The 218,699-nt window shown below is 33.5% G+C and carries 283 protein-coding genes, 5 tRNA genes and 1 other RNA gene (1 of these 289 running past the window's edge); 138 read left to right on the forward strand and 151 right to left on the reverse strand.

Features of this window, described 5'->3' with window-relative positions:
* Positions 1-193, forward strand: a 193-nt coding sequence (locus ACW9XH_RS04685) for a hypothetical protein (protein ID WP_457759491.1), incomplete at its 5' end; no start/stop codon positions are given.
* Between the two features lie 321 nt (positions 194-514).
* Positions 515-679 (forward strand): hypothetical protein, encoded by a 165-nt coding sequence (locus ACW9XH_RS04690; protein ID WP_457759492.1) that lies wholly within the window; start codon positions 515-517, stop codon positions 677-679.
* A gap of 91 nt (positions 680-770) precedes the next feature.
* Here ACW9XH_RS04690 and ACW9XH_RS04695 read toward each other — a convergent pair whose 3' ends face one another.
* Positions 771-1,088: a DNA-binding protein gene (locus tag ACW9XH_RS04695; RefSeq protein WP_457759493.1), complete on the reverse strand. Its 318-nt coding sequence runs from the start codon at positions 1,086-1,088 to the stop codon at positions 771-773.
* 120 nt (positions 1,089-1,208) lie between these two features.
* Between ACW9XH_RS04695 and ACW9XH_RS04700 the strand changes: the two genes are divergently transcribed.
* The 3 genes from ACW9XH_RS04700 to ACW9XH_RS04710 all read left to right on the forward strand — a co-directional run bounded on the left by ACW9XH_RS04700 (position 1,209) and on the right by ACW9XH_RS04710 (position 2,910).
* A tRNA-Leu gene (locus ACW9XH_RS04700) sits at positions 1,209-1,309 on the forward strand.
* 353 nt (positions 1,310-1,662) lie between these two features.
* Entirely contained in the window at positions 1,663-2,283 is a 621-nt protein-coding gene (locus ACW9XH_RS04705) for a hypothetical protein (RefSeq protein WP_457759494.1), read from the forward strand.
* Positions 2,284-2,910: an HD domain-containing protein gene (locus ACW9XH_RS04710; RefSeq protein WP_457759495.1), complete on the forward strand. Its 627-nt coding sequence runs from the start codon at positions 2,284-2,286 to the stop codon at positions 2,908-2,910.
* Here ACW9XH_RS04710 and ACW9XH_RS04715 read toward each other — a convergent pair.
* The 4 genes from ACW9XH_RS04715 to ACW9XH_RS04730 are packed head-to-tail and all read right to left on the reverse strand — an operon-like array spanning position 2,901 to position 6,135.
* Entirely contained in the window at positions 2,901-3,212 is a 312-nt protein-coding gene (locus ACW9XH_RS04715) for a hypothetical protein (protein WP_457759496.1), read from the reverse strand. The two genes, ACW9XH_RS04710 and ACW9XH_RS04715, sit on opposite strands and share 10 nt — an antisense overlap.
* Positions 3,209-4,189 carry a porphobilinogen synthase gene (hemB, locus tag ACW9XH_RS04720; protein WP_457759497.1) on the reverse strand — a complete coding sequence of 327 codons (981 nt, stop codon included), beginning with the start codon at positions 4,187-4,189 and terminating at the stop codon, positions 3,209-3,211. Before hemB ends, ACW9XH_RS04715 begins: the two co-directional genes overlap by 4 nt.
* A gap of 30 nt (positions 4,190-4,219) precedes the next feature.
* Positions 4,220-5,485, reverse strand: coding sequence for a glutamyl-tRNA reductase (gene hemA / locus ACW9XH_RS04725; protein ID WP_457759498.1), 1,266 nt, complete (start codon positions 5,483-5,485; stop codon positions 4,220-4,222).
* Positions 5,482-6,135, reverse strand: coding sequence for a precorrin-2 dehydrogenase/sirohydrochlorin ferrochelatase family protein (locus ACW9XH_RS04730; RefSeq protein ID WP_457759499.1), 654 nt, complete (start codon positions 6,133-6,135; stop codon positions 5,482-5,484). The genes hemA and ACW9XH_RS04730 overlap by 4 nt, the downstream gene beginning before the upstream one ends.
* Before the next feature lie 103 nt (positions 6,136-6,238).
* On the opposite strand from ACW9XH_RS04730, the gene ahbA reads away from it, so the two are divergent.
* Positions 6,239-7,255, forward strand: a complete 1,017-nt coding sequence (ahbA, locus tag ACW9XH_RS04735) for a siroheme decarboxylase subunit alpha (protein WP_457760010.1) — start codon at positions 6,239-6,241, stop codon at positions 7,253-7,255.
* On the opposite strand, the gene ACW9XH_RS04740 is transcribed toward ahbA, so the two are convergent.
* The 11 genes from ACW9XH_RS04740 to ACW9XH_RS04790 all read right to left on the reverse strand — a co-directional run bounded on the left by ACW9XH_RS04740 (position 7,252) and on the right by ACW9XH_RS04790 (position 13,828).
* Positions 7,252-7,590 (reverse strand): hypothetical protein, encoded by a 339-nt coding sequence (locus tag ACW9XH_RS04740; protein WP_457759500.1) that lies wholly within the window; start codon positions 7,588-7,590, stop codon positions 7,252-7,254. The genes ahbA and ACW9XH_RS04740 overlap by 4 nt on opposite strands.
* Before the next feature lie 7 nt (positions 7,591-7,597).
* Positions 7,598-8,596, reverse strand: coding sequence for an aldo/keto reductase (locus ACW9XH_RS04745; protein ID WP_457759501.1), 999 nt, complete (start codon positions 8,594-8,596; stop codon positions 7,598-7,600).
* Between the two features lie 85 nt (positions 8,597-8,681).
* Positions 8,682-9,356 (reverse strand): chlorite dismutase family protein, encoded by a 675-nt coding sequence (locus ACW9XH_RS04750; protein WP_457759502.1) that lies wholly within the window; start codon positions 9,354-9,356, stop codon positions 8,682-8,684.
* Between the two features lie 45 nt (positions 9,357-9,401).
* A complete protein-coding gene (locus ACW9XH_RS04755) occupies positions 9,402-9,614 on the reverse strand; it encodes a DUF167 domain-containing protein (RefSeq protein WP_457759503.1) in 213 nt (70 codons plus the stop codon).
* A gap of 33 nt (positions 9,615-9,647) precedes the next feature.
* Positions 9,648-10,418: a Fe-S cluster assembly ATPase SufC gene (sufC, locus tag ACW9XH_RS04760; protein ID WP_457759504.1), complete on the reverse strand. Its 771-nt coding sequence runs from the start codon at positions 10,416-10,418 to the stop codon at positions 9,648-9,650.
* A 94-nt stretch (positions 10,419-10,512) separates the two neighbouring features.
* Positions 10,513-11,466 carry a transcription initiation factor IIB gene (locus ACW9XH_RS04765; protein WP_457759505.1) on the reverse strand — a complete coding sequence of 318 codons (954 nt, stop codon included), beginning with the start codon at positions 11,464-11,466 and terminating at the stop codon, positions 10,513-10,515.
* A complete protein-coding gene (locus ACW9XH_RS04770) occupies positions 11,466-11,732 on the reverse strand; it encodes an H/ACA ribonucleoprotein complex subunit GAR1 (protein ID WP_457759506.1) in 267 nt (88 codons plus the stop codon). The genes ACW9XH_RS04765 and ACW9XH_RS04770 overlap by 1 nt, the downstream gene beginning before the upstream one ends.
* 74 nt (positions 11,733-11,806) lie before the next feature.
* Positions 11,807-12,106 carry a signal recognition particle subunit SRP19/SEC65 family protein gene (locus ACW9XH_RS04775; protein WP_457759507.1) on the reverse strand — a complete coding sequence of 100 codons (300 nt, stop codon included), beginning with the start codon at positions 12,104-12,106 and terminating at the stop codon, positions 11,807-11,809.
* Between the two features lies 1 nt (position 12,107).
* Positions 12,108-12,491 carry a 30S ribosomal protein S8e gene (locus ACW9XH_RS04780; RefSeq protein WP_457759508.1) on the reverse strand — a complete coding sequence of 128 codons (384 nt, stop codon included), beginning with the start codon at positions 12,489-12,491 and terminating at the stop codon, positions 12,108-12,110.
* 67 nt (positions 12,492-12,558) lie between these two features.
* The gene (gene scpB, locus ACW9XH_RS04785; RefSeq protein WP_457759509.1) at positions 12,559-13,134 is read right to left on the reverse strand and encodes an SMC-Scp complex subunit ScpB; all 576 of its coding nucleotides are present in this window, start codon (positions 13,132-13,134) and stop codon (positions 12,559-12,561) included.
* A 16-nt stretch (positions 13,135-13,150) separates the two neighbouring features.
* Positions 13,151-13,828, reverse strand: coding sequence for a chromosome segregation protein ScpA (locus ACW9XH_RS04790; protein WP_457759510.1), 678 nt, complete (start codon positions 13,826-13,828; stop codon positions 13,151-13,153).
* Positions 13,829-13,922: 94 nt separating this feature from the next.
* Between ACW9XH_RS04790 and ACW9XH_RS04795 the strand changes: the two genes are divergently transcribed.
* Positions 13,923-14,975 carry an alcohol dehydrogenase gene (locus ACW9XH_RS04795; RefSeq protein ID WP_457759511.1) on the forward strand — a complete coding sequence of 351 codons (1,053 nt, stop codon included), beginning with the start codon at positions 13,923-13,925 and terminating at the stop codon, positions 14,973-14,975.
* Between the two features lie 50 nt (positions 14,976-15,025).
* Positions 15,026-15,775 (forward strand): response regulator, encoded by a 750-nt coding sequence (locus tag ACW9XH_RS04800; RefSeq protein ID WP_457759512.1) that lies wholly within the window; start codon positions 15,026-15,028, stop codon positions 15,773-15,775.
* Here ACW9XH_RS04800 and ACW9XH_RS04805 read toward each other — a convergent pair.
* Positions 15,767-16,267 carry an Lrp/AsnC family transcriptional regulator gene (locus ACW9XH_RS04805; protein WP_457759513.1) on the reverse strand — a complete coding sequence of 167 codons (501 nt, stop codon included), beginning with the start codon at positions 16,265-16,267 and terminating at the stop codon, positions 15,767-15,769. The two genes, ACW9XH_RS04800 and ACW9XH_RS04805, sit on opposite strands and share 9 nt — an antisense overlap.
* Before the next feature lie 69 nt (positions 16,268-16,336).
* On the reverse strand, positions 16,337-16,900 hold the full coding sequence (locus ACW9XH_RS04810; protein ID WP_457759514.1) for a YkgJ family cysteine cluster protein: 564 nt from the start codon (positions 16,898-16,900) through the stop codon (positions 16,337-16,339).
* A gap of 106 nt (positions 16,901-17,006) precedes the next feature.
* Between ACW9XH_RS04810 and ACW9XH_RS04815 the strand changes: the two genes are divergently transcribed.
* Positions 17,007-17,318 (forward strand): translation initiation factor eIF-1A, encoded by a 312-nt coding sequence (locus ACW9XH_RS04815; RefSeq protein ID WP_457759515.1) that lies wholly within the window; start codon positions 17,007-17,009, stop codon positions 17,316-17,318.
* A 68-nt stretch (positions 17,319-17,386) separates the two neighbouring features.
* Positions 17,387-17,581, forward strand: a complete 195-nt coding sequence (locus ACW9XH_RS04820; protein WP_457759516.1) for a cold-shock protein — start codon at positions 17,387-17,389, stop codon at positions 17,579-17,581.
* Positions 17,582-17,700: 119 nt separating this feature from the next.
* On the opposite strand, the gene ACW9XH_RS04825 is transcribed toward ACW9XH_RS04820, so the two are convergent.
* A tRNA-Tyr gene (locus ACW9XH_RS04825) sits at positions 17,701-17,827 on the reverse strand.
* A 109-nt stretch (positions 17,828-17,936) separates the two neighbouring features.
* On the opposite strand from ACW9XH_RS04825, the gene ACW9XH_RS04830 reads away from it, so the two are divergent.
* The 6 genes from ACW9XH_RS04830 (at position 17,937) to ACW9XH_RS04855 (ending at position 23,156) form a co-directional block, all read left to right on the forward strand.
* Positions 17,937-18,548 carry a hypothetical protein gene (locus ACW9XH_RS04830; RefSeq protein ID WP_457759517.1) on the forward strand — a complete coding sequence of 204 codons (612 nt, stop codon included), beginning with the start codon at positions 17,937-17,939 and terminating at the stop codon, positions 18,546-18,548.
* Between the two features lie 33 nt (positions 18,549-18,581).
* Positions 18,582-18,995 carry a translation initiation factor IF-5A gene (locus ACW9XH_RS04835; protein ID WP_457759518.1) on the forward strand — a complete coding sequence of 138 codons (414 nt, stop codon included), beginning with the start codon at positions 18,582-18,584 and terminating at the stop codon, positions 18,993-18,995.
* Positions 18,996-19,106: 111 nt separating this feature from the next.
* Entirely contained in the window at positions 19,107-19,799 is a 693-nt protein-coding gene (locus tag ACW9XH_RS04840; RefSeq protein ID WP_457759519.1) for a diphthine--ammonia ligase, read from the forward strand.
* The gene (locus tag ACW9XH_RS04845; RefSeq protein ID WP_457759520.1) at positions 19,792-21,117 is read left to right on the forward strand and encodes a signal recognition particle receptor subunit alpha; all 1,326 of its coding nucleotides are present in this window, start codon (positions 19,792-19,794) and stop codon (positions 21,115-21,117) included. Before ACW9XH_RS04840 ends, ACW9XH_RS04845 begins: the two co-directional genes overlap by 8 nt.
* Positions 21,118-21,138: 21 nt before the next feature.
* Positions 21,139-22,275: a tRNA pseudouridine(54/55) synthase Pus10 gene (locus ACW9XH_RS04850; RefSeq protein ID WP_457759521.1), complete on the forward strand. Its 1,137-nt coding sequence runs from the start codon at positions 21,139-21,141 to the stop codon at positions 22,273-22,275.
* A gap of 173 nt (positions 22,276-22,448) precedes the next feature.
* A complete protein-coding gene (locus ACW9XH_RS04855; protein ID WP_457760011.1) occupies positions 22,449-23,156 on the forward strand; it encodes a hypothetical protein in 708 nt (235 codons plus the stop codon).
* Positions 23,157-23,327: 171 nt separating this feature from the next.
* Here the strand turns inward: ACW9XH_RS04855 and ACW9XH_RS04860 are convergent, their stop codons facing one another.
* Together ACW9XH_RS04860 and ACW9XH_RS04865 are read right to left on the reverse strand one after the other, a co-directional pair.
* Positions 23,328-23,513, reverse strand: coding sequence for a 30S ribosomal protein S27ae (locus ACW9XH_RS04860; protein ID WP_457759522.1), 186 nt, complete (start codon positions 23,511-23,513; stop codon positions 23,328-23,330).
* The gene (locus tag ACW9XH_RS04865) at positions 23,513-23,917 is read right to left on the reverse strand and encodes a hypothetical protein (protein WP_457759523.1); all 405 of its coding nucleotides are present in this window, start codon (positions 23,915-23,917) and stop codon (positions 23,513-23,515) included. The genes ACW9XH_RS04860 and ACW9XH_RS04865 overlap by 1 nt, the downstream gene beginning before the upstream one ends.
* Positions 23,918-23,999: 82 nt before the next feature.
* Between ACW9XH_RS04865 and ACW9XH_RS04870 the strand changes: the two genes are divergently transcribed.
* Positions 24,000-24,560, forward strand: coding sequence for a DUF309 domain-containing protein (locus ACW9XH_RS04870; protein WP_457759524.1), 561 nt, complete (start codon positions 24,000-24,002; stop codon positions 24,558-24,560).
* On the opposite strand, the gene ACW9XH_RS04875 is transcribed toward ACW9XH_RS04870, so the two are convergent.
* Positions 24,544-25,830, reverse strand: a complete 1,287-nt coding sequence (locus ACW9XH_RS04875) for an alkaline phosphatase family protein (protein ID WP_457759525.1) — start codon at positions 25,828-25,830, stop codon at positions 24,544-24,546. The two genes, ACW9XH_RS04870 and ACW9XH_RS04875, sit on opposite strands and share 17 nt — an antisense overlap.
* 239 nt (positions 25,831-26,069) lie before the next feature.
* Here ACW9XH_RS04875 and ACW9XH_RS04880 point away from each other — a divergent pair, with 239 nt between their 5' ends.
* Positions 26,070-27,086, forward strand: a complete 1,017-nt coding sequence (locus tag ACW9XH_RS04880) for a galactose-1-phosphate uridylyltransferase (RefSeq protein ID WP_457759526.1) — start codon at positions 26,070-26,072, stop codon at positions 27,084-27,086.
* 42 nt (positions 27,087-27,128) lie between these two features.
* On the forward strand, positions 27,129-27,569 hold the full coding sequence (locus ACW9XH_RS04885; RefSeq protein ID WP_457759527.1) for a hypothetical protein: 441 nt from the start codon (positions 27,129-27,131) through the stop codon (positions 27,567-27,569).
* Here the strand turns inward: ACW9XH_RS04885 and ACW9XH_RS04890 are convergent.
* The 3 genes from ACW9XH_RS04890 to thiD are packed head-to-tail and all read right to left on the reverse strand — an operon-like array spanning position 27,566 to position 30,070.
* Positions 27,566-28,003: a GNAT family N-acetyltransferase gene (locus ACW9XH_RS04890; RefSeq protein WP_457759528.1), complete on the reverse strand. Its 438-nt coding sequence runs from the start codon at positions 28,001-28,003 to the stop codon at positions 27,566-27,568. The genes ACW9XH_RS04885 and ACW9XH_RS04890 overlap by 4 nt on opposite strands.
* Positions 28,004-28,011: 8 nt before the next feature.
* On the reverse strand, positions 28,012-28,713 hold the full coding sequence (locus tag ACW9XH_RS04895) for a nucleotidyltransferase family protein (RefSeq protein ID WP_457759529.1): 702 nt from the start codon (positions 28,711-28,713) through the stop codon (positions 28,012-28,014).
* A 58-nt stretch (positions 28,714-28,771) separates the two neighbouring features.
* Positions 28,772-30,070, reverse strand: a complete 1,299-nt coding sequence (gene thiD, locus ACW9XH_RS04900) for a bifunctional hydroxymethylpyrimidine kinase/phosphomethylpyrimidine kinase (RefSeq protein WP_457759530.1) — start codon at positions 30,068-30,070, stop codon at positions 28,772-28,774.
* 97 nt (positions 30,071-30,167) lie between these two features.
* Between thiD and ACW9XH_RS04905 the strand changes: the two genes are divergently transcribed.
* From ACW9XH_RS04905 to thiC, 3 genes are all read left to right on the forward strand, one after another.
* A complete protein-coding gene (locus ACW9XH_RS04905; RefSeq protein WP_457759531.1) occupies positions 30,168-30,359 on the forward strand; it encodes a hypothetical protein in 192 nt (63 codons plus the stop codon).
* Positions 30,359-30,583 (forward strand): hypothetical protein, encoded by a 225-nt coding sequence (locus ACW9XH_RS04910; protein ID WP_457759532.1) that lies wholly within the window; start codon positions 30,359-30,361, stop codon positions 30,581-30,583. Before ACW9XH_RS04905 ends, ACW9XH_RS04910 begins: the two co-directional genes overlap by 1 nt.
* A gap of 229 nt (positions 30,584-30,812) precedes the next feature.
* The gene (gene thiC, locus ACW9XH_RS04915) at positions 30,813-32,141 is read left to right on the forward strand and encodes a phosphomethylpyrimidine synthase ThiC (RefSeq protein WP_457759533.1); all 1,329 of its coding nucleotides are present in this window, start codon (positions 30,813-30,815) and stop codon (positions 32,139-32,141) included.
* Here thiC and ACW9XH_RS04920 read toward each other — a convergent pair.
* From ACW9XH_RS04920 to ACW9XH_RS04965, 10 genes are all read right to left on the reverse strand, one after another.
* The gene (locus ACW9XH_RS04920; protein ID WP_457759534.1) at positions 32,124-32,528 is read right to left on the reverse strand and encodes an NUDIX domain-containing protein; all 405 of its coding nucleotides are present in this window, start codon (positions 32,526-32,528) and stop codon (positions 32,124-32,126) included. The genes thiC and ACW9XH_RS04920 overlap by 18 nt on opposite strands.
* Positions 32,529-32,533: 5 nt before the next feature.
* Positions 32,534-33,385 (reverse strand): prephenate dehydrogenase/arogenate dehydrogenase family protein, encoded by an 852-nt coding sequence (locus ACW9XH_RS04925; RefSeq protein ID WP_457759535.1) that lies wholly within the window; start codon positions 33,383-33,385, stop codon positions 32,534-32,536.
* Positions 33,382-34,752 carry an aminotransferase class I/II-fold pyridoxal phosphate-dependent enzyme gene (locus tag ACW9XH_RS04930; protein WP_457760012.1) on the reverse strand — a complete coding sequence of 457 codons (1,371 nt, stop codon included), beginning with the start codon at positions 34,750-34,752 and terminating at the stop codon, positions 33,382-33,384. Before ACW9XH_RS04930 ends, ACW9XH_RS04925 begins: the two co-directional genes overlap by 4 nt.
* A gap of 4 nt (positions 34,753-34,756) precedes the next feature.
* The gene (gene aroC, locus ACW9XH_RS04935) at positions 34,757-35,854 is read right to left on the reverse strand and encodes a chorismate synthase (protein ID WP_457759536.1); all 1,098 of its coding nucleotides are present in this window, start codon (positions 35,852-35,854) and stop codon (positions 34,757-34,759) included.
* A gap of 328 nt (positions 35,855-36,182) precedes the next feature.
* A complete protein-coding gene (gene aroA, locus ACW9XH_RS04940; RefSeq protein WP_457759537.1) occupies positions 36,183-37,451 on the reverse strand; it encodes a 3-phosphoshikimate 1-carboxyvinyltransferase in 1,269 nt (422 codons plus the stop codon).
* Positions 37,441-38,295: a shikimate kinase gene (locus ACW9XH_RS04945; RefSeq protein ID WP_457759538.1), complete on the reverse strand. Its 855-nt coding sequence runs from the start codon at positions 38,293-38,295 to the stop codon at positions 37,441-37,443. The genes aroA and ACW9XH_RS04945 overlap by 11 nt, the downstream gene beginning before the upstream one ends.
* The gene (aroE, locus tag ACW9XH_RS04950) at positions 38,295-39,116 is read right to left on the reverse strand and encodes a shikimate dehydrogenase (RefSeq protein WP_457759539.1); all 822 of its coding nucleotides are present in this window, start codon (positions 39,114-39,116) and stop codon (positions 38,295-38,297) included. The genes ACW9XH_RS04945 and aroE overlap by 1 nt, the downstream gene beginning before the upstream one ends.
* 50 nt (positions 39,117-39,166) lie before the next feature.
* Complete coding sequence (aroD, locus tag ACW9XH_RS04955; RefSeq protein WP_457759540.1) at positions 39,167-39,838, reverse strand: type I 3-dehydroquinate dehydratase; 672 nt, start codon at positions 39,836-39,838, stop codon at positions 39,167-39,169.
* A complete protein-coding gene (locus ACW9XH_RS04960; RefSeq protein WP_457759541.1) occupies positions 39,835-40,893 on the reverse strand; it encodes a 3-dehydroquinate synthase II in 1,059 nt (352 codons plus the stop codon). The genes aroD and ACW9XH_RS04960 overlap by 4 nt, the downstream gene beginning before the upstream one ends.
* On the reverse strand, positions 40,886-41,668 hold the full coding sequence (locus tag ACW9XH_RS04965; RefSeq protein WP_457759542.1) for a 2-amino-3,7-dideoxy-D-threo-hept-6-ulosonate synthase: 783 nt from the start codon (positions 41,666-41,668) through the stop codon (positions 40,886-40,888). Before ACW9XH_RS04965 ends, ACW9XH_RS04960 begins: the two co-directional genes overlap by 8 nt.
* Positions 41,669-41,825: 157 nt before the next feature.
* Here ACW9XH_RS04965 and mqnC point away from each other — a divergent pair, with 157 nt between their 5' ends.
* Entirely contained in the window at positions 41,826-42,944 is a 1,119-nt protein-coding gene (gene mqnC / locus ACW9XH_RS04970) for a cyclic dehypoxanthinyl futalosine synthase (RefSeq protein ID WP_457759543.1), read from the forward strand.
* Here mqnC and ACW9XH_RS04975 read toward each other — a convergent pair.
* Positions 42,939-44,381, reverse strand: a complete 1,443-nt coding sequence (locus tag ACW9XH_RS04975; protein WP_457759544.1) for a menaquinone biosynthesis decarboxylase — start codon at positions 44,379-44,381, stop codon at positions 42,939-42,941. The two genes, mqnC and ACW9XH_RS04975, sit on opposite strands and share 6 nt — an antisense overlap.
* 40 nt (positions 44,382-44,421) lie before the next feature.
* Positions 44,422-44,796, reverse strand: coding sequence for a hypothetical protein (locus ACW9XH_RS04980; protein ID WP_014964742.1), 375 nt, complete (start codon positions 44,794-44,796; stop codon positions 44,422-44,424).
* 63 nt (positions 44,797-44,859) lie between these two features.
* On the opposite strand from ACW9XH_RS04980, the gene ACW9XH_RS04985 reads away from it, so the two are divergent.
* The 3 genes from ACW9XH_RS04985 (at position 44,860) to ACW9XH_RS04995 (ending at position 46,928) form a co-directional block, all read left to right on the forward strand.
* Positions 44,860-45,612, forward strand: a complete 753-nt coding sequence (locus tag ACW9XH_RS04985; RefSeq protein ID WP_457759545.1) for a trans-sialidase — start codon at positions 44,860-44,862, stop codon at positions 45,610-45,612.
* 68 nt (positions 45,613-45,680) lie between these two features.
* Positions 45,681-45,872 (forward strand): hypothetical protein, encoded by a 192-nt coding sequence (locus ACW9XH_RS04990; protein WP_457759546.1) that lies wholly within the window; start codon positions 45,681-45,683, stop codon positions 45,870-45,872.
* Positions 45,873-45,983: 111 nt separating this feature from the next.
* Complete coding sequence (locus tag ACW9XH_RS04995) at positions 45,984-46,928, forward strand: trans-sialidase (protein ID WP_457759547.1); 945 nt, start codon at positions 45,984-45,986, stop codon at positions 46,926-46,928.
* A gap of 29 nt (positions 46,929-46,957) precedes the next feature.
* On the opposite strand, the gene bcp is transcribed toward ACW9XH_RS04995, so the two are convergent.
* On the reverse strand, positions 46,958-47,422 hold the full coding sequence (gene bcp, locus ACW9XH_RS05000; protein ID WP_457759548.1) for a thioredoxin-dependent thiol peroxidase: 465 nt from the start codon (positions 47,420-47,422) through the stop codon (positions 46,958-46,960).
* 103 nt (positions 47,423-47,525) lie between these two features.
* On the opposite strand from bcp, the gene ACW9XH_RS05005 reads away from it, so the two are divergent.
* From ACW9XH_RS05005 to ACW9XH_RS05020, 4 genes are all read left to right on the forward strand, one after another.
* The gene (locus tag ACW9XH_RS05005) at positions 47,526-48,230 is read left to right on the forward strand and encodes an MIP/aquaporin family protein (protein WP_457759549.1); all 705 of its coding nucleotides are present in this window, start codon (positions 47,526-47,528) and stop codon (positions 48,228-48,230) included.
* A 39-nt stretch (positions 48,231-48,269) separates the two neighbouring features.
* Complete coding sequence (locus ACW9XH_RS05010) at positions 48,270-48,707, forward strand: hypothetical protein (protein WP_457759550.1); 438 nt, start codon at positions 48,270-48,272, stop codon at positions 48,705-48,707.
* Positions 48,700-49,521: a hypothetical protein gene (locus tag ACW9XH_RS05015; protein WP_457759551.1), complete on the forward strand. Its 822-nt coding sequence runs from the start codon at positions 48,700-48,702 to the stop codon at positions 49,519-49,521. The genes ACW9XH_RS05010 and ACW9XH_RS05015 overlap by 8 nt, the downstream gene beginning before the upstream one ends.
* 38 nt (positions 49,522-49,559) lie before the next feature.
* Positions 49,560-49,634, forward strand: a tRNA-Arg gene (locus ACW9XH_RS05020).
* Positions 49,635-49,653: 19 nt separating this feature from the next.
* Here ACW9XH_RS05020 and ACW9XH_RS05025 read toward each other — a convergent pair.
* Positions 49,654-50,049, reverse strand: a complete 396-nt coding sequence (locus ACW9XH_RS05025) for a DUF6659 family protein (RefSeq protein WP_457759552.1) — start codon at positions 50,047-50,049, stop codon at positions 49,654-49,656.
* Positions 50,050-50,125: 76 nt separating this feature from the next.
* Between ACW9XH_RS05025 and ACW9XH_RS05030 the strand changes: the two genes are divergently transcribed.
* The 5 genes from ACW9XH_RS05030 to ACW9XH_RS05050 all read left to right on the forward strand — a co-directional run bounded on the left by ACW9XH_RS05030 (position 50,126) and on the right by ACW9XH_RS05050 (position 53,071).
* Positions 50,126-50,488: a DUF6659 family protein gene (locus ACW9XH_RS05030; RefSeq protein WP_457759553.1), complete on the forward strand. Its 363-nt coding sequence runs from the start codon at positions 50,126-50,128 to the stop codon at positions 50,486-50,488.
* A gap of 52 nt (positions 50,489-50,540) precedes the next feature.
* A complete protein-coding gene (locus ACW9XH_RS05035; protein WP_457759554.1) occupies positions 50,541-51,068 on the forward strand; it encodes a hypothetical protein in 528 nt (175 codons plus the stop codon).
* A 58-nt stretch (positions 51,069-51,126) separates the two neighbouring features.
* Positions 51,127-51,492, forward strand: coding sequence for a DUF5654 family protein (locus tag ACW9XH_RS05040; protein ID WP_457759555.1), 366 nt, complete (start codon positions 51,127-51,129; stop codon positions 51,490-51,492).
* Positions 51,493-51,528: 36 nt separating this feature from the next.
* Entirely contained in the window at positions 51,529-52,611 is a 1,083-nt protein-coding gene (locus ACW9XH_RS05045) for a dienelactone hydrolase family protein (RefSeq protein WP_457759556.1), read from the forward strand.
* Between the two features lie 61 nt (positions 52,612-52,672).
* A complete protein-coding gene (locus ACW9XH_RS05050) occupies positions 52,673-53,071 on the forward strand; it encodes a CBS domain-containing protein (RefSeq protein ID WP_457759557.1) in 399 nt (132 codons plus the stop codon).
* Here ACW9XH_RS05050 and ACW9XH_RS05055 read toward each other — a convergent pair whose 3' ends face one another.
* Positions 53,072-53,497 carry a hypothetical protein gene (locus ACW9XH_RS05055; RefSeq protein ID WP_457759558.1) on the reverse strand — a complete coding sequence of 142 codons (426 nt, stop codon included), beginning with the start codon at positions 53,495-53,497 and terminating at the stop codon, positions 53,072-53,074.
* Between the two features lie 48 nt (positions 53,498-53,545).
* On the opposite strand from ACW9XH_RS05055, the gene ACW9XH_RS05060 reads away from it, so the two are divergent.
* Positions 53,546-54,100 (forward strand): DNA-3-methyladenine glycosylase I, encoded by a 555-nt coding sequence (locus ACW9XH_RS05060; protein ID WP_457759559.1) that lies wholly within the window; start codon positions 53,546-53,548, stop codon positions 54,098-54,100.
* An 8-nt stretch (positions 54,101-54,108) separates the two neighbouring features.
* Here ACW9XH_RS05060 and ACW9XH_RS05065 read toward each other — a convergent pair whose 3' ends face one another.
* The gene (locus ACW9XH_RS05065) at positions 54,109-54,417 is read right to left on the reverse strand and encodes a hypothetical protein (RefSeq protein WP_457759560.1); all 309 of its coding nucleotides are present in this window, start codon (positions 54,415-54,417) and stop codon (positions 54,109-54,111) included.
* A 101-nt stretch (positions 54,418-54,518) separates the two neighbouring features.
* Here ACW9XH_RS05065 and ACW9XH_RS05070 point away from each other — a divergent pair, with 101 nt between their 5' ends.
* From ACW9XH_RS05070 to ACW9XH_RS05085, 4 genes are read left to right on the forward strand one after another with little or no spacing between them, the layout of a single operon-like run.
* Entirely contained in the window at positions 54,519-55,787 is a 1,269-nt protein-coding gene (locus ACW9XH_RS05070; protein WP_457759561.1) for an NRAMP family divalent metal transporter, read from the forward strand.
* A gap of 35 nt (positions 55,788-55,822) precedes the next feature.
* On the forward strand, positions 55,823-56,512 hold the full coding sequence (locus ACW9XH_RS05075; RefSeq protein ID WP_457759562.1) for a hypothetical protein: 690 nt from the start codon (positions 55,823-55,825) through the stop codon (positions 56,510-56,512).
* Positions 56,513-56,565: 53 nt separating this feature from the next.
* Entirely contained in the window at positions 56,566-57,081 is a 516-nt protein-coding gene (locus ACW9XH_RS05080) for a ferritin (protein WP_457759563.1), read from the forward strand.
* Between the two features lie 42 nt (positions 57,082-57,123).
* On the forward strand, positions 57,124-57,456 hold the full coding sequence (locus ACW9XH_RS05085; protein WP_457759564.1) for a hypothetical protein: 333 nt from the start codon (positions 57,124-57,126) through the stop codon (positions 57,454-57,456).
* 32 nt (positions 57,457-57,488) lie between these two features.
* Here the strand turns inward: ACW9XH_RS05085 and ACW9XH_RS05090 are convergent, their stop codons facing one another.
* From ACW9XH_RS05090 to ACW9XH_RS05100, 3 genes are read right to left on the reverse strand one after another with little or no spacing between them, the layout of a single operon-like run.
* A complete protein-coding gene (locus ACW9XH_RS05090; protein ID WP_457759565.1) occupies positions 57,489-57,662 on the reverse strand; it encodes a hypothetical protein in 174 nt (57 codons plus the stop codon).
* 31 nt (positions 57,663-57,693) lie between these two features.
* Positions 57,694-57,996 (reverse strand): hypothetical protein, encoded by a 303-nt coding sequence (locus ACW9XH_RS05095; protein WP_457759566.1) that lies wholly within the window; start codon positions 57,994-57,996, stop codon positions 57,694-57,696.
* A gap of 27 nt (positions 57,997-58,023) precedes the next feature.
* Complete coding sequence (locus tag ACW9XH_RS05100; RefSeq protein ID WP_457759567.1) at positions 58,024-58,173, reverse strand: hypothetical protein; 150 nt, start codon at positions 58,171-58,173, stop codon at positions 58,024-58,026.
* 30 nt (positions 58,174-58,203) lie between these two features.
* Here ACW9XH_RS05100 and ACW9XH_RS05105 point away from each other — a divergent pair, with 30 nt between their 5' ends.
* Entirely contained in the window at positions 58,204-58,356 is a 153-nt protein-coding gene (locus tag ACW9XH_RS05105; protein ID WP_457759568.1) for a hypothetical protein, read from the forward strand.
* A 38-nt stretch (positions 58,357-58,394) separates the two neighbouring features.
* Entirely contained in the window at positions 58,395-58,835 is a 441-nt protein-coding gene (locus ACW9XH_RS05110) for a pyridoxamine 5'-phosphate oxidase family protein (RefSeq protein ID WP_457759569.1), read from the forward strand.
* On the opposite strand, the gene ACW9XH_RS05115 is transcribed toward ACW9XH_RS05110, so the two are convergent.
* From ACW9XH_RS05115 to ACW9XH_RS05155, 9 genes are all read right to left on the reverse strand, one after another.
* Positions 58,830-59,609 carry a DNA repair protein gene (locus ACW9XH_RS05115; protein ID WP_457759570.1) on the reverse strand — a complete coding sequence of 260 codons (780 nt, stop codon included), beginning with the start codon at positions 59,607-59,609 and terminating at the stop codon, positions 58,830-58,832. The genes ACW9XH_RS05110 and ACW9XH_RS05115 overlap by 6 nt on opposite strands.
* Before the next feature lie 37 nt (positions 59,610-59,646).
* Positions 59,647-59,847 carry a hypothetical protein gene (locus ACW9XH_RS05120; protein ID WP_457759571.1) on the reverse strand — a complete coding sequence of 67 codons (201 nt, stop codon included), beginning with the start codon at positions 59,845-59,847 and terminating at the stop codon, positions 59,647-59,649.
* Positions 59,848-59,849: 2 nt separating this feature from the next.
* The gene (gene lysS, locus ACW9XH_RS05125) at positions 59,850-61,439 is read right to left on the reverse strand and encodes a lysine--tRNA ligase (RefSeq protein WP_457759572.1); all 1,590 of its coding nucleotides are present in this window, start codon (positions 61,437-61,439) and stop codon (positions 59,850-59,852) included.
* Between the two features lie 9 nt (positions 61,440-61,448).
* Positions 61,449-63,035: an elongator complex protein 3 gene (locus ACW9XH_RS05130; protein ID WP_457759573.1), complete on the reverse strand. Its 1,587-nt coding sequence runs from the start codon at positions 63,033-63,035 to the stop codon at positions 61,449-61,451.
* Positions 63,036-63,091: 56 nt separating this feature from the next.
* Positions 63,092-63,295 carry a hypothetical protein gene (locus tag ACW9XH_RS05135; RefSeq protein ID WP_457759574.1) on the reverse strand — a complete coding sequence of 68 codons (204 nt, stop codon included), beginning with the start codon at positions 63,293-63,295 and terminating at the stop codon, positions 63,092-63,094.
* A 47-nt stretch (positions 63,296-63,342) separates the two neighbouring features.
* Positions 63,343-64,590 (reverse strand): cation:proton antiporter, encoded by a 1,248-nt coding sequence (locus ACW9XH_RS05140; protein WP_457759575.1) that lies wholly within the window; start codon positions 64,588-64,590, stop codon positions 63,343-63,345.
* 71 nt (positions 64,591-64,661) lie between these two features.
* Positions 64,662-65,684: a phosphoribosylformylglycinamidine cyclo-ligase gene (gene purM / locus ACW9XH_RS05145; RefSeq protein WP_457759576.1), complete on the reverse strand. Its 1,023-nt coding sequence runs from the start codon at positions 65,682-65,684 to the stop codon at positions 64,662-64,664.
* Positions 65,685-65,733: 49 nt separating this feature from the next.
* Complete coding sequence (locus ACW9XH_RS05150) at positions 65,734-66,459, reverse strand: proteasome assembly chaperone family protein (RefSeq protein WP_457760013.1); 726 nt, start codon at positions 66,457-66,459, stop codon at positions 65,734-65,736.
* 74 nt (positions 66,460-66,533) lie between these two features.
* The gene (locus ACW9XH_RS05155; protein WP_457760014.1) at positions 66,534-66,890 is read right to left on the reverse strand and encodes a hypothetical protein; all 357 of its coding nucleotides are present in this window, start codon (positions 66,888-66,890) and stop codon (positions 66,534-66,536) included.
* Between the two features lie 180 nt (positions 66,891-67,070).
* On the opposite strand from ACW9XH_RS05155, the gene ACW9XH_RS05160 reads away from it, so the two are divergent.
* Positions 67,071-68,006, forward strand: coding sequence for a calcium/sodium antiporter (locus tag ACW9XH_RS05160; protein ID WP_457759577.1), 936 nt, complete (start codon positions 67,071-67,073; stop codon positions 68,004-68,006).
* 19 nt (positions 68,007-68,025) lie between these two features.
* Here the strand turns inward: ACW9XH_RS05160 and ACW9XH_RS05165 are convergent, their stop codons facing one another.
* Genes ACW9XH_RS05165 through ACW9XH_RS05190 form a run of 6 tightly spaced genes read right to left on the reverse strand, consistent with a single transcriptional unit; the run spans position 68,026 to position 74,661 of the window.
* A complete protein-coding gene (locus ACW9XH_RS05165) occupies positions 68,026-69,384 on the reverse strand; it encodes a TldD/PmbA family protein (protein WP_457759578.1) in 1,359 nt (452 codons plus the stop codon).
* 1 nt (position 69,385) lies between these two features.
* A complete protein-coding gene (cofH, locus tag ACW9XH_RS05170; protein ID WP_457759579.1) occupies positions 69,386-70,642 on the reverse strand; it encodes a 5-amino-6-(D-ribitylamino)uracil--L-tyrosine 4-hydroxyphenyl transferase CofH in 1,257 nt (418 codons plus the stop codon).
* Positions 70,639-71,808, reverse strand: coding sequence for a 7,8-didemethyl-8-hydroxy-5-deazariboflavin synthase subunit CofG (gene cofG / locus ACW9XH_RS05175; protein WP_457759580.1), 1,170 nt, complete (start codon positions 71,806-71,808; stop codon positions 70,639-70,641). The genes cofH and cofG overlap by 4 nt, the downstream gene beginning before the upstream one ends.
* Positions 71,809-71,849: 41 nt before the next feature.
* Positions 71,850-72,992, reverse strand: coding sequence for a S1C family serine protease (locus tag ACW9XH_RS05180; protein WP_457759581.1), 1,143 nt, complete (start codon positions 72,990-72,992; stop codon positions 71,850-71,852).
* A 38-nt stretch (positions 72,993-73,030) separates the two neighbouring features.
* On the reverse strand, positions 73,031-74,239 hold the full coding sequence (locus ACW9XH_RS05185; RefSeq protein WP_457759582.1) for a glycosyltransferase: 1,209 nt from the start codon (positions 74,237-74,239) through the stop codon (positions 73,031-73,033).
* Positions 74,240-74,244: 5 nt separating this feature from the next.
* Positions 74,245-74,661 (reverse strand): type II toxin-antitoxin system RatA family toxin, encoded by a 417-nt coding sequence (locus tag ACW9XH_RS05190; protein WP_457759583.1) that lies wholly within the window; start codon positions 74,659-74,661, stop codon positions 74,245-74,247.
* Between the two features lie 173 nt (positions 74,662-74,834).
* Here ACW9XH_RS05190 and ACW9XH_RS05195 point away from each other — a divergent pair, with 173 nt between their 5' ends.
* Positions 74,835-75,032, forward strand: a complete 198-nt coding sequence (locus ACW9XH_RS05195) for a hypothetical protein (protein ID WP_457759584.1) — start codon at positions 74,835-74,837, stop codon at positions 75,030-75,032.
* Between the two features lie 40 nt (positions 75,033-75,072).
* Positions 75,073-75,402 carry a tRNA-binding protein gene (locus ACW9XH_RS05200; RefSeq protein WP_457759585.1) on the forward strand — a complete coding sequence of 110 codons (330 nt, stop codon included), beginning with the start codon at positions 75,073-75,075 and terminating at the stop codon, positions 75,400-75,402.
* Between the two features lie 68 nt (positions 75,403-75,470).
* On the opposite strand, the gene ACW9XH_RS05205 is transcribed toward ACW9XH_RS05200, so the two are convergent.
* Positions 75,471-76,031, reverse strand: a complete 561-nt coding sequence (locus tag ACW9XH_RS05205) for a TATA-box-binding protein (RefSeq protein WP_457759586.1) — start codon at positions 76,029-76,031, stop codon at positions 75,471-75,473.
* 143 nt (positions 76,032-76,174) lie between these two features.
* Here ACW9XH_RS05205 and ACW9XH_RS05210 point away from each other — a divergent pair, with 143 nt between their 5' ends.
* Positions 76,175-77,296 carry a DUF1512 domain-containing protein gene (locus tag ACW9XH_RS05210; protein ID WP_457760015.1) on the forward strand — a complete coding sequence of 374 codons (1,122 nt, stop codon included), beginning with the start codon at positions 76,175-76,177 and terminating at the stop codon, positions 77,294-77,296.
* On the forward strand, positions 77,293-77,472 hold the full coding sequence (locus ACW9XH_RS05215; RefSeq protein ID WP_457759587.1) for a hypothetical protein: 180 nt from the start codon (positions 77,293-77,295) through the stop codon (positions 77,470-77,472). Before ACW9XH_RS05210 ends, ACW9XH_RS05215 begins: the two co-directional genes overlap by 4 nt.
* Positions 77,473-77,614: 142 nt before the next feature.
* Here the strand turns inward: ACW9XH_RS05215 and map are convergent, their stop codons facing one another.
* Positions 77,615-78,511, reverse strand: coding sequence for a type II methionyl aminopeptidase (gene map / locus ACW9XH_RS05220; RefSeq protein ID WP_457759588.1), 897 nt, complete (start codon positions 78,509-78,511; stop codon positions 77,615-77,617).
* Positions 78,512-78,583: 72 nt separating this feature from the next.
* Here map and ACW9XH_RS05225 point away from each other — a divergent pair.
* The 4 genes from ACW9XH_RS05225 to ACW9XH_RS05240 all read left to right on the forward strand — a co-directional run bounded on the left by ACW9XH_RS05225 (position 78,584) and on the right by ACW9XH_RS05240 (position 82,995).
* Positions 78,584-78,660: transfer RNA gene (locus ACW9XH_RS05225), tRNA-Pro, on the forward strand.
* Positions 78,661-78,802: 142 nt separating this feature from the next.
* Entirely contained in the window at positions 78,803-79,048 is a 246-nt protein-coding gene (locus tag ACW9XH_RS05230) for a hypothetical protein (RefSeq protein WP_457759589.1), read from the forward strand.
* Between the two features lie 138 nt (positions 79,049-79,186).
* Positions 79,187-82,468: a lamin tail domain-containing protein gene (locus tag ACW9XH_RS05235; RefSeq protein ID WP_457759590.1), complete on the forward strand. Its 3,282-nt coding sequence runs from the start codon at positions 79,187-79,189 to the stop codon at positions 82,466-82,468.
* Positions 82,469-82,503: 35 nt separating this feature from the next.
* Entirely contained in the window at positions 82,504-82,995 is a 492-nt protein-coding gene (locus ACW9XH_RS05240) for a DUF367 family protein (RefSeq protein ID WP_457760016.1), read from the forward strand.
* Here ACW9XH_RS05240 and ACW9XH_RS05245 read toward each other — a convergent pair.
* The gene (locus ACW9XH_RS05245) at positions 82,992-85,445 is read right to left on the reverse strand and encodes an ABC transporter substrate-binding protein (protein ID WP_457759591.1); all 2,454 of its coding nucleotides are present in this window, start codon (positions 85,443-85,445) and stop codon (positions 82,992-82,994) included. The genes ACW9XH_RS05240 and ACW9XH_RS05245 overlap by 4 nt on opposite strands.
* 81 nt (positions 85,446-85,526) lie before the next feature.
* On the opposite strand from ACW9XH_RS05245, the gene ACW9XH_RS05250 reads away from it, so the two are divergent.
* Positions 85,527-86,180 (forward strand): hypothetical protein, encoded by a 654-nt coding sequence (locus ACW9XH_RS05250; RefSeq protein ID WP_457760017.1) that lies wholly within the window; start codon positions 85,527-85,529, stop codon positions 86,178-86,180.
* Here the strand turns inward: ACW9XH_RS05250 and ACW9XH_RS05255 are convergent.
* The 5 genes from ACW9XH_RS05255 to ACW9XH_RS05275 all read right to left on the reverse strand — a co-directional run bounded on the left by ACW9XH_RS05255 (position 86,164) and on the right by ACW9XH_RS05275 (position 89,650).
* Positions 86,164-87,912, reverse strand: coding sequence for a DUF2070 family protein (locus ACW9XH_RS05255; protein ID WP_457759592.1), 1,749 nt, complete (start codon positions 87,910-87,912; stop codon positions 86,164-86,166). The two genes, ACW9XH_RS05250 and ACW9XH_RS05255, sit on opposite strands and share 17 nt — an antisense overlap.
* A gap of 7 nt (positions 87,913-87,919) precedes the next feature.
* The gene (locus ACW9XH_RS05260; RefSeq protein ID WP_457759593.1) at positions 87,920-88,084 is read right to left on the reverse strand and encodes a preprotein translocase subunit Sec61beta; all 165 of its coding nucleotides are present in this window, start codon (positions 88,082-88,084) and stop codon (positions 87,920-87,922) included.
* Between the two features lie 164 nt (positions 88,085-88,248).
* The gene (locus ACW9XH_RS05265; RefSeq protein ID WP_457759594.1) at positions 88,249-88,524 is read right to left on the reverse strand and encodes a hypothetical protein; all 276 of its coding nucleotides are present in this window, start codon (positions 88,522-88,524) and stop codon (positions 88,249-88,251) included.
* A 116-nt stretch (positions 88,525-88,640) separates the two neighbouring features.
* The gene (locus ACW9XH_RS05270) at positions 88,641-88,769 is read right to left on the reverse strand and encodes a CxxC-x17-CxxC domain-containing protein (protein WP_457759595.1); all 129 of its coding nucleotides are present in this window, start codon (positions 88,767-88,769) and stop codon (positions 88,641-88,643) included.
* A 509-nt stretch (positions 88,770-89,278) separates the two neighbouring features.
* Positions 89,279-89,650 (reverse strand): Sjogren's syndrome/scleroderma autoantigen 1 family protein, encoded by a 372-nt coding sequence (locus tag ACW9XH_RS05275; protein WP_457759596.1) that lies wholly within the window; start codon positions 89,648-89,650, stop codon positions 89,279-89,281.
* Between the two features lie 103 nt (positions 89,651-89,753).
* On the opposite strand from ACW9XH_RS05275, the gene yciH reads away from it, so the two are divergent.
* Positions 89,754-90,062, forward strand: a complete 309-nt coding sequence (yciH, locus tag ACW9XH_RS05280) for a stress response translation initiation inhibitor YciH (protein WP_457759597.1) — start codon at positions 89,754-89,756, stop codon at positions 90,060-90,062.
* Between the two features lie 6 nt (positions 90,063-90,068).
* On the forward strand, positions 90,069-91,058 hold the full coding sequence (locus ACW9XH_RS05285; protein WP_457759598.1) for a CPBP family intramembrane glutamic endopeptidase: 990 nt from the start codon (positions 90,069-90,071) through the stop codon (positions 91,056-91,058).
* Here ACW9XH_RS05285 and ACW9XH_RS05290 read toward each other — a convergent pair.
* The 3 genes from ACW9XH_RS05290 to cofD all read right to left on the reverse strand — a co-directional run bounded on the left by ACW9XH_RS05290 (position 91,047) and on the right by cofD (position 93,626).
* Positions 91,047-91,955 (reverse strand): transcription initiation factor IIB, encoded by a 909-nt coding sequence (locus tag ACW9XH_RS05290; protein WP_457759599.1) that lies wholly within the window; start codon positions 91,953-91,955, stop codon positions 91,047-91,049. The genes ACW9XH_RS05285 and ACW9XH_RS05290 overlap by 12 nt on opposite strands.
* A gap of 110 nt (positions 91,956-92,065) precedes the next feature.
* Positions 92,066-92,704, reverse strand: coding sequence for a 2-phospho-L-lactate guanylyltransferase (gene cofC, locus ACW9XH_RS05295; RefSeq protein WP_457759600.1), 639 nt, complete (start codon positions 92,702-92,704; stop codon positions 92,066-92,068).
* Position 92,705: 1 nt separating this feature from the next.
* Complete coding sequence (cofD, locus tag ACW9XH_RS05300) at positions 92,706-93,626, reverse strand: 2-phospho-L-lactate transferase (RefSeq protein WP_457760018.1); 921 nt, start codon at positions 93,624-93,626, stop codon at positions 92,706-92,708.
* 115 nt (positions 93,627-93,741) lie between these two features.
* Between cofD and ACW9XH_RS05305 the strand changes: the two genes are divergently transcribed.
* Together ACW9XH_RS05305 and ACW9XH_RS05310 are read left to right on the forward strand one after the other, a co-directional pair.
* Entirely contained in the window at positions 93,742-95,103 is a 1,362-nt protein-coding gene (locus tag ACW9XH_RS05305; protein WP_457759601.1) for a hypothetical protein, read from the forward strand.
* 114 nt (positions 95,104-95,217) lie between these two features.
* A complete protein-coding gene (locus ACW9XH_RS05310) occupies positions 95,218-95,361 on the forward strand; it encodes a hypothetical protein (RefSeq protein ID WP_457759602.1) in 144 nt (47 codons plus the stop codon).
* Positions 95,362-95,532: 171 nt separating this feature from the next.
* Here ACW9XH_RS05310 and rnpB read toward each other — a convergent pair.
* Positions 95,533-95,812, reverse strand: an RNA gene (rnpB, locus tag ACW9XH_RS05315) — RNase P RNA component.
* 33 nt (positions 95,813-95,845) lie between these two features.
* Positions 95,846-96,475: a class I SAM-dependent methyltransferase gene (locus tag ACW9XH_RS05320; RefSeq protein ID WP_457759603.1), complete on the reverse strand. Its 630-nt coding sequence runs from the start codon at positions 96,473-96,475 to the stop codon at positions 95,846-95,848.
* Positions 96,476-96,876: 401 nt separating this feature from the next.
* Here ACW9XH_RS05320 and ACW9XH_RS05325 point away from each other — a divergent pair, with 401 nt between their 5' ends.
* A complete protein-coding gene (locus tag ACW9XH_RS05325; RefSeq protein WP_457759604.1) occupies positions 96,877-99,834 on the forward strand; it encodes a hypothetical protein in 2,958 nt (985 codons plus the stop codon).
* Here the strand turns inward: ACW9XH_RS05325 and ACW9XH_RS05330 are convergent, their stop codons facing one another.
* The 5 genes from ACW9XH_RS05330 to ACW9XH_RS05350 all read right to left on the reverse strand — a co-directional run bounded on the left by ACW9XH_RS05330 (position 99,835) and on the right by ACW9XH_RS05350 (position 103,658).
* Positions 99,835-101,049: an NAD(P)/FAD-dependent oxidoreductase gene (locus ACW9XH_RS05330; RefSeq protein WP_457759605.1), complete on the reverse strand. Its 1,215-nt coding sequence runs from the start codon at positions 101,047-101,049 to the stop codon at positions 99,835-99,837.
* A 50-nt stretch (positions 101,050-101,099) separates the two neighbouring features.
* Positions 101,100-101,309 carry a hypothetical protein gene (locus ACW9XH_RS05335; RefSeq protein WP_457759606.1) on the reverse strand — a complete coding sequence of 70 codons (210 nt, stop codon included), beginning with the start codon at positions 101,307-101,309 and terminating at the stop codon, positions 101,100-101,102.
* Positions 101,310-101,546: 237 nt separating this feature from the next.
* Positions 101,547-102,308, reverse strand: coding sequence for an SDR family NAD(P)-dependent oxidoreductase (locus tag ACW9XH_RS05340; RefSeq protein ID WP_457759607.1), 762 nt, complete (start codon positions 102,306-102,308; stop codon positions 101,547-101,549).
* A 66-nt stretch (positions 102,309-102,374) separates the two neighbouring features.
* The gene (locus ACW9XH_RS05345) at positions 102,375-103,247 is read right to left on the reverse strand and encodes an NAD(P)-dependent oxidoreductase (RefSeq protein ID WP_457759608.1); all 873 of its coding nucleotides are present in this window, start codon (positions 103,245-103,247) and stop codon (positions 102,375-102,377) included.
* A 24-nt stretch (positions 103,248-103,271) separates the two neighbouring features.
* Positions 103,272-103,658: a hypothetical protein gene (locus ACW9XH_RS05350; protein WP_457759609.1), complete on the reverse strand. Its 387-nt coding sequence runs from the start codon at positions 103,656-103,658 to the stop codon at positions 103,272-103,274.
* An 85-nt stretch (positions 103,659-103,743) separates the two neighbouring features.
* Here ACW9XH_RS05350 and ACW9XH_RS05355 point away from each other — a divergent pair, with 85 nt between their 5' ends.
* A complete protein-coding gene (locus ACW9XH_RS05355; protein WP_457759610.1) occupies positions 103,744-104,115 on the forward strand; it encodes a C2H2-type zinc finger protein in 372 nt (123 codons plus the stop codon).
* 2 nt (positions 104,116-104,117) lie between these two features.
* On the opposite strand, the gene ACW9XH_RS05360 is transcribed toward ACW9XH_RS05355, so the two are convergent.
* Positions 104,118-104,405, reverse strand: a complete 288-nt coding sequence (locus ACW9XH_RS05360; protein ID WP_457759611.1) for a hypothetical protein — start codon at positions 104,403-104,405, stop codon at positions 104,118-104,120.
* 279 nt (positions 104,406-104,684) lie between these two features.
* Between ACW9XH_RS05360 and ACW9XH_RS05365 the strand changes: the two genes are divergently transcribed.
* The 3 genes from ACW9XH_RS05365 (at position 104,685) to artG (ending at position 106,990) form a co-directional block, all read left to right on the forward strand.
* Complete coding sequence (locus tag ACW9XH_RS05365) at positions 104,685-105,347, forward strand: DsbA family protein (protein WP_457759612.1); 663 nt, start codon at positions 104,685-104,687, stop codon at positions 105,345-105,347.
* Positions 105,348-105,833 carry a hypothetical protein gene (locus tag ACW9XH_RS05370; RefSeq protein WP_457759613.1) on the forward strand — a complete coding sequence of 162 codons (486 nt, stop codon included), beginning with the start codon at positions 105,348-105,350 and terminating at the stop codon, positions 105,831-105,833.
* Between the two features lie 239 nt (positions 105,834-106,072).
* The gene (gene artG / locus ACW9XH_RS05375) at positions 106,073-106,990 is read left to right on the forward strand and encodes a thaumarchaeosortase (RefSeq protein ID WP_457760019.1); all 918 of its coding nucleotides are present in this window, start codon (positions 106,073-106,075) and stop codon (positions 106,988-106,990) included.
* A 6-nt stretch (positions 106,991-106,996) separates the two neighbouring features.
* Here the strand turns inward: artG and dinB are convergent, their stop codons facing one another.
* A complete protein-coding gene (gene dinB / locus ACW9XH_RS05380) occupies positions 106,997-108,091 on the reverse strand; it encodes a DNA polymerase IV (RefSeq protein ID WP_457759614.1) in 1,095 nt (364 codons plus the stop codon).
* Positions 108,092-108,163: 72 nt separating this feature from the next.
* On the opposite strand from dinB, the gene ACW9XH_RS05385 reads away from it, so the two are divergent.
* The 3 genes from ACW9XH_RS05385 to ACW9XH_RS05395 are packed head-to-tail and all read left to right on the forward strand — an operon-like array spanning position 108,164 to position 109,243.
* Positions 108,164-108,412 carry a hypothetical protein gene (locus ACW9XH_RS05385; RefSeq protein WP_457759615.1) on the forward strand — a complete coding sequence of 83 codons (249 nt, stop codon included), beginning with the start codon at positions 108,164-108,166 and terminating at the stop codon, positions 108,410-108,412.
* Positions 108,413-108,453: 41 nt separating this feature from the next.
* Positions 108,454-109,023: a DNA-binding protein gene (locus tag ACW9XH_RS05390; RefSeq protein WP_457759616.1), complete on the forward strand. Its 570-nt coding sequence runs from the start codon at positions 108,454-108,456 to the stop codon at positions 109,021-109,023.
* A gap of 46 nt (positions 109,024-109,069) precedes the next feature.
* Positions 109,070-109,243 carry a hypothetical protein gene (locus ACW9XH_RS05395; protein WP_457759617.1) on the forward strand — a complete coding sequence of 58 codons (174 nt, stop codon included), beginning with the start codon at positions 109,070-109,072 and terminating at the stop codon, positions 109,241-109,243.
* Here the strand turns inward: ACW9XH_RS05395 and ACW9XH_RS05400 are convergent.
* The 3 genes from ACW9XH_RS05400 to ACW9XH_RS05410 are packed head-to-tail and all read right to left on the reverse strand — an operon-like array spanning position 109,240 to position 111,603.
* The gene (locus ACW9XH_RS05400; protein ID WP_457759618.1) at positions 109,240-109,857 is read right to left on the reverse strand and encodes a LysE family transporter; all 618 of its coding nucleotides are present in this window, start codon (positions 109,855-109,857) and stop codon (positions 109,240-109,242) included. The genes ACW9XH_RS05395 and ACW9XH_RS05400 overlap by 4 nt on opposite strands.
* Before the next feature lie 48 nt (positions 109,858-109,905).
* The gene (locus ACW9XH_RS05405; RefSeq protein ID WP_457759619.1) at positions 109,906-110,619 is read right to left on the reverse strand and encodes a proteasome assembly chaperone family protein; all 714 of its coding nucleotides are present in this window, start codon (positions 110,617-110,619) and stop codon (positions 109,906-109,908) included.
* A gap of 33 nt (positions 110,620-110,652) precedes the next feature.
* The gene (locus ACW9XH_RS05410) at positions 110,653-111,603 is read right to left on the reverse strand and encodes a deoxyhypusine synthase (RefSeq protein WP_457759620.1); all 951 of its coding nucleotides are present in this window, start codon (positions 111,601-111,603) and stop codon (positions 110,653-110,655) included.
* A 105-nt stretch (positions 111,604-111,708) separates the two neighbouring features.
* Here ACW9XH_RS05410 and ACW9XH_RS05415 point away from each other — a divergent pair, with 105 nt between their 5' ends.
* A complete protein-coding gene (locus ACW9XH_RS05415) occupies positions 111,709-112,803 on the forward strand; it encodes an inositol-3-phosphate synthase (RefSeq protein WP_457759621.1) in 1,095 nt (364 codons plus the stop codon).
* On the opposite strand, the gene ACW9XH_RS05420 is transcribed toward ACW9XH_RS05415, so the two are convergent.
* Positions 112,804-113,541 (reverse strand): carbon-nitrogen hydrolase family protein, encoded by a 738-nt coding sequence (locus tag ACW9XH_RS05420; protein ID WP_457759622.1) that lies wholly within the window; start codon positions 113,539-113,541, stop codon positions 112,804-112,806.
* Between the two features lie 180 nt (positions 113,542-113,721).
* Here ACW9XH_RS05420 and ACW9XH_RS05425 point away from each other — a divergent pair, with 180 nt between their 5' ends.
* Entirely contained in the window at positions 113,722-117,246 is a 3,525-nt protein-coding gene (locus tag ACW9XH_RS05425; RefSeq protein ID WP_457759623.1) for an AAA family ATPase, read from the forward strand.
* On the opposite strand, the gene ACW9XH_RS05430 is transcribed toward ACW9XH_RS05425, so the two are convergent.
* On the reverse strand, positions 117,243-118,208 hold the full coding sequence (locus ACW9XH_RS05430) for an ABC transporter ATP-binding protein (RefSeq protein ID WP_457759624.1): 966 nt from the start codon (positions 118,206-118,208) through the stop codon (positions 117,243-117,245). The genes ACW9XH_RS05425 and ACW9XH_RS05430 overlap by 4 nt on opposite strands.
* 95 nt (positions 118,209-118,303) lie before the next feature.
* On the opposite strand from ACW9XH_RS05430, the gene egtD reads away from it, so the two are divergent.
* Positions 118,304-119,326: an L-histidine N(alpha)-methyltransferase gene (gene egtD / locus ACW9XH_RS05435; RefSeq protein WP_457759625.1), complete on the forward strand. Its 1,023-nt coding sequence runs from the start codon at positions 118,304-118,306 to the stop codon at positions 119,324-119,326.
* Here egtD and egtB read toward each other — a convergent pair.
* From egtB to ACW9XH_RS05450, 3 genes are all read right to left on the reverse strand, one after another.
* The gene (gene egtB, locus ACW9XH_RS05440) at positions 119,323-120,633 is read right to left on the reverse strand and encodes an ergothioneine biosynthesis protein EgtB (RefSeq protein ID WP_457759626.1); all 1,311 of its coding nucleotides are present in this window, start codon (positions 120,631-120,633) and stop codon (positions 119,323-119,325) included. The genes egtD and egtB overlap by 4 nt on opposite strands.
* Before the next feature lie 47 nt (positions 120,634-120,680).
* Positions 120,681-122,123: a proline--tRNA ligase gene (gene proS, locus ACW9XH_RS05445; RefSeq protein WP_457759627.1), complete on the reverse strand. Its 1,443-nt coding sequence runs from the start codon at positions 122,121-122,123 to the stop codon at positions 120,681-120,683.
* A 68-nt stretch (positions 122,124-122,191) separates the two neighbouring features.
* Positions 122,192-122,479, reverse strand: a complete 288-nt coding sequence (locus ACW9XH_RS05450) for a hypothetical protein (protein WP_457759628.1) — start codon at positions 122,477-122,479, stop codon at positions 122,192-122,194.
* A gap of 381 nt (positions 122,480-122,860) precedes the next feature.
* Between ACW9XH_RS05450 and ACW9XH_RS05455 the strand changes: the two genes are divergently transcribed.
* Positions 122,861-123,142, forward strand: coding sequence for a hypothetical protein (locus tag ACW9XH_RS05455; protein ID WP_457759629.1), 282 nt, complete (start codon positions 122,861-122,863; stop codon positions 123,140-123,142).
* A 269-nt stretch (positions 123,143-123,411) separates the two neighbouring features.
* Here ACW9XH_RS05455 and ACW9XH_RS05460 read toward each other — a convergent pair whose 3' ends face one another.
* Complete coding sequence (locus ACW9XH_RS05460; protein WP_457759630.1) at positions 123,412-123,555, reverse strand: hypothetical protein; 144 nt, start codon at positions 123,553-123,555, stop codon at positions 123,412-123,414.
* 374 nt (positions 123,556-123,929) lie between these two features.
* On the opposite strand from ACW9XH_RS05460, the gene serB reads away from it, so the two are divergent.
* A complete protein-coding gene (serB, locus tag ACW9XH_RS05465) occupies positions 123,930-124,580 on the forward strand; it encodes a phosphoserine phosphatase SerB (protein ID WP_457759631.1) in 651 nt (216 codons plus the stop codon).
* Positions 124,581-124,614: 34 nt separating this feature from the next.
* Complete coding sequence (gene cofE, locus ACW9XH_RS05470) at positions 124,615-125,340, forward strand: coenzyme F420-0:L-glutamate ligase (protein WP_457760020.1); 726 nt, start codon at positions 124,615-124,617, stop codon at positions 125,338-125,340.
* A gap of 61 nt (positions 125,341-125,401) precedes the next feature.
* On the opposite strand, the gene ACW9XH_RS05475 is transcribed toward cofE, so the two are convergent.
* The gene (locus ACW9XH_RS05475) at positions 125,402-125,818 is read right to left on the reverse strand and encodes a DUF6659 family protein (protein WP_457759632.1); all 417 of its coding nucleotides are present in this window, start codon (positions 125,816-125,818) and stop codon (positions 125,402-125,404) included.
* 88 nt (positions 125,819-125,906) lie between these two features.
* On the opposite strand from ACW9XH_RS05475, the gene ACW9XH_RS05480 reads away from it, so the two are divergent.
* Together ACW9XH_RS05480 and ACW9XH_RS05485 are read left to right on the forward strand one after the other, a co-directional pair.
* Positions 125,907-126,143, forward strand: coding sequence for a sulfurtransferase TusA family protein (locus ACW9XH_RS05480; protein WP_457759633.1), 237 nt, complete (start codon positions 125,907-125,909; stop codon positions 126,141-126,143).
* An 8-nt stretch (positions 126,144-126,151) separates the two neighbouring features.
* Positions 126,152-127,144 (forward strand): cysteine synthase family protein, encoded by a 993-nt coding sequence (locus tag ACW9XH_RS05485; RefSeq protein ID WP_457759634.1) that lies wholly within the window; start codon positions 126,152-126,154, stop codon positions 127,142-127,144.
* 3 nt (positions 127,145-127,147) lie between these two features.
* Here the strand turns inward: ACW9XH_RS05485 and ACW9XH_RS05490 are convergent, their stop codons facing one another.
* The 3 genes from ACW9XH_RS05490 to ACW9XH_RS05500 form a co-directional block, all read right to left on the reverse strand.
* The gene (locus ACW9XH_RS05490) at positions 127,148-127,621 is read right to left on the reverse strand and encodes a hypothetical protein (protein ID WP_457759635.1); all 474 of its coding nucleotides are present in this window, start codon (positions 127,619-127,621) and stop codon (positions 127,148-127,150) included.
* Between the two features lie 247 nt (positions 127,622-127,868).
* Complete coding sequence (trxB, locus tag ACW9XH_RS05495) at positions 127,869-128,870, reverse strand: thioredoxin-disulfide reductase (protein ID WP_457759636.1); 1,002 nt, start codon at positions 128,868-128,870, stop codon at positions 127,869-127,871.
* Positions 128,871-128,918: 48 nt separating this feature from the next.
* A complete protein-coding gene (locus ACW9XH_RS05500) occupies positions 128,919-129,356 on the reverse strand; it encodes a CBS domain-containing protein (protein ID WP_457759637.1) in 438 nt (145 codons plus the stop codon).
* Positions 129,357-129,467: 111 nt separating this feature from the next.
* Here ACW9XH_RS05500 and ACW9XH_RS05505 point away from each other — a divergent pair, with 111 nt between their 5' ends.
* Together ACW9XH_RS05505 and ACW9XH_RS05510 are read left to right on the forward strand one after the other, a co-directional pair.
* Complete coding sequence (locus ACW9XH_RS05505) at positions 129,468-129,899, forward strand: universal stress protein (RefSeq protein WP_457759638.1); 432 nt, start codon at positions 129,468-129,470, stop codon at positions 129,897-129,899.
* Positions 129,896-130,321, forward strand: a complete 426-nt coding sequence (locus ACW9XH_RS05510) for a universal stress protein (protein ID WP_457759639.1) — start codon at positions 129,896-129,898, stop codon at positions 130,319-130,321. Before ACW9XH_RS05505 ends, ACW9XH_RS05510 begins: the two co-directional genes overlap by 4 nt.
* 2 nt (positions 130,322-130,323) lie before the next feature.
* Here the strand turns inward: ACW9XH_RS05510 and ACW9XH_RS05515 are convergent, their stop codons facing one another.
* Positions 130,324-131,178 carry a CBS domain-containing protein gene (locus tag ACW9XH_RS05515; RefSeq protein ID WP_457759640.1) on the reverse strand — a complete coding sequence of 285 codons (855 nt, stop codon included), beginning with the start codon at positions 131,176-131,178 and terminating at the stop codon, positions 130,324-130,326.
* 111 nt (positions 131,179-131,289) lie between these two features.
* On the opposite strand from ACW9XH_RS05515, the gene ACW9XH_RS05520 reads away from it, so the two are divergent.
* The 3 genes from ACW9XH_RS05520 to ACW9XH_RS05530 are packed head-to-tail and all read left to right on the forward strand — an operon-like array spanning position 131,290 to position 132,984.
* A complete protein-coding gene (locus ACW9XH_RS05520) occupies positions 131,290-131,631 on the forward strand; it encodes an HPF/RaiA family ribosome-associated protein (protein ID WP_457759641.1) in 342 nt (113 codons plus the stop codon).
* Positions 131,625-132,065, forward strand: coding sequence for a universal stress protein (locus tag ACW9XH_RS05525; protein ID WP_457760021.1), 441 nt, complete (start codon positions 131,625-131,627; stop codon positions 132,063-132,065). Before ACW9XH_RS05520 ends, ACW9XH_RS05525 begins: the two co-directional genes overlap by 7 nt.
* Positions 132,066-132,081: 16 nt before the next feature.
* Positions 132,082-132,984, forward strand: coding sequence for a malate dehydrogenase (locus ACW9XH_RS05530; RefSeq protein ID WP_457759642.1), 903 nt, complete (start codon positions 132,082-132,084; stop codon positions 132,982-132,984).
* On the opposite strand, the gene ACW9XH_RS05535 is transcribed toward ACW9XH_RS05530, so the two are convergent.
* From ACW9XH_RS05535 to ACW9XH_RS05550, 4 genes are all read right to left on the reverse strand, one after another.
* Positions 132,975-133,739 (reverse strand): DUF6775 family putative metallopeptidase, encoded by a 765-nt coding sequence (locus tag ACW9XH_RS05535; protein WP_457759643.1) that lies wholly within the window; start codon positions 133,737-133,739, stop codon positions 132,975-132,977. The two genes, ACW9XH_RS05530 and ACW9XH_RS05535, sit on opposite strands and share 10 nt — an antisense overlap.
* Positions 133,740-133,952: 213 nt before the next feature.
* Positions 133,953-134,252 (reverse strand): hypothetical protein, encoded by a 300-nt coding sequence (locus ACW9XH_RS05540; protein ID WP_457759644.1) that lies wholly within the window; start codon positions 134,250-134,252, stop codon positions 133,953-133,955.
* A 145-nt stretch (positions 134,253-134,397) separates the two neighbouring features.
* A complete protein-coding gene (locus ACW9XH_RS05545; protein ID WP_457759645.1) occupies positions 134,398-135,105 on the reverse strand; it encodes a PAC2 family protein in 708 nt (235 codons plus the stop codon).
* Positions 135,106-135,255: 150 nt separating this feature from the next.
* Entirely contained in the window at positions 135,256-136,074 is an 819-nt protein-coding gene (locus ACW9XH_RS05550; protein ID WP_457759646.1) for a sulfide-dependent adenosine diphosphate thiazole synthase, read from the reverse strand.
* Between the two features lie 189 nt (positions 136,075-136,263).
* Here ACW9XH_RS05550 and ACW9XH_RS05555 point away from each other — a divergent pair, with 189 nt between their 5' ends.
* Both ACW9XH_RS05555 and ACW9XH_RS05560 read left to right on the forward strand, forming a co-directional pair.
* Complete coding sequence (locus ACW9XH_RS05555; protein ID WP_457759647.1) at positions 136,264-138,075, forward strand: nitrite/sulfite reductase; 1,812 nt, start codon at positions 136,264-136,266, stop codon at positions 138,073-138,075.
* Complete coding sequence (locus ACW9XH_RS05560) at positions 138,072-138,869, forward strand: sulfurtransferase (RefSeq protein WP_457759648.1); 798 nt, start codon at positions 138,072-138,074, stop codon at positions 138,867-138,869. Before ACW9XH_RS05555 ends, ACW9XH_RS05560 begins: the two co-directional genes overlap by 4 nt.
* Here the strand turns inward: ACW9XH_RS05560 and ACW9XH_RS05565 are convergent, their stop codons facing one another.
* A complete protein-coding gene (locus ACW9XH_RS05565; protein ID WP_457759649.1) occupies positions 138,870-139,991 on the reverse strand; it encodes a tetratricopeptide repeat protein in 1,122 nt (373 codons plus the stop codon).
* A 124-nt stretch (positions 139,992-140,115) separates the two neighbouring features.
* Here ACW9XH_RS05565 and ACW9XH_RS05570 point away from each other — a divergent pair, with 124 nt between their 5' ends.
* Entirely contained in the window at positions 140,116-141,732 is a 1,617-nt protein-coding gene (locus ACW9XH_RS05570; protein WP_457759650.1) for a collagen-like protein, read from the forward strand.
* 26 nt (positions 141,733-141,758) lie between these two features.
* Here ACW9XH_RS05570 and ACW9XH_RS05575 read toward each other — a convergent pair whose 3' ends face one another.
* The 3 genes from ACW9XH_RS05575 to ACW9XH_RS05585 form a co-directional block, all read right to left on the reverse strand.
* Positions 141,759-141,896, reverse strand: coding sequence for a hypothetical protein (locus tag ACW9XH_RS05575; protein WP_457759651.1), 138 nt, complete (start codon positions 141,894-141,896; stop codon positions 141,759-141,761).
* Between the two features lie 143 nt (positions 141,897-142,039).
* Positions 142,040-142,327 (reverse strand): hypothetical protein, encoded by a 288-nt coding sequence (locus ACW9XH_RS05580; RefSeq protein ID WP_457759652.1) that lies wholly within the window; start codon positions 142,325-142,327, stop codon positions 142,040-142,042.
* Positions 142,328-142,623: 296 nt separating this feature from the next.
* A complete protein-coding gene (locus tag ACW9XH_RS05585) occupies positions 142,624-143,733 on the reverse strand; it encodes an OBG GTPase family GTP-binding protein (protein WP_457759653.1) in 1,110 nt (369 codons plus the stop codon).
* A 90-nt stretch (positions 143,734-143,823) separates the two neighbouring features.
* On the opposite strand from ACW9XH_RS05585, the gene ACW9XH_RS05590 reads away from it, so the two are divergent.
* The 4 genes from ACW9XH_RS05590 (at position 143,824) to ACW9XH_RS05605 (ending at position 147,658) form a co-directional block, all read left to right on the forward strand.
* Positions 143,824-144,519 carry a phosphoglycolate phosphatase gene (locus ACW9XH_RS05590; RefSeq protein ID WP_457759654.1) on the forward strand — a complete coding sequence of 232 codons (696 nt, stop codon included), beginning with the start codon at positions 143,824-143,826 and terminating at the stop codon, positions 144,517-144,519.
* Between the two features lies 1 nt (position 144,520).
* Positions 144,521-146,407, forward strand: a complete 1,887-nt coding sequence (locus tag ACW9XH_RS05595) for an arginine--tRNA ligase (RefSeq protein WP_457759655.1) — start codon at positions 144,521-144,523, stop codon at positions 146,405-146,407.
* 228 nt (positions 146,408-146,635) lie between these two features.
* Positions 146,636-146,782 (forward strand): hypothetical protein, encoded by a 147-nt coding sequence (locus tag ACW9XH_RS05600; RefSeq protein WP_457759656.1) that lies wholly within the window; start codon positions 146,636-146,638, stop codon positions 146,780-146,782.
* 279 nt (positions 146,783-147,061) lie between these two features.
* Complete coding sequence (locus ACW9XH_RS05605; protein ID WP_457759657.1) at positions 147,062-147,658, forward strand: response regulator; 597 nt, start codon at positions 147,062-147,064, stop codon at positions 147,656-147,658.
* Here ACW9XH_RS05605 and ACW9XH_RS05610 read toward each other — a convergent pair whose 3' ends face one another.
* The 4 genes from ACW9XH_RS05610 to ACW9XH_RS05625 form a co-directional block, all read right to left on the reverse strand.
* The gene (locus tag ACW9XH_RS05610) at positions 147,659-147,958 is read right to left on the reverse strand and encodes a hypothetical protein (protein WP_457759658.1); all 300 of its coding nucleotides are present in this window, start codon (positions 147,956-147,958) and stop codon (positions 147,659-147,661) included.
* A gap of 47 nt (positions 147,959-148,005) precedes the next feature.
* Positions 148,006-148,518 (reverse strand): hypothetical protein, encoded by a 513-nt coding sequence (locus ACW9XH_RS05615; protein ID WP_457759659.1) that lies wholly within the window; start codon positions 148,516-148,518, stop codon positions 148,006-148,008.
* Positions 148,519-148,566: 48 nt separating this feature from the next.
* Complete coding sequence (locus tag ACW9XH_RS05620; protein ID WP_457759660.1) at positions 148,567-148,704, reverse strand: hypothetical protein; 138 nt, start codon at positions 148,702-148,704, stop codon at positions 148,567-148,569.
* 85 nt (positions 148,705-148,789) lie between these two features.
* The gene (locus tag ACW9XH_RS05625; RefSeq protein ID WP_457759661.1) at positions 148,790-149,110 is read right to left on the reverse strand and encodes a hypothetical protein; all 321 of its coding nucleotides are present in this window, start codon (positions 149,108-149,110) and stop codon (positions 148,790-148,792) included.
* 472 nt (positions 149,111-149,582) lie between these two features.
* Here ACW9XH_RS05625 and ACW9XH_RS05630 point away from each other — a divergent pair, with 472 nt between their 5' ends.
* From ACW9XH_RS05630 to ACW9XH_RS05640, 3 genes are read left to right on the forward strand one after another with little or no spacing between them, the layout of a single operon-like run.
* Positions 149,583-150,506, forward strand: coding sequence for a tRNA (adenine-N1)-methyltransferase (locus ACW9XH_RS05630; RefSeq protein ID WP_457759662.1), 924 nt, complete (start codon positions 149,583-149,585; stop codon positions 150,504-150,506).
* Between the two features lie 53 nt (positions 150,507-150,559).
* Positions 150,560-151,423 (forward strand): NAD(P)H-hydrate dehydratase, encoded by an 864-nt coding sequence (locus tag ACW9XH_RS05635; protein WP_457759663.1) that lies wholly within the window; start codon positions 150,560-150,562, stop codon positions 151,421-151,423.
* 5 nt (positions 151,424-151,428) lie between these two features.
* Positions 151,429-152,781 carry a M20/M25/M40 family metallo-hydrolase gene (locus ACW9XH_RS05640; RefSeq protein WP_457760022.1) on the forward strand — a complete coding sequence of 451 codons (1,353 nt, stop codon included), beginning with the start codon at positions 151,429-151,431 and terminating at the stop codon, positions 152,779-152,781.
* Here the strand turns inward: ACW9XH_RS05640 and ACW9XH_RS05645 are convergent.
* Entirely contained in the window at positions 152,778-153,194 is a 417-nt protein-coding gene (locus ACW9XH_RS05645; protein WP_457759664.1) for a DoxX family protein, read from the reverse strand. The genes ACW9XH_RS05640 and ACW9XH_RS05645 overlap by 4 nt on opposite strands.
* 94 nt (positions 153,195-153,288) lie before the next feature.
* Here ACW9XH_RS05645 and ACW9XH_RS05650 point away from each other — a divergent pair, with 94 nt between their 5' ends.
* Positions 153,289-153,885, forward strand: a complete 597-nt coding sequence (locus tag ACW9XH_RS05650; protein ID WP_457759665.1) for a proteasome subunit beta — start codon at positions 153,289-153,291, stop codon at positions 153,883-153,885.
* A 26-nt stretch (positions 153,886-153,911) separates the two neighbouring features.
* Here the strand turns inward: ACW9XH_RS05650 and ACW9XH_RS05655 are convergent, their stop codons facing one another.
* The 5 genes from ACW9XH_RS05655 to ACW9XH_RS05675 all read right to left on the reverse strand — a co-directional run bounded on the left by ACW9XH_RS05655 (position 153,912) and on the right by ACW9XH_RS05675 (position 157,912).
* The gene (locus tag ACW9XH_RS05655) at positions 153,912-154,388 is read right to left on the reverse strand and encodes a PUA domain-containing protein (RefSeq protein WP_457759666.1); all 477 of its coding nucleotides are present in this window, start codon (positions 154,386-154,388) and stop codon (positions 153,912-153,914) included.
* Positions 154,385-155,395 carry a homoserine dehydrogenase gene (locus ACW9XH_RS05660; RefSeq protein WP_457759667.1) on the reverse strand — a complete coding sequence of 337 codons (1,011 nt, stop codon included), beginning with the start codon at positions 155,393-155,395 and terminating at the stop codon, positions 154,385-154,387. The genes ACW9XH_RS05655 and ACW9XH_RS05660 overlap by 4 nt, the downstream gene beginning before the upstream one ends.
* 124 nt (positions 155,396-155,519) lie before the next feature.
* Positions 155,520-155,930: a peptide-methionine (R)-S-oxide reductase MsrB gene (msrB, locus tag ACW9XH_RS05665; protein ID WP_457759668.1), complete on the reverse strand. Its 411-nt coding sequence runs from the start codon at positions 155,928-155,930 to the stop codon at positions 155,520-155,522.
* Between the two features lie 36 nt (positions 155,931-155,966).
* The gene (locus tag ACW9XH_RS05670; RefSeq protein ID WP_457759669.1) at positions 155,967-157,586 is read right to left on the reverse strand and encodes an FAD-dependent thymidylate synthase; all 1,620 of its coding nucleotides are present in this window, start codon (positions 157,584-157,586) and stop codon (positions 155,967-155,969) included.
* A gap of 32 nt (positions 157,587-157,618) precedes the next feature.
* The gene (locus ACW9XH_RS05675; RefSeq protein WP_457759670.1) at positions 157,619-157,912 is read right to left on the reverse strand and encodes a hypothetical protein; all 294 of its coding nucleotides are present in this window, start codon (positions 157,910-157,912) and stop codon (positions 157,619-157,621) included.
* A 133-nt stretch (positions 157,913-158,045) separates the two neighbouring features.
* Between ACW9XH_RS05675 and ACW9XH_RS05680 the strand changes: the two genes are divergently transcribed.
* Both ACW9XH_RS05680 and acs read left to right on the forward strand, forming a co-directional pair.
* A complete protein-coding gene (locus ACW9XH_RS05680) occupies positions 158,046-158,924 on the forward strand; it encodes a CdvA-like protein (RefSeq protein ID WP_457759671.1) in 879 nt (292 codons plus the stop codon).
* Positions 158,925-158,979: 55 nt separating this feature from the next.
* On the forward strand, positions 158,980-160,899 hold the full coding sequence (gene acs, locus ACW9XH_RS05685) for an acetate--CoA ligase (protein WP_457759672.1): 1,920 nt from the start codon (positions 158,980-158,982) through the stop codon (positions 160,897-160,899).
* Here the strand turns inward: acs and ACW9XH_RS05690 are convergent, their stop codons facing one another.
* Both ACW9XH_RS05690 and fen read right to left on the reverse strand, forming a co-directional pair.
* A complete protein-coding gene (locus tag ACW9XH_RS05690; protein ID WP_457759673.1) occupies positions 160,900-161,430 on the reverse strand; it encodes a PAS domain S-box protein in 531 nt (176 codons plus the stop codon).
* A gap of 38 nt (positions 161,431-161,468) precedes the next feature.
* Positions 161,469-162,491 carry a flap endonuclease-1 gene (gene fen / locus ACW9XH_RS05695; RefSeq protein ID WP_457759674.1) on the reverse strand — a complete coding sequence of 341 codons (1,023 nt, stop codon included), beginning with the start codon at positions 162,489-162,491 and terminating at the stop codon, positions 161,469-161,471.
* 112 nt (positions 162,492-162,603) lie between these two features.
* On the opposite strand from fen, the gene ACW9XH_RS05700 reads away from it, so the two are divergent.
* From ACW9XH_RS05700 to ACW9XH_RS05730, 7 genes are all read left to right on the forward strand, one after another.
* Complete coding sequence (locus ACW9XH_RS05700) at positions 162,604-162,867, forward strand: hypothetical protein (protein ID WP_457759675.1); 264 nt, start codon at positions 162,604-162,606, stop codon at positions 162,865-162,867.
* Positions 162,868-162,920: 53 nt separating this feature from the next.
* Positions 162,921-163,002, forward strand: a tRNA-Ser gene (locus ACW9XH_RS05705).
* A gap of 96 nt (positions 163,003-163,098) precedes the next feature.
* On the forward strand, positions 163,099-163,284 hold the full coding sequence (locus tag ACW9XH_RS05710; RefSeq protein ID WP_457759676.1) for a hypothetical protein: 186 nt from the start codon (positions 163,099-163,101) through the stop codon (positions 163,282-163,284).
* 45 nt (positions 163,285-163,329) lie between these two features.
* The gene (locus ACW9XH_RS05715; protein WP_457759677.1) at positions 163,330-163,977 is read left to right on the forward strand and encodes a nitroreductase family protein; all 648 of its coding nucleotides are present in this window, start codon (positions 163,330-163,332) and stop codon (positions 163,975-163,977) included.
* A 51-nt stretch (positions 163,978-164,028) separates the two neighbouring features.
* Positions 164,029-164,262, forward strand: a complete 234-nt coding sequence (locus tag ACW9XH_RS05720) for an Lrp/AsnC ligand binding domain-containing protein (protein WP_457759678.1) — start codon at positions 164,029-164,031, stop codon at positions 164,260-164,262.
* 22 nt (positions 164,263-164,284) lie between these two features.
* Entirely contained in the window at positions 164,285-164,461 is a 177-nt protein-coding gene (locus ACW9XH_RS05725; protein ID WP_457759679.1) for a hypothetical protein, read from the forward strand.
* Positions 164,462-164,527: 66 nt separating this feature from the next.
* Positions 164,528-164,908, forward strand: a complete 381-nt coding sequence (locus tag ACW9XH_RS05730; RefSeq protein WP_457759680.1) for a hypothetical protein — start codon at positions 164,528-164,530, stop codon at positions 164,906-164,908.
* A gap of 155 nt (positions 164,909-165,063) precedes the next feature.
* On the opposite strand, the gene ACW9XH_RS05735 is transcribed toward ACW9XH_RS05730, so the two are convergent.
* Together ACW9XH_RS05735 and ACW9XH_RS05740 are read right to left on the reverse strand one after the other, a co-directional pair.
* The gene (locus ACW9XH_RS05735) at positions 165,064-165,399 is read right to left on the reverse strand and encodes a hypothetical protein (protein WP_457760023.1); all 336 of its coding nucleotides are present in this window, start codon (positions 165,397-165,399) and stop codon (positions 165,064-165,066) included.
* Positions 165,400-165,461: 62 nt separating this feature from the next.
* Entirely contained in the window at positions 165,462-165,914 is a 453-nt protein-coding gene (locus tag ACW9XH_RS05740) for an SRPBCC family protein (RefSeq protein WP_457759681.1), read from the reverse strand.
* 77 nt (positions 165,915-165,991) lie between these two features.
* On the opposite strand from ACW9XH_RS05740, the gene ACW9XH_RS05745 reads away from it, so the two are divergent.
* From ACW9XH_RS05745 to ACW9XH_RS05760, 4 genes are all read left to right on the forward strand, one after another.
* Positions 165,992-167,272 carry an exonuclease SbcC gene (locus tag ACW9XH_RS05745; RefSeq protein ID WP_457759682.1) on the forward strand — a complete coding sequence of 427 codons (1,281 nt, stop codon included), beginning with the start codon at positions 165,992-165,994 and terminating at the stop codon, positions 167,270-167,272.
* 31 nt (positions 167,273-167,303) lie between these two features.
* Positions 167,304-167,702: a Mov34/MPN/PAD-1 family protein gene (locus tag ACW9XH_RS05750; RefSeq protein ID WP_457759683.1), complete on the forward strand. Its 399-nt coding sequence runs from the start codon at positions 167,304-167,306 to the stop codon at positions 167,700-167,702.
* 77 nt (positions 167,703-167,779) lie between these two features.
* Positions 167,780-168,118: a hypothetical protein gene (locus ACW9XH_RS05755; RefSeq protein ID WP_457759684.1), complete on the forward strand. Its 339-nt coding sequence runs from the start codon at positions 167,780-167,782 to the stop codon at positions 168,116-168,118.
* Positions 168,119-168,127: 9 nt separating this feature from the next.
* Positions 168,128-168,445 carry a hypothetical protein gene (locus ACW9XH_RS05760; protein WP_457759685.1) on the forward strand — a complete coding sequence of 106 codons (318 nt, stop codon included), beginning with the start codon at positions 168,128-168,130 and terminating at the stop codon, positions 168,443-168,445.
* A 5-nt stretch (positions 168,446-168,450) separates the two neighbouring features.
* On the opposite strand, the gene ACW9XH_RS05765 is transcribed toward ACW9XH_RS05760, so the two are convergent.
* Positions 168,451-169,818, reverse strand: coding sequence for an ABC transporter permease (locus ACW9XH_RS05765; protein ID WP_457759686.1), 1,368 nt, complete (start codon positions 169,816-169,818; stop codon positions 168,451-168,453).
* Between the two features lie 269 nt (positions 169,819-170,087).
* Between ACW9XH_RS05765 and ACW9XH_RS05770 the strand changes: the two genes are divergently transcribed.
* Together ACW9XH_RS05770 and ACW9XH_RS05775 are read left to right on the forward strand one after the other, a co-directional pair.
* On the forward strand, positions 170,088-170,711 hold the full coding sequence (locus tag ACW9XH_RS05770) for a YIP1 family protein (protein WP_457759687.1): 624 nt from the start codon (positions 170,088-170,090) through the stop codon (positions 170,709-170,711).
* Positions 170,712-170,803: 92 nt separating this feature from the next.
* Complete coding sequence (locus ACW9XH_RS05775; RefSeq protein WP_457759688.1) at positions 170,804-171,226, forward strand: hypothetical protein; 423 nt, start codon at positions 170,804-170,806, stop codon at positions 171,224-171,226.
* Between the two features lie 38 nt (positions 171,227-171,264).
* Here the strand turns inward: ACW9XH_RS05775 and ACW9XH_RS05780 are convergent, their stop codons facing one another.
* Positions 171,265-172,320, reverse strand: coding sequence for an ABC transporter permease (locus ACW9XH_RS05780; protein ID WP_457759689.1), 1,056 nt, complete (start codon positions 172,318-172,320; stop codon positions 171,265-171,267).
* A 94-nt stretch (positions 172,321-172,414) separates the two neighbouring features.
* Here ACW9XH_RS05780 and ACW9XH_RS05785 point away from each other — a divergent pair, with 94 nt between their 5' ends.
* The 3 genes from ACW9XH_RS05785 (at position 172,415) to ACW9XH_RS05795 (ending at position 173,446) form a co-directional block, all read left to right on the forward strand.
* Positions 172,415-172,777: a CxxC-x17-CxxC domain-containing protein gene (locus tag ACW9XH_RS05785; protein ID WP_457759690.1), complete on the forward strand. Its 363-nt coding sequence runs from the start codon at positions 172,415-172,417 to the stop codon at positions 172,775-172,777.
* 80 nt (positions 172,778-172,857) lie between these two features.
* Positions 172,858-173,052, forward strand: a complete 195-nt coding sequence (locus tag ACW9XH_RS05790; protein WP_457759691.1) for a YwbE family protein — start codon at positions 172,858-172,860, stop codon at positions 173,050-173,052.
* 148 nt (positions 173,053-173,200) lie between these two features.
* Positions 173,201-173,446, forward strand: a complete 246-nt coding sequence (locus ACW9XH_RS05795) for a hypothetical protein (RefSeq protein WP_457759692.1) — start codon at positions 173,201-173,203, stop codon at positions 173,444-173,446.
* A 1-nt stretch (position 173,447) separates the two neighbouring features.
* Here ACW9XH_RS05795 and ACW9XH_RS05800 read toward each other — a convergent pair whose 3' ends face one another.
* Both ACW9XH_RS05800 and ACW9XH_RS05805 read right to left on the reverse strand, forming a co-directional pair.
* Complete coding sequence (locus ACW9XH_RS05800; protein WP_457759693.1) at positions 173,448-173,783, reverse strand: arsenate reductase family protein; 336 nt, start codon at positions 173,781-173,783, stop codon at positions 173,448-173,450.
* Between the two features lie 277 nt (positions 173,784-174,060).
* On the reverse strand, positions 174,061-174,966 hold the full coding sequence (locus ACW9XH_RS05805; protein ID WP_457759694.1) for a carboxypeptidase regulatory-like domain-containing protein: 906 nt from the start codon (positions 174,964-174,966) through the stop codon (positions 174,061-174,063).
* A 161-nt stretch (positions 174,967-175,127) separates the two neighbouring features.
* Between ACW9XH_RS05805 and ACW9XH_RS05810 the strand changes: the two genes are divergently transcribed.
* Positions 175,128-175,787 (forward strand): hypothetical protein, encoded by a 660-nt coding sequence (locus tag ACW9XH_RS05810; protein WP_457759695.1) that lies wholly within the window; start codon positions 175,128-175,130, stop codon positions 175,785-175,787.
* Between the two features lie 188 nt (positions 175,788-175,975).
* Here ACW9XH_RS05810 and ACW9XH_RS05815 read toward each other — a convergent pair whose 3' ends face one another.
* On the reverse strand, positions 175,976-176,656 hold the full coding sequence (locus ACW9XH_RS05815; protein WP_457759696.1) for a PAC2 family protein: 681 nt from the start codon (positions 176,654-176,656) through the stop codon (positions 175,976-175,978).
* Between the two features lie 419 nt (positions 176,657-177,075).
* Here ACW9XH_RS05815 and ACW9XH_RS05820 point away from each other — a divergent pair, with 419 nt between their 5' ends.
* Complete coding sequence (locus ACW9XH_RS05820; protein WP_457759697.1) at positions 177,076-178,800, forward strand: DEAD/DEAH box helicase; 1,725 nt, start codon at positions 177,076-177,078, stop codon at positions 178,798-178,800.
* On the opposite strand, the gene ACW9XH_RS05825 is transcribed toward ACW9XH_RS05820, so the two are convergent.
* Entirely contained in the window at positions 178,801-179,415 is a 615-nt protein-coding gene (locus ACW9XH_RS05825; protein ID WP_457759698.1) for a hypothetical protein, read from the reverse strand.
* Positions 179,416-179,488: 73 nt separating this feature from the next.
* Between ACW9XH_RS05825 and ACW9XH_RS05830 the strand changes: the two genes are divergently transcribed.
* From ACW9XH_RS05830 to ACW9XH_RS05845, 4 genes are all read left to right on the forward strand, one after another.
* Positions 179,489-180,109, forward strand: coding sequence for a superoxide dismutase (locus ACW9XH_RS05830; RefSeq protein ID WP_457759699.1), 621 nt, complete (start codon positions 179,489-179,491; stop codon positions 180,107-180,109).
* A 51-nt stretch (positions 180,110-180,160) separates the two neighbouring features.
* Positions 180,161-181,438: a DUF7482 domain-containing protein gene (locus ACW9XH_RS05835; protein ID WP_457759700.1), complete on the forward strand. Its 1,278-nt coding sequence runs from the start codon at positions 180,161-180,163 to the stop codon at positions 181,436-181,438.
* A 120-nt stretch (positions 181,439-181,558) separates the two neighbouring features.
* Positions 181,559-181,933 carry a hypothetical protein gene (locus ACW9XH_RS05840; protein ID WP_457759701.1) on the forward strand — a complete coding sequence of 125 codons (375 nt, stop codon included), beginning with the start codon at positions 181,559-181,561 and terminating at the stop codon, positions 181,931-181,933.
* Positions 181,934-181,991: 58 nt separating this feature from the next.
* Complete coding sequence (locus ACW9XH_RS05845; RefSeq protein WP_457759702.1) at positions 181,992-182,243, forward strand: hypothetical protein; 252 nt, start codon at positions 181,992-181,994, stop codon at positions 182,241-182,243.
* 17 nt (positions 182,244-182,260) lie between these two features.
* Here the strand turns inward: ACW9XH_RS05845 and ACW9XH_RS05850 are convergent, their stop codons facing one another.
* The 3 genes from ACW9XH_RS05850 to ACW9XH_RS05860 form a co-directional block, all read right to left on the reverse strand.
* Entirely contained in the window at positions 182,261-182,404 is a 144-nt protein-coding gene (locus tag ACW9XH_RS05850) for a DUF5679 domain-containing protein (RefSeq protein WP_457759703.1), read from the reverse strand.
* A 193-nt stretch (positions 182,405-182,597) separates the two neighbouring features.
* A complete protein-coding gene (locus ACW9XH_RS05855; RefSeq protein ID WP_457759704.1) occupies positions 182,598-183,029 on the reverse strand; it encodes a hypothetical protein in 432 nt (143 codons plus the stop codon).
* Between the two features lie 75 nt (positions 183,030-183,104).
* Positions 183,105-184,394, reverse strand: coding sequence for an HD domain-containing protein (locus ACW9XH_RS05860; RefSeq protein WP_457760024.1), 1,290 nt, complete (start codon positions 184,392-184,394; stop codon positions 183,105-183,107).
* A 501-nt stretch (positions 184,395-184,895) separates the two neighbouring features.
* Between ACW9XH_RS05860 and ACW9XH_RS05865 the strand changes: the two genes are divergently transcribed.
* Positions 184,896-185,288, forward strand: a complete 393-nt coding sequence (locus ACW9XH_RS05865) for a hypothetical protein (RefSeq protein WP_457759705.1) — start codon at positions 184,896-184,898, stop codon at positions 185,286-185,288.
* Here the strand turns inward: ACW9XH_RS05865 and ACW9XH_RS05870 are convergent.
* Positions 185,285-185,839, reverse strand: a complete 555-nt coding sequence (locus tag ACW9XH_RS05870; RefSeq protein WP_457759706.1) for a DnaJ domain-containing protein — start codon at positions 185,837-185,839, stop codon at positions 185,285-185,287. The two genes, ACW9XH_RS05865 and ACW9XH_RS05870, sit on opposite strands and share 4 nt — an antisense overlap.
* A gap of 7 nt (positions 185,840-185,846) precedes the next feature.
* A complete protein-coding gene (locus ACW9XH_RS05875) occupies positions 185,847-186,290 on the reverse strand; it encodes an Lrp/AsnC family transcriptional regulator (protein ID WP_457759707.1) in 444 nt (147 codons plus the stop codon).
* Positions 186,291-186,413: 123 nt separating this feature from the next.
* On the opposite strand from ACW9XH_RS05875, the gene ACW9XH_RS05880 reads away from it, so the two are divergent.
* Together ACW9XH_RS05880 and ACW9XH_RS05885 are read left to right on the forward strand one after the other, a co-directional pair.
* Positions 186,414-186,641, forward strand: coding sequence for a tetratricopeptide repeat protein (locus ACW9XH_RS05880; RefSeq protein WP_457759708.1), 228 nt, complete (start codon positions 186,414-186,416; stop codon positions 186,639-186,641).
* 141 nt (positions 186,642-186,782) lie between these two features.
* Positions 186,783-187,280, forward strand: a complete 498-nt coding sequence (locus ACW9XH_RS05885; RefSeq protein WP_457760025.1) for a tetratricopeptide repeat protein — start codon at positions 186,783-186,785, stop codon at positions 187,278-187,280.
* Here the strand turns inward: ACW9XH_RS05885 and ACW9XH_RS05890 are convergent.
* Positions 187,267-187,440 carry a hypothetical protein gene (locus tag ACW9XH_RS05890; RefSeq protein WP_457759709.1) on the reverse strand — a complete coding sequence of 58 codons (174 nt, stop codon included), beginning with the start codon at positions 187,438-187,440 and terminating at the stop codon, positions 187,267-187,269. The two genes, ACW9XH_RS05885 and ACW9XH_RS05890, sit on opposite strands and share 14 nt — an antisense overlap.
* Positions 187,441-187,514: 74 nt before the next feature.
* Here ACW9XH_RS05890 and ACW9XH_RS05895 point away from each other — a divergent pair, with 74 nt between their 5' ends.
* Positions 187,515-188,612, forward strand: coding sequence for a CofH family radical SAM protein (locus ACW9XH_RS05895; protein ID WP_457759710.1), 1,098 nt, complete (start codon positions 187,515-187,517; stop codon positions 188,610-188,612).
* Here ACW9XH_RS05895 and ACW9XH_RS05900 read toward each other — a convergent pair.
* The 4 genes from ACW9XH_RS05900 to ACW9XH_RS05915 form a co-directional block, all read right to left on the reverse strand.
* Positions 188,609-188,914 (reverse strand): MTH1187 family thiamine-binding protein, encoded by a 306-nt coding sequence (locus ACW9XH_RS05900; protein WP_457759711.1) that lies wholly within the window; start codon positions 188,912-188,914, stop codon positions 188,609-188,611. The two genes, ACW9XH_RS05895 and ACW9XH_RS05900, sit on opposite strands and share 4 nt — an antisense overlap.
* 262 nt (positions 188,915-189,176) lie before the next feature.
* Positions 189,177-189,452, reverse strand: coding sequence for a hypothetical protein (locus tag ACW9XH_RS05905; protein WP_457759712.1), 276 nt, complete (start codon positions 189,450-189,452; stop codon positions 189,177-189,179).
* A gap of 47 nt (positions 189,453-189,499) precedes the next feature.
* Positions 189,500-189,790 carry a hypothetical protein gene (locus ACW9XH_RS05910; RefSeq protein ID WP_457759713.1) on the reverse strand — a complete coding sequence of 97 codons (291 nt, stop codon included), beginning with the start codon at positions 189,788-189,790 and terminating at the stop codon, positions 189,500-189,502.
* A 26-nt stretch (positions 189,791-189,816) separates the two neighbouring features.
* Positions 189,817-190,644: an MqnA/MqnD/SBP family protein gene (locus tag ACW9XH_RS05915; RefSeq protein WP_457759714.1), complete on the reverse strand. Its 828-nt coding sequence runs from the start codon at positions 190,642-190,644 to the stop codon at positions 189,817-189,819.
* Positions 190,645-190,808: 164 nt separating this feature from the next.
* Here ACW9XH_RS05915 and ACW9XH_RS05920 point away from each other — a divergent pair, with 164 nt between their 5' ends.
* From ACW9XH_RS05920 to ACW9XH_RS05930, 3 genes are all read left to right on the forward strand, one after another.
* Positions 190,809-193,001, forward strand: a complete 2,193-nt coding sequence (locus tag ACW9XH_RS05920) for an elongation factor EF-2 (RefSeq protein ID WP_457759715.1) — start codon at positions 190,809-190,811, stop codon at positions 192,999-193,001.
* Between the two features lie 179 nt (positions 193,002-193,180).
* Positions 193,181-193,594, forward strand: a complete 414-nt coding sequence (locus ACW9XH_RS05925) for a hypothetical protein (protein WP_457759716.1) — start codon at positions 193,181-193,183, stop codon at positions 193,592-193,594.
* Positions 193,595-193,818: 224 nt separating this feature from the next.
* Complete coding sequence (locus ACW9XH_RS05930) at positions 193,819-193,950, forward strand: hypothetical protein (RefSeq protein WP_457759717.1); 132 nt, start codon at positions 193,819-193,821, stop codon at positions 193,948-193,950.
* Here the strand turns inward: ACW9XH_RS05930 and ACW9XH_RS05935 are convergent.
* The gene (locus ACW9XH_RS05935; protein ID WP_457759718.1) at positions 193,947-195,224 is read right to left on the reverse strand and encodes an RAD55 family ATPase; all 1,278 of its coding nucleotides are present in this window, start codon (positions 195,222-195,224) and stop codon (positions 193,947-193,949) included. The two genes, ACW9XH_RS05930 and ACW9XH_RS05935, sit on opposite strands and share 4 nt — an antisense overlap.
* A 35-nt stretch (positions 195,225-195,259) precedes the next feature.
* On the opposite strand from ACW9XH_RS05935, the gene ACW9XH_RS05940 reads away from it, so the two are divergent.
* From ACW9XH_RS05940 to ACW9XH_RS05955, 4 genes are all read left to right on the forward strand, one after another.
* The gene (locus ACW9XH_RS05940) at positions 195,260-196,594 is read left to right on the forward strand and encodes an MBL fold metallo-hydrolase (protein ID WP_457759719.1); all 1,335 of its coding nucleotides are present in this window, start codon (positions 195,260-195,262) and stop codon (positions 196,592-196,594) included.
* Between the two features lie 183 nt (positions 196,595-196,777).
* On the forward strand, positions 196,778-197,236 hold the full coding sequence (locus tag ACW9XH_RS05945; protein ID WP_457759720.1) for a hypothetical protein: 459 nt from the start codon (positions 196,778-196,780) through the stop codon (positions 197,234-197,236).
* A 71-nt stretch (positions 197,237-197,307) separates the two neighbouring features.
* On the forward strand, positions 197,308-197,520 hold the full coding sequence (locus ACW9XH_RS05950; RefSeq protein WP_457759721.1) for a hypothetical protein: 213 nt from the start codon (positions 197,308-197,310) through the stop codon (positions 197,518-197,520).
* A 13-nt stretch (positions 197,521-197,533) separates the two neighbouring features.
* The gene (locus ACW9XH_RS05955) at positions 197,534-197,764 is read left to right on the forward strand and encodes a hypothetical protein (protein ID WP_457759722.1); all 231 of its coding nucleotides are present in this window, start codon (positions 197,534-197,536) and stop codon (positions 197,762-197,764) included.
* 1 nt (position 197,765) lies between these two features.
* Here the strand turns inward: ACW9XH_RS05955 and ACW9XH_RS05960 are convergent, their stop codons facing one another.
* Together ACW9XH_RS05960 and ACW9XH_RS05965 are read right to left on the reverse strand one after the other, a co-directional pair.
* The gene (locus ACW9XH_RS05960) at positions 197,766-198,191 is read right to left on the reverse strand and encodes a hypothetical protein (RefSeq protein ID WP_457760026.1); all 426 of its coding nucleotides are present in this window, start codon (positions 198,189-198,191) and stop codon (positions 197,766-197,768) included.
* A 112-nt stretch (positions 198,192-198,303) separates the two neighbouring features.
* The gene (locus ACW9XH_RS05965; RefSeq protein WP_457759723.1) at positions 198,304-198,522 is read right to left on the reverse strand and encodes a hypothetical protein; all 219 of its coding nucleotides are present in this window, start codon (positions 198,520-198,522) and stop codon (positions 198,304-198,306) included.
* A 110-nt stretch (positions 198,523-198,632) separates the two neighbouring features.
* On the opposite strand from ACW9XH_RS05965, the gene ACW9XH_RS05970 reads away from it, so the two are divergent.
* Positions 198,633-199,010, forward strand: a complete 378-nt coding sequence (locus tag ACW9XH_RS05970; protein WP_457759724.1) for a DUF6659 family protein — start codon at positions 198,633-198,635, stop codon at positions 199,008-199,010.
* A 31-nt stretch (positions 199,011-199,041) separates the two neighbouring features.
* Entirely contained in the window at positions 199,042-199,404 is a 363-nt protein-coding gene (locus tag ACW9XH_RS05975; RefSeq protein WP_457759725.1) for a hypothetical protein, read from the forward strand.
* Here the strand turns inward: ACW9XH_RS05975 and ACW9XH_RS05980 are convergent.
* Entirely contained in the window at positions 199,390-199,596 is a 207-nt protein-coding gene (locus ACW9XH_RS05980) for a hypothetical protein (RefSeq protein ID WP_457759726.1), read from the reverse strand. The two genes, ACW9XH_RS05975 and ACW9XH_RS05980, sit on opposite strands and share 15 nt — an antisense overlap.
* Positions 199,580-199,813, reverse strand: a complete 234-nt coding sequence (locus ACW9XH_RS05985; RefSeq protein ID WP_457759727.1) for a hypothetical protein — start codon at positions 199,811-199,813, stop codon at positions 199,580-199,582. Before ACW9XH_RS05985 ends, ACW9XH_RS05980 begins: the two co-directional genes overlap by 17 nt.
* A 362-nt stretch (positions 199,814-200,175) precedes the next feature.
* Between ACW9XH_RS05985 and ACW9XH_RS05990 the strand changes: the two genes are divergently transcribed.
* Complete coding sequence (locus ACW9XH_RS05990; RefSeq protein ID WP_457759728.1) at positions 200,176-200,469, forward strand: hypothetical protein; 294 nt, start codon at positions 200,176-200,178, stop codon at positions 200,467-200,469.
* Here ACW9XH_RS05990 and ACW9XH_RS05995 read toward each other — a convergent pair.
* Together ACW9XH_RS05995 and ACW9XH_RS06000 are read right to left on the reverse strand one after the other, a co-directional pair.
* Complete coding sequence (locus ACW9XH_RS05995; protein ID WP_457759729.1) at positions 200,466-201,032, reverse strand: hypothetical protein; 567 nt, start codon at positions 201,030-201,032, stop codon at positions 200,466-200,468. The genes ACW9XH_RS05990 and ACW9XH_RS05995 overlap by 4 nt on opposite strands.
* 15 nt (positions 201,033-201,047) lie before the next feature.
* The gene (locus tag ACW9XH_RS06000; RefSeq protein ID WP_457759730.1) at positions 201,048-201,281 is read right to left on the reverse strand and encodes a hypothetical protein; all 234 of its coding nucleotides are present in this window, start codon (positions 201,279-201,281) and stop codon (positions 201,048-201,050) included.
* Between the two features lie 77 nt (positions 201,282-201,358).
* Between ACW9XH_RS06000 and ACW9XH_RS06005 the strand changes: the two genes are divergently transcribed.
* A complete protein-coding gene (locus ACW9XH_RS06005; protein WP_457759731.1) occupies positions 201,359-201,607 on the forward strand; it encodes a hypothetical protein in 249 nt (82 codons plus the stop codon).
* On the opposite strand, the gene ACW9XH_RS06010 is transcribed toward ACW9XH_RS06005, so the two are convergent.
* Together ACW9XH_RS06010 and ACW9XH_RS06015 are read right to left on the reverse strand one after the other, a co-directional pair.
* Positions 201,604-202,428 (reverse strand): hypothetical protein, encoded by an 825-nt coding sequence (locus tag ACW9XH_RS06010; protein ID WP_457759732.1) that lies wholly within the window; start codon positions 202,426-202,428, stop codon positions 201,604-201,606. The two genes, ACW9XH_RS06005 and ACW9XH_RS06010, sit on opposite strands and share 4 nt — an antisense overlap.
* A gap of 28 nt (positions 202,429-202,456) precedes the next feature.
* Positions 202,457-204,271: a CBS domain-containing protein gene (locus ACW9XH_RS06015; RefSeq protein ID WP_457759733.1), complete on the reverse strand. Its 1,815-nt coding sequence runs from the start codon at positions 204,269-204,271 to the stop codon at positions 202,457-202,459.
* Between the two features lie 138 nt (positions 204,272-204,409).
* Here ACW9XH_RS06015 and ACW9XH_RS06020 point away from each other — a divergent pair, with 138 nt between their 5' ends.
* On the forward strand, positions 204,410-204,838 hold the full coding sequence (locus tag ACW9XH_RS06020; protein ID WP_457760027.1) for a bifunctional nuclease family protein: 429 nt from the start codon (positions 204,410-204,412) through the stop codon (positions 204,836-204,838).
* 50 nt (positions 204,839-204,888) lie between these two features.
* Positions 204,889-205,107, forward strand: a complete 219-nt coding sequence (locus tag ACW9XH_RS06025; RefSeq protein WP_457759734.1) for a hypothetical protein — start codon at positions 204,889-204,891, stop codon at positions 205,105-205,107.
* Here the strand turns inward: ACW9XH_RS06025 and ACW9XH_RS06030 are convergent, their stop codons facing one another.
* The gene (locus ACW9XH_RS06030) at positions 205,108-205,314 is read right to left on the reverse strand and encodes a hypothetical protein (protein WP_457759735.1); all 207 of its coding nucleotides are present in this window, start codon (positions 205,312-205,314) and stop codon (positions 205,108-205,110) included.
* Between the two features lie 36 nt (positions 205,315-205,350).
* On the opposite strand from ACW9XH_RS06030, the gene ACW9XH_RS06035 reads away from it, so the two are divergent.
* Positions 205,351-205,743: a hypothetical protein gene (locus tag ACW9XH_RS06035; protein WP_457759736.1), complete on the forward strand. Its 393-nt coding sequence runs from the start codon at positions 205,351-205,353 to the stop codon at positions 205,741-205,743.
* A 158-nt stretch (positions 205,744-205,901) separates the two neighbouring features.
* The gene (locus ACW9XH_RS06040) at positions 205,902-206,282 is read left to right on the forward strand and encodes a hypothetical protein (protein WP_457759737.1); all 381 of its coding nucleotides are present in this window, start codon (positions 205,902-205,904) and stop codon (positions 206,280-206,282) included.
* Positions 206,283-206,288: 6 nt separating this feature from the next.
* Here the strand turns inward: ACW9XH_RS06040 and ACW9XH_RS06045 are convergent, their stop codons facing one another.
* From ACW9XH_RS06045 to ACW9XH_RS06055, 3 genes are all read right to left on the reverse strand, one after another.
* Positions 206,289-206,549 (reverse strand): hypothetical protein, encoded by a 261-nt coding sequence (locus tag ACW9XH_RS06045; RefSeq protein WP_457759738.1) that lies wholly within the window; start codon positions 206,547-206,549, stop codon positions 206,289-206,291.
* 673 nt (positions 206,550-207,222) lie between these two features.
* Positions 207,223-207,576 (reverse strand): hypothetical protein, encoded by a 354-nt coding sequence (locus ACW9XH_RS06050; RefSeq protein ID WP_457759739.1) that lies wholly within the window; start codon positions 207,574-207,576, stop codon positions 207,223-207,225.
* Between the two features lie 198 nt (positions 207,577-207,774).
* Positions 207,775-208,209: a pyridoxamine 5'-phosphate oxidase family protein gene (locus tag ACW9XH_RS06055; RefSeq protein ID WP_457759740.1), complete on the reverse strand. Its 435-nt coding sequence runs from the start codon at positions 208,207-208,209 to the stop codon at positions 207,775-207,777.
* A gap of 217 nt (positions 208,210-208,426) precedes the next feature.
* Between ACW9XH_RS06055 and ACW9XH_RS06060 the strand changes: the two genes are divergently transcribed.
* A complete protein-coding gene (locus ACW9XH_RS06060) occupies positions 208,427-209,074 on the forward strand; it encodes a hypothetical protein (RefSeq protein ID WP_457759741.1) in 648 nt (215 codons plus the stop codon).
* A gap of 25 nt (positions 209,075-209,099) precedes the next feature.
* Here the strand turns inward: ACW9XH_RS06060 and ACW9XH_RS06065 are convergent, their stop codons facing one another.
* Both ACW9XH_RS06065 and ACW9XH_RS06070 read right to left on the reverse strand, forming a co-directional pair.
* Positions 209,100-209,429, reverse strand: coding sequence for a pyrimidine dimer DNA glycosylase/endonuclease V (locus ACW9XH_RS06065; protein ID WP_457759742.1), 330 nt, complete (start codon positions 209,427-209,429; stop codon positions 209,100-209,102).
* A 174-nt stretch (positions 209,430-209,603) separates the two neighbouring features.
* The gene (locus tag ACW9XH_RS06070; RefSeq protein ID WP_457759743.1) at positions 209,604-210,515 is read right to left on the reverse strand and encodes a transcription initiation factor IIB; all 912 of its coding nucleotides are present in this window, start codon (positions 210,513-210,515) and stop codon (positions 209,604-209,606) included.
* Between the two features lie 149 nt (positions 210,516-210,664).
* Here ACW9XH_RS06070 and ACW9XH_RS06075 point away from each other — a divergent pair, with 149 nt between their 5' ends.
* From ACW9XH_RS06075 to ACW9XH_RS06085, 3 genes are read left to right on the forward strand one after another with little or no spacing between them, the layout of a single operon-like run.
* On the forward strand, positions 210,665-211,024 hold the full coding sequence (locus ACW9XH_RS06075) for a hypothetical protein (protein ID WP_457759744.1): 360 nt from the start codon (positions 210,665-210,667) through the stop codon (positions 211,022-211,024).
* Complete coding sequence (locus ACW9XH_RS06080; protein ID WP_457759745.1) at positions 211,021-211,476, forward strand: hypothetical protein; 456 nt, start codon at positions 211,021-211,023, stop codon at positions 211,474-211,476. Before ACW9XH_RS06075 ends, ACW9XH_RS06080 begins: the two co-directional genes overlap by 4 nt.
* A 54-nt stretch (positions 211,477-211,530) precedes the next feature.
* Positions 211,531-212,877, forward strand: coding sequence for a phytoene desaturase family protein (locus ACW9XH_RS06085; protein WP_457759746.1), 1,347 nt, complete (start codon positions 211,531-211,533; stop codon positions 212,875-212,877).
* Between the two features lie 5 nt (positions 212,878-212,882).
* Here the strand turns inward: ACW9XH_RS06085 and ACW9XH_RS06090 are convergent, their stop codons facing one another.
* On the reverse strand, positions 212,883-213,728 hold the full coding sequence (locus ACW9XH_RS06090; RefSeq protein ID WP_457759747.1) for a cobalamin B12-binding domain-containing protein: 846 nt from the start codon (positions 213,726-213,728) through the stop codon (positions 212,883-212,885).
* Between the two features lie 234 nt (positions 213,729-213,962).
* On the opposite strand from ACW9XH_RS06090, the gene ACW9XH_RS06095 reads away from it, so the two are divergent.
* Entirely contained in the window at positions 213,963-215,345 is a 1,383-nt protein-coding gene (locus ACW9XH_RS06095) for an NAD-dependent epimerase/dehydratase family protein (RefSeq protein ID WP_457759748.1), read from the forward strand.
* Between the two features lie 338 nt (positions 215,346-215,683).
* On the opposite strand, the gene ACW9XH_RS06100 is transcribed toward ACW9XH_RS06095, so the two are convergent.
* Entirely contained in the window at positions 215,684-216,088 is a 405-nt protein-coding gene (locus tag ACW9XH_RS06100; protein ID WP_457759749.1) for a hypothetical protein, read from the reverse strand.
* Positions 216,089-216,182: 94 nt separating this feature from the next.
* Positions 216,183-216,587 (reverse strand): hypothetical protein, encoded by a 405-nt coding sequence (locus ACW9XH_RS06105; protein WP_457759750.1) that lies wholly within the window; start codon positions 216,585-216,587, stop codon positions 216,183-216,185.
* A gap of 98 nt (positions 216,588-216,685) precedes the next feature.
* Here ACW9XH_RS06105 and ACW9XH_RS06110 point away from each other — a divergent pair, with 98 nt between their 5' ends.
* Positions 216,686-217,231 carry a hypothetical protein gene (locus ACW9XH_RS06110; RefSeq protein WP_457759751.1) on the forward strand — a complete coding sequence of 182 codons (546 nt, stop codon included), beginning with the start codon at positions 216,686-216,688 and terminating at the stop codon, positions 217,229-217,231.
* A 66-nt stretch (positions 217,232-217,297) separates the two neighbouring features.
* Here ACW9XH_RS06110 and ACW9XH_RS06115 read toward each other — a convergent pair whose 3' ends face one another.
* On the reverse strand, positions 217,298-217,852 hold the full coding sequence (locus tag ACW9XH_RS06115; protein ID WP_457759752.1) for a hypothetical protein: 555 nt from the start codon (positions 217,850-217,852) through the stop codon (positions 217,298-217,300).
* A gap of 140 nt (positions 217,853-217,992) precedes the next feature.
* A complete protein-coding gene (locus ACW9XH_RS06120; protein WP_457759753.1) occupies positions 217,993-218,541 on the reverse strand; it encodes a DUF1722 domain-containing protein in 549 nt (182 codons plus the stop codon).
* Positions 218,542-218,681: 140 nt separating this feature from the next.
* On the opposite strand from ACW9XH_RS06120, the gene ACW9XH_RS06125 reads away from it, so the two are divergent.
* Positions 218,682-218,699, forward strand: the 5' portion of a protein-coding gene (locus ACW9XH_RS06125) for a peptidase (protein ID WP_457759754.1). The gene runs 891 nt beyond the window's last position; the window shows 18 of its 909 coding nt (coding positions 1-18); it begins with the start codon at positions 218,682-218,684; its stop codon lies beyond the right edge, outside the window.

Genomic DNA, 218,699 nt, shown 5'->3' on the forward strand with positions numbered 1-218,699 from the left:
CGTGGGCTCGGAGATGTGTATAAGAGACAGGACTGCATCTAAGAAGAGTCCGGCAAAGAAAAAGACTGCATCTAAGAAGAGTCCGGCAAAGAAAAAGACTGCATCTAAGAAGAGTCCGGCAAAGAAAAAGACTGCATCTAAGAAGAGTCCGGCAAAGAAAAAGACTGCATCTAAAAAGAAACCTAATCGTTAGAATGTTTTTTGAATTATTTTTTACATTTTAAAATTATGTCATTTTGTAATTTTTAAAATAAATTATCTTAAATTAAAAATTACAATTTTGTGGTCGCTTACACTTTTTTTCATAATTCATTTGCAGATACGTGTCTTTTGACATCGTTAACGTGTTTATTCATAATGTGTGAAAATGGAATTTTATGTGGTGAGGTAATACGTTCGTTTATACTGTTGGATGAGATTAAAAAACAAATTGACTAGTTTTCATAATGTGAATGTAAAGGATTTTGGAAAAATTAAAAGAGGTTTAAAAAAATCATTCAAAACTATTCCTTGTTTGAGTGATAATAGATCTGTGATTGAAACTTTTGATATTGTTTTTGGGGATCTCAAATTTCCACTCACCTATTATAAAACAAAAACACTTCAAATCCAAGAAAATTCATCTACTAATTCAAAAAAAGTTGTCGAAGTAATTCAGAGCATTCTGAACCCTACTTAGAATTTATTTTTTATGATCTCTTAATTTACAATTAACTATAGTTTCAACTAATGTGTATGGAAAATAAAATTAATTTTGTAACGTAACTAATCTATTGAGGATTAATATCCATTTTACCAAATTTACCTTTGGTTAAGGATACTTCACCTTTGAACTCATTGGTATATCCATTTGTAATGACAACTTTATCTCCAACATTTACTGCTTTGATATCGTCACCCCACAATGTGAGCTTCATTTGGTTTTCTTCAGATTTATCTTCGTTAGCTATTACTGCATCGCAAACATCCACTGTTCCTCCTGTTTTGAGATTCACAGTTCTTGGTTCGCCTTTGCTTACGACTTCAGCGTCAATATTTACCCCGCTTCGCATTTTCTTTGCGTCGGAAATTGGTATGTATTCTGACATTATTTTTGAGTCCATGGCGCACGATTATAAGCTTTGTTAAAAAATGGGTCTGATCATGGATCAAATTTTTAATTTGTCAAAATAGTAATTGAGAAATATCGGTCATTGCACAATCTCAATGCAGAGGTATCGAAGCCCGGTCAACCGAGAGGGACTCAAGATCTTCAAAATAGGAAATCCCTTCTCTCAGGAGTTCGTGGGTTCAAATCCCACCCTCTGCACTAAATTTTAATTAAAATTAACTATATTTTGTAAAATTTTTGAAATTATGCAACAATTGTCTTTACTTTAGTGATTGAATGTGTAGAAATTTTCTTGTGCATTTCCGCCACTTGATCGTCCTTGAAAGATAAATTGCACCTAAAACACTTCCAAATCATCTCGGACATGCAACTATAAAGTCATAAATTACTTATAAAGATATTGCATCATTGATCCAATTTCTTACAATACATGATCATTGTCTTAAAAAAGATGTAATTTTTATAATTTTCTAGATCATAATGAAATTTTTTTATGACTGAATGTAAATCCAAGGGTTTAGAAACAAAAAACACTCTACAATTTTTGAAAGATGATTGATATTTTTGAAATTTTTGGAAAATTTTCATATTTTGGAATTTTTCTTGCACTAATTGGAGTAAATGCATCTCCAATACTGATGCCTCCTAGCTGGATTATTTTGACATCCTTTTATCTTCTTGATCCCACATTGAATGTAGTAATTCTTGCTATGGTGGGGGCTACGGGAGCTACAATTGGTAGATTTATTCTTAAACGGATTAGTGTGGTTTTTAGAAGATTTGTTGCAGAAGAACAAAAAACTAATCTTGATGTGATTGGAAATTATCTGAATCAAAAAAAATATGGTTATGTTGTAGCATCTTTTCTGTTTGGTGCAACTCCACTTCCAAGTAACATGCTGTTTATCGCTTATGGATTAATGCGTGCAAAAAGTATGGGAATTTACATTGGATTTTGGTTTGGTAGGACTATTTCATATATAATTATGATTTATTCTGGTAATGCTGTTTTAGCACCTTTCTTAGATGTCTTTGAGGATCGCTTGATTGGAATTTTATTAATTGATGGTGCCGGTATTGGATTGATTGTTATTTTTGCATCCGTCAATTGGACTCTTTTAATAACTCAGCAAAAAATAAAATTTGTTAAACCAAAAATATGGAGGTTCTAAATGGATATTCTTGATTCAATCAAAAATGAAGTTAAAGCAATAATGGATAATGATACTGCGCATGATTTTGAGCATATTCTGAGAGTGTACAAAAATGCTGAAAAAATATGCGAAAAAGAAAAGATGGATAAAAAATTAATTCTTAGTGCTGTGTTATTACATGACATAGTGTCTTATCCAAAATCTGACAAACGTTCTAAACTATCTTCTATTCAAAGTGCAAAAAAGTCAGAACAAATTTTAAAAAAATATGATTTCTCAAAAGATGAAATCACAATAATTTCTGATGCAATACGTGATCATAGTTTTTCACAAAATAAAACTCCTAGGACTCTTGAAGGAAAAATCCTTCAGGATGCTGATAGATTGGATGCATTAGGTGCAATTGGTATTGCGAGAGTTTTTGCTACAGGTGGCTCCCTCAAGCGACCATTTTACAACAATGTTGATCCTTTCTGTAAAATAAGAACACCTGATGATAAAACCTGGACTCTTGATCATTTCTTTCAAAAGTTACTCAAATTGGAATCTTTGATGAATACAAAATCTGGTGAGGTTGAAGCAAAAAAGAGAACAAAGGTGCTGCAGGAATTTTTAAATCAACTAAAACAGGAAGTTCAGCCATAATCTACATATCTGTCGTACCGAGTTTCAATTTCTTTGTTTTCGCCTGATCTTATTTTATTATATTCTTCATTTTTTCTAAATTCGATATACTTGCAAATTTCCACAAATTCTTTGTCTTTCGGATAAGAGTTAAAGACAGGTTCAACTAGGCGCAAATATTCTATTGTCTTTTCTCTAAATTCTTCTCTAGTTGGTTTTTTGATACCTTTCATTCTAAACCATACTGCACTCCAACTTGCACCTATGACGTGTGGCAATAAGTCAAATGCTCTCTGAATTTCAAAACGTTCGTCGTTTCTCATGATTCCTGTAGAAATCTCGAAGCTGATTTTGCAAAATATGTTACTATCATGTCTGCTCCTGCCCTTTTAATTGAATAGAGAATTTCCAGAGTAATGTCTTTTTCATTTACATATCCTAACTGTGATGCAGCTTTTACCAACGCATATTCCCCAGATACACTGTATGCTGAAACTGGAACATTGTATTTTCTTCTAGTCTCTGAAATTAAATCTAAATATGATAATGCTGGTTTAATCATGACGATATCTACTCCTTCCTCAATGTCTGTTTCTACTTCCATCATTGCTTCTCTTGCATTTGTATATGGGACTTGGTATGTTTTTCTATCTCCAAACTTTGGAGCACATTCTGCAGCATCTCTAAATGGTGAGTAAAAGTTTGAACGATGTTTAGCCGAGTGTGACATTATTGATACATCAGTAAATCCTTCACCATCTAGTGCTTTTCGTATTGCTGCAACTTGACCATCCATCATTGCAGATGGTGAAACCGTATCTACTCCTGCTTTTGCTTGACTGATTGCAATTTTTGCAAGTGTTTCTAAACTAATATCGTTATCAATTTTATTTCCTTGAATTATTCCACAATGACCTGTGGATGTAAATTGGCATAAACAAACATCTGCCATGATTACTATTTTATCTCCAAATTTCTCTCTAATTTGAGAAATTGCCTTTTGGACAATTCCATTATCGTCAAATGCTGAACTTCCAGCTTCATCTTTTTGAGATGGAATTCCAAATAACATGATTGCAGGAATTCCTAAATCTATTATTGATGCCACCTCATCATTGACATCCTTCAATGGAAGTCTTTCAATTTCTGACATTGATTCCACCTTGACTCTTTCTTTCAAATCCTCCTGAACAAATACTGGGCAAATGAAATCTTTTGGAGATAGGGTTGTTTCTTGAACTAATTCTCTCATTTTCTCAGATGTTCTTAATCTACGTAGACGCCTAGTTGGATATGGCATGATGAAATTCTCTTTAGGTAAAATATAATCCTAGTCTACTTGTTTCTGTTTTTTATAGTCAAATAGTTTACTTGCTAATTCTACAACGTCTGGATCCCCCTGTTCTGACGCTTTTCTGATATTATTCATTGGTGTTGACACAATACTTTCTACAACGGCTTTCGTCAATTCTTCAATAATCTTGATCTTTTTTTCATCTTTTTCATTAAGCATTTGAAGTGCCTTTTGCAATTCTTTTTCTCGAAGATTTTCTATATTCTTAAAAACATCTTTTACAAGTGGTTCTGCATCTAATCTTTTCATTGAGGCTTCTAATACCGATACTTCTTCATTAATTATATTTTCCACAGTTTTTACCTTGTTTAATCTTGCATTCATGTTCTTTTCAACCATTTCTGCTATTTGATCTAAATTCATTAGTTTTACCCCCCCAATTGTTGCAACTTTTTCATCTACTGTTCTTGGATTTGATAAATCTAAAATCATCATTCCATTGTTTTTATTTTTCATAGCTTCTGTTATTCTTTCATTTGTGACAAGAAAGTATGGTGCAGTTGTTGCTACAAAAATAACATCATAGTTGTCAAATCCTGAAAGAACATCTTCAAATTTTATTGGATTTCCTCCCATTGTTTCACAAAATGTTTCTGATCTTCCAATTGTCCTACTTGTAACATTAAACGCATAACCGCGTCTTTGTAATGATTTTGCAACTAAAGTTGATACTTCTCCTGTTCCAATTAGTAGTATTTTTTTTGTTTTCAATTCATCAATATTTTCTTCAGCAAGCTTTACTGCCATGGAACCTACTGAAATCCCTCCAACTCCAATCCCGCTTGAATTTCTTATTCTTGTTCCCATCCGAATAGCTTTATCAAACAATGTGTTGAGGTGTTGACCTGATGCCTTTACTTCTCTTGCAGATGTAATCGACTTTTTTATTTGTCCTAGAATTTGCTCTTCCCCTAAAACCATTGAATCTAATCCTGATGTCAGTTTCAATAAATGATGTAGTGCTTCATGATTTTCTACAAATTCGATATTTTCATCAAATACTTCTTCTTCAAGTCCTGTAATTTGTGTCCAAGTTTTTTTAATTTTATCTACATCCTGCGTCTTTGATTTTCCAAATAATTCAATTCTATTACATGTTTGAATAATCACACATTCATCCAATCCTGAATTCTTTTTGAATTGTTCATATGCATTATTCATGTCTTTGATTGTAAATTGTTCAAGAATGTGAATTGGAGAGTTACGAAAAGTTACACGTGCATTGATGATATTTTGATTCATTTCCAATTCCTCAATATTATACTGGCTCGCTTTTCAGCTTTTTTTACCTGACCGTCTTTTATTAACTGATCAATCTCATTATCACCCATGATACTACGTAGACATTCGCTTCTTTGTTCTTGAGTAGGAATGATTTCTTTTGCTAATTTTCTTGCTATTTTTTGAATTTTAATTTGAACAATGTCTTCTTTTGTGATTATTTTTCTAAGTGCTTTTTCTGATCTCTCTTTAATTTTTTTTGACATTGCAGGACTTTTTCCGCCTGTAAAAATTGCAACCTGTATCATGTCTTCAAAATTAATAATTGCTGGATTGGCAAAGTCACTATCCTCAGGATTATCTGAACTATATGTGATGATACCTTTCTTTTTTGCATCGTTGATAATTTTTTGATTCATCTTTCTGTCATCTGTAGTTGTAATGATCAAATTGGGTTTTAATTTTGAAATAAATTTTGTATCTACCACCCTCTGTTTGACTAATTTGATTTTTTTAGCTTTTACTAATTTACTAATTTCTGAATTTATTGAATCGGATATGACTGTAATGTCACATTCTTGCTTGAGTATTGAGTTGATTCTTTTTTGAGCTTCATTGCCTCCTCCCACAACGATGATCTTTTTATTTTGCAGATTAAGATCAATTATCATCGATCAAATGGACTCCAGTTTCTATTTATGTATTAAAATTCAGAGCGTGAATTACCAGCTACATTTTTAATTGAATGGCCGAATTATTGACTTATTGACTTCTATGGATGAATCTGACAAAGAACTTCTAAATGAAATTCAGTGGACTTTTCCTCTGGTGACCAGACCTTTTGATGCAATTGCTAAAAAATTCAATACTACTCCTGAAGATATCAAGACACGCCTAAAGCAATTAAAAGAAATCGGTGTTTTAAGACAACTAAGTGCAATTTTTGATACTAGGAAACTAGGCTATACAAGTTCTCTGGTTGCTATGGAAATTGAATCTGACAAATTAGATTATGTTGCAAGTCAAATTAATCGCCATCCTGGCGTAAGTCATAATTATGAAAGAGATCATGAATTTAATCTCTGGTTTACTTTAGCTGTTCCTCCTGGCGCTGATTTGAAATCTGAACTTGAAAAATTCAATGTTCTAAAAGGAATTAAAAGAGTTAGAATGCTTCCAACCTTACAATTATTCAAAATTGGTGTTAAACTTGACATGGTAGATGACAAGAAACATGATATTGCACCTTCCGAGGAAAAAAAGGAAATTAAAAATATTGAATTTATTCCAACTGAAGAAGATAAAGACTTTATCCGTGAATTGCAAAAAGATATGGATATTATTGACGAACCTTTTGTACTTGCAGCAAAAAATCTTGGAATATCTGAGGATGAATTATTTGAAAAAATGAAACATTATGAAGATGTAGGTGTCATGAGAAGATTTGCTGCAATCTTAAGGCATCGGCAAGTTGGATTTACTGCTAATGGTATGATTGTATGGAAAGTTCCTGAAGATAGAATTAAACAAGTTGGGGAAACGTTAGGCTCATTTCCACAGGTGAGTCATTGTTATGAGCGACCTACATATGCTGACTGGCCTTACAATGTTTTTTCTATGATTCATTGCAAAACTCATGACGAGGCATATGAAGTTGCAAAAATAATTCAAGATCAAATTAATGTAGATGAATATGATATTCTTTTCAGCTCCCGTGAATTCAAGAAAACACGTGTTGAATACTTTGTAGAAAATTCATTTAATTTAGAAGAAACACTTTCAGCATCTTAGAACTCATTTTTATCGTGTCCGACGACATGAATTGTACAAAAGTATTGATCATTCATGTTACAATAGTATGTGGAATTATCTCCACATTCTTTACATGGTGGTTTTTCATCTAATTCTGATAATTTGGTATGGTATACTTTGCTTCTAGGTGTAATGTTTGTGTTTTTGTAGATTCTTGTTATATTTGAATAATATTCCAATTCTTCAGGATTTAATGCCTGGTCATTTTTGATTTTTTTAATCATTAATTCCCATTTCTTATATTTGCCAATTTTGGCAAGCTTCATTCTTTCAATAATTTCAATGGTTTTTTCTGAATCTATTGGAACTTTCATTTACAAATTAATTTGCTTGAGGTGTTGCTTTTAATTCATAGGCAGGCCACGAATTGTACAACTCGTCCACTTCTTTCATATCTGAGTCTGAAATGTATTTTCCATCTGACATTTCAGCATAACTGACAACCTCTTCTTCACTGATCATTGTCGGAAGTACTGTTGCAAATCCTTTCTTTGTCATCATGAATTTCATTGCAAATTCTGTGATGTTTAGCCCGTTTCTGTCTGCAATTGGTTTGAATTGTTCGACTTTTTCTAATGATGCTTTGAGCCATTCTCTTTTTCTAACTGACCTGTGATCATTATCATCAAATTTTGTGTCTGCATTAACTTTTCCAGTTAAAATCCCAGATGCTTCTGGAACTCTGACTAGTATGCCTACCTCTTTTTCTTCAGCTTTTTTCATTAATTCATTCCCTGGTGTTTGTTCTAAAATATTGTAAACTGTTTGAACTGCACTAAGATTTGGCTTATCCATTGCTTCCAACCCCTCTTGTGTCCATCCAATTGCTGGGCCTAAAGCGATTTGATATGTCTTGATTGAACCATCCTTGATAAAACTGTCGAGTAAATTGAATATTGAGTCGTCTCTTACATCTTTGAGCTTTGGATTGTGTACTCCATACATGTCAAGATGATCTGTTTGTAATCTTTCTAAACTGTTTCTTAATGCCATTCTAGTATAATCTTCATCAAATTTTTGTGGAAGTTCTTTGTGTCCTATCTGTTCAACATTTCTAAAATCATAGCCATATTTTGTAGAAATAACGACCTCGTCTCTCATATCTTTGAAGACTTCGCCAATTAGTTTTTCACTTAATCCTTTACCGTACAAGTCTCCTGTTTCAAAGAAATTAATTCCTACATCGTATGCTTTTTTGAGCATTCTTTTTGCTTCGTCCTCTTCAATTTTTTTGCCCCACCAATCAAGTGCAATTGCCCATGCTCCAAAACCTACTTCTGATATTTTGATGTCTGTTTTACCTAGTTTATTGTACTTCAAAACTATTTCTTGAATTAAAATTTCATCATTTATGTTTATCCAAGATTTGCACTTGTGATTTTGATTTTTAAATTACCTGAAGGTTTTATCCTAAACTGGAAATCAATGGAACTAAGTCTTTTTTAACACATACAATCATCGGAATGTCGTTTTTTACATATGTGGAGACTTGAGTTTCTCGCAAATCCATGATTAGATCTTGGAAATCTCTGATATTATCTACTTCAAATGCTAACATGAAATCTTCATCATGTATTCCAAAGGAGTATGTGGTGTTGAGAACAACCTGTGGGTATTTTTTACTTACTTCAATATGTTCATCCATGATTTCCTGACGTTTTTCTTTAGGAAGCAAATACCATTCTCTTGTTTTTGTAAATGGGTAAACTATGACATGTTTTTTTGGGTCATTCCCTGTAAGAAATCCGTGTGCTTTTTGTTCTTGTACGTAAAGAGAAGGTCTTGTACATGACAAATATGTCATTGATGGAATTATGTATTTTCCAAAAACTGTTTTGTATAATTTTTCAATGACTACTTGGATTTCTTCAACTGTTTTGGCTGCAAACCAAAATAGAAAATCAGTGTCATCTCTTAATCCCAAATTTGAATATGTTCTATACATAATTCCTGAATTATTAATTACATTTTCAACTTCTTTAGCAGATTCTTCTTTAGCTAGGTCTGCCATCCATCTCCATTTAGGATCAACTTTGAAAAATGAGAAATTAAAATAATATTGATTACTTTCTTCTGACATGTCCATCTTAATTTTGAAACCCTATTTAAATAAAAACTAGATTCTCTATTGTAGAATCTCGATAATTTTTTCTGATGATTTATGACCTGACTTTATTTGTACAAATGCCGCAGATATTTTGAAATATTTTGCAACTCTTTTGATAATTTCTTTATTTGCTTCACCTTTGACGGGTTTTGATTTTACGCCAATCCTAATTTGATCATTTTCTATTTCTAGAAATTCTTTAGAAAACTCGACATGAACTTTGTAAATCAATAGTTTTTTGGAATGTTCTTTGGTTAAAATTGATTAGGCTGATTGTTCTAAAGCCCACTCGTAACCTTCTGCTTCAAGTTTGTCTGCAAGTGACGCATCACCTGTCTTCAATACTTGACCTCTGGCAAAGACATGAACAAAGTCTAGTTTGTCTAAGAATTTTAAAATTCTTGCATAGTGTGTAATTATGATGATTGTTGCATCTTTATCTGCAACTTTGCTGATTGCTTGTGCTACTGCTTGAACTGCATCAATATCTAATCCTGAATCCGGTTCATCTAAAATTGAAATTTTTGGTTTTAAGACTGCCATTTGTAATACTTCAGCACGCTTCTTTTCTCCTCCTGAGAATCCCTCATTGAGATATCTTGAAAGAAATTCTTCTTTTAATCCGACTTTTTCTAAATTTTCTTTAAGGTATTTTTGAAATTCTCTAACTGTGATGAACACTTCTCTATCGTCTCCTTGAAGTGCTTTACTGAGTGAATTGTATGCTGTCCTTAGAAAGTGAGAAAATCCTACACCTGAAACTTCAGTTGGATATTGAAATCCTAAGAATAACCCTTTCTTTGCTCTTTCATCTGCTGATAATTCTAGAATGCTTTCGCCATCTAACAAAATATCTCCTTTTGTAACTTCGTATTTTGGATGTGCCAGTAATGTGTAAGCAAGCGTGCTTTTTCCTGACCCGTTTGGTCCCATGATGGCATGTACTTCTCCAGGACCTGTTTTCAAATTGACTCCTTTGAGAATTTCTTTACCTTCTCTTGATACATGAAGATCTTTAATTTCTAAAACTGCCATATCTCGACTTGTTTTGATTCTCTATATAATACCGACGAAATTTAGCTAATCCTAATCGTAATGATCACTAATAAAATGAAGGGGGGGGGTGTAATTAGTTGGCCAGAGATGGTCTCAAAGTAATTTTGAGTTTATAGCATGTTAGAATTTCTTTACATCTATTTCTGATAGTAACTTCTGTAACTCCTGCAATACTTGAAACGTCTCTTTGTAGGACGTTTTGGCCAAGTAGAACCGATGCTACATACAGATATGCTGCGGCTATTCCATTAGGTGCCTTTCCGTCAGCAATACTACTGTCTTTAGTTTTTTCTGCAATCTCTAAGGCTAGTCTTTCAACTCTTACCTCAGTTTGTGTCATGTTAGCTATCTTTGAGATGTATTTGTCCATGGTTACAACTGGGGCATGTACTTGTCCCATTTCCATTACCATGGTTCTATAGTATCTAGCTGCAAGTTTTGTTTTTGCTTTAACGTCTTTTGCTGGGCAAATTTCTCGGCAAATTTCTTCTAATGATCTTACTACCTCACATTGTTTACATGCCATGTAAATTGTAGCTGCTGTAATACTCACTACTGATTTTCCTTTTACATCAACATGCCCGTCTAAGTTTCTGTATATCATAGAGGTAGTTTCCAAAACATTTCTTGAAAGATTTAGACCCTCACATGTTTCGCCTATTTTTGCTAACACATTTGCTAATCTTCTCTCTCTTGGTGAGGAAACTCGTACTCTTTGTTGCCACTTTCTGAGATTGTTCATTTGTCCTGCGACTTCGCGGTTGATTGTTTTTCCGCTAAAGTCTTTTGAACTGATTGAAATCTCAGTAGTTATTCCCAAATCATGCTGGGAATAGGTTGTTTGTCCCGTTGCCCTTGCTAGCTTCATCTTGTCTTCGAAGTTTGAGCTTATTGTTTCTGGACCAAAGTCTGCAATCTGATCATCGACGACAACGCCGCAACCAGAACAGATTATTTCACCATTCTGCATGTCATCTACTAATGTAGACCTACATTCAGGACAGTTTTGTTTTTCTAGTATGTTCATTATTTTTTTCTCCTAAATCTTTTTGGTGTGTTAGCAGGAGATTCTTGATCTGCGAAAACTTTTTTGCCAATGTATTTTTGTATACTGTTAGTTAATGGCGTTGCTGATGCAAAGGGCCTATTTATTGGACCTATCAGTTCATTTACTTTTGCAACTCTAGTTCCCGTTTTGTCACAGAGTATCTGTCCTTCAACTAATTCTGTTGACAGTTGAATGATTACCCTGCCACTACCGGCTAGGTGCATTATTTCGCCTACCTCCTGCAATTAGAAATACTAATCATTGTATTCTTATCATACACTTCTGTCAACATTACTTTAGCTAAGAGCTAGAATTGATTTTATTTTGATTGTTTGGCCCTTTTTATCACTAACTTTTCTGAAATTTTGTTAAGAATTTTTGTCTTGGAGGATCCTTTTGGTACTATTACGTAGCCTGACCTTACAAACGGCCTTTTTGGAAATCTTACTTTGTCATCAGACTCTGTAATTTCAAATCCTCCAGCTGTTGTTGCATCCATTAATTCTTTTAATGAAGGATCAAAGACGCATTTTTCTAATCCTACTCGTCTACCTTTAGATTTTTTTAAATTCTTGTTGAAATAATCCAACCAGATTACGACATGCTCGTAATCTTTCATTTTATTCCTTTAGTAAAATTGCATTAACGATTCCGATTTGTCCTGGTTTTGAAACAACTCTGCATTTTCCTTCTGCTGTTTCAAGAATTGCACCTTTTGTAATGATGCCACGTCTTTTGTAATCATTGTTTGTAGTGTTTTCTAATACTTTGATGATTTTTGTTTTCTTTACTTTGGCATCTCCACTTGCTAAATTAACAAAGTCTGTTGATTTCAAAGCTGTTTTTTGATTATTGCCTCTGATTCTTCTGGTTACTGTAACTTGAGCTCCATTGATTGGCTCATTTGGATATCTATCAATTTCATATTTTCTTCTAATTCTAAGTGGGATCCTTCTTCCACCCGTAATTTTACTAGTTGCTAGATTCTCTACGGATTTTCTCACGAATGATGTCTGAATTACTCTAATTTATACAAAACGCAAAAAATTAGCCGTGAGTTAAAAATTCTAGTTAGTTTACTTCTGATGCGACTGGTGGTGTCGGAGTTGTTTGTCTATTTGCAGTTTTTCTTACTTTGGAGAATAATCTTTGTTTTAGATCTTCCACGTCTCCTTGAATTCCAAAATATTTTTGAAATTTTTCAGTTGTTGTAAAAATTTTTAATCGCCCGACATTCTGATGGCTAATGTAATCTAGCTGTCGTAACTCTTTGAGATGCGCATATACTCCAGACCCTCTTGTTTCTACTAGTTGCTTTGATGAGATTGGTTGCATGTATGCAATATATGATAGTGTTTTGAGTGTTGCATTTGGCAAAACTGGTTTTGATGCATATCTTTTGACTGTAGAACTGTATTCTGGTTTTAATTGCATTACATAAGACCCATCTGGAAGTGTTACTATTTCTAATGCTATGAATGCTGATTTTGTCTTTTTCATAATGCTGTTGAGTAACTCTAGGGTTTTTGTTCTAGATTCTGTGCCTGAAGCTCGTATGATGTCTTCAACTTTGAGTGGTCTACCTGCAGAATAGAGTGCTGCTTCTATTCTTGCAGTTGCCTCGTCTAAATTTTCAATCTTTACCATTTTTGTCTCTCTTTGATTAGTTTGTCAACTCATCTTTTACAATGATAATTTTTATGTCGTCTTCTGCTTGTTCAAGATCTACTTTTTGATCTCGTGCCAAAAATAACGCTGCAAAGAAACATCTGATTGAATCAACTTGATCAAGGTCTGCAATAATGTCTTGCAATAATCCAAATCCTGCCGCTCTGATCTTTTTCATGATGAGGTCTTCATATTTGCCTATGATGCTTTCAAGTGAAATAAAAAATTCTTGAAAATCTGGTGCTACAATTGGCTCTATCTCTAATTGTCTATTTCGTCTTGATTGCGGATTTGCAATTGTGCCGATGAGATTTTGCAATAATCCTAATAAATCATCTAATGAAACCGGGTAAGTAGATTCATGTCTGTATGGAATATCTATTAATTCAATATCTACATCTGTTCTTTGGTGCATTGGTTTTTTCTCCATTGCTGCTTTTTGTAATGCAAAAATACTCTCTACTTTCATTCTGTAAATCAATGATGATGATAATGCGGCCATTCCTGCAACTTTGAGATCTTTGCTTCCTGTTTTTTCAAGAATTTTTAATAATAAATTTAAAATTTGAATTAGATCAATTTCCCAAACATCTTTTTTAGCAACTGATGATGGGCTAAATAGAATGTTTATCGGCTCTTGAGAGATGCTGTCTGGAGTTTGTGATTCACTCACACAGTTTCTCTTTATCTATTCAATAATATCTAAGGGCTCTATTTTTTTCTCACATCCAGTCAACTCTTATATTGTTAGTGTGGAAAACTGAACTATGAAATCTGCTAGGATCCTAGGTCCAAATGAGCCTCTTGCAGTATCTGAAAGCGAGACCCCAAAACCTCAAGGTGCCCAAGTTTTAGTCAAAGTAAATTCTGTTGGTGTATGTCACAGTGATTTACATTTGTGGGAAGGTGGATATGATCTAGGTGATGGCCAATTCATGAAAGTAACTGACAGGGGAGTAAAATATCCCGTAACCCCAGGCCATGAAATTGTAGGAACTGTCGAAGAAATTGGAGATACTGTTTCAGGAATTTCAAAAGGAGACCAAGTTTTGGTTTTTCCATGGATTGGATGCGGTGAATGTCCTGCTTGTAAAGTGGGAAATGAAAATTTATGCGATGCTCCAAGATCTATGGGTGTTTTTCAAGATGGCGGTTATTCTGATTATGCATTAATTCCTAATTCCAAATATTTGGCAAAACTTGACGGTGTGGATCCTGATGCTGCCACTTCACTTGCATGTTCTGGGCTTACTGCTTACACTGCTATCAAAAAAGCAAATCAAAATTCTCCAGAATTTCTTGTAATTGTTGGTGCCGGTGGTTTAGGATTAATGGGTGTGCAAATTGCATCAGCTATCACTGACGCTAAAATTATCTGTGTTGATTTAGATGATCAAAAATTAGAAACAGCGAAAGAAATGGGTGCTCATTTTACAGTAAATTCTAAAGATCCTGAGACTGTTCAAAAAATAATGTCTATTTGCAATGATAAGGGTGCAGACAGTGTTGTGGACTTCGTAAATGCTCCTCCAACTGCAAAATTGGATTTTGCAATTCTTAGAAAACGTGGTAATTTGGTTCTTGTTGGTTTGTTTGGCGGCTCAATTGAATTATCTCTAGTGACAATTCCTTTGAAATCTATTATTATTCAAGGTGCATACACTGGAAATTACCATGATATGGTGGAACTACTTGACCTTGCACGAAAAGGCACAATCAATCCTGTAATTTCAAAAAGATATTCTTTAGATGATGCAAATACCGCTCTTGAGGATCTTAAGGCTCGAAAAATTATTGGCCGTGCCGTGATAAATCCATAGTTCAATCTATATCTACAAAATTTTATAACCGAAAAAATTGAGTATTATTATTGGACACTAAAACAAGTTGTGAAATTGCATTAACTCATCTCAAAAATAAACAATTCATAACTGCTCACACTCTCTTTCTAGATCAAGCTGAACTATTAAAGAAATCTGACTTTTTAAAATCTGCATTATTGTATATGCTGGCAAATGAGTGTAAAACTAGACAAGGGAAAATTTCTGAACATGAAATTAAAGAAGCAAGTGATTTATTTTTAAAATATTCCAATGCAAAAAATTCTACAAATGTAAAGGGTGCATTACTATGTGCTTCAAAATGTCTTTTAAGTTTAGGTGAATTTGACAAAGCTAAAGATGCATACCAAAAAGCTAAATCTATGATTCAAACATCTATCCAAATTACTAGGCCTATTGTAATTATTGATGACAGTAAGGCAATTGCAATGAAACTACAAACATATGCAGAAAAATTAGGATATTCTGAAATCTACGTTTTTGAAAATGGTAAAGACGGTGTAAAGGGATGCAAAAAGATATTGTCTGAAAATAAAGAACCTGTGGTTTTACTTGATATGGGATTGCCTGATCTAGATGGTGATGTAGTTGCTGCTAAATTATTAAAAGAAAAAATTAGTTTACAAATAATAGTTATTACAGCAGATGAAAAAACAACTTCTCGTGTCAATAAGACGATCAGTACTGGAGTCTCAGCCTTTATTCAAAAACCCTTCACCCTTGATGAACTCAAAAAAGCTATAGATATTGCAGAATCTGAATATTCCTTATTACAATAACAATAATGACATGTTCAAAATATTAACATCTTTAATGTCGATTTCATTTATTCTATAATCGATTAATTCGTCTGAAAATTTTTCTACAATTTTCTGTGATGTGTTTATTTTATCTGAATTGATTTGTAATAATACTAACATATTCCATTCACCCTCCATGTTTGATACTAGAAGATAGTTGTCAAGCTTTGTGATGAAATCTTTAATTGAATCTTTAACAGCTTCAAGTGATTTGGAAGGTTTCAGTTTCATCAAAACTGCTTGATATTCATTAATTCCTGATACATCCGTTAAAACTGCCTTGTATCCTTTGATGATGCCACTTTTTTCTAAACGCTCTATTCTTTTTCTAATTGTTCTATCTGAAACATCGTGACCTGATTTTTTTAATTCAGATGCAATTTCTTTTGATGGGGTTCTAGCATTACTATTGAGAATTTCTATTATTTTTTGATCAACTTTGTCTAGATTTGACCAAGCATCTTCACTCATATCACTCAAAAGATGTAATGCCTTTTGAATTTTTGGTTGAATTTGTGCTAATTCTTGTATTGGAATTTCTTAATCTTCTAAAATCCAACCTGATTCAAATATCTCTTGATCTTCTGACTCTCCTATTTTTGTAGCGTATCTCCATACTACTTCTAAATCTGGAATCATCTTGCTTTTAATTTTTAAAAGTGCTTCAGTTTCAAAATTCAGATTCCTGTCTGCATTCCCATATTCTTTACAAAATTTACATTTTTGATCAAGGGTGATTGGATTTGATTCTATTAGCGGATATGCGGTACATGCAAGAGGCCTCTCATTGTATATTTTACATGGGAAACCTCCGTGTGGTGATTTATTTCCACTTTCTGTATCTAAAAATGGACAAGTGTTTCCATTCTTATCTGATCCCATTAATTGATATGCTAAAATTTTTGTTGGAAAAGTATTCACATTTTTAGAAAGCCCTATTCTTGGCAAAATTTTAATTTCTAATCCGTTTTTGATTGCAAGTGTTTCCGTTCTTTCTTTTTCTTCTGGAAGAACCAACACTCCAATTTTACCAAATTTTTTACTTGGATAATATTCTCTTTCAATACAGCATTGAGAACATTCGTCTATGCATCTAAATTCCATGTGTTTTTTTATTCTTCTTTGATAAAAATCTCTTATGCTTAATTTGTGCTAACTTCTCTCTAACAATAACCCTACCAGTTATATGCTCATAATGGGAATATGTGATATGGGTAAGCGCCAAGTAAAAAACGAGAGTGCATTAAAAGAAATTCGATTGCCTGAAGAGGGTGAACTTTTTGGCCGTGTTTTGAAAATGATGGGAGGGGAAAATGTAATGATAAAATGTGATGACAATGTTACTCGACGTGGAAGAATTAGGGGTAAACTGAAGAGAAGAGTTTGGATCAGAGATAATGATATTGTAATTATTGCCCCTTGGGATTTTAAAGACAAGGAGCGTGGAGATATTGTTTGGAGATTCACACTTCCACAAGTTGAATGGCTTAAAGATCAAAACCACATTCCAAAAGATTTCTAGACTTTCACCTCTGACTTAATTTCATTTTGATGACTTAGTTAATATAGTGAATACGTTGTTTCAAAGTAATGTCAGAACAAGGCACAGTAAAATGGTTTAACCGAACCAAAGGCTTTGGTTTTATCGAAAGAGAAGGTGGAGACGATCTGTTTGTTCACAAATCAGATGTTGACGGATTCATCAACGAAGGCGATAAAGTCGAGTTTGTAGTCGGCGAAGGTCAAAAAGGCCCAGCAGCACAACAAGTCAAAAAATCAGCATAGGCAACAAATTTTTTAATTTAAGATTTCATCTTTGTTTTCTTAAACTAGTCTATCTTTTTATTATTTTTAAAAATACAAAATTTGTAGATTTATTTTTAAAATTATTCCTCAAAAATTTGTGGTCCCGCGGGGCGGAGTTGAACCACCGACAACCCGGTTTCTGTATGCCTGATGGGCTGTTCTTTGTTTAGCCATCTAAAGCCAACAACTACAGCCAGGAGCTCTACCAGGCTGAGCTACCACGGGACAAAAAAACGAAGATCTCTGCTATTAAAAAACTATCGTAGACACTCATACAATTTGATCGTTAAACCCACTATATGCATAAATACTCTATAGCGATGTTGAAATCGTCTTGTCTAAATCAATATTATCTTACTTTGGATATGTATGTGCACCATATTTGCACAATCACGAGTCTGTTAAACTAAAGGAAACTTGGATTAATTCAAAAAATATTGAAAAACTATATTTTGTTACGGGAACATTTTCTAGTGAAAGTAAACCGTATTTTTCTGATTCTACAAATCATTACCTTTTAGCTAAATTCAAAGACAGTGAACAAATATCAAAAGATCTTACTGTTCATAATCAAGAGAAAACATCTTTTATGTTTAACATTGAGGATGAACTATTCCAAAGAGAAGTTAAAGGAGATACAAATTTTATCTCTATTTATTATTTAGAATATGGGGATGATGGAGATGATTTACAAGAAATTGCAAATCTTTTACTAAAGAGAGAGAAAATTGAGATAGCTGGACTGGGAAATATGAATACATTTTGCTTAAATCCACCAAAATTCACGTTTCCTTATTCGGAAAACATCATTGTCATTGAAGTTACAAGCGAAAAAAGTCATCAGAGCGTAAAGAAATATTGTGATCAAACTCGACGAGATGTTAATCGAAAAGGATTGACAATGACTAATTTAATGAGTCTTTCAATTCTTGAATCGCTAAAGTAGAAAAGTTAAATATTCGACCAAAAACTGTTTTTCATGAGTAAACCATCTGATCTTGGTTCTTTGAAAATTGGATCATACATTCTATTGCCTCATTCAGATCAACCTAGTGGGGAGCCATGCAGAATTGTTGAATATGATACTTCAAAACCAGGTAAACACGGTGCAGCAAAAGCAAGAATTGTTGGTCAAGGTGTTTTTGATGGTCAAAAAAGACCTCATGTCGGCCCTGTCAGTATGCAAATTCATGTACCACTGATTAACAAAAAAGTTGGCCAAATTATCTCAATTAACGGTGATACCATTCAAGTTATGGATTCTGAATCATTTGAGACTATTGATATTTCTTTGATTGATGATGAAATCAAAGGCAAATTAGTAAATGGTCAAAATGTAGAATATTGGGTTGTAATGGATAGAACTAAAATAATGCGCGTTAAGAGCGATTGAGGATGCTGATGATTATCGGAAAAGCCGTCTGATTTTGTGATGACGATTATGAGTATTGAAGCATCCTTTTTCAATAAACTTAAAAAATTTATCAAATTAAATATTTTTTAGATGATGAAATTAGCTTCTCTTTTTTCGGGAGGAAAAGATAGTGCATATGCGATTCATGTTGCAAAAAAACAAGGACATGAAGTAAAATGTCTATTGAGTGTTTTTACTAAGTCTGATGAAAGCCATTTACTACATCATCCAAATATGAAGTGGACAAAACTTCAATCAGAATCTATGGGTACGCCACAATTAACAATTACTTCGAATTCTGATGACACTGATAACGAATTAACTCTTATTGAAAGTTTATTGCAAAATGCAAAAGATCAGTTTCAAATAGAAGGATTGGTTCACGGTGGAATAAAAAGTAAATTTCAAAAAGATAAGTTTGAAAATATTTGTTTAAAATTAAATTTAAAAGTGATTGCACCTTTGTGGGATGCTGAACCAGTACAATACATGAATGAGTTGATTGATTCAAATTTTGATTTTATTATGACTACTGTATCATCAGACGGGTTGGATGATTCTTGGTTGGGAAAAATTATTTTAAAGTCTGATATACTTTTTTTGAAAAAATTATCTGAAAAATTTGGATTTAATTTAAATTTTGAAGGGGGCGAGGCAGAAACATTTGTTGTTAATTGTCCTCTTTTTAAAAATTCGATTAAAATTAATCAGTCTCAAAAAGAATGGGATGGCTATAGAGGAAGGTTTGAAATAGTGGATGCTGAGTTGAATTACAATGCTTGATGGTCTTAAGACTAGTTTGGGTGATGCGATTAAAAAAATTGTAAAATCCTCTGGAATAGATGAGGATCTTATCAAGGAGCTCTCAAAAGATGTTCAAAGAGCACTATTACAGTCTGATGTCAATGTCCGATTAGTTCTCGAAATTACTAAGCATTTAGAAGAACGTGCCCTAAATGAAACTCCTCCTCCTGGTCTCTCACGAAAGGACCATATTGTAAAAATCCTATATGATGAACTTTCAAAATTACTTGGAAATGAATCTGAATTTGATTTTAAGCCTGGTAAACAAAATAAGATTATTTTATTGGGAATTCAAGGCAGTGGAAAAACAACTGTGGCATCGAAATTAGCTAAATTTCTAACTGGTCAAGGATACAAAGTTGGGGTTGTGGGGGCTGATACCTACAGACCTGGAGCGCTGGTTCAATTAAGAACCATGTGTGAAAAATCCAATGTTGAGGTATACGGCGAAGAAAATAACAAAGATTCTCCTAATATTGTAAAAAATGGTCTAAAATATTTTGCAGGTAAATCTTTAGATGTCATTCTTATTGATACTGCTGGACGTCATAAAGAAGAACAAGATCTTCTTGAAGAGATGGGAAGAATCAATCAGGTGGCCGATCCTGATTTGGCTTTACTTGTAATTGATGGTACAATAGGACAACAATGTTTCAATCAGGCAGAAGCATTTCATAAAACAATCCCTGTAGGTGGTGTCATAATTACTAAATTGGACAGTTCTGCAAAAGGTGGTGGTGCACTTGCAGCATCTGCAGCTACTGGTGCACAAATTATGTACATAGGAACTGGTGAAAGAATAGATGATTTAGAAAAATTTTCTCCTACTAGATTTGTTGGAAGATTGCTGGGCATGGGTGATATTCAAGCTGTATTGGATTTAGCTAAGCGATTAGAAAATGAAGGCGATGATGTGAGGATGAAACGAATTTCGAGTGGAAAAATGAACATGGATGATTTCTTTTATCAGCTTGAGGAAGTGACTAAAGTTGGGTCTCTTCAAGGGCTTTTAGATAGTATGCCTGGTTTATCTGGAATGGTAAAAGGTGATCAAGTAAACCAGATGGAGGGCAGAGTTTCAAAATGGAGATACATAATTCAGAGTATGACAAAAGCAGAAAAAGAAGATCCTGATCTGTTAAACTCCTCAAGAATCAAAAGAATTTCCCGTGGTTCTGGATGGCCAGAAGGTGAAGTTAAAGAATTAATTAAAAATTATAAAAATTCTAAGAATCTGATGAAAGCTTCTAAGGGTCGACAGATGCAAGGAACTCTTAGAAAAATGGGCTTAGGGTAATTTTTAATCAAAATTCAAAACATGTCTAACTATGAGAGAATCATACCTATTGCAAATAAAATTACTAAAAAATATTCTTTATGTGATTATTGTTTAGGCAGATTGTTTTCAAAAGAATTACATCTTACATCAAATAAATTTCTTGGAAAAAAATTAAATCAAAAATCCACAGAAAAATGCTATGTGTGCAAAAATCTTTTTGATAATTTAAATCATTTTTTAAAACTAATGCTTGACATTTCTGTCGACTATTATTTTAAAACATTCAGTGTTGGAGCCATGATAAAGCCATCTATTGTTGATAGAGATGATTTCATCAGATCTCAGTACAAACTAAAAGGAATTGATAGCATAAAGGCTGATATTACAAAGGAATTGGGAAAACTATATTCTAAGAAAACAGGTAAAATAATTGATCATCTTGATCCTGATATTACTTTTACACTAAATCTAAAAGATGAATTATGTGAATTACGTTCAAAATCCCTGACTCTTTCTGGCCGATATCTTAAACTTGAAAGAGGATTTACTCAAAAACAAAAATCATGTGATAATTGTTCGGGAAAGGGATGCAGAGTTTGTAATTTTCATGGCATTACAGAATTTGATAGTGTTGAAGGTGCAATCTCTAAATTACTTTTTAAAAAATTTGGTGCAACCACTGCAAAATTCACTTGGATTGGAGGTGAGGATAAATCTAGTCTAGTTTTAGGAAATGGTAGACCTTTTTTTGTAAAAATACAAAACCCTCGTAAAAGAAATGTAAAATTATCTGATGCAACCATTAATTCGATTAAAATCCATCATTTGAAATTAATTCACGGATCTCCAAAAATCTCTCTCAAATTCAATTCCATTATTAGTGCAAAAATATCTACTGAATCTCAAATCCATTCTACAAATCTTAAAAAATTAAAAGATCTTACAACCCATCCTATAGTGGTTTATGAAAAGTCTGGAAAACGTTCTGAGAAAAAAATTTCTGATGTAAAATTTAAAAAAAATTCAAAAAATATGTTTACTCTAATAATCAAGGCTGAGGGTGGCCTCCCAATCAAAAGATTTGTTGTTGGAGATGATGTTATTCCTGGAATTTCAAAAATCCTTGATACTCCATGTGTGTGTAAAGAATTTGATTTTCTTGAAATCGAAGTATAATGATAACAATTAACTAGCACTAAATATCATAAATTAACATGCCATTAAGGAAAAAAAATAAACATATGAGACACGCTGATCAACGGGCTGATACGCGCAAAAAAAAGAAAGCAGGTAAACCACGTTCCTGATCTAATCAACCTTTTTACATTCAAAATTATCGAATGGTATTGTTGGATCCTCTAGTGCGTTTCAAAGATGCCCACTCTAAAGGGATTATCTCTGATGATGTTTTTGATTTAACCATGAGACGATTTCCACTTGTTATTGAAGGAATTAATCGAATTGAAAAAGCATCTGGAATTGGATATCCTATAGCATACGTTGAACCTTCTTTAGTTATTTCATCCCCTAATCCAAATTCATATGAATTCGGAATCTTGTTTGCAAGAACTATACCTGTAATGTTTGAAGAGAAATTTCAAGTCGTTATTCAAATTTCAGCGCCATTGATTGCTTATGGTCTTAAAGGAACAATTCATGCAATCTTGGCTCATGAGTTCTTACATTTCTTGGATTTAATGAGAAAAATTTCAAAAATGGAGTTACTATCTGATGAAATTTCTGGAAATTTGTTTGAAAATGTTTACAGTGATGAAACTAGATTGTTTGAACCTCGTGTTGTTTTCAAAGATCGCACTCTATTAAATCACATTACAAAAAAATTCCCTGCAGGATTTAGAGATTTTAAACTTGAAGATAAGGTGATGAAATTCTGGGCTGAAAAAAATCTCCCAAAAACCAATATCTCTTTGGATACTAACACTGTAAAACTCTCTGCTGAATCTCTTTCTAAAATCAAACTTGATCCTGCATTTATTTCAAAAATGGATCTGTTGGAAGAAAAAAGTTCTAAAATTCACAAAAAAAGACTTTACTAAAATTGAAAAATTTCTTAATTTTTTATTTGGTAAAAAAATAAAATTATTTGTATTTTTAAAATGGTAAAGAAAATGAACCTTTTTTAGAAATGATAAAAATTATGATGCTTACTCACGGTAATGTGGTAATTAAAAATAAAATTTTCTCACAAGTAATTTTGAAATATTTTTTTATTGTTTAAATTCTGTTAGGCCGCATTTACCACAAGTGTTTCTGTCTTTGTGTTGAGCCATGAAAGTTCCTTTACCGCATCTAGAACATATTTTCCTAGTTCTAGATGTTTTGTCTCCTTCTATTTTATAATAAGATGCAATATTGGGACTAGACCCTTTGTTACCTTTTTTCTCTACTGGCATTATTCAGATTTCTCCTCTTTTTTGGATTCTTCAACTGGTACATCATCTGCTTTAACTTCTTCAGCCGGTGCTTCTGCTGCTTCAGCTTCTTTTGCTGCTGCTTCAGCTTCTGCAATTTTAGCTTTAGTTTTTTCTAGTCTTGAAAATATAGTTGGATTAATGTGCTTCTTAGCTAACACTTCATCATCGTAAACATAGAATGTTCCTGTTATGAGAGATTTACCTACCTGAGTTCTTAATCTCATTGGGATTACTACTTTACCATCAAGTTTGAATTCTTTTACAATCATATCTGCAGCTTCTAGACTTTTGAGTTTTCCTCCAAGGCCTGCAAAATTACAAGTTAATTCCCTTCTAGATAGAAAGGCATTGTTGACGTCTGTAACTGTCTCGATTATGGACATGTATCAAAAATCTCTGGATATTTCATATAAACCTTGATTGGAATTACAGAAGAAATTTAAGAAATTCCCTCAGAACTATCTTGTGGAACGATATTTACTGCATTTCAAAAATGAGACCTATTCCCCTCAGGATTGTAGAGAACTATCACATAGGGCAAGAGATCTTGCATCTGACATGAATGTTTCAGTAAGACTTGCTAGAGTTGCTACTAAATTTATCGAGTTTGACGTAGCTGCAGAAAAAATAGATCTGGATCCACTCATAGAAAAATTGTCTCCCATAGGAGAAATTGATAATGTGAGACATGTTGTTGAGGAGCATTTAGATAAAGACAAAGGCCTTGAAGATGGGATATTTTATTTTAACAATGAACGATTCTGGGAATGTCATGAAGCATTTGAAGGCGTCTGGAATCAATGTTATGGGCGAGAAAAGGAACTTGTTCAAGGTATTATTCTGGTGGCTGTTGCATTTGCTCATGAACAAGAAAATGAAGAAAGCATTGGTATTGGAATGCTGAAAAGGGCTTTAGAAAAATTAGGTACCTCTCCCTCAGTATATCATTCAATAGATGTTGACAAAATTCGAAAAAATGCAGTTGAAATGCAGCAGGCAAACAAGTTAACTAGATTTGAGATTTAATTAATTCAAGGGCTTTTTCAACAACTTCTGCACCTTGGAGTAGTCCTATGCTTCCTTTCTTTGCTTGTTCTTCAGTCATTCTGGTCGTTCCATCTTTTTTGATAAAATCCCCTGAAACTAGAACTGGAACTGGATCATCACTGTGGCCTTTGTTAATGCATGGGGTTGAATGATCTGCAGAAATTATAATTGCAACTTTGCTTGAATCAATATTCTCAACAAGTGTTTTGAAGAATCTCTGATCAATTTCTTCAATGTTTTTCATTTTGCCAATTGCATCTCCATCATGACCAAACTCATCTGGTCCTTTAAGATGAACATAGATTGAATTTTGAGTTTCCATAGATTTTGCTGCAACTCTTGCTTTTTCTTCATAATCTGTTAATCCTCCAGCTTCAAATGCTTTCATTTTTAGAACTTCTGATATCCCAAGTTCTACTGGCATGTCAACTATACATGAAAAATTCATGCCGTATTTTTCGTTAATTGGAATCACATCTGGATATTTGTTACCTGCATCCCTGAGCAAAATACAACTAAGTTGTTTTTTGTTTTCATCTTGTCTTTTTTTGTTAATTTGACTATTTTTCATAATTTCTATTGATTTTTCTGAAAATTCATTTACTATGTTTGCAGTAAATTTGGAATCTTCAGTATCTTCTAATGGTAAACATTTTTCAATTTTAAGAAAGTCTCCTACAGCTTTTGCGACTCCCATGCCTCCAATATTGCTGTAGGCTGGGTCTGTATTTGTAATTCTCGAAGATAATTTTTGAGATTCTTTTCTAATTCTTACTGTTACTCTGTGACCTATCGTTGGAGATACTACGACTGATATGTCTGGAGATGATAGTTTGATCTTTTCTTCAATTTCTTTTGCAATTCCATCTGCATCTTCTTTTTCTATATGTCTTCCTGCTCTTCTATCGATAATCACGTCTTCATCATTTAATGTAGAAAAATTTCCTCTAAGGGCCAAGTCTCCATCTCTGAAGTCTATTCCAATTCCTATTGCCTCAATTACCCCTCGACCTGCATAATCTGCATGTTTGAATTTGTATCCTAACATGTTGAAAACTGCAATATCTGATTCTGGAGCGATTCCTTTTCCGACTGAAATCACTTCTCCTATTGCTCCGTTTCTTGCTATTTTATCTAATGTTGGAGTATTGGCTGCCTCCAAAGGCGTCTTTCCATTTAAATCTGGATGTGGAAGATCTCCCACCCCGTCTAAAAGAACATAGATCATATGAATATCAGAATTATCCAAAATATTCCCTGTTTATTTAAAATCTGATGCTCTGTTTTAAATCTTGCAACAAAAAATGCGATCAAAATAAAATAATTCTTCATGAATTTGTTTATCTTAATTTTTATCGCTTCATTTGTTTTTTGATGAAAATGGGATTTTCTTATTTTTATTAAAATCAATACAAAGAATATTTTTAAAATTGATTTGTATGGATTTTAGTAAACGTTTTAACAGACATTTTACTTCAATTAACCATTATGGGGGACATGCGCAAAGATTATGTTTCTGAGCGTTTCATGATTGTCTCAAAAAAAGACGACAAAGTTATTGATTTTAAAAAGTCTCCTTTTGCTCCTGGTAACGAAGCTATGACAAATCCCTCTGTTTTGTCTCTTGTTGCAAAAGATGGAATGCTACAACGTCTTCAAGATAATGATAATGATTATGTTAAAAATTGGGCTATACGCGTTTTTGAAAGTAAAAACCCTATTGTCTCAATTGAAACTGAAAACTCTTACAGTGACAAACCATTTTACAGTGAACCTGCATATGGGTACCATTACATTGTCGTTGCATCTCCAAATGAAAAAGATTCTTTTGCAACCATAGACCCTGAACAATGGTCAAATGTCTTAGTAGTTGTTCAAGATAGATTGAGATGGCTTTACACCCAAAAAGGCGTTACTTATGTTTCAATTTATGGTGACCATGGAGATTTGGCTGGAAATTCCAATCCTCATCCGCATCTTAATCTTCTTACATTTTCAACAATTCCTCCTGTAATTGAAACTGAAGCTGAGGCATCCCATAAAATTTTGAATGAAAAAGGTGTTTGTCCTATGTGTCAGACTATAAATGAAGAAATTGGTGGCCCTAGACAGGTTCTTCAAACTGAAGGATTTATTGCATATTGCCCTTGGGCTCCTTCATATCCTTATGAATTCTGGATATCTCCAAAAAAACATTCAACTAGTTTTTCAAAAATAACTCAAAAAGAAATCAATGACTTGTCTTTGATTTTAAGATCTACTCTTGGAGGATTGTCAAAAACAGTAAAGAATGTTTCATACAATTTAGTGTTCCATCTCTCTCCTGAAAAGAAAAACAGCCGACAAATCCATTGGCATGTTGAAATTTATCCTATTACAAAATCTTGGTCTGGATTGGAACGCGGTTATGGTATTTTCTTAAATGATGTATCTCCTGAACAAGCAGCAGAAAAACTTGGAGCAGCTAGCCGGAAAGAATTGGCTAACTTAGTTGGCATTATATAATTTTTTGAATGGTTTATTTATCAACTAAAATCTGTTAAAATCATGGCAATAGAAAAATGGCTTGCAGTGACTAGTCTTGGTTTATTTGCAATGTTTGCTGGTGAAATGATTTCTGTTTATTATTTTATGACTGATGTTCCTGAAGCTCTAGAATTTTCAATTACATTTGATGCTGATCCAAAAATATTTCAATTCATTTCAATTGGTGCTGCACCCGCTGGAATATTAGCTGCAGTCCCTTACATTATGACAAGACAGTATGGCTCAAAACCTATTGGCGGATTGATAGTTGCTGGTGGCGTGATTATGCTGATGGGAATGTTTGTCTCTAATTCTCTAATTGACAAAATGGATGATGTCTATATTACGGATGTTGTACGATACACTCCTATGTTGTTTATGGTTTTATCTGCACCTGTAATTGCAATCGGTCTTTATTTGACAAAAGAAAAAAAGAGACGTCCAAAAAAAGAATTTTTCTAAATATTGTCTAGTCTGAGCTCATTGGCTACAGATTTGAATCCTAGTTTCTCGTAAAATGGTTTTACGTCATCTGTACAATCTAGAATTGTCTTGTAACATCCGCGATTTTTTGCAATTTCAATAAGATAATTCATTATTTTCTCGCCTATTTTTTGACCTTGAAAGTCCTTGTCGACTACTACATCCTCAATGTGGCCTACTAGACCTCCGTCATGAATAAATTTTGATTCTATGAGCAGTGTTGTTGAACCCACAATTTTCCCATCTATTTCTGCAACTGCTATTATATGATCTGGATTTGCATTGATTTTTTCAAAAATCAACTCGGCTTTATTTTTGTCGATATTACTCGTTTGTTTCAATGAATCTAGTGATTTTAGAAATCCATTCCAAAGATCTTCTTTTTTTAATTCTCTAATCACTACCTCATTCATTTTTATTTTCAAACCTTTCCTGTTTTTTGAAGATACTCTTGATTTGCTTTTTCATATGATGTTTTATTCCCAATATCTGTAAATCCGTTTTTTGTGATGAAACTGCTGATTAGTTTCTTATTTCTCATGGCCTTTTTAATGACATCATCCATCCCGTAGGGTTTATTTTTTGGAATTAAACTGAAAATATCGGGTTCCATTACATAACAGCCCATGTTTACATTGGCTTTGATCTCTGGTTTTTCATTCCAGCTTACAACTTTGCCTGTTTTTGAAGTCTCTATCACTCCATATGCCAAATTTGTTTTGTATTCATTTAGGCCCATTGTAACAAACGCTTTTTTTGCATTATGCTGTTTAATCATATTTCTAAGACTAAAATCAAAAATTGAATCCCCGTACATGCAAACAAAAGTATCTTCGATAAATCCTTCTGCAGTTTTAAGTTGACCTGCAGTTGCCAATGGTTTATTTGAAATTGCATATTCTATATTTACTCCAAATTTTTTTCCATCTTCAAAATAATCTTCTATTGTTTTTCTTAGATGGCTGACACATAATACAATAGACTTTACTCCGTTTTTCTTTGTCCAATCAACAAGATGTTCCAGAATTGGTTTTTCACCTAACAGTAACATTGGTTTTGGAGTTTTTTTTGTCAATGGAAGTAATCTGGTCCCTAGCCCTCCAGCTAAAATTACTGCCTTCACAAATCTTATTTGGGATATGACTATTTATGTTCAAGGATGGTTTTAGACTAGACTTGTCTCATACAATTTTTAACAATTTATTCAAAATACTTTTTGGTGTATCTCCAAAAATTATAATCATTGGCTCTTTTCCAAAATCCCCTTTGTGAAAAATTACATCTGGTGGAATTTTTAAATTTTTTATGGCATTTTTAATTCCCCACTGTACTGTTGAGCCTTTGTTTTTTACATTGCTTGGTTCTTGAATTCTATCATAACTAGATATTGTAAATTTTGATTTTTTAATTTTTAATATGCTTGCCATTTGATATTTTAAATTGATTGCAGATTTAATTTTTGGAAATTTTTTATTTACCGTTAGTAATGCCGTTGCAACATGTTTTGATCCTCCGTATTCTAGGTTACCTGCAACAATCACTTTTTCTCCTGATTTTACTATTCTTCCAGATATTCCTAGAATATCTTTTGTTGATTTTGGATTTTGTTTAGAATATACAAAATTCGTTTGACATTCGGGGATATTTTTATAGATATTTTCAATCTCCGTAAATTTTTTAATCGCTTGAGATAATTCTACATTAATTCTATCTTGATTTTGAATATTTGTTATCCTGATTCCTTTGCCTACTTTTTTTGCATTTTTGATTGAATTGAATGTGACTTCTTTTGAAAATTTCACTGATTCTCGTATTGTTTTGTTGTCTGCAATCGCAAATATCATGGCTGCTGAATAAGTGCATCCACTTCCATGGTTTGTATTGGGAATTTTGTTTCCTGAAATCAAATATTTACTGTTTTTTTCTTGAACAAAATCTACTACCTTGTTATTTTTTACATCAATTCCTGTAATGACCACGTTTCTTGCACCCATTTTTTGAATAATTTTTGCAATTTTTTCAATAGATTTTTTTGAATTTACCTTGGTTTTTGATAATATTTCTGCCTCGAATTTATTTGGTGTAATTATTGTGGCAAGCGGAATTATATATTTTCTAAAATCCACTAATGCTGATTTTTCTATCAAATCTCCACCCGTTGTTGATCTGATTACTGGGTCTACTACTATTGGAACTTTTAATTTTCTTAACTGATGATACAATGTTTTAATTATTTCAGAATTATACACCATTCCAATTTTTATTCCGTCAATTTTAAAATCTGACAATACTGATTCTAGTTGATTTTTTAGAATTTTTTTTGATACTGGCTCTATCATTCCAAAACTTGTTGTGTTCTGACTTGTGATTGCTGTGATGACAGTTAACGCATGTGCGTTAAACTCTGAAAATGCTTTGACATCACTCTGAATTCCTGCTCCTGATGAAGGATCAGATCCTCCAATAGAAAGTAAATTCATTATATTTTCTTAATTATGAGTACTAATCTGCTTTTCCTTTTTTTTGAATCTGATTTTATGATATCTATTTTATACTTGAACTTCATGCTTTACTTTAATGACAAAAATTCCTATGGTTGATGATGCTTTACCTGAAGTTTTACAGTGCACTGTTTGTTTACTTCCAATGCAATACCAAACCATCAAAGATGGTAAGTTTCTGTGGCAATGTTTCAAATGTGGAAAACAATATCTTATCTCTAAAAATTTGGATGACAATATGGAGGAGAGCTGGAGTCCTCCACGATAATGAGTACTGAAACTGATTCAGTTAAATCTGAAAATCTAAAACTTAGAAATTACATTTCTTTAGTTTATGCTGAAATTGAATTATCTCAACGTCTTTCTGAAATTAAACAAAACTTTGCACATTCACCTGATTCTGAACGTATTCTTGTGCCTATTTTGGATAGACTTTCTAAAATCGAGTCAGAAAAAGAATCTTTAGCAATTGATCTAAAATTAATTAAATAATTATGATGATGTTTGAGTGACACAGCCAAAAGAACAGAATTCATCCTTCATACTGTAAAATTCCCTTCCACAATGTCTGCATTCTCTACTTGTTCTCACATGATCTTATACTCCCTATGCCATAAAAGATCGATCGTCATTCTTAATATAGTGCCAAAATATTTTATGCGATCGATATTTTTTATGGTTTTCACGATTGTTTAAATCAGGCAAGGACATAGAATACGTTATGGCAACTCAAATGACTTCCGCACGACGCGGAGTGGCAACTGATGAAATGAAATTAGTTGCTAAAGATGAGGATGTCTCACTTGAATGGCTAATCCCTAAAATTGCAAAGGGGTCAATAATTATCCCTAGTAATAATGTAAGACCTCAAAAAATTCATAATGTTGGAATCGGTAAAGGTTTGAAAACTAAAGTCAATGTCAATATTGGAACTTCTACCTTAAATGTAAACATTGAGGATGAAGTTGAAAAAGCTAAAGTCGCAATCAAATATCATGCTGATACTATTATGGATCTTAGTGACGGTGGAGATGTTAAAAAAATACGTCAAACACTAATGGATGTTGCACCTATAACTTTTGGAACTGTTCCGATCTATGAAGCTTACAACTATGGTGTTGAAGTTCACAAAAATCCTTTGAATTTAACTGAAGATGATTATCTAAATGCGTTTGAAAACAATGCAAAAGATGGTGTCGATTATACTACAATTCATTGTGGTATCACAAAAGATATTGCAAAAAGAATTCTCAAAGTGCAAAGATATGGCGGTGTTGTGAGCAAAGGTGGAACAATCACTGCTGCATGGATGTTAAAACATGATAAAGAAAATCCATATGTAACTCATTATGATTACATGATGGAAATTGCCAAAAAATATGATGTTACATTTAGTCTCGGTGACGCATTAAGGCCAGGCTCAATTTTGGATTCTCATGATGAATTACAAGTTCAAGAGATGATTAACATCTCTCGACTTACCAAGCGTGCACATGAACATGATATTCAAGTAATGGTTGAAGGGCCAGGACACGTTCCACTAAATGAAGTTGCTGCAAATGTGAGATTGGCAAAATCACTAATTGGCGATGTCCCGTATTATGTTCTAGGTCCATTAGTTACTGATGTTGCATCTGGACATGATCATATTGCTAGTGCAATTGGTGCAGCTGTTTCTGCAAGTGAAGGTGTTGACCTTTTATGTTATCTCACTCCTTCTGAACATTTAGCATTGCCAAATGCAGAGGAAGTAAAGGCTGGATTAATTGCTTATAGAATTGCTGCTCATGCGGGAGATCTTGTAAAGATTCGTGATAAAGTTATCAAATGGGATATGGCAATGACTGAAGCTAGACGTACCTTGGATTGGGAGAAACAATTAGCACTGTCAATTGATCCTGAAGGGGCTGCAAAAATTCATAGTAGAACCGGACAGCATCCTGGAAATAATGTACCTTGTACTATGTGTGGTGGTGCTTGTGTCTACATGATGTTGCCACAACAGAAAAAATATGAAAAAGAAAATGAGAATTTACAACAAGTTGAATAATACTTTTTGAAGACTGGGGACTGTTTCATAATTTTCTAATTCTTCAATGTTGATCCACTTAAAATCCGAATTTTCCCAGTTCAGTTTGATTGTGGGGTTATTGGATTCAAATAAAAACGGAAATATTTCCCATTCGTGATTTTTGTATTGTGGGGAGTTGATTCTAATTTCTTCACTAGATTTGATTAGTGTAATTTTATCTTCTGTAATTCCAACTTCTTCAAAAATTTCAATTTTTGCTCTGGTAAATGGATCTTCATTATTTTCAATAATGCCGCTTATTCCTGCCCATAACCCCTTCATGGATTTTACTTTGTTACTTCGTTTTAAAATTAATAATTTGTCATCATTTCTGATGAACGATGTAACGATCTTTGTAAAGCGCATGTCGACTATTTTTCAACTGCTTTTACCATTTTTGTCATTCTTTTGTAGGATTCATTAACATCTGTATGTTTGGCAAGTCTTTCTTGGCATTCTTTGATGTAATCTATTACTTCTTCTGTTTTTGATTCTTGAACTGCTGTTAGAAGTCTTCCAATATCCTTCCAAAGTTCTTCAGCAACTCTGCGAATCTCTGGGTTTGCAATTATTGTCTCAATCAGTTCTGGGGATTCAGTCATTATGCTTTCTGCCAATGTCTTTTGAACTCTGAAAGTTGTACCTGACATTTTCTCCGTGAGGTTCATCTTTTCATCTTTTGAAATGATATTTGCAAATACTAAATTCATTAAATGTGTTAATCCTAAAATTACTGCTATCTTTTTGTCATGTTCCGCAGCATCTATTGTAACAAAGTTTGCTCCTTCGAATAATGTTTTTGCAACTGTTAATTCTTTTTTGGCATCTTTAATTGGAACTGAAATGATATTTTGACCTTTGATTGTTTTAGTTCCTGGACCGAACATTGGATGAATGCAAATAGGGTTAATTTTTGCTGGCATTTTTGATAATGATGATACTACTTTGGATTTTTCTGATGAAATTTCAATGAGATACGTATCTCGTTTCATCTCTTTTGCAATCAGTCTGATTATTTCAGGGGTTCTTCTAGTAGGTGTACACAACACAACATAATCTGCTTTTAAAATACCTCCTACTAGTGATTCTGTTATTTTGATATCTTTTCCAGAAACTTTATTTTCTGAATCATATCCTGTTACTTGAAATCCTTTACTTGTAAAATATTTTGAAAACCATTGTCCCATTTGACCCCCTGCACCAATTACTGTAACTTGCTTCATTGATTATCCCTCACCATATTACTTAGTATATTCATTCCTTCAACTAATGTTTCTTTATCTTGACATGCAGATAATCTGATAAAGTTCTTGTAATCTCCAAATCCCTCTCCTGGGGCTACTGCCAAACCTTTCTCTAGAGCACTATTGGCAAACTCAACTCCATTGAAACCTTCTTGATTTATTCTTGCAAAAATATACATTGCGCCATCTGGGACTATGAAATCTAATCCTATAGTTCTTGCTTTATCTGCCAACATATCTAGCCTGTTTTGCACCGTATTAGTATTATCGGATATGTCTGCTTCAAGGGCTTTCATGGCTATGTATTGAATTGGTTCAGAGACATTTGTAAGGCATAATGCCTCTAATTTTGCCATTTTTTCAATAATTTTTGAATCTGCAATACCGTATCCTATTCTAAATCCTGTCATTGCATGCGATTTTGAAAACGACTGTGTAACGATACTTTTATCATAATTATAACTTAGAATGCTTTTCCAATTTGTCTTTGCATATTGTGAATAAATTTCATCACTGAGTACATAGAGATTATTTTTCTTTGCTAATTCAACAATGTCATCTTGTAATTTTTCATTTAGAATTTTACCTGTAGGGTTATTTGGATAATTCAGAACAATCATTTTTGTATTTGAATTAATTGTACTTTTGATCTGTTCTAATGATGGCTCCCACTTGTCTTCAAAAGTTGTGTTGATGGTTCTGACTTTAATTCCTGAATTTAATGCACAATCTTTGTATGCCGGCCATGCAGGCTCAATTACAATCATTTCATCTCCTGGATTCAAAAGAGTAGTAATTGCTGTAAAGATTGAAAATCTTGCACCTGGACTTACAATGATGTTGTCTTGTTGAATATTTGCATTGAATTTTTTTGATATGTATTTTGCAAGTGCTTCTCTAAACACTGGCATTCCTCTTGCTTGACCATATTTTAGAAATCCTTTATCAAAAACTTCTGCTAGTGCATCTTTTACAATCTTTGGTGGTAAAAAGTCCGGCTCCCCTACTTCCATATGTATAATTTTTTTCCCTTGCGCTTCAAGTGATTTCGCTTTTAAGAAAATTGAAAGATGTGTTTGCTTATTGACTGATTGTACTTTGACTGATTCATTTAAAAGAAAATTTAAAAATTTTGTAGCAATTGTTTCATCCAATTTGATGTCGTTGCATAATGAAATCACTTTTCCACGTAAGATGTCTTCTCTTACTTCATCTGTTACTCCTTTCCCGATATTTTTTTTGACCTCGCCAATTTCTTTTGCAATCTCTGTTCTAGTTTTTAGTAACTCTATCATTTTTAGAGTAACCTCATCCATTTTGTTTCGAAGATCGTTGATATCTGACATTTTCTTATAGAACTGGTTTGATTGCTCCTGCAAGGAGTGCATGATCTGCTATTGTTAATGCTACAAGTGAATCTACTACTGGTGGGGCTCTAGGTACAACGCATGGGTCATGCCTGCCTTTGACTTGGAGGATTGCTTCTTTTTTTGTCTTAATGTCTATGGTTTTTTGTTTTTGAGCAATAGATGACGCTGGCTTGAAAGCAATTCTCATAGTGATTGGCATCCCATTTGAAATACCTCCTAGAATTCCTCCTGATCTGTTTGTTTCTGTAACTATCTTTCCTTTTTTTACAGTATACAAGTCATTATTTTCTGAACCATAAAGTTCTGAACCTTGAAATCCTGAACCAAACTCTATGCCTTTTACAGATGGAATTGAAAAAATTGCTTTGCTTAAATCTGATTCTAATGAACTAAAAATTGGTTCGCCTAAGCCTACTGGAACATCTGTTGTAATTGATTCGATAATTCCTCCAAGTGAATCCCCTTTCTTTCTTGCATCTAGAATATTTTCTCTCATGGTTTTTGCTATTTTAGTTTCTGGGCATCTTACTTCATTTTTATAAATGGAGCTGATCATTTTTTCATTAAATTCTCTTTCCATCTTTATTTTTCCAATCTGTGATGTGAATGAGTTTGTTTCAATACCTAATGTTACTTTGAGTAATTTTCTTGCGATGGCTCCTCCCATAACATGAGTTGCTGTTAGTCTTCCAGAAAATCTTCCTCCTCCCCTATGATCATTGTAATGATTATATTTCATCATTGCAGGATAATCTGAATGACCTGGTCTTAGTTTTGTTTTTAAATTTTCATAATCTTTTGATTTTTGATCAGCATTCCAAATTACCATTGTAATTGGGGCACCTGTTGTATGACCTCTAAAAACTCCTGAAATAATTTCAACAACGTCTCCTTCTTTTCTTTGAGTTGAAATTAGATTTTGACCTGGTTTTCTGAGGTCTAACATTTTTTGAATATCTTTTTCATCAATTTCTAATCCTGCTGGACAGCCATCCAAAACTGCGCCAATTGATTTTCCATGACTTTCACCAAAACTTGTTAAAACAAGACGCTGACCAATAGAACTTCCAGGCAACATAATATCAAGATTAATCGATGTTTATAATTCCTCATTCTGAAATTTGCCTGATATATCGTATGTTTGAGAATTTTTTGATTTTATATTATTCTTATTTAAAAATTATATAATTATTCAATAAAATATGAAATAATTATAATATATTCTTAAATATAACGATAACATACATAATATATGCAAAATCATGTAAATTATAAAGAATAATTTGCGTGGCCCTGCGAAAAAAACATGTTATCTGCGCAAAAGCGTTGTGGGTGAGGAGAATGCTTTTCACTCTATACAGGGTCGCGCCTTTTATCTCTCAGAATAATTTTTTTAAAAAATAATTTCAACTGATTTGAATTTTTGCACCCATACGATTCATCTCTTCGATAAAGTTTGGATATGACACTTCGACTGATTCTGGATCTGAAACGGTACAATTGCCAACATGCATTCCTGCAATGCAAAATGCCATGAATAATCTGTGGTCTTCATCTGATATGAGATCAGCTCCAGAAATATTCTCAGACGCTTCTAAAATCATACCGTCTTCTTTTTCTTGGACTTTGATTCCAAGTTTTACTAGTTCTCTTGAAATAATTGCAATCCTGTCTGTTTCTTTTAATCTTGCATGTTTTACGTTGAAAATTTCAATTGGAGCAGATGAACATAATGCTAAAATTGCAAGTGGTGGAAGAAGATCGGGAGAATTATTTAAATCAAATTTTCCTCCGTTTAGTTTTTCAGGCGATTTAATTTTTATTTGATCATCACTCATAATAATTTTAACTCCTAACTGTTCTAAAATATCTATGAATACTTCATCCCCTTGAGGTAAGTTTCCAATATTTCCGTTTATTGTAACATCTTCTCCATTTAGGACAGTTGCAGAAAGAAGTAGAGCAAGACTAGAAAAATCTATTGGAACCGTAAATATCGTTTGTTTATAGATTTGAGGGGTTATGTTGTATCTTTTGTATGGAATTAATGTTTGTACTGTAACACCAAATTTTCTCATTGTAGCAATTGTTGCATCCAGATATGGTTTTGAAACTAGATTCCCTTCTATAGTTAGATTGATTCCTTTTTCTGTTAGTGGTGCACAAATTAATAATGCTGAAATAAATTGACTTGAAAAATTTCCAGGAATTTTTACTTCACCGCCAACAATTTTTCCTTTAATTTTGATTGGTGGTTTCCCATCAGTTGAACTACATTGTGCTCCGATACTTGATAATGCATCTAAGAGAGGCTGCATGGGTCTTTTTTGTAAACTTGAATCTCCAGTAAGTATAATTTCTTCAGAAAATAAACTGGCAATTCCTGAGGCTATCCTAATTGTGGTACCTGAGTTTTCAGTGTTTATTTCAGACACTTTTGTGCCTATTTTTATTGGATTTTTAACAATAATTACTTCATTTGCAATCTCAATTTCTGCTCCAAATTTTTTGCAGGCCTCAATTGTTGCTTTTGTATCTGCTGATAATAATACATTCTCAACCCTACTGTTATTTCCAGCAAGTGATGCGAGAAAAATTGCTCTATGTGTATAACTTTTGTTTGGAGGACAAATAATTTGTCCTGAAATTTTTGATTTTTCAATTTTACACTTCATGAACTTCGGCCTTTTTATTACTGATTTTTGAAACGATGATGTTTCCTTCTAATGTTGAAAATACTTTTTTAATTACTGCTTCATTTTCTTTTTTTGTAATTGCTGCAATTGATGGACCGTTGCCAGAAACTGATGCTCCTAGGGCTCCTTTTTCAATTAATTCTGTAATTATTTTAGGATCTGAATTCAAAATTGATGCAGTAGCTAATCCATTTATTATCATTGCATCCCAATAATTTGCTTTTCTGGATAACTCCCATGCATTTTCAAATATGGATGAAAGTATTTTGAGTTTTTTTAGATTCCCTCTTTTCCTATTTCTTGGAATAAATATTACTGCAATTAAATTTGTTGGACCTTTTTCAAATTGAATTCTTTTTTTCTTTGCATTATCTGTAACATTGAATCCCCCATAGTAACAAGAACATGCATCATCATATGCTCCTGTAATGCTAACTTTTGATTCAATTGATGCATCAACACCTGCAAGTAATATTTGCTGATCAGTTAATTTGGGTTTGAAAATTTTTGCACATGCTAAAGCAATTGCTGAAGAGATGGCACTTGAGCTTTTCAATCCATATCCTGTGGGAATTTCCGAATTCAATGTAACTGAAATTTTATTTTGTTCCAATTCTTTTTTTGAGACAATTTTTTCTATAGTTTTATTGATTAGGCGAGAACTAAGGCTCTTGTTTTCAGACTGAATAGAAATCCCTTTCCCTGGACTCGTCTCTATTATGGCTTCAACTTTTAATGCAATTCCTAATGTAGCTCCCTTTTGGTTTGCAATTGCATTTACTAATGAAACTGCTCCATGGACTGTAGCCTTTGCTTTTGCCATCAAAATCCTCCTAACAGTGCTTTTTTCATGGCATTATAAGGTGCTTCTATGCCGTGCCAAATCTCAAAAGATCTCACTGCTTGACCTAGAAGCATTTCATAACCGTAAATTATGATTGCTTTTTCTGCTTTTGCTTTTTTAATGAAATCAGTATTCATTGGTGCATATACAATATCATATACGATTGTTTTTTCATTAATTCCATGTAGTGAGATTACACTAGGTTCATTTTTCAGACCTATTGATGTGGCATTAACAATAATGTCATAATTTTTTGCTGTATCTTTAACGTCTTCAATTTTCATGGCATTTGCATCCAGTCCTACTGTTTTTGCAAATTCTGAAAGAGATGATGCTTTTTCTAATGTTCTATTTGCAATTGTTATGCTCTTTGCTTTTTCTTTTGCAAATCCTGCAACTATTGCTCTTGCGGCTCCTCCTGCTCCAATTAAAAGAACCTTGGTTCCTTTGATGTTTAATTCTCTTTTCTTAAATGGCTCTAAAAATCCATCCATGTCTGTGTTGTATCCTTTTAGAACTCCTTCTTTGTTTGACACTGTATTGACAGCTCCGATCAAACTACATGATTCGTCCATTTTATCTAAATATTTCATCATCTCTATTTTATGTGGAATTGTAATGTTGAACCCATCTATCTTGATTTTTTTTAATCCTTCTATTCCTCCTTCTAATTCTCCTTTGGGAATTCTATATCCAATATATGATGAATCTAAATTTAATTCTCTAAATGCGGCGCTGTGAATATTTGGTGATAATGAATGATCAATAGGATCTCCAATTACTGCAAATGATTTACCCATCTTATTTTCTTGAGTATTATGATTGATTTAAACTCTCAACTATTGCACTGTTATTTTTTTAAATTTGTTATTTTTTTTACTTCGTCCACACTAAACTGTCCTGGAGCAATTGCCTTTCCTAGTGACACGTATGTGTATGGGCTGCCTAGATACAGGCACAAAATCCTTGAAATTCTACCATAATCTCCCATCGCAAATGATATCAAATTATTTTTTCCTTTTTTACTGTACAGTTCTAACATTCTAGTTGAATCATCTGTTGATTTTGCAGTACTCACTATTTTTACATTTGATGAAAATTTACTCATTTGAGCTATCTTTTTTTTTAATTCTGCTGAACTTGGGGTTTTTTTAAAATCATGCCATGAAACAAGTAGTTTTGTTTTTGTTGATTTCAAATATTTTGTTAGTGCTGAATTTTTTCTCAATGTGTTAAATTCTATATCTATCATGAATGGATTGTATTCTGCAATTAATTTTATAATTGCGATTCTTTCTTTTTCATTTCCTAAAAATTTTCCACCTTCATTTTTTGGTCTTAATGTACATACCACTCTGCTGAGATCTTTCTTTATCATTTCTAGTGCTTCTGGAATTTGATTCACTTTTAGAAAATCAAATCTTACTTCGACAAAATCTGATTTTGAAAGTGCAATTTTTAATGTTTTTTTAGTTTTTGCAGGTGTAAGTTCTGCAATTGAAACACATGTTTTGTATTTCATTTTTCTAAGATGTACTCATCAGAAACTTCCATTCCAAAATGTCTGCCTGTAGCAGGTTTTGAATGAACCATAACTGTATCTCCTTTCTTTAGATGGGTAACTGAAACTAGCTGTCCGTTTGATTTTACAAAGCGAATTGTCTCTGCATCTTGTGCAATAATTCCTCCTGTTTCTCCTCCCACAGTAGCTTTGATCATTAACATTGGTCTGCGCTCAATCTTTGATCTTCCTACTGTGACTCTTCTTGCTTTGCCTTTTGAATTAAGAATTAGCACTTCGGAACCGGTTTCTACTTCTGAGAGATAATTGGTTGTTCCATCAGGAGATAATGTATAGCAATGAACTGCACCTGCGTTTACTCTAAATGGTCTTGGTGATGTAAATGATGATCCTACTGATTCATTATGAACTAGAAACAAAAAGTTTGATCTACTTCCAATTAACATTCCCTCTCCTTTGTGAAGCATAGATGCAGTATCTACACAAACCCGTTCGCCATCTCCTACTTCTTTAATTTCTGTAATCTTTGCTGGTTTCATATCAAAACTCTTTGTTCCCAAGTATACCATGACTTCGCGAACTTCATTAATTGATGATGTGCTAAATATTACTCCGTCTACCCCTACTTCTAAAATTGAAAACATCTTTCTGACTTCTTCCGGGGTTCTGGCAATGGCAAAGATTTTGGTGTGAATTTTATGTAATTTAGCAATGATGTTTTCTAGTGGGATTATTTTCCAATCTTTTACTTCTATTATTACAAAGTCTAACCCTTTTTTGGCTATGTTGAGAACATTATCAATATCGGCGTTTGATAGAATTTGAAACTTTCTTCCAATTTTTTTACCCTTGGGTTTTGGTCCATCTTTTTCTAATACGACATAGTTTGCTGTACTAGAAGGAAATACCGTTTGAAGTTTTGTTTTTTTATTGCCTAGTTTTTTTGGATCAAGATACACCATCTTGATTCCCTCTTCTTCTAATTGGGGTAGAAGTTTAGATAATTGTGCTTGTGACACTTTAGGTGAAATTATTAATTCTCTTGATTTACTCAATTCTTTTCATTGCTTCCTTTGCTGTTCCTTTTCTGAAAATTATTTCGGCTAATGCTTCTACCATTTTTTCAGGTGTTTTGTGTGCAAAGATGTTTCTACCGTATGTAACTCCTTTAGCTCCTGCAGCCATTGCATCTTCGGTCATTTGAAGAATGTCTAAATCTGTTTTAGCTTTAGGTCCGCCAGCAATTACAATTGGAACTGGTGTAGTCTTGACAATTTTTGCAAACGAATCAATATCACCTGTGTATAATGTTTTTACAATATCTGCACCACATTCTGCTCCAATTCTTGCAACATGTCCAACAATTTCTGGATCATGTGGGTTTTTGATATTCTCGCCTCTTGGATACATCATTGCTAAAAGTGGCATTCCCCATTTGTGACATTGATCTGCCGTCATTCCAAGCTGTTCTAACATCTCTGGTTCTTCCTTACCTCCTATGTTGATGTGTAATGAAACTCCATCAGCTCCCATGGCTGCTGCTTCTTTTACAGTTCCAGTTAACATTTTGCGATTTGGTGCTAATGATAATGATGTGCTACTTGAAAAATGAACTAAAATTCCTATTTTGGTTGGTTTTGGCAATGCTTTGAGAATTCCTTTGTTGATGATTACACTTGTTAATCCGTGTCCTTCACATTTGTAAATTGTAGATGCTGGATCTTCAAGGCCTTCGATAGGTCCATTTGAGATGCCGTGATCCATTGGAATGCATAGCATTCTTCCTTTTCTGAGAATTCGATTAAGTCTAATTTGATTTCCTGATACCATGATTTGATCTGATTTTTGTGCCCTACTTAAAAATAACGTGAATCTTTGAACTCATATTTCTTAAAAATTGTGCACAAATCACCCATTTTGTTTATTTCTTTTTCTGTTCAATATTTCTACCAAGGATTAAATAGAAATTCCAAAGGATGAAGATCACTTGAGTCAGACTATTGAACAAATACAAAAAACCGACATCAAAGACATTTTGGAAAATTCTCTTAATGGTAAAAGACCTGGACCTGAGGATTGTTTGAGATTATTGGAATCTGATGACGTTCATTTGATGGGTCTTACTGCGGGCCATTTAACAAGAAAACAGTTTGGCAAGAAAGCCTCTTTTGTAAATAATATTATTTTGAATTACACTAATGTCTGTATTACTGATTGCAAGTTTTGCGCATTTTATAGATCTCCTGGGGCTGAGGATTCTTACACATTAACACTTGATGAAATTGAAGCTAGGGTAAAAGCTTCTTGGGATATGTTCAAGATTCGCCAAGTCTTGATTCAGGGTGGACACAATCCTCTCTTAAAAATTGAATATTATGAAGATGCATTTAGAATGATTAGAAAAAAATTCCCTTTAGTTGGAGTTCATGGATTATCTACATCTGAAATTGACATGATTGCAAGAGTTGAAAAATCTTCAACTAAAGAAATCTTGTCAAGATTAAAAGATGCTGGTTTACAATCAATTCCGGGAGCTGGCGCTGAAATCTTGACTGACTCTGTTAAAGAAATTATTAGTCCAAAGAAAATTTCTAGTGCTGATTGGATTAGAATTATGGATGAAGCACATTCTGTTGGTATTCCCGGTTCTGCAACTATGATGTATGGTAGTGTAGAAAATAACAATGATATTGTTGAGCACTTTTACAAAATTGTAAAACTTCAAGAAAAAACCCAAGGCTTCATGGCCTTTATCCCATGGAATTTTGAACCAAACAATACCTTGATGCAAGAAGAAGGCATTGTGGAATATGGGACAGGTGGTATCCAGCTATTGAAAATGATTGCAATATCTAGACTTGTACTTGATGGATTAATTCCTCACATCCAATCTTCATGGTTAACTAACGGGGTTGGCATGGCTCAACTTGCCTTGCAATATGGGGCTGATGACTTTGGAGGCACACTAATTGGAGAAGAAGTTGTTTCATGTACTGGTGCACGTTCAACAGAACTCACTGATAAAATAATTGTGGATGCAATTCATCAAATTGGCTATCAGGTAGAAGAGCGCGATAATTTCTATAATCCTATTTCTATATTATAATCCGTAACTTGACCATTTAGCATCTACAAGATCTTTTGTCTTATCATCAACTTTGACTTGTTGTTGAATTTCCCTTTCATATCCTTCTTCTTTGGTTTTTTGAGTTGCATCAATTCCCATTTTAGAACCTAAATTTACCAGTGGTGAAGCTGGATCTAATGTGTCTGTTGGGGTATTGTTGATTATTGTGGTGTCTCTTGCTGCATCTGCTCTTGTAGTGATTGCCCATATCACATCGTTGATATCATGAACATTGATGTCCTCATCTACTACTACAAACATCTTTGTGAGTGACAACTGCCCCATTCCCCAAAGGCCCATCATGACTTTTTTTGCTTGACCTGGATATCTTTTCTTTATTGAAATAATTGCAAATCCTTGGAACCAACCTGCAGGTGGCATACTAAAGTCTACTACTTCTGGATGAAACATTTGAATCAGTGGTAAAAATGAACGCTCAATTACTTTGCCAATAAATGCATCTTCTAGAATTGGTTTTCCAACCACTGTTGTAACGTATATTGGATCTTTTCTTCGCATAATCCCTGTTAGCGTGAATGTTGGATATGGTTCAACTGGAGTATAGTATCCTGTGTGATCTCCAAACGGTCCTTCATCTCTAATGTCTGCAGGATCTACATACCCTTCTAAAACAATCTCTGCATTTGCTGGGACATCCAAATCAATTGTTTTACATTTTACAGTTTTGATTCCTTCTTTTCTTGTAATCCCTGCAAAGAGGTATTTGTCTAGTCCTTCTGGAACTGGAGCAATTGATGAAAATATTGTAGCAGGCTCTCCGCCAATTATGATTGCAGTAGGTATTTTCTCTCCTCTGTCTTTTGAAATATCACTATGGTGAGCCCCCCTCTTGTGTTTTTGCCAGTGCATTAATGCGTGAGTTTTATCTACTATTTGCATTCTGTAAACACCAAGATTTCTAACTCCTGTTTCTGGATGTTTTGTTGCAACCAATCCCAATGTGATGAATCTTCCCGCATCATCGGGCCATGATTTTAGAATTGGTAAATCATCAAATGATGCATCACTTGATGTGATCTCGGTTACAGGCCCACTTGTTTCTGATTTGGGAAATGAAGCAGTCATTTTAGTAAGTTCTGGAAGTTTTTTAATTTTATTTAGTAATCCTGATGGCATGTCCATCTTTGTCATGTCTGCTATACGTTGACCAATTTCAGTAAAGTCAGTCATTTCTAATCCTATCTCCAATCTTTTCATAGAACCAAATGCGTTTCCTAAAACTGGCATATCGTATCCTTTTACATTTTCAAAAAGTAGGGCTGGACCATTAGAGTACATTTCACGTCTCATAATTTCAGCAATTTCTAAATCTGAATCAACTTCTGTTTTAATTCTCTTTAATTCTCCATGCTTTTCAAGTTCTACGATGAAATCTCTGATATCCTCTATTACCACGTTAACTCACTAGTCAAATCAAGTATAAGCTTAACTGGTTTTACATTGGTGGTAGTTCTGTTTTTCTATCATGTCCGCCAGAACCGAATTTGCAGTAAAAACATAATTCTGATTCCATATACTTTAACTGCTCTACTTGAATTGCACCAAGTTTTAGTGCAATTTTTGTTAGAATTTTATATTTTAGTGGCATTGCAGGAATTACTTCATCCATGTAAACTCTATAGTGATCGGGACAAAATTTTAGAGTGACTTTTGACGGTTCTTTGCCTTTTTCATTAACTTGTTTTGTAAAATTGATCTGTTCTCTAATGTATTCATGCTTTGGACATGGACAATCTTTTCCACCTGGATGCTTGTAGGCTGGAGTATTCTTCCAATCAAAATCTGGAAATTCTTTTTCAAAGTCATCCATGCCATCAAATACTCGAATTAGCATATAAAACTTGATCAAAATTAGTTGGCGTAATCAACCCAAATGTACATAAACCCCGGATTGTCCATCAAAATTATGGCAGCTGCTAAAAAGCAAACAAAACAAGATCTTGAATCCAAGATTGCCGAATTAGAAGCAAAGCTAAACAAACTTTCTACTCAGCTAGAATCAAAACCAGCTGAAGTAAAGCCAGCAGAAACTAAACCTGCTGAGGTAAAACCAGCTGAGAGACCTGCAGCAACTACCAAACCAAAAGGTGTTCTACCAAAAGGAATGGAAGCAAAACCCGCAGAGACTAAACCAGCTGAAGTGAAACCAGCTGAGAGACCTGCAGCAACTACCAAACCAAAAGGTGTTCTACCAAAAGGAATGGAAGCAAAACCAGCAGAGACTCCAAAACCAGCTGAGACTACATCACAACCTCCAGCAACTGTACAAGATGCACTAGAGAATGCATACATGACTGCTCCTATGACATCATTCCATGATTACAGAGCCAAAGTCACAGGTTATTCTCCAGCTCCTAACAGATACTTTGTTAGAAGAACTGCTCCTGTAGGAAAAGTTCCAACTCGAAATTGGAATGATCAAAAAGCAACATTGACTGGTTACACAGCACCATCAAACCAGTACTTTGCAACAAGAGCAAGAATTGCATATCATCCTGCTGATAAGACATTTGGAAGTTTTAGTGGAATCAACATGTCCGTTGAAGGCGTTGCTGCACAAGCACAACAAACCCCAACACCTGAACCACCAAAGCCTAAAAGAGGCACACTTCCAAAAGGTTTCTAATTCAATTACATCCATTATTTTATATTTTTAAAAGTAATATTCATCTCTGATCATATTCAATATTGTACGTGGCTCCAAAAATCAATTGTCCTAATTGTCATGAAAACGAATGGCTTGAAAATAATGAATTAAGCTATTTGCCCACTGTTGTGAAATTAGAAGACGGGACTTATGCTGCAGATGCTGCTAGTGGAATCCATGTAAGATTGTGGCGATGCAACAACTGTATGTTTGTAATGCAGTTTTGGGAACCTGATTAGTTGAAAAATAATACAATTTTTACAAAATATTGTTTATTTTTACCAATTAATTTGAACAAAAATTATGGATGATCAAAATGTAAATAAACAATGCTTCCTTGATTGTATGGAATGGCAACAAAAAGAAAAACAAGTACAAAATCGGATCTAGAATCCAAAATTGCTGAACTTGAGGCAAAATTAACAAAATTAACAATGCAACTTGAAGCCAAACCTTCTCCAAAACCCGCAGAGACTAAACCTGCTGAGGTAAAACCAGCTGAGAGACCTGCAGCAACTACCAAACCAAAAGGTGTTCTACCAAAAGGAATGGAAGCAAAACCAGCAGAGATTCCAAAACCAGCTGAGATTCCAAAACCAGCTGAGATTCCAAAACCAGCTGAGATTCCAAAACCAGCTGAGACTACATCACAACCTCCAGCAACTGTACAAGATGCACTAGAGAATGCATACATGACTGCTCCTATGACATCATTCCATGATTACAGAGCCAAAGTCACAGGTTATTCTCCAGCTCCTAACAGATACTTTGTTAGAAGAACTGCTCCTGTAGGAAAAGTTCCAACTCGAAATTGGAATGATCAAAAAGCAACATTGACTGGTTACACAGCACCATCAAACCAGTACTTTGCAACAAGAGCAAGAATTGCATATCATCCTGCTGATAAGACATTTGGAAGTTTTAGTGGAATCAACATGTCCGTTGAAGGCGTTGCTGCACAAGCACAACAAACCCCAACACCTGAACCACCAAAGCCTAAAAGAGGCACACTTCCAAAAGGTATGGGCCAATCACAACAAGCTCCACCGCAGTCAACAAATGTTAAAGATGATGGGAAGTCTAGAGAAGAAAAGCTTGCAGAGTATGAAGCAGAATACTTGCAAAGACTAGAACAACAAAGAATAGATGAAGAAAAAGCCTTTGATGAATTACTTGAAGCAGAATCTAAAGCTAGATCTACTGCAAGTAGAGGCACTTTGCCAAAAGGGTTTGAACCAAAACCAGAACCCGAAGCGCCAAAAACATCTAGAGGCACTTTGCCAAAAGGTTTCTAATCTATCTAAAATCTTTTCTTTACTTATTTTTATTTTAAATTTAGAAAGTCTTCTAGAACTTCTTTAGAATGCCCTGCAGGTTTTACTTTGGGGTATATTTTGAAAATTTTTCCTTTTTCGTTTACTAAAAATGTACTTCTCATCACTCCCATGTATTCACGTCCCATGAATTTCTTCTTACCCCAAACACCAAATGCATTTGAGATCTCTTTATCCACATCTGCCAATAATGGATATTTGATTCCCATTTTATCGCAGAATTTCTTGTGAGAGTCTACATCATCTGGACTGACTCCAATAATCTCGATTCCTTCTTTTTGGAATTTTTTATAATCTTTGGAAAACTCGTCAGCTTCTGTAGTGCATCCTGGAGTGAAATCCTTTGGGTAAAAGTAGATGACATGTTTTTTGCCTTTAAAATCACTTGATTTTACTTTGTTACCTTTTGCATCATTGACCTCGAATTTTGGAACAGTGTCGCCTTCAGAAACCATGTATTGTCAAATGGATTGATCTGTAATTAATTACTTTTTGAGATCAACAGATCCAAAATTAAGGTCGAATCTTTTATATGGATATACGCGAGGCAATAGCTTGATGGTTAATCCAAGAGCATATCTTGCAGAAGCAATTGCAACATATGGTTTAGTATTCTTTGGTCCACTTTCAGTAATTCTAGCAGTTTCTGCATTTGGCGAAGAGTTGACAACACAATCAGTATTGTTCATTTCTCTTGGACACGGTGGTGCCATTGCTTTGATGGTTTATGCATTCGGACATGTTTCTGGTGCACACATTAACCCAGCAGTCACAATTCCTATGATAATTACAAAAAAGATTGGCATTGTAGATGGAGTTGGATATATTATTTCACAATTAATCGGCGCAGTAGCAGCAGCTGCAACACTTGCAGCAATCTTACCTGAACTTGGCGCTAAAGTAAACTTTGGAACTCAAGGCGGTCCAAGTGATTTAATCAACAACAGTATTGGTTCTGGATTTGCAGTTGAGGCAATCTTGACATTCTTCTTAGTTACTGTGATCTTTATGGTTGCAGTTCATAAAAAAGCAACTCCTGGCATTCAAGGACTTGCAATAGGCGGTATGGTATTCCTTATTCACCTCGTTGCTGTGCCATTAACAGGTGCATCAGTAAACCCTGCAAGAACATTTGGCCCTGCTTTAATTTCTGGATTCTGGGAGTTCCATTGGTTATACTGGGCAGCACCAATCTTAGGCGGAATTATTGCAGGTTTGATAATGAATTATGTCTATACCAAACCCGCAGAAAAAGAAGCATAATACTAACATTTTTAAAAATTTGAACTTTTAATTTTACATATGATATCCTCTAATGATGTTTCTCAAATGTTTGATTCCGAATTCCAAAAACTACAAAACCTCATTGACATTGTAAATTCAAAAACTGATTTGAATGTCCATGAAATTGTGGAGACGTACTATCAAGTCATGAGTGTTTCATCTATGGCTACCATGCTCAAACAACAGGCTAATTCTGAACCTAGTCTTTTGTTGACAAAAGCCAATGATGCTGAAAAAACAATTTCTGAAAAATTTAATTCTGTCATTCATCCAAAAATTTTAGTAAAAATATCTTTATCAATTAAAGAAATGACAAAAAATTTACAATCTGGAAATTCAGGAGAAAAATCAAAAGAACAGATTCAATCTGATGCAAAATTGTTTGAAGAGTTACGTAAAACCATGAGTACAAAAGAATTTGTTGAACAATATGAGAAAGGACTTTCTCATGATTAGTGATATTGCAAAAAATTTAGCTGAATTAAAAAAAGAATTTGTTAAAGTCTATGATGGGGATAGCCAAATTCAAGAATTAATTCCAAAATCAAAATCAGATTTGTTTCCGATTGAAAAATCACATTTAGATTTGTTACATGAATTTGCAACAAAGAATCCTATCTATTACAATTCTTTTGAGAAAAAAATTGGTTTAGTTGACTGTGTTGTGTATGAGGGTGATATCAACAAATATTGGCTGAATAGCATCCAACAAGGTTCAAGCAAAGCTCCTTTCTCTCCTACTTGGATGATGTCTGGATATATTGGAGCCCTACTTGCAAAGGAATTGGGATACTCTGAAATACTTGATATTGGTTCAGGTGATGGACGAATTGCATATTGTGCAAAAATCCTTGATTTGGAATCCTACAGTATTGAAATTGATAATATGTTAGTTGATTTACAAAATCTTTTAACGTCAAAACTGAATTTTCATCCTTACTGTGCAGATGCTATTACTTTTGATTATTCATCTCTGAGTCTTTTACGACCTATGTTTTTCATTGGAGGGTTGGCACAAATGGGTGGTATTTTTCTTGCAACTGGTGTGATGGATAAAATCAATTCAATATCTAATCTAAGACAAAATTCTGGTTGGGTGTTTGCTGGAACTTTATCCCAAAAATATGCTCAAGATCCTAAAAATGAGGCCGGATGGGGTACTATGATTGAAAAAAACAATTTAAAATCCATTCGAAATATTTCATTACCTGCTGCTTGGACTATTCATGAATCTGATGATGTACAATACATTTTTGCAGAATCCATCTAATAGCAATCCAAATTAAGCGTGAATTTCCAAAACTTTTTGGACTCGTTGCATAGCTTGGATAGTGCGATTGCTTGCGGAGCAATAGGTCGTCGGTTCGAATCCGATCGGGTCCGTTAATCTTTAAAATTATTTTTAAAATCCTTGAAATTCAGACCATTGTTTTCCTAGTTTGTCGATTATTTTCCAACCTAGTCTATCTATGTTAACATGAGGTTCAGCAATTACTAGTATGATGTATCGTCCGATCGGAAAACTCATCATCACAACTTTTTCTCTTCTTGAAGAAGAGTACTTCACTCTACCCAAATTAGCATCAAAACCTTCTCTATTAGCTACACGATGAGCTAATTCTTGAAACATTTGTTTTCTCCTGGCATCATTCTCAAAAGGAACTATTCCTTTTTTCATATCGCCTACAATTAATTCTCCAGAACTATCAATTAAACCACAAAATCTTATCTCTGGTTCTAACAAAATATTCTCTATTCTATTTTTAAAATCTTCAATTGGAAATTCATTATTTGGCATGATTTGGATGGGTATCTCTCATGTTTAATGAACCTTTTCTATAAAACTCTAATAATTCATGATACATGATATATTATTGGATTATGAAAAATTCTGCTCCCAAATTTTAGATGTAGATCCTAAGATTAGATTTGCCACGGTATTTGATGAATGGTCTGTCAAAGTAGGAGGTGGCATGAGAGAAGGTGTTGAGAGCTTACTTTCTGAGCGTGCATCAAAAGAACTTGTCAATCTTGCAACATTTGATTGGAAATCTAGAAAAGATATGGCTAAAATGTTAGGGAAAACAAAATATACTTTAGCCGAATATGAAACGATTAAACGATTTTCCTTTTATCTTGGAGATGATTATTTACTTCTTGTAAGTGCTGAAAAAGAGTGTGACACCAATTTGGTAGTTGATCAAGTGATCAAACTATATTATGAAAACCAAGACTGATAATTTGAAAACCAACTTGAATCTTTTTATGAGTAAACAATGAATTAGTATTATGGAATTAAAATCAGAAAAATCGATTAAAGAGTACCTTGAAAAATTACCTGACGATACTATAATCAAATATTATCTTGATGTGGAATACAGTCCATTTCCAGTTTTAGTCATTGAAGAATACACTCGACGATTCAAACGAAAAACAAAAAACGAAATCATTAAAGATCTCAAATTACAATCTCGTCTTGCAAAAAAGAAAACTCTCGAATTGAGTTCAATGGCTAAAAAACATAAGCTAGTTGATGATGTTACTAGAGAAAAATCTGAAGAGATCATCAAACATGCAAAGAAGAGAGGATATGAAATTAGTGGACAAATCGCTTCAAAGGGAAGTATTTTAGGTTCTAAATTAAAAAAGAAAACATCTTCTACGATAAAATTTGGATTAAAATCTGGGAAGAACCTAAAACCTTCATCCAACAAAGATCTTGATTTATTGAAAAAACTTGGAGACTTGCAAAAAGCAGGAATCATCACCAAGAAAGAATTTGAAGAAAAAAAGAAAAAGATCCTTTCTAAAATTTAATTTTTTAATTTTTACCCTATGTTTTAATATGTGTTATATTGTATAATTTTTGAAAATAATGGCTGAAGAAGAGAAACCTGCATCATTAAAATTTGAAATTTTAGATAAAATTGCTGCACTTGTTGCAGCCGCATTTGGTTTAGTTGCTGCGTTAGCTTGGAACGATGCCATCAAAACTTTATTCAAAGAAATCTTTGGAACCACTGATCAACTGGGAGCGATGCTTGCATATGCTATTGTAGTAACCGTAATTGCAGTCATTTTGACTATCTTTGTTGCACGCGCTGCATCGAAAGCCAAATCCATCATTACTAAAACATACAAATGCAGTTTATGTGATTACAAAACTGAGTCTCAACCTGATTTTATGGAACATGTGACTAAAGATCACGCTGCTAGCGAAGATAAATTTCTCTCCAAATGAAATACCTTAAATTTTAAGAATTTTTCCTAAATGTTGTTGAATTCTTTTTTGGGTCTTTCTATGTTTTCGATTATCTTTGCATTCTTGATTTTTGTAAATATTTTTCCTGCTGATGCAACTCAAGCTGAAGGAAAATCGGGATGGGCAGTAATGTCCGACAAAGTTTGTGGGGACAAGTTATGTTCAGAAATAAACTCTACTTCTGAAAATTCTATTTTTTCATCCATTGTATATTTCCCTCCGCCTTTAATTCAAATCTCACAAGGTATTGATCCTTCAAACGTAACATGTACTGAAGGAAAAGCACTGATTCTAAAACAATCAAATGGATTGCCTGCATGTGTTAATCCTGCAAGTATTGAGAAATTAATTACAAGAGGCTGGGCAATTCATATTCTGCCTGATTATGTTGATAAAAATAACACTGAAATTTTTTCATTGGGAACTTATTTGACCACATCTGAAATGGTTGTCTATTTTGATAATACTTCGGGATACTTGGCAAGACCTGTTGATGATGGAAATTACCCTGGCGTTGTCATGATTCATGAATGGTGGGGACTAAATGCCAACATCAAGGAGATGGCAGATAAACTTGCATCTCATGGATATGTAGTACTTGCAGTTGATCTTTATGATGGAAAAGTTGCAACTACATCTGATCAAGCCAGACAACTAATTACATCATTTAATTCTGAATCTGGAATCCAAAATATGAATTCTGCAGTTTCCTTACTGAGTGATAATTATTCTACAAACACTATAGGTTCAATTGGATGGTGTTTTGGTGGCGGTCAATCATTGAATCTTGCACTTGACAATGATGAAATGGATGCCACTGTAATTTACTATGGTTCGCTGGTAACTGATACTGAAGATCTCTCTTCTATTGATTGGCCTGTTCTTGGAATATTTGCTGGATTGGATAAAGGAATTCCAGTTGCCACTGTCAATGAGTTTGAATCTGCATTAAATGAAGTGGGGGTGGAGAATCAAATTTACATCTATGATGGCGTTGATCATGCTTTTGCTAATCCTTCTGGGGAGAGGTATGCTCCTGATGAATCTAAATATGCCTGGGATCTCACTCTCTCCTTTTTAGAATCGAATCTAAGATGATTTTAAACAAAAAGTTACTCGTATATGAAGATCTTAAATATTATGATTCCTTGAAAAAGTAATGAGTCGTGAAGATTTCAATTATTCTTCTATTCTGATTCAAGACATAATGACTCGAGCCTTGATTACTGTGAATCTTTCTACCACTGCATTTCAGGTAGCAAAAATGATGGAACAAGGTGGAATTGGAGCGATAATGGTTCAGGATGATTCTAATCCTGTAGGTATTGTTACAGATAGGGATTTTGCAACAAAAATTGCAGCAAACAATCTACCTCTTGATACTCCTGTAGAAAAAATAATGTCTTCTCCTTTGATTACAATTAATCACAATGAGTCAATTTCATCTGCTGCTGAAAGAATGACTAGTAAAAAAATTAGAAAGCTTGCAGTTACTGAAAATGGCAAGATAGTTGGAATAGTTACTTCTACTGATCTAGTTACTCAATTAACTAAATAACTAGAAAGTTTTTGTCTTTCTGAGAAAAACTGTAACTGATGCCATGTAACATGCAGTTGCAATTATTTCTGAAATCAGTGATGCCAAATATGGCTCGATCCCACATTCAAGAAAATAATACAATGTGGGCCATCTTATTCCTAGATAGATGATTTCACCTACTCCAAATGATGAAATCAAAGCAAGTAATTCTTTTTTGATTAAATTTGACTTCATGGCCTTGTATCTGTCTTTATTGTCCCAGTAAAACAATGCAGAAAAAATTCCAAAATAAATAATGTATCCGATAATTATTGTAATTGTTGTGTTGAGATAATTTTCTTGATCTCCGAGTATCTGTGCAGCCACTGCAGATAGCGATGCTGAGATTACAAAACAAATGAGAAAGTTTCTATTGATTTGCAATAATTGAGGATTTAATTTCATGCTGTGTCTTTTGTAACTGTTATTTTGAATCATTTCATAAATTAAACTATGAAAAAGCGATGTGAGTGGGCAAAAGATGAACCTAATACTACCTATCATGATGATGAATGGGGAACCCCTCAACATGATGATCAAAAATTATTTGAATTTCTGATATTGGAAGGGGCACAGGCTGGCTTGTCATGGACTACAATTCTTAACCGAAGAGAAGGCTACAGGAAGGCATTTTCTAACTTTGATGCTAAAAAAGTCTCAAAATACACTCAAAAACGTGTGGAAAAACTACTCATAGACGAATCTATAATTCGCAATAGACTCAAAGTTAATTCTGCCATAAATAATGCAAAACTCTTCTTAAGAATTCAAAATGAATTTGGTTCTTTTGATAAATATTTGTGGGCATTTGTAAATCATAAACCCATTAAAAATAAATTCACAAGACACTCTGAATTACCTTCAACTAGTGAGATTTCTGAAAAATTAAGCAAAGATCTCAAAAAACGAGGTTTTAATTTTGTAGGGCCTACAATTTGCTATGCTTTGATGCAGGCAATAGGGATGGTAAATGATCACACTTCCGAATGCTATCTATATCAAAAATGAACAAATTATCATTGATTTGCTTCAAATTTTTTGAGTGTATCACTGTATAGGTTCATTGGAACTATTTTGACTGTACTCAAAGATGAAATTCCTACATCTATGCATAATTTTTCAATGTCATGTGCATGGACTGCATCAATTACTATTATCCACTCATGTTCTAAGACTGACATGTAAAATTCTACAATTTTATTGATTTGATATTTCTTCATTTCACGGTCCATATTTTCTCTTAGTTTCATGAATATTTTTTTACTACTCTCATTGTTTATTGGACATGATTCTGGACTGTGTACTGCAAAGACACCAAATAGCATACTGACTACTAAAATGAAATTACTATTAAACTTAATCTTGAATTGATATTTTGTATTAATTTTAGATTATATTCTACAATTTTTAATTGTGTGTGATACATGTGATCTCGAAATTTTCACGATTTTTAAAGACTGCTGGTCCTGGAGTCTTGTTTGCATGCACTGCGATTGGTGTTTCTCACCTAGTACAGTCTACTAGGGCAGGAGCTGATTTTGGTTTGATGATTTTGGGCTTTGTTATTTTGGTCACCTTGTTGAAATATCCCTTCTTTGAGTATGGCTCTCGATATGCAAATTCTACTCAAACTAGTATCATAGATGGCTACAAGAAACTTGGCAAACCTGCACTGTGGTTGTACTTTTTACTTACGATTTCATCGATGTTTTTTGTAACAGGAGCAGTTGGATTTGTAACTGCTGGATTTTTTGAAAATCTTTTCGGTGTTGATTTTCTTGGAGAATGGACCGTGGTGATATTATTTGTAATCTGTGTTTTAATTTTGGCTGTTGGTAAATACAATGTGTTAGATAGTATGATTAAGATAATTGCAATTGTCTTACTAGTTTCTACTACCTCTGCATTTTTGTTTGCAATGTATAATGGGCCTGTTGAACCCGTACAGGGGTTTCAACCTAAAGAACTATGGGAAATTTCTGGAATTTTTTTCTTACTTGCATTGATGGGATGGATGCCAACAGCTGTGGATCTTTCCAGCTGGAATAGCTTATGGACTTTGGAGAGAATGAAACAAACAAACTACAAACCAACACTCCGAGAGACCCTTTTTGAATTTCGTTTGGCTTATTTTGTAACTGGTGTGCTTGCAATAATGTTTGTTGCATTGGGGACATTCATCTTTTATGGTTCTGGAGAGGAACTTCCTAACAACAATTCTCTTTTTGCACACAAAGTTGTAACCCTATACACTGAAACAATTGGGGATTGGAGTTATATCATAATTGCAGCATCTGCGTTCACTGTAATGTTTGGAACCATTCTTGCAGTTTTTGATGGATATTCTAGATCATTGCAAAGAACAGTAGAGTTAATTTTTACTAAAGAGGATAAAGTACGCACAAAATTTAGAACATTTTACGTTCTTTTTTTAATTATTCTATCTGTTGGTTCATTTGTAATTATTTCACAATTTCAAGATAATTTGAAAGATTTGGTGGATTTTGCAACTGTCTTGTCATTTATCATCGCACCTATAATTGCAATTTTTAATTTTAGATTAGTTACAGGAAAACATCTTGAGAAAGAGCATCAACCCTCTATTTTATTGAAAATTGTTAGTTTTGCAGGTATTATTTTCTTAAGTGGGTTTGCAACTGTCTTCATTGTTCTAAAATTTAACCCTCTTAATTGAAAATCATTTAAATTCATAATGCACTAATTCTTTTTATGAAATCTTTAATCATGTCCTTACTTGCAGTTTCTATTGTTTTTGTAGCTGGCCTGTCATTAACTGTGTCTGCAACTGATCCGAATATTCCTGAATGGATTAAAAACAATGCAAAGTGGTGGTCTGAAGGTTTAATCAACGAAACAGAGTATCTTCAATCATTAGAGTATTTGATTAATAATGGAATGATTAACGTACCAATTCCAATTACTGATGTTACTGCTGCACAAACTAAGTACTCTGATGAAGAACGTGCACAATCATTTAGAGTAATGATTTCTAATATCATTCAACCATTGCCTGTTCACTTTTTTGAAAAGTTTGCATTTGCCAATGTGGACTTTGCTGATCCAAATGATCCGCGTGGAAGAATTTATGACTTTCGTGAAACTAATCCACAATTCTATTTAGAATCAGTCCCTAGTGTTGACAAGGCCCCTTTCTATGATTTTGTATCTGATTGGATGGATAGGGGTGATTTGCTAAATGAATTTGATTTGGCTGTTGACGTTCTTGATGGAACTGGTGCTGTAATTCAAACTTGGGATTTTCAGAAATGTGAGATAACTGGTTATGGAACATATCTTCACGATACCACATTCGTCTATTCATATTCTGGTCTACCTGATAGTGAAATCCGTGATAGGGCCAATTTTTCATGCGTAGGAGTTTCTCTTAAAACTCCATAATCTAGAATTTTAGCAAGTTTTTTAATGTAAACAATTGACATGGTATTATCCTCATGAAACTTTCCCCTAAAATGAAAAAAGCCCTAAACGATCAAGTCGCACTTGAAGCCTCTGCATCAAATAGTTACTTGGCAATGGCATCCTGGTGTGAAGTAACAGGATATCAGGGAGCTGCAAATTACTTTTACGCCCAGTCTGATGAGGAGAGAACTCATATGCTAAAAATTGTACATTATCTTAATTCACTTGGTACCATTGCAACAATTCCTGCAACAAAAGCTTCGTCTGATTCTTACAAATCTCTTGAAGTGCTAATTACAACTGCCTTGAAAAATGAACAAGCAGTAACTAGAGCAATTCATAACATGGTGGAGATTGCACAAAAAGAAAAAGATCATTCAACATATGTTTTCCTAGAATGGTTTGTAAATGAACAAGTACAAGAAGAAACAAAGTTTGAAACAATTTTACAAAAGTTTGATCTTCTTGGTAGAGACAAACTAGGAATAAATGAGATTGACAAATTCCTCGCTACTGAAGCCAATGCCCCACCTGATCCTGCAGTATAGATTTTCTAAAATAATTAATACCCCGTCATTTTCAAACATTTCATGACAGTTACTGTAACTAGAAAACCGGGTGGTATCACTCAACTCTTCAATACTGAAACTGGTAGAGTTACCTACAAGTGCAAGGCAGAATCTGCATTCATGCTAATTGAGGCATTTGGAGGAATTGTAAAATTCAATCAAAAAGGGGCAATTGCAACTGTAACTGGACATATTACTGAACTTGAATCCTGTGATGTAATTAAGAAAGGACATTCAGAATACAAAGAAGCATTAATTGCTATTGTCACATCACATGAAGAATTTGCACAAAGTATTTCTGATTCATATCAAAAAGAAATCCGTGAACTTGAAAATAAATTATCTTCTCTTTAATTTTAATAAATAAAAAATTCTGCAAAACTACTTTAACCGTAAATCATACAGTGTTCGCATTCACAAACTTCCTGTTCTTTTGATTTCTTTAGGCATTTTTTATGCTGACCTGCTTGACATTGCACACAAATCTCTTCAAGGTTTTCAACACTTGTGTATTTTTTAGACTGATCAAATCCAAATCCTCCATCTTGTGGTCCTACCATACATTTACTAAATTGAGGCTCTATTTCTACTTCACTGATTGATTGCTGATTCTATTGTCTCTTGCAAGTATTTCTTGTTGGTTTCAATTATTCCCCTTATTTCAAAAGTATCTACATATCCTCCAACTGACGCTCTAGTTGCTTTGAGCAAATAATGTAGTGCACCTTCTTCAATTTTCCCCACATAGTATCCGTAGAGAAAATCTGCTTCATCTTTACACTTCCAAATTTGTTTGATTGCAGGAAATGTTTGTTTGATTTCAGAGGGTATTTCTTGAATTCTTCTTTGAATGTATTGATCTAGTGATTTTCTAATTGTTGAATCTTGCAGCAATTCAATATTTTATTGGGAGCTTACATTTTAGTCCTTTTTCTTTTCGTCTTTTTTATTGTCCTCTGGATTGTCCCACATGTGCATTGTGCCTCTAACCATGAAAGAACCTACAATTATTGCGATTAATCCTGTAAATATGAATAAAAAGAATTTTCCAATATCTTTGATGCTTGCCACGTTGTATTCAGTTAATCTGTCTAGTTATAATTGTCTAAAATTTATCAATTAGATTCAATAATGAGTCTGAAAAATTCTTCTCAAATGTCTAAAATTAAACAGATTGCAGCCTGGATTGCAATTATTGGTGGTGGTATTGCATTCTTCTTCTTCTCAATAGAGATGGCTGAATTCATGCGATAGTGTGAAAACTAAATACATTCAATTTTAAAATATTATTTGTGATAACTGAGGAAATTAAGAATTTTCTAAATTTACAAAAATTAGGATATGTTGCAACTGTTTCATCAGATGGAAAACCCAACATTTCTCCAAAAGGAACTATAATTGGATGGTCTCCTAGGGTACTATCTTTTGCAGATATTCGTTCACCTGACACTATGAAGAATCTGAATATCAATCCTAATGTGGAAATTAATGTAATTGACCCTCTTCTTCGTAAAGGATATCTGTTCCAAGGTAAGGCAAGAATTCTTGAAGAAGGATCTTTGTATCAAGAAATATTGAATCATTATAGGCAAAATGGAATTAAAAGTCCGATAAATTCAATCGTGCTAGTTGATGTGTCTCATATCGCTGAGGTGATTTCTCCTTTGTATGATCTTGGAATTTCTGAAGAAGAAATAAAATCCAAATGGCAAAAGCATTTTGCTATTCTATGATTTATCAAGTGATTGCGTAGTTTGTTTTATTTTTTCTAAATCTTTTTTTGTATTCTCATGTTCTTCTCTTTCTTTTTCTAATAATGATTGAACTGTTTCCAATTCCTTTAGTGTTGTATTTAATTTTGATTTTAGTGAACCTACAACTGCACTTGCCGCCTCTATAATTCCTGCTGAACTTTTTTGATTCTCGTTATTTATTCCGATAAATTCTTTTTCAGAATGGGTGAGAATACTTGTATCTTCAAAAGTATCTTTTTTATCTAATTCTGATTTTGCATTGTATAATCTAGAGTTTGCCTCCTCTAATTCTTTTTCAACTTCCACTTGTTGTTTTTTAATATTATGTAGTACTGATTGTTCTTGCTCAATTTGTTCTTTAATTTCATCATGTTTTTTTGTAAATTCATCTAATTCTTCTTTTATTTTTGAATGATCTCCTTTTGTCTTGTTAAATTCCTCTACTGATTTTGAATCTTTAATTAATTCTGCTTTTTTGGCTTTTTCTCTTGTTTCTCTGTATTCTCGCTGAATTATGTCCAGTTCCATCTTTTTCTGATTAAGTTCTTTTTTCACTAGCATCAAGCTGCCCACTGTTGAACTGTATTCTTCTTTGACGGTGTTAATTCTTTGATTGATTTCATCTATCTCTGTTTGTTTTTCTCTGAATTCCGTTTGTAATTTTTCAACTTCTGCTTCAAGTTCTGTTTTTAGGGTTACCTCTGCGCTGTTATCTGGTATGTCTTCTGCTTTCTTTTTACCAAAAAATCCCATATCTCTTAGTCTAATTTATCCAAAAGATGAACCTTTCTTATTTTTGTTTGATTTTCCATCTGAAGAATTTCAGATAAAACCCAATTCCTCCAATAATTAGTCCTCCTGCCCATGCAATTACACTCATACTTTTTGGAACAATTGCTTCTTGTGGTCCTATGATGAGTAACAATGCTCCTAGGATGATTAATGCAAATCCTCCACTGTTTTTTGATTTGTTGTGTTCTCCGTGAACCATGATTAAACATACTCTGAAAGTGTTTTTGCAACTTGCTTTCGCCCAATGTCTGAAATGAATGGTCCAATTTTAGGGCCTCTGGAAGTTCCTAATATGATCTGATATAATATTTTAAAGAAATCTTTTGGTTGAACATCATTTGATTTTGCAATTTGATATATTGTATTTTGAATATCGTCTAGTTCTTCATCTCCACCCAATGCTTCTACAAGTAATTTCAAGGCCTTTTTTTCAGTATCATCTAAATCAATTTGAGTTTTTTCTTGCTCATCAAATTCGTTTGAATAGTTTCCTGCCAGTTCTATGAGTTTCTCTATTTCTGGTTCTGGATTTTTAATTACTCCATAATCTAATAATTTTTTCATTACTCGCTCGCTTCTGTTTTCTTTGAATATTTTTGCTAATTCAACCAACAATCTATAGTTAACATGTGTGCTTGATTGTTTTGGAGGGTTTAGGAGATTTACATATTCATACAACCCTTTAGATTTTGTTAATTTTGCTTGATTGTCCACTTTAATTCGTCCAAAGTAGATATCTTCTAATTCATTGTATTCACTCATCAATCCTGGAATGTCATCAAACCCTAATTCTCTTGCACCAGTAATTCTTTTGTAAAGTAATAGTAAGATTGATTTTGGAGTGCCAAACTCTAGCCATTTTTGTGCAGTGATCACATTTCCTAGTGATTTTGAAATCTTTTTTCCTCCCTTGTCTAGAAACATTTCATACTTTACATGGTGCGGGTGTGGAAATTCTAAAATTTCATCTGCAACCCAGTCATTTACTTTTACTGAGTCCATGATGTCTTTGCCATATGCCTCAAATCTAATATCAAATGCTTTCCATCTTGCTGCAAATTCTACTTTCCAGGCTAATTTCCCAAGATCTTTGCCAATATCTGCCTCCCCTATGTGACCGCATCCTTTGACTTTTTTTGAACCAATTTCTGTATCATGGCAAGTGTATTTCACTTTCTTCTCATCTGCAATGTATTCAGTTGCTTCTGCTGTGTAGAGGCGATTACAATTTGCACAAACTGGAAAATATGGCAGGTATTTTTGATATTTTTCCTGTCCTACAAGTTCAGAAATTTTATCTCCAATTTTTGCACTGTTTTGTAAGATTGTATGGATTTGTTCTTTTAGCAATCCTTGTTTGTAAGTGTCAACTGCTCTTCTAAATTCATATTTTACTCCTACTTTGTCTAATCCTTCTAATAGGATACTGCTCATATGCATTCCGTAAGAGTCATGACATCCGTAAGGATCTGGAATTAATGATACTGGTTTTGCAATGTGTTCTTCTAATCCAAACTCTTGCATCCCTTCTGGAATTTTTCTCAATCCATCAAGATCATCTGAATATGCAATCAATTCTGATTTATGTCCTAAGTTTTCTAATGCGAGTTTAACACCATATGCTCTTACTGCATCCCCTAAACTCCCAATGTGTGGAATTCCAGATGCTCCTAACCCACTCTCAACTCTGAGCAGATCTGTATTCCTTCCCAATGATTTTTCTCGTTCAAGTAATTCTGAAGCTAATTTATCAATCCAAGTTCCTTTTCCGATAGTTTCTAGTTCTGTCATTTCTTTTCTCTAATTCAATGTCTTGGACATGTATGGCCCATATAACGAATACCCTAATTTTTGATAATATTCTCTTGTACCGACTGCACTAATTACTAAAAGTTTTTTAGCATCAAACTCTTCTTTGGATATTTTTTCAGCCTCTTTCATCAAATTCTTTCCCAATCCTGTATGTTGAATTTCATCCTCTTCTTTTTCTCCTAGTTTCAAAGATTTACCATACACGTGAATTTCTCTTACTATGCATGTGTCTTGATTGATTTCATCTCTATGTGCATCGGCACTTGGTTTTCTTAATCGTAAAAATCCATAAATTGATTCATTCTTGTCCTCATATGACAAGAATACCTCTTTCCCGTTCGATGAATCATAATTGATTCTGTTTAATTTCACCTCTCCACCATCTGTTTTTTTGTTAGTCAGCCCTGCTTCTCTACATCTGATACATTTGCAAGAAAGTCCCTGTTTTGCAAGATTTTGGTGTACAATTTGTCTTAAATTGCCTGATTTTGGCCCTGCTATGATCTCTCCTGGTGTAATTTCTCTTTGAACTCTCATAATTCGCACCCATTTTGGAACATTTCTTTTTGCCTCAGTTAACACCTTGATCATATCTTCATCTGAATACGGTGTATATTTTCCCTGCTTGTATTCTTCATACAGTGGAGTATTTTCAATAACTAACGATGGATAAATTTTCAACATATCTGGACGTAATTGTGGGTCTGAAAATAATTTTTTAAAATCTGCAATGTCTTCTTCTGGTCTCATTGTAGGTAATCCTGGCATCATATGTGCAACTAGTTTGTATCCTGCATCCTTTGAAATCTGAAATGATTCAATCACATCATTATAGTTGTGACCTCTGTTAACTATTTCATAAACTCGTTCTTGCAATGATTGAACTCCGATCTCTACTCTTGTAATTCCATAACTTAACATTAAATCCACATGTTCTTTCTTACAATAATCTGGTTTTGTTTCAATTGTAAATCCTACATTTCTTATTGCTGCATGCTCGTTGTTTGATTTTGCCTCTTCCAAATCTTTTGAATCTGTACCGTTTAATGCGTCATAACATGATTTAATAAAATCTTTTTGATAGTCTTTTGGCATGAATAGAAAAGTTCCGCCGACAATTACTACCTCCATTTTAGATGGGTCGTGTCCAAAAGCAATTAATTTTTCAATTTTTGAGGAAATTTGTAATTTAGGATCAAATTTATTTTCAATTGCATTCAGTGATGATGGTTCTTTTCCTGTGTAGCTGTTAGGGGAATTAAATTCAATTCCTCCCGGACAATACGTACATCTACCATGAGGACACGCATATGGTTTTGGCATTAATGCTACTACTGATACCCCTGATGCTGTTTTAGCTGGCTTTCTTATCAGCACTTTTTTTAATTTGTCAAAATCTGCTTCTTTTACCATTGATAGTATTTCATAATTTTTTGGAATTCTACTTAGTGCATATTTGGTACAAATTTTTATGATTTCTTCTTTTACTTGTTTTTTACTTGGTTCTTGAATTGTTAAAAGATTCTGAGTGATCTCATCACATGCTTTGGATATGACGGGGTCAAGCTTATTCATAACTACTCATTCAGATTTGGACATAAATTCGTTAAATAATTTGGCATATTTGATATCTATTTACGCGTGGTTGATTTTCTTTTGACACTCTTTTTGGCTGGTTTTCTCTTTACCTCCTTTTTCTTCACTACACTCTTTTTGGCTGGTTTTCTTGTTGTTGATTTTTTTACAATTTCTTTTTTGATGGCTTTTAATTCATTTAACTCTGATTGATTTTTTTTAATTTCTGCCTTGAATGAATCATTGTTTGTTTCTGACATGAGTTGCCATGAATAATTTTCTATATGATTTAAGACTTGTTAGTGTGTTATTCTGATTTTGTTTCTGTATTTTTGGTATGTGTGTTGTCGCTTTTTCTTTGTTCTTTTCTATATTCCATCTTTAGCCATATTGGTGTGATGATAGTAGTTACTGCTACCATGATTACAATCGTAGAGTACACTTCTGATGTAAGAATTCCAGCAGTTACCCCTACTCCTGCAACAATTAATCCTACTTCTCCTCTTGAAATCATTCCAATTCCAACTCGCATTCCTTGCTGTTTGCTTTTCAAAAACAGCATTGCAGGTAATCCACATCCAAATAATTTTGTTACAATTGCAACAACAATCACCACTCCACTTAAAATTAAAATCTCCATGTTGACTGCTCTTAGGTCTACTTGTGCACCGATAATTGCAAAGAACAATGGTGCAAAAATCAAACCTATCTTTCCAACATAGTTTTCTATTTTTTCAAATACTTTGGTAGTTGACAATGCCATTCCTACTGCAAACGCACCTACTATGGGGGACAATCCTATGGAACCTGCAAGGGCTGCCGCACCAAAGAACGACGCAGTTGCAATTCCCTCTACACTTCCCTTTGCCTTCCATAATCTCGGTGTGATTATTTTTGGGATTATTACTACTGCCACAACTAGCATTATTGCAAAGAACCCTAATACTTGTAAAATTGTAATTGTAATTTCTGTAATGTCGATATTGTCTACTCCTCCATCTGAACCTGCAATTGATGATACAACTGATAATACTGCAATTGCTAAAATATCGTCTACTACTGCTGCTCCTATTATGAGTCTGGCTTCTGGAGTTTTAATCTTGCCAAATTCACTTAGCACTTGAATTGAAATTGCGATACTTGTTGCAGTAAGTGCTGTGGCAATCAACATTGATTGTAATGCGTCGAATCCAAACATTTGAAAAACTGCAAGACCTGCAAAGAATGGAATTACTACTCCAAGTGCTCCTACTGTAAATGACGCCTTTCCGCCTTTGAGGAATTCCTTTGGTGTCATTTCTAATCCTGCCATGAACAAAATTACAATTGCTCCCATTTCTCCAAGAATTTTAATTTCATCATTAATCTGCAGCAATTGTTTTCCGTCAACTACAAAGAACCCTCCTAACGCAAATGGTCCTACGATCATTCCAGCTAGCAATTCTCCCAAAACGATTGGAAGTTTTAATCTGAGGAATACCTCTGCCATTAGTTTAGCTGCAAAAAGTAAAATTCCAACCCCAATTATTGTTTCAATAAATTGTGCCTCTGCCATCTTTTCCTGATGGATGTTTGAAAATCTGCCATATAAGGTAATATTAGTTTAAAAATTATTTTGCTGTTAAACTAAGCAATCTTTGTAGAATTTACAAAAACACCTTTTTTGGAAATAATCTGCCCGATTTCCTGACTTGAAATTTTATACTTTTTGAATATTGATTTTATTCTTATTGCCTGATCTTTTGGTGCAATCACACAGAATCCAACTCCCATGTTGAATGTCTTGTACATTTCTTCTGGTTTCACTCCTTGTTCTTCCACTAATCCCATAATTGGTGGAATTTTTGGCAGTGAATCTATCTCATAACCAATATTCTTGAGACGTAATAGTTTGGTAAATGAACCTCCCGTTATGTGCGCAAATCCATTAATTTTGCATTTTTGATTAATTTCAAGAACTGGTTTTGTGTAGATTTCAGTTGGTTTCAGTAATGCGTCTCCAATCATTCCCACTCCTTTGACTTTGTCTTTTACCGAGTATTTTGTTAATATGGCTTTTCTTGCAAGGGAGTACCCGTTTGAATGAATGCCTGAGCTGTTTACTCCGATAATCACGTCTCCTGCTTTGATTTTATTTCCTAGCACCATCTCTTTTTTTTCCAGTAATCCTACTACCATTCCTGCCAAATCAAATGCAAATCCATTTCCTTCGATGACATCTGGCATGATTGCTGTCTCTCCTCCTACAATTGGCATTGCTGATTTTTTAGCACCTGTTACTAACCCTTCTACAATTTTTTTGAATATTGTTACATCGTTTTTGTTAGCTGCGATATAGTCTACAAATGAAATTGGCGTTGCACCGATACAAATTATGTCATTAACATTCATTGCAACACAATCAATTCCGATGGTGTTGTATTTTTTCATCATATTTGCAATTACTACTTTAGTTCCAACACCATCCGTATGTGTTGCTAACAATTTTCCGCCTGGAATCTCTACAATTCCTGCATAATGGCCAAACCCATGTGTCATCTTTGCTTTTTTCTGTAGTTTATGAGTGGATGAAATTAATTTCCCGATTGCTTTTTGGCTTTGTTTAATTTTAGAAATATCCACTCCTGCTTTTTTGTAGGTCAGAGCCATAGTTTGTTGCGCTTTTGCTGTGAATAAAAGAATTTGCCTATTGTTTCGATCACATGTACATGCCGGATATCTCTTCCCTATGTTTTGCATATTTCTGAGACAATTCGCTGAATTCTGAATGAATTCTATCTTTTTGTTTTTGAAGTTCTGATGTATCTATTTTCATATGATAAAATCGATTTAGTGCTTCAATTAGAGTTGCAGCAGCTGCAGAATCTGGTGCTTCTTTATTTGCTCTTGCCAATAGGGCCAATCCCTGAATATCTCTAACTAGGCACTCATTTAGTATGCCTCCTGGAATGCCTGTGATGAACCCTTGAGGAATCATGTTGATGTTTTTTTCTGCCATGGTTCTTACTAGATCTTCTTCTGCTGCACAGTATGCTTTATCATCGTGCTCTGTGCTTGCAACTCCGTCTAAAATTACAATTTCTTTAGAGCCTTTTTGTGCTGCCCAATCTAAAATTGAAGACACAAGCGTGTATAGTCCCTCCATTCTCAATGTTATCTCGCAAATTATTGCACAAACTGTTCCTTCCTTATTTGCATAAAATCGGAATGGATGACGTAATCTGCCTCTCATGAATACTGTTGATGGTGGGAGATATTTTGATCTCATCACTGCAATTTCATCCATCTTTAATTCTGTGATGATGTGATTAATTGCGACAGGACCTACAAGACCTGCCCCTACAAACCCTGCAAATATTATTGGACTTTTTAATTCTACTTTTTTTAGTTCAAAAACTTCAGCTTCTGGAAATTCTTTTTGCACTGCCTTCATCAATTTATCTGACTAATTACTTTTGTCAATGCATTGATAGTATATGAAAATAAAAAAAAACAGGATTAAACTATGTAATTGTTCTTTTGCATAAAGAGATTCAACATAATTCGTCCTTTGTCTGTGATTGTATAGATCACATTTGCTCCCACTGCTTCTTTGCTGATGAATTCATAATCTACACACAAGTGCAAATAATTTAGAAATGATTTTTTCATCCTGATTTTTGATTTTGAATACAAATTAGAGAATGTCATTGGATTTCCTCTTAATTGGTATAACAACTTCAATAGAGATAACGTGCTGTAATCTCGTGTTCTTGCTTTTACTGCATCTAGAACTTGCTCATCTCTATGTATGATAAAATCCTTGAATTGATCTGCCACTTCTAGTGGTACGTATGTCAGTCTTGCTCGCATGATACCGTATAGTACGGTACATTACCTTATTAGTGTTTGACATGATTTTTGTTGATCTTTCTAGCTGGTTTTTTTACACCTAATCGTGCCTAGATCGGCTATTTTGGAATTAGCTTGAATTGCTTGATTTGTGAAATTATAGTATATCATCTGATTTAAACTACTGCCTATCAAATTCAATTTGTGGAAATTGCAATAAATGCTATGCTGACTATTGTTGGTTTAGCCCTGCTATGTTTTGGTGGTAACTGGCTGGTAAGTGGTGGTGTTGCAATTGCAAGAAAATTCCGTATTAGCAATCTTGTAATTGGAATGACTATTGTTGCATATGGTACTTCAACTCCTGAACTTGCAGCAAGTGTTGCAGCGGCTGGAGAACACAGTGCAATAATTCTTGGAAATATCGTTGGAAGTAATATTGCAAATGTTGGTATGGTGATTGGTATAGCTGCAATTTTAGTTCCACTTGCAGTACACAAATCTGTACTGCGAAAAGAAATTCCAATTATGTTGGGCGTTTCTGTTTTATTGGTTTTATTATCCTTTGATGGTGAACTTTCTCAATATGATGGAGTTCTATTGTTGGCTGGTTTGGGGGTGTTTGGATATTATACATACAAAGATGCAATGAAACAGCGAACAGAAAATAAAGATGAAATTGAATTAGGTGCAAATAATATTTATCTAAAATCTGCTGGATTAATTGGAATTGGTGTTGTCTTGTTATATGTCGGTGCTATACTTACAGTTGACAATGCAGTAATTTTAGCTAAAGAATTTGGATTATCTGAACAGATAATTGGACTAACTGTTATTGCTATTGGAACTTCACTACCAGAATTAATTACATCTATAATTGCAATTAGGAAAGGCCATACTGATATTGGTGTTGGGAATATCATTGGAAGTAATATTTACAATATTTTAATGATAATGGGAGTTGGTGCCGCCCTTGGTGGCGTGATGGTTGGCACTGATGTTTATGTTGACTATGCAATTATGATCATCTTTGGTTTGTCTTTGCTTATTGCATTAAAAACTGGAATGATTGGCAGGGCCATGGGTGTTTGTTTGGCTATAGGCTATGCTGTCTATCTGATAGTCACGTTTTTCAAGTAATTTGTGCCTATATTTGGGATTAAATGGCATTGACTGAAATATTTTCCGCCCTTAATGAGGGCGTAATTGATGGAAGAGATGCCCATTGAATGACGTTTCTTTGATTGTTCCCAATTGCTGAAATATTTTTTAGCATGTTTGGCAGATTGTGGATTATTCTCACTGATTTTCCTGGACTGGTAATTTCACCATTTTCAATAATTCTAATTCCACTTCTAGCGGTGCATGAAAAATCTCCTCTGATTGGATTTACTGCATATGTGTACCACAATCTTCCAACAAGTAATCCGTGCTTGGTTTCTTTTATCATCTCTTCTTGTGTAAAGTCTCCTGGCATCACTTTCAAATTATGTGGGGCTGAAATTGGAATTGGTTCGGAACTTCTCCCCATTGGAGAACCTGGACGTGATGCATTTCCTGTTGATTGGTTTTTCCCCTTGTAACTATCAAAAAGATTTGAAAAAGTATTTTTAAAAATTCCTTTCTCTATCAGATTTCTTTTTTCAGTTTTAATTCCTTCATCATCAATTGATTTTGTTCCAATGCCTTCAGGACTGTGTGGGTCATCTACTAAATCAAATTGTTCAACTGCTATCCTTTCTCCAAAATTGTCTGAAAAACAGCTTTTCTTTTCTGAAAATGTTTTAAAATTAAAATTAGATGCCACTACAAATGCTAATAATTCCCCCACTGAATACGGTTCAAAAATTATAGAGTATGCATCTGAATTAATTTTTTGTGGATTTATTGATTCTATACACATTGTTTTTGCATCATGGCCTATCTGTTCTGAAGAAAAATTTGACAGTGTTCTTCCACTTGCGTGCCCTATCCCCGATACTGGTGTTTCTCCTTGCTCTGATTCTGCATTGATGATTCCTGAAATGTATGTGGCCTTTTCTTTAAAATTAAGCCCGTTAGAATTTAGCAATTCAAAATTCTCTGATACGATGTTGAGTGATCCTGTAATCGTCTGGACTTTATCGTTATTTGCAGAATTGATCATGTCTTGTGCGATATCCATGCATTTTGAGCCTGAAATCTGATCTATTTTTTCATCAAATATTCCATTCAATTTTTTACGTTCTGTTTTGTATGGTAGTCCTGCCCAAAATTCTCTTGATTTAAGATTTGATGATATTTTTAAAGCATTGTCCATTGTTTGCTCTATTTCGTCTTCATTTGTTGTCTGCATGGATGAGATTTTTTTATTCTGAATTAATCTAATTCCAAAACTCTCATCAAAATTTTGTTTAATTTCGGCAATTTCTGAATCTGTAATTCTTACGGTTATGATTTTCTTCTTCACTGTGATGATGTCGCATTCATCGATTCCTATTTTTTTTGAATAACTTAATGCCTTTTCTAAGGCTGACAAATTATTTATTCCTAGGATTTTTGTAATTGAATTTATTTATTTTAATCAATTCCACATATGACCCAAATTGCGTATCTGTAACATTGTCTAGTTTGTCCTCTGCTTTCTCTTCTCCATCAAATCTTTTTAGAATCTCATAGTGGGTATTCCTTTCCGCCGGAATTCTTCCAATTTCTTTTACCATCCTTCTAATTTCTTTTGGTTTTAATAATTGACCATATTCTGAACCTGCCGATGTTGAGATGCTTTCATTGATTAGAGTTCCACCAAAATCATTTGCTCCCCACATGAGTAATAGTTGTGACATTTTTTGTCCTTCTTTCACCCACGACATCTGAATATTATTGATTGAATTATTCAACATTATTCTTGCAACTGCATGTGTAAGTAAAACATCATTTCCACTACCTCCTTGTCTTATACCTTCATGTATCTCATGTTTGTACATTGGTGCTTCTGTATGGATAAAGTTTAGAGGTACAAATTCTGTAAATCCACCAGTTTCTTTTTGAATGTCTCTTAATCTTGCAATGTGTTTCACTCTGTCTTCAAGTGTTTCTAAATGCCCGAACATCATAGTTGAGGTTGTATTGATTCCAATTTTGTGGGCACTTTTGATTACTGTCTCCCAATCTTCCACACTAATTCTGCCTGGGGAGATCTTATCTCTTAATTTCTGATCAAGAATTTCAGCCGACGTGCCTGGAAGTGTATTGACTCCTGCATCTTTCATTCTTTTCAAAAATTCCCCAATTGAGACGTTTGAACGCGCTGCTCCGTATAGGATCTCTTCAGGGGAAAATCCATGAATATGAATATCTGGAATCTCTTTTTTGATATCTCTGCAAATTTTTTCATACAGATCTCCCTCCATGTCTGGTGGCAGTCCTGCCTGAATGCATACTTCTGTTGCTCCTAACTGATATGCCTCTTTTGCCCTTCGTACAATCTCTTCGTTTGGAAGGAAATATCCTTCTTCCTCTCTGAAATCCCTGCTAAATGCACAAAAACCACATTGCTTGATACAGACATTTGTGAAATTGATATTTCTATTTACTACATATGATACTACATCTCCTACTCTTCTCTTCCTTAATTCGTCTGCAACAAGACCTACTAAATGAAAGTCTATTCCTTGGGCCTGGAATAACTCTAATCCATCATCTGCGGAAATTTCATTTTCAGACAATGCACGGTTTAGAATTTCTGCTACTATGGGATCTGCATTTTTGAAAAGTGAATCTATGTTGGTTATCATCTCCAATATTCCTCCTTTACGAATCCTTCCTCATTTTCAATTACTGACATCTTATCTCTTAACTCTTTGCTAATAAAAGAAAAGTATTCTGGATATACTGGGAATCTGCATTTCAAATCAAAACCTGCTTTCTTTGAATATTCGTCTACTTTATCAATTTCTGGCCAGGAAAATTCAGGATTTACAAAATCAGGTGTGAGTGGAGATATTCCGCCCCAATCATTTATCCCGACTGACAAGAAACTCTGATATGATTTTGGAGATAGGTTTGGGGGAATCTGTATGTTCATTTGTGGCATGATTATTCTTGATAGCGCTACAACTAGTTTGAAATATTTTTCATCAGCTGATGGCTCATATTTCATTTTAGTATCTGGTTTTGGTTGAAAGTTTTGCAAAATCACTTCTTGAATATTTCCATGTTTATCGTTTAGTTGTTTTATTGCAAACAATGAATCAATAATCTCTTCAATTGTTTCTCCAATACCTACTAGAATACCTGTAGTCATTGGAATGCCTAATTTTCCAGAATTTTCTAAAACCTCTAATCTTGTTTTTGGTCTTTTACTTGCCGCTAAATGATGAGGCATGCCCTTTTCAGTTAATCGCTCACTGACATTTTCTAGCATTATTCCCATTGACACGTTGGTTTTCTTCAACTCTTTCATTTCTTCATAGTTTAGGTTTCCGGCATTTGTATGTGGGAACAATCCCATTTCCAATGCAATTTCTGAAGAATGAATCAGATATTCTGCAGTAGATTTGAAACCGTTTTCTTTTAACCAGTCTCGAGCTTCTTGATATCTTTGTTCTGGCTGCTCACCTGTAACAAAAAGTGCTTCTACACATCTGTATTTCTTTGCAAGTGTTAATAATTCTGATATCTGTTGTTTTGACATTAAGGAAAGTTTTGCCTCTCCTGGTTCAGACTTGTAGGTACAATAGGAACAAGTATCTTTACAGAGATTTACAATGTTGAAAAATGCTTTTTTAGAAAAAGTTACTGAATCCTTTTTGAATTTGATTCTTAAATTTTGTGAGACTTGGAATAGATCATTAGGGTCTTCCACTGCCTTTTGATATATTTCAATAATCTCTTGACGAGAAACTTGTTTGTTCTCTAAAATATTGTTTAAACTCTCTGAATCAAAGACAAGATTGTTCAACAGAAGGATTCTTGAAAAGAAGTATTTATGCTTGTATTGAATTAATTTCCATTTGGCCTTTCACCTAACACGATTGTGACATTCGTAGTCCTTCCATCTCTTAGTATTTCCAAAACCATCTCATCTCCGACGGATTTCGTTCTTTGCAAATGGACCAATATGTCGTCAATTTTTCTAACCTCTTTTCCATCTACTGATAAAATAATGTCTCCTCCTACTGGATAGCTGATTCCGTCAACATCGATAGTTTTTTCAGAAGCAATTAATCCTGCATGAAATGCCGGGCTATCTTCTACAACTGTAATTACTAGAAATCCTATTGCATCTTTTAGATCCAAAACCTTTGCCATGTCTGGATCAATATCTCTACCTGCAATTCCAATCCAAGGATGTTTGTATTCTCCATCTGCAATTAATGTTGGAACAATTTTTGCAACTGTTTGTGATGGGATTGAGAATCCGACACCTGTAAATTCCCCTGTTGCTGATTGTATTGCTGTATTAATTCCGACTATTTCTCCTCGCATATTCAATAATGGCCCTCCGGAATTCCCTGGATTGATTGCTGCATCTGTTTGAATGACATCTGGAATCTGATATCCTAATCCTGATGGAAGCAGTCTGCCTAACTGACTGACAATTCCTGAAGTCATAGAGCCTGACAATCCAAATGGATTTCCAATTGCAGCTATCTGTTCTCCGACTTTGAGATTCGATGAATCTCCGATGGATAACGGATGTAACCGAGTTAAATCTGCATTGACTTTGATAATGGCAATGTCTGTATATTCATCAGTTCCAATGATGTCTGCATTATATGATCTACCGTCAAGAAATGTGACAACTACTTTGTTTGCATTTTTTACAACATGGGCATTTGTAATTATGTGACCTTTTTTGTCAAAAACAAAACCTGAACCTATCCCTCCTGTAATATCTTCTGATTCTCCTCTTTGTACGTTAACTCTCACCACTCCTGGTTCTGACTTTTCAAAAATTTCAATTAATGATAAACCCTTTGAGGATACTGGAGTTATTTCTTTAGATGTGGTTGGTGTGTATTGGTCACTTACATCGATATCTGTTTTCAATGATTCTGGCGGTGAGATAAATAATACGAGCACAATAAATAATGTCATTGCGGCTCCTATTGCCCCACCTACAAATACTCCTGATTTGTCCATGAGATTTTTAATTCCTTATTTTCTATCTAAAAGGATTGCTATACACTGATTGAACTTTGGGTATGATCTTTCATTGAATAACTTCTTCCTCTCCAGGTAACTGAAGATGTTCTTTTAGCTTGAAGGAGACCGCTCAAAAATCCTAAGACTACTACCAAGCTTCCTAGTGGTGCAAATACTGCATATGCTAACCTTAGCTTTAAACCAACTTTAACTTCAGTAATTGCTCCAATGTAAATCAAAACTGATGCAATTGCAGATGTAATACAAAGTATCTTTGCGGATGTTGCTTCTATGGGAAATGAATACGAGACTGCAAATATTGGAAATGGCACAAACAACAAAAATACTATTGCAAAAAATATTCCTATTGCAATTTTTCCGCTTTGAAGATAAAGTGGTATCATTAGTCTCTTCAGGGCATTCCACAAAGTACTCTTGTCTCTTGCCCATACGGCCTCAACCAAGTGCTCTGCACGCACCATTTTCATTTTGTATCCTGCTTCTTTCACTTTTTTCCCTAATGCCCCATCTTCAATAATTTCCTGCTTGACTCCTTCATGCATGCCAATTTCTTGATATGTTGATTTTTTTAAAATGAAAAAACTCCCAAAAAAATAACCTGTCTTTTTTGCTGGGTTGTTTACATTTAATGCCGAAAATCTTGTGTGTAAAAATGTTGAAATCATTGGAAGAGTAATGTTTGTCCAAAAATCAAATGTTAGCATTTTTGGTATTGCCGATAATGCATCTAGATTGAATGAATTCAAATGAGATACAGATAATGATATGACATTTTTAGCATGTCTTGTATCTGCATCAGTAAAAAGTAATAATTCTCCTGTCGCTTTGGCATATCCTTCCATACATGCCCAGTTCTTTCCCATCCATCCCTCTGGTCTTGGTCTTGCAGAAACTGGAATTACTTTGGGATGTTTTTTTGCATATTCTAAAATTATTTTTTCCGTTTTGTCTTCTGATGAATCATCAATTACAATGATTTCATAATTCTCATAGTCTTGTTTGATTAGCGAATCTAAACATTTTCCGATGAACTCTTCTTCATTTCTAGCTGGTAAAATTATTGAGACTTTGGGGTTTGTTTTTGATGTGTTTTCAAATTTATCTAAATACGGTGTTAATCTAAATGAGTCCATCATTGATTTGAGAAGAAAAATCCATGCCCCACAAATTCCGATTAGAATTGCAGTTAATGTATAATTGAAAATATCTAAAATTAAATCCATGAAATCTATCTCTCGATTTCTTTTTTGATGCCTTGCATGGCCTGCTCTGTTCCGCTTTTGATGTGTTTTTTAATCATACCTGTAAACATTCCCATCATACCTGTCAGTTTGATGTCCCAATATGTTGAAAGTATCGTTTTTTCATCTTTAGCTTTTAGTGTTATTATTTTTTCACCATCGATTATGCCTTTGGTGAATTTCACTTCAATTTTCTCTTTAGGTTGAATTTTTACTTGTTGCAAGCATTTTTGATCTCTAAAAGCAATTGTAACTTCTCTATTGACGATGTTTCCTTCTTTTGAAATATTCTTTACTTCTTTTGTGCCCTTCCAAAACTTTGGCTCATTATCTATGTCTGAAACAACCTCCCACACTTTGTCTACTGATGCATTGATTTCAATTTCAACTTGGATTGTAGCCATGTGATAAAATCAATTCTTCCGCATTAAATATATTAGATTCCTACAACGTTTCAAATAGACTGTGATCGGTAATATGCCTAAAATCCGGAACATTAACTCCAGTTCCAATGGCGTTTGCCATTCTTCGGTCACAGTCCCTTAAAATTTAAAAGAAAACGAGATTGACAAAATACATGCCAAAAATTGAAACTTTAGATGGTGCTGGTTTTTGGAAAAATGCATATGCTCATCAACGAGGGAAATTGCTGAAAAAAGTTAATGTTCCTGATGATCAGATTATTGAATTAGCTAACAAAAAGTATATGGAACTTCCTGCAGCATTACGATATGAAATTGAAACTAGTGGAATCAATAAAAAAGATTTACAATGAAATTCGTAATTGATTTTAACGGGAGAAATAAGGTTTAATCATGTCTACGATAACTTATGATGATTTTGCAAAATTAGACATTAGAGTTGCCAAAATTATTGCAACTGAACCAATTGAGGGAAAATCCCGAATCATTAAAGGCCGAATAGATTTGGGAAATGATGATCAACGTGATGTAATTATTGGAGGTGCGCAATACTATCAACCTGAAGATATAGTCGGGAAAACTGTTATTGTAATTGCAAACCTTGAACCTAAAAAAATGGCAGGTGTTGAATCAAATGCAATGTTGTTGGCAGCTGATGTGGATGACAAACCATTTTGGTTAACTGTTGCAGAAGACGTTCCATTGGGAAGTCCTATAAAATAATATCATTCTTTAAATATTTTAAAATTATTTTGTTGTTTCTAATTGAAAATTAGTGGATATTTATGCAGTTAATCATAAATCATTAATTTTTTTTCTTCTAACAGTGAGTGCAAATTGTTTACAGAGCGATATACGTCTTCTTCATGTTTGGCCCCTGTGCAGACAAGTTTTCCAGATGAGAATAACAAAATGACTGTTTTTGGATCAACCATTCTATGAATGAGTCCTGGAAATTGTTCTGGCTCGTACATACTTCGTGGTAATGTTCTTGCGGCTTGCTCTAAGTGGATTTTTCCACCTAGATTGATGGATGCAACAATATTTTGAATTGTCACAACTGCATCTTTTTTAACTTTGATTCCTCCCTTTCGAAGATTTTGCACTACTATTTTCACTGCTTTTCTAGCTAATTCTTCAGATTTTGAACCTGTACATACCATTTTACCTGAAGTGAAAATCAATGTTGCTGTTTTTGGAACCTTTAATCTGAAAACTAGTCCTGGAAATTGATCTGGATGGTATTCTACATCTGGAAATTTTCTGGTGATATCATTCAAGTCCATCTTCTGCATTACGTCTGCAGAGGCTACAACATTTTCTACGCTTACCATGGGTTTTGTTTGCGGCATATTCGGCTTTTTTTGTATTTAACTATAATAAAAGCACTCGCCATTATTTTCTCTTAAAAACATCTTTTTTCATTCTGATGTGAATTTTGGTCTTTGGGATTAAGACGAATGCTTTAATTTGGTTCTGAGAGATCTTGAATCTAGTGAATTTTACAAATATTGATTTTGATCAATTATTTTCAATGGGTGATGATTCAAACCCTCTGATGATGTTAGTTTGGATTCTTCCGATAATTCTTTTTGTATTTTATGGTCAAAATATCCAACTATTTGTTACTGCAAGAGAAATTAAAAAAGGACTTAAAAAATTAGAGAGTTTTAGAGAAGAGTCTAGAACTGAACTAATCAATTACGTAAAAAATAATTTAAACGCGAAAGATGATCCTGTAAAGAAAATTGATAAATTTTTGGATTATTTTACGATAATGCCTGTGGATATGGATCCCGGCGGGATTGTTGACAAAGTCAGACATACGGTAAGATCTAGGGATGACTATACTCGGGAACATGTAAAATTGCTTTCTCCTGAAATGTCTGATGTGGAATTAAGCAAAGTTCAAACTTTACTTGAAATTGCAACTTCCTTACAACTGATTTACAAAATAATTAACCACATGTTCTTGACTGCTAAAAAACAAAACAACTATCCTTTGATTTTACCTTTGCAGATGATTCTTCCCTTCATAATGGAGCAGGCAGAAGCAATGAGGGAAGCGATTCCTACATTTAAAATCGGTCAGCCTGTAGGTGATGGAATTGGTCCAATGGTTGTTGGAAAAATGATGCTAAATATTGAAAAAGAAACAGTTGCCTTTCAAACTTCTTTTGCAAAAATTGATTTTGAAGACAGAAAATTGTTTCTTTTAAAAGCTGAAGGTCCTGGCTCAACTGTTGGGCGACCTGCTGATGGTTTGGAGAAAATTATTTCTGAAAATAAAATTGACGCAATAATTATGATTGATGCGGCATTGAAAATGGAGGGTGAAGATTCTGCATCCGTAGCTCAGGGTTTTGGTGCAGCTATTGGAGGTGTTGGAACAGAAAGGTTCCAAATTGAGGCAGTTGCAACAACTAACAATATTCCTGTCTTTTCTATTGTAGTGAAACAATCTGTCAAAGAAGCTATAACTTTGATGACCAAAGATATTGCAGATACTGCAGAAGACGTTCGCTTACAAGTAAATGAAATGATTATTGAAAATACTAAACCTGGTCAATCTATAGTGGTAATCGGTGTTGGCAATACTTCTGGAGTTCCACAATGATTTTCTCAAAGAAAAAAATCACCCTTGAATATACTGTAGAACAATGCACAAGGTGTGGAACTTTAACCAAAAGAAAATTCAAAGATGGGGATATGTTGTTTGCAAAACTATCAAAATGCAATTCTTGTGATGGAACTATGAGAATTGAAAAAATTTTTGGTGAAACAATTGAATAATAATTTTTAGATTATTCTGTTTTGTATTTCACATTACACGAAGGACAAAACCATGTTGTTGACTCTCCCTGTTCGCTAAACATGAATCCTCCACATTTTGGGCACGGTCTGACTTCTTCACTCATTTATTTTCATGTGTGTTCTATTCAGCTCTTGTTGTGACTGTTACTCCATTTTCATTAGGAATGAATGTATGCTCTGCCTGTGCTACTCTTTGCTCGTTAACTTCAATTAATACTGGGTATGCTTGAACTGCTTTTTTCTTTACCAAAAAATCTAATAATTCCCGTGCTTTCTTTTCTTCCCATTCTTTTGTAATCCATCTTAACGCAAATGGCAGCATGTTGCAATTCTCCCAAATGAAATCCAGTAGTTTGTCTGCTTCTTCGTTTTTTGTTTTCTTTCTTGAAGTTAATGCAAAAATATTTTTAACATTTCCATTTCTGACAAATCCTCCTCCTTGCTCTGTTGTTACAAATGGCTCGCATGCATAAGCAGAATTTTCTGAAAGTGAAAATCCCCCAATTGACCAAATATTTGGAATTGATCTCCCAGCATGTATTGTATATTGATCTAATGAATGTCCACTAAGATTTGCAATTGGTTTGAAGCCCATTTTCTTAATTGTTGTTTCAATTGTTCTTCCAATGTCGCTTGCTTTCACGCCTGTTTTTATCATTGACATTGCATTTGCCAATGCTTCTTCTGCAGCTTGAACTAGTCCGTCAAATTGAGCATCATAACAAACAGTTACGGCAGTATCTGCAATATATCCGTCAATTTGTGCCCCTAGATCAATTTTTACTAAATCTGTATCTTTGATTGTAATTGGATCATTTGGTTCTGCAGTATAATGAGCTGCGATTTCATTAATACTTGCGTTTACAGGAAATGCACATTTGGCCCCTCTTTTTTTAATTTCACCTTCTACTTCTTCACAAATTTCAAATACTGTTTTACCAATCCAGTCTTTTACTCGTACCATTTCTCTTACTTCAGCTGCAATTTTACCTGCTTTGAGGTATTGCTCAGTTTGCACGATTTCGATCCTAAATTTGCCTTTAAAATGATTATCTGTGAAGCTTAAATTGGGCAATTTTTATGGCATACTGGGATTGTGGTCTAGCTTGGTATGATTCTGCGTTTGGGACGCAGAGATCGAGTGTTCAAATCACTCCAATCCCACCATATCATCATCTTATTATCAAATCACAATCTTCTCTAATTGCCGAGCAATGAGGAGGAGTTAGAGTACTGACTTTGAATGGAGTAAACTAATAGAGTCTGAGCTCCGGCACGTTTTTATCAATTCTTGGGTTTTTTTGTTTTAATGAAATTTGAGCGACGTGATATTATTTTGATTGTTGGGCTTTTTCTTATTGTACTTGGAATCACACAATACGTTCCATTTCATTACTCTGCTTTGATTGGAATTGCACTATATTTTGGATTTAAAATGTATGTAGAAAAGAGACGAAAATCTATTGAAAATAGTATTGGGGATGGAATCTGTATGGAATGTGGCTCTAAAATTGTCCATACAAAATGCCCAAAATGTGACTATCTTCAAGAATAATTCCTACGTAGGCCTTAATACTTAAAAATCAAGTTAATTTTTGATGGTTTTAAGATGTCTGACTTTAACAATTAGCTCAACTTTTCCTCAATCCCATTCTAAAATGATGCCTCTTGACAATGAAATTAGGACGCAATCATGAATTATCATCTCACTATCCTATTTTCTCTATTTCTACTTGTAGGAATAATGATTCCTGCATATGCTCAAACATCGGATAATGTTGTAATTAATGAAGTGGATATTAATCCCGCCGGAGATGATTCTAAATCTATATCTGAGTGGGTTGAACTTTACAATCCAACTACATCTGATATTGATCTAGGTGGTTGGAAAGTTGCATCTACAACCGTTCTCAAAAAAACAATGACGATTCCTAGTGGAACTATAATTAAACCTGGACAATTTCTAACTTATTCCTATCAAAATCTTTGGTTCACTGATTCTAATGAATCTGTTGAACTTAGAGATAACAATGGAATTGTGATTGATAAAACTCCATTACTTGCAGATGTTCAAAATGACTTTACATCTTGGCAAAGAATCTATGACGGCTATGGCTTGAATACTTTGTCTGATTGGAAATTTGCAAAATCTACAGCTGGATTGTCAAATGGCAAACTTATCACTAATGAAGAATCTGAAGGAGTCACTGTAACAGTTTCATCTGATAAAGATTCTTACTTATTTGGTGAAACTGCCATAATTGGTGGCAGTGTCTCTAAAGAAGTTTTTATTGTAAAACCCTTTTTCCAACCTCAACAAATTGTAATTGCTGTTTCTGGTCCTAACTTTAACAAAATAATAACTATGTATCCTGATCTAAATCTAAATTATAAAACAACACTTAGTCTACACCAGGTTTTAGGAATTAATGAGGGCGTGTATGATGTATCTGTTTCATATGCTGGTGCATCTACTAACACTAGTTTTTCTGTGGGCTATGAGTCCATTGCTCAGGTTGCCAAGACTGATAGTTCTCTTAGTATAATTACTGACAATCTCCAATACATTCCAGGTCAATCAGCTTCGATAACTGGGCATGCTTCCAAAATAATTCCTTACGAGGGGATGAAATTAATTATAAAAAACCCTCTAGGTAAAGTTGTCTCTACTGGAAATCTGTATCCGACTAACGGTGAATTCAAAACTACTTTCTACGTCTCTACCGTGAATCCTGTTTATGGAACTTATGAAATCTATGTTGAGTATTCTGACAAATCTGCATCTGTTTCTTTTGATGTTGTCGAGGATATCAAAGAAGATGTGCCAATTTCAATTTGGATTGACAAAGTTGCTTACGGTCTTGGTGATGAAGTTAAAATCAGTGGTAGATTAAACCAACAATGGATTAGTACTCTGGATTTAGAGATTTTACAAACAAAGCAATCGTCTCTAGGTAGTTCATCAACTGGTAGTGATTCTGGATTCAAAATTTCTGATGGGGTGCGAATCATGGGTGATGGTTCATTTACTTACAGTTTTACAATTCCAGACAACAAACTACGTTTGGGTGATTACAAAATAAATGTCTCAAAAAGTATTGGCTCTGCAACCGTCATTGCACATGTGGTTTCAAATCCTGAAAGTTTCGTCGCTTCTAATTCTGCATTGACAGTTAATTCTGATAAAGAAATCTATGAACCTGGAGATAAAATGATCATTAGTGGATTTATCAAAGATCCTTCAAGCACCTCAAGTTATAAAACTGGAATACCTGTTAAAATTTCAATTTCTCATGAGGATGGTACTCCCTTGAAAATCACTGCTTTATCTGGTGCTCAAACAAAATACAGTGATGATGTGGCTATTGCATATGTTTTTACAGCAATTCCTGAAACCTCTGGAAATTATTTACTTAATCTAGATGTAACTCAAAGTGTTTTCACTGCAGGAAATTATATCATAAAATCTGAATATTCAAATCATATTGCGACAAAAACATTTTCTATAATCAATCATCTTGATTTGAAAGACGGTGCAATTGTTTCAATTGATAAAGATGTTTATGGTTTAGGCGAAACTGTGCATCTGACAGGAGTTTTTCCTCCGACCGGCGACACCTCAGTAACTATCACATTAACAAAACCCGATGGAACCAAAGTTCTTTCTGGTGCAACTATTGATAAACAACGTTTCTCATGGTCATGGACTGCTCCTGTTGCAGAAAAAGTACAAAATATCAAAGTCAATACAGGCAAAGATGTAGTCAAATCTAATTTTGGGGTTTACAAAATTAAAGTGGCGACAAACAGTGAGAGCAAATCTCTTTTTTTCAAAGTTTCAGCAGATCCTGCAAATGATTCCTTGTCTACAATTCCTATCTTTGTAACTACTGAAAAATCTCTGTACCAAGCTGGGGAAAAACTCAAAGTTATAGGCGATGTTCTAAAGCGTGTTCAAGGCGATGAAGGACTTGTAATTCCTCAGAGAGTAACAATCCAAGTGTTGGATGGCACTTTCCCATTCAAACAAATCTACGAATCTGCTGTCTATCCTAATCAGGGTGGGGAATTTATCAGTCTATTTGAATTACCAATACCCGTATTCCCAGAAGGAACCTATACCGTTAAAGCGATTTATGGGGGTACGCGTAGTGAAACTGTCTTTAGCGTTGCAAATGATTATGCCTTTGGCATTGACGAACCTGTGACGCTTTTACTATCTACAGATAAATCTCAATACTATCCTGGAGATGTAGTTGAAATTACAGGAAAACCAAACAAACTAATCTATATTGAAAAGTTTGATGTCAGCGTCATTCAAAAATCTGATTCTCAAATTACCTGTGGTTCATTTTATTGTGGCAAGAACTCTGGACCTGTAACATCTATTCGACCAAGTCCTTCAGGATCATTTTCCCACGAATTTATAATTCCTAACGCCTCCTCTGCAATTGGTTCTTATGAAATTACAGTGGATGCTGATTTTGAAACTAAATCCATCTTATTTGATGTTGTAGAAAAACCACAAATTATAAAATCTGGCACTGTGATTGAGAAAGAAAATAGAATATCCGAAACATCAATCCCTATTTTGACTCGGGAGATAATTACTGACGATATCTCTATTGCCCCCAGAGTACTTTCTGGTTCTCTGATTACTCCAATACGTGGTGATGAATCACTTGTAAATCTTAGAGTTTCTACTTCTACAGGAATTTGCATTATCGGACCTGATGTGGATTGTTTAGTACATGAGTCTACTAGAACTCCGGGACAAATCTATGATGTTGTTGAAGTTAACGGAATTACTCTGAATGTTAGATATAGTGGTCCAGACGTACGTCTTGAAAAATTTAGCATTTTGCCAGAATCTTCTGATGTATTCTTACCTGATGAAAATTGGAATATTGAGATACTCAAAGACGATCAAGTATCTAGATTTTATTATAAAATAACGTACAAAACTTTAGAGTAAATTCAAAATACTCTTGTATCTAATTGTTGATTAAAGTGAAATTACAAGTTTTAATGTTTTATCAGGATGATCCCAAAAAATGCACTGCTGCCAAAATGGTAAAATTTGGTCTTGCTCAAAGTATTAAAAAAATAGGTTCTAAAGGACTGGTGTTGGATCCTTTTTCTGAAAAAACATTACTTCCTAAAGATAAATCTAAAATTCATTCTATTGTTGGAATTGATTGCTCTTGGAATCTTGCTGATCAAGCATTTTCAAAAAAATTTACAGGTATTAAAAGAAAATTACCTCCATTACTTGCTGGCAATCCTGTCAATTATTCAAAATTAAATAAATTAACTACTGTTGAAGCATTATCTGCATCTCTGTTTATTTTGGGTTCAAAAGAGCAGGCTTTAGAATTACTTGACAAATTCAAATGGGGACACACTTTCTATGACCTTAATCAAAATCTCCTGGAAGAATATTCTAAACTTGAAGATGAATCTCAAATAGAATTAATTTTAAAAGATTATGGCTTGATCTAATTTCTTTTTTTTAGATATAATATAATAACGAGAATTGCTATAATTGGTATTGCCCAGTACCCGTATTCTGATTCGCTTTTAGAAAATTCTATTCCTTTATTGGTTGGTAATGGTAAACTTGTTTTACTATCAGTTACAATGAAACTTGATTCATAAAAATCTGGCTTTAAAACTGAATTTGATATTGCAAATATTTTGATATTGTTTGCGCCTATATCAAAATTATTTGAATCTTCTACGGATATCTGGATTGTGGTGCTATTGTTTTTAATTGATACTGTTTCTGAACTGATATTTTCACCGTTACTATTTGTCAAAAAATATAATATTGAATCTGAATTTCTAGTTTCAATGATTACCTCCATCCCGGCTCCTTTCTGTATCTTTTTTTTAATTTCTATTTTTTCAATTGATGGAATTTTTGCTTTTTCAAATTTAGACCACTCTCCTTTTTTAAATGGATATGAATCATCACCAAATGCAGTTACTTTGATGGTCCTTGATTCCGGTGAATATGATTCTAAATAAAATGGCCCATTACTTATTACAGCATGTTGTTTATTTTGAATCCAGTTTATAGAAGAATCATATCTAGATTGATAATATTCTGAACTCTTATCATTTTCCATCAATGATTGGGGAATGTAATTTGTCTCTTTGAATTTTTTTAAATATTCTTTGATGGTATTTGCATCATTTGGAATAATTAATGATAACCAGTTTACATTTTTGCTTGTTGCACCTGATCTTGAAAATGATGCTTTTCCATCCGTTACTGCCTTCTCCATTGCTGCTGTAATTTCCCATGGAACGGTGCTCCACAATGATGCCCATTCTGCAATTTCTCCTTCATCAAAATGCCAATAGTCAACATAAACTTCAATTGTATCCTCATCGATCTGCTTTATTCCTTTGATTGTTTGGATACTTTGTGCAGCTCTTGGAGTAAATTCAGTGTCAAATGTCTTATCATTTTCATCTGTTTGAGTTCCCCATTCTACTGTGAAATACAATGAATGAAGAATATCGTTTATGTCCATTTTTTCACCATTGTGCCAATTGCTAAATTTAAAATCAAATGTTACCTTGCTTGTTGACTGTGAATTTGCTTCAACATTTTCCCATTTTTGTAACGTTGGATTCCACCTCTTTGATTCTTGAGGTATGTTTATTTTGTTATTTGGTCCTTCATTTTCAACTTTCCATGTTGCTCTTACTGGAAATGTTTCTCCTGTGAATGGATGTTTGAATGTTGCAGGATCTGATATGATCCCCCAAATATGTCTACTATAACTATCTGTTAATCCCATTATTGGATTCCACGCTCCCTGATAGATTTGTTTTACACCAATTGCTAATTCTTTGTTGTTATTTTTTGCATTGATTGGTGTAAATCTACTTGGAACACCTGCTCCAAAATCATTTACAACCCCGCTGGTTTTTTCATTTACAACATACTGGTCTATTTTACTTGCTAAAAAAATTCGAACTGATTCATTAATTCCTTCTACTATTGCATCTTGGATCAATTCAGTCCTTTGCTGCGATGTCTCAAAATCACCTGTATAGATTTTTTGAGTTAATGAATCTAATTGTTCATTTTCATAATTCCAATATGAAGGATCATTAAATCCTGGCATGTTTGAAAACCAAGGAGAATACATTTGTCCTATTCCTACGGAATCATATCTTACAAAGGCTGAACGTCCCCATCCTTCTGTGTATAAGTTCCATTTTACATCTGAAGGATTTGAACCATACACAACCACAAATGCTTTATTCAAATCTCCAAATTCTTTCTTAACTGTAAATCCACTTTTTTCTAATTCTACTGATAATATTTCCCCGATTGATTTTCTTACTGGATCGTCACTTCTGATGAACATTGTAATTTCAATTGGATTTTTATTCATTTGCCATTTTCCGTTGATTTTGATTGCTCCTTCTTCATCTAGTGCTTTTGAGATAATTTCATTTGCAAGAGTTGGATTGTATCTGAAATTATACTTCTCTAACTGTTCAATAACTGTAAGGTATTCCGGATCTGATGGGCTATAGTATGAAATGATTGGTGAGCCATAGCCTCCCATCAACTCATTTACGATTAATTTTCTATCTACTAAATAATTCAAAGCAAATCTGACATCTTTACTTGAAAAAGGATTGAATTTCTCTGATTCAGCAGGATTTATCAGAATACTGTATGATCCTCCTGAGGAATCAAACACCTGCAATCCATTTTTCTCTTGATTGTTTTCTAACCTGTCTGGAGATATTGTGTAATAATATATGTCTAGATTCCCATTTCTTACTTCTTCTAATGCTGTATTTTCATCTAAATATTGAATAAATTTCACTGAATCAAAAAATGTATTTTTTTCTGCAAATGATTCCCCACACCATATTGTTGTTACAGAAACAGCTAGTATGATAACTAGCATTTTTTTCATATTCATTCTTTTAAAACCATGTACTAAAACCTATATTATAATACCCTGATGTTAATAGCTCCTAAAACCTATATTTCTATTATGAATCAAAAACAACAATTGAAAATTCATCCTAAAATGTTAATTGGATTGAAAGGAATAATTCCAGGTGGTGTTTCTGTTCAAGATTTTTCTGCTGTTACAAAAATGAATGATGCTGACTCCCAAATAATTTTAGATGAGTTTATCAAAAATGATATTGGATTAAAGCAAGAAAATTCGTATTTTTTTGAAGACGGTGATAAATTAAAAATTGCAATATCCTTACTTGAAAAAGGTTATCCTGTAGATGAAATCGCAATTGTCTTGGAGTGGAGGGATTTTGAAGGTCTAACTGCCGAGATTTTATCTGAAAAACATTTTGCAGTGATCAAAAATATGATGTTGACAAAGCCAAGAATGGAGATTGATGTTGTTGGCATCAGACTTGGCATTGCAATTTTAATTGACTGTAAACATTGGAAACGATATAACTCATCTGCATTATCAACTGCAGTTAAAAAACAAATAGAGCGGACAAAACAATATGTTGCAAAAACTCCCGGGGCAATAGCTGTGCCTGTAATTGTCACATTATATCAAGATAAAATTGATTTTATTGACAATGTTCCAATTGTTCCTATTTTCCAATTTGCTTCATTTATTGACGAATTTTATGGTAATCTTGATAAAATGAATGCTATAGGAACAGACTAGTTATGAAAAATACTAAACAGCCTATCACAAATCCCTTGGTAATTTTCAACGAGTTGTCTAATGCTTTGGAATAATCTTTGTAGATGCCTTGACCCATTACTTTTACGTTTGTCTCATTTTCTAAAATTTCAAATTTCACTGTAGTTGTATTGCTCTCTGCACTTTTTGCAATTGTAAGTAGCCATTTTGCAAGTTTTTCTGCACTTGTAATTAATCCTAATTGATAGTATCCGTTTCTATTTCTGGCTTTGACTGGTGCATAATGTGTGTCGGATGTACAAATTTCTAATAATTGATAACCTCTTTTTGCAAAAATATCTATAATTTTCTCCCTTACCCCATTTTCCATGTTATTTGCATCGGCCCATCCCAGAAAATATTTTTTATCATTAATCTTGAGACAAATTATTCCCAATCCTCCCATCCCTAAATCTTCTGTCCACACATCCATTTCATCTGTATTTGCATATCCTAATTGAATTGGGAAACTATCTTTTGAAATCAATGCATCTAAACAAGATTTTGCAGCTTTTAACATGTCCTCTCCATCTTCATTTGAAATTTCTTCACCCATTGCATTATGACAATCCACAATCATTGTTCGTGTATAATTTCGATTGTTTGCATACTGTTCAATTTCTGTTTTCATATAAGTTGGAATGTCTTCCATTCCGTGTGGGGATAATGATAAAAACAATAATGGATTATTGCCAAAAAGTAAACCTGTAACTCTGGATTTGTTAATTTGGACAGTTACCGGTTCTGTACATTTAATGCCTTGATCTTTGACTTTATTGTTTGCTAAATTTTGTAAATACTTTTCAACTTCATTTCTTGATGGGAGATTTAATGCATGGTTTGATATGCTATGCATGACCATGGCTGATGATGACAAACTCTTGTAAATTTGATAAGGGATATTGCTTCCTCCTACGGGATGATATGGTCCTGGGTGTATCTCTGGCAATACCATTCTGAACTCTTTATCTCCATCTTGTGTTGAAAATTTAATTTGTGATGTAGATACTTTGGTTTCATTTGAACGCTGTTCCATCAATTCTTCAGCGTCTGCAAAATCATTTCCTTGGGATGCGAGATATGCTTGAATTGTTTTATGTGTACTTTCCATTGCAGGTCTTCCTGCTCTATCTGTGACAATTGACCATACACTTGCAATTACCATAAATGATATTCCATATGCTAATCCTATTGGTTCGCTGAGAATTGAAATCCACAAATATTGTGGAATTAACACGAGAAATATTGCCATGGGTTGAATCAAAGCGATTGCCCAAGCTTTTTTGAGACTTGCTCCTAAAGTTGTAGTGTAAATTCCTATTCTAAAACTAGCAAAAAGTAACAATCCAAAGGTGATGAAAAAAGGTTCTATGTTTTTTGACAAAACTACACTTGACAGGATTCCCATTAACAGGGTAACTGTCCACAACATGTTTCCAAAAAGAGATGAATGTAGGGATTTTGAGTATTCTTTTTTCTTGGCAAATTTAATGTCTAGTAATTGTGTTACAGCTAATACTCCCAAAACTATTGGTAATCTATACCAATTTTCTTCAAAACCTAAATTACTCAAATATCCAAAATATATTGCAAGAACTGTTACCGATGCCACTATCATTGAAACAACAAGTGAAAAATATTTTGATCCTGGATTGACTAGTGTAAGGGAAAATCTATTGTGTATATTTGAAACATCGTCTGGTTCTTTTTCCATTGTCTCTTCACGGAGCTAGAAATAAATCAATTACCCATGAAACAACAATTAAGCTAATTGGAATTGATACTACAATTTTTGGATCTATTTTGAATCCCTTTGTTTCATCTTCAAAGAATCTCATGAGACCTCCACTTGATGCTGGAAGTGGTGCTGATTTTTTATCTGCCATTACAATTCGTCCTCGCGGATTTTAACATAAAAACTTTATTGTTATCTGTAAGATTTTACCCTTCCTTCCTTCTAGAAAATACCATCGAGTCTACTAATATGGAGAAGATATCTATAAAACTAGATCAAAAAATTATAGATATCTTTCTCGATCCAGGTTTGAATCTACTTTAATGTGTCTTTTATTCTGTAAAATTCTTTTTTTGCAATTTCACCTTTGGCATACTTTTCTTGTAAAATTGCCAATGCTTTGTTTGGTGCTTTTTCAAAGTCTGTTTTTTTTAATTTTCTATTACTGCCTATTGATTCTTTTATTTTTATGAAGCCGCATTTTGGACATTGATAAATTCTACAGCCTATACTATATTTGCCATTATATGGTACTTCTAATTCAAACACTTCTTGACAATTTTTACATGTATTCATTACACGTTTTACCATTTACAAATTGTTTACATTCATTTTGAACTTAAGCGTATTGGAGTTTAGAAAAAAAAATGAGAATAATTGAAAATAATCTAGTTTAAAATTAATCAAACGAAACTAATCTAACTCTTCTACTTTTGGTGTTTTGGTAAACATTCTTTACAATATACTGGTCTGCCTTCTTTTGGTTCAAAAGGAACTTCAGAATCTTTTCCGCAGTCAGCACATGTGCATTTGTACATTTTTCTGTCTTGTGACATGGTTTACATGAACTTCTTTGTTATAAGAACGAGCGTATTGAAGTTTTGAATCAAGTTATGTTCTTCAAATACTGGAATATGTGTATATTCCAACGGTGATTAACATCACTACACTTACAATTATTGCCTTTTTGTCATTTCGTGGTAGTCTCAATACGGTTCAGAATATGTTGCCAACTTAAACGTTTTAGAAAAACTATTTTCTAAATAGTATCCAAAGTCTAGACCCGACAAAAACTCCTACTGCAATAGTTATCAATATTGGAATTGTGATTTGACCTTCATCCATGTCTCATGATGATTACAGGCCTATGGAAAATCTCCTTGAAAAAACTTAATTGTAATATAAGCCCCAATGATAATTAACAAACCAATACTTGCAATCATTGTATTTCTATCATTCCTTGCAATGCTCATTAATTTTCTTCAATGATTATGAACTTAAGCGTATTGATGATTTTTACAAAATGATTGCATATTTTTCGAGATGTTTGTTTTGATTGAATTTATTATTTGTTTTTCAATTTTCCTATTGTTTCCAATAATGAGTTGATCGTTTTTAGGATGTTTTGTTGCCTTTCATGATCTTTTTCTTGCTCTAATTCTTTTGATAATATCTCTAATTTTTTCTCAAATATTTTTTCCATTGATGTTTTTTCCATTGATGTTTTTTCCATTGATGTTTTTTCCATTGATGTTTTTTCCATTGATGTATTTTCCGTGGGGATTTCTTTTTTTTCTGGTTGTCTGCCACAACTAATGCATAATGCATGTCCTGCTTTCATTACTCTGACCCCTGTACAATATGGACAGGGCTCACTAAGTAATGTGGCTCCCTGAAGGAGCATTTCTGCAGCTTTTTTTGTGAGTTCTTCTGTCACATTTTCTCTTTAATTTTCTATTTAAAAATTCGTTCGTTTTCCATTTTTTCTTGGTAATCAAACAAGGCTTAATAGTGCGGATAATTGAATTTATTTCGAACGAATGGCGGTAATTTGTAATACTTGTGGTCTTCCAGAAGATTTGTGTGCTTGTGGTGAACTTGCCAAAGATAGTACCAAAATTATTATTCGATTAGAAACTAGACGTTTTAAGAAAAAGGGTACCATGATTGAAGGATTGGATCCTAAGATAAACAATCTAGAAACTGTTGCAAAAGACCTGAAAAATAAATATGCCTGTGGGGGAACTGCAAAAGAAGGTTATATCTTCTTGCAAGGTGATCACAGAGATACAATCAAAGAGACTTTGATTCACTTGGGATTTGCAGAAGATACTATTGAATTACATTAGAGTACATTGCAAAATTCAAATAAAATTCTCCAATTCCTTGGAATTCCATTCACTGCATTACTTTCAGTAATTTTTGGTTTGCTTTTGGTTTCATTTCCAATTGGAATCTATGTAGTTTTTGAAACTGATATTGGTGGAGATATTAATTTTGAATACCCTTTAACTCATTTGGAACTTTTTGAGAATACTGAATTATACCGTGCACCCTTTGATGTTAGTCTAGGGGATGCATTTGTTGTACTGTGGACTCTGTATCTGATTATTTTTGTAATTGCCATTCTTGGACCTCGACATGATTTTCTCAAAACTCTTTCCCCTATCATCTCTTTTGGCAAATATGATACACGAGTAAACTATATGATTGGAATTACAAAATGGTTTTCAATTTTAATTTTGATTTCAACCCTGATAAATTTTATTCAAGAAGGGATTGGTCTTGAAATTATTCCTCCTTTAGCTGAAAACAATTTAATTCAATTTTTCTATATTACTTTAGCGCCTATTATTGAGGAGTTTGGATTTCGTCTAGTTTTGGTTGGAATCCCGTTGTTTGCTCTATATTCTACAAAACCCTCTTTGAAATATTTTGTTAAATGTTTATGGAGGCCTGCTACCATGGATCTTTATGATGCTAAAAAAGCATTTATCTTGATAATCTTTGTTGGGGTTCTCTTTGGATTTGCACATATTGCATTAGGTGATTCTTGGAGTACTGGAAAATTTGCTCAAGCTGGAGCAAGTGGGATAATCTTAGGTTGGGTGTATCTAAGATATGGTTTTGTTGCTTCTCTTTTGATTCATTGGGCTGCAAATTATTTTGTTTTTTCATATGCGAATTTCATTTCTCAGATAAATGTCATTTCTATTGAGGATGCATTTTCACATTCTTTAATGTCTACATTAGAAATTTTATTACTAGTTGCGGGTCTTTTTTCAGTTGGCATTTTATTTGTAAATAAATTTTATACTAAAAAAGAATCAACACTAGAGGTTTAGAGCTACCTTCAACCCTTTGTATCTATTTCTAATTGTAACTTCTGTAACTCCTGCGGCTTCTGCAACGTCCCTTTGAGTTTTATTTTCGCCGTTTGTTACACATGCTACATAAAGTGCAGCGGCTGCTAATCCCATTGGGTCTTTGCCTGCAGATATTTTTTGTTCTTCTGCAGTTTGTAGAATTTTTGTTGCTTTTCTTTTTGTTTTTTCAGATAATCCTGCTTTGCTTGCAATTCTTGAAATACATTTTACTGGATCAACTACTGGCATCTTCAAATTTAGTTCTCTAAGCAATAATCTATAACATCTTGCAATATCTTTACGTTTAATGTTGCTTGCTTGACCAATGTCTTTTAATGTTCTTGGTGTTTCGGTATCTCTACATGCTGCATAAAGTGCAGATGCAATTAATGCTGAAATGGAGCGACCTCTAACTAATCCTTTCTCTAATGCTTTTCTGTAGATGTAAGCTGCTTTCTCTACTACTGGATCCCCTATTGCAAGTTTATCTTTTAATCTGTCTAATTCACTAAATGCTTGTCTAAAGTTTCTATCTACTGGTTCATGAACTTGACTTCTACTATCCCAAGTCCTCAGTCTTTCAATGGTGCTTTTCATTGCTGCAGTTAATGGTTTACCTGTTGCGTCTCTGTTTTGTGGATTGATTACTGTGGCCAATCCCATATCATGCATAGCCAGTGATGTCGGAACTCCTGCTCTACTTTTGTTCTCTCCTTCATTTGAAAATGATCTCCATTCTGGTCCTGATTCTTCTACTTTGTCTGTGATTACAAAACCACATTTACTACAAAAATTCTCTCCTGTATTGGCATCAGTAACTAGAGTTCCCTTTCCGCATCTGGGGCATCTGTCTTTTGGATTTGTAGTTTTAACCATTTTTCTCAAAACTTTTTATGATGATATTTAAACTTTCTAATTCATTACTTATAAGTATACTGATGATTACGCACAAAATTGATAATTTTTTATGGTTAATGATAAATATTTTATTTTAATTCTAACACTGCCCTGATTTTTTCCGATATCTCTGGTTTTTCATTTTGTTCTAACAAAAATTTGATATCTTCATTATTGTCTACATCCCACATTATTCTTTTTACAAATACCATTGCAACATTGAGTGTGCACTCTTTTGCAGTATTCATGTGGATTTTGTAACTGTCTTCATCATAATGGGTTTTCATTAAATCCACTGGCATTCTTGCCAAAGCATTAGTGCCATCAAATCTTCTGGAAGGTACAATAATTGCAAAATTTGGATGCATTTTGTAGTTTAGCATAAAATCAATATCTTGAGTTTTGATAAATGGGATGTCTTGAGGAAATACAATTGATGCATCAAAATTATTTTCTAAGAGATATTTGTCTGCCAATGCAACTGCGCTGTTAACACTTTCTTCTTTTTCATCAATAATTGTTACTGTGTTAAATTTTTTCCCAATCTCAATTGCTTTTTCTTCTTTAGTTATCATTATTGTTTTTTCAATTTGAGGTGAAATTGATAAAGTATGTAAAATTTCTTCTAGCATTATTTTACATAATTTTTCAACTTGTTGTGGGGATAAATCTAAACGAGTTTTAGCTTTTGAGAAAGTCTTTACGGGAATAATTGCAGCTATTTTCAAATTACACGTGTACTTGTTTTAAAATGAAATTTGCCAATGCGTCTTCAGCAATTTTATTTTTCATAGTGATTTTTGTTTCAAAAACTTTCATATCTAAACTTTGAATTTTCTTGACCAGCATTCTATCCTTTGGATCTACGATGATGTTTGCACATACATCTGAATACATTTTTGCTAATCCATAGGCATTTGATTCAATTCCTGCAGCCTGCATGTATTTTGCTGCTGGTCCACTAATTGCATCATCTCCAATCAATGGACTGACTGCTACGACTTTTTTCTTTATTTTTGATAATTCTTTTCTAATTCCTTTAATCTGTAACATTGGACCGATTGATGTTAATGGATTTCCAGGAGCTAAAATTACCATGTCTGCATCATGAATTGCATTTATTGCCTCTGGATTTGGACGAGCTTTATCTGCTCCGATATATTGAATTCCCTCAATTGGATCTTTTCCTCTATGTTTGACGTGATATTCTTGTAAATGTAATTCTCCCTTGTCTGTGGTAATTCTTGTTTCAATACTGTTATCTGTAACTGGTATGATGTTTGCACTTACTGCAAATTTCTCACACATCCATTTTGTAATGTCGCTTAGGTTTCTTCCATTTTTTAACATGTTAGTTCTGATCAAGTGAGTGGCTGCATCTCTGTCACCTACTCTGAACCAGGTCTCTTCTCCAAATACTTCCATTTGACGTAAAAAGTTGAAAGTATCTTTTTTTATCCCCCATCCTCTTTCTTGATCGAGCAAATCTGCCAATCCGTATATGATGGTATCAATATCTGGGCATACATAAAGTCCGTATAGCCAATAATTGTCTCCAACATTACTAATTACATTAACTTTGGATTCTTGGGCAACTAGTCCTCGAACTAATTTCACCGAACCGGTTCCTCCTGCTAAAACTGTAATCATATCATATCCTCTAAAACTGTATTTTCCTTGTTTGTTACTCAATATTACTTTTTCAAAATTTGCCGATCTAGGTAATTTGGATAAGTTTATTACCATAATTTTACCGATTTTACACGTGTCTCGGGCTGTAATTTTGTCTGTTTTGCTAGCAACTCTTATTGTTGTTGGCAGTAGTACTCCTGTTTGGGCAGCCCAATTGGATGCTAGAATTAATCCTAACACTGAACTATCTCCATTTAAGATGACTTATCTAAAAACAGTCTTTATAGAATATCCAAATGGCGGAAATCTTTTTGATGAATTACAAGGAAAAGAATGGACCGTATCTGGAACTGCAGATTCTTCAAATTCTGGAGTTCAAGACCTTATGCATGAATTAAATCGAGGCATTGCTAATGATGGCAGTCAAGCACAAATTAGTGACTTGAATGTTACATATGATTTTCATCTTAAAGCTAGAAACATCAATACTTCAATTGATTACCGTGTGATTTTAGAAGGTACTCTGAGTGATTATGTGATCACAGATGATGGCCAAAGAACATTGGTAGATTTGGGATGGAGGGGAATAAGCACTGATAAAGAAATTAACATTGATGGCGTTGAAATTAATATTCCGATTAACATTTTAAGAGATCATGAACCTGAAGTATACACATACTTTGCTGGAACTGAGGCAGAAGAAGTTTTAGGTAGACATCTCATTAATGCCGACTTTATTTTAGAACAACCATTAACTAATTGGCACTTTTTGTTTGATCCAACTGGAATCAATGTAGATGCTGGGACATTTGGATTGGATGAAGAAATTTCCGGTTTTGTTGTATCTTCATGGACAATGGGCGAAAGTAGTATTAGGGAAGGAAGGCAAGTTGAAAGGGTTTTTGAAGCTCAAATTGTAGCTGATGAGACATATACTGTTAGAAGTGTTCAATCAGCTGATCAAGGAAACTTGTCAACAATTGGTTTTGGTGCTTTAGATATTTTAGACGGAGTTGAAATTGCAGGTGTCACTCCTACTCCTCCTACTGATTATATGACTACCTCTACTGGCGATTTCCCGGTAATGATAGTTTATGGTATGGCTGGATTGGCAGCTGTTGCAGGGATTGCATTTTTCTTTGTAAGTAGCAGATCACTCAAAAATGAAAAGCAAGGTCAACAAGGAATTGATCCAAATAGATTGATAGGCTATCAAACTAGTGCATCTTCTGGTGGCTATCAAACCAATAGGGGTGAGGCTCACTTAAAAGATGATACTAGTTATCAACAAACCCGGTCTGTTTATGAAGAGACTTCACAGAAGAGCCCTCCGCCACAAACAACTCCTTCTCAAGATGAGGCAGCATGTGGATGTGCATCGTCTGCTGAAATGGGCTCCGAATGTGATTGCGCAATGCAAGGTGCATGTCTTTGTGATGGAACATGCAGATGTAGTGCTGAAATTTGTAAAGAACAAGTTAACTCTATGAGTTAATCATAATTCTAATATTCTATATTTCCACAAATGGAAATATTCTATTATGTTTGATGTTTTAGTGAATAAATAATTTTTACGTGTTGAAAATAGTGGTCTACTCATTAATTTACTATGTCTGAGAGGCTTACGATTATGCTCAATAGCGATATTGCAAAAAAACTTAGATCTTTACAAGCAAAGAAAATCAAAGAATCTTCATCAACTGTTAGTTTTTCTAGAATTGTAAATGAAATTTTAGAAAAAGGACTAAAATAACATCTCTACTTTTTTCTTGACTTTGTAATGTGAATCATTCTGATGTTTCTATTTGCATGGCTATTCATGTAAAATGTTCTTTACTGTGTGATGCTGAATCTCTTCATTATTTCTCATATTCATGTTTTTTATGAATTTCATATTTTAAATATTGTCCAATTTAAAAAATATGTGTGCTGGGAGTAACCCTCCTTCTGTTTTCACGATATTTCGCTTTGCAGCCTACCTGAACTTAGTACAGGAACTATGAGTTCTGTTTGGCTTTGCTCCATGTGGGTCGTCTTTTTCATTCCTTTTATGGAAACCTCAGGTTTTCACCATCACTGTGCGCCATATTGGATTGTTTTCTGCTCCGTTGCCAACCATCTCTGATTATCTATCTCCAGATCACATTTCCTGTTTGGAGGGAGGAGTTTCCTCTGCCGTAGCAGCGTGTCGTGCTCCAGCTCACATGATGTCTGTGGGTATCTATTGAATTTGAGTATTACTTTTCCGGCTTTGTGCCTATGATGAATAATGTCCCGTATTCCCTTTTCCATTTTTTCCTATTTTTCAAATCTTTGATGTGTTTTGTTTTTACTTCAAATTTTGCTTTTTTGAATAATTCTCTCCATTCTTTTTTTGAATGTAAGTGCATTTGAATTTTCATGATTCCTGCCCATCTGGCGGTTGCTTTGTTATCTGCGTAGAAATCAGTGCCGCAGAAAAATTGGCCTCCTGGCTTTAATAATTTGTATATTTTTTTTAATGCTATTTCTATGGAATCTGCATAGTATAGCGATTCCATAGAAAAAATAAAATCAAATTTCCCTTTGTAATCCATTGTTTCAATATCTGTGTGAAAATATCCTTCTTTATTATTCTCTTTCTTTTTTATCGACTGAATGATCATTTTTTTACTTTTATCGATCCCTATGGATTTTTTACAATTTTTTTCTTTTGCTATTTTCCTTACTACCCATCCATTTCCACATCCTACATCTAAGAATGTGAATGGTTTATCAAATGATGTATATTTTAAAAATTTTAAAACATTTGTTCCGTGTTCTATTTCCATTAATTCGGCTCTTCCGTTTTGAGCCCATCTATCAAAAGTTTTTCTAACCTTATCCATGAATTGTGCTCGTTTGATTTCTAATATAATCTTCATCTCACTGAGCTTTATGATGAACAAATTCTCCGTGTTTCTTATATTGAATTTTTAATAATTCAATTTGAATATAATTGCCTGATGAATCATGTCGAAACTGTGGTGGAAAGTTATATGAGAATACAAAATGTTCTCAATGTTTCAAATCTAACAGTATGATCTGTAAAGCATGTTCGACAATGACTTTGGAACAATTTCATTCAAATTGCGTAACTTACCAGAACAACCAAACAAACACTGTGCCTAAAATTAAGTCTGGCAACTATTCAATGCTAGTTGCCATGGCTTAATTTTTCAAAACAAATCTGTCTTTGATAGCATAGCTGCTCAAGTTTTAAGTAGGATGAGCCTTGATTTGGATCCTTATGGGTCGAATTCCAGTCGTACTGAGCCTATTTGTGATACTACTGATGCCTGTATATGCCTCAGCGCAAACTCCTGATAGAATTACAGTTCTTGAAAATTTTGGAGATTATGATAATGGTGAACCCTTGTTTGTTTATGGACAAATTGCAAATCTTTTGGATGACTCCTTTCTGATAATGCAGATTTTTAATCCGCAGGGAGACCTGTGCCAAATTCAACAATTGATGCCATTGCCAAATGGTGCTTTTATCACTGATGTTATTCCACTGGAGGGTAGGATTTGTGGACTTTCTGGAGAATATGAAATAAAGTTATTCTACGGTGATTATTCAAAATCAACAACTTTCACTGTTTCATCTGATGTTTTTTCTCAAGCAAATGAGGAGCAGATGATTTCTTCAGCTCAAAATTTGATATCCTTGCAAAGTTCTACGATTGGGAAGTTGTTTGATATTCCATCCCCAATTCCTGATTCGGCTTCAAACGATTTGCCTCATCTAGAATCTGATTATGTGGGTTTATGGAGTGAATTCTTTGTAGGTGATTTGATCATTGAAATTGATCCTTTGATTAGACCTGCTGTATTTTCGTCCCTTGATTTAGTTCAAAAATTACTGAATGAAGATAAAATTTCTTTTGAAATTGCAAAAAAAATTGATGAAACAATTTTTAGTTCTATATTTTATTATGAAATTGGAGATAAAACAAAAGGAATTGATTTGTTAACTGATGCATTTGTTGATATCAAAAATGTAAATACTGAAAAAACATCTGATCAGAGAACTCCAACTTTTGATGAGTTAGAAGAGACTCTTTTGAATTTGATGAAAAAATCTGATACTGTCATGAGTAAATCTGTGAAAAATGAGGTTGGGTTTATCTTTGCACGGGGAACGGCACCTGTATTTTCTGATGAAATTAGTGAACTGATTGACGTACTTTCAAAATCTAGGTATCTTGATGTAATATCTAGAAAACAAAGTGATCTTTATCGATTAGTTCAAAATGATTGGGAATCTCTGAAACCTTCTCTTATGTCCAAAGAGTCTATTGATGAACTGCTTTCCTCATCAATGAGAGTCACAGAATTACATCAGGCCACTATTATTTTACGAGAATTAGATGATGTTGATAGGTTCATTTCATCTGATTCTGAAGAAAACAGTGATCTTGCAAATCTAATTCAGCCTGATTGGAATACATTAGAGCGCGATTTGGCATTGGCTAGTTCAGTCAATGATATTATGGAATCTCAATCAAAAATCAATCAAATGGCCCAAGTGATAGATATTTCATCTCGAATCACTAAAAGTGTTGAAATCTCTCAGGCTAGTGGTGTTAATTCTGCACTAATCGACGATTGGAAATTACTATTAGAACGAGTTGAAAATGCTGATTCTATTGATGATGTTTTAGAAATTGTTTCTGAGTTTGACCAATCTATGACTGAATTAAGAGAGAAACGAAATCCATTGATTGTTTTAGAATTCCAATACAAATCTATGAAAGAAAAAGCAGAACTTCAGGCTGATTATGAAAATCTATTTTTAATTGACAATGCATTGAGAATTTTAGATACTGCCAAACAAATGGAATCTGGAAATCCTTCCATCACTAGAATTGACAGAATTGAAGTTTTATTGAGTTGGGTTAGTGACATGTCTCCCAAAATTAAATCTGATTTAGATTCTTACAATAAAGATGCATACAAAATTCGTGCTAGTGATATTTTACAACGTGCAAAATCCATTGAAAATTTAGTTGAATTAAGTTTGACCAAAAACAGATTCCTTCCAAATTATGTGGAATTTACTGAGACCTTTAATGAAAAAATTGACAATGTACGAGATCTTGTAATTAAAAATGATCTTGATCAAGCAGATGAACTAGTTCGTGATTTATTTAAAGAATGGAATTTGGTTTCTCAAGCATATGCTAATGACCCCAACGGTTCTGATATAGGTTATACTGCTGATGAAATCAAACGAATTGAATTTCGTAAAAAATTAGATGCTTTCTCAAACATGGTTTCTACTTTCTACAATGCGGGATTTTCAGAATATGTTGACAAATACAATGTCATGATGACAAACGCTGATCATATGATTGAATTGGCAAATTTTGTAGATGCTGAATCCGAGATTCTAGAAATTGGTGACTATCTTAGTGAATATCTGGTTCTTCAAAATGACAGTATAATCTATGATATTTCATTTGATATTGAAAAAAATATTTGGATAATTAATGGTGCCACTGAAAAATCTGTTTTTGATAGACGTGAAAATCTCTATGTGACTGTATACAATATGGATGGAACCAAACACAGCAGTTTGGAGTTTACTGATACAAAACAGGGTAATTTCTTTACCCAGTGGATTGCCCCCACTGATCCTGGACTGTACATTGTTATGCTACAATACAAAGATTCCAAAGCTTCTCAAATTGTACATATTGAGGAGGAATTTGACTATGAATACAATGCTGCTGATTTGAGTATGGTTGAATTGGCACGTGAATTTGAAGAATTACAATCATTTGCTGAAAAATTTGGCGGTGAAAATTATTATGACAATTCCAGATTTGGTTCAGTAATTAATGAAATTGAATTTGCATTCAAAGACAAAGATGCAGAAAATGTAAATGACAATCTAAAAGAATTAAAATCTCTTATAGAAAGATATCTTCCAATACGAAATAAGGCGGCTCCTATTATGGCTGAATATGATGGAGATAAATTGGTAATATCTGGTGCTCTTTTAAAAACGGTTCAATTCCCTGAAGATCTTTTCATTGATATCTATGATCAACAAGGGAATGTTATAGAAGAGATTGCATTGAAGGATACTTCGGGTGGAAAGTTTAGTAAAGTTGTAAACAAATCATTTGATTCTGGAGTTTATGTAGTTCAGTTGTCCTATCATGATTTAGTTGTAAGTGATTTCTTTAACGTAAAATAATTATTTTTTACCTTTTACCAAATTGAAGAGTTGTCTGACTGCCAATTTTGGATGATGAGTTGCTAGTTTGATCATGTTTGACAAGCCAAAATCTGCTTTTATAAAATCTATGAATTCTTCAGGTTTCAGTTCTTTAATGATGTCTAACTCTTTATCCCATTCTTCATCTGTAAGGCCAATCCATCTATCTTGAACTTTTCCTGCTGAATTGATTTTTGATTCAATTTCTTTTCTCCAGTTGCTTTCATACGGATAAAGCGCTTCTTTGTCTGTCTTACCTGATTTTATTGCCTCTGAGGCTACTTTCCCTGCGACTCTGCCAAATTTTATGGCATATCTTATTCCTTCTAACACTAGTGGATTTGCTTGTCCTGCAGAATCTCCTACTAGAATCAAATTGTTGAAAACTGTTTTCCTAGACAGTCCGTCATTTGGAATTAATCCATAATGAAATTCAATTTCAGTTAATTTACCTAGTTTTTTTATTGGTCCTAATTTTTTATCTATTATCTCTTTGAGTCTTTGAGTGGGGTCTATATTTGATTCTGGTTTCCCTACCCCCACTCCAATTCTTACTAAATTACTTCCTAACGGAAAAATCCATGCATATCCTGCAGGAGAGTATTCCTGTCCTACCATTAACCACCATGTTTCAGAATCTACATGTTCTGCTTTCATTTCATATTCTGCACCTGCGCCAAATCTTTCCCACTGCTCTGCAAATCCCATCGCCTTGCAAACTGTTGATTGAAAACCACTGGCATCGATTACTACTTTGGAATGAAATATGGTTTCTCCTTTTGGCCCGATTCCACTTACTCCTACGATGTCTCCTTTTTCATCTTTAATGACATTCTTGATGTTCGTTTTTACAAAAATATCTGCACCGCATCGCTCTGCCTCATTTGCCAACCATCTGTATGTTTTCCTTACATCTAATACTGCGGCTCTTGGAATAATGTCACTAATCGTAACTTCATTTTTGGGAGAACAAAATGAAAAATTCTTAATTGGATTAAAACAATCATCTGGAATTCCAAATTCTTTAATATTTTGAATCCATGTCACACCACTGGTTCTGACTGTTTCTGCAATGACACTTTCTTTTTCAATTAAAGCTACTTTGATTCCATTTTTTGCAGCTGTATATGCTGCTGAGGATCCTGCAGGTCCGCCTCCGACAATTACTAAATCATAATGATGTTCTTCTGACAATTATATTGAATGATAAATGCCTAGGATATAATTTTGAGGACTGATCTTTGTTACTTTTTCAATACTGGAGTGCCCTCAGTGTCGTTTTCTCTTTCTGAATCAAAAGTTTCCATATGTGCTGGGTCTCTATGCATGAAACTATGAGTTTCTCCTTCTATTTTTCTACAGAATTTTGAATGAATTGTCTCTTCTACTTTCAATGTAGTTTCATTTTCATGAAATAGACGTTTTCCACAGTCTGGACATGTAAATTCAGGCATAAATCCCGTCAGTGTCAAATCTATTTAGATGTTTCATACTTTTGGGGGATAATTCATTCTTAACCCAAACTTTAGATGTTTATTCATTTATTGTTAAACATGGATGAATCTGATCTTGGATCTTTTTTTATGTGGTCTGCCATCACTGGAATAATCATGCTGGTTACTGGATTTAGCTATAGAGCATATTCTAAAAAGAACAAGATCTCTGATTTTTAAATTGTTTAAAATCTAATTTTATCCTTCTGAAGCTGTTTTTCCGCCATCTACATTTAGAATGGCACCCGTAACCCAATTGGCCTCATCCGAAGCCAAATAAAGTGCTGCATTTGCAACATCTTCTGGCTCCCCAACTCTTGCAAGAGGTAATCTTTCTTCTAACACTTTTTTTGCTTGAGGATCATCCAGATATGGCTTTATCATTCCTGAATTAATAATTCCGGGATTGACGCAATTACATCTAATGTTTCTTCTTGCATATTCTACTGCAATTGATTTTGTAAACATTGCAATTGCAGCTTTGGTAGATGAATAAACTGCCAAGTGGACTCTTGGAATTGCTCTTTCACTTGAAATTGAGCCAATGTTGACAATTGCTCCACTTTTAACATCTGACATTTTTGACAGGACAGCTTTTGTCATGTGAAATACCCCGAACAAATTTACATCGATTAATTTTTTAATTTCAGAATCTGGCATTTCGTGAAAATGTATTGGATCGTTAATTGCTCCTGCATTATTTACTAAAATGTCAATTTTACCATATGTGTCCATAATTTGATTCACTGCTTGTAATACTTGGGATTCCTCAGTTAAATCACATGATATTGAAACCGTTGATTCCTCATTTCCTATCTCTTTTCTAGTGGCCTCTAACTGCTCTAAATTCCTCGCAACTAGAATTACTTTGGCTCCTTCTTCTGCAAATCTCTTAGCGATACCTTTCCCTATGTCGCTTGATGCCCCAGTAACAATGGCCACTTTTTGTTCTAATCGCATGATATAGACATTGTTCTCGTAACTTATAGAATTTTTGTTGAATTCTATTCATGATTTTGGTTATTTTTATTCATTAATTTTTTTGAGATATTCGATAATTCCTGTATAATCTATATCCCCAAACCCTTCTTTGATTGCGTTTTCGTAAACCTCTTCTGCCTTACTGGTCATTGGCAGTTCTATTCCAAGGGATTTTGCAGCATTTGTCATAGTGCTGATGTCTTTTTTAAGATTTGAAAGCGTGAATGTTGTATCATATTTGCCATCTATCATTTTGTATGCCTTTTTTTCACTCATTCCTGTTTTAAAATAAGTGGAGTTTAAAATTTCTAGAAATATTTTGGGATCTACATTTGATTTTTTTACCAGGGTTATCCCTTCAGATAATGCCAATGCCAACATTGTAATTTGAAGATTCATCGCTAATTTTATAGAATTGGCAACTCCGCTTTCTCCTAAGAAAAATATTTTATTTGCTATGGTATCGAACACTTCTTTGCAGTTTTCAAAACTCTCCTTGTCTCCTGACACCATCATGACTAAATCTCCAGTTATTGCAACATTTGGTCCCCCCATTACTGGTATGTCTAGTTTGACTATTCCATAGTTCTTAAATTGCTTTGAAATTTTTTTTGATTCTGACGGGTCTATGGTACTCATGTCTGCAACAATTAATTTTTCATGATTTCCTTCAATGATGCCGTTATTTTCAAATGAAACTTGTTTTACTGCTTCTGCATCTTTAACAACTATGATTACTAATTCTGATTTCTGTGCTATTTCTTTTGGTGATTCAGCAATTGTTATTCCTTTTTCTTTTAATTCTGATGTTTTTTCTTTTGTTCTATTATATGCTGTGACTTCAAAACCCGAATCTGCTAAATGGAGTGCTACAGCATTGCCTAACATTCCTAATCCTATGATCCCTATTTTTTTCATTTGTATTCTCTCCCTATTCTTTTCCTAATGTCTTTCTTCATTTTGAATCTCCCAATGTTTATTTCCAAATCTTGAAGCTACAAATTCTAATTGGCCGATTGTTTTATCTCCTTTTTTGACCTTGGCAAAATCAAATTTTTTCATTTTAATTATTTTTTCTTTAGGTTTGTATCCTCCTTCAATAACTTTTACTTTGAATCTTTTACTTGCTTTGATGATTAACTTTCTCGCATTTTGTACGTTTCCCATCCATGAAAACATTTCAAACTCTCCAAAGTTTTCTGTAGTCACATTATAGCCATATAGTCTTGCTTCTAGTTTGATGGATTGTGATTTTGCTTGTTCATTTAACCATGAAATAACTTCTTCACCATGTCCTTTTTCTACTCCAAATGTTTCTGAATCTGCCATGTAATTACACTCATAATGTTAAACCATAATAATCATTTTCAAATTTCTCTAGTAAACTAAAATATTGATTTAATCATGCTATTTTATGCTCACAATTGACTGCAAAGATGTGAAATCCGTTAAGAATGATTTACTTGTGTTTGTAGCAGATCAAGTTGCTGCCATTCCTACTTTAAAGAATAACCAATTCACTTTGTCTTCGTTGGATGATGATGAGATAATTGATACTGCCGCAGTGATTTCTGCAATAAAGGAATTTTTGGATTCTATAGATGAGGGAAAAAACTTTGCTGTGATTTCAAATCACAACATGATAAATATTACATCTATTTCTGGAACAGTAATTGAAAATACTTTAAGCCAATCTGAACCTGAAATGTTTTCCTGTACTCATTGTGGATTTGTAACACAATATGAAGTTGAATTAAACACTCATACGAAAATTCATTATATGTAATTTCATTTAAATTTATTAAATATCAAATTTCTCTTTATCACTGGCATTTCTGCGGCCATTGAAAAACTATAATGCGAAAATCTATTTCGATATTCTGCAATGTGATTATTTGCAACTTTAGGGGTGTTGAAATTTGTTCTGATTCCATCTGCATTGACCTGATTTCCTAGAACATCATAAATTATGATCCGATATTGATTAGGTTTTACAAAGCATCTGGTAGCATACCATAAAATTCCAAGTGTTATGACAAAAAATCCTGTAATTGTTTTATCTATTATTTTTATCACAAGTTGATTTTCAACAGGATCTTTATAAGCACTGATCCCTCAAAATGTTTGTGAAAAAACATTTGAAGAATAATGTTTCAAAAGTTTACTGTGAAAAATGTGATCTAGTTTTAGATTCTCGTGATAAATTTGAAAAGCATCTTGAAGGGCATTCATCAAGTATTGCATGTGAGGTGTGTCCTATTGATACGGTTATTGCAAAATTAATAAATTTATTCAAGAGAAAATCTTCGCGTGATTTGGAATAAGTTTTTTTAACCATACTGTGTGTTTTGTATTGTGAACAAATTAGGCGTAATTATAGGCGTCATTATTATTGCGATTGTTGCAGGTATTTCTGTTTCTTTATCCTCATCACCTACTGAAACGGTCAATCTAGATATGGATAGGATGCATGGGACGATTTCAACTGCTATGGGCTCCCCAATCTTAGGTGATCCTTCAGCCCCAATCACGATTGTTGAATTTGGTGATTATCAATGCCACCAATGTTACAATTGGTTTCATAATACAAAACCTGCAATAGTTGAGGAATACATTGAAACTGGAAAAGCAAATTTAGTGTTTGTGGATTTGGCATTTTTGGGACGTGATTCTCCAAAAGCATCTCAAGCATCTTACTGTGCTGAAGACCAAAAATTGTATTGGGAATACCATGACCTGCTTTACAATTCTCAAGAACCTAAAATTGATGGTGGATGGGCAAATACTGAACGACTAAAAGCATTTGCATTTAGCTTGGGATTAGATATGGATTTATTTGATAACTGTCTTGATTCTGGAAAATATTCTAAACGTGTACAGTATAACATTCAACAAGCAAGAGATCATGGAGTACGAGGAACTCCTGGATTCTTCATAGTGGGGTCTGATGGGCAAGAACAGATTGGTGGTGCACAACCATTTTCAGTATTCAAACAGATATTGGACAGTATGGTTTAGATGACATCTGTAATTAGTCTGGTATTTTCAAATTCAAAATATTTTCTCTTATCCATTATAATTTTTTCAACAATGTTGATTGGATTATTAATTTTATCTGAATATGTTTTCTTAGAGCCATATGTTGTTGGCCATATTCAATCAGGAACTGAATTTGGATTTATTCTTATTGTCACAATATCTGCATTATCTGCTTTGGTGTTGCCAATGAACATATTTCGTATCAATATTCTTAAAAAATCAAAACAAAAAATGGGTGGGGGTATTTTTGGATCAATAGTTGGTGCTGCAGCAGGTGCATGTAGTTGTGGTCCGATAGGATTTGCTGTAATCTCTACATTTGGTTCCGTTGGAGCTACTGCTACGGCATTTTTGACCAATTATGAAATTCCAATTAGAATATTTGCTGTTGGGATATTGGCAGTTACTTATTTTACAACTGTAAAATCCCTCAAAACTGAATGCAAATTTGTTCCAAACTCATAATGCATTAGAAATCACCAATTAGGCAAACTTTTGAAACCTTGGAATGTATCTTTCAGTCGTTTCAAGTATTTCCATGACATTCATCTTTATTCCCATTAGACCAAGTAGGAGAGATCCAGAATCTGATGAAATTGAAGATGCTGAAGACTAGTATGAACTCTACATTTTTACAATGATTTGATGAATTTTAAAAATTTACAAAGTCGAGATATTTATTTGCCTTTTTAGGATTTAACATGATGCAGAATTGGAATTTAATTTTTGGAATTTTTATAATTTCTAGCCCGATCCTATTTGCAATGATTGCATTCCCTGATTCTATAGCTTGGAGCTGGAATGAGGGACGCGGTGGTTACTTTTTTGCTTTAATTTTCATAGTTGCTGAATTAATTGGATTGAAAATTATAATTTCAAAGAAAAAATTACTTATCGTAATTCCTCTGGCTTTAGCTACTATCGCATATCTTGTTTCTTTGGAATATGGTTTGAGAGAACACATTATTGAATCTGCAGAACTCTTTGATGTACAATTAATCTATTCCTGGACTTGGATGTGGGATTTTGTAGTTATGGCAATCTTTATTGTTGCAGCATTGAGTATTTTCTTTGGAACACGTTGGATTAGGATTGCTCCTGCTGGCCCAATATTTCTTACAGGCACTGCAATAATTCTTTCACTCGACGCATTTTTCCCGTATGATACACTCGGTCCATTACAATATGTCGTTCCATATCTTGTACAAACGAATGTCTGGATAATCACTGCACTTGATCTTGGAACTGCAGTTGCCAGGGATAATGTGATGTTCTTACGTGGTGATCACGGTTCTATGGCTCTTCAGGTATTTTGGCCATCAGCTGGTGTCCACAGCATCATAATTTTTTCATTAGTGATTGGAGCATTTATGTTAAAACTAAACATTCCTAGAACTAGAAAAACAATTTATTTTGTTTTAGGAATTATTGGAACAATAATTGTCAATCTAATTCGAATTTTTTCGTTATCATGGTATGCACTAAAAGTCACAACTGATCCTGTTGCATGGGAGGAATATCACAAAATAGCTGGCGAAATAATGTTTTTACCGTGGCTATTTGCGTTCATTTTTGCAGTGATTATAATAGAATCAAGACGTCTGAAGAAATCTGAAAAATAAATACTACTAAAAGTATGATGTAATGTCTCTTTGCCCTTGAATTTCTGAAAGATCTGAAACTTTTACTCCTAGTCTTCTAATTGTAGTTGTTTGATTTTCCAACGCTTCTTTTAATAATTGATCTGCAATTTTTTCTAATTCTTCAATGCTTGTAGTGGGGTTTCTTAACATTCTTGATTTTGATTTATTTGTTAAATCTGATTGTACAAAATGTATTCCCACTGATTTGAACATTTGATTATTTTTTTTAACAACTCCGTGCACTTCTTTACAGATCTCTGTGATACTTTCAGATAAGAATTGGTAGTCTTTCGAGTCTTTTTTTAACGTTGTAATTTTGCTATACTGTATTCTTGCTTCACGTTCTTTTACTGGCTCATTATCGATTCCTCTAACTGCATTGTAGATATATGCTCCTGTCTTTCTACCGAATTCTTTGTTTAGTGTGAAGATATCTATTTTTTTTAAATCTTGAATTGTTTCTAAATTCATTTCCAAAAACTTCTCTTCTGTCTTTCTACCAATTCCTGGTATTGTTCTAATTTTCAATTGATCTAAAAATACTTCCACTTTTTCTGGAGATACTGATGTTAAGCCGTCTGGTTTTTGAAAGTCTGATGCAATTTTTGAAATTAATTTATTTGGTGAAATTCCTATTGAACAACTAAGTTTTATTTTATCTTTAATTGTATTTTTTATCTGCTGTGCAAGATGATTTGCTCTTTCAAAATTCCCTTCAACTCTTTTTGTCACATCCAGATATGCTTCATCTCTGCCAACATATTCAAAAATATCTGCATTTTCTTTCATAATCTCCATTGCTTTTTCTGAAATTTCAGAATAGAAATCAAAATCAACTGGTAAAAACACTGCATCTTTTCTTTCTTCAAGTCTTTTTTTTGCAAATATGATTGGAATTCCTGATTTAACTCCATATTTTCTGGCAGTATAATTGGCAGTTGCAATTGCACCGCTATCTCCCCCTCTGTCTGAAAAAACGCAAACACATACTGGTTTTGATTTTAGTTCTGGAGATCTTGTTTCTTCACATTGGGCATAAAAATAATCAAAATCTATGTGGAAAACTACTCTTGTTTCCAATAATTCTATTACATGTTTTGATTATTACTATATTGTGTATTCATCTAAATATTGATGAAGAATGATATCTTCATGGAATATCCAGTTTCAGTAGATGAAAACGGTGTCAAGTTTAATCCTGAAAAAATGGAGAAGGAAAAACTCTATCACTGTATATTCAAAAATAAAGCAATGTTAGTGTTCAAAGATTCTCAAGATATGATGAATTGTTATGAAATTGAAGAACCTGATTTAGTTGAACAAATCAGCAAATGTGACAACGATGACGATCTTGAAAAATTATTTGAGGACTATTTGCAAGGAAAACACCTGAAAAATTAAATAAAAGTGAGAGAGAAATTCCTTATAACAGGAATTTAAAATTGAGCAACAATAAATCAAAAGACGCAGAAGACATCTTATCAGAATTTGGTTCTAGAACTAAATCAGAACCTGAACCGACACCTGAACCAACACCTGAACCGACACCTGAACCAACACCTGAACCACAACTTGAAGCTCCAGAACCTGAACCACAACTTGAAGCTCCAGAACCTGAACCACAACTTGAAGCTCCAGAACCTGAACCACAACTTGAAGCTCCAGAACCTGAACCACAACTTGAAGCTCCAGAACCTGAACACAGTTCAAAGGATATTTCTGATTCTCCTAAAGTTCCAGAAGATCGTGATGTTATTTTTGTTGGCACAAAACCAATAATGACTTATGTTTCTGCAACACTAACTCAACTTTCAACTCGAAAAACTGTAACCATCAAAGCAAGAGGAAAACGAATTACACAAGCAGTGGATGTTTCACAAATGATTGTTAAGAGAATGGATTCTGTAGGGTATGTAATTAGTGACGTTAGAATTTCATCTGATTCTTTAACTTCTCAAGATGGAAAGCAACGTAACGTTTCTACAATGGAAATTGATATTTCAAAAAACTAATCTAAAACTTTTAACATTACTTCTATTTGGAATTTTATTTTTTGTAATGCTTGTTGAACACACAAATAATTCTTGTAATGTTGAAAACATTATAATTTCAAATGAAATTGTTTCATATGAAAAGTCATTAGATCCTGAACTATGTGAAAATATTCTTGAAAAAATTGATTCACATAATGACGAATGCTCATCTCAAATAGAAATTTTGGATTGTGGTTAGAATATTATGTCTGTTAAAAATGTAATTCCAAAATATACTAACATTAAACTTAATCCGATCATTATGATTTTGTAATTTCTATTAGAAATAATTTTTGAACTTTTTGATGCAAGAAATGAAATCCCTCCTAGCCATACAAAATCCATCCATATGTGCAAGAAAAATACGACCAATATGCCTGAAAATGCCCACACCAACATCGCATCAGAAATTAACTTGAATCCGACTGTTAACCACCATATTATAAAAAACGGATTCAATACGCTGAGTACAATTCCTGTAACTAATGGACCGTGTTTTGGTGTTGATGAAACCTCTTTGTTATTTTGTAAAACTGTTTTAATTTGAATTAGTGCAAAAACAAAAAGCGTAATTGCCCCAACAACTGATATCCAAATCCTGAATTCTGGAAATATTTCGAATGAAAATACTCCAATTCCTAACAACATAACCAGTGGTAACTCCACTACTGTGTGACCCATTGCCATTTTGATGCCTGATTTTACTCCTCGTAATCCATATGAGATATTTGCTGCAAAAAGTGGTCCTGGTGCCATTACTCCCGATGCAGAAAGTACAATTACACTGATTACAAATTCAATAATCTCTGCCATCCCTTTTTGATGCTATTCAATTGTGAAATAAACTTGATTGAAATTTTTTTATCTGTACATGGAATCTTTGAGGTGTTTTGATTCTTCTTGTGTTTCTTTAATCATAGTTTCGGCTTTTTTTGCTTCATTTTGTAATAATGGGATGTCACACGATACTCCTGGAATTAATTTCGACATTGCCATGCATAATTTGGCACTTGATTTAAAATCTGGCCCTTCTCCACTGGTGTGAAAGATTATTACAATGACGTCTTGATTTGACATACTTCCTTCATTTAGTAATATTCCTGGAATCCCTGGAACTGTTCCATGATCTAATACTTTGAGCCCTGCTTGTCTTATTTTGTTTCTTGAAGAGTCTGTATTTCCAATACCTATCATTTCTTCATCACCTTTTGAGGATTTTATTGCAACACTACTGACAATTAATTCCATTTTGTGTTGTTTTGCCCATGACAACATTGTTTTTGCTGTGACTCTGTGTAGTGATTGATCTAGAGTTAGATATGACAAAAATATTCCGATCTTTAATTTCTCATTCACAAAAATTCTTGTCGGAAAATTTGGTTTTCCATCTTTAACAACGCTAATTGGGGGAAAAGCATCTGAATCAATTACTCCGCCCAGTTCAAATTGTGATATGTGAATCATGGATTCGGTTGCAATGGCACTAGTGAACCCCACTGATGGAAATCCATCTATTAGATACCCTCCTTCTAGATTTAATTTTTTAATTTCTCTAATTCTAATTTTAGGAATCAATGAATATTTTGTACATTGATTGAATAATAGCTTTTATCTAATTCTATTTTTTAATTTTGAAATCAATGCGGCATAAATGAATGGTAAAGTTGTTGTCACTTCTGCATGGAGCGTTGATTGTTTTGCTATTTGTGTTACTTTTCCCCAAGAAATTGCTTCTCGTACTAGTGCTCCGCTTAGACTTCCATCGAATTCTTGAGCCGTGGTGATATAAAATGCATAATCTAATCCTTCCCTATATTGATTCCACCATAATGTATGATGTTTTGAAATCCCACCACCAATCATGAATGCTCCTGATTTTTCTGCTTTGAAAATTAAACCTGATAACAAATTTGCATCTCCTACCATGTTTAATTTAAAATCAGCATGTTTTTGAGTAAATAACCAAATTTGACTTCCTACTGCCCCATCCATTATCCCTGGAACTACAACGTTGATATCATTTTTGTATGCCCAATAAAGAAATGAGTCTTCTCCTAAATGTTTTCCAATCATTTTGCATATTTCTGCAGTACTCATCTCTTTGTTTCCATTTTGATATTCTTCTTCTAGGAATTCTTGCATCTTTTCTTCGATTAGTGGTCCATAACTGTCCATTGGAACTAGAACGTTTCCTAATCTGTGAATATTTTGATTTGCCAATTCCATGTCGTCCATTGTAAATGATCCTTCTTTGTAATGTGAAAAATGTCTAGCAATGTCATGATCTAAAGCACCACATGTTGTAATTGCAACGTCAAACCATTTGTTTTTGATCATATCTTTGATTATTCCTCTTAGTCCTGTTGATACGACTGCTCCTACAAATGAAACAAATCTTAGACATTGTTTATCTGAAATCATTTCAGCCAAAATTTCTAATCCGCTAGATAGGTTCACTGATTCAAATCCTCCCGATTGTGACAATTCTTCAAATATTTTTTCTAAAGACGTGGTCGAATCAATTTGAATATCTTTTACTGGGCGGCCAGGATTTATCATAATTATACTGTATGTTTGTACCGAATATAAAATTCTGCCTTTGATACTGGGATTTTTAAATTACCTTGGGAAACTTTAAACCTCCCTTACAATAATGAATTTTAAATGGCTGATAGAATTAAAGTTGGTTTAGTAGGTATTGGTAATTGCTTTTCAGGATTAATTCAAGGAATTGAATACTATAGGAAAAATCCTTCTCAGGAGGTAACTGGTATTATTCATGATAAACTAGCAGGATATGGAATTCATGACATTGATTTTGTTTGCGGATTTGATGTTGGTGAAAATAAAGTTGGTAAACTTTTGCATGAAGCAATTTATGAATATCCAAATATGGTTGATTGGATTGCCAAAGATGACTTGCCTAAAAACGATGCAAAAGTCTATGAAAGTCCTATTTTAGATGGCGTAGGAGTTTGGGTGGAAAACAGAATTAAACCTATCACTAGTACTAAAACCCCTGAACAAATCGCTGAGGAAGTAAAACAAATTATCAAAGAAAAAGGCGTTGAAATTATTGTGTCTTATTTACCTGTAGGTTCTGATAAAGTAACTGAATTTTGGGCTCAAATTTGTTTGGATACACACACTGCATTTGTAAATTGTATTCCATCTTTTATTGCATCAGATGAGAAATGGGCCAAAAAGTTTGAAGATGCTAACATTCCTTGTATTGGCGATGATATCAAAGGACAAGTTGGTGCTACTATAGTGCATAGAACTTTGGCTAAACTTTGTAGTGATAGGGGAACAAAAATTGAAAAAACATACCAAATCAATGTTGGAGGCAATACTGATTTCTTAAACATGAAGGAACAAGACAGATTAGCATCAAAAAGAATTTCTAAAACTGAAAGTGTTCAAAGCCAACTCAAAGAAAGATTGGATGATGATCAAATCTATGTTGGTCCTTCAGACTTTATTCCATTCTTAGGCAATACGAAACTTATGTTTATGAGAATTGAAGGTAGGCAATGGGCAAATATCCCATATAATATGGAAGTTCGTTTAGAGGTTGATGATAAAGCAAATTCTGCAGGTATTGTAATTGATGCCATTAGATTGGCAAGAATTGCTCTTGATAGAGGTATTGGCGGACCAATCAAACCTGCCAGTGCATATTTGATGAAACATCCTATAGAACAAACGTCTGATGTTTTGGCAAAAGATGCTTGTGAAAAATTCGTTGCAGGCGACTAGTCATTGAAACTTATTAGAATCTGAAAATCTACTTTTTCTACTCTCTTCATATCTGTCGAGATTAAATTCTTTAGATAATCCTGACTCTCCATTTAATTTGAAAACTTTGGTTGTTACTACATTGTCGTTCTCTGACAAGTCTACTATGAGGCTATTTCCTCCGAATCGTTGATTTTTCACATTTGCTGCAATGATTGGTATTCTATTTTCTAATGCTCTTACCTGCACATACATCTCCCATGGCTGAATTCCCCTTTTGACTATTCTGCTAGGAGAAAACAACACTTGGGCTCCTTTTTTTACAAAAGTATTTGCCACATTGGGAAAGACCATGTCATAGCAAATTATGATCCCAAATCTACATGCTGTATTGAATATTTTGGCCTCATTTCCTGGCTTTACACTGTCTCTTTCGTAGCCAAAAGGATGAATTTTTTCTTGTCTGCCTATGAATTCACCATTTGGCCCAATGACTGGTGAGATGATTGATTTCTTTTTCTTACTAATCTCATAAAATGCTCCTGGAATTATAGTCATGGAAAATTCTTTTGCAATTCTCTTAAAATCTATAAACTCTAAATTAAAATCACTGATCTCATTATTTTTGAGCCATTGCTCTGGCAGGCATACAATGTCTGTGCCATTTCTTCCTAATTTTTTAAGAATTTTTACAACTTGCGCAATTCCTTTTTGATTTGTACTTTGTGATGTAGTTTGTATTAATCCCAACTTGACCATGTTTTTAGAATTCTTTCTTAGTAATTATAGTAGGCGTAATAATGCGATCAATTTTTTAAAATTATTATTTTAATTACTACCGCTACGAAAAATTTCATAACACAACAAGAAAAATTAATCAATTCTGTCAACTAAACTTGTTAATCATCGATTATCCTGCATGATGAGAAATAATTATCATTGGTTCATGTTAAAAAAGTTGAGATCTTTGGATTCAAATCATTTGGATTTAAGAATACCACTGTTCAGTTCGAACCGGGACTTGTTTCGATTTCTGGTCCAAATGGTTCTGGAAAAAGTAACATCTTGGATGCAATTATTTTTGCAATGGGTGAAAATAAACCAAAAGTAATGAGAGTTGATAAATTACGATCTCTAATTCATGATATTGAAGGTGCAAGACATGGGCCAAAAATGGCAAGATCAAGTGTTCACTTTGATAATACTGATAGAAAAATTCCAGTAGATTCTGATATCGTTGAAATTACAAGAGAAATGGATTCAAACGGTGAAAACACATACTATCTAAATAAAAAGAAAACAAATCGAAGCCATATTCTTGATTTACTTGATATGGCCAACGCTGGTTTGGGACAACTAAATGCCGTACAACAAGGAACTGTAACTAGAATTTCTGAATTTACTTCAGAAGAAAAAAGAAAAACTATTGAAGATTTAATTGGACTTTCATACTTTGATGATAAAAAAATAGAATCCATTAAACAACTAGATGAGGCAGATAGACGACTTGAAATTGCTCTTGCAAAAATGGGTGAAATTAAAAAAAGAATTGATGAGCTTGAAGAGGAAAGAAATCAAAAATTACGCCATGACATTTTAGAACGCGAGTTAAATCGTTACAAATCTATTGCTGCGGCAAACAAAATGAAGGTAATTTCAAGTCAAAAGTCTTCAAAAGAATCCACTTTGAACGCATTAAATGCTGAAATCACGACATTTGAAACCGAAAGAACTACTCTGAGAGAAGAAATTGGTACTTTGGAAACAGAAAAGACAAAGTTAATGGTTGAAGCAAATGATTACAGCCAAGCAAAAGCTACACTTGATATTGAAATTAGTTCTGCGATGGAAAAATATGAAATAGATAACACTGCAATTTCTGCATCAAAGAAAAGATTAGAACAAATTAATTTAAGATTGCCTGAAATACAAACTGAAATTGATGAAATTAATCAGGCCCAAACTGATATCGATACACAACTTCAAAAAATAAAAATCTCTATTGATGAAACTGATTTAAAGAAAAATAAAATCAATGAAGATTTACAAGTAATTGACACTCAAAGAAATAAAATTCTTACAGAACAATCAGAAGCTGCATCTAAAAAATCTGAAATAGATAATAAAATAAAATTACTTACTAATCAACTCAATGATGTAAAACTTAAGCTATCTAAAATACTGCATGAAAAAGATGAATCAAAAATTAAAATTGACACAAACACAATAAAGCTTTCTGAACTAGAAAATGATATACTTTCACTAATTGGATATCAATCAAAACTTGAATCAATGTTAAACAACCACAATGCATCTATCACTGAATTGAAATCTAGAATCCAAAAATTACATACAAGAAAATCAAAAATCCATAATGACATGGATGAATTAGAATTCATTTTAGAAAAATCAAATAAAGCTGCAAATCAATATGAATCAAAAATTAAAACTGTGAAAGGATTTATGCATGAAGATTACACTGTTGCTAAACTAAAAGAAGATGCAGAAAAACTTGGTATTGAGGGATTGGTCTATGAAATGATTTCGTGGGATAAACAATATGAGCGCTCTGTTTTGGCAGTAAGCTCTGATTGGATTAAAGCAATTGTTGTAAAAGACTTTGCAACTTTACTTGGTATTGCTGAAGTGGCACGAAGTAAAAAACTTCCAAAATTGAAAATAATTCCACTGGATGCAATTCCTCAATTCAAACTATCTTTACCTAAAGAACCTGGAGTTGTAGGCATACTTTCTAACTATGTTACATGTGATCCTGCTTACTCTCCACTCAAAACATTCCTGTTTGGAAATATCGTACTTACTGAGACTAGGGAATCTGCTTACAATATGTCTCAAAAGGGATACAAATCCGTAACCCTTGACGGTGAATTCTTTGAAGAAAAAGGTGGAACTGTAGTCATTGATATTAATTCAAAAATATCCAAACTTACAAAACTTATCTCTATGAGTAGTGATATTGATGGATTATTCCAATCTATTGGCATAATCAAAAAATACATGTTAAAGAAAAAACATTCATTAAAAAAATTAGAAGATTCAATCCAGTCTTATGATGACCGTCTTTCAGTATCTGAAAATTCCTTGACGTCTGCCTCTGAAAATTATTCGAATTTAAAGTCTAGAATTGTTTCTGCTCTAAATATGAAGGAACAACTTTTAAAAAGAATTTCAGAACTGACTTTAAGAAATAATGTCATTGAATCTGAAGTAAACACATCCGAATCTCATGTTGTGTCTTTGCAAGACAGAATCAATATTGTTGAGGAGAATTATGCTAGTGGAGAACAAGATAGAATTGCTAGCGAATTATCTAGAATAAATATTAAAAAATCTGATATTGAAAAATTATACACCACTATCATGAATGAATATCGTGATAAATCTTCACAACAAACAACATTGCAAACTCAATACAATAGAGAAAAATCTCAATCAAACCGCCTTGACGCTGAAAGAAATTCATTAAATCTTGAATATGCCGAACTTGAAACAAAAATACAAGATTTAGAAAAACAAAAAGAATCCAAGAATGAGGTTCTTGTATCGTTGCGTGAAAAAGAACAAGAACTAATTTCTACATCTGGTTCATCCATTGGATATCTGAAAGAATTTGATGATAAACTCAAAGTTTTGGCAGAGCAAGACAGAGAATTAACAAAACAAATTAACACAATAGAGCGTCAAACAGATTCTCTTACTCGCGATCTTCGTGATTTAGTTGAAAATGAGGCTAAACTGCAACAAATCCTATCTGCATATGGATTTGATAAAGACATGGAAACCTTTGATGTTGAAACAATTGTGCATGGATTAACTAGTGAATTGTCTTCTCTGAATGCATTAAATGCAAAAGCGCCTGAAACGTATCTTGAGGTATCTTATGGATATCGTTCCATGTCTACGAGAAAGAATTCCCTGGAATCTGAACGAAATTCAATTGTTAAATTCATAGAAGATATTGAAAAAGACAAGCGTCAAACATTTTTAGATGCATTTGATAAAGTCGATAAAGAAATTCGTTTAATTTTTAATAAAATGACTGATGGTAATGCTTGGTTAGAATTACAAAATGAAGATGATATATTTAATTCTGGAATTTCATACTTGATTCAATTCCCAAATAAGCCAAAAAGAGAATCTACGTCAATTAGTGGCGGTGAGAAAACTCTAGCTGCAATTGTGTTTGTTCTAGCGTTGCAAAAACTCAAACCTTCCCCATTCTACCTATTTGATGAAGTTGATGCTCATCTTGATGCACCAAACTCTGAAAGACTGGCAAAAATTTTAGAAGAAAGATCTAAAGAAAGTCAGTTTATCATGGTATCGCTAAAAGACTCTGTAATTCAAAAAGCAAAACTGATCTATGGTGTATTTCCAAAGAACGGGGTCTCCCATGTTGTTACATACAAAGATAAGCGAATGCCTTCGATGAAAACTTCCTAGTCTAGTTTTACAAAACAAGCTGAATAGTGATCCTCGTTAATTTCTTCTAATTTTGGCTCCTCAGTGCATTTTTCAATAGCATAAGGACATCTGGCTCTAAATCTGCATCCTTGATACACATCGATGTCTAACGGCTCATTGATTCTAATCCTCCTCTCTTTGTGTAAATTGTCAGGATCTGGCTCTGAAATTGCGTCTATTAGTGCTTGAGTGTATGGGTGACTTGGCTTAACTAACACCTGATTGATTGGTCCAATCTCTACAATTTTCCCCATATACAAAATACCTATTCTCTGACCAAAATATCTGGCAGTAGCTAAATCATGTGTAATGTAAATAAATGAAATATTGTATTTTTTCTGTAATTCTTGCATCAATTCTAACATTTCAGCTCTGATTGACATATCTAACATAGAAACTGGCTCATCAGCTAGTATTATTTTGGGTTTTAGTGCCAATGCTCTTGCCAGAACTACTCTCTGTCTCTGTCCTCCTGATAACATGTGGGGGTATCTTTTTAGAATATCCTCAGCTGGTTCTAATTTTACTTCCTGTAAAACTTCGATCACTCTTCTGATTCTATCCTGCTTGTTTCCAATTTTATGGATTTCAAGTGGTTCGGACACAATGTCTCCAATTTTCATTCTTGGATTGATTGAGTCGTATGGATCTTGATGTATCATTTGACAATTCATTCTAATTTTTTCTAAATTTTCTTTATTGTCATCGATCTCAGTTTCTTCAAAAAATATTTTTCCTGAATCTGATTGAATTGATTTTAGAATCAATTTTGCAATTGTTGATTTCCCAGAACCTGATTCGCCAGCTAAAACAAAAACTTCTCCTTTTTTTAGTGAAAATGATACATCATCAGTTGCCCTGACTGTTACTGATTTTGTTCCAAATATTCCTTTTTTTGCAAAATATTTTTTTAAATGTTCTACTCTTAGAATTTCACTCAATAGTTATTGTTGAATAAAGAAGTATATCAAGAAATATCTTTTGTGCGTAGCATTTGGGATAAAGCATTTATGTTAAACAAAGACCTGTTTAATACTTGAATGAAACAATTCAAAAAAATCTTGATTATAAAAAATATGTTGTAGATCCAAAACTTCAGTATTTCAAACCTCATGCTAGTAAAATAGAAAAAACGTTTGCTGAAGAAATCTCTTTCAGCTTGAACAGGGATTCCAAATTTATTTCGCCTAAATTTTTTTATGATCAAAAAGGCTCTGATTTATTTGAAAAAATTTGCACTCTTCCTGAATATTATCCTACAAGAACTGAAATTGGAATTTTGAAGAATTTACAGACTGAATTACCCTCATTTATTGATGATTCCTTTAGATTAGTTGAACTTGGTAGTGGTGCATCCGTAAAAACACGATTATTACTTGATATTTTTACACAAATGCAGCATACTACAGAATATTTCCCAATTGACATCTCTGAAATTTTAACTGAGAGTTCAGAACAACTGCTACAACATTATGATAATCTTCGAATCACTGGAATTATTGATACATACGAAGGCGGATTAGAATTTCTAAAAAATTACGATGACAAGAATAATCTGATTCTATTTTTGGGTTCTAGTTTTGGCAATTTTTCCCCTGCTGACGGCAAAGTCTTTTTAGAAAAAATAAACTCCACGATGAAATCTGGGGATTTATTTTTGATTGGTTTGGATTTGGTAAAAGATTCACAAATTTTAGAATCTGCATATGATGACTCACAGGGTGTCACTGCTGAATTCAACCTTAATGTTCTTTCTAGAATAAATGATGAACTTGATGCTGATTTTAATTTGAATAATTTTTCACATTATTCTCTTTACAACAAAGATGATCAAAGAATTGAAATGTATTTGAAATCATTGGTAAATCAATCGGTTATTATTTCAAAATCTAACCTTTCATTAAATTTGGAAAAAAATGAATTAATTCATACTGAACATTCTCACAAATACACCCTAGAACAAATCAAAACTCTTCTTGAAAGTACTGGATTCAAAATTAAGCATACTTGGTTGGATGAGAACACTCATTTCTCATTAACTCTGGTTTCAAAAAATTAAATATTTTCAGCACATCTGAAACCTGAAAATAACCATCTTTCATCTAATCTGAAGAAATTTCTATAGCTTACTCTTATTGACATCTTTGGTGTTCCAAAAGAACCCCCTCTCAAAACTTTTTGATTTGTAAACCATTTGTCGTTGTATTCATCAAATCCTGACTTGAAACCTGGATATCCTGTATACTCTGATGATGTCCATTCCCAAACATCTCCTATCATTTGTTGACATCCTAAATGACTAGCTCCATTTGGATATGATCCTACTTCAGAACAACCCCAATGGTATGATTCAAGCAAATTGCATTTTTCATCAGTTGGCTTTTCATTTCCCCATGGGAATGCTGTTTTTTCTTGTTTTTCTTCATTCCAGCAAGCAGCTTTTTCCCATTCAGCTTCAGTTGGAAGTCTTTTACCTGCCCATTTACAATATGCATCTGCTTCGTAAAAGCTTACATGGCATACTGGTTCGTTTGGATTGATTTCTCTAATTCCTAAAAAGTCTCTTGTATGCCATTTACCGTCAATTTTTTCCCAATACATTGGAGACTTCCATTTGTTTTCTTTGACTTTTTCCCACCCGTCTGATAACCAGTGTTTGTAAGTCTCATATCCTCCGGATTCCATGAATTCTAGATATTGTTGGTTTGTTACTGGGAATTCATCTATTTTGTAATCATTTAGGTAAACTTTGTGTTCGGGCAATTCAATATCGTAACAAAACTCTTCTCCGTCATTTCCCATTATGTATAATCCGCCTTTGATTTGGATTGATTTTCTCTGAACATTTGGTTGTTTTGCAATTTCATTTTTCTTTACTGGTCTGTATTGTTCTGCAAGTAAATGTTGTAAATCATAAACTAAAAGTTCTTGATGTTGACATTCATGATGAAATCCTGTCATGATCAGTTTGACGGCATTTTCATTTAGATTTTGAGTTTGAATAAATTTCTCCACTCTTTGATTTATTGTATTGAAATATTGAAATATTTGGTCTGTTGTTGGTCTTGAAACAACTCCTCTCAAACCTTTGTCATGAGGTACTCCAAATTGCTGGTAATAGGAATTCAGATATTCTGAAAATTCTTTAGAGTAAAACTCGTAATTTTTATCAATCTTACTCATTATTGCTTCATAAATCCAACTCACATGTCCTATGTGCCATTTTGGCGGACTCATAAAAAATGCCGTTTGAACTACAAAATCATCTTTTTCTAGAGTTTTTACTAGTTCTAGTGTTCTACTGCGTATTTCTTTAAACTGTTCTAGTAATGAAATATCTGATTGTAATTCTGGATTAGATGTCAATATTAGAAAATTATGTTTTTTCTATTATTATGTTTGTGGGTATTTTTCTAGTATCCTCTTGCAAATATTGGAATTGCAACACTTTGTTCTTTACAATAGATGCATTTTTGATTTGTATTTTTACTTCCAAATGGTATGACTCTAATTTCTGCGCCTGTTTCTTCTTTGATCTTGACTTCACATTCTAATTTTCCACACCAAGGTGAGTTAAAGAAACCACCATTTTCAATTTTTGATTTAAAATCTGAATAATCTGAAATTTCCAGGATGTTTATTTTGGCCTCTTCTTTGGCTTTTTTTAACATCTCTACTTGAATTTCATCTAATATTGTGGATATTTTTTCAATTTCTGTAAAACCTAAACTAATTTTTTCAAGATTGTATCTTTTTGCAACCACTATGCTGTTCTTTTCTATGTCTTTGGGGCCTATTTCAATTCTTAATGGAACTCCTTTTAATTCCCAGTCGTTGAATTTGTAACCTGGGGATAGCCCTTCTCGATCATCTACATATACTCTGATATCTTTTGATTCTAATTCGTTTTTGATTTCTTCTACTTTTGGAAGAACTATTTCCTTTCCTTCATCATTTCTGTAAATTGGAATGATGACTACTTGCATTGGAGCTACTTTTGGTGGTAAAACTAATCCTTTATCATCTCCATGCACCATGATCATGGCTCCAATTAATCTCCAAGATACTCCCCAAGATGTTTGCCATGCAAAATGCTCGACGTTGTCTTTATCTGCAAATTTAACTTCAAATGGTTTTGAAAAATTTTGGCCTAGAAAATGAGATGTTCCCATCTGTAATGCTTTTCCATCTGGCATGATTGATTCCATTGTAGTAGTGTACACTGCACCAACGAATTTTTCCTTCTCGCTTTTTTTACCTGTTGTTACTGGAATTGCTAGTTCTTCTTCAACTGTATTTTTGTAAATATCTAAAATCGTCATTACTTCTTTCTCTGCTTCTTCCTGAGTGCTGTGTACGGTGTGTCCTTCTTGCCACAAAAATTCTGAAGTCCTGAGAAATGGTTTTGTTGCTTTAATTTCTGCTCTCAAGGCAGTGTTCCAAAAATTAATTTTTAATGGCAAGTCTCTCCAGCTTTGAATCCATTTTGAATACAATGTATATGCTAATGTCTCAGACGTTGGTCTTAATGCAAGCCTATCTCCAATTTCATTAGTTCCTGAATGAGTTACCCAAAATACTTCTGGGTTGAATCCTGCAAAATGTTTCTGTTCTTTGCCTAATAGCGATTCTGGAATTAGTATTGGTAAAAATCCATTTCTAATGCCATTTTTAGAAAATTTCTTGTCAAATGTACTTCTTAATGATTCCCAAATTGAATATCCGTCTGGTCTGAGGACGATTAATCCTTTCACAGGTGCGTAATCTGCAAGTTTTGCTTTTAGAACTACTTGTGTGTACCATTCACTAAAATCATCATTCTTTGAAACTGTAATTCCAACATCTTCTTTACCCAAACTAGAATTTCTTGAATTAATTTAACTAATGAGCCTTTCGTGATGATTTTAGTTTTAAAATTGCTTTATTATTTTAATGGGTCGCCTTTGCATAAAACCTCGCCCATGACTCTACTTTGGAAATTTGGACATATGAAACATTGGACAAATTGAATATCTTCTTTTAAAACTGGACAATCTACAAATTCTTGTTTCATTCTTTTGAGCATTTTTGGACTAACTCCTTTGAGTTTTAACTTTCCTTTATCGTCCATCAAACCTAATTCTTTTAAATTGGCTTTGAGTTCGTCTGGAAATTTGACTTTATCTTCTGTTGTCTGAATTTTTACATCAAATTTACGTTCTAATTCGCCCATGTCTATTACAATACACTCGGTGATTTATTACTAGCGTTTTTTAGATCTGAAAAAAGTTTAAACTTTAAAACCTATGACTGATTTTGATATTAAATATAATATTTTATTTAAAAGCAATATGAAAAATTCAATGTATGCTCTAATCTTTGAAGAATATTGACAATGTGATTCAATTAAACTATAAGTACGCTTAAGCTTCATAAGTTCGAAATTATTGAATTGTTTTAAATGGACAAGAGTGATGGTCTAGTTCTATTGGGAATTATTATCGGTGGCGGTACTTGTATAACACTCGTTATTCTCTTAGCAAATGGCATAATTAAAAACCCGTTTCTATGATATTATCAATACGCTTAAGTTTAAAATTCTTTTAGAAACTACATGAAAGGGATTGTTATCGCTTTAATGGTGGGATTGGCAATTGGCATAGTTGCCACGGCGATAGTTTTCCCAATGATACTTAACGATACTTCAAAAAAAGAGTTTGATTTGGATTATGTAAGACATATTCAAGAGATCGATAATTGTATGGATTTGAAAAAAGAATATGAATTAATCAAGAAATATGAATCAAGTGTTGGTGACTTTGAAACATATCTCATGGTAATTGATGATAGGGCAAATGAGATTGTAAAGTCTCCATTAATTTGCAATTACAAATAATCTTTAGATTCTAATCTTTTTTGAGAATTGACAATACGCTTATTTTCATAAATATCATGAATGTGTAATGGAAAAAAAGAAAGTAATAAAAGAAAAATTTTGTATGAGTTGTAAATCAAAAGATAACCTGCAATGTAGTATTAATCTCCTTAGCGATCCATCTTATCTTTGTAGTAAATGTATTTCAGATTATAATGGTTGGAAAAAGAAAAAATAAGGAAAATTCCTCTAAGCGTCTACTAAATTCAAAAAGTTTGTCATTTTAGATTTTAAACTCTTACTTTCAATGCAAAATTTCCGCACTTTGGGCATCTATGCTTTTTCAAATATTCTGCATCCGTTTCATATGCTTTTTTAGAATATGTGATATGCTCCCCACAATCTTCACATATGCCTGGTAGATCTCCTTTCATAGATTAATTATGAAATACTAGTACAAATAAATCCATAATGATAAAAAATAGTAAAGTAAATCTTGGATTTTAAAAATTCGTGTCAAAGGAGAGAATGACGTCTCGACGCTCTTTTCTCTCACTTATACTGAACTAGTATGATGAAATTTGTATTTAAGATCGTATACATTCTACAATAACCTGAATATCTTTAATCTCTTTTTCATTGTTCCCACATGTATGGATTCAAAGTTATAAAAAATATCATACCTGTTATTCTGTTAGGCAACTGACAACCAATCCATTACAGATTGGCTTTAAGATCGGAGTTTGATCATGAAAAGTTTACTCCCAACTTTAATATAATTCGCGATTTTTTTCCAATCAGAAATCTATTGTTAGCTATTTTTGATGTTGAAGGAGTTTTGTATGATGAAGAATATTTGCCAATACTTGCAGAAAAACTCAACAAAGAAGATGAAATTTGGGAAATAACTAAGCAAGGAATTCAAGGTAAAATTAACTGGGAAGAGGGACTTCGAACTAGAGTTGCAGCATTGAAGGGTATTGATGAAAAAACTTGTCAAGAAGTATCTGATGGATTACCTATTATGACTGGTGCAAAAGAAGCATGCAGAACATTAAAAGCTGCTGGATGGAAGCTTATGGCCGTATCTGGGGGATTTTCTTTGATGATGCATAGATTGCAAAAAGAACTTGATCTTGACTATGTTTTTTGCAATGAATTGGTATTCAAAGATGGAAAATTAGATGGTGTTACAATTAACGTTGATTCTGACAAATCAAAATCTGCAAAAATAAAAATTGAAGAATGGGGTGAGAAGAAAGAAAACATTGTCTGTGTTGTTGATGGTGCAAATGACATCAAATTGTTTGATGTATGCGGTCTGGGAATTGCATATCGTGCTCAAGATATCGTCAAAGATTTGGCCACTACTACTTTGGATGAAAAGGATCTTTCTAAAATTTTAGATATTATCAATAAACACTACAAACTTGAATTAGAATCTGTAACCCCTGTATAAACAATTTTTTAGTCCTCTATTTGATATGAATCAATTGCAAATCATTCCTATTCATGTTGAAAAAGAAATTGAGCCATCTGATGATATTTCTGATATTATTTTAAAATCTGAAAAATTAAACGATGGGGATATTATAGTGATTGCCCAAAAAATAATTTCTAAACAAGAAGGACGTTTGATAGATTTGTCCACTGTAACTCCTTCTTTGTTGGCCGAAGGTATTAGTTCTCAATATAAAAAAGATCCTAAAATTACTGAATTGATTTTATCTGAATCAAAACGAATTGTAAGGATGAAACATGGAATTTTAATAGTTGAAACTCATCATGGTTTCATTTGTGCAAATGCTGGAATTGATGAAAGCAATGTCGAAGAAGGATATGCAACTTTGTTGCCTGTCAACGCTGATATTTCTGCACAGAGAATTAGGAAAAAAATTTTAGAACAATCAAACAAAAATGTGGCAGTTATAATTTCTGATACATTTGGTCGACCTTTCAGAATGGGACAAACTAATCATGCAATTGGAGTGTCTGGATTAAATCCAATTTTGGATTATGAAGGAACTTTGGATTCTTTTAATAAAATTTTACGAGTAACCGCAATTGCTATTGCTGATGAACTTACATCTGCATCTGAATTAGTTATGGGCAAATCTCTAAAATGTCCCTTTGCAATAATTCGTGATTATTCATTTAATTTTGAAGATCATATGATTGATGAATTGATTCGTCCTGAACACGAAGATCTTTTCAGATGATGTTTTTGAAATTTTATGCCGTTTTAAGATTCTAAAATCATTTTTTATTTTTATGTTCTGGTTAAATCGTTCTAATAGTAATACCATCAAATAATTCTTCTGCGCGTTTAATGATTTTCCTGTCATCTGCATCTGGTTCGGCAGTTATTAACACTAAATTATCTCCAATTGGCACACTAATAATTAATTGGTTGGTTCTTCTTGATGCGATATAATCAATCGGGCCCAAAACCTCATCGAGTTCTTTTCTCATGTTGTAATCTAGTTGCATTTGCATGTATACCATTGGTATTTTATCTTCTCCAACCATTGGTGTGATTCCTTTTTTGAAACCGCCTGACACTAGACGCCCTAATTGATTAATTACGCCTGCATGTCTGACTTTATCTTCCTTTGTTAGGTTGATACAAGCTTCATCTAATTTCTTTATTTCCTCCACTGATAAAATTCCCATATCTGGTGTCTTCTGTCTGCTCATTTTAGTTTTTATATTGAATTAAATTTCTGAAATAATTCCCCTGCTAAAATAGCTTTTAATATGACAAATCGGCCTTTAGGAATTAGTAATGTCAGAATCTGCTGAAAAAAAATTAGATGCAACTGGATTATTTTGCCCTGAACCTGTGTTTAGAACAAAAATTGAAATTGAGAGGATGCAAGTAGGCGAAATCATTACTGTATCTGCTGATGATCCAGCAGCTGAAGATGATATTTCCAGATGGGTTACAAGAAACGGTCATGAATTATTAGACGTGTCCAAAGCCGGTGAAACAATTACATTTAAAATTAAAAAGGTGAAATAATCTAAATCATGACTGCTGTTACTGATACAGATGTTTTAAACCGTGTGGGCAATACTCCTCTAGTACATTTGGATTCTCTTTCTCATGATAATGTGGAATATTTTGCAAAATTAGAAGGTCATAACCCATTTGGTTCTGTTAAAGACAGAGCCGCATACTGGATGATTAAAGATGGTGAAGAGCGAGGACTGTTGACAAAAGGAAAAAGCATAATCATTGAACCAACTTCTGGTAATACTGGAATTGCATTAACTGGTATAGCAAATGTGTTGGGTTATCAAGTTGAGATTGTTATTCCTGAAAAAGCAAGTAATGAAACTAAGGATATTATTAGAAAACTAGGTGCTAAAGTGTTTGAAACTAGTGATGATTTGTGTCCTAAAGTAGGTGCTGGAACTGATCAAAGTATAGCACTTGCAACATCTATTGCGTCTTCTAGGCCTGACACGTATTACTCTCCAAATCAATATGCAAATGAAGCAAATTTCAAAGGACATTATGTTGGAACTGGACCTGAAATTTGGAAACAAACTGAGGGAAAGATAACTCATTTCTTTACTGGTGTTGGTACTGGAGGTACTATTACAGGAATAGGTGCTTTTCTTAAAGAAAAAAATCCCAATGTAAAGATTATTGGCTGTCAACCTCAACAAAACCATTTAATTCAAGGATGGAGAAATTTTGAAGAATCTGCAAAACCTGATTTGTTCTTAAAAAGAGAAAATGTCGTTGATGATTGGGTATCTGTTGATAATGATGAGGCATTTTCAGTTGTAAAAGATGTATTTGCCAAAGACAAACTTTTGATTAGTCCTTCTTCTGCTGCTGTATATGCGTGCATGAAAAAATACCCTGTTGAAGGAGATGCATGCGTGGTCGGAATTTTTGCCGATGATGGAAGGAAATTCAAAAGTGTTTATGCATCTCAAAATGTGATGACTGAAGAAGAATTTGAAAATTGTCTTAAAGATGCAAAACACATGTCTGAATTGGCCTATTGATGATCATTCGAGAATCTTTTTCAAATACTTTTCATAAAACTCTCTAAATTCTGTATTCATGTCCATTTCATGTCGTAAACATTTGTTGCTTTGTTCTGTGATTTGATTTTTAATTTCTTTACTCCATGGACTGTGTTGTTTATCTTTAGAATCTATTATTGATGGATTCTCTTTAATTTTCTCCATGGTTTCTGATAATGTTGTACTTAATTGCCTGAATTTACTAATACGTAAAAGAAACATTTGTGCTTCTTCTTTATTTACCAAGTTGATCATTGAATGAACTTGGTTATAGTATTCCAAACCTTTTTCATTGTATTTTTTAAAATCTTCCATTCGTTTCTGCCAATATTCTTTGGTTATTTTTTCTTCAATTCTATAACTGAATTGAATTTCTCCTAAATCCATTCCTAATTTGGCTAGTTTTTCACTGTGCTCTTTAGCTGATTTTTTTAGATTTTCTGGATCTTGACTCATCACTCTTGATTTTTTATCTCACAATAAAGAGTTTAGATTTTTGATTCATTCCATTTTTTCTCAGATTCTTTTGCGTATGATGACATGCATTCTTCACATAATGAGTCCCATTCCGTAACTCCTGACTTTTCAAAATATTTTACAGACCATTCGTACGTGGGTTCTTTCCTATACTGAAATTGTTGAATTGTGTAGATGTCTTTCTGATGAAATTTATTTAGGCATTTTTTGCATTGAGCATTTTTCATTATTGCTTATCTGCGCTTTCAGTGAGATATTTATCTACATCTATTGCTGCCATACATCCAAAAGCTGCTGCAGTAATTGCTTGTCGATAATTTCTATCATGTACATCCCCTGCAGCAAAAATTCCTTTCATGTTGGTATGTGTTTTATTTTTTAATACAATGTAGCCTTCATCATCTAAATCTATTTGACCTTTGAATAATTGCGTGTTTGGTACGTGTCCGATTGCAACAAACAAAGCTTCTGCATCAAGTATGCTCTCTTCATTTGTTTTTAAATTCTTTAAAATAACTTGTCTCATTTTTTGATCCCCTTTAATGCTGGTTACAGATGAATCCAAATGAAATTTTATTTTTTCATTGTTAAATGCTCTTTCTTGCATAACTTTACTTGCACGTAATTCTCCTCGTCTGTGTACTAGGTGAACATTTGTTGCAAATTTTGTAAGAAATGTTGCTTCTTCAATTGCAGAATCTCCGCCTCCTGAAACTACTATCTCTTGATTTCTAAAGAATGGTCCGTCACAAGTTGCACAATATGATACTCCTTTACCTGCAAATTCCTCTTCTCCTTCTATTCCGAGCTTTCTTGGATTTGCACCTGTTGCTATAATTACTGCCCGACCTTCAAATTCTTCTGATGCTGTTAGAACTTTGAATGGTTCTCGTCTAAAGTCTACATCTACTACAACATCGTCAATAATCGTGGTGCCCATTCTCTGTGATTGTTTTCTCATCTCTATCATTAGATCCGGACCCATTATCCCGTTTTCAAATCCAGGATAGTTTTCAACTTCTGTTGTGTTGACTAGTTGTCCACCTGGAAGCAATCCTGACAAAATTAAAGTGTCATATCCTGCTCTAGAACAGTAAATTCCAGCTGTATATCCTGAAGGGCCTGCACCGATAATTATCACATCGAATTTTGTTTTAGTTTTATCTGATATTTTGGCTTCATCATCTCTTGTTTCGAGAACTGCTGATCCTGCATCCCCTGACATCATAATGTTAATGGTCTTAATTTCAATAATTTAAGTGAATATCTCTTTTGATTACTCGTTTTTCATTCTTAAAAGAATTTGATCACAAATTCTACGCATTTCTGAATCTGACCCTACACTGGAAATTTTTACAATGTCTGTGGTTGTAATGATCCCCACAATTTCATCGTTTTCTTTAACTGGAAGTTTATGAATTAATTTTTCTTTCATTAATTCTGATGCTTCCCATATAGTTTCATCTGAATCAATTGTAATCAAAGGCGATGACATTACTTCCTTAATTTCAGTAAACAATGGTCTACCTTCTGCCGCAATTTTTGTCACAAAATCTCTTTCTGTGATTATTCCAATTGGATTACTGTCGTCATTTACAATCACACACCCTATGCATAATTTTTTCATATGTTCTGCAGCTTCTTGCACCGATGTTGATTTGTCTAAACTTAGTATGTTTTTACTCATCACATCACTTACAAACGTACTATTCATGATGAGTGATTATTTTTCAGTTATATGAGATAAATTCTAAATTATCATGACTGAAAATCAACTGAGGCAATCACGGTACTCTTATAAATCTAAAATTTGTTTGACAATATTATGGTAGTTAAAACAAAGAAGATTCTTGTTCCTCTTGATGGTTCAAAAAATTCAATTCGTGGTTTGGATATGGCCATACATCTTGCCAGACAATCTCAAGGCACAGTTATCGCATTAGCAGTAAAAACGGTGCCTGGGATATATGCACTGCATCCTCTTGGATTCCTGGATTTTAATTCAATGACTGAAGTAAAAAAATTACTTAGTGAGGCCAAAGTTAGAGCTGCACAGAAAGGTATTGATTTGACAGGAAAAGCCATTGCGGGAGATCCTGGATATGACATAGCACGATTTGCAAACAATCCTAAAAACAAAATTGATATGGTTGTACTTGGAGCACGTGGTAGAAGTTCTGCTAAAGAAATTTTCTTGGGAAGTGTCTCTAATTATGTTTTACACAAGTCTAAAAAACCTGTATTGATAGTGAAATGATTAATAGTTTTAAAAAAATTCTTGTTCCTATTGATGGTTCTGTATATTCAGAAAAGTGTTTAGAGCGTGCATGTGAACTTGCTGATGCGTTTAATTCTAATCTTATTTTGATATATGTTGTAGAAAAGTCACTCCCAATTAATTTGTTAGATCGTAAAGAATACCTCAATATCCTTCGAAAGTTTGGAACTAATATTTTAGAAAAAGCAAACAAAAAACTTTTGAAAAAAGGAATCACTCCAAAAATTTTCTTAAAAGAAGGAAACATTGTCAATGAAATTGAGAAAATTGCAAAAAAAGAAAAATGTGATATTATAGTTGTTGGAAATAAAGGGTTAGGTTCAGTATCTAGACTTTTACTTGGAAGCGTCTCCAACAAGATTTCACAGTCTTCCTCTTGTTCAGTTTTAATAGTAAAATAGAATTAATTTGCTAGTGTATTTACAATATCTGATTTTGTAATAATTCCTACTAATTTTGAATTTTTCACCACTGGAAGGCCACTAATATTATATTTGATCATTTTAGTAATGGCCAGTTTAATATCTTCGTCGTCCTCTACTGTGATTGGATTTGTTGACATGATGTCTGTGGCATGAAATGGAAATAGATAACTCATTTGATTTGAGTGTGTTTCTTCTAATCCTTTTTTGAATTTGTATTCTTGAACTTCTTTTGGGTCTGCTGATTCTGCAATCCATTGAGGAATCTTTGCAGGTACAAAATCTCTGAAAGTTACTATTCCAACTGGTTTTTGATTTCTTTTGATAATTACTCTAGAAATTCCATACTTTATCAATAAACTTTCTATGTGTAGTATTGGATCGCCTGGTTCAGCAGTTATTACTTTATTATTCATTATTTTTGAAACTTTAATTGAATCTGAACCTTTTGTAAGGAATGCTGTTGCTAGATCTGTTTTTGTTACAATTCCTTCAAGAGTTTTATTTTTATCAAGTATTATTACCACACTGATTCTGTGTTTTTTCATCAATTTTGCACATTTTCCAACTGAATCCTCTCTGGTAAGAGTAAACAATTCTCTTGGTTTGAAATCTTTTGCTTTTACAGATTTTATTGGTTTTGTACCCAATTGATAAATTTTTTTTGCAATATCTTTTTCAGTTATTACTCCTACTGGTATATTTTGATTTGTAACTATCACACGTTTTACTTTGTTTTTTAATATTGACTCTCTTACCTTCATGAGTGTTATGTTGGGGTTAACCGTGATTGGCTTGCTGATTAATTCTGATAATTTTAAATTTTTTACATCCATTATACTCTACTTTCATATTTTTGATAAATACGTCGCTAACAATATCATGCCTGAAAATCATATTTGATAATAATTAGAAACATATTAAGTTCTAGTTTTCATGTGTTGCATATGACTGAAAAAGTTCCTTTGTTTGTAATTGGCTTGCCTAAAGATGAACCTGCCAATGAGATACTTTCATCGAAATTTGGTGGTTCGTTAGATAAAGTCCAACAAGTATTATCTCATATCATTGAAGCTAAAATTGCCGTGGAATCTCAAAATCCTGAGGGCTCTCGAACCCATTATGATGCCACTGCTACTGTTAAAACATCAAAAAATCAATTAATCTACACTGCTTCAGGTTGGGATATTTTAAAAATTGCTGATGAATTATGTAAAAAATTGGAGGGTGAATTAAGCAAACATGATCATAACCGTCAAAAAGACAGTATCCGTAAAAAGGAATATTAGTATTGTTTAAAAATATTCTAGTTCCATTTGATCTGTCTGTCCAATCTACTAGGGCCTTTAAGGTTGCATTAGATATTGCTAAATGTCGTGATTCTAAAATAACCCTACTTACATGTCTTGAAGGTGATGCATGGCATCACAAATACTATGATGCAAGAGCTGATTCTGAATTAATTAAAAAACAAAAAAAAGTTACAACAGAACATTTTGAAAAATTAACATCTCTTGCAGATAAAAATAATGTTTCTATTAAATCTCAAATACTGACATCGAAATCTGTAGTTAATGATATTGTAACTTTTGCAAAATCTCGAAAATATGATCTTATTGTAATTGGATCTCATGGTAGAACTGGTTTTGATAAATTACTTTTAGGCAGTGTTGCAAATGGCGTTTCTCAAAAATCCACATGTCCTATTCTGATTGTAAAATAAACCGAATGTGGTGTAGTTGATTTCAATTGTGGGTAGTGGTCGAGTTGGAGCATCTGTTGCATTTCTTTGTGTATCTAATGCGTTGGATGATGTTTTACTTGTTAATCGAAACAAGAACAAGGCAATTGGTGAGGCATTAGATATTGCAAGTGCAATTCCTGGAAATTCTAAATTCTCCATTCGTGGAACTGATGACTATTCTCAAATATCTGGCTCCGACATCGTTGTGATTACTGCAAGTATTGGTGTCTACCTGAAAGATAGAACTGAAAATATTGTACTACAGGTAAAGATGATAAAAGAAATTGCACAAAAAATTAAACAGTATTGCCCATCTGCGATAGTTTTGATAGTTTCTAACCCTCTTGATGTTTTGACTTATTTTTTCCAAAAAGAAAGTAATCTGCCTAGATTCAAAGTAATTGGCATTGCGTCTAGTCTTGATACTAGTAGATTTCGTTACTTCATATCTGAAATGCTATCCGTTCCACAATCCTCTATTTCAAACGCTCTTGTTTTAGGAGAACATGGAGATTCCATGGTTCCTATTTTCTCTGGTGTCACTGTTGGTGGTAATCCTCTTTTTTCCATGATTGACAGCAGAGATTCTATTACTGAAGATGTTAGAAATTACTGGAAAAAATTAAGATCTTTTAAGAGTAGATCTCAATTTGGTATTGCCAAAAACACATTTGATGTCATTGATTCTATTTTACACAAAAAAGAAATTGCCATTCCTGTATCTGTAGTTCTTGAAGGTGAATATGGAGAAAATGATGTTGCTATGGGTGTACCTGTAAAAATTAACCAAAATGGAATATGTGAAATACAAAATGTAAAACTTGATGATACTGAATCCTCGTCTCTGAAAAAATCATCTGAAAAGATTCGCAATCACATTAAATCTATTCATGTTTGATTCCTTAACTTTTTTAGTTTTTGTTGGTGTTTGTTACAAAGTTTTTTATTTTTAATTTGTGAGTAAAACAAATCTTTTTGCCAATGAGCATTAAATAACCTGCATTCCTTTTTCTCACAAAACGCCTCTCCTGTCTCATAGTACATTATAGCTTGCAATACATATCCTTCTGTAATTACACTTAATCTCGAATCATGATATTCTAAAAATTCACCTTTGTATTTTTTTTTAATTTCTTCGATTTTTTTTTCTGAGAAATTTGTCATTAAATCTAAATAGTATTGCTTAGGTTTTGCTGGAGCCTCTATGATCCCAGTTGTTGAAATTATTGTGGGATTGGAACTAATCAGTGCTCTAGCATGATATCTGAAATCATCATTATCAAAAGTTGCAGTAAGCTTGTTTGTAAAAATTATGTGCAATATGTTATCTGTAGTTGAAATATTCTCTGCGATGATGTTTTGTAATTCAAACCCATCATACAATGTCATCCCCTCTTGCTCGGTCATGTCTATGTTTTCTTTTTCAATTTGAATTTCTTCATGTGTTGGAATATGTTTTTTGAATTGTTTTTTTAAATCAAAAATTCGTGTTGATGCTATTTTTTCAAATGTTTTATCTTCCAAATTATTAAAAAAGGAATCTTTTATCTCGACTTTGATTTCAAATGTTTCTATGATGAATTGTTTTATTTTTTCTATCTGAATCTCTAGAACTGTAGGTTCATTGTATAAAATAATTTTTGAAATTTTCACTAAATTAGAGATTATCTTGACTGCTTATCTTTCTAATGTTTAATTTTTTTAAAGACTTGGATTATTTTTATGCTTCAAATATTGCTAAAATTTGCATTAAATTTTTAATTTTAAACTACAATCGAGTTGATTTCTTCACTATTCTTATACGATTTTGCTAGATTAGTTCAACACTTCCACTTTTGTTTATAAATAAATGAAAATCTTAAAAAATTAATTTGTAGGATTCATCAATGCAGCACGTTCTTTTGTTTTTTGATCAACCAATGCGTTGACATATTTGCCTGGCTCTGCATTACAATTCCCGATGTTTACTGCATACCCATCCATAGTTTCAGCAATACATCCATCGTTTGTAATTGCTATTATCTTTACCATCTCTATTTTTTCTGCTGGTGCAGTATAGAACATCAAATATGCAAAAAGTAGACCTGCTCCCAGAGCTATTACTCCGCCTATGATAAAAGTGGAATTTTTACCAGATTTTTTATTTGAAGATGGATTTACTGCCATGTTTTACTGCCTCTAACTCTAAATAAAAAGAATGCACTTATTTCTCAATAGTGAGTATTAGATATCAAAAAATTAATGCTCTCTATCTATTGACTTTCTCAAGTGGAATTGCAACTTTGTCTAGATTCTCTGTTTTTAAATAAAATTAGCCTATTCCTGGAGGTAGAATTGATGCTGATCTTCCAGATGTATTTTCAAAATAATTTTTAGTTTCAGCAATTAATTTTTCATTTTCTTTACTTATTTTCTCTAACTGTTCTTCAAATTTTTCAGTTTCAACTTTAACTTTTATTATATCTGAAAGTGTTTTAATGGATTTTATGATTGCATCATCATCTGGAAACATCATTCTGCAAGTAGTGTACAAAACAATACATGGTATTTTGGAATTTTTTAGTGCAGAAATAACACTTGCATCCACGCCTAGAATCACTGCACCTGGTATGTTTGGCAAATTGTATTCCTCTAAAAGATATTTGGAATTTTTGTTAGCTATTACTCCATACGAAATAGGATCGTTTTTCTTATTTTCATATGCCTCTAAACCACGCGGAATGATGATTTTTTTGATGTTGTTATTTTTTGCAAATTCTATTGATTTTATTATTAGATCATATGTGTAGATTGGATTCAATGGTATGTTGGATAGAATTGCATATAGATTATCTTTATTGTATATGCGAACTGGCCCATAAATTTCTCCATCTCTAATTGCATATGATGGTGATATTTTTGTAAATTCTAGTTCTCCAATGTCTTTCATTCCTAGCTGTGCTGTGAGATAAGATACTGCAAAAGCACCTACTAACCCTGCACTGGGGAATGCAATAATTAACATTTTTTCATTTGTCATTTTATCGGAACTCAGCAAATCAGTATCTGAAAACAAAATAAATCATACTCTCTTGATTTTCAGCATTGATTCTCTGAATGGAAACTGGGTTTGGCACAATACTTGATAATTTCAAGGATTATCTGTCAAAGCACTAGGAATATTTTTTTACTATCTTTCTAATTCTTTGATTTTTTGTGCTGTAATTTCTGCTGCTCTCTTTCCGGAGTATAGCATTGAACCAAAAGTTGGTCCCATTCTTGCCAATCCATGTGTTTCTGTAACTGACATTCCAGCTGCAATTAATCCTGGATACACTTCTCCTGTCTTGTGGACTACGTGTTCTTCCCCATCGTTGACATGCATAGGTTCCATTCCTTTCCATTTTGCTAATCCTCTATCTACAAGTCTTTTTACGGCAACTGAATCATGGCCTGATGCATCTATGATTATTTTTGCTTCAAGTGCAATTGGATCGACACAAGTAATGTTGCGTGGTAATGCTGAAACTGGCATCCAATTGACAACAATTCCTGCAACTCTTCCGTTTTTCAAAACCAAGTCATCGAATTTAGTTAATTGTAAGAATTTTACTCCTGCATCACATGCTGCTGCAATTAATTTTGACACTGCATGTGGACCTGGTGTTAAGTATAATCCATCTGCGACTTTTTTGTATGGTATTCCTAACTCGTCCCAGAATTTTTGTGCTGGTTCTCTAACTGTGACTGGATTCATCATATATCCTCCTAACCAATAACCGCCACCTAGGTAGTTGTTTTGTTCAATAACTAAAACCTTGTAACCCATGTTTGACAGTTCTCTACTAGCTGTTAATCCTGCAGGACCTGCACCAATAATAATGACATCTGATTCTGCTCTATCAATTAATACATCATGAAATTCATTTGCAATTGCACGTGTAATTTCAACTTCACGTACGTCTGTAAAAATTTTCTCTGATTGTTCTGCCACTGTTGCTTCTTGCATGAATACTCACCGTTTCCTGAACAATTAATACTTTCCCACATTTGATTTTGAAAAATTAGGTAATACTAATTATTTCTAAAATTTGACTTTTCGTAGAAATAGGAAAATTTTGTACGTTGAGGAAAATATTTCTCCTAAAACCCCCAAATTTCAAAAATTTATATCTAAACTAAAAGAAATTTCATTGTATTGACTATATCTGATCTCACACAATCTTCACCTGATTATAAAAAATCCAAAATAAACTGGTCTAGAATTGAGGAGGCAGATGATTTTGCAAATACTGTGAAATTATATCGTCAAGGGAAGTATAATGAAGATAGTTTTAGACGATATAGACTCCAGCACGGGGCATATGGAACTAGAATGACTAGTGACTATGCCATGGTTAGAATAAAACTTCCTGCTGGTGAAATTTATCCTGATCAAATTGAAAAAATATCTCAATTAAGTGAACAATACTCTATTGGCAGTGCACACTTTTCAACTAGAGAAAACATTCAACTCCATTGGGTAATTCTTGAAGATGTTTCTGAAATATTTAGAGGATTGGCCGAAGTTGGATTGACATCTAGAGAAGCGTGTGGGAACTCTGTTAGAAATGTGATGTGTAGTCCTTTGTCTGGTGTTTGTCCTGATGAAGAATTTGATGCAACTCCTTATGCTCTTGCGACTGCAAGATTCTTTTTGAGAAATCCTATGGCTCAAAATCTTCCTCGTAAATTCAAATTTAATTTTACATGTTGTGAGAAACATGGAATGGTAAGAATGGTGGATGTAGGATTAATTCCACAAATTAGAGAAATTGATGGAACTGCTCAAAGAGGATTCAAAATTTTCTTGGGTGGTGGATTGGGGAATAAATCTTATGTCGGACATCAGTTAGAAGACTTTACTCCTGAAGAAGACTTACTTTACACTTCAATTGCTGTTATGAGAATATTTGATAGAATGGGTGATAGAAAAAATCTCGCTAGAAATAGAATGAGATATTTGGTAAATGATATGGGTTGGGACAAATTCCAGAATCTTGTATTCAAAGAAAGGGCTGTAGTTCGAGCTACACAATCAGTTATCACTCAACTAGAAGTTGATCAAACCCCGGATGTAATTAAAAGACCAATTCGAATCTCTGATGAGGATGGTGGGGAGACAACTGCTGATGGATATGCTAGATGGCTCAAAACTAACACAGTAAAACAAACACAAGAAGGATATCGTTCAGTATTCCTTACTCTTGAAGCCGGTGATATTACTGCAAGTCAACTGTATGGATTGGCTGATATCATTCGGCACTTTTCATCTGAAGGTAAAGGAAGATCTGGCTTTTCACAAAATATTGCTCTACGATACGTACATGAGGATGATTTATCTCGCCTGTATTCTAAACTAATTGAGACTGGATTGGCAAAATCTGGCGCCTTAACCATGACTGCGCCTATTGGATGCTCTGGAACTACTTCTTGTAATCTGGCATTAACTAATTCACATAGATTGGCAAAAGAAATCCAAAGAAAATTCTTGGAACTAAAACTAGATGAAGATGATGATCTTAGTGATTCTTCAATTAAGATTAGTGGATGTCCTAACTCATGTGGACAACATGGAATTGCAACACTCGGATTCTTTGGTGGTGGTGGACGTGTTGGAAAAGACATGTATGCTAATTACCAAATGTCAATTGGTGGACGTTCTGATGGCGATACGATGTTGGGACAAACCCTTCTTAGAGTTCCTGCCAAACGAGTAATCCCTGTAATTCTAAAAATAATTGAAATATTTAAAGCAAATAAAAAATCTGATGATACTTTGAAATCTTGGGTTCATAGAGTTGTAAATGGAAATGAAGATTCAGAAATTAAATCAATTGTAGATATCAAAAAAATTCTCGAACCATTAATTATTCCACCCACTATTGAAGAAGATCCTGATTTCTACTTGGATTATGGAAGTGACTCCAGTTATCACACAAAGACTGGCAAGGGTGAATGTGCTGCTTGACTGACGCTGCTAAAATTACAACTGATGTAGACTCTTTGCGTTCAGAAATTCGAGACAACAGTGTTAGAGTAATTGATGTTAGACGCGAAGCTGATTATAAACAAGACCATATTCCAACTGCAGTAAATTTACCACTTGCAACTCTTTTGTCTGATGACAGTCCTGAACGTGTTTTGAAACTAGTGAATTCTATGGGAATTGATGATGAAACCCCTGTTGTAGTTTATGATGATACTTTTGGTGCATTAGCATCAAGAGTTGCATGGACTTTGGAATACTTGGGACATTCAGATGTCACTTTGTTAGAATCAACTTACAGTCATTGGAAATCTCTTGGATTGGAAAATGACTCTTCTACTCCTGACATTCAATCTAAAGAACACACTTTGAAATTAAAACCTGAAATCTTGGCAACTTCTGATTACTTGGAAACTGCCAAAACCCGAGATGATGTCATTTTGATTGACAATAGAGAAAGATTGAACTTTCTTGAACAACACATTCCTGGAGCCATCAGTTTGCCTTATCGTACTTTGGCTTCAAATGACAAAATTTTACGCTCAAAAGATGACATGAAACGATTACTGGATAACCGTGGAATTACTGGAAATTCTGAAATTATTACTTATTGTGGCAGTGTGGGTACTCTTTCAGGTCTGGCGTATTATGCACTAAAATCTGCTGGGCTGCCAAATGCCAAATTATACGTTCGTTCTTTCAAAGAATGGAAAAATCTTCAAAAGCCTACTGAAAAACAAGAAGATGCCAGTTACTGGGATTTATCTGCTGAATGATTAAGCAATCTGATCTCTGAGTTTTTTTGTTACAGTTCCTTCAATGTTGTTGAAAAGTACCATCATTTTCTCTTTGTTATCTATAAGGTAATCCACTCCTCTATCTTTTAATCTGATTTTCCACAATCTTATTTCTCTATGTTCATCAAAGAAAGTTTCTATCATTTGTTCTCCTGATTTTGTTGGGTCGATGAATTCATCAAAGATGTTAATTGTTTTTTCCACATCTTCTTCTTCTATTGCTTCTTTAACTGATTGAATCGATTGACTGAGTTGTTTTAAATTTTTAATTGGTCGAGGCAATGTTTTTTTGGTAATTCCAAACAACCCTTTCTTTTCTTTGCCTAGTTTTTCTGCGATGTTATCTGCAAGATCATAAATTGGTATTTTACTTAATCCGTCACGTTTTTCGTTTTGTACAATTAGACCTTTCTCTAATAATTTTGTTAAAGCTGTAATTGCATCTACTTTATCTAGAAATGTTGTCCACACAATTGCGCCAACTGTGTGATATCCTTGCTTAACTGATTCTAAAACTACAACCTCTTCAATTCTTTTGAATCCTTCTTCAATTCTAACATTCATGAAGTCTTTATCTCTAATTGATCTTCTTGCATTTTTAACATCAATTTCTATAGATCGTTTTAGAGATTCTAACGCTTCAGGAACTTGATTTAGTAAAGATAAGAAACATGCTTTGTTGTACCATGCCATTCCATATGTTGGGTCTGATTCAATTGCTTTTTGTGCCGAATCGAGAGCTTTGGTATAATTTTTTTGCTCATAGTGCACTAACCCTTTAAGATTCCAAGCTTCTGGATTTGTAACATCAATTTCTAAAATTCTATCATACACTTTCAATGCTTCTTGATATTCTTCCAAATGAAATCTGGCATATCCAATTTTCATTAATGTTTCAAGACTATTTGGATCAATTCGTAATGCTTGCTCAAAAATCTCTATGGCATCTTCAAGTTTTTCATCTGCCATCAAATTGACTCCTTTTTTAAATAATCTTTTAAGATTGTAATCTACATCTACTAAACTTCTTTCCTGCGGGATGGTTTTTTCAATTTTTGTTTCCTTGACGTCTTTTGATTTTCTCCCGAACGGTTTCTTCACAGCCCAAATGGCGTTTTATCTAGATAAATACCAATCTTAATTGAGCCTATTGCTGGACATGTTAAATTTAAAACAGATTTTAGCGATCTAAATACAGAAATACTTGAAATATCCACAAACGAGTGTGTCATCTCAGCCACGATTAGAGATTCAAGGTCAGGCACCATTCAAACAATCTGGTGTTTATGAAGCTCAAATCGCAGTTACTGCTAGTAAACCCCCTGATGATGACATTCGTACAAAACAATTTTCATCTTTATGGCGAGGAAATTTCCATCTTCGAGTAAAAGATGGGGTCTTTTCTGAAACTCTGGGTTCTCCCGCAAATCCTCTTCCTTCATCCATTGCCAATCTTGATAGAGTTTGGATTGTTGTTACTGATTTATTTTCTTCATTACATACTGTCTTTGATGTTCCTTTAGCAAGATCTGCATCTCAAACAAAACCTGAAATGAAACTTGAAACAAAAACAAATTTTGATGATCAAAAACCTACCCGCTCTACAAAAACAAATGTTGTTGAAACAACTGGTTCTCCTGGTGACAAAGGTCCAACTGGTCCATCTGGTCCTCCTGGTGACAAAGGTCCTCCTGGTCCTCCTGGACAACAAGGACCAATGGGAATTAAAGGTCCTGAAGGTCCTAAAGGCCAACCTGGTGACAAAGGTCCAACTGGTGACAAAGGACCCCAAGGTGACAAAGGAATTTCTGGTGATAGAGGATTAACTGGGGATAAAGGAATTACTGGTGACAAAGGAGACAAGGGTGACAAAGGAACTAGTGGTCCTCCTGGTGACAAAGGAGAAAAAGGCTCAACGGGTCCAATTGGTGACAAAGGTCCATCTGGATTAAAAGGTCCACTAGGTGACAAAGGAGAAAAAGGTCCTACTGGATTAATTGGTGACAAAGGCTCTACTGGATTACGTGGTGTACCTGGTGACAAAGGAGACAATGGTCCACAAGGTGTACCAGGTGACAAAGGATTAACTGGTCCATCTGGTCCTCCTGGTGACAAAGGTCCAACAGGGCTATCTGGTGTACAAGGAGAAAAAGGAATTCAAGGTGGTCCCGGTCCAATTGGTGACAAAGGTCCAATCGGTCCAATTGGTGACAAAGGTCCATTAGGTCCTCCAGGACCACACGGTGACAAAGGATTAACTGGTCCAACTGGCCCACTAGGTGACAAAGGCTCTGTCGGTCCACCTGGTCCAATGGGTGAAAAAGGAAACAGGGGTGTTGAAGGACCAATTGGAGAAAAAGGCCCACAAGGTCCACAAGGACCAGCAGGTTCTAAAGGATTAACTGGAGTTCCTGGCCCTCAAGGAGAAAAAGGTGACAAAGGCTCAATGGGACCAATTGGAGAAAAAGGTCAAACTGGCCCATTAGGTCCTGTTGGAGAAAAAGGTCCACAAGGTCCACAAGGTTCCCAAGGTGAACGTGGAACAACTGGTCCATCGGGAGAAAAAGGTCCACAAGGTCCACAAGGAATTCAAGGTCCACAAGGTGAACGTGGTCCAACTGGCCCAATCGGTTCAAATGGCGAACAAGGTCCACCTGGAGGACAAGGTCCTGTCGGTCCAGCCGGTCCAAGAGGTCCGCCTGGTCCACCTGGAGAAAAAGGTCCATCTGGCGGAATGTCTGCAGAACAGAAAGCTCTCTTCAAAGATTTATTGGAGATATTAACAAACAAAAATACAATTTCCACTGAAGAACAAATCAAATTAATGAGTTATCTTTATTGAGAAGTTTGATTTTTAATTTAAAATAATTATTTTAAAAATTCGTTTTCAGAATCTAAATTCGTAAATGATTTCTTTTTCTTTATTTTATCGTTAATTTCTTTTAGCATCTTTTCCTTTTCTTCTTTTAACTGCTTTGCCATCTTTTCTACATTATTTACAGACATGTGGTATTTTGAAAAATGAATGTAATATTAATTGTGAATTATTTTTTTATTTTGACTGATGCTTTACAGTTAACACTGTTTTAGAATTTAGAAAAATGAAAACAATTCGTCGTCATTATGACGATTGTTAGTTGTTAACGAGATTATCGTCTTTTTGCTGCTTTTCTCTTTGGAGCTGCTTTGCGTTTTGGTGCTGCTTTTCTCTTTGGAGCTGCTTTTTTTGCTGCAGTCTTTCTAGTAGCTTTTCTCTTTGGAGCTGCTTTCTTTACTGCTGCTTTTCTCTTTGGAGCTGCTTTGCGTTTTGGTGCTGCTTTTCTCTTTGGAGCTGCTTTTTTTGCTGCAGTCTTTCTAGTAGCTTTTCTTTTTGGAGCTGCTGTGGTAGATTTTGCTGGTGATCTACGTTTAGTTGCAGCTTTTCTTTTTGTAGCCATACAGAATTCCGTAATTTCATCGTTTTTCAGTGGTTAAACTAAAGAAATTTACACAATTTGATTACAAATTATCAAGTAATTTTATTTAGATTTTTTTTATTTTGATCGTGAAATTTCCAATTTCTTCTTTTTCAAAGGATTTTTTTCTCCTCTGGTTCTATTTTTTTTCTGAAATTTTTTGATCTGTAAGGTATTTTGGGCGCAATATTGATTATTTTTTTCAAAATTATTTTTTTACATATTATTTTTAATTATTAGAAAAACTTTCATTGTAATTTTTTCAGATCTATTTTTGATTATACGCCACGTCTTTTGATGATGGTTAACACATCTTCATCTAGCATTATGTGATTCAAACCCACACGCTGTCCTCCGAACTTTACACTCTTTCCCCAAATTAACCCGTATCTGAACTCTCGTTTTAATCTTCGATGTAGTTTGTTACAGATATCTTCTACTGTGTCCCCCTCTCTTGCAATTAGTGGCTCTTTGAAATCTGCCTCCCCTCCTTTTGGTCTCAAATAAACTCTGATAAATTTTAATTTCTCATAGATTTTTTCTTTGAGTAAATCGATATTGACATCAGAGTTTGCAGATACTTCTATCACGTCTGATTTGATTTTCGTTTTCAAATCTTTTAGAAATGCTTGATCTACCAAATCAATTTTGTTTAGGATGGTTAATGCCTTTGAATAACTAATGTTTCCTGCAATGTGATCAGCTAATTGCTCTGACGTGATGTCTTCTCTAACTACTACACGTGCACTAACCAAACCATACAGATGTAAAATATCTTTGAGATGTTTTTCTGTAATTTTTGTTAGCTTTACTTGTTGTGCAATTGCAATCCCTCCCATTGATGCTTTCTCAATAGTAATGTTTGGTGGTAATTGATTTAGTCTAATTCCAATGTTTCCTAATTCAGTAGTTAACACATCTTCGTGATATGGTTGAAATACATCTAATACTAGTAACACAAGATCTGCAGTTCTTGCAACTGACAAAATTCTCTTTCCTAACCCTTTACCTGATGATGCTCCTTTGATAATTCCTGGAAGGTCTAATACCTGAATGTTGGCCCCTCTATACTCCATCATTCCTGGGACTACTGTTAAAGTTGTAAACTGGAAAGCTCCGACTGTGGATTTTGCACTGGTCATTTTGTTTAGTAATGTTGATTTCCCTACACTTGGCAATCCGATGAAAACAACTGTTGCATCTCCACTTCGCCGTACGTCAAATCCGTCTTGCTTCATACCTGATTTTTTGGCAACTTCTGACTCTTGCTCTCTTTTGAGCTTGGCAATCTTTGCTTTGAGTAACCCTATGTGATGTTCTGTAGCTTTGTTGATCTGGGTTTTTGCCATTTCATCTTGAATGGCTTTAATTTTTTCAGGAATTCCCAATACTGTTCACTTCTTTTCACTTTCTTTTCAAATAAAACCGTATAACTTACACTTAGTAGCAAATATTATTCGGTTCAAAAAACGATTCTTGTGAAAAAGAGAATATTTGCAGTAGATATTGATGGAACTATTACTGAAAATGGTGGTGGTAGAATACACCTTGATGCTCTAGACGCATTACGTCAATTAACTAACATGGGGCATGATGTAATTTTTGTAACTGGAAGGTCTTCAGTTGAAGGATTCCTTTTATCTGTTTTTGGAGGAACTACAAAAATCGCAGTAGGTGAGAATGGCGGTTGTATTACGCTGGATTCTGATGAGCATATTTTGTTAGGGAATCTGGATGAATGTAAAAATGCGTTTGAAATAATTAAAAATAATATTGACAATGTCAAAGAAAAGCATGTTTTTCCAAGAATGACTGAGGTTGTTTTGGAAAGAACGTTTGATTTGGATCTTGCAAAAAAGTTACTTTTAGAAAAAAACATTCATGTTGAATTATCTGATAGCCAATATGCATACCATATCAATTCTCCAGGCATTGATAAGGGAACGGGATTTACAAAAATCATGAATAGGCTATCTGTCTCACGTGATGATGTTATTGCTATTGGAGATAGTGCAACTGATATCCCATTATTCAAAGTAGCAAAAACTAGCATCGCGTTAGGTAATGCTTCAGATCTTGTAAAATCTGAGGCAACAATGGTAGTTTCATCACATGCTGGCGATGGGGTTCTTGAGGCGTTAGATAAATTAGCACCTGTTTTATCTGAGATGTAATATGACATTCAAATCTATTCTTGATGAAATTGAAAATAATCTGAACAAAATATTATCTGATCTATCTATATCTGATGTAGGCTTTTCTGTTGAACCTGCAAAACCTGGATTTGGCGATGTGAGTTCAAATGTCTCCTTCCTGCTTGCAAAACATCTAAAAAAAAGTCCTAAAGAAATCACTGAAATGCTTTCTGAAAAGTATTCTGGATGCACTCATACTCTTGTTTTAAAATCTGAAGCACATCCTTCTGGGTATCTCAATTTCTTTGCAAACTGGGATAAATTAAGTCAGTTGATTCTCTCAGAGTCTTACCTTAACACATGCGGTGATGTTGAAATTGGTAATGGCTCCACAATTGTAGTTGAGCATACTAGTGTTAATCCAAACAAAGCACTGCATATTGGACATATTAGAAATATTATCATCGGAGATACTGTTTCTCGAATTTTAAAAAAAGCAGGCTACAAAGTAAATGTGCTAAACTATATTGACGATTCAGGATTGCAGGTGGCAGATATCATAGTTGGTTTCAAACATTTTGGATATGCTCAAGAGCCTCCTGATGGAAAAAAGTTTGATCATTATTGCGGCGATGACGTTTATGTCAAAACTACTGAAAAATATGATGCTGATTCCAGTTTAGAGGAAATTAGAAAAAATATTCTCAAAGAACTTGAAGATGGTAATTCTGAAACTGCGAAGTTTGGGGATATGATCACTAGACGAGTTTTAGCAGGACAATTGGAAACTTGTTGGAATTTTGGTGTTACATATGACTGTCTGAACTTTGAATCTCAGATTATTCGTTCAGGTTTATGGAGTGAAATTTTTGAGAAACTCAAAGAGATGAAATTGGTTGAATTTGAAAATGAAGGTAAGAATGCTGGCTGTTGGGTAATTCGTGGTGATGGTAAAGAAGAGGATAAAGTGATTGTTCGCAGTAATGGAACTGCCACGTATATTGCAAAAGATATTCCATATGCTGCTTGGAAATTAGGCTTACTTGAGGATCCATTTAATTATGAAAAATATGACAAGGAACAACCTAATTCTCGTGTTTTATGGCAAACCACTTTGAAAGAAACTGATAAAATCTCTAAAAACTTCACAGGTGAAAAAGTTGTCACTGTTATTGATTCGAGGCAAGCAAGATTGCAAAAAATTATCACCACGTTGATGGGCAAATTCAAATCTGTCCCTGATGCGTATAATCATTTAGGATATGAATCTGTAACTTTAAGTTCAGACACTGCAAAAACTCTTGGATTGGAAACTGAAGGTAAACAAGCTCAAATGTCTGGTCGAAAAGGCCTGTATGTTTCTGCTGATTCTGTATATGATATTCTAAAAGAGAAAACAAAAGAAGAAACCAAAAAAAGACATCCTGAAATGAATACTTCAGAAATTGAAACAATCGCACATTCCGTTTCAGTTGGTACTATACGATATGAAATGATTAAACAAGATTTGGATAAAATAATAACATTTGATTTGACAAAGTCTCTTAGCTTGGAAGGTGATACATCCCCCTACATTCAATATACTCATGCAAGGGCATCAAGAATTTTGGAGAAATCTGCCCGTACTCCGTCAATTGATGTTGATTTTACTTTATTGAATGAAAAATCAGAATTAGATTTGATTAAAAATATTGGTCTATTCAATCTAAATGTTAGAGATGCTGCAAACAATCTATCTCCAAAAGTTATTGCAAGGTACTGTTATGATTTGGCAGTTTCATTCAATTCATTTTATGAAAAATCCAAAGTTCTTGAATTGGGAGATGTGAATTTAGAGAATTCTCGTCTATGTTTGGTAAATTCATTCAAAATTGTTTTAGAAAAGGCTCTGGATCTTTTGGGAATTCAATCTCCTGATAGAATGTAATGTCCTAGGAAGAAAACTAATCTCTTCCTAGGGATATGCTACTGAGCCGAAGCACAATAGAATATCTTGGCGTGCAAACCAATTACTGAAAATAGAAAATTTAAAGTCAATAAACCTTACTTTGTATGCTAGTCTGAAACTACTGTCTATTTTGAATAATCGTGATCTTTTCTAGTTGAGGGCTCAAATGGTAAAGTTTAACCCTCTGTCCTATTTCTATTGGAATACATGGTTGATCTTAATACATATGAAAAAATAAATGAAGAAATTAAATTTACTGAAGAAGAAACAATTGAACTTTTGAAATTAAGTGAAAAGGAAATACTGGTTTTGATTCTCTCCGAATTGAAAAAGATAACTGAAAATACTCAATAATCTGTCAATTCTACCTCCCATCTTAACTTGTTATCGATATTATCTAAACTACTGTTAATTTGTTATATTATTACATTAATTCAAAGCAAATTAGCATAATTAATTGTAATTATGTATGGGTTGTTAGTATTTTTAATTTATTTCATACTTTCATAAAAAATATGAAAATAATTTTTTATACTTCTACCTATATTGATATAATATTGTGTTATTTATTTTATAAACAGACACCATTTAATTTTATAATCGATCGGAATTAGGGTTGGGTATGGGATTAGTTTGACATCAGTTATAGTTGTTGATGATAATGAAGATCTTGTTTATTCGATGTCTGAACTTTTAGAAATACATGGAATTGATGTAGTTGGCAAAGGCTACAATGGATTAGAAGGTGTTGAATTGTTTAATCGACTACATCCTGATGTGGTTTTACTTGATTTGATGATGCCAGAATATGATGGATTGTATGCATTAAAAAAAATTCGAGAGGTTGATCCAAATAGTATCATCTTAATTGTCACTGGAGGTGCTCCATCCTTGAATGCTGATATTGATTCATTAAAGCCAAACCGAATCATATCCAAGCCATTTGATGTAATAAATTTAGTTGAAGCGATTTTGGAGGAATCAAAAAACAAAATGCCTTTAAAAATTCAATATTCTTTCAAAGAAGATCCTGTGTATTACACCTGTGTCTTAACCTATGATCAATATAAAAATTTTAAAGAATTACCGGTAATAAAAGAATGTAAGATTATTAAAAATGCTGAGAAAAACATTGATGCATACGAAGAAAAAATGCAAAAAGCATTAAACTTGGCAGCCAAAAATGACATTAGTCATATTCAAAAATTATCTCAAATAGTTAATGAATAATTATTTTCTTGGTCTTCTTCGAGGGTTTTTTTCATAAAATTTCTCAACATTGTCATTCCATTCTTTAGTTTCTGCTAGACGAGAACGTGCATGTGGTCTTTTTCCATGGTTTGATAGTATCTCACTGTTGTTTTCATAGAATTTATCTGTCTCATTAATCAACACATCCAAAAATTCTGATGCTCCTTTTGCTTCTTCACTTTTTGGGTTTTGATGCGTCAAGATGGACTTTGCAAGTGTCTCAATCTTTGCTATTTTTATTCTATATTCACTTAGAATTCTGTGATCAAAAGAAATCATTTCATTTTTCTTTATTTTACTAGTGTATGTTCATTTCGGTGTTCTGTTTAACCATACATTGACTTGTCAATTGTTGCATCTGTTGTGTTGTTTTGTGCTGAAAATCCACTAAAATTAGATCGAAGAATTTTTTGAACGTGGCCTGACACTCTTGCTACATTATCCCATGTATTGTGAAATGAAACTCTGTCTAGAATTTCTTCATCTATATGAGAAAATATTGCCAAACCTGCAATGTTTTCTCCATTTTTAATCCATTGGTGTCCAACATTGCATATTGTACAAATCTCACTAATCTCCATTATTGCTTTAGAAAATGATTGATTTTTCATTACCAATAATTTTGCATCTTGTGCTGGGAATCGCATGTTTACATTTACATGAACTCTGTCTGCCCTGTTTGCATTTTTACTCACTATGACATTTGATCCGACATGAAACTGCCAATCTATGATTTTGCTTTTCTCTTTAATTTTTTCAGTTTGATCCTCATAATTGATATTTGTGACTTTGATAAATTTTTCAATTAACTCTTTCATTTCTTGAGATGTTTTTGTCATATTCTGATCATTCCCTGGTTGATATATTCATGTTATAGAAAAAAAGAATTAATGGCTGTGTCCACAACCACAGGAATCATGACCTTCATGTCCTTGGGATTCAGTTCCTGCACATTTGGAACATTTGTCTGCACCTGTTGGGGAAAAGAAACCAATTCCACATGATACACATTTTTGATTTGACATAGTGTTTGTAAAAAATTGCCGTATTTAATGAATACGCATTATTTAGGCTGATAAAAATAATGCAGTTTGAAATTTAGATGTATGTCTAGTCCTTTTTCTCAAATACTCTATATTCTCCGATAATTGAGTTACACTTGTGACAAGTGTATTGACCTCTTTCTATCAGAGTTAATCCATCTGCAACTATTTCGTTTGGTTGTTCTTCAATTTGTATTTGAGTAGGTCCACCAAACTCTGAATTACATTGTTTGCAAAAGTGTTTTAACATTTTTGTAATATCAATTTTTTCCAGTGATGATAAAAAATGTTTATCCATGTTTGGAACAAGTTTTGATTTAGTCACTTGCTCATTAGTTAGTTCTGCATTTATCCACCCACCTGATCCGTCTAATTGTATTTCTGTCAATTTGATATGGTATTTGGTTTGCTATTAAAATACTATTTGAACTGGATTAATGGATATTTTTATTTCCACAACGGAAAAAAAGTCAGTCTCCTTTACTATGGAGACTCTGAAAATGCATTAACTAGTTTATGTGAGCATAGGGCTCTTCCAGCTAACACCGCGAGATGTCTCTGACTCATTGAAACCAATACGTCTAGGTTTTTGTTAAAAAACCAGAATCAAAAATAATTACTTTTTGGTTAAATTTCTAAACGTCCGATCAAACAGGATTGTTTATTTGATGTATTTTTATTCTCAAATTTTGCTCACACTTTAACAAGAGACAGCTTCATAATTCGGCAATGTTCATCAATTTTGAGGAAATCAGAGAGAACCCGTTGATATAATCATCAGCACGATACCTTGATTTTCAAAGTAAATAAAATTTTGAATTAACCAGTAGATTCTTATCTAAAATTTTGAGGCAAAACACATGGCTAAAATTAAGAATAATTCTCCAGTGTTATTCTTCTATAATAATTCAAAAAAATGGTTAGCTAAAATTTCTAAAAAAGAATCCTTTCACACTCACATTGGTGTAATCAAACACTCTGATGCAATTGGTAAAGAGTATGGTTCTAGATTGATGACAAACAAGGACAAGTATGTCTATCTTTTGCAACCTACAATGTATGACTATGTGATGAAAATCCAACATGGCACACAAATTGTTTATCCTAAAGATATTGGATATATTATTGCAAGAGCCGGTATTGGCGATGGACAAAAAATCTTGGAGATTGGAACTGGTAGTGGTTCATTGACTTCGTTTATAGCTAGTGTTGTAAAACCACGTGGACATGTGTACACATTTGATGTTGATGAAAACTTTATGAAAATCGCTGAGAAAAATATCAAAAAAGCAGGAGTTTCCAAATATGTCACTCAACATAATTTAGATTTGAAAACTGCTAAAAAAATGCCTTTGGAAGAAATGGATATGGCGATAATTGATTTAGGTGATCCTTGGATTGTGATTCCTCAAGTTAGACAGATGCTAAAGGGTAGTGGAACTATGTTTGCTATTTGTCCTACGATGAATCAATTAGAAAAATTGACGATGGCTCTAGTTGAAAATGAATTTACTGATATTGAATCAACTGAACATATTATTCGAACTATTGAAGCTAGAGAGGGAAAAACAAGACATTCTTTCCAAGGGATTGGTCATACCACATATCTCTGCTTTGCAAGGAAGGCCTTTTTTGATAGGGAATCTCGAAAATCTGCCGATGCCCAAAAAATTTCTGAAACTACAAAGACAGTTCCTTCAAAAACCGGCAAAAAAACTAGCACTAAAATAACAAAAAAGACTAGTGCAAAAACCACAAAAAAGGCAACCAAAAAACCTGTCTAGTCATTTGATACTTTAAAACAAGATTTATTCATCGATTTATCAGAGTGTATAGTATGGTGAGAAAGAATCTAACTGCATCTATGGTTAAGAAATTCATTCCTGCCCGAAAATCAAAATCTAGAAAAGGTGATAATGGAATTGTTCTAGTTGTTGGTGGAAGTTACATTTACCACGGTGCTCCTATATTATCTTCACTTGCTGCATTGAAATGTGGCACTGATCTGGTTTACACCTCTGTTCCTAAAGTCAATGTAACTCCAACACGTGCAGTTTCTCCAAACCTGATAGTAATTCCACTGGTTGATCAAAAGCTGACATTAGGTGCAGTAAACAAATTGATTGGCGCTTTACCTCGTAATTTACATTCTGCAACCATTGGAATGGGGTTGGCAATACAAGAAAAAAACTCGTTGTTGCACTTTGTAAAATCATTGTTAGATAGGGATGTCCGACTATCTCTAGATGCCAGTGCATTAATTCCTGATGTTTTACCTCTTTTGGCAAACAAGAATGTTGTAGTGACTCCACATGCTGGAGAATTCAAAAGATTGTTTGGTGATGTTCCACCAAATTCTAAAAATGAGAGAATTAAACTTGTAGAAATAAAGGCAAAAGAATTTGGAATTACTGTTTTACTAAAAGGCGCAACTGATATTGTATCTGATGGTACTACGACATATCTGAATGAGAAAAAAACTCCTGCAATGACTGTTGGCGGAACTGGTGATGTCTTATCTGGATTAGTAGCTGGATTATTATCTAACAACAGAAATCCTTTAGAGTCTGCAGCCGCAGCCACATTCATCAATGGGTTGGCCGGTAAATCTGCCCAAAAACGATTAGGATTACACATGACTTCGATGGATCTTTTAGATGAAATTCCATCTGCAATGAAGCCTTTTGATAGAATAGTATGACTAGGATGATTGTAACAAAGTATGTGGATTCTCATATGGGTGAACTTGTTTCAGATTTACAGACGTTAATTCGTCAGCCAAGTGTTTCTGCAAAAAATGAAGGCATTGAAGAATGTGCATCACTTGTCCAAACGTTGCTAAAAAAATCTGGAATCAAATCAGAACTTTTAAGATTAAAGAAAGGTGTTGCACCAATAATTTTCGGTGAAGTGAAATCAAAACAAAATCCCCGAAAAACTCTAATGTTTTACAACCATTACGATGTCCAACCTGCAGAGCCTTTTGATTTATGGGATGATCCTCCATTTAGTGGCACAAAAAAAGGAAATAAAATCTTTGGACGTGGTGCAACTGATGATAAAGGGGAATTAATCACTCGAATCAAAGCAGTTGAAGCATGTTTGAAAACAACTGGTGATGTACCTTGTAACATAAAATTTGTAATTGAAGGTGAAGAGGAAACTGGCAGTGCTCATATTGAAGAATATTTAAAAAAATACAAAAAGAAATTTTCTTGTGATGGTGTAATCTGGGAATTTGGTTACGTTGATGCAAAAAACAGGCCTATCATAGGACTTGGAATGAAGGGATTGCTTTTTGTTGAATTGTCTGTGAAAGAATCTGTCAGAGACGCACATTCAAGTTTGGCAGTATTAATCAAAAATCCTGCATGGCGATTAATTGAGGCTGTACACACACTCAGAAATTCTGATGGAAAAATTCTCATCAAAGACTGGTACAAGGAAGTATCTTCTTTATCAAAAAATGATTTGAAAATAATCCAAAAAGAACCCTTTGATGAAAATGCATTCAAAAAAGAATTTGGAATCAAATCTTTTGTAGGTGGCAAGAAAGGAATGGATGCAAAAAAAGCCCTAGTTGGAGACGCCACCTGTAATATTGCAGGTTTTATTTCTGGCTATGCTGGTGATGGTGCAAAAACTGTTCTTCCTGGTGATGCATTGGTGAAAATAGATTTTAGATTAATTCCAAAAATGGATCCGAAAAAACAGGTATTGCGATTAAAAAATCATCTAAAATTAAATGGATTTTCAGATGTTAACATCAAAGTTTACCATGGTGAGGCAGCAGCAAGAACTGATTCTTCACACCCCTTTGTATCTCAAGTACAAGATGCTGCAGACAAGTCTTTTGGTAAGTCTATTCTAAATGTCTCGAATGCTGGTACTGGCCCAATGCATCCTTTTGTTGAAATTCTAAAATCTCCTTGTATCTCTATAGGCAGTACATACATGTTTTCACGAATTCATTCACCAAATGAATTTGCAAGAGTTGATTTACTAAAGAAAACTACAAAGTGCATGTGTGAGATAATGAGTAATTTTGGAAATTCCTAATGGAGACATCTGGGTAATTTTTTGATGATTTGAGCAAGTGATATTCTGCCTGGCCCTACTATCATAATTACAAGTACTGATGCAAGTAAGATCAAATCTAGTTCTACTCCTCCTTTTCCTATGATGCTTGATGCTCCTTTAACCATGAAAATTGCACCTAGCATAATGATTGAAATTAATGATGCCGACAGTCTACTGAAAACTCCAATTACTATTAAAATTCCTGGAACTAATTCAGCTAATGCTATGGGAATTTGCAGCTCTGCTGGTAACCCCATGTTTGGTAAATTCTCTGCAAATCCTGGACTGAATTTTGAGATTCCATGAAGTATAAAGATCACACCAATTGCAGATCTTAAACCTATGAATACAATATCGTTTAGAATTTTTTCTCTAATCTCAGCAGAAGTCATGTTTCTATCTTAAATTTTCAGTATAATTATTTTGCCCACAAACCACACGTCAAATGTAGAAAGCCCTTTATTATGCGGTAAAATTATTTGAAATATGTCAATGTATATGCCAGGAGCAACTGCTGTTGGAATTACTTTTGATGGTGGTATTGTTCTTGCAAGTGAGAAAAGGATCGCATTTGGAAACTTTTTAGTAAGCAAGTCCACAAAGAAAACATTCCCTATTACTAGCAAAGTCGGCGCAACTTGCGCTGGTCTTGTAGCAGACATGCAAATTTTAACTTTACAAATTTCCGCTTTAGCTAAAATTAGAAAAATGGAACTCAAAAGAGATGTTCCTCCTAACACCGTTGCCAAAATGATGTCAAATATGATGTATGAAAGAAGATTTTATCCTTTATTGACTCAGGTAATTGTTGGAGGTGTAGTTGACAAGCCAATTATGTATACGTTGGATCCGTTAGGGTCAGTACTTCCTGATGAATACGCTGCAGTTGGAACTGGAGCTGAAATGGCATTGGGTGTATTAGATCCACAATTCAAACCAAATATGAGTAGAGATGAAGCTGTAGATTTAGCTAAACGTGCAGTTCGTTCAGCAGCTCTTAGAGATTCTGCCAGTGGGGATGGATTAGATATACTTGTAATCACAAAAGATGGTACTGAAGAATTCACCGAAGATATTAAATAAAAAAATTCTTTATTTTAAAAATTATTTCAATCGTAAATTATTTTTCCTGTTTCCCAAAATCTGTCTGATATGTAGTGGATATTTTTTATAACTTCCCCTTTTTCCATACTTTCCAATTCTGAACTATCTACCAGTGCTTTCCCAACTGCCAAAAATTTGTGTTGAGATTCCTCTACGATACACACTAGTTTGTCTTTTTCAAATTCTGTAAATTCTTTGATTCCTGGTCTCATAAGATTTGCACCTTTGCACATGAATTTCACTGCTCCCATATCTACTGTAACTGCTGGAAATTTCTTTAACATTTCAATCTCTGTTAAAAATGGCAAGTAATCATCATCCACTTTTAATATTTTTATTCCATCTCCTGTGATAATTTGTGCATCGTCTAAAATTTGATGAACTTTGACGTTTTTGATTTTAGGAAATTCCATCCCCCATCTTTCTGAAACTGTTTTTAAAAGTGCATTAGTTTCACTTTTTGAAATTAAATTGGATTTCAATCTCTGGCAATCTCTTGTCTGATGTCTAACAGGTCCCTGAGGATCGAACTAGCTGTTTCCATGCCTCCTGCACCTTTACCGATAATTGTTTGAGTACCTGAATGTTCAGATGTGAAGGCAATTGCATTTAATGTTCCATTTACGCAGAGTGGGTCGTCATTTGATACTTCCTTTGGTTCTACCACTAGTTCTTTGTTGCAAGATGCAATTAATTTAATTGCACAATTATTTTTAGCAGCCTTTTTGATATCCTCCACTGTAACTTTTCGTATACCTGTGCAGTTGATGTCTGGAAGTGTTACTTTCATTCCCATAATCCAGTTTGCAAGGATGACTAGTTTTGCTGCAGCATCCAGTCCGTCTAAATCTAATGACTCATCAGCTTCGACATATCCTTTGTCTTTTGCATCTTTTAGTGCTTCTTCATATGTTATCCCTGTACCCATATTAGTTAAAATGTAATTTGTGGTTCCATTTAGAATTCCAGCAAATGATGTTATTCTTTCCCCACTTAGACTATTTTTTGCATAGTCTAGAATCGGGGTTCCTCCTCCCACAGTACCGCTAAATTTGAAAATAACTTGATTGTATGTTGCAAGTTCAAGAAGTGATGGGAATGCTAAAGCAAGTGGTCCTTTGTTTACTGAAATTACATGCATGCCCTTTTTCATGGCTGTAGTGATGTGAGTCATTCCTGGTTCTGCATCTTTGTAGTTACTTGCAGTAGTTTCAATCAGAACATCTGCTTCCACGTTTTTTAACATGTCAATTCCAGACATTGAATTTTTTGTATCTGCATAATTTTTTACAGTCCCGAATTTTTTCTTTACATCTATGAGTTTCTCAAAATTTAATCCTGATGGATCTACGGCACTTCCTTTACTGTCAAAGACCCCTACAACTCTTGGTTTCAATCCATATTTTGCATAAAGATCCTCTGCCCTGGAATCAAATAATTTTACTAAGCTTTGGCCTACAACCCCAAAACCACATAATATGATTCTCAAATCATTTCTTTCCTGTCTGTCTCATTATTGTAATTCATGATATTATTCTTGATTTTATTATTCTTAATTGTGTTTTATTAATAATTTTTGAATATTCTTTCACAACTAACATGCCTTTCTTAATCTATTGTTGAATATCTTCATCTTTTTCATGCTGTAATGAAATTGAATTAATACAATATCTTTGATTTGTGGGTTTTGGACCGTCATCAAACACATGGCCTAAATGAGCCCCACATTTGTTACAATTGACTTCTGTACGAACCATTCCGTAAGCCGTATCTGAAACATATTCTATCTTGTCTTCTGAAATTGGCTGCCAAAAACTTGGCCATCCTGAACCTGAATCAAATTTTGCATCTGATGAAAAAAGTTCTTCCCCACAACACGTGCATTTGAATGAGCCCTCTAGTTTAGTATTGTTGTATTTTCCAGAAAAAGGTGGCTCTGTTCCGTGGTTGATGCAAATTTCATATTGATCTGGAGTCAGTTCGTTTTTCCATTCTTCAGGATTTTTTTCAATTTTCTCTGTCATGATATTTTTAATTTATTCTGATATTAGAATATTTTTCTATTTTTTCAATTTCTTTCTCTTTTCTTCCGTTCTTTTTTCAGATTCAAATCTTTCTAAATCATATTCTTTCATATCTACATACTTCATAATTTTACATAGATTTGGATGAACTTTGTTAATTTCTTTGAACATTTGTTGTGCAACTCTTCTATAATCTATGTGCCCTTGCGGAACTGTTCTTAATTCAATAAGGTGACATGCTTCTCTTAGATTGAATTTCATAAAATATGGGTAGTTGTATCCAAAGTTTACTACATACTGTCCTTGTTCTGGATGTTTTGTTCTAATTTTGTCAAATGTTTCTTTTGTTTTATTCATACAATCCTTGAAGTCTTTCTCAATTCCTAAAACTTTGATTTCATTTGGCATGTTGTATCCGTGGTCAGTTGTTAACAATTGTCTTTCAAGAGTAAGTGCCCTATGTCTATGCAAGTCCCTAAACATTCCAAAATTATTGCATAAATCAAATGTATAGTAGATATTTTCAAAAGCTCTTGAAGGTCTATGGCGTCTGTTTGTACGAATTTTTGCAAATTCATTAATTATGTTGATTTTTCTCTCTTTTGACCATTTCCTTACTTGTTGCAAAATATCTTGGTATGATGTACTAGGTGATTGCTCATACATTATACTGGTAATGATTGTATCTAAGGCGCTTTTTTCTGATTCGTAATCTACAAGTTTTGTAACTGTTCCTTTTTTTGGGTTTGACTTGATTTCTTTACCCGCAATTGATTTTGTTTTATTTTTTACATCTTTGAGATATTTTTGGAATGCATTGCCATATTTGTCGTCTGCTCGTCTCACAAATGATTTGATTGTAGTATCTAGTTCTTTCTTGATTTTTGAGGCTAAATCTTGCTCTTCTTTTAGTTCAGATGCTCCTAGAACTGTTAATAGATATTCAAACGCTCTTCCGTTTCCAGTAATTCCAACATTGGTCAAAGTCGAAGCTGGTAATAGTCCCCTAAGAATGTCGAGAGCTTTGGCTTTAGTGGATCCCTTGTAGATCATATTTGCAGATTTTATATCTGATTCATTTTTTAATTTAGAAAATAATTTTTCTTTTCCATCTTTTGAATCTTTGAAACTATATTTTTCTATTGGATACTTTTCTCTGACATAGTTAATCATCGGTTCTATGTTTTTTGAATAAATGTCAAATGAAAAATTACAACTTTCTTCATACATATCTGCAAAACGGGATTTCATAATTTCAGGATCTCTGTAGAATCTGTATCTTCCATTTTCTTTTTTATTCCATGCAACATATCTTGATGATTTTTCTAAATATGATAATCCAATTCGCCTGTCTTCAATTTTTTTTACTGCGATGTTTGACAATCCTTCAATTGCAATTTGCGCTTCGCCTAACTCTGCAACAGAGTCATCACCGTATTCTAAAAGTACTCTGTTGTAAAATTCCTCTCCTCTATTTTTATTTTGTAAAAATTCATCAAGAAAAATACGTCTCATGCTTTTGTCAGTTCTACTGTATCTTGACATCAATGCGCCACGATCAACTTGTCGTGGGGTGATTATTGCAAATACACTGTCTTCTGTATTTGAAAAGTGATCTGACAAGATCTTTTTTTCTTTACTTGAAAACTCTGACAATACGACTGTGCTGTTTCACAATTATTAATAGTCTATTTCTTTTTTCCAATTTGAATTAGATCGGGACCTTTTTCTCTGTCTTTGTCTTGACCTTTTGCTTGCCATCTTAGTAGCACTTGTTTGAATGATTCGGCGTCTGCTTCATTTTCAGTGTACAATAACGTTGTAACCCAAAATCCTTTCTTTGCAGTTTTCCCTCCAATGGAGTTCATCCAGAAATCATTTGGCAGGGTCTCCATTGCCTTGTTATTTGGATCCTTTGTAATCTCAATCCATCTGCTGGCAACAAAATTCAGAATTTGTTCAAGTTCTTCTTTTTGAATCATGAGCCTAGTATTTTGTCTCTAAATTTTAAAATTGCTAAAGATTCTGCTGTGAGAAGTTTGTGAATTTAATCTTACCAAAACTAAAAACATTACTTACACTTTGTCGGTTATACAAATCTCTAAACAATCACACATGACAAACGACGATATCGAAATCATCGGTAAAAATGTCAAAGACATGTACGGAACATTCATGGGTAAAGTCGTAGGAACAATAACTGATATCGACGGAAGTATTCAATCCGTTGGAATTGACTGCGGTTCACAAGGATTACAGCAAATCCCATATGAACAATTAGTAGCTCAAGCAGAAGTTGTTATATTTATTCCAAAATGGAGACTCGACTCACAAAGACTCATTCGTGAAAAACAATTAACTCTACGTCGATTGAAAGCATTGATTGACATCGTTTCAGAAAACGATGATATGAAAGCAGATGCTGAAATCATTCATGAAAAATACAAGTCAAAACTTGTATCATTAGATGAAACAGAACGTGAAATCAAAGCAATATTGGAAACAAGATTGACAGAGTTAGATGAACAAATGAAGTCTGCAAAAATGTTATCGTTTGATGCAAAAGTACAATACAAGAGCAATGAAATCTCTGATGCAACATTTGAGACTGTGAAATCATGCACAACTGAGGTAATTGAGCATGTAACTCACGAAACAGCAGAAATCTCAAATGTAAAGAGTAGAATTGCAGATCTTGAATTGGAAGTGCAAGAGATAACAGCCCCTCCAACACCAGACATCCAAGAATCAGCCGTTTCATATCTGGAGACTTCTGAACCCGAACAAATAGTTCAGACTATACTTCCAGAAGTACCAATCCAATCATCAGTAATACCTTCAGAACCAATTGAAGCCTATGGTACCCCTATACCACAAACTCCAACTGAAACTGAAGTGACATTTGCATTCCCAGAACCACCCCAACAGGTGACAGCAGATACTTCAAAAGACGACAACGACAATGATTGGCTTGCTAGAATGGAAGCACAATAATTTTTTTATCTTATTTTTTTAACATTTAGAAAGATCTAACTTCATACACTTTTTGATGTCTGACGTTTTTCATATTGGACTGGGTAACAATGATGATGCTTTAAGAAAAAAGGCGGATCTTGATTTTGTGTCCTTTTGGGATGATCAGGCCAAGAATTTGTCATGGTTCTCCTCATGGGAAAAAACACTTGATTGGAGGCCTCCATTTGCTAAATGGTTCGTTGGAGGCACGATTAACGCCTCGTACAATGCTCTGGATATACATCAATTATCAAAATCTGATAAATCTGCGATTTTATGGGAGGGTGAAAACGGCGAATCTAGAAATATCACATATGGTGAAATGTTCACTCAAGTTAAGAAATTTTCAAATGTACTCAAATCTCTTGGTGTCACAAAAGGTGATAGAGTTACAATTTATCTTCCTATGGTTCCAGAATTGCCCATTGCAATGTTGGCATGTGCTAGAATTGGTGCTGTACATACTGTAATTTTTTCTGGGTTTAGTGCAACATCTATTAAAGATAGGGTTTCTGATTCACACTCCAAAGTTGTCATTACTGCTGATGGCGGGTATAGACGGGGAAAGACTGTTGCTCTAAAAGATGTAATTGATGATGCAATAGGTGAATTGGATTTTGTTGAACATGTGGTGGTTCTTGAGAGGACCAAAAATAAAATTTCAATATCATCTAAAGACAAGATGTGGACAGAATTGATGAAAGATGCTTCTGATTCATGCGCATCTGAAGAATTGCCAAGCGATCATCCTCTTTACATTTTGTATACTTCTGGGACTACTGGAAAACCAAAAGGTGTGTTACATGGCACTGGTGGTTATCTGACACATTTGTATTCTACATTCAAGTGGGCTTTTGACATTAAAGATTCAGACGTATTTTTTTGTACTGCAGACATTGGTTGGGTAACTGGTCACAGTTATGTTGTTTATGCCCCCCTTCTTCATGGTGCAACACAAGTGATGTATGAGGGCGCCCCTGATTTTCCTGATGCGTCTAGAATGTGGGAAATTTTACAAAAATACAAAGTTACAATATTTTACACTACTCCAACTGCACTGAGAATGTTTATGAAATTTGGTGATGATATTCCAAACTCCTTTGATCTTTCATCATTAAGATTACTTGGAACTGTAGGTGAGCCAATAAACCCTGAAGTTTGGAAATGGTATTTCAAAACTATTGGAAAAGAAAAATGTCCTATTGTTGATACTTGGTGGCAAACTGAGACAGGTGGTATGCTGATTTCCTCTCTCCCTGGACTGGAAACCATTCCCCTCAAGCCTGGCTCTGGAACACTGCCAATTCCAGGTGTAGATATTGCAGTAGTTGATGAAAATGGAAACGACGTTCCTGCAAATACCAAAGGGTATCTTGTAATCAAAAATCCTTGGCCTGGCATGCTTTTGACATTGTGGGGTGATGATGAAAAATACAAGAATGTTTACTGGTCAAAATATGAAAATTATTACTATCCTGGTGATTATGCTCTAAAAGATGATGATGACTATGTTTGGTTATTGGGTCGTGCAGATGATGTTCTAAAAGTTGCAGGTCACAGAATTGGAACTGCCGAACTTGAGAGTTGCATGGTGTCGCATCCCAGTGTCGCAGAATCTGCAGCATGTGGTATTCCTGATGACGTTAAAGGTGAGGTGATTATTGCATTTGTTGTTTTAAAACAAGGCATTTCAAATGATTCTGGTATTTTGGAAAAAGAGTTATCTGATAAAATTAGAACTGATATTGGTGCAATTGCAACTCCTAAACAAATCTATTTTGTTTCTAAATTGCCAAAAACCCGTAGTGGAAAGATAATGCGAAGATTGCTAAAAGCAATTGGCAATAATGAAAAAATTGGCGATGTCAGTACGTTAGAAGATGGTACTGCCATAACTGAAGTTCAACAGGTTTTTGATGAACTGCAAAAATCAATCCGAGAAAATTCTAAATAATTATTTTTTTAAATCATCTAATTTAATTTTTGACAACATTTCAAACATTTCTTCTAGTCCGTCATATTCTGATTTTGAGTTTTCATCAAATTGATCGTATTCCTTCTCTTTGATTTCTTCTAATCTTTTAATGGATACTTTGAAAAATTCTTCGTATTCTTTAATTTTTTCATCTGACATTTGCGCCAAATCAAAAATGACGGTATTGCTTCCAAGCAAATTTTTATTTTCATCATACAGGCTAGTTGCCTGCAATAATCCTGAAAAAGTCTCACCATTTTGTTTTTTGAATGTTATTTTTCTATCTGTCACTTTACCTGTGTCAAACCATATTTTTAGAGAATTATTCATGTCCTCCCAAGAGTCTTTTGGAACGTGCTCAAAAATTGATTTTCCAAGAATTTCTGACTTTGCATACCCTAAATTTGCAGCATATGTTGAATTGCAGTCTAAAATCACGCCTATGGAATTGATTCTCCTCCACATAATTGGAGCATCTTTCAGTGTTTTCCTAGCTTCTGTTTGGGGCATTTTTTAAAATTATATTGACTAGTTATTAAATTGAAATCTTAGAACCATTGATCGAGATTTTGGCTCTTTTTCTCCAATGCTTTTTTCAATCTGTTTAATGTTGATAAGACTCTGTCTTCTGAAAACCCTCTCTCTTTTACTAGATAATTTGTCACTCCTTCATAATCTACTTCATTAAATACGATCTCATCAACGTCTGCAACTTCTGGATTTAGAAATATTTTTCTTATTTGTTGAAAATCTATCTGTTCTAATTGTTCTTGAATTTGTGGGATGTCTTCTAATCTTGAATGTTGTTTAATTAGTTTCATTGCTGTCTTTGGACCAATCCTCTCAAAACCATTGGGATTAAAATCAGTACCAATCAAAATTCCTACATCTATCAGTTCTTCTCTAGTCAATCCAATTGCGTCTAGAGTTTTTTGTGTTTCAATAATTTCTGGAAGTATGTCGATGTATGTATTTCTGTTTGGAATCTTACGTCTTCCACTGCTTGTAAAATTTCTTACTAGTCTTTTTGCACCACATAATATTGAATCATAATCTTGACTTGCAGAAGCATATGCTTGACCTGTATTTGTTAAATGAGCTGCAGTTGCTTCACCTTCAGACGGTGCTTCGATATATGGAATCCCAAAATAAGTGAGAAATTGTTTTGATTCTTTTACCATCCCGTCTTTCATGCTTGTAGTTTGTTGTGCAAATTTTCTTGCATCTTCCATATTTCCTTCTGCAACTGCTTTTTCGTATTTTACGGTAGCATCTCTTTTGATTTGTTTTCTACGTTCAATTTCAGCTGTTTTTAGTGATGGTGGCTTTCCATCAAACACGTATACTGGTTTAATTCCCAATGATAGAAAATTCACATTTCTATAAAGCAAACCACTTAGATGGCTAGTAATCCTTCCTTCGGCATCTGTTAGCTGTAATCCGTCTGGCCCTCTAATGCTTGCTAAAAATTGGTAAATTGCATTGTATGCATCTATTGCGATTACTTTGTTGGAAAATGCCTCAAGTGTGGTTTTCTCTCTAATTACCAAATCCTTTAGGTTTAATCCCATGGAATTTGTTGCTATTTTGAGGTATTTTGTGTTTATCCCTAAGAATTGATCGATGTTTTTGATGTGTTAGGCTAAAATCGATTTTAATATACAAATAATTCTGTGATTGTTATTGTTCTATGACTTTCCTTTCCGTCTAAAAGACAAAATTTTTGAAATACGATGTGATTCTGATAACGCTGTTGTGATGATTGTCTCTTACTTTCCATTTTCTAAATCTGAACAGCAAGAAATCATTTCTATTTTGGGTATTGATGGTTTTACTGGATTTAATTCAATTTTTACAGATAATGTTAGTGATGACGAATGGAATAAAACAAAGGATCAAATTAAAAAAAAATTCAAAGATGAATTATTTGACATTGATGATGTCTGATCTTATTCTTCTTTTCTGATTTGCTTTATTATGGAGATGTTCTGAGAAAAGATGCCGAGATAGCCAAGTAGTACGGCGGCCGTCTCGAAAACGGCTACGCGCAAGCGTGCGGGGGTTCGAATCCCTCTCTCGGCGTTATTTCAAATGTTGAGGGAATCTCAAATTTACTCTGACAATACTGTTGGATGTTAGTTCAAAATGTTTAAACTAACATGATTGCTTAAACTTGTCATGGCTGGAGAAACTGAATCAAAAATTCAAGATTCTACTCTTTCTACTGCCGAATTAATTTCTCATTTTAGAGAAAAATGTAAAATTTGCGGGCATCATCGAATAATGCACAATGAACTAGGGGCATGTGAAGGCGTAATGAACAAGCCTTGTACCTCTGGCTGTGATTTGTTTGAAGTAGAATAAATGATGTTTCTAATTCTTTAATAGGATATTTTTTGTAATCTCTTTATGGATTTAGAAAAAGATGGGGAGAAAATTTATCCATTAGGGTATGAACCTCAAGAAACACCAGATGTTGTAGATGACAATGTTCGGAATAATTTACTTGATTTTATACTAAAATCTGGGCCTACCGAAGTTGTAGATACTGATTTGTTTGCTGTAATGGCAAAAAGACGCTCAACAAGAAAATTTGCCGATAAACCTGTTGAAACTACAAAAATTGATAAAATAATTGCAGCGGCAGACACTGCTCCAACTGCTGGGAATTTCCAAGGATTTGAAATATTTTATGTAAAAAGTCCTGAAAAGAAAAAACTACTAGTTGAAGCCTGTAACAAACAACCCTACGTTGATGCTCCCGTGGTTCTTGTTTTCTGCAAAAATCCTGCAAGGGTAAAGTTTGATTTTCCAGATGATGTTCTTAAAAAATTTGCCATCCAGGATGCAACTCTTGCTGCAGGGTATTCCCAGCTTGCAGCTCAAGCTTTGGGATTGAGTTCAATTTGGATTGGAATGTTTGATGAGCAAAAAGTAATGGGCATACTGGGAACTGATCTGGTGCCTTCATCTGTATTGTGCATTGGATATCCTGAGCAAACTAAATTCCCAAAACCCAGAAGAAATCTTAAGGATCTAGTTCACGTCGCTTGGTAACTTCAATTAAAATTCTCCATCTTTAAATAATCATAGTTTATTGTTTAGTTCATGACAGATGCATATGTGATGCTAAATTGTGAGCTTGGTGCTGAAACTGAGATCATAGAACAACTCAAAGAACTTGAGCAAGTAGTTGATGTATTTGAAACCATTGGAACTCATGACATGATGGTAAAATTACAAGCTGAAAATTTTGAAAAAATCCGTGAGATTGTTTCATGGAATATTCAAAAACTAAAAAACGTTCGTTCTACAGCCACTTTGATAAAAAAAGATAATTAAGATTAGAACCTAGGTGATTCAAATGGTTGATGAGAAAAATGAAATTGAAAAATTAATTGATAATATGATTATTAGCGGTGATGAATTAGTTGATAATCTAAAATCTGTATTGCCTAATTCGTTATCTGAATCCATGGTGATGTTTCATGAATCCAATGTTGCAAATCTCAAAAAAATTAGAACGTTTTTGAACAAATAGTCTTGGTAGTGTTGAGCCTGATGATTACTACTATATCTTTTTTAATCATTATTTGAGATATTTGCCATGGGAAGATCTAGAACTATTGCCATCACTGTAGAAAAAAAAACAGGCGATGCATTTGATGCCATTTTGAAGATGCCTTCAAAGATGATGCCTGATGCACAAATCAATGATTCTGGTTGGTGGTCTTTTACTGGACCTCATGGAAAATCAATGCTGAAATTCAATGAAAATAAATCCCTTGGAATTTTAGACCATCAATACGTTGATGAGGAATCTGCATGGGATGTCCCAATGAGAGTTGTTTCAAACGGTGATGTTTCTGAAGTTATAATTACTTTGAACAAACCTGATGAAATCACTGATGAGCAATTTGATCAAAGAATGGCAGAGCTTGGCGAGATGTTCAATTCTATGAAAAACATCATAGAATCTGAATCTTAGAATTCTCTCGGATGTAGCCTGAAGAAGTACAAATCATTCTTCAAGCTTAAATGCAAATTTTGTAATAAAGAATAGATAAAAATGCCATATGAAGAAGTGTATTTCCAGAAAATGGAAGATGAAAAATCGAAGAAACTAAAACCTAAAAAACAAAACTAATCTTTGTTTGAGTCATCTGAATTGTTATTTTGATTATTTCCAGGCCCTACCATGTCTTCAGGTTTCACTCTGTTATCCCAGTCTCCTCTGACGCCTTTAATTAGGGAAATTATTCCAGCTGCAATTAATCCTAAAACCATTCCAAAGAATACGGTTTGATCAAATATTTTATACGAACAATTAATTTCTACTGGAGGGGAATCATCATAATACTCGTAACATGTCCCAAATTCATTTGATTCTAAAGTGGCAGCTTGAAAATTATGTCCAAATACACCAAGGATGAGAAATCCTACAAAGATTAGGATAATACCTGCAATGATGAATCGCATGTCGCTCATAATTTTTTTCCTGATTTATCGTATTTACATTTTGACCTTGAGATATTCTAGTGTTATTTTTCAAGAGATTCTTTGAGGTTCTCCAGCGATGCCTCGTAAAATGCTGCCATGAACACTATGAAATCTAAAAATTCTTTTTCAGACATTTTCTCACTATTGAGATATGATCTCCATGTCAATTCTATGCTATTTTTTGACTTTGGTTTAATTGAAATTGTTGCAACATATGCTCTTAATGGCAAGCCATCAGTTGCGACATATGTGAAATATTCGCCTTTTTTCCACGCAACAACATGTTCTTCAATTTGATTTCCATCTTCAAATGTGATTAACCTAACTGCTCCTACATCTGTTTTTTTCTTTGACAGGTATACTGTTTTTTTAACATCTACTACCCAAGTAGGCAATCCTGCAATATTGCTAATTTTTCTCCAAACTTTGTCTTTTGAAGCATTAATTTTGATTGTTTTTTTAACAGTTCCAGTATGAAATGATTTTTTTACCATGTTCCTGTCAGGAAATTGCTGAATTTTAAATTTTAGTTGAAGAACCATTTTTAATCCCCTGAGGAGAAAGAGATCCCATGGTCTTTGGCTGGGGGAAAAAGAAACAAGAAGAAACACCTGTTGAAAAAATCCTTCAAAATAAGGAAATTTTACTTGCTGATGTTCCTAAAATTATAACTGATCTCTCAACTTTGAGAAAATCTCAAACTTTGTCTGAAATAAATGATTTAAGAAACAAAACAGAGCCTCTGATTAAAGAATTAATGAAAATTGGCAATGTTCTTGAAAAAGATAATCTTAACATGGATGATGTTGACAAACATCTTGCAATCATTGTAGTTAGAGGCAAAAAACAAGTTATTGATATGATCAAAAAAGATGTTATCTCATTACCCAAAATATCTTCTTTTGAGGATGCTGAAAAAGTAAATTCTATGCTAAATCTTATTCTTAAAAAAGTGGGTGATGTGTTGGGACGACAAACTAGAGTAATCCATATTTTTGCCAAAAAATATGCCACACAATTAAAAGAAAATCTTGCAGTGATGAATTCTAATCATTCTGAGATCAATGATTTATTGAAAAATTACAGTTTTACAAAATCCCTTGCAGATGAGATACACGCTAGATTAAATGAAATTAAAGAATTAACTAAATCACTTGATGAAAAAATTAAAAAAATCTCTGAAATTAATAACGACCTTGATTCTACTCTTGATGAAATATCTGTTCTTCAAAATTCTATTGATGAAACAAAATCTTCTGAAAACTATAAGAAATATCTTATTTTAAAAAACACTCTTGATGAATTTGCTGAACAAAAATCTGTGATTAAAAATCAAATTAATACACAATTTACAAAAATATCTCGTCCCTTGAGTAGATATGAATATGTTTCCTCTTTGGATAAAGACCAGAAAAATATTTTATCTAATTTAGTTTCTGAACCCTTTGATGTTCTTTCTGTAAACAATAAGGATTCTATAATTCTGATTCTTGAAAATGTTAGAAAAGGTATCGTGTCTGGTTCTATTTCTGTAAAAGATGTAGAAAAAACATCTTTTCAGATCACAGAAACTGAGGAATCTGTGGATAGTTTTATCAAACAAGTTTCAGAATATCATGAAAAATTAAAACAGATGCAATCTGATGCTGATTCTTTAATGCCTGATAATCTGGTTTCTTTGGAATCTGATCTTGCAAAAACTATTTCATTGAATGATGATTTTAAGCTCAAATCTAAAACTTTTCAAGGTGAAATCGATGAAATTAACTCAAAAATTCCTAAATTGGTATTAGAAATTGAAGATAAACTAAGAGAGTTTTCAAATACGAAATATGTCATTTCAATGTCTTAAAATTAAATTAGTTCTAAATTGAATACTTTTTGTGTTATTCAAAAAGAAAAAATTTGAGCGTTCTGTATTATTGAAAAAAGAAGTTCTGGATAGTATATTGTCATTTTGTCAAATGAAACATCCTAACGAGGGAATTTTGATTTTAAAAGGAAAATCAAAAAATGGTGAAATAAAAATAGATGGGCTAGTAATTCCGCCATTTAGTGAGACAGGTCCTACTTTTGCCGGATTCCCACATTCGTTCTTACCTTTTGATATGAGTTATCTTGGAATTGTACATTCTCATCCTAGTGGTTCGGCAGAACCTTCTGTAACTGATTTACATAATTTCTTTGGCTTGGTTTCAATAATTGTAAAATCCCCTTATGATGATGATTCTATTTTTGCATGGGATAGTAATGGGAACTCTATTCCACTTTCAATTGAATGAATTTACAAAAACTCTGCTGACCTGCCTGGATAAAATTGAAGAAACTTTATAACCGTTTTAAAGATACTTTTATTGAATTGAATCCTCAGCTTAAACGATATTATATCTTCTTAGGTGCTTCTTTGGTATTTAGCATTGGATTACAAATCGGTTTGGGTTATCTTGGTGTTCCATGGTATATCAGCATTGGAGCAGTAATGGCAATTTTCATTTTACTGCCTATGATTATGAGGAGAAGACAGATGAGTAGTATGGGAAATTATGGTGGAGATTCCGGAACTGGCGGTGGATTTTTTGGAGCAGGTTCACAAGGTGGTTCTGGTGGCGTCCGATATGTTTGTCTTGTTTGTAGCAACAAACACAAAGGTGGTACTTGTCCACGATGTGGTTCCAAAATGCAAAGAGCAGACTTTTAGTTGGCAAACATGGCATTAGAAGAATTAAGAAAAAAAGTCCTATATCAAAACTCTATTGAGATATGGATTGGAATATGTAAGGAAAAAAGCATAGACTGGGTTGACACTGAAAATTATAAAAAGTTCATTGCTTTTCTCCTAAAAAATAATCTAAACATGAAACAAATGTCTATCTGCTTTGATGAATCCGATAAAGCATCTGAAGGAGGTCATAGTAAAAAAGTATTTGCTAATAAATTGGCGGCAATCAATGATGAAAATTCGGCATGCTATTCAATAAAATTGAACGATAGTGCCATTGAATTAATTCGAAAATTTGACCTCTAGTATTATTACCGTTTTAACTTTGGATTGACAATTGCATCTAATGCGTTTCCTATAAACACAAATGCAAGACCTGTAACTGCTATCATTACTCCTGGAGGCATGATCCACCACCACATTCCTCTGGCTGCTGCCCCAAACGTGTTGGCATCATGTAAAATTTGTCCCCATGTTGGAAATGATGGATCTCCCAACCCTAGAAAACTAAGTCCTGCCTCTGTAGTTATTGCGGCAGGAACTGAAATTGCAATACTTGCAAAAGCATATGGTAACAATTGCGGAACGATGTGTTTTAAGACAATTTTAGAATCTTTCTGACCCATCATTTTTGCAGCATCTACATAGCCTCGAGTTTTTATTTGAAGTGACATACTTCTTGATACTTTAGCAATGCCTACCCATCCAAAAATCATCAAAAATCCGACCATGACAAAGATGCTATTGCTGATGGTTACGGATAGGATGATTAGAAATGGCAGTGCAGGTAATGCGTAAATTACATCATTGAATCGCATCATTGCTTCATCTGTTTTTTTGCCCTTGTATCCTGCATACACTCCATAGAGCAAACCCATCACCACGGATGCTATGGATACCACTAGGCCGATAAATAATGCAAGTGGTGTTCCCCAGAGTAATCCTATTGCTAAATCTCGTCGTAATTCATCAGTTCCCATTATGCCAAATGCCTTACCTCCAATGATTAATTTCGATTCGTGGATTTTGTTTTCAGAATTTACTCCATACATGTCGACAGAAAAAACATAGTTCCCTTTCAGTGGCTCATTTCTTTGAATTTTGGAAAATACTATGTCTTCTGCAGACAATCTTTCAAATTCAAATTCAAATTTTTCTGATTGTAATGTTAGATTTTTCTTTATTGAATCATCTGTGGAAAAAATCCTCTCACTGTGTGTCGTTTCTCCATTGGAATGCGGTAGCGATGTTGTTAGTAAATCCAGTTTAATCCCGTCTGGCCTAATGACTGACATTTGTAATAGGGGTGAGCCTGAATATTCTGAGGAAAATTCATAGATGAAATCATTTGGGAAATCGTCATAATTGAAATTCAATCCAAATTGATGTGATATGAGATTAATTTCATTACTTGAGACTTTTTCTATGTTGGGATTTTCTAAAATTTTATGTTCAGGAATTTTTTCAGTCATGAATATGTTTACCCAAATTGGAATTGCAACTTTTGGATTTGAAATCCAATTCCCTGGATTATTCCACTCTTGAAATGTTTCTACAGGAATAGTGATTATTGCAATAATTGATGTTAAAATTAGAATTGAAAGAATTACTATGCCTACAATTCCCATTTTGCTTTTGAGAAATTCTTGCTTTATTTCCTGTGGTGTGATGTTGCTCATTGTCCTGTCCTCACTCTCGGATCAATTCGTACACGATCATACGTATTCTTGAATTTGATTTTTTTAAACTGTGTCATTTCTCGCAACTTTGACATACTAATTTTGCCTAAATTATTAACAATTTGTACGGAAATCAAGGCTAAAAAATACAAGTATACGTGAAATCATGTACTCTTCAAAATCCCTTCGAACATTAATCTAATCTATGACTAATGTTATCTGAAATAACATACAGATGGTAATGTGTGAAAATCATAAACAGAATACACATGAAAGTTTCTCTAATCAAAGATCTCATCATTCATCCAAAGGAAGCATTTATTGAAATTACTGAAAATGAGAACAAATATTTTGGAATTGCACTCGTTATTGTAGGAATTTCTCTAATTGTAGGATTATTTGAGTTTGGCAATTTAATGAGTGTTTTAGTACCTGACACTGAAAACAAAACAACTGGATTTTATTTCTATTCTATAGTATCTGCCGTTTTAGGTCCATTCCTTACGGCATGGTTAATCCTCAAACTTTCTAAGAAACTAAACAAAACACAATCAAATTTTAGAAGAGTTTTTTCTGCAATACAATTTTCCTATATTCCTAGTTTATTGATTGGTACTCCTATTCAGGCAATTGCAATTATTTTATTATCTGATTATTTAACTATGGGAGGTGTTTTTAATTCCATACCTCTAATTGTACCCTTTACAATTCCATTTTCAATATGGACGCTGATTCTCTGGATTATGGCATGCAAACAAAGCTTACAATTAGACACTACCAATGTGATTGCAGTATCAATTTTGATGATGATCATTATGACGATAATTTTTGTGCCAATCAGCATTTTGTTAATTGGTTCCCCAATTTCAGCAGGTTGGTTTGATATAAAATGAGAGAAATTTTCTATAGTTTAGCAATTATCTTTGTTTTTATATTAATATCGCAAATTTTGATTTCAGAATCGCATGGGTTGTCTACTACATACATGGGAGAGATAATTTCTGAACATACAAAAGGAATAGACAACAGACATTTGGCAAAAAAAGCGGTACTTAATGAATTAGAAAAAAGAATTAAATTTTTTGATGAAGAACATGTGGCAAAAATTAAACAAGATTTAGACAAAATGACATCAGCTAATGATTTGCATAGTATTGATGCACCAGAGTATCAGGTATTTGCAATCTACAATTACTATGCACTAAAAGGAGAATATACTATGTATGCAATTGGAGCAGGCTCTGAACTTTTTTCACCTTTACGACAAGTTGAGGAAAGAGATCCGAAATATGGAATTAATTGTTATAAAGGATTAGAATTAATTTTTAAATCGTCTGATAATTCTCCTGCATGTGTTACATCATCTACTGCTGAGAAATTAATTCGACGTGGTTGGGTAAATCCGTAATCTATACAAAATTATCCAAAAATATGCCTAAAAATCACTCAAGAGTCCGTGGAAGTGCGAACTCTCGGATCAAAGTAACCATAAAGTAAATCTGCAATGAATATGCTGATCAGGAAAAATACCGTCAGGAGATATGTGGCTCCAATTATTACTGGCAAGTCCATGACCGTAATTGCTTCAAAATACAATCTTCCCATTCCTGGCCAGTCAAAAACAGCTTCTGTGATTATTGCCCCTCCTAGAGATCCAGATAAGCTAAGGGCCAAAATTGTTACAATTGGCGGGGCTGCATTTTTTAGTGCATGTGTGTAGATTATTTTCTTTTGTTTGATTCCTATTGTTTTTTTTGCCATGATAAAGTCTTCTTGCATAATTCCTACCATGAAGTTTCTTACCAAATATGCCCATGATCCAAACCCAATCATTACGATTGTGATCAATGGCAATGCCATGTGATATAGTAAAGATCCAATGTATCCTGGATCTGATGTTGGAATATCCGGAGTTGCTCTTGCTGGAAATATTTGCCATGTAAATGCAAATAAAAATATCATCAACATTCCAATCCACCATACTGGAAAACTAGAGCTGATTATTGCAAAACTCGAAGTAATTCTGTCTATCAGTGACCCTACTTTGCTACTTGATAAAGCCCCAAGAAATATTCCTATGATTGATATGATTATTGTTGCAGTCGTAAACAACAAAATTGTTCTGGGAAGTTTCTCAAAAAGTATGTCTTTTACATCTGAAGAACCTTCATCGCTAGTCAGAAATGTCGCATGTCCAAAATCCAATAATAGTATTTTGTACATTGTTACCCCAATTCTTTGAGGCGAATACCACGGCTCATCTAGTCCTAACACTTGTATTCTTTGATCAATCTGATTTTGAATAAATCCTTCAAATTCATCTACAGATGAAAAACTTTCAGCAATTGCTGGGTTCTCTGTTATCTCAGATCTTACTTGAAATACAATCCCTTGTTTTAGAATTGTATCCATGTTGGACCCCACTAGTACAATTGTAATCAGTAATGTGATCATTAAAACACCAAACATCGTGGCCATCCGTGTGGCGATGTATCTTTTCATGCCCAATAATCTGAAGGCACAAAATTAGTTTATAACAATAGATGTTTTTTCCCACAGTTTATTACTACACAATACTACCGAGATTTAGAAAGACATGTCCTTTGATAGAGAAGAAAGAGAAATGCACACCGCAAAATGCGGTGACTGTGGAAATGAATGTCAAGTACCATTCAAACCAAAAGAAGACAGACCTGTTTATTGCAGAGAATGCTTCCAAAACCACAAACCTGAGCCAAGACAAGGCGGGGGTAGATTTGGTGGAAGATCCGGCGGTGGAAGATCTGGTGGATTTGGTGGAGATAGAGGTTCTAGATTTGGTAACCGAGACGACAGACCACGTGAAATGCATGACGCAAAATGTGGGGATTGTGGTAATGATTGTCAAGTACCATTCAAACCAAGAGAAGACAGACCTGTTTATTGCAGAGATTGTTTCCAAAACCACAAACAAAATTAGAACAACCGTTTTGAGTAATTTTCAAAACTCTTTTATTTTATAAAACAAAGATTTAGAATCTTTCATTATTCCTAAACAGTATGGGTATTACTCCATTAAGAAACAAAATTGCTGTTGGAATTGCAGTACAGATAGTACAAAAACAAGATCAGCTTACAGGAAAATTAACCGTTGGAAAGGTTAAACGAATTTTAACATCCAGTAATTTTCATCCTCATGGAATCAAAGTTGAATTGGATTCTGGGAAGATTGGCAGAGTTCAAAATATAATTTAAAATCAGACGAGAGTGAAACGAATTCTAGGCTTTACTAGGGCAGAAAAGCAAGTCTCTCGTCTGTGTACTATAGGCAATCAAATAATATAAACATTTTATGAACTTATGAAAAATAACAGATAAAACTTTGTAGTTTTCTTGATTTTATATGAGTGCCAATACTATTCGAAAAGCCAAAAAGCTAGTTGAAAGTGGGGGTGTGGTAAAAATTGAAGATGACTTGTTTCAAATAAAATCTTCATCTGATCCTGAAAAATCATACTTTGTGACCTCTGACACATGTGAGTGCCCTGGGTTTAAAAATTTCTACAAATTTCATCATGGAAAAGGACTAAAGGCTAATTGCTCTCATTTAGAGGCAATTCGAATATTTGAAAATGAGCATTCTGAATAAATCATTTCAAGTTTTTAACATCTATTTTTCCAACAAATGCGTTGTTTTTTGTTAGAATAATTGGACGTAAAATTAATCCTGGGTATTCAATCATTAGTTTGACTATTTGAGCATCTGTCTTTTTTTTGTTTTCTAAATCTAGTTCTTTGTACATTTTATCCCTTTTTCTGAGTAATTCTGATGGTTTTTTACCTGTCATTTTAATTATTTTCTTCAGTTCAGTTTCAGTAAAAGGATCTTTAAAGAAATCTCGTGTCTCAATATCTGCTTTCATTCTCTCAATACCTGAGATTATCTTTTTACAGGTAATGCAAGTTGATTTATGATATACTTTCAATTCATATCTGTTCTTTAATTTAGATTAAAAATTGTTTAGGAAAATAAATACTGCTACCACGCACAACAAATGGTTCTTTTAAAATCTCCAAGCTTCTTTTAAAATCATATTCTTTACATGCCTATCCTCTTCTATTTTTTGAGAATTGAGAATGATTATTTGTAAGAAATTGAATACCATTTTTGCCACATGAATGGCATGCCGATGAAATATCTATCGACATCAATTTTTAATGGGCAATTTTGAATTTGATGAGCGCGTATATTTTACCAATTGTTCATTCTTCATCAGTTTGATTTTCTTCTAATTCTTCTTCAGAATTATCTAAATGGTTTTCATTAAATTGCTCAAGGGTTTCCTTGGATATTGTTAATCTATCTAGATATGCCTGTCTTGCTTCCACAAATGTACCGCCGTTTTCAATTATCTCTGCTCTGATTTTTTGAGCCTCTAGAAGGTTATTTTGAGTAAAGTCCAATTGATCAATTACTAAATCTCTGATTTCTGGATTTAGACCTGCAATGTAATCTTCGTACTGGTATCCTCCATATGTCCCATAACCTGGTTTGTATTCTTCTATTGCCTGATTTCTAAGATTTTCAGCAATTCTTCTTTGTTGTTCTAAGAATACTTGCTCTGCAACTGGTTTTTGTGATTCTCTCTGCTCTGTAACTAATTTGCTAAGTAATCCGTGATAATATTTGAATAACGTTTGACCAATTGGATTTTTTTCAAAATCACTTTCATTTGAGCTGAGATATTTCATTGCTTCATCTGTTGATAATTGTTGTTGTAATGTTGAGATTGGACTATAATCTCCCTTTACCTGAAATTCAGTACTTGACAATCCTGTCATGCCATACCATGATGCAACAACATTGACAGTATACGTTCCTGGAACTCTTTGGAAATTTACGAATTCTCCTCTGAATTCCCCATCAGGATTTGTAAACGCCTTTGTTGTCTCTGCTCCGGTTCTGATGAGAACTTCTACTCCTCTTGTTGGCTCATATGCGTGGTTTACTACCCTGCCTGTTACTACCACTGTGTCGCCTGAATAGACCGCTCCTTTCTCCATGTCTAATTCCACTATAAACTCCCAAAGATCTGCCTGGGAATTAGGAATAAATGAAAATATCATCAAAAATGAAAATAATCCTATGATTACGGGCTTACTGTACACATGATGTGCTTTTGATTTTTACAATTAAGACAAAGTATGAATTAAAATTCGCTATTTTTCAATTTTAATTGAGTAATTACACATCATTTGAGCCTTGAGACTTTGCCAATTTTACAATCCCTCCCAATTCTTAAATCCTGATGTTTCTTCTATCTTAAACCATGGATTTAGAGAAATTTAGAAATGATGTTTTTGAAATGACCAAAAAACTCTCAAAAAATTTAAAAGAAAATGATGTTCCCAAATTGAATTCTGTTGGCCAACAATTGATTGGAATGTATAAGAAAAATCTTGTAAAAATCAATCATTCTATTTTGGAATTAATCTGTGCAAATAATCTGATTTCAAGAGGGTATGTTGTTGAAGTTGAAAAAGACGTTTCAGATATTCTTGTTTGTGATATTTTTGCTAAGAAAGGTGGTGGCAACACTATCATTGAAATTGAAACTGGATTTACTCCTCCTGAACATGCCATGGATACAATAGATTATTTTTCTGCAAGAATTATGAGTAAGATAGCGAGATATAGCCAACACTGTTCAAAGTTTTCTTTAGCAACCCCCGTGGTTGGGTTATTGCCTATTTCTAAAATTTTTCTATTGCCTCCAAATGCACGAAAAAAAGATGATGTACAAAAAATTAAAGATCTATGTGATCGGTATTACAAAAATCCACCAATAAAATACGATGATATCTTAAATGCTCATCTACATTCGATATATCTTATCAATATAGACAAAGGTTTTGCCAAAGAACTTGATCCACAAGGATACGTTGATTTAACATCCGATCTTTTTAAACGAAGTGAGGTCGAGTATTAGGGCTATGGCAATAGAAAAAATTCAAATTCTCCTTTTTCTTAGTGATGTTAGATGATTTGTGCATCTTGTGAAACCCGAAAGCATTTTGAATGCATTGATTGCATGAATAATCATCAGACTCATCTATGTAGTTGTGATTGTCATGATGAAAACACTGAATCTCATGAAGTTGGGAAATCTCATTAAATTTAGTTTTTAAATTTTCTTTCTATGTCTTGAGCCATAATTTCTAATTGGCTTGTATCTCCTAATTTTCTATATGTCAGTTTTTCTATCGTTTTGATAATACTGATTGCTGATCTATATTGTGGTATTTCAGGCTCATTTAGTTCTCCATACATTCCTATTCCTTGAATTTCATTCATTTTTGCAAATCCAAGAATTAATCCATTAAACCCTGTGATGATTGATTTTTGTGGAGTGGTTTCTACATTGAGCCCTTCCATCTGCTTTGTTAACTCTCTTGATGTTGTAGTGATGTATGTTTTTGGTTTATCATTAAAAATTCGATTTGTGTGAAATCCTCCAAGTGTATAGATAAATTTTGCAGAATATTTTCTTGCTACATCTATTACATCTTGACATAACATGTTTAATTCATTGTTGCTTTGTGGCTGGCCTTTTCCGCCCCCAAAAACTATCAAATCGTCTGTGTATCTATATTCCCATTTTTCATCTGGAAGATCAATGTAACCTCCTCTATCGACAATATATGTAGGAAATGATGTCTTAGCTGTTCTGAATGTTTTCGTTCTGAGTGAATCATTGATAAAATTTACAACTATACTTCCAACATTTCCCATATCTTGCATTGCCGCAATGATGATTGGCTTTTTAATTTCTGGTTCTTCATTTTGAATGAATTCCACAAAATATCTGATACCTGATTAATTTTAAACGTATGTTGTCTTTGAAATCATCTCTGAATCAAATTTTATAAAATTATTTTCTGTTTTATTTTTCAGTATTGGAAATCACATTGTCTTTTTTCTGTCTATGAATTTTGAGAATGGTATGATCATAAATTCTTTAAAAACGGCTATGTCTCAAAAATCTATTTCCCATGTCTGATTAACTGAATAATTTTTAACTTTTTTGATTTGGTTGATTTTGCTTTTTCCAAAATCTTGTTTTTCCTCTTTTTGTGCCTGTAGATCTGCTTTGAAAATTTATCCCTAAAGTAGAAACTAATATCATATTTTAACTCTTGCAGATTTTTAATTTCTTTTTTAATGATCGAGATAAATATGAAGATTCATAAGGCAAAAAAACTTTCTGTCGACAAATTATGGAAACATCCATGGAAAATATTGGTACACTAGAGTATGTTCTGGACAAGTACTCTAAAATCTGGAGCTGGAAGGTTACAGGCGATCGTGCAGTCGGTATGATCTCTAGACTTGTATCTGAGGCATGGTATGGTGAGAATGTAGATGAAATCATTATCCCTGATAGTACAGAAACTGTAAAACAACTCAAACTCATTATGGATCGATATCCTCTTGAAATTTTATCAAAATCTATTTGGCAGAGAAAAATTGTAAAAACATATGCTCCAAAACCTTCAATTCCTCCAATCAAACTCAAACTAAAACGAGCAAAAACGGGCGAACAATTTAGAGGAAAACTATTGAATTTTCAAAAAGAAGGATTGGACTTTTTACTAAAATCTTCTGGAAATGCTTTACTTGCTGATGAGATGGGTCTGGGTAAGACTGTTCAAACCCTTTCATATGCTGCAACTGAAAAACAAACTTTTCCACTTCTTGTTGTTGCTCCATTAGTTACCTTGAACAATTGGGAACGTGAAATTGAAAAATTTCTAAAGAAGAAAAGCAGGAATGGACGTATAATTGAATCTGAATCTCCAAGTGTTACAATAATCAGAACTGGTAAATCTCATGAACTCCCTAAAACTGATATTTACATAATTAACTATGAACTACTTTTTAAAAGAAATGATGATTTATCCAAATTAGGATTAAAAACAATTGTTTGTGACGAAGTTCATAATTTAAGATCAAAGACAACTCAAAAATATAAAGCAGTAAAAAAATTGGCAGCATTGCCTTCTGTTTTGTACAGAATCGGTCTTTCGGGAACTCCGATATACAACAGGGGTTCAGAAATTTGGCCAATCATTGATATAATAAAACCTGGTTTATTGGGAAGCTTTAAAGAATTTTGTGAGTACTTTTGCTATGTTAATGAAAAAGGGAAAGCTATTGTTTTGGAAAACAAACGTGCATCTCTTAGAAATGAATTGCAAAAACATGTCATGCTTCGAAGGAAGAAATCAGACGTTTTAAAAGAACTTAAAGATAAAGTTCGTTACAAAGAAGTAATCGCAGCAGACACTGATTACTATCTTGAAGAATTAGATAAAATCTGGAAGAAGGTGGAAACTGAACAAAAAGATGCAGACTCTGAATTTATCAAGTCTGCCTCATATCATAGGGCAATTCAAAGCGAACGACAAATTGCTGGTATTGCAAAGCTTCCCCATGTGATTAATTTTGTAAAAAATATCATGGAGATTGAAGAAAGCGTTGTGGTGTTTTGTCATCATAAGGTTATACACAAATTACTTCATGAAAGTTTGCAAGAGTTTTCACCTGTATCGATAATCGGTGGACAATCTGATTCATTTCGTCAGGGTGAAATTGACAAATTTCAAAGAGGCGAATCAAAATTAATGATTGCTGGAATCCGTGCTGGAAATGTGGGTATTAATTTGACTAGGGCAAAATATGTCATTTTTGCAGAACTTGATTGGAGTCCTGCAATTCATAGACAGGCTGAAGATAGACTTCATAGGATAGGTCAGAAAAATACCGTGTTTGCATACTATCTCATTGGACAAGGAACACTCGACGATCATGTTGCCAATATTTTGGTGGACAAGAGTTATGAAATTGATGAAATAATGGATGAGTCAAAAGAGGACTATGAGAATAAGGATAAGGCAGAACTAATTTTGGCACAAATTCAAGATAAGATTAGAGCAAAATAACTAAATTTCTAATTTTTCTTTTAGTTTGGTAATTTTTTCAATGATTGAATCTTTTTTTGTTTTCTCCAATTGGGTATCTTGAATTTCTTTAATAATTAATTCTAGGATGTTGAGTGCCTCTATCTCTTGTTTTGCTTCTCCAAATTCGGTGTTGTTGAATCCTTCGGTCTCTGTCTTATCTATCTCCTCAATTCCTTCTTGAAGTATTTCATAAACCTTGATTACTTTATCTTCTATCCTTTGTGGTGACATTAACACGAATTGATTTTTTCTTAATTTTTCTATCTCTTCGTCTATTTCATTTCTAGATACTTTCAGAATACTTTCAATCTGCCCAATATTGCATGATTTGATTTGTAATAGTCGTAATATTTTTGCCCATGTTGGAATACTTTTACTCCAAAGAATTTCTTTTGCCAGTTCAGTAATGGAAAAAGATCCATCACTGTTCAACGATATCATTTTTCTGTCTTTTAATGTGGCCAGCGAATCTAATAATTTTCCAACTCCTAACCTCTTTAATTCTGAATTCTCTAGATGGGTTTCATCAAATGTTCCATTTTCATTAATTGCTAAATGTAAAATTTCTAAATCGATAGTTCCTATTTTTCTCATATCTTTAACAATCCTTCAAGATTTATCATTCTTTGCACTCGAAGAATATATGTGGATTACACTGAATTGATTTATGGTTCGATACGAACTTCCAAGATTGCCTTATGGTTATGATGAACTAGAACCATTCCTTGATACAGAAACAATGAAAATTCATCATCAAAAACATCATCAGGCATATGTTGATGGATTGAACAAATCGCTTGCAGATGTTGGAAGTGCATCTCATCCGCAATACATCTCATCAGTACTCTCTGATCTAAAATCTATTCCGGAATCTGGAAGAAGTGCAATCAACTTTTTTGGAGGTGGTTTTGAAAATCATAGGTTGTTTTGGGAGACTATGACTCCTGACAGTGATGGAAAACCTCTGGGCCAATTAGAAGATCAAATCGATGTTTATTTTGATAATTTTGAGCATTTCAAAAAAGTTTTTTCTGAAAAAGCAATTAACATTCAAGGTAGTGGTTGGTGTTGGCTTGTTTTCAACTCTACATATCATAAAATAGAAATCATCACTACTGAAAACCAAACTAGTCCTTGGACTTTAGGAAAATTTCCATTACTTGGTTTAGATGTTTGGGAACATGCATATTATTTGAAATATCAAAACAAGAGATCTGACTATGTTGATGCATGGTGGAATGTTGTTAATTGGGATTATGTTGGAAATAGATTTTCAGAACTTGCATAATTTTGTCTGATTTGGACAAATTCTTTTAAACGAAAATCATAGTTTTTACTCATGAACAAGAGTCTAAGATACATTGCACTTCTTGCAATTTTGCCCTTGTTTACAGCAGGTATGACGACAGATTATTTCTCAGATGCTGAGGCTCTAAAAAGCAAAGGTACTGGAACATCTCAATATGGTTCCAGTACTGGTATCTGTGGAATACAACTCTGTTCTGAAATTCCAGGCGGTAAAGCTGCTTGGGAAGAAGGACAAGTTCCAGTCGCTCCTGTAGCTCCAGTTGAAGAAAATATGGAAAAAGAAACCATGATGGAAAAAGAAACCATGATGGAAAAAGAAACCATGGACGAAACTGAAGCAGACTTGGGTTCTGTACTTAGATTGTCAAGAGCAAACGTTCCAGCGACAATTCCTATGCATCAAGGATACTATAACGGTGAAGATGTTTTCTATATCATCACTGATTCTAGTGATCCGACCCATGCAGACATAATTACTGCAAATCAAGGATGGCAAGTAGAACTTGCTCCATTATTGAAGAACGCTCCTGAAGACGCACTTTCAACAGTATACTTGTTTACCAACGGTATTGAAGGCGATGGTATACATGGTTATCAAGGTCAAGTATTCACTAGTACTCCTGCACAAGCAGATGTGTATAGTGCATTGACTTCACATGTGCATGTAATGTGGAATGAGGGTGCATCTCCAAGAGTGCTTGATTCAGAAGCAATGATTATGGAAGCAGCTGAGAATAATGAAATTACATTAACTGAAATTGATGTAGTTTTGAACATGCCACAAATTATTTGGCCTGAAGGTCAGATGATGGTTAAAGATGTAGACTTGACTGATACTACACCTTATGGCGGTGGTCAAGTTCTTGATATTAGTACAGATGAGATGAATGTAACTTTCATAGCTCATCGTGGATGGGGTCCAGACGGTAGAACGATCTATTACATTGTAACAGATGCTACTCCAAGTGGTCCTGCTGAAATGATGGGTGTTGTGAGTTCACCAACATCTGCAAGATTGATTGCAAATTCAGCAGCAGTAGATTTGTATCAGTTCAAAAATGGTTTAACAGGTACTGGTCCATTAGGATTTCAACCTGGGATTGCAGCAGGAGCTCCTGGTGATTCTAATTATTCTCCAATGTGGAGAATTTTTGTGATTGGTTGGGATGATCCTGAAAATGCACAATTATTAGAAACCATTGATGATATGAACGCATACAGAGAATCTGGTTTGATTGAAATTGGTATTGCCCGTCCAATGGATAGTGATCATATTGTTAACTGTCCATTTATTGATCCATTCCAATAAAATCGAAAACCTTTTTTATTTTTTAGTTGTTAAACATTTGTTTATTTTTATTGATTTTTTTTAACATTTTGTTTGAGAATTAACTGTCTAACTTATCTTTGATTGTGAGAATATTATGCCATGAGTATCATAGGAATGTACATGTTAAATGCAGAAGAATATCATCCAGAAAAAATTCGACAATCTCTTGATATGTTATACATTGATAGAAAGAATGAATTTCGTGAATTATCTGATGTTCTTCTTAGTGAAAAAGCACTCAGTTCAATGCCTAACTGGAAAGAATTTGTTTTAAATTTCAGTTTAGATGTAGAAGATGCTTTTAAAACTTGGTCTGGGCAGATCCCCCTGTCTCCAAAATCTCCTCAAAAAGCATTAACGCTACTAAGGCAATTAGGACATGATAAGACGTCTATGAATCAACTTACACATCTGTTGAATATATCATACAATCTGTCATGTGAATTCAAAGAGATCTATAGACGATTAAGATGATCTCTTTTTCTTTTTAATGTTAATACCTAAATCTGACTATGATTTTCAATAATTTATCATGGATTTCATGTTGGAAGAAGAATTAATTGATTTGATGACTTTTTGTCTTCAGACACCTGACTCTGAAGAAATTCCTGATAAACATAAGAGGATAACTGAGATTGGCCATGAACTATTTGCAGATGGCGGTATCGATGCATTAGAGAATTTCTTTTTTGTATTGAAAAATAGAATTACTGAAGAAATAGAAAAAGATCCATCCCCAATGCGTTCACTATGGAATGGACTTACTGATGAATGGCAGTATTGAATTCTCTAGTGAGAATCTTATCCACTACCGATTCTAAAAATGGCTGTACTACATGTAGGGCATGTACCCTTGATTGCAGGTTTGCCATTTTTCATGGTGTATGGTTTAGGGCCGCCGATTTCTCGTTTGTCTCGACACTTTACACAATATCCTATTGTCATAACTCTATTAGGCTCAAGGTCATATTAGCGAGAACTTGTTGAACTTTTTTCACTATTAGACAAATCTCCGATCCCATTTATTGAATTGCAGACCAATATTTTTCGTATCGGGAATTAATTTGATCATTTTAGGAACAAATCATTCGAATTTCTTAAATAATTAAATAGTTTGAATTTATTTTTTATGAAAATTTTAACTGACATTAATTTGAATTGTAGTGTAATCTGATAATGCATTGTGATTTATTGGAAAACCTTCCCAAACATAAATTTCTGCAGTAAATATTCCAGATTCTTTTGGAATCCACGATATTGATTGTTTGAATTGTTGATGAGGATTTAATTCGATACCTACTACCCATCCAACTGTGACAACAAAACCGCTTTCATTTTTTACTTGAACTAGATATGCTATTTTTTGAGATTTCTCTTGATTATTCATTACATCTGATGAAATCTGCACTTGCTGATCAACATTGATTGAATTTCCCAATGGTGATCCAAAAGCATTTACTAATTTTGGATCAATGATTGACGTTTTCTCTAACTCTGTCAATGCAAATACTGGTGAAATACTTGCAGTAATCACTAGTATTGCTAATAGCCCTATGACCTTCCCTATCACGATTTTTTGCACCTTTTTTAGTTACAAAAGCCTTTCTGCATTGAAATTTTTAACTTTAAACAATTCAAAATTTATCTATATTTTGATTCTATAGTAGTCCCATCTTTCAGGATCAAACAATGTTACAAATTCTGCTTGTTCTTTGTCAATTCTTGCTCTAATGACATCCCTTAATGCAAAACTAGTTAAAAATTTGAATTTCATAGAGCTTGACTGCATGATGAACATGTGGCGCATTTCGCTGCCTCCTTTTAATCCCCAATATCCCATTTTCAGTGCAAGCGGTTCTAAAAATATGGTGTTTCCTAAACCGTAATTTTCATCTCTAATCTCTTCTCGCAATTTGTATCTCTCTAGCGGTCCTCCTTTGGAAAAACCTACTATCTCTCCATCCTTACCATTCAATCTCAATGTGTTGATTATTACTTGAGGATCTTTGACTGATTTTTCAAAATTCTCTTTTTCAAATTGAAGTGGAGATGGTAATTCTAAAAAGATCTCATATAGCGATTTGATAAAATTTGGTTTTTCTCGTGTTGACATTGATTCTATTGTCGGAATTAATTTTAGATTTTCATATGAATGGTTTGCTTGAATGGTAATTTCTTGTTGTCTTATTTTCATGAATGATAAAACTGTATCAAAGAAGTTTTTCCTCATCTCTTTTGGAAGAACTTTGAGAATCCCTTTTACCATCTCTGTTTCTTTGTTTAACAATTCTTCAAAATATGCAACTGAACTTCTAACAATTAATGATGGTCTCCATGCTAATGCATGCGCATTCATTTTTGCCATTTCAATTGCTCTTGCAAAATCGCCCAAGGCATACCCGCTGATTCTATCTACTACTGATAGATACCATCCCATTTCCATGATGTGTTCTTGATATTCTAAATCATTTCTTGTCAAATCAGAATTGTTAAAGCATTCTTTGATTTGGTTTTCTGCATTATCTTTAATTTTTCCACTCCATGGATACGTTGTTCTTAAAATTAAAATTTTAATTATTTCTAAATCCATTTTTGCATCATTAATCAACTGACGAAGTTTTTTGTCCATTGAAATAAACTTTAAAACACTTTCTTCGTGAGGTTTATCAACATTTTTTTGAGGATCAAAATCATGAAACAACGCTGCAACGTACAGATATTTTATATCTACATCTGTGAGTTTTATTTTATTTTGATTTACTGCTAAGAGTGAAACATATGTTACTTCTAATTCATGATTAATGTTATGATATCCGTAATAATCCGTTCCAAGTCCCTGACTCTCAAATAGGTCTATAGTATAGTCTAGCATTTCTACAAAATAGTCTTCTTCTAATCCCCTTTCTACCATGAGGCTCAGAATTTCATTTCTCATTGAATGTGTATTTGCAAATTGCTGCAATACCATTTGATCTAAATTCAAGTTTTTAAAGATGATCTATGTGATTTGAATCTGATATTTTCAAACAGGTGTTGTTGGAAAATTCAATACAATTCTAAATTTAGTTACACATTGACGAAGTAATGACAGATAACATACAGATGGTAATTAATGGACTTTAAAGAATAACATTATGAATTCATCAAAAAAGGGAAATTATTGCATTTATCTTACTGGTACCGGCCATCTTTTATGCTGTTCCAATCGTTCCTGCTAAATTCTGTCCATCCCTCATTGGAAAATGTGCAAATATGGGTGAAGGAAATATGACGTTGCCTTATCTTATTGAATCGTGGATTGGTTTTCTTATGCCTTAATCTTGACGATTTACTGACAACAACCATCCTATCTTATTGACATTGTTCATTACCGTATCGCTGAATTATGTATGTTTTACCAAAACACTCAATAGAATTATGATTTGGTGTTTTTTGAATGTCATTTAACAAAGAATTGTTAGAGAAATTAATGGAATTCAATGAAAAAAAATCTCTGGATTTTACACTTTATGTAAATGATAGAGTGTATCCTATATCTAGTACTTCTATAATTTATTCACCTATTCCTGTAAATGAACCCACAACTCGTGGCGGTGTATATTTTTCAGATAAATTTGCATATAAAATAAAATGCGTGATAAAAGATCTTTCTGTTATTCCTTTACTGACAAAGAAAATGCTAGGACCTAATACTGAGTTTGGAGAACTAAAGATTACAACTATGATGGACTCTGTTCCTGTTGAAATTTTTACTAATCTAACAAATAGTGTTCAAACTCCTGACTCTATTGAATTGAGTATGATTATTGTAAAATTGGAATCTGCCTAATTTACTTTAAAGTATTTGTCATATTTCTCTCTATGTTCTTTGTCTGATAATACTTCATATGCCTTGTTAAGCTCTGCCATTTCTTTCTCTGAATCTTCTTTGGTTTTATCTGGATGAATTTTTTTTGCCAGTTCTCTGAATTTCTTTTTTATTTCATCTTGAGTTGCTTCTTTTGAAACTCCAATAATCTCATAGTAATTCGGTAATTCATCATTGTTTAATGCATCTCGAAATTCCTTGTCTTCTTTTGTGTTTCGTCTTTGGCCTAATTCTTCATAATCATCACCCCAATCTGAGTGATATTTTTCAAACGTCTTGTCTTTTTTTGATTCTAATTCTTCTTTGTCATACGATGTTTTTTTCCTGAGGATGATGTCTCTTGCTAAAAATAAAAAGACTGCCAATATTGCAATTACAAATCCTGAAAACAACATAATTTTTTCTTCGTCAGTTACTTCAAGTTGCATGTCGAGATTACTATTTTGTGCATTTACTGATTGCAATCCTCCAAAAATAATAATTGAGATTACAAAAATACTGATCTGCTTCATTTCTCTCCTATGATAATCTAAAATCTTCTTTTGCAGTATTTAGGACTACATGGGTTATGGTGTTTTCCACATTGGGGATAGTTGCCAACCCCTTTACAAACTTGCTTAATTCTTTTCTCTCTTTGAATTTCGCAATGACTATTGTATCTGTTGAACCTGTAATGTCATATACTCCACAAACGTTTTCAAATTTTGCAATTTCATCTTCTATGTCTACGACTTTGTCGTTTTTGGCCATTATTTCAATAATCGCTGTTAATGAATATCCTATTTTTTCATGATCAATAATTGTTGTATAACCACGAATAATTTTTTCTTTTTCTAATTTTTTAATTCTGGATAATACTGTCACTGTCGATATTCCAAGTTTCAGTGCAAGCTGTCTTGCGGATTGTCTTGCATCTACTAGTAAATTTTTGAGAATTCTCTCATCTGTTTCATCCATGTTCATATTGTCTACTGGTAAAAAATTTATTTAAATTTTCATCAAATATGTGTAAATTTGTTTGATTTTATTGAATTTAATACTTTGATTTTTTTTCAGATTTAATACAAATGATGTTTAGAATAATTTATGGGCGAAATTGAAGAACTTGTCCAAAAAGGCCATATCTTGATGGATGAAGGGAAATTCTATGATGCCTTGGGTTTTTTTGAACAAGCACTTCTTTTGAATCAAACTGACCCAGACCTTTGGAATAACAAAGGAATAGCACTTCGAAGTTTGGGTCGATACGAGGAATCTATGGAATGTTTTAACAAATCTCTTGAAATCGAACCTAGAGACAAATTCTCTTCTTGATGATTGGTAATTGTATAATGATCGCTAATTTAATAATTAATTTTTCACATACTAAGAATGCCTAATCAGATATTATATCCACAATTGATAGTTGATGAGACAAAAAATCAGTTTATTATTGACAAAATATTATCCGATACTGTGAGTAATGGTATAGAGAAGATTTTGGCACAGGCTTTTGAATGTGTTGAGGATGAGAATTTTTCTGATGCTTTGAAATTATATGATTTGGCATTAAAAGAGGATCCTGACAATCTTAGTATTTTGATTGATAAAGGTGCAACCCTGCAAAATATGGGGAAACTGAAACTTGCAATTGACTCATATGATAAAGCACTACGTGTTTCTCCTGGAAATATAGATGCGTTACTAAACAAAGGCGCATCATTGCATTCAGATGAAAAATACCTTGAAGCTATTCAATGTTATGATGCTGCTTTAAAAATTGATAAAAAATGTACAATGGCTCTTGCATACAAGGGTCTCTCGTTGGGGGAAATGGGTGATCTTCAAGATGCAATCAAACATTTCAAAAAGGCATTATCTATTGACAAACATTATGATTTAGCAAGCATTTCAAAGGATCTTGCTCAGGAATTATTACAATCAATCAAAGAAAAAAAATCTAAAATACAGTAACATCGCCAGGTGCTGGCTCTCGTTTATTCTGTTTTTCATTTTCTTTAAAAAATTCACTATGTGATGAATTCTGATGCTCTCTTAATTTTTCTATATTATCAAAACCTTCATGACACAAGTAACATTTTGGTTTGTGCTCATCTACCAGTGGAAGTACCATGGTGTACCTCTCACGACTAGCTACTTATTTCTTGAGACTATAAGGAATATATCATGATAGGAAAACGAACTCATATGTTGGAACAATTAGTTGGAGATTCCCAAGCTTTAGATCGTGCTCTTGCTGGAGAAGAACTTTCGTACAAAGATGGACTTGAATTAATGAATTATGATAATTTACATTTACTTGGAGCGGTGGCCGATAATTCTAGGAAAAAACTAGTTAATGACACAGTGACATTTGCTGCATCATACTACATGAACTATACCAATGTGTGTGCTGCCAGCTGTCAAATGTGCGCATTTTATCGTAAAGATGGCGCAGATGATGCATACACTCTAACTCCTCAAGAAATTGAACAAAGAGTTGGTATTGCAGAACAGATGGGTGCCACCGAAGTTCACATCGTTGGCGGTTTTCATCCAAAACTACCTCTAGAATATTATGAGGATATGATGAGGGCAATCAAAAAAAGTCATCCTCAACTTAACATCAAAGCATTAACTGCAGCTGAAATTTATTATTTGTCAAAATTAACAAAAAATTCTACTAAAGAAATTTTGTCCCGTCTTAAGGCTGCTGGACTTGATTCAATGCCTGGCGGTGGTGCTGAGTTGTTTCATCCTGAGATTAGAGGAAAAATAGTCCGAGGTAAATGCACAGGACAACAATGGCTTGATGTAATTGAAGAGGCACATACGATGGGTATCAAAAGTAATGTTACTATGCTTTATGGCCACATAGAAAAACCAGAACATGTTGTTGATCATTTAATCAAGGTTCGTGAATTGCAAAAGAAAACTAATGGATTTCTAACTTTTATTCCTTTGAAATTCAGTTTGGATAATACTGAGCTTGAGCAAGAGCATTTAGTAAATAACGAGTGCTCTTCAGTATATGATTTGAAAATTACTGCACTATCTAGATTGATGCTTGCAAATGTTTTAAACAACATCTCAGTTTATTGGGTTGCATATGGGAAAAAACTTGCACAAGTTGCATTATCTCACGGCGGTAATGATTTGGTTGGGACTGCATTTTCTGAAGAAATATACAAATCTGCTGGAAAAGCAACGTCCTCTTCTGTCGAAGAACTTGCAACAATGGTAAAAGAAATCGGTCGTATTCCAGCTCAGAGAAACACGCACTTTGATATTCTAAAAAAATTCTAATTCATTTGTTTTTTAATCGATTCTAATTTCTCTTCCATTTTGGAATGTTTGTCTCTTCTTGAATCTATTTTGATTATTGCCTCCACTCTGGCAATTCCAAGATTATGGACTGTTTCCATCATTTGTTTTGTTGCAGAATTTATTACATCCATATCGTCTGATTCTAAAATTGTCCCCATTGCGTTAATTTCATATCTTAGATTTTCTATTTTTTGAATTGATTCAATTGCTTTTGCAATGTAAAAACTGGCACTTGTGGTTCTTGTAGCCATTGGATATATGCTGATCTCAGCTTGAATCATGATATGGTTCATTTGTCATTTTTTGATTAATAATATCTTCTGTACGAATTTACATTTAATTCGCAATTTATTCTAAACACGATTGATGATATCCCCAACATTCAAAGCCAAGATACTCTGATTGAATGTAAATTGGAATCAAATCATGATTAAAACTAAATGTGATCGATGTGGGACTGATTTAGGCACAGAAAGCAAGAAAACTAAACAAAAATTTTGTGGTAATTGTAAAAAGAAGTTTGGTTTGTATCATTGAAAAAAATTACTCAACTGGCTTTTTCTCTGTTCTTTTGACACTGTCTTTTTTCCTTCTTGCTCCAAAACTAACCAAAACTAGTAAAAATCCAATCCCTATCAAAATTCCTGACAATAACTGATAAGCTTGATTTTGATCTTCAGATATCATCAAATCAATTATTTCTTCTTCAGTCATACCTGATTGACCTAAAGGCTGTTCAGCAAATATGATGGTGAGAATAATTCCTAGACTGATCATCATTATGCCTCCACTTAGAATTTTTTTATCTACTAGAACCATTTCTAGAATTAATTAGGTTTCACCATATATTAGGTATTTTGCACTTTTTAAAATCCTTCAGGTGGTCTTTGTACAAATACATTGCAAATTAGCGCATCCGTCTTTTCATCTCTGTATTGAACATTACATGAAACAAATTTCCCTTTCAATGCACGTTCTAAATCTTCTTTTGTTTTTTCTTCGTATTGTGGTTGTTCAGGATCGTCAATCTTACTCATAATGATTTTTTCAACTTTTCCATATTGATCTTGATTATCCTTTCTTGTGTGACTCACTAGTAATTCAAAAGCGTTATTTGTAAGAATTGAAATTACTGCTCCGCCTATCCCATCGCCCATGATGTTATTTTTTTTCTGTTCTATAATTACTTGCTGGCAATGCTTATTTCAAAGTCTGGCACAAGTCCTTTTTCTTTTGCCATTTCAAATAATCTTCTGATTGATTCTTCGCCTGGTTCTCCCATGTTTACTGTGACCTTATTTACATACATTTTTACAAATTTCTCGATGAGGCTTCGTTCTTTGCCTCTGGCATATTGCATTGCATATTCTATTGCATCGTCAAAGTGTTCAATTCCAAACTCAATTGATGCTTGTAGGTATTTGTCAAACTTTACAATGGTTTCCATGCCTAGGTCTGTTCTCATTACATTAATTCCAAGTGGAACTGGTAGACCGTTGGTAGTTTTATCCCACCATTCTCCAACATCCAAAATTTTGACGTTCCCTTCTTGCTCATAAGATAACTGCGTTTCATGTATTACAAGCCCTACGTCGACTTTGCCTGATTTTACGGCTTCGGGAATATCACTAAAATTCATTTCCACATAATCAAATTTACCAATCATTAATTGCAATAGTAGAAATGCTGAAGTCATTTTTCCAGGAATTGCAATTTTACATTTTTTAATCTCATCAATACTCATCTGTTTTCTAGCTGTAACTATTGGGCCGTAATTAATTCCAAAACTTCCACCACTTCTCAATATTGTATATCCTGGAATGAATGCACATGCGTGAACTGAAACTGCAGTTACATCTAGTTCTGGGTTTGTTGCTTTACGATTTAATTTTTCAATATCTTCAATGACGTGATTTACCTTGAAATCTGGAGATGGAACTTTACCTGTAAACATTCCATAAAACATGAATGCGTCATCTGAATCAGGGGTATGTCCTACAGAAATTTCCATGAGTATTTTCTAAATTCTCGTAATAAATACCACAACCAAATTGACGAAACTAAAATGAAAATAACAGTAATTTCTTTTTATCGCAAAAAAGTTTCTAGAGGTTTCGAACGATATGATCTGCTAGAAGGCTAAGGTTTAATACCTGAATCCAAAGTTTTGCGAATATGGCAAAATTCAAGTCAACTTCTGAGGTTATGAAAATTATCAAAAATAAGAAAAATATTCGTAATTTTGGTGTCATTGCTCACGTTGACCATGGTAAAACAACCATGAGTGACAGCCTTTTGGCATATTCTGGAATTATCGCCCCCTCTGCTGCTGGAAAAGCACTTGCTATGGATTTTGATAAAGAAGAACAAGAAAGAGGAATTACAATTTACCAAGCTAACGTAACCTTGCTTTTCAACCAAAAAGATCAAGAATATGTCATCAACATGATTGATACTCCCGGACACGTAGATTTTAGTGGAAGGGTTATTCGAAGTCTTAGAGCAATTGATGGTGCCGTCGTAGTATGTGATGCAGTTGAAGGTATCATGACTCAAACTGAAACTGTAACTAGAATGGCACTTGAAGAAAGGGTGAGGCCTGTTTTGTTTATCAACAAAGTAGACAGACTCATCAAAGAACTAAGACTAACTCCAGAAAAAATGCAAGAACAGTTAGTAGAAGTAGTTACCACTTTTAACCAATTAATCGATACATATGCCGAACCTGAATACAGGGAAAAATGGAAAGTGTCCATTCAAGACGCTAGTGTAACATTTGGTTCTGCAAAAGACAGATGGGCAATCAATATTGATATTATGAAAGAACGAGGAATTACGTTCAAAGATGTAATTGATGCATATACTAATGAAAAAGTTTCAGACCTTGTTGAGAAAGCACCACTGGCTGACGCTGTTCTTGGAATGGTTGTAAAACATCATCCTGCACCACATGAAGCTGTTCAATACAGAATTCCACAAATTTGGAAAGGTGATTTGGAATCTGATATTGGAAAAGCATTACTTGCATGCAGTGATGATGGCCCTACAATTATGATGGTTGTAAACATGGTTTTAGATCCAGCTGCAGGACCTGTGGCTATTGGACGATTATTTTCTGGTACTATCAAAGACGGCCAAACTCTTCACATCATAGATGAAAAAAGAGAGGGACGTGTTCAATCTGTTAATTTCTTTATGGGTAACCAAAGAGAACAAGTTGGAGAACTCGGAGCTGGAAATATTCCTGCATTGTTGGGTTTAACTGAATGTAGAGCCGGAAATACCTTATCTTCTGTAAAAGACATTCCAATGTTCGAAGGTGTCAAATATGTCTCTGAACCTGTTGTACAAATTGCAATTGAGCCAAAACATCCTAAAGATTTGCCTAAGCTTGTAGAAATTCTAAGACAACTAACAATTGAGGATCCAAACCTAATTGTGAAAATTGATGAGGAAAGTGGTGAGACAATTATTGCTGGAATGGGTGTATTGCATTTGGATGTTGCAACACATAGAATTCAAGATGCAAAATGTGAGATTATTACTTCTGAACCTTTGATTAACTATAGGGAAACTGTAAAGGGCGGATGTGAACCAATTATGGCAAAATCTCCAAATAGACATAACAAAATTTTCATGAAAGTAGAACCTCTAGAGCCAGCAATTGCACATATGCTGAGAACTGGTGAAATCAGTGATTTAAAAGATAAAAAGGCTGTATCTGATTTACTCAAAGAAGCAGGTTGGGACACTGATACAATAAAAAGAGTAATGAAGTTTGATTCACGTGGTAATGTTTTGATTAACGGAACAAAAGGTGTTCAATTCGTTCAAGAATCAACTGATTCTATTAATTCTGGATTTGAAGAAGTAATGAAAGAAGGCCCTCTATGTAAAGAACAGATGAGGGATTGCAAGTTTATCTTTACGCACTTTGTTCCTCACGAAGACACCGCACACAGAGGTCTATCTCAATTGGGCCCTGCATCCAGAAGAGCATGTATGGGTGCATTACTAACTGCAGGTACTGCCGTTTTAGAGCCAACCTTGGCAATTGAAGTTCGTGTACCTACTGATTTAGTTGGAAATGTTGCAACCATTCTTTCTGGAAAGCGTGGTAAAGTACTTGACATGTCACAAAAAGGGGCATCAAGTATTGTAATTGGTGAACTTCCTGCATCTGAAACATTTACTTTATCTGAAGCAATGAGAGGTCAAACTGCTGGTCGTGCAACTTGGAATACTTCCTTTAAGGCATGGACTGAAGTTCCAAAATCGATGCTAGCAACTGCGGTTGCTGATATTAGAAAGCGAAAAGGTTTGGCACCAGAACCACCTGGTATTAACGAATTTATCGATAAAGAATAATCTTTTTACATATTTTACAGGTTAATTCTATTTTTTCCTAAAATTTGAAATGTTTGTTCATTTGAACAAACAAATTTGTAACCTTTTCTTATATCTAAACCCCTCACTATTTACCGTTTATTGACTTTCATTACCACTCATTACCAATACTATATATACCAGGTAAATTATACCATGACATGAGTACACAATCTCAAACCAGCGACGCATTTGCAATGTACAAACAAAATGTTCAGAAATACTTTGAAAATATTTCAAAACTAACCCCACAATATTTTCAATCTGCAACAGAATTGCAAAATGAATGTATGAATACTTGTCAAAAAACAATTAACGCTGCTGTATCAATTCAACAAGAATTTGCAAAGAAAGCCGGAATCAATACTGAAATTCAAGATTCTGCAAAAACTGCAATCGTTGATACCAATAAGCAAATTGTTCAAGCAAGCACAGTTAACAACCAAATGGTAAAAACTGCTATTGATACAACAGTACAAAATTTCAAAACATTCAATGACAACGTTAATGCCTTTGCTGAATTAAACAAAAATATTATCCAAACTTGGATGACTCCTTTCACACAGAAAAACTAGTGTGATTGATTTTTCTTTTTTATTTTAAAATATTTATGAAGTTTGATGATCACTCATCAAACTTCACGGTGTGTTAGGTGATTTGTTTTTTAAAATTTGTATTTAACCCTGATGGACAATTTGTCAGTAGTTGATTTTTAATGAATGATGTTGATCGTGCCTGTTTTTTTGGAATATTTTCGAAGACCTTATTTCTTACTGATCTGAAACTAGTGTGAATCTTAATGGTAAAAAATTACTGGGAAAAACGCTTCAAAAAAGAACTTGTCGAAGAGGAAGATAAACTCAAGCAAGAAGTGGCAGCTGCAGTAAAAAAGAAACTTGATGCAATTTCTGATTCTGAGCCTGAATCTTAATTGTTATCTACTGTCAATCCATCTCTGCTTAATTCTAATTTGTGAACTTGATTGCTGTGTTCTATTCCTCGTAATTTTGTAATTTTGATTGTTCGCTTCATTTCATCATGTGTGAATTGATTGTCTAATTGAATTATTCCTGAGGTGGCAAACCATTCTAACGGTATTTGACTTTTTTCTGAAAATTCTGAAATTAACATAGTTGTAACGTTGAAATTCTCTAATGATTGAATCATCCCTTGAAGTCCTTGCCTCATATGAAATTTATCTGAATATTGCATTCCGAGTATTGAGATTGAATCAATCACTATTCTTTTTGCTTTGATTTTTTTAATGCTATTTGAAATAAATTTTGTTAAATGTTCAAATGGAATTTGTTCTCCTCTGTATAATGAATTGTCTCGTTCAATGAATTCGCCTTTGATTTTAAATGCTCTTAAATCTACTAGCAATATTTTTCCTTTGGCAACTAGTTCTTCGATATCCCACCCAAATGATTTACAGTCATTTTTAATCTCATCGATACTTTGAGATAGTGTCACGTATACTCCTGGTTCATCAAACTCTTTTGCTCCGGAATAAATGAACTGTAATCCTAATGTTGTCTTTCCACTGCCTGGAGGGCCTGAAATTACAACCGAACTTTTCTTTTTGAGACCTCCTGATAATATTGAATCTAGCCCTGGAATTCCTGTTTTTACTTTTGCATGTTTTTCTCTTTTCTTTGATATGATCTGTGATTTGTATGTGGCAAAATATAGCGCGCTTCCGCAAACCCCTGCAATTGTTGCAATGATGCCTCCTGCCAAAAAATACGTGGTTCCAACCAGTGATGCTAACAACCCCGCTGAAAATACCATTTGTGGGTAAGTTGCATTTGATTGAACAATTTTAACTGATTGCTTTCGGGGTTTTGAAATGATTTCAATTTCTTGTGGATTTTTTGATTTTATTGTTGGAATTTTTTCAAAACATTTGTCATGAAACCAAAAATTATTTTTTCTTACTGATTTCTCATCAAGACTTATTTCAATTTCACAACGTTGACATTTTATTAAATCCTCAAATAAAATATTCTCAATTATTTTTTCTGGATCTGACTCTGTGATTTCTGGCTCGGATAATTTTACCATTCTGTCAATATACAAATAATCTGATTTTGGTAATTGCAGGTTACACGATAATTTTTCAATAATATACTGTGTTCGGCCATAATCTCCATGGTTTTTTTCAAGACTTTCCTTGAGTTTTGAAATAATTTGCTCTGTTTCCAATTGGTTTGAATTGATGTATTTTCAAGTAATGAGTTATGAATAATCTAAATTCTCTTGGAAGTCAATTATTTGTACGAATAAATATCAAAGTTGGTCTGAAACTGGAATTTTTGATCCATTTTGCTGAATTTGACCGTAAAACTGATGTATGTGTAAAAAAATTACATAACCCACAATATATTAAAAATCTCTCCATATCTTATCATATCATGCATAAAAAATTTCTAGTTTTACCCGTATTACTTATTCTTCTTACTTCCGCAACCATTCCATACTCATATTCATCAACAGAGTCTGAAGCTCAGGAAGACATTCAGGCAGGATGTAGGGATGCTCAAACTCTGGTGTATCGATTTGCTTACAAAGATTTTGTTTGCGTTGAACCATCTACTGCTGATAGGTGGGTAGAATTGGGCATGGCTGAAATCATTAAAGAAAACTCTCAAAATTCTACAAAAGAGAATTCTAAAGTTGAACCAACTGAATTTCCTGGTGCTCCGCCTCCGGCCCCAAAACATACTGTGACATATTCGGATGTTGATTCTACTTGCAGAGATGGAAATATCTTGGTATATCACTTTTCTTACCATGATAATATCTGTACGAGTTATTCAGCTGCAAATACTTGGGAACGTTTGGGATTAGCTGAAATCGTTAAAAATTTAATAGATGAACAAGATGATATGTCTGTTGAAATTACTAACAATCTACTTTCTGAAAATATAGTCGAGATGATTGAGTTACCTCTTGAAGAAGAGCAAGAAATTTTGATGGGAGAAGAAGAAATTCTGATTGATGAAGAATCAGAAACTGTTGAAGATATAATTCCATATTCTGATGATTCTGATACATATCCAATAATTCGTCAAATTGGTAGAAATATTTGGAATGTTCTAGATTATGACGGTTCTACAAGTTTCTTTATTGAAGGCAATACCGGTGTTATTGTGATTGATTCATTGAGTTCATACAACTCTAACCAAGAAATAATTGATGAATTCCAAAAAATTTCTGCCAAAAAAATAAAAGCAGTCATTTTAACAAATATCAATCCTGACATTTTATTGGCTTTGGAAGCATATGTGGAAAAAAGTGATGGTGGTGTTGAAATTATAATATCTGAAAATTTACTTCAAAATTATGAAAATATTTCTGGTACTCAAGTAAAAAATACAATTCCTTTTTCAAATTCTTTTTCTGTAAATATTATTGGTATTAATCTTGAGCTTTTTACTAGTGACATGCAAGAATCATTTCAAACTTTGATTTATGTTCCAGATAATGATGGGTTGATAATTGGTGATAGTGAATACGGTATGTTTCCATTCCTTTTCGATCTTGAATTTCACTCTCAATTTTTGAATGAATAGTTCGACAATTGTCCAGAAAATGATTTATAGTTAACCTGTTTACATAAGGTCGACCTAGATGTGATAAGTCAAATTGAGCCTACTTTGGAAATACATGGGCGTGAACGTATTGTATTTCAGAGTATCCAGAATAACCCAAATTTGCATCATAATGCGTTACTGAAACAAATCGTTCCAAAATTCATGGCAAAAACAACCTTTGAAAAAACTAGGGACTCGTTACTGGAAAAAGAAATAATCTTTGTAACTATTCGTGGGAATATGAAATTTTATTCCCCTACTGCAAATTATGAAGAAAAACTTCAACACCGTGTTGAAAGAGACACCAATACTTCATATCATGACTTAAAGATACAAATTAAAAAACTAGATGCCCACTATTCTCATAAAGATGTTGATGAGAAGATTTCTTTGGCATATACTTTGTTGAAAAATTTACTTCGCACTGATAGTGGGTTTACATTTTTAGATTCTGCAAAAAATCCTAAAAAGACACTATATCGCGATGAGCATTTGACAATACAGCAACTGATCAATCATGTTTTTGAAGTAATGCGAAAAGACAAAGATTTTGACATCGTTTTCCCTACGGTTGTAAGTGATTTAGGTGCACTGCTACCTCAAACTACCATGAATGCTTAGCATTACATCTAGTTATTTATTCGGGGTCGTTTTATTATATTCAAATGGGTCTATTGTATACAAAATTTTACATGGATTTTGATGATGATGAATGGCGTCAAATCTCAAATAATCCCATTGTTTTTCAAACTGTAAAAAATGACGTTGGTTTGGAAATCGAAGACACTTCTCATAAATCATACAAACTGCTTTTCAAGGAGGGAGGAAAATTAAATATGTTCAGAGTAACTGGCAAGTTTCGTTTAACATGGGATGATGAGGATTTAAATTCTATAAATCAATAATTGGATTGATATTATGTCATTAGAAAAGGAAATAAAAATAATTTTAGACGATTTTGAACAAACGAAATCTAAAACAATTCTTGAAATTTTAAATCAAATTAAACCATATTTCAAAAATAAATTGATTTCAGATTATTTGGAAGGTAAAATGCAAAAAATTCTAGATTCTGTGGATGAGGAAGATAAAAAGAAACAATGCAAGGCTCTGATGCCCTATTTTGATTGGTATTTGCAGGGATTGTAAATTATTCTGAAAAATTATTTATTTTTTCTAATGCTGTTTTGATTATTTCCAAATCCTCTCGTCCTTGAGATGCATCTCCAATCAATTTTACAAAATACTCGTGTCCTGTATCTTCAGCTTTATGAATATCTGATTCATAGCATGTTAATGCCTTCTGTAAAAATGGGATGTCCTCTTGTAAATTATTCACGTTTTTGATATCCTCCAGACTGGTTTGAATTTTTTCTATTAATTCATCAATTATCGGAACTGTTTTTCTTGCTTGTTGGTTTAACACGGATGCAAACATTGCAGCTGCATCTTTTAACTCTGGACTCTGGTGAATTGTTTTTAATCTTTTTTTATAATGATTCAATGATTTCAATATGATTTCATACCCTCCCTCGTCTTTGAAATAAATTCCACCTAGCCAAACTTTTTCACTCATTTCTAATTGAAATTTGTATGCATTGTTATAATTCATTTCGTTGTTTTGTACACTTGTAAGAGTTCTAAATTGTAATTGCCATGTGTTGACAAAATCCACTTTTATCTTTCACTTAAACGTCAGAATGCTCTTTAATTGACGGCTCATTTTTGCTAATTGCATACAATAAAATTCCTGCAAGACCTACTCCCATCCCACTAATGCCAATAAATGTGCCTGCATTCTTGATAAATCTCAGCATTGGATCGGTCTGCCCTAATTCAATTGAGTAAAACATTATCAAACCAATTCCAAACATGGCAATACCTGTAATTGTTATTCCAATGGACATTTTCATATTGAAACTAATTTTTGCTGATTAATAAATAACAAGAAAATATGTGTAAATCATACTGTAATCTTGATAGCTTATATTTAGTAAATTGTTTTTTCAATTTGGAAATGGCAGTCAAAAAAGTCGATTTACTTGATGTAGTTCAAAAAATTCTCAAATTGGATAATAAGATGAGATTTGCAGCGATTATTGATCCTAAAGGCAATATTCGTGAGGCCATAATGAAAACTGGAAAAACTAATTTAAAAAATCAAAAAGAAGAAGAACATTTTTGCAAACAAGTCGCACAACGACGTACTATGAGAAAAGAATTTGATAGATCTCTTGGAAAAGTAAGGTATGTTCATGTGGAAAGAGAAAAAGTATCTCAGATGGTTATTTACACAAAACGAAATATTATTTATTTTACAATGGAGCCTGAAATGCCCATTAGTACAAAAATCAGATTAATCACAAAAATTAAAAAAATCACTGTTGATCTTTAGCCTTTTTTAGCAACTTTATTTGTTAGATGTTATGTCATTTCGTAAATATTTCGGAGATTCAAAAATGTTTGAATATGATAGGTATTATCGAGAATGTCTGCAAGAAAATAGGCCATTTATCAAGGCAAAAATAAATCCTCTCCATGGAAATTACTTGATACAGATCGATTTGATGACCTGTGATTATAAATTATCTGATAATATGCAAGAAGAAATTCGTAAATTAGCGAACGATGAAATTGAATATGTGAAATCAACTTTAAAATATGTTTTTAAGGAATTTAGTATTGATAAAGAATTAGCATGGTTTGATGGTGTCTCTTCTGAACACATGAATGTTTTCTGTAATTCGCTATATGATTTATCCTTAAAATCTAGATTAGAACCGAATTAGATTTTTTAAAATTTTATCGATAACTTGAATTTCTTGCTTTCTCTCATTTATTGTAGATTGATTCCACTCTTTTGCAAATTCTGATTGTTTATCCATTCTCTCTAAAATTTCAATATATTTTACAAGGTGAATTTTGTAGTCATGAAGCATATCTAGATGCTTGTTGTGATTTTTTTCAGTTGGTGTGACCATCCCATTCCTCCTCGCTAATATCTGGAAACATTTCCCTGATTCTTTTTTTATCTTTCTCCATTGCCTCTATCCTATTATCTAAATGATTTTTAATTGCTGGCTCTGCTTCTTGATTTTTTTCTATTTGGATATCTGAGATTACCTTGACAAGTGATCTATAATATGAAATGTGGTTTATTCTTGATTCTTCTGATGTGTCTTCTTTTTTTATATCCAATGCATTTTATGACATTCATGAAAATAAGTACTTGATGATTTTTTACCTTTGTCTGATTATTTGAAACAAGTCTATTTTCTGTGTGTAATGTAACTGATTTGATTCTAATCTATACGCTTAAGTTTCCAAATTTTAAACGATTTACACATGGATTACATTTGTAAAAAATGTGGAACGTCTTGTAGGGGTTCTAGAGGAATTGGTAAAAATCACAAACTTTGTGACCGATGTAATGGAATAAGGCAAAAAGAGAGTAAAAAATAATTTCAATTAATGTTTATCAAACTTGTTTAGTGTTTATTTGATAATTTTATACCTGTTTTAAAAAATGCTTAAGTTACGTTGAAAATTCACTATACCTGATGAAAAATGTGCTTATTGATCAAAATTGTAAGTGGTTAGTAAATGAAGATGCTAAAAAACATCTAGAAAATTACGATAAAATATTTGTTGTTGGGATAGATTTGAAACAGAGAGACTATGATGAAACTTTAGCTACTTTTTGTAAAGAAAATGATTGCGAGTTACTTACTGCTGATAATCGTGCATATATCCACTTTTTTAGAGAAAAAAAAATTAAGAATGTCCAACTTTCAGAATTCATTTATGAGGATAAGGCAGATAGACCAATTTACCTTGTTAAAATTATAGACTAGTTTACGTTCCTTGTGTCAATGTGTGAAATTCTCAAATTTGCAAGAACTTCATTGAGGAAATCTCCTTCTTGTTGATGTGTTATGTTGTTCATTATTGATTCCCAACAATCATTTATTTTTCTTAATATCTGTGAATACATTTTATCTTTTTTAAAAGCAGGATAATATGACAACAGTTTCATTATTCCATCAGTTGATTGAACTATGTGTATTTGATGAATGATTGATCTTAATCTTTCATGATATGAAAAATCTTCATCTTTTACAATAATTTCAAAATTTGTAATTTCTTCAAATATTATTTCTACTTCTTTGTGCAGATTTTTTAGTTGTCTGTTTACTGATTCTGAGAGATTAATCAACTCATATTCAATATGAGACCTACTGTGAACTTTTTTGTCTATTTCCCCTGCTTCGACTAGCGCGCTTATTTCTCTATACACTATTTTCTCATTACCTACTTTTTCTATCACTCTTTTGGCAAGATCTGTTCCTCTAATCTTTCCATTTTCATTTAGTATTCTGATGATTTCCGTTTTAATAATTTCTGAATTTTTATCCATTCTTTCTCCTAAAATTTATTTTTGATATTTTTCAATTACTGCTTTTTCTCCCATCTCGCTAATTTCTGTTACTAACTTCTCTAATATCTCGATTCCTTTTTTTATTGGCTCTTTTTCTAAATTCTTATATTCTAATTTTTGTTTTAGTACCATTCTTTCATTGTTTACAAAGCTCAAAAGTGGTACGTTTTCCCCCATGTTTAGATTGATAAAAAAATCGACATATTCTGCAGTTGATTTTATTGCCATATTCTACAATCTTTACTCTAGTATTTGTTTGAAGTTATTCATACTAGGTTTATTTACGATTTTGATTTGTCTTGTTTATGGATAGTTGTGATAGGCAAATTCGTGCTTATAAAAACGGAAAAACCTTTGATCAATGTAAGGATATTGCAGAATCAATGAATCCAGATTTTAAAAAAATTATTGATAATAATGGTAAAGTTCTATGGGCCGATATTCTAGAAAAAGTAGATCATGATGAAATAATTTACAAACTAACTCTAAAATTCCTGAGGCGTGACGGATATGATATTGGAAATTATAAAATTCCTGAAGTAAAGAAATTCTAACCAGAATTAATTTTACAACTTCCATCAGAATTTCGTAATTTTTTTGCCATGATATAGGGGGTTACAAGTAGTATGGGTATTGAAATGGCGATGAAAAGTGTTTGTAACTGAGTTAACGCAATTGATAATGCTATTCCACTTGCGGTTCCAATAAAGACTGACAAAAATGATCCTGCACATGTTGGACAAGCAATGAATAACCCTGCTATTGCTCCTATGCTGCTTGCACCTCTGCCTTTTTTGGAAATTGCATATGCGTTAACTGCAATCGCTGCGTTTAATCCTACCAAATATGAAACAATAATTTGTAACACTAGGTTGATTGGTATTATGTTTAATCCTACATGCTCGGTAAGGTAAATGATCACTTGTGGCATATACCCTGGCTCATCACAGCATGGTGCAACAAACCCTGATGGAATGGTTGCCCCATAATGATATGAAAAATCTACCTCTGGTTGATACACTAGTGTTCCTGACACTAGTGAAAAAAATATCCCATATCCGATAAATACGACAACAAATATTTTTCTAGATTTTGAATTCCATGTTGCCAATGCAATAATTGATGAAAGATCTTTGCCCTTGTTTTCTACCTTTTCTCTATGATATCTATACATTCCAAAAGCAATGGCTCCAAAAGATACAATTAGAATTATGTAAAACCCATAGGCAATTCTTTGTATTGTGTCTATTGCACTTGGAGTTAGCAATTCAGGATCTTGATATCTTCCATACATCAAAAACAAAATTCCAATAGCTGCAAATCCTAAAACGATTAGTTTTTTCCCTTGATTGGTATTTTTATTCTGCACAGTCATGATTTTTAATATAAAATCAAATCCCATCTTAACTAAGTTTTGGAACAAAAATGTAAATGATTGCAATTATTTCCAATCTGCCAAAAATCATTAGAAACCCTAGGACAATTTTTGTTGCTGGGTCTGTGTCAAAATCTATCACTCCTGCAGATAATCCGCCTGTGGTGATTACGCCTACTGATTCAAAGAAAGCATCTTGGAATGGAACATCTTCTATTTCTGCAAGATGCAGCCCTGTGATTGTTGAAATTATGGGAAATAGTGCAATTATGATCAATGTGGAGATGACTTCTTTTTTTGCTTGACTTGAGAGTTTTGCTCTTTTCACTTTGCTCAATAATGCTCTAACATCTTTAAGGTGAAATAATCTGAATATTTTCAATCCTCCTGCTGTAGAAAATCCACACCCTCCAATGACCATCAATATTATCAAAATTGCATGAGCCCCCCCGTTTAACCCTGCAAGACTTTCTTGTTGAAGTCCTGCAGTAGTACTTGCTGATACAGAATAAAATGCACTTATCATGGGATCTAAACCACTAATTCCTACGAACAAGACCGTCGCACTTCCCAAAATTGCAAAGTATAGTAAAACTTCTTTTCCAAGTTTTGGTGAAAGGAATTTTTTTCTTACAAATGCATAGTGGAATGTAAATGGTAGCGCACCTAGTATCATTGCCCCCATTAGGATGACATGTTCTTGCCAAACTAAATTGTCGAGAATTGTTGAATTTGGTATGAATCCTCCTGTTGCAAGAGTACTCATAGCTAATGCGAAATTATCTATGATGTTTCTTTCACCAAATACATACAACAATGATGCTACGATTACAATGTAAATAGCAAAGATAACAGTAATGGTTAGGAATAATTCTTTCATGTGTAGTGTTCTTCCGGATATGAAACCACGCATAGATTGCAATTTTGATTCTGGATAAAATGCAGTTATTACCAGATAAATGAAACTCATTCCTCCTACCAGTTGAGTATAGCTTCTGAAAAATGTAAAACTCTGAGAGAGTTTTTCTGGTTCATCAAATAATGATATCCCCCCTGTCGTAAATCCTGCCGCACTTGAAAAAAATGCATTACTAAATGCCTCTACACTCGTTTCATCACTTGGAAGAACATACAGATATGGAACCGTTCCAAACAATGTTAGTAAAAATAGGCTCGCAAATACCAAAATTGACGCTTGTTGTAGATTTAGGCTGGATTTTTCACCATAAGAATTCAGAAAGAATCCTGTCACTAGTAATAGAACTGTGGTCAGATAAATCCCTGTTGCAATGATTGTATCTTCTAGAACTGTGGCAAGGATAGCTGGTACAAGTAATAATACTCCTGCAAACTGTAATACAAAGCCTAGATTGCCTAGTACTGCTTTTACTGGTGGACTCAAAAGCCGAGGTGCAGTAGCTGTTGCATCTCGGATAACGTTTGCAATTACTGATTGGAAGATCATTCCAATCACTTGATTTTTCTTTGATATTACCGGCAGTTTTCTAATATTATTATCTCGCATTTTATGTAATGCGTCTTGCAATGTTGATTTTTCATTAATTGTAATTAGTGGTGTACTCATGATGTCTTTCAGTGTTGTAGATTCTGCGTAAACTGTAACGTCGCTAACTTTGCTTAGAATGTCTTCATCTGTAACGATTCCTACTGGTAAATTATTTTCATCTGTAACAATAATGTCATCTGTTTCATAATGGCGTAGCATCCTAGCTGCTTCACTAGTTTTTGTATCTAATCCGAGAACCAATACATCTTTGCTCATGTAATTTGTAACGTACTTGCTTAGAACATACGACACTGCCTTTTCTGGATTAGTTGACATTAAGCTACCTTAGTTGGGGATTTTAAATAATTTGGGGTTACGCATGAGTAATGATCGTTAAAAAATAATTTACTTGCGTTTGATCTTGATTTTTTGCTATCTTTATAAGCACTGAAGAGGAAGTTTATGCGTAGTACAATGGAAATCGATCAAGTACAAGAGCCTGATTATGACTCTGTAAAAATTGATTATGTTGGATTCGTTGACCCATATGCCGTTGAGGGCATGGTTGTTTTAAAAGCTGATAATGGTAAAGAATTTCATATGAGAGCATTTTCTGGCGAAGTTGCAAAACATATCTCAAGTTTTGGTGAAACTGAAGGTGAAGCCGCACCATCAATTTACAAAATGATTGAAGAAATCTGTGAGCAAAATGAGTTGGTGCTCGTCAAGGTCAAAATCTATGAAAGTGGAAATGTATTGCGTGCAAATTTGTATTTTACAGGCAAGAAAGACCTCATATTGAGAAATTATCGTGCCTCAGATGCAATGGCATTAGCCGCCTTTTACAATATCCCTATTCTTGTTAGAAAAAATCTCCTAAAAGAAAGCATGGAAGCAGAATAAAATTATTATTGATTAGAATAGTTTTTTTTCTAGTGTAATGATGAATTATTATGAATACTCAAGAACAACTAATGGATAATCTACTTAATGTTGATCTTGAGATAATTGACATAGTGCGAGAATTGCATCGGGAAAATTGGGATTCTATTTCTTTGAAAGACCAGGTTGGGGATTTACTAAAAATTAGAGATGAAAAGGTTCAAGAACTAATGTCTTTGAAGAGTGATGATCATTCTTGTGATTGTGGACATGATCATGCACACGAATAATTAATTTAATTCTTCAAAAAATTTATCTGGAAACTTTTTTTTAATTTTTATTATTTCCAATCCGTAGTTTTTGATTTTTAATTCAATTTCCTCTCTTTCTTTACCTTGAGTATCCTCTTTATTTTTTTCTAGTTTTTTTATTTGATTTGTTAATGTCCTATACATTATGGAAAATTCTGGAAAATTCTCAGGAAGTTCCTCGCCCATTAGCTAGATTAAATATACATCCTATTAATACTGGTTATGAAAATTATGATGTTTTCTTTATTGATTTTAATTTCTGGCATGGGTGTTGCTTTTGGTGATCCTGTCACTGCGCAGACCTCATCTGAAGATAAAATTCATTTTGTAGATGAACAAATTATGTTAATGGCTGATATTTCAAATAATCAAGACACACAACAAAACTTTGCATATATTACACAAGTGAGAAATAATGATGATGTTGTAATTTCATTATCTTGGCTGACTGGTTCATTATCTCCTAGACAATCATTTTCTCCTGCACAATCTTGGATCCCTGCTGAATCTGGAATATACCGCATTCAGGTGTTTGTTTGGGAGAGTATTGATAATCCCTCTGCTTTGTCTCCCCCATTATCCATGACCGTGAATGTACATGAACGACAAATGTGATTAATTAAAACATGCTTCATAATTCGGCAATCTCATCATCTATCAGTTATAGCTTAGAAGGTTGATTAATCATCAGCACTTTTTCTTGTGATTTCTATGGTATATTATTCAATGTCAAAAATCATAACCTTTTTGATATGATGTGATGTAATTTTGATGTGGCAAATTTTGAAAAAGTCTACCAAATGGTGGCATTGCAAATAATTCAAAGATGTCATGGTGCAATTAAAATTACTAAACATGGAAAAATTATCGAAGTATATGATACCAAACGTCATATTTGGAGTGACGGATTGGCAGGCTTGATAATTAAAGAGGAATCTCGCAAAGCTGATTTGAAAGATTGGGAGGTTGCTAGATGTATTAGGCCTCGTATAATTGCGCTACTTCTTGAAGATAAAAAAGGATTATTGTCTACCCGACTGGCCCCTGCTAGTGGAAGGAAAGAGCCTAGAAAAAAAGCAACACAGAGAATACATGCACCGTCAAAACCTGCAACAAAAAAACCTGCGACGAGAAAACCTTACAGTAAAAAATAATGATAATTAATAACCTACTTTTCTGATCAAATGAGGTTCTTTTAGCATAATTATGTCATCTCTAGTTGAGGATAAATCCACTTGTTTGAGATTGTGATTTGTAATTACAATTAAAGCCTCACATCTGGAGCATAATATGGTCTTTCCATTTGAACGCCCTTCTCTGACGACATCTTTTTCTAATCTGTCTTCTTTTTGACATGTGGGACACAGTCTGGGTTCTTTTAAAATGGTGATTATTTCCTTGATGAAGATTGATTTTCCCATGTTTGGTGGTTTACAACTGTCACTAAAGAATTGTATTGTTAATTGGTATCAGCATTCCATTTTGAATGTCAAACCGCTTTAATCATTCAAAATTAGAACGAATGGTATTCAGTATATTTCCAATCTAACCAATTAACTCTTTTTTGTAGTTTTTCTTAAAAATATGTTTTTGTAAATCTATGAGGTGTTCTTAATCTGATCATTTATTGCTCTTGAACAACTATATGTCAAATTTTCTCTTTGCAATACCTTGTCTTGAGATTGCCTTATTTTTTAATTTAAACTATCATCAATAATTATTGTTACTCACTTTATGATGAGATTATTGCTGGTGTTCTGTATTCTCGTGGCATGTTTTCTTCTAGTTGCAATTTACTATGTCATTTAATGACTGATAATGTAATTGTGAAAAGCATATTATAATTTATATAAATTTCTTATATTTTATGTAATTATTCATGCTAAATCTTAAATAGTTGTTTGTTCTATACTATGTGATGTCGTTAGTTGTAAAATCTGGCGATTAGACCGCGCTGCCCCGCAGAACGAAAAAGGCAATCAGGCGTTTAGACGTTTGACCACGAGAGGAAATCTCTCAGAGTTCTGCAGTTAGGGGTTTGCGCCTTTTTGTTTTCTTTACAGAAATAATGTATTTTTAGAAAAATAAAAAAAATTATGGTGAGAACCCTTTACCGTTGACACTGCTGTCCCATGCATCTACCATTGGGTTTTGTCTTCTTTCAAGTTCTTCCAAGTATCCGTTTGTCTCTCCTGCTGGAATGTAAAATGTCGCAGATACAATATCTCCAACAATTGCATCGCAGTTTGAAACAACAACTGATCTTCCAAGACTTGACTCACCTACACAACCATAATCTGTTACAGCGATAACTGTCACTTCTTCAGAGACTGATACTGGAAGAATGTTCCAGGGAGCTATTGTGAAAACTAGTATCACTGAAGTAGCTACGGCCACAATTGCTAGAAATTTAAGTTGTGGTGTTTTTTTGCTTGTTGTTTGTTGCATTTCCTTTCAATACTATTAGCGCTTCATGATATTTAATCTAGGGCTAACATTTTGACTAGTGCCAATAATTTAAGGTGTCCAAATTTTTTTACATTTTTGACATCGTAAAAACTGAATGCCATTACCCTGCCCATCCTCTGATTTTGATAATCCATATTTCTTTGATCCGCATGTGGGACACCCATCATCAATCATAACTTAAACATCCTTCATTCTCTTTGAATAATCATAATTGAAAACACTTTGAGGTGAAATTTCTAATGCCACTTCGTCTTCTAAATTATCGTTCAAATACCTTGATAATGTCGACTCTTTATTTCCTAAATATTTCTTCATTAAAATTTTAAGAATTTCTGGTCCTTTGTTTTCTACTATTTTTACATGCCCAGTTCCTCGGGTGCCTTTGTATGGTGGTATGTCAGCTGCTATCTCAAAACCACATTTTGGATTGTTTTGAAGATACGAAACAATTTTAGCTGATCGTTTTGTTGCACAATAAATTTTATCCCCAATCTGCTCATACCACAATGACATGATGCCAGGTGTTCCATCTGGTTTTACAAAAGCTATTCTTATTGGAATTTTTGCATCTAAAATAGTTTGATCCACTTGGACTCTTTCTATTTGTTGCATAATAAATCCTCAACTTGATTTCTGACAATTTTGGCATAGCAATAGTCACAAGACCATTCATGAAATTCTTTTCCACACTTGATACATTTTTGAATTTCAAATCTTTTCATGAGTCGAATTGGATTTCTTGCTATATGAATAACATCTTTAATTCAATCTAGTGCCAATATGGATAAAATCACTTGTAGTTAAAATACATACTTTCCAAATTCTATTTGTGAAAAAAATATTGTTTTTATTTTTTATAATTCTTGTTTCATTAAATCCTGCATATGGGCACAAATTAATCAGCCATGATGACACTCATAGAAATTTTGAATCTGCCCTTAAAATTCCGGATCATAGGGTATCTTGGGCAATTTATGAAAATTTAGGAGAAAATGAAGCAAAGTTTTACACTTTTGAAGCCAGTGAGGGCGATTCATTTTATGCCAGTATTGTTGTTCCTAAAATTGCTGGTTTAGAAAAATATTCTCCGACTCTTGTCTTAGTGGGTGATGAAAATTTTGGAAAGAAAAAAATCAACTATGAAAAAGATTTTCCTGGCGTTGAATTCTATGAGCCATTTGGCCAGATCACCTATTGGGAAAGGCAGGAATTTAAAACAGAAATTCCGGCGGATGGGACATATTTTCTTGTGGTAATGGATGAAAAAAATCAAAGTGGTAAATACAGTTTAGCTATTGGAACGATTGAGGATTTTTCTCTTGTTGATTTTTTTACTATTTTACCCAAAGCCTGGATAGACACAAAATTATTTGTAAATGATTATAATTCTATTACAATATCTATTTTGATTTTAATGGGATTTGTCATTGTTCCAACATTGATAATATTCAGAAAAAAATTACTGAAGCATAAATAAATTTATTTTTTATAATTAATTTAAATCATATTTTACAATTACATCCTTTCTGTTTTAAAATTTTGATTTGTTTTGATATTGTATCTATATACACATCCTGCTTTGATTTGCCTACTGCATTTTTTGCATCCAATGGACTTTGGTGGTTATATCCTCTGCTTTTCATTTCATTAACCTGTTGATTATGTCTAAGATACAATGCCTTCAATTTTCCAACCCATCTGATAGTTTCAGGATGTTTTGAATATCCTTTCTTGTTTTGGGTAATTACAGACCACATGGCATGTAATTCCCTGTGCTCCCCTAGTAGGTGGTTTCTGCATAGTTTTTCAACCGGAATGTCCCAAACCCTCATTTGGCTTTCCTGGACCTTGGCTTTGTTCTTAAAACGGCCTTACAGCACATACATCTGGCATTATCTGATAATACAAAAATTCCACAAAACGTGCATCTTTTTTGTCCTATTTCATACCTGATTCTGTTTGGAGCTGGCTCTGCCTTGTATCTTTCACAAATATTATTGCATGTTCTACCCATAGATTTCACCTCCAATTTTTTCTTTGATCTCTTTTGATCTATCTCTAATGGTCACTGCACTAATGCCTGATGCTTCTGAAATTTTTAGCTGGGTGACTTTTTCACTATTTATTCCAGATGCAAGATTTATTGCAGCAGCCGCCATTGCCATTGGATTTTTGCTAGTTGAAATATTGTTCTTTTCACAAATAGTCAATATTTTAAAAGCCAATCTTTCAGTTTTCTCTGACAGTCCTACTGCTTTTGCAACACGTGTAACAAATTCCATCGGATTATATGTTTCAGGATATAATTCCAACTCTTTCATTATGAATCTGTAAACTCGTTGCAAATTCTTTTTCTTTAGATTTCCTGCATTGGCTATGTCTTGTAGAGTTCTTGGGGTGTCTGTCAATCTGCAAGTCATGTATGTTGTGGCACATAATACGGCTGATGTTGATCTTCCTGCAAGGATTTTCTTTGCAGCTATTTTTCTAAACAAGTATGCCGTCTCTTCTACCACAGATTCTGGCAATGCTAATTTTGAGCTAATTCCATCTAGCAATGTGAATGCCTTTTGAAATGATTTAACGGAAATTGATGAGCGACTGTTTCTATCCCACATTCTGAGGCGGTAAAACATTCTACGATTTTCATTTGATAACCTTTTACCTGAAGAATCTTTATCTTGAGATTCCATGATTGTGGATAATCCTCTGTCTGCCATCTTTAGTGATGTCTTCATACCTACTCTGGAATTATTTTGATAGTCCTCAGAACTAAATCCGCTGAATTCTGCAGCCGCATCAATTATTTGTTCTAATGAAACGGCCCCACAATTACTGCATGCTATTTCACCTGTATTTGCATCTGTAATCATGTTATCTTTTTTGCAATTTTTTTGATGTACTAATTGAGTTGACATACTCCAAATGCTGCTTTAAATTATTTAAGGCGCCTATATTTTCAAATCTAGTGCTAAAATAAACTTCAGTTTATCATATTTCGATTATTTTTGGCACTAGATTATTTTTCTAATTTTCTATAAATAAAATGAAATCAGAATAATCACAAATGCCTCATATTGTACTAAATCAACATGTGGATCTTTTAGAATTTTCAAAATTCTTTGTACCGTATTTTCAAAAATCTCCTCTTATTCGAATTTCGAGTATTTATGTTGAAAATAATGGATTCACTGCATTGTTACATGTAGTTGTAATTGATGAATTACATCAGGAATTCTTTATTCGAATATCTACCAGTCTTAAAAAGACAACTATTAGATTACTGCCTTTAACGGATCCTGAAAAAACAGACTCTGTTAAGAAATCGCTATCTTTAGTTTATCTACAAATGAAAAAATTTGATTCTAGTTTGGTTGTCACAAAATCAAATCTCTGGGAGTATATTGAAGAGGAAGTAGTCCAATGACTATTTTTCACTTATCTGGCAAGTCTTTGCTAAATCGTGAATCTGTTTTTAGTATTAGCACTGATGTAAAAAATTTTCACAATATCATGCCTAATTATTTTAAATCATTAGATATACTTAGTGAGGATGAATCTGGTATTGTTGTTTTAGAAAAAATAAATTTTTTAGGACAATCTGTAAATGTTAAAACAAAACATTTAGTTTTACCTCCAAACGTACACAAAGTTTTCATTTTGACAGGTCCATTAAAAGGAACTTCTTTTATTGAGTACTATGAAGAGTCTTCTTCTGGCACTCTTATTTTAATTTCTGTAAATTTAAAAATAAATGGGCTTCTAAAATTCATTCCGTTTATTGAGAATATTCTTAGGAAAAAAATGAGTCCTGTGATGCTTGAATTCATCAATTGTGCAGAAAAATATTATATTGAAAACAAATTGCCAATGAGTTAGCACTATCACACATAATTGGCACCAGTATATATATTATATTTCGATAAGCCATTCATGAATACGCCTATAATTGTGATTGGTGCAGGAGTGGGGGGATTAACTACTGCCGCCCTATTGTCATCTGAAGGACACAACGTTCGAGTTTTAGAAAAGTCTTCAAAATTGGGAGGGAGAACTGCTTCTATAAAATTTAGAAATCACATACTTGATAATGGATTTCATATAATGCCATTTTATAAAAAATCTGCAATTTTCACTGTTCTTAAAAAATTAAAGATTGACACTAATTTGAAACTTGCAAAAGTAAATGATATTTCATTTTATTCTACTGATGGATTTCATGGTTATCCTAAAGGTATCTTGGATTTACTCCGACTTTCGTTATTGCCCTTCAAAAGTAGGGTCAAACTTTTAAGAATATTATTTCCTTTGGCATTCACTTCTTTAAAAAAGACTGAATTATGGGATGATGTTCCTTTAACTGATATCACTAATAATTTGGATTCTGATACAAATGCATTTTTTGAATCTGTTTGCATGTTGGCATTTGCAGACACTGCGGATCATATATCGCTTGGTGAATTCACTCGCACCATGATTAGAGCAAATCCGTTTAAGGGGGGAACAAGTGAATTTGCGTATCCTGATGATGGTGGGTATGATTCAATTTCACATGTTTTATCTGATTATATTTTATCAAAAAATGGCGAAGTGGATACAGGGCAATCTGTTAAAAAAATTATTATTGAAAATTCAAATGTAACTGGTATAATCGTTAAGGGCTTGCAAGGAGTTGAACAACTCATTCCTACAAATTGTGTTGTTGTATCATATCCCGCATACGATGCATTAAATCAATTATTTGACAAAAATATGATTGATGATAAATTTATTCAAAAAATTAACAAATTAAACAAGACTACATCTGTGGTTGAAGTTCACTTTGCACTTAAATCAAAAATTGATTCACGACAGGTTGTATTTCCTGTAGGTAGTGACTATACTACCAAAGGAATATTTTTTATTTCTAATATCACTCCCTCAGTTTCTCCTCCTGGCGAACATTTGATTATTGCAGGAACTCCTGTAAATCCTGCGATAACTGATGATCCAAATGCTATCAAGGGCATTGTTGATAAAATGAGGAGTGAGATTGCCTCAATTTATCCAAAATTTGAATCTGAATTGATTTGGGAGCGACCTATGGCCTGGAAATTAGTCGAATCGGTAGTCAAGGAGCCCGGAAAAGTTTGGAAATCGAAAATGCCTCATCAAATTCCTGGAATTAATGGATTGTTTTTTGTTGGAGATTCAACTGTAAGTTATGGCATTGGGACTGATTCAGCTGCACACAGTTCAATTCTTTGTCATCCTAAAATCGAATCTTATTTGAAATGCTGATATTTTTATTGAGCATTTCTGATGATTTTTGGTAATTCTTCCAAATTAACTTCTGAAATAATCTTTGCATCAAACTTTGGAATATTTTTAGTTTGCATGGCATATCCTCCAATTAGAATTGGAATCTTACATTCGTCATTAATTTTTCTTACTAATCTTTGACCGGCTGAAATATTGTCTGGTAATGTAATTGATACAAATACCATGTCTGGCTTATTGTTATCGATAAAACTAATTATGGATTCTGTTGGAATCGACGTTCCAATATTGTATACTTTGAATCCTTTTATTGAAAGATAAGTTTCTAAAACATCACATCCCAAATGGTGCTCCTCTCCTAAAGGAACACATATTAGAATTTTTTTCTTGTTTGATGATCCTGAAACACTATCCATAATAATTTTAACTAATGTTTGTGCAATGTTGCTTGCGACATGTTCTGTTGCGATACTTATTTTGTTATTTGCCCAATCTTCTCCAATATCATACATTACTTGTTTTAGAATTTTATCAAAAAAATCAGACGCGTTAAAAATTTTTGTATAGTCTTGATATATTTTCACGCATTCTTCTATGTTGCCTTCTGTCAATTTTTTATAAAGTTGTCGTTTTGATTTTTGTGTGGATTCTTCCCTTTTCTTTATGTCTTTTGGATTGTAAGATGCAAGTACTGAGAGGACCTTGGGATTGTCTCTATACTCTATTGGGATGTCGTCTTTTACTACTTCTGATGCTTTACCTAGATATTTTACAATTTCTTGCTTGGATGTACTTTTCTTTGAATCCCAGACACTTTTGACTAGGTAGAGATATTGATCAGATTTTACTTTCTTAGCTCTGATGTAGACCATAGTTTATATTTTTAAAAATAGTATTTAACTGGTGCTAATTTAGTCATATAGTGCCAATTAATCCTTTTTTTATGTCTTTTTTATGACTGTTTGTAAATGAATACTCTGAAATTACCACTAGATGGATTAATTATCCCTAGTTTAAATATTCTGAATTAAAATGCACAATATGGAAAAACAATGTTCTAAGAGTTTTATCCTTTGCTATTCATTATTATTTTGTGGTAGACTAAAATGATAAATCAATCACTCTTGAATGAAAAAATTAATCAAACTTCTCCTTTTTCCATCATGGTTACTGGCGTGACTGGTTTTATCGGATCTCGATTACTGTCTTTACTTTCATCAAATGGTTACACTGTTACAGGATTAAGTAGAAAAAAATTAGATGACACTAACAATGCCAAATATGTACAGGCAGATGTTTTTGACAAAGATCAACTGATAAAATCTATGCAAGGAATTGAAGTTGCTTACTACCTGCTTCATTCTATGGAGGGAAGTAAAAACGAATGGCAAGAATTTGCAAATCGTGAAAAAGTACAAGCTCAGAATTTTCTTGAAGCTGCAACAAAAGCAGGTGTAAAAAGAATAATCTATTTGGGAGGATTGGTAAATGACAGCCTTGAATTGTCTCCCCATATGAAAAGTCGTAAGGATGTAGGTGATATACTTCGCTCTGGTTCTATTCCTGTAACTGAATTTCGTGCATCCTTAATTATTGGTGCACAGGGTGGCTCATATGCAATGTTACGTTATCTTGTCGAGCGATTACCTGTAATGGTTTGTCCTTCCTGGGTTAAATCATTGGCTCAGCCTATTGCTGTTGATGATGTAGTTTTCTATTTGGCTGAATGTCTTTCCAAGCCTGAAACTATGGGTCAAATTTTTGAAATTGGTGGTCCTGATAAAATGACATATGAGGAATTAATGAGAATCTATTCTGCATATTTGAATAGGAATTTGTTTGTTCTACAGATTCCTTTTTTGACTACTAGGCTCTCATCTTATTGGGTGGATCTTATCACTCCTGTTAAGGCTTCACTTGCAAGGCCACTAATTGATAGTCTTGTACATGATACCGTTGTAACTGATGACAAAATCACAAAAATCATTCCAATGAAATTGAAATCTGTTCGTGAATCAATTGATATTGCTACTAAAGAAATGAATTCATCTCCTCCCACATCTAAAATTAGAGAGGAAAAAACTGGTTTTAAAATTAACCAAAAATTAATCCAAATTTCATTATTGGCTTTGGCTGTTGTTGGAACTTCTTATTATTGGCTGGATGATAGATCTGATGTTTATCAACCTCTGTGGTTAATTGGTTCTTTTCTTTGGTACTCTGTCATCTTTGTATCTTTGATTTTCATACGGAATAAGACTCGTTTGGGTTACTTTATGGCAGGTATCTTGTCATGGGTCACTTTGGCATTTTGGTTGTTTGATAATTTCTATGTTGTATTTCAAACTTCACTGATTGCTTCAGAGCCTAATGAATTGATGACCATTAGAAATTTCATCGGACTCTTTTTTGTATCTTTAACTGTGATGTCGTCTCATAATTTATTTCATAAAGTAATAGATTATCAGTATAAGGGCAAACCGATCTAATTTGGGTAGATGAATAATGCTGTTTTTTAAAATTCAATTATTCTATATTTTATTATAATTGAATTCTTTTTTATCACATTTATGTTTTAAAATCTCTTTTTGTAAATCCTACAATCGTGTTGCATTAGAATTTATGATAAACTACATGATAAAATCAATTCCCAATTATTCTCTTAAGATGTACATTGCTTTTCATACCTTGATATAATTATAAATCCACACTTTGAACTTGGTTAGAAATCATAATTTTAAATTTGTATTTTCTACATAGGGTAACAAAATCCCTCATTAAATTTAATTAGAAATAATTATTAAAAAACTTCGTGAATTTATCTAGTTTATTTTTGAGACTTGATAAAATCAACAATAGATAGTATTTTACCCATGTCTGCAAGATGACCGTAGCTTTTTCTTTTATTAATTGATGATTTTAGTGGGTCATTATTTACACTACAAAATAATAATTTGCCATTATCTAAAGGAACTGTAATTCTTTTAATTTTTTCATATGATGCAATTGAGTATAATCCTGAACCTATGTTCTTCTTAACACCTGTGTTTTCTCTCCACGCATGTAATGCTCTCAAAATAGTTTGTTTGGTTTCATTTACTGGAACAATATTTTTTAATCCTGCTCGCTGACTGTTCCATAAAATTTCCCCCTTTTCATCCGTTACTGCTGCAAATCTAACTGTATCATCAAAATCCATAATCATGTTGAGTAATTTTTCGTATTTATCCACAAATAATCTAAATCATTTCTGTTAATAAATATTCTAGATTATTTTTCTAGTGTCAAAATTAATTTAAGATTGTTTTGTTAACTCTATTGAAATTCTATTCAAATGTATTTACAAAATCCACAATGGATAGTATTTTTCCCATTTCAACCATTCGCCCATAGCTTTTCTTTTTTGTATTTTTCATAGGTGTATTATCTACACTTAGAAATAGCAGATGAAATGCATCAATTGGAAGTGTCACTCTTTTGGTTTTCTCAAAAGCTGTGATGTGATATAAAGGGGCCCCAAGTGCTGTACGGTCTGCTGCCTTACATCTATCCACCCAATCATCTGATTCACGTTTTAATGCTTTTTTAGTTTCAGCAATTGGGACTTGAAGTTTTGTATCTGATCTTTTGGAATTCCATAATATGTCTCCTGATGTATTGCTGATAATTGCAAGTCTAATGGATTCATCGTAATCCATTAACATGTTGAGAACTTTCTCATATCTTCCCATGGATATGATGTGATTTTAGAGAATAAAAACAATTTGTTGATGCCAAATTACTTCGATTGAAAGATTAACTTATATCTTATTTTGAGATGATGTTCATTATGCTAGGAAAATATGCTGGGTTTGTTGGTGAAGTTTGGAAGGATTTTCCACAACTTGCAGAATGGCATGATGATGATCCCTCCCTTCTCTCAATGTGGAGTATGGACAAATTTATCGAAGCTGGCTATCATAATTTTCATGCAGAAAGAAAGCAATTATTCCATATCAGTAAACTAATTGAAAATTATGCTCAAGAAAACAGTCAGCCCTTACTTGCAACCTTTGAAAAAATTTCTCGATACAAATTTGTTGAAAAAAGATATCAAAAAATGATTGAACAGATACCAAAAATAACAGTTGTTGCAGATTATGGTAAAACTCAGATTGATACTCCGCCAAAAATTAACGTGATTAATTGTAAGGATACATCATTGATTGATGTCTGGAGTGTGATTACTAGAGGCCCTTATGGTCCATTTGGCTTGATAGCTGAAGAGTATGAAAGTGGCAAATTTAGAGGATTTTTCACCCTCAATCCTAATGTATGTAGACATGCAGTTAGTAAGATGAGTAAAATTCTAGGAACAAATTTTACGCTTCAATAATTTTTATAATGTTTATCACCGGATTACAAATTAAAATAATTTTATTTTTTTGGTAATCACAAACTATCATGCAAAATCAATCTGTGATCTTAGATTTTTATTTATGATGTCTATTGCTTTTTGAATCACCTGTGGGCTAATTGAGAAGAATCCTGAAAATTTACCGTTTCCCATTTCCTCTGCTACTAAACCAAATGGGCCGTTAGGACCCTTTGTTACAACTATCCACATATCTGAAATATTTGTTCCATCACAACTAATCACTTCAGCTCCTTTAGGTGGTTGAGGTTGTAAAAATGGATTGTTGAAGTTTCCAATTATCCATGCTTTTGGAATTTTCTCTAGAATTTCGATGTATCTGTCTTCTACATATTTGAATCTCTTTTCTGTCTCAAAAGTAGCTAACAATGGGGTGTTATGCTTAACCGCATAATTTTCAAGTAAGATGCTGATTCTGTACAATTCTTTTCTTGAAGTAGTGAATCGCACATGGCCTGCATCCATCCATTCCTCTAATGTCCACAGTATGTTATGATCAGTGACGTCTGTTTCTTTTGCATTTGTTAATGAAGTAAACTCACTGTAAATTTCTGCTAAGAAACTATTGTAACTTTGACTCATAATAGTTTGTCTGTATACTCATATTTAACCTGCTGATAAATATTATTTCTAGTGCTAATTTTATTCATTAACTATGTAAAATCACTTGGTATTTTAATTTGATTTAGATATTTTTGACACATGTTATTTTGGTGATTATTCTAATTAGATAGTTTCAGTGACTGTAATATTTTAAACAAATTTCTGTCTTCTTGATTTGAATATAGTAAAAAATATGTTTGACTTGCAAGATATGTATTGTTGAATCGATATATTATAGGATTAATTTCAGAAAGAACTTCTCCAATTGAAATTTTTTCATCCTTAAAATTTGCCAACAATTCAAAAAATTTCTCTTTCTCTTGCTGATTAAAATTATTTGAAAAAAATCCAAATATGTGTAATATTACATTACTATGTGTCTTGGTGGTGGGTTCTGTCTCTAAGGCTATTTTTAGATGCTTTTCATACTCTTCCAATATCTCTGAGAATTTAATTTTTTTATTACTGGCAACAATATTCCCTAGAATTTTTAATTCATCTTGGTTATGAGCCATAATCATGTGTTTATTCATCGCTTGAAATGAATCTAGATCTTTTATTTTATTTGATTTTTTTAACTCTTTAAAACGCTCAATTACATATTCCTTGATGTCTTTCTCAGTTAATTTTTGTACAGGGGTACTGACATTTGCTTGTTTTTCTTTCACTTTTCAAGATCTTTCTAATTTACATATAAACAGGAAACATGTTTTTTCACTTTACCACTATGTTTTATGATTATTTCATAAATTACCACTAGAATGTGATCTTATCACTAGGTTAAATATAGGAAGTGAAAAAAATCAACATGAAAACAATAATTACT

It is taken from the genome of Candidatus Nitrosopumilus sp. bin_32a (assembly GCF_054095935.1).

What these genes read in the sequence shown, in the direction of transcription:
- ACW9XH_RS05075 (WP_457759562.1), top strand. Translation starts at nt 55,823, where the DNA reads ATGAAATCTTTAATCATGTCCTTACTTGCAGTTTCTATTGTTTTTGTA.
- ACW9XH_RS04850 (WP_457759521.1), top strand. Translation starts at nt 21,139, where the DNA reads ATGTCTAACTATGAGAGAATCATACCTATTGCAAATAAAATTACTAAA.
- hemB (WP_457759497.1), bottom strand. Translation starts at nt 4,189, where the DNA reads ATGCCATATCCAACTAGGCGTCTACGTAGATTAAGAACATCTGAGAAA.
- ACW9XH_RS05675 (WP_457759670.1), bottom strand. Translation starts at nt 157,912, where the DNA reads ATGATTCAAAAAGAAGAACTTGAACAAATTCTGAATTTTGTTGCCAGC.
- ACW9XH_RS04695 (WP_457759493.1), bottom strand. Translation starts at nt 1,088, where the DNA reads ATGTCAGAATACATACCAATTTCCGACGCAAAGAAAATGCGAAGCGGG.
- ACW9XH_RS05085 (WP_457759564.1), top strand. Translation starts at nt 57,124, where the DNA reads ATGACAGTTACTGTAACTAGAAAACCGGGTGGTATCACTCAACTCTTC.
- ACW9XH_RS05740 (WP_457759681.1), bottom strand. Translation starts at nt 165,914, where the DNA reads ATGGTAAAAAAATCATTTCATACTGGAACTGTTAAAAAAACAATCAAA.
- ACW9XH_RS05255 (WP_457759592.1), bottom strand. Translation starts at nt 87,912, where the DNA reads ATGGAAAAAGAACCAGACGATGTTTCAAATATACACAATAGATTTTCC.
- ACW9XH_RS05340 (WP_457759607.1), bottom strand. Translation starts at nt 102,308, where the DNA reads ATGCGATTAGAACAAAAAGTGGCCATTGTTACTGGGGCATCAAGCGAC.
- ACW9XH_RS06070 (WP_457759743.1), bottom strand. Translation starts at nt 210,515, where the DNA reads ATGTCAACTCAATTAGTACATCAAAAAAATTGCAAAAAAGATAACATG.
- ACW9XH_RS05875 (WP_457759707.1), bottom strand. Translation starts at nt 186,290, where the DNA reads ATGAACATGGATGAAACAGATGAGAGAATTCTCAAAAATTTACTAGTA.
- ACW9XH_RS05080 (WP_457759563.1), top strand. Translation starts at nt 56,566, where the DNA reads ATGAAACTTTCCCCTAAAATGAAAAAAGCCCTAAACGATCAAGTCGCA.
- ACW9XH_RS05940 (WP_457759719.1), top strand. Translation starts at nt 195,260, where the DNA reads ATGAATAATCTAAATTCTCTTGGAAGTCAATTATTTGTACGAATAAAT.
- ACW9XH_RS05595 (WP_457759655.1), top strand. Translation starts at nt 144,521, where the DNA reads ATGACATTCAAATCTATTCTTGATGAAATTGAAAATAATCTGAACAAA.
- ACW9XH_RS04705 (WP_457759494.1), top strand. Translation starts at nt 1,663, where the DNA reads ATGATTGATATTTTTGAAATTTTTGGAAAATTTTCATATTTTGGAATT.
- hemA (WP_457759498.1), bottom strand. Translation starts at nt 5,485, where the DNA reads ATGAATCAAAATATCATCAATGCACGTGTAACTTTTCGTAACTCTCCA.
- ACW9XH_RS05215 (WP_457759587.1), top strand. Translation starts at nt 77,293, where the DNA reads ATGATTTTCTCAAAGAAAAAAATCACCCTTGAATATACTGTAGAACAA.
- ACW9XH_RS06090 (WP_457759747.1), bottom strand. Translation starts at nt 213,728, where the DNA reads ATGGTCTACATCAGAGCTAAGAAAGTAAAATCTGATCAATATCTCTAC.
- ACW9XH_RS05015 (WP_457759551.1), top strand. Translation starts at nt 48,700, where the DNA reads ATGATTAGTGATATTGCAAAAAATTTAGCTGAATTAAAAAAAGAATTT.
- ACW9XH_RS04740 (WP_457759500.1), bottom strand. Translation starts at nt 7,590, where the DNA reads ATGAAAGTTCCAATAGATTCAGAAAAAACCATTGAAATTATTGAAAGA.
- ACW9XH_RS06080 (WP_457759745.1), top strand. Translation starts at nt 211,021, where the DNA reads ATGACTATTTTTCACTTATCTGGCAAGTCTTTGCTAAATCGTGAATCT.
- ACW9XH_RS04845 (WP_457759520.1), top strand. Translation starts at nt 19,792, where the DNA reads ATGCTTGATGGTCTTAAGACTAGTTTGGGTGATGCGATTAAAAAAATT.
- ACW9XH_RS05820 (WP_457759697.1), top strand. Translation starts at nt 177,076, where the DNA reads ATGGAAACATCCATGGAAAATATTGGTACACTAGAGTATGTTCTGGAC.
- aroA (WP_457759537.1), bottom strand. Translation starts at nt 37,451, where the DNA reads ATGAAGTGTAAAATTGAAAAATCAAAAATTTCAGGACAAATTATTTGT.
- ACW9XH_RS05400 (WP_457759618.1), bottom strand. Translation starts at nt 109,857, where the DNA reads ATGGCAGAGATTATTGAATTTGTAATCAGTGTAATTGTACTTTCTGCA.
- ACW9XH_RS05415 (WP_457759621.1), top strand. Translation starts at nt 111,709, where the DNA reads ATGGCTGATAGAATTAAAGTTGGTTTAGTAGGTATTGGTAATTGCTTT.
- ACW9XH_RS04945 (WP_457759538.1), bottom strand. Translation starts at nt 38,295, where the DNA reads ATGGCAAAAGCAAAGGCTACAGTCCATGGAGCAGTTTCATTAGTAAAT.
- ACW9XH_RS04905 (WP_457759531.1), top strand. Translation starts at nt 30,168, where the DNA reads ATGACAAAAATTCCTATGGTTGATGATGCTTTACCTGAAGTTTTACAG.
- ACW9XH_RS05355 (WP_457759610.1), top strand. Translation starts at nt 103,744, where the DNA reads ATGCTCACAATTGACTGCAAAGATGTGAAATCCGTTAAGAATGATTTA.
- ACW9XH_RS05245 (WP_457759591.1), bottom strand. Translation starts at nt 85,445, where the DNA reads ATGAAAAAAATGCTAGTTATCATACTAGCTGTTTCTGTAACAACAATA.
- ACW9XH_RS05005 (WP_457759549.1), top strand. Translation starts at nt 47,526, where the DNA reads ATGGTTAATCCAAGAGCATATCTTGCAGAAGCAATTGCAACATATGGT.
- ACW9XH_RS05190 (WP_457759583.1), bottom strand. Translation starts at nt 74,661, where the DNA reads ATGGCTACAATCCAAGTTGAAATTGAAATCAATGCATCAGTAGACAAA.
- ACW9XH_RS05200 (WP_457759585.1), top strand. Translation starts at nt 75,073, where the DNA reads ATGTCTACGATAACTTATGATGATTTTGCAAAATTAGACATTAGAGTT.
- ACW9XH_RS05395 (WP_457759617.1), top strand. Translation starts at nt 109,070, where the DNA reads ATGCTTGTTGAACACACAAATAATTCTTGTAATGTTGAAAACATTATA.
- ACW9XH_RS05795 (WP_457759692.1), top strand. Translation starts at nt 173,201, where the DNA reads ATGAGTGCCAATACTATTCGAAAAGCCAAAAAGCTAGTTGAAAGTGGG.
- ACW9XH_RS05915 (WP_457759714.1), bottom strand. Translation starts at nt 190,644, where the DNA reads ATGGAAATTTCTGTAGGACATACCCCTGATTCAGATGACGCATTCATG.
- ACW9XH_RS05515 (WP_457759640.1), bottom strand. Translation starts at nt 131,178, where the DNA reads ATGGATGTAAAAAATTTAAAATTATCAGAATTAATCAGCAAGCCAATC.
- ACW9XH_RS05720 (WP_457759678.1), top strand. Translation starts at nt 164,029, where the DNA reads ATGACAGATGCATATGTGATGCTAAATTGTGAGCTTGGTGCTGAAACT.
- ACW9XH_RS04820 (WP_457759516.1), top strand. Translation starts at nt 17,387, where the DNA reads ATGTCAGAACAAGGCACAGTAAAATGGTTTAACCGAACCAAAGGCTTT.
- ACW9XH_RS05480 (WP_457759633.1), top strand. Translation starts at nt 125,907, where the DNA reads ATGTCAGAATCTGCTGAAAAAAAATTAGATGCAACTGGATTATTTTGC.
- ACW9XH_RS05895 (WP_457759710.1), top strand. Translation starts at nt 187,515, where the DNA reads ATGTTGGAACAATTAGTTGGAGATTCCCAAGCTTTAGATCGTGCTCTT.
- ACW9XH_RS05840 (WP_457759701.1), top strand. Translation starts at nt 181,559, where the DNA reads ATGAGTATCATAGGAATGTACATGTTAAATGCAGAAGAATATCATCCA.
- ACW9XH_RS05385 (WP_457759615.1), top strand. Translation starts at nt 108,164, where the DNA reads ATGGAATATCCAGTTTCAGTAGATGAAAACGGTGTCAAGTTTAATCCT.
- ACW9XH_RS05865 (WP_457759705.1), top strand. Translation starts at nt 184,896, where the DNA reads ATGTCATTTAACAAAGAATTGTTAGAGAAATTAATGGAATTCAATGAA.
- scpB (WP_457759509.1), bottom strand. Translation starts at nt 13,134, where the DNA reads ATGGTAAAGATTGAAAATTTAGACGAGGCAACTGCAAGAATAGAAGCA.
- ACW9XH_RS05760 (WP_457759685.1), top strand. Translation starts at nt 168,128, where the DNA reads ATGGCATTAGAAGAATTAAGAAAAAAAGTCCTATATCAAAACTCTATT.
- ACW9XH_RS05650 (WP_457759665.1), top strand. Translation starts at nt 153,289, where the DNA reads ATGTCAATGTATATGCCAGGAGCAACTGCTGTTGGAATTACTTTTGAT.
- ACW9XH_RS04910 (WP_457759532.1), top strand. Translation starts at nt 30,359, where the DNA reads ATGAGTACTGAAACTGATTCAGTTAAATCTGAAAATCTAAAACTTAGA.
- ACW9XH_RS06110 (WP_457759751.1), top strand. Translation starts at nt 216,686, where the DNA reads ATGCTAGGAAAATATGCTGGGTTTGTTGGTGAAGTTTGGAAGGATTTT.
- ACW9XH_RS06045 (WP_457759738.1), bottom strand. Translation starts at nt 206,549, where the DNA reads ATGGGAAAATCAATCTTCATCAAGGAAATAATCACCATTTTAAAAGAA.
- ahbA (WP_457760010.1), top strand. Translation starts at nt 6,239, where the DNA reads ATGGATGAATCTGACAAAGAACTTCTAAATGAAATTCAGTGGACTTTT.
- ACW9XH_RS05635 (WP_457759663.1), top strand. Translation starts at nt 150,560, where the DNA reads ATGGTGAGAAAGAATCTAACTGCATCTATGGTTAAGAAATTCATTCCT.
- ACW9XH_RS05620 (WP_457759660.1), bottom strand. Translation starts at nt 148,704, where the DNA reads ATGTCAAATCAAAAATGTGTATCATGTGGAATTGGTTTCTTTTCCCCA.
- ACW9XH_RS05270 (WP_457759595.1), bottom strand. Translation starts at nt 88,769, where the DNA reads ATGTCACAAGACAGAAAAATGTACAAATGCACATGTGCTGACTGCGGA.
- ACW9XH_RS05945 (WP_457759720.1), top strand. Translation starts at nt 196,778, where the DNA reads ATGGCAAAAACAACCTTTGAAAAAACTAGGGACTCGTTACTGGAAAAA.
- ACW9XH_RS05925 (WP_457759716.1), top strand. Translation starts at nt 193,181, where the DNA reads ATGAGTACACAATCTCAAACCAGCGACGCATTTGCAATGTACAAACAA.
- ACW9XH_RS05055 (WP_457759558.1), bottom strand. Translation starts at nt 53,497, where the DNA reads ATGAAATTAAATCCTCAATTATTGCAAATCAATAGAAACTTTCTCATT.
- ACW9XH_RS05250 (WP_457760017.1), top strand. Translation starts at nt 85,527, where the DNA reads ATGAATCAAAAACAACAATTGAAAATTCATCCTAAAATGTTAATTGGA.
- aroD (WP_457759540.1), bottom strand. Translation starts at nt 39,838, where the DNA reads ATGAAATACAAAACATGTGTTTCAATTGCAGAACTTACACCTGCAAAA.
- ACW9XH_RS05770 (WP_457759687.1), top strand. Translation starts at nt 170,088, where the DNA reads ATGAAAGTTTCTCTAATCAAAGATCTCATCATTCATCCAAAGGAAGCA.
- ACW9XH_RS05310 (WP_457759602.1), top strand. Translation starts at nt 95,218, where the DNA reads ATGTCTGAGAGGCTTACGATTATGCTCAATAGCGATATTGCAAAAAAA.
- ACW9XH_RS04815 (WP_457759515.1), top strand. Translation starts at nt 17,007, where the DNA reads ATGGGTAAGCGCCAAGTAAAAAACGAGAGTGCATTAAAAGAAATTCGA.
- ACW9XH_RS05195 (WP_457759584.1), top strand. Translation starts at nt 74,835, where the DNA reads ATGCCAAAAATTGAAACTTTAGATGGTGCTGGTTTTTGGAAAAATGCA.
- ACW9XH_RS05325 (WP_457759604.1), top strand. Translation starts at nt 96,877, where the DNA reads ATGGGTCGAATTCCAGTCGTACTGAGCCTATTTGTGATACTACTGATG.
- ACW9XH_RS04795 (WP_457759511.1), top strand. Translation starts at nt 13,923, where the DNA reads ATGAAATCTGCTAGGATCCTAGGTCCAAATGAGCCTCTTGCAGTATCT.
- sufC (WP_457759504.1), bottom strand. Translation starts at nt 10,418, where the DNA reads ATGGCAGTTTTAGAAATTAAAGATCTTCATGTATCAAGAGAAGGTAAA.
- ACW9XH_RS04710 (WP_457759495.1), top strand. Translation starts at nt 2,284, where the DNA reads ATGGATATTCTTGATTCAATCAAAAATGAAGTTAAAGCAATAATGGAT.
- ACW9XH_RS05290 (WP_457759599.1), bottom strand. Translation starts at nt 91,955, where the DNA reads ATGGTTAAAACTACAAATCCAAAAGACAGATGCCCCAGATGCGGAAAG.
- ACW9XH_RS06050 (WP_457759739.1), bottom strand. Translation starts at nt 207,576, where the DNA reads ATGCAACAAACAACAAGCAAAAAAACACCACAACTTAAATTTCTAGCA.
- ACW9XH_RS05905 (WP_457759712.1), bottom strand. Translation starts at nt 189,452, where the DNA reads ATGGTTCTAGTAGATAAAAAAATTCTAAGTGGAGGCATAATGATGATC.
- ACW9XH_RS05645 (WP_457759664.1), bottom strand. Translation starts at nt 153,194, where the DNA reads ATGACTTCTGCTGAGATTAGAGAAAAAATTCTAAACGATATTGTATTC.
- ACW9XH_RS05410 (WP_457759620.1), bottom strand. Translation starts at nt 111,603, where the DNA reads ATGATAAATCCTGGCCGCCCAGTAAAAGATATTCAAATTGATTCGACC.
- ACW9XH_RS05260 (WP_457759593.1), bottom strand. Translation starts at nt 88,084, where the DNA reads ATGGCAGATAAAAAATCAGCACCACTTCCAGCATCAAGTGGAGGTCTC.
- ACW9XH_RS06035 (WP_457759736.1), top strand. Translation starts at nt 205,351, where the DNA reads ATGAAAATTATGATGTTTTCTTTATTGATTTTAATTTCTGGCATGGGT.
- ACW9XH_RS05890 (WP_457759709.1), bottom strand. Translation starts at nt 187,440, where the DNA reads ATGGTACTTCCACTGGTAGATGAGCACAAACCAAAATGTTACTTGTGT.
- ACW9XH_RS05050 (WP_457759557.1), top strand. Translation starts at nt 52,673, where the DNA reads ATGAGTCGTGAAGATTTCAATTATTCTTCTATTCTGATTCAAGACATA.
- ACW9XH_RS05680 (WP_457759671.1), top strand. Translation starts at nt 158,046, where the DNA reads ATGACAAACGACGATATCGAAATCATCGGTAAAAATGTCAAAGACATG.
- purM (WP_457759576.1), bottom strand. Translation starts at nt 65,684, where the DNA reads ATGGCTCTGACCTACAAAAAAGCAGGAGTGGATATTTCTAAAATTAAA.
- msrB (WP_457759668.1), bottom strand. Translation starts at nt 155,930, where the DNA reads ATGACAGAGAAAATTGAAAAAAATCCTGAAGAATGGAAAAACGAACTG.
- ACW9XH_RS04810 (WP_457759514.1), bottom strand. Translation starts at nt 16,900, where the DNA reads ATGGAATTTAGATGCATAGACGAATGTTCTCAATGCTGTATTGAAAGA.
- ACW9XH_RS05490 (WP_457759635.1), bottom strand. Translation starts at nt 127,621, where the DNA reads ATGAGTCAAGATCCAGAAAATCTAAAAAAATCAGCTAAAGAGCACAGT.
- ACW9XH_RS05345 (WP_457759608.1), bottom strand. Translation starts at nt 103,247, where the DNA reads ATGAAAAAAATAGGGATCATAGGATTAGGAATGTTAGGCAATGCTGTA.
- ACW9XH_RS05950 (WP_457759721.1), top strand. Translation starts at nt 197,308, where the DNA reads ATGGATTTTGATGATGATGAATGGCGTCAAATCTCAAATAATCCCATT.
- ACW9XH_RS05580 (WP_457759652.1), bottom strand. Translation starts at nt 142,327, where the DNA reads ATGGCTACAAAAAGAAAAGCTGCAACTAAACGTAGATCACCAGCAAAA.
- ACW9XH_RS06010 (WP_457759732.1), bottom strand. Translation starts at nt 202,428, where the DNA reads ATGACTGTGCAGAATAAAAATACCAATCAAGGGAAAAAACTAATCGTT.
- ACW9XH_RS04715 (WP_457759496.1), bottom strand. Translation starts at nt 3,212, where the DNA reads ATGAGAAACGACGAACGTTTTGAAATTCAGAGAGCATTTGACTTATTG.
- ACW9XH_RS06000 (WP_457759730.1), bottom strand. Translation starts at nt 201,281, where the DNA reads ATGGCAATAAAATCAACTGCAGAATATGTCGATTTTTTTATCAATCTA.
- ACW9XH_RS04925 (WP_457759535.1), bottom strand. Translation starts at nt 33,385, where the DNA reads ATGAAGCAAGTTACAGTAATTGGTGCAGGGGGTCAAATGGGACAATGG.
- ACW9XH_RS06055 (WP_457759740.1), bottom strand. Translation starts at nt 208,209, where the DNA reads ATGCAACAAATAGAAAGAGTCCAAGTGGATCAAACTATTTTAGATGCA.
- ACW9XH_RS05370 (WP_457759613.1), top strand. Translation starts at nt 105,348, where the DNA reads ATGACATCTGTAATTAGTCTGGTATTTTCAAATTCAAAATATTTTCTC.
- ACW9XH_RS05475 (WP_457759632.1), bottom strand. Translation starts at nt 125,818, where the DNA reads ATGAGCAGACAGAAGACACCAGATATGGGAATTTTATCAGTGGAGGAA.
- trxB (WP_457759636.1), bottom strand. Translation starts at nt 128,870, where the DNA reads ATGATGTCAGGGGATGCAGGATCAGCAGTTCTCGAAACAAGAGATGAT.
- ACW9XH_RS05780 (WP_457759689.1), bottom strand. Translation starts at nt 172,320, where the DNA reads ATGAAAAGATACATCGCCACACGGATGGCCACGATGTTTGGTGTTTTA.
- ACW9XH_RS05920 (WP_457759715.1), top strand. Translation starts at nt 190,809, where the DNA reads ATGGCAAAATTCAAGTCAACTTCTGAGGTTATGAAAATTATCAAAAAT.
- ACW9XH_RS04750 (WP_457759502.1), bottom strand. Translation starts at nt 9,356, where the DNA reads ATGTCAGAAGAAAGTAATCAATATTATTTTAATTTCTCATTTTTCAAA.
- ACW9XH_RS05825 (WP_457759698.1), bottom strand. Translation starts at nt 179,415, where the DNA reads ATGAGAAAAATAGGAACTATCGATTTAGAAATTTTACATTTAGCAATT.
- ACW9XH_RS05715 (WP_457759677.1), top strand. Translation starts at nt 163,330, where the DNA reads ATGGATTTAGAAAAAGATGGGGAGAAAATTTATCCATTAGGGTATGAA.
- ACW9XH_RS05455 (WP_457759629.1), top strand. Translation starts at nt 122,861, where the DNA reads ATGAAAGGGATTGTTATCGCTTTAATGGTGGGATTGGCAATTGGCATA.
- ACW9XH_RS04805 (WP_457759513.1), bottom strand. Translation starts at nt 16,267, where the DNA reads ATGAGTGAAGATGCTTGGTCAAATCTAGACAAAGTTGATCAAAAAATA.
- ACW9XH_RS06115 (WP_457759752.1), bottom strand. Translation starts at nt 217,852, where the DNA reads ATGAGTCAAAGTTACAATAGTTTCTTAGCAGAAATTTACAGTGAGTTT.
- ACW9XH_RS05115 (WP_457759570.1), bottom strand. Translation starts at nt 59,609, where the DNA reads ATGGGATTTTTTGGTAAAAAGAAAGCAGAAGACATACCAGATAACAGC.
- ACW9XH_RS04865 (WP_457759523.1), bottom strand. Translation starts at nt 23,917, where the DNA reads ATGTCCATAATCGAGACAGTTACAGACGTCAACAATGCCTTTCTATCT.
- lysS (WP_457759572.1), bottom strand. Translation starts at nt 61,439, where the DNA reads ATGACAGAACTAGAAACTATCGGAAAAGGAACTTGGATTGATAAATTA.
- ACW9XH_RS06095 (WP_457759748.1), top strand. Translation starts at nt 213,963, where the DNA reads ATGATAAATCAATCACTCTTGAATGAAAAAATTAATCAAACTTCTCCT.
- ACW9XH_RS05450 (WP_457759628.1), bottom strand. Translation starts at nt 122,479, where the DNA reads ATGGGCGAATTAGAACGTAAATTTGATGTAAAAATTCAGACAACAGAA.
- ACW9XH_RS04985 (WP_457759545.1), top strand. Translation starts at nt 44,860, where the DNA reads ATGTACATAAACCCCGGATTGTCCATCAAAATTATGGCAGCTGCTAAA.
- acs (WP_457759672.1), top strand. Translation starts at nt 158,980, where the DNA reads ATGTCTGACGTTTTTCATATTGGACTGGGTAACAATGATGATGCTTTA.
- ACW9XH_RS05120 (WP_457759571.1), bottom strand. Translation starts at nt 59,847, where the DNA reads ATGGTTCACGGAGAACACAACAAATCAAAAAACAGTGGAGGATTTGCA.
- ACW9XH_RS05185 (WP_457759582.1), bottom strand. Translation starts at nt 74,239, where the DNA reads ATGGATTTAATTTTAGATATTTTCAATTATACATTAACTGCAATTCTA.
- ACW9XH_RS05040 (WP_457759555.1), top strand. Translation starts at nt 51,127, where the DNA reads ATGGCTGAAGAAGAGAAACCTGCATCATTAAAATTTGAAATTTTAGAT.
- ACW9XH_RS05520 (WP_457759641.1), top strand. Translation starts at nt 131,290, where the DNA reads ATGACTGAAAAAGTTCCTTTGTTTGTAATTGGCTTGCCTAAAGATGAA.
- ACW9XH_RS05810 (WP_457759695.1), top strand. Translation starts at nt 175,128, where the DNA reads ATGGATTTAGAGAAATTTAGAAATGATGTTTTTGAAATGACCAAAAAA.
- ACW9XH_RS04920 (WP_457759534.1), bottom strand. Translation starts at nt 32,528, where the DNA reads ATGCGCTTTACAAAGATCGTTACATCGTTCATCAGAAATGATGACAAA.
- ACW9XH_RS05010 (WP_457759550.1), top strand. Translation starts at nt 48,270, where the DNA reads ATGATATCCTCTAATGATGTTTCTCAAATGTTTGATTCCGAATTCCAA.
- ACW9XH_RS05640 (WP_457760022.1), top strand. Translation starts at nt 151,429, where the DNA reads ATGATTGTAACAAAGTATGTGGATTCTCATATGGGTGAACTTGTTTCA.
- ACW9XH_RS05870 (WP_457759706.1), bottom strand. Translation starts at nt 185,839, where the DNA reads ATGAAGCAGATCAGTATTTTTGTAATCTCAATTATTATTTTTGGAGGA.
- ACW9XH_RS04965 (WP_457759542.1), bottom strand. Translation starts at nt 41,668, where the DNA reads ATGGTATCAGGAAATCAAATTAGACTTAATCGAATTCTCAGAAAAGGA.
- ACW9XH_RS05730 (WP_457759680.1), top strand. Translation starts at nt 164,528, where the DNA reads ATGGGAAGATCTAGAACTATTGCCATCACTGTAGAAAAAAAAACAGGC.
- ACW9XH_RS04840 (WP_457759519.1), top strand. Translation starts at nt 19,107, where the DNA reads ATGATGAAATTAGCTTCTCTTTTTTCGGGAGGAAAAGATAGTGCATAT.
- ACW9XH_RS05610 (WP_457759658.1), bottom strand. Translation starts at nt 147,958, where the DNA reads ATGATTTCTTTTGATCACAGAATTCTAAGTGAATATAGAATAAAAATA.
- ACW9XH_RS05955 (WP_457759722.1), top strand. Translation starts at nt 197,534, where the DNA reads ATGTCATTAGAAAAGGAAATAAAAATAATTTTAGACGATTTTGAACAA.
- ACW9XH_RS05140 (WP_457759575.1), bottom strand. Translation starts at nt 64,590, where the DNA reads ATGGCAGAGGCACAATTTATTGAAACAATAATTGGGGTTGGAATTTTA.
- ACW9XH_RS05510 (WP_457759639.1), top strand. Translation starts at nt 129,896, where the DNA reads ATGATTAATAGTTTTAAAAAAATTCTTGTTCCTATTGATGGTTCTGTA.
- ACW9XH_RS05265 (WP_457759594.1), bottom strand. Translation starts at nt 88,524, where the DNA reads ATGGTAAAACGTGTAATGAATACATGTAAAAATTGTCAAGAAGTGTTT.
- ACW9XH_RS06020 (WP_457760027.1), top strand. Translation starts at nt 204,410, where the DNA reads ATGGAAATCGATCAAGTACAAGAGCCTGATTATGACTCTGTAAAAATT.
- ACW9XH_RS04730 (WP_457759499.1), bottom strand. Translation starts at nt 6,135, where the DNA reads ATGATAATTGATCTTAATCTGCAAAATAAAAAGATCATCGTTGTGGGA.
- ACW9XH_RS04765 (WP_457759505.1), bottom strand. Translation starts at nt 11,466, where the DNA reads ATGAACATACTAGAAAAACAAAACTGTCCTGAATGTAGGTCTACATTA.
- ACW9XH_RS04835 (WP_457759518.1), top strand. Translation starts at nt 18,582, where the DNA reads ATGAGTAAACCATCTGATCTTGGTTCTTTGAAAATTGGATCATACATT.
- ACW9XH_RS06025 (WP_457759734.1), top strand. Translation starts at nt 204,889, where the DNA reads ATGAATACTCAAGAACAACTAATGGATAATCTACTTAATGTTGATCTT.
- ACW9XH_RS05180 (WP_457759581.1), bottom strand. Translation starts at nt 72,992, where the DNA reads ATGGACAAATCAGGAGTATTTGTAGGTGGGGCAATAGGAGCCGCAATG.
- ACW9XH_RS05205 (WP_457759586.1), bottom strand. Translation starts at nt 76,031, where the DNA reads ATGCCGCAAACAAAACCCATGGTAAGCGTAGAAAATGTTGTAGCCTCT.
- ACW9XH_RS06105 (WP_457759750.1), bottom strand. Translation starts at nt 216,587, where the DNA reads ATGGGAAGATATGAGAAAGTTCTCAACATGTTAATGGATTACGATGAA.
- ACW9XH_RS05035 (WP_457759554.1), top strand. Translation starts at nt 50,541, where the DNA reads ATGGAATTAAAATCAGAAAAATCGATTAAAGAGTACCTTGAAAAATTA.
- ACW9XH_RS04885 (WP_457759527.1), top strand. Translation starts at nt 27,129, where the DNA reads ATGGCAATAGAAAAATGGCTTGCAGTGACTAGTCTTGGTTTATTTGCA.
- ACW9XH_RS05785 (WP_457759690.1), top strand. Translation starts at nt 172,415, where the DNA reads ATGTCCTTTGATAGAGAAGAAAGAGAAATGCACACCGCAAAATGCGGT.
- ACW9XH_RS04880 (WP_457759526.1), top strand. Translation starts at nt 26,070, where the DNA reads ATGGGGGACATGCGCAAAGATTATGTTTCTGAGCGTTTCATGATTGTC.
- ACW9XH_RS06075 (WP_457759744.1), top strand. Translation starts at nt 210,665, where the DNA reads ATGCCTCATATTGTACTAAATCAACATGTGGATCTTTTAGAATTTTCA.
- ACW9XH_RS04930 (WP_457760012.1), bottom strand. Translation starts at nt 34,752, where the DNA reads ATGTCAGATATCAACGATCTTCGAAACAAAATGGATGAGGTTACTCTA.
- ACW9XH_RS05505 (WP_457759638.1), top strand. Translation starts at nt 129,468, where the DNA reads ATGGTAGTTAAAACAAAGAAGATTCTTGTTCCTCTTGATGGTTCAAAA.
- ACW9XH_RS05880 (WP_457759708.1), top strand. Translation starts at nt 186,414, where the DNA reads ATGGGCGAAATTGAAGAACTTGTCCAAAAAGGCCATATCTTGATGGAT.
- ACW9XH_RS05065 (WP_457759560.1), bottom strand. Translation starts at nt 54,417, where the DNA reads ATGCTATTTGGTGTCTTTGCAGTACACAGTCCAGAATCATGTCCAATA.
- ACW9XH_RS05775 (WP_457759688.1), top strand. Translation starts at nt 170,804, where the DNA reads ATGGGAGAGATAATTTCTGAACATACAAAAGGAATAGACAACAGACAT.
- ACW9XH_RS05725 (WP_457759679.1), top strand. Translation starts at nt 164,285, where the DNA reads ATGGTTGATGAGAAAAATGAAATTGAAAAATTAATTGATAATATGATT.
- bcp (WP_457759548.1), bottom strand. Translation starts at nt 47,422, where the DNA reads ATGGTTTCTGAAGGCGACACTGTTCCAAAATTCGAGGTCAATGATGCA.
- ACW9XH_RS05575 (WP_457759651.1), bottom strand. Translation starts at nt 141,896, where the DNA reads ATGTCTGTAAATAATGTAGAAAAGATGGCAAAGCAGTTAAAAGAAGAA.
- fen (WP_457759674.1), bottom strand. Translation starts at nt 162,491, where the DNA reads ATGGGATTAAACCTAAAGGATTTGGTAATTAGAGAGAAAACCACACTT.
- ACW9XH_RS05600 (WP_457759656.1), top strand. Translation starts at nt 146,636, where the DNA reads ATGGTTGATCTTAATACATATGAAAAAATAAATGAAGAAATTAAATTT.
- ACW9XH_RS05850 (WP_457759703.1), bottom strand. Translation starts at nt 182,404, where the DNA reads ATGACAATAGGATATTGTGTAAAGTGTCGAGACAAACGAGAAATCGGC.
- aroC (WP_457759536.1), bottom strand. Translation starts at nt 35,854, where the DNA reads ATGTTGCCTGGAAGTTCTATTGGTCAGCGTCTTGTTTTAACAAGTTTT.
- ACW9XH_RS05500 (WP_457759637.1), bottom strand. Translation starts at nt 129,356, where the DNA reads ATGAATAGTACGTTTGTAAGTGATGTGATGAGTAAAAACATACTAAGT.
- ACW9XH_RS05135 (WP_457759574.1), bottom strand. Translation starts at nt 63,295, where the DNA reads ATGTCAGAAACAAACAATGATTCATTCAAGGCAGAAATTAAAAAAAAT.
- ACW9XH_RS05485 (WP_457759634.1), top strand. Translation starts at nt 126,152, where the DNA reads ATGACTGCTGTTACTGATACAGATGTTTTAAACCGTGTGGGCAATACT.
- ACW9XH_RS05830 (WP_457759699.1), top strand. Translation starts at nt 179,489, where the DNA reads ATGGTTCGATACGAACTTCCAAGATTGCCTTATGGTTATGATGAACTA.
- ACW9XH_RS05550 (WP_457759646.1), bottom strand. Translation starts at nt 136,074, where the DNA reads ATGCAAGAAGCAACAGTGGCAGAACAATCAGAGAAAATTTTTACAGAC.
- ACW9XH_RS05910 (WP_457759713.1), bottom strand. Translation starts at nt 189,790, where the DNA reads ATGGGCGATGGGATAGGCGGAGCAGTAATTTCAATTCTTACAAATAAC.
- ACW9XH_RS06015 (WP_457759733.1), bottom strand. Translation starts at nt 204,271, where the DNA reads ATGTCAACTAATCCAGAAAAGGCAGTGTCGTATGTTCTAAGCAAGTAC.
- ACW9XH_RS05860 (WP_457760024.1), bottom strand. Translation starts at nt 184,394, where the DNA reads ATGAGAAATGAAATTCTGAGCCTCATGGTAGAAAGGGGATTAGAAGAA.
- ACW9XH_RS05690 (WP_457759673.1), bottom strand. Translation starts at nt 161,430, where the DNA reads ATGCCCCAAACAGAAGCTAGGAAAACACTGAAAGATGCTCCAATTATG.
- ACW9XH_RS05335 (WP_457759606.1), bottom strand. Translation starts at nt 101,309, where the DNA reads ATGCCTGAATTTACATGTCCAGACTGTGGAAAACGTCTATTTCATGAA.
- ACW9XH_RS05745 (WP_457759682.1), top strand. Translation starts at nt 165,992, where the DNA reads ATGGTCTTTGGCTGGGGGAAAAAGAAACAAGAAGAAACACCTGTTGAA.
- aroE (WP_457759539.1), bottom strand. Translation starts at nt 39,116, where the DNA reads ATGGGTAAATCATTTGCAGTAATTGGAGATCCTATTGATCATTCATTA.
- ACW9XH_RS05025 (WP_457759552.1), bottom strand. Translation starts at nt 50,049, where the DNA reads ATGCCAAATAATGAATTTCCAATTGAAGATTTTAAAAATAGAATAGAG.
- ACW9XH_RS05735 (WP_457760023.1), bottom strand. Translation starts at nt 165,399, where the DNA reads ATGCGATTCATCATTGCAGGTATTATCCTAATCTTTGTAGGATTTCTC.
- ACW9XH_RS05090 (WP_457759565.1), bottom strand. Translation starts at nt 57,662, where the DNA reads ATGGTAGGACCACAAGATGGAGGATTTGGATTTGATCAGTCTAAAAAA.
- ACW9XH_RS05845 (WP_457759702.1), top strand. Translation starts at nt 181,992, where the DNA reads ATGGATTTCATGTTGGAAGAAGAATTAATTGATTTGATGACTTTTTGT.
- ACW9XH_RS05130 (WP_457759573.1), bottom strand. Translation starts at nt 63,035, where the DNA reads ATGAATAAGCTTGACCCCGTCATATCCAAAGCATGTGATGAGATCACT.
- ACW9XH_RS04980 (WP_014964742.1), bottom strand. Translation starts at nt 44,796, where the DNA reads ATGGATGACTTTGAAAAAGAATTTCCAGATTTTGATTGGAAGAATACT.
- ACW9XH_RS05545 (WP_457759645.1), bottom strand. Translation starts at nt 135,105, where the DNA reads ATGACAAATGAAAAAATGTTAATTATTGCATTCCCCAGTGCAGGGTTA.
- ACW9XH_RS05710 (WP_457759676.1), top strand. Translation starts at nt 163,099, where the DNA reads ATGGCTGGAGAAACTGAATCAAAAATTCAAGATTCTACTCTTTCTACT.
- ACW9XH_RS05970 (WP_457759724.1), top strand. Translation starts at nt 198,633, where the DNA reads ATGGCAGTCAAAAAAGTCGATTTACTTGATGTAGTTCAAAAAATTCTC.
- ACW9XH_RS06085 (WP_457759746.1), top strand. Translation starts at nt 211,531, where the DNA reads ATGAATACGCCTATAATTGTGATTGGTGCAGGAGTGGGGGGATTAACT.
- cofD (WP_457760018.1), bottom strand. Translation starts at nt 93,626, where the DNA reads ATGATTACAGTTTTAGCAGGAGGAACCGGTTCGGTGAAATTAGTTCGA.
- ACW9XH_RS05540 (WP_457759644.1), bottom strand. Translation starts at nt 134,252, where the DNA reads ATGGCAGTAAATCCATCTTCAAATAAAAAATCTGGTAAAAATTCCACT.
- ACW9XH_RS05420 (WP_457759622.1), bottom strand. Translation starts at nt 113,541, where the DNA reads ATGGTCAAGTTGGGATTAATACAAACTACATCACAAAGTACAAATCAA.
- ACW9XH_RS05900 (WP_457759711.1), bottom strand. Translation starts at nt 188,914, where the DNA reads ATGATTCAAGCTGAGATCAGCATATATCCAATGGCTACAAGAACCACA.
- ACW9XH_RS04890 (WP_457759528.1), bottom strand. Translation starts at nt 28,003, where the DNA reads ATGAATGAGGTAGTGATTAGAGAATTAAAAAAAGAAGATCTTTGGAAT.
- ACW9XH_RS04860 (WP_457759522.1), bottom strand. Translation starts at nt 23,513, where the DNA reads ATGCCAGTAGAGAAAAAAGGTAACAAAGGGTCTAGTCCCAATATTGCA.
- ACW9XH_RS05930 (WP_457759717.1), top strand. Translation starts at nt 193,819, where the DNA reads ATGGTAAAAAATTACTGGGAAAAACGCTTCAAAAAAGAACTTGTCGAA.
- ACW9XH_RS05615 (WP_457759659.1), bottom strand. Translation starts at nt 148,518, where the DNA reads ATGACAAAAACATCTCAAGAAATGAAAGAGTTAATTGAAAAATTTATC.
- ACW9XH_RS06005 (WP_457759731.1), top strand. Translation starts at nt 201,359, where the DNA reads ATGGATAGTTGTGATAGGCAAATTCGTGCTTATAAAAACGGAAAAACC.
- ACW9XH_RS05235 (WP_457759590.1), top strand. Translation starts at nt 79,187, where the DNA reads ATGAATTATCATCTCACTATCCTATTTTCTCTATTTCTACTTGTAGGA.
- ACW9XH_RS05990 (WP_457759728.1), top strand. Translation starts at nt 200,176, where the DNA reads ATGAAAAATGTGCTTATTGATCAAAATTGTAAGTGGTTAGTAAATGAA.
- ACW9XH_RS05460 (WP_457759630.1), bottom strand. Translation starts at nt 123,555, where the DNA reads ATGAAAGGAGATCTACCAGGCATATGTGAAGATTGTGGGGAGCATATC.
- ACW9XH_RS06065 (WP_457759742.1), bottom strand. Translation starts at nt 209,429, where the DNA reads ATGAGGGTTTGGGACATTCCGGTTGAAAAACTATGCAGAAACCACCTA.
- ACW9XH_RS04995 (WP_457759547.1), top strand. Translation starts at nt 45,984, where the DNA reads ATGGCAACAAAAAGAAAAACAAGTACAAAATCGGATCTAGAATCCAAA.
- artG (WP_457760019.1), top strand. Translation starts at nt 106,073, where the DNA reads ATGCAGAATTGGAATTTAATTTTTGGAATTTTTATAATTTCTAGCCCG.
- ACW9XH_RS05630 (WP_457759662.1), top strand. Translation starts at nt 149,583, where the DNA reads ATGGCTAAAATTAAGAATAATTCTCCAGTGTTATTCTTCTATAATAAT.
- ACW9XH_RS05060 (WP_457759559.1), top strand. Translation starts at nt 53,546, where the DNA reads ATGAAAAAGCGATGTGAGTGGGCAAAAGATGAACCTAATACTACCTAT.
- ACW9XH_RS05995 (WP_457759729.1), bottom strand. Translation starts at nt 201,032, where the DNA reads ATGGATAAAAATTCAGAAATTATTAAAACGGAAATCATCAGAATACTA.
- ACW9XH_RS05980 (WP_457759726.1), bottom strand. Translation starts at nt 199,596, where the DNA reads ATGGTCACACCAACTGAAAAAAATCACAACAAGCATCTAGATATGCTT.
- thiD (WP_457759530.1), bottom strand. Translation starts at nt 30,070, where the DNA reads ATGAATTTACTTTCTATTGGAGGATCTGATCCTTCATCAGGAGCAGGA.
- ACW9XH_RS06030 (WP_457759735.1), bottom strand. Translation starts at nt 205,314, where the DNA reads ATGGGCGAGGAACTTCCTGAGAATTTTCCAGAATTTTCCATAATGTAT.
- ACW9XH_RS05975 (WP_457759725.1), top strand. Translation starts at nt 199,042, where the DNA reads ATGTCATTTCGTAAATATTTCGGAGATTCAAAAATGTTTGAATATGAT.
- ACW9XH_RS05835 (WP_457759700.1), top strand. Translation starts at nt 180,161, where the DNA reads ATGAACAAGAGTCTAAGATACATTGCACTTCTTGCAATTTTGCCCTTG.
- ACW9XH_RS05765 (WP_457759686.1), bottom strand. Translation starts at nt 169,818, where the DNA reads ATGAGCAACATCACACCACAGGAAATAAAGCAAGAATTTCTCAAAAGC.
- yciH (WP_457759597.1), top strand. Translation starts at nt 89,754, where the DNA reads ATGGCGGTAATTTGTAATACTTGTGGTCTTCCAGAAGATTTGTGTGCT.
- ACW9XH_RS05320 (WP_457759603.1), bottom strand. Translation starts at nt 96,475, where the DNA reads ATGGATAAGGTTAGAAAAACTTTTGATAGATGGGCTCAAAACGGAAGA.
- ACW9XH_RS04775 (WP_457759507.1), bottom strand. Translation starts at nt 12,106, where the DNA reads ATGAAAGATTACGAGCATGTCGTAATCTGGTTGGATTATTTCAACAAG.
- ACW9XH_RS05960 (WP_457760026.1), bottom strand. Translation starts at nt 198,191, where the DNA reads ATGAGTGAAAAAGTTTGGCTAGGTGGAATTTATTTCAAAGACGAGGGA.
- ACW9XH_RS05350 (WP_457759609.1), bottom strand. Translation starts at nt 103,658, where the DNA reads ATGGCAGATTCAGAAACATTTGGAGTAGAAAAAGGACATGGTGAAGAA.
- ACW9XH_RS05790 (WP_457759691.1), top strand. Translation starts at nt 172,858, where the DNA reads ATGGGTATTACTCCATTAAGAAACAAAATTGCTGTTGGAATTGCAGTA.
- ACW9XH_RS05230 (WP_457759589.1), top strand. Translation starts at nt 78,803, where the DNA reads ATGAAATTTGAGCGACGTGATATTATTTTGATTGTTGGGCTTTTTCTT.
- cofH (WP_457759579.1), bottom strand. Translation starts at nt 70,642, where the DNA reads ATGATAACCAACATAGATTCACTTTTCAAAAATGCAGATCCCATAGTA.
- thiC (WP_457759533.1), top strand. Translation starts at nt 30,813, where the DNA reads ATGGCAACTCAAATGACTTCCGCACGACGCGGAGTGGCAACTGATGAA.
- ACW9XH_RS05965 (WP_457759723.1), bottom strand. Translation starts at nt 198,522, where the DNA reads ATGTCCATTGGAATAACAATTACAGGTATTGCCATGTTTGGAATTGGT.